Source organism: Lapillicoccus jejuensis (assembly GCF_006715055.1).
Classification (GTDB): Bacteria; Actinomycetota; Actinomycetes; order Actinomycetales; family Dermatophilaceae; genus Lapillicoccus; species Lapillicoccus jejuensis.
On the sequence record NZ_VFMN01000001.1, the window covers coordinates 1,528,603 to 1,752,444 of the forward strand.

A 223,842-nucleotide genomic window follows, 5' to 3' on the forward strand; every position below is an offset into this window, starting at 1 on the left:
TCGTCCTCGGTCTCGTCGGCGGCGCCCTCGCCTACGGGCCCGCCGCGCGGTGGCGGCTGCCCGCCGCCGCCGTGCCGGTCCCGCTCGCGCTGCTGACCGTCAGCCTGCTCCTCGGCACCCCGGAGCCCGCCGGGGTCCTCGTCATGGGCCTCGGCTCCGGCCTCCTGCTCGTCGGCTGGGTCGCGCTGCGCGGCCGGTTCGCCCGGCCCTCGGTCGACCACGGCACGGTCGGCACCGACCGCACCGCGGCCACCTGGCGGGTGGCGACCACCGGCGTCCTGCTCCTGCTCGCCGGCACGGGGGGCTGGCTGCTCGGGCCGGGCCTGCCCGGCGACGACGGCAGCCGCACCATCTGGCGGACGGCCCTCGTGCCGCCGTACGACGTCAGCCAGCTCCCCAGCCCGCTCGCCGGCTTCCGCAAGTACACCCAGCCCAACCCGGCCAAGCTCTACGACCGCACGCTCTTCACCGTCTCGGGGCTGCCGGCCGGCACGCCGGTGCGGCTGGCCACGCTCGACTCGTACGACGGCTCGGTGTGGGGCGCCGGGACCGCCGCGGCCGACGCCGGCGACGGGTCCGGCGAGGGCCCGGGTGCCGCCGGGGGAGCCACCGGGGACGGCGCCACCTTCCAGCGCGTCGGCAGCCACATCGCCGCCTCCGGCGACGGCACCGCGCGCACCGTCACGGTGAGCATCCCCGACCGCGGCTGGTCCGACGTGTGGCTGCCCACGGTCGGCACGGTGACCGGCGTCCGGTTCGCCGGCGACGGCGCCGACGGGCTCGCCGACGACCTGCGCTTCAACGTCGACACCGGCACCGGCATCGTCCCGGCAGGCCTGCAGGGCGGCGACCGCTACACCCTCGAGGCCGACGTCCCGGCGACCCCGACCACCCTCCCGAAGGACCTCGACGTCGCGAGCGGCAGCATCATCGACACCCAGGCGGTCGGGTTCGCCGACGACAAGGTGGCGACCTGGACGGCGAACCTCACCTCGCCGTGGCAGCGGTTCACCGCCGTCGCGCGGGCGATGTCGTCGGACGGCGCGTACACCGACGGCGGCACCCCCGGCAGCTACCAGAACGTCTTCCTCCCGGGCCACAGCCTCAGCCGGATGACCCGGTTCTTCAAGTCCAGTCAGCTCGCCGGCGACGACGAGCAGTACGCCTCGGCCCTCGCCCTCGTCGGCAACCGGATCGGGGTGCCGACCCGCGTCGTGCTCGGGGCGATCCCGACGCGGGCGGCCGCCGACGGCTCGCTGCCCGTGACGGGCAAGGACGTGCACGCCTGGGTCGAGGTGCAGACCGAGGACGGCGGCTGGTTCCCCGTCCTGCCGCAGGACTTCGTCCCGAACCGGAACAAGCAGCCGCAGCAGCAGCAGCAGCGCAGCGAGGAGAAGAAGGTCGGCGCGCAGGTCCCGCCGCCGGTCTCGGCCAACCCGCCGAGCGTCCTGCAGGGACCCGACCAGTCGCAGAACTCGACCCAGGTCAAGAAGCCGACCAAGCCCAACCCGCTCGACCCGTCGCAGTGGCCGTCGTGGATGCGGTGGCTCGTCGTCGGGGTCGGGGGACCCGTCCTCGTGCTCGGGCTGGCCTACCTCGCGCTGCGCCTGGCCAAGCGCCGCCGCGGGAGGCGGCGCCGGACCCGCGGGTCGATGCCGGAGCGGGTCGCCGGCGCCTGGGCCGAGGTCGTCGACACCGCCCAGGACCTCGGCATGCCGCTCGCGCCGCGGCTCACCCGGCTCGAGCAGGCCACCGTCCTCGACGCGCTGCTCGCGACGCCCGGTCGGGGCATCCCGAGGTCGCTGTCCGGCGCGGCCCTCGCCGCGGGCGCGACCTCCACCGAGCAGGGCGCCGTCCTGCGCGAGCAGACCCGCCGCGAGGTGCGGCAGCGGGCGGCCGGCGAGGGCCCCCTGCCCTCGCTGCGGCCGCTGGCCGACACGACGAACGGCCTCGTCTTCGCGGCGGCGGACCCGACACCGGAGCAGGTCGACGCCGTGTGGGTGCAGGTGCGCGACGTGACCCGGCGGCTGCGCCGCCGCGCGTCCCGGCGTCAGCGGCTGCGCAGCGACGTCAGCCTCGGAGGGCTGCGCAAGGACCGCCGGGCCACCCGGGCGCCGTCGGCGGGCACCGCGTCCCGCGGCGCGCTGGGCGGGCTCACCGGTCTGCGCGCCCGGCGCGGCGGCGAGGGCGGGGCGACGGCGTGAAGCTGAAGTTCACCCTCCGCTCCGGCACGGGGGAGACCGACCTCGTCGCGACCGTCGACGCCACCGCGACGGTGGGGGACCTGGCCCAGCACCTGGCCCTCGCCGACCCCGCGCGCGGCGCCGGCGGGTACGCCGTCCTCGCCGGCGAGATGACGCTGTCGCTCGAGGACGGCGACCACCGCTCGCTCGACCCGCGCACGACCATCGGCGACAGCGGCCTGTCCTCCGGCGCCGTCGTCTCGCTCACCCGTGCCGGCGGGACCTACGTCGACGCCGGGCGCACCGCCGCGACGGTCGTCATCGTCGCCGGCCCCGACGAGGGCCGCGAGTTCCCGCTGCCGCGCGGGACGGCGTACATCGGCCGCGGCCGCGGCTGCGAGGTGTCGCTCGCCGACGCCTCGGTCTCGCGCCGGCACGCCCGGCTCGTCCTCACCGACGTCGCCGAGATCGTCGACCTCGGCTCGGCCAACGGCCTCACCGCCGGCGGCCAGCAGGTCACCCGGATGACCCTGCGCGGCGGGGGCGACGTCATCCGGCTCGGTGACACCGCGCTGCAGGTGCGGCTCGCGGGCGGCGGCGGCCCCGGCGCGCAGGGCACCGGCGTGCTCGGCACCGAGGGCGGCACGGTCTCGTTCTCGCGCTCGCCGCGGGTGCTCCCCGTGGTCGAGGGCCGCACCGTCGAGGTGCCCGAGCTGCCCGAGCGGCCGGGCAAGCAGCCGTTCCCGTGGATCCAGCTGCTCGTGCCGGTCTTCATGGCCGTCGTCCTCTACGCGATCACGAAGAGCTTCCTGAGCTTCATCTTCCTGGCGATGATGCCGTTGCTCGTCGTCGGCAACAGCTGGGACCAGCGGCGGCAGGGTCGCAAGCTCTTCGAGCAGGCGATGACCGAGTTCGGCGAGGACCTCGACGTCCTCGTGGCGGGGATCCGCGCCGAGCACGAGCGCGAGCGCGTCGGCCGCCTCGCCGAGCACCCCTCGGGCGCCGAGGTGCTCGCCGCCGCCGACGCCCGCGGCCCGCTGCTGTGGTCGCGCCGGCCCCGCGAGGAGCGTTTCCTCACGCTGCGGCTCGGTCTCGGCTCGCAGCCGTCCCGCAGCACCCTGACGATGCCCAAGGTCGGCCGGTCCAAGGCCGAGGCCTGGCTCATGGTCGCCGAGCGGATGGCCGGCCTGGACCGCGTCGACGGCGTCCCGGTCGTCGCCGACCCGCTCACGCACGGCGCCCTCGGCGTCTGCGGCCCGCGTCCCGCCGCGCTCGGCGCCGCCCGCTCGCTCGTCCTGCAGGCCGCCGGGCTGCACTCGCCCGCCGACCTCGTCGTCGTCGCCTTCGCCTCGGTCGGTGCCGCCCAGGACTGGGACCTGCTCAAGTGGCTCCCGCACACCTCCTCGCCGCACAGCCCGCTCACCGCCCGGCCGCTGGCCAGCTCGGGCCCCGCCTGCTCGGTCCTCGCCGACGAGCTCGAGGACCTCGTCGAGGCGCGGGCCGGGCAGGAGCCCGGGCGGCGCGACGGCCCGGCGGGCGACGGCCCCGCCGTCCTCGTCCTCGTCGAGGGCGACGCCCCCGTCGAGCGCGCCCGGCTCGTCGAGATCGCCGAGCAGGGCGCCGCCGTCGGCGTCGTCGTGCTGTGGGTGGCGCCGCGGCAGGAGCTGCTGCCCGCGGCCTGCGCGACCTTCCTCGTCGCCGGCGAGGACGCCGCCGGCGGGTCGCTCGTCGGCTACGTCCACGCGGGCGAGTCGGTGCAGCCGGTGCAGGTCGACGCGGTGTCGGCGCAGGAGGCGGCGTACGTCGCCCGGCGCCTGGCCCCCGTCGTCGACTCCGGCGTCGCGGTCGAGGACGACTCCGACCTGCCCCGCGCCGTCTCCTTCCTCGCCCTCAGCGGCACCGAGATCGCGAGCAGCCACACCGCGCAGATCGAGCGCTGGGTGGAGAGCCGGTCGGTCCTCACCGGGCCCTTCGCGCCGACGACGCCGTACCGGCGCCCGGGCAACCTGCGCGCGGTGGTCGGGCAGTCCAGCCAGGGCGCGCTGACCGTCGACCTGCGCAGCGACGGGCCGCACGCCCTCGTCGGCGGCACGACGGGCGCCGGCAAGTCCGAGCTGCTCCAGGCGTGGATCCTCGGCATGGCCGCGGCGCACTCGCCGCAGCGGGTGACCTTCCTGCTCGTCGACTACAAGGGTGGGTCGGCGTTCCGCGACTGCGTCAACCTGCCGCACACGGTGGGGCTGGTCACCGACCTCTCGCCCCACCTCGTGCGCCGGGCGCTGGAGTCGCTCTCGGCCGAGCTGCGCTACCGCGAGCACCTGCTGGCCCGGCACAAGGCCAAGGACCTCGTCGAGCTCGAGCGGCGCGGCGAGGTCGAGGCCCCGCCGAGCCTGGTCATCGTCGTCGACGAGTTCGCGGCCCTCGTCCACGAGGTGCCGGAGTTCGTCGACGGCGTCGTCAACGTCGCCCAGCGCGGGCGCTCGCTCGGGCTGCACCTCATCCTCGCCACCCAGCGCCCGGCCGGCGTCATCAAGGACAACCTGCGCGCCAACACCAACCTGCGGATGGCGCTGCGGATGGCCGACGAGGCCGACAGCGACGACGTCCTCGGCTCGACCGCGGCGGCGTTCTTCGCGCCCGACCTGCCCGGCCGCGCGATGGTCAAGTCCGGTCCGGGCCGGCTGACGCCGTTCCAGACCGGCTACGCCGGGGGGTGGACCTCGGACACCCCGCCGCCGGCCGAGCTGACCGTCGTCACCCTCGCCTTCGGCGAGGAGGTCGAGTGGGAGCGGCCCGACACGCCCGACGACCTCGAGGGCCGCGACCCCGGCCCGACCGACATCCAGCGGGTCGTCGCGACGATCCGCGAGGCGGCCGACACGGCGCGGATCCCCTTGCCCCGCAAGCCCTGGCAGCCCGAGCTGCAGACGGTCTACGACCTGGCCCGGGTGCCGACGCAGCGCAGCGACGCCGAGCTCGTCTTCGGGGTCGCCGACCACCCGCAGGACCAGGACCAGCCGCCGATCGCCTTCCACCCCGACACCGAGGGCAACATCGCCGTCTACGGCTCGTCCGGCTCGGGCAAGACCGTGCTGCTGCGCACCCTCGCGGTCGCGGCGGGCTTCAGCCGGACCGGGCCGTGCCAGGTCTACGCGCTGGACTTCGGCAACCGCGGCCTGGCCATGCTCGAGCAGCTGCCCTACGTCGGCAGCGTCGTCCCCGGCGGTGACCACGAGCGGGTCGTCCGGCTGCTGCGGCACCTGCGGGCCGTCATCGACGAGCGCGCCGTGCGCTACAGCCGGGTGTCCGCCTCGACGATCACCGAGTACCGCCGCCTGTCCGGCGACGCCGGCGAGGCGCGCATCCTCGTCCTCGTCGACGGCATGACGGCGTTCCGGCAGGCCTACGAGGTCTCCGGCCGGCTGCCGTACCTCGACCTGCTCAGCGGGCTCGCCGGCGACGGCCGCCCGGTCGGGGTGCACTTCGTCATCGCCGCCGACCAACGCACCGGTATGCCGAGCTCGCTGGCCGCGGCGGTCCAGCGCCGGGTCGTCCTGCGGCTCGCGGCGGTCGACGACTACGCCGTCCTCGGGGTCCCCATGGACGTCCTGACGATGGCCTCGCCGGCCGGGCGCGGCCTCTTCGGCGACGACGAGCTCCAGGTCGCCGTGCTCGGCGACTCGCCCGACGTCTCGGTCCAGGCCGCCGCCGTCGCGCAGTTCGCCGAGCTGTGCCGGCGCAACGGCGTGCCCGCCGCCGCGCCGATCGAGAGCCTCGCGGCGCGGGTCGAGCTGTCGAGCCTGCCGACCCGGTACGACGGCCTGCCCGTCGTCGGTCTCGCGTCGGAGACGTTGGGGCCCAAGACGATCGAGCCGCGCGGCAGCTTCGTCGTCACCGGACCGTCGGGGTCCGGGCGGACGACCGCGCTGGCGACGATCGCCTGCGCGCTGGACCGCTTCGCCGCCGGGGCGGACCTCTTCCTGCTCTCGTCGCGACGGCGCAGCGAGCTGGCGGGCCTGCCCGTGTGGACCGGGGCGGCGTACGGCGCCGACGACGTCGCGGCGCTCGCCCAGCAGCTGCTCGAGCGGGTCACCGGGGGCCGGGAGAGCGCACCGCTGGCCGTCGTCCTCGAGCGCGTCGACGACCTCGGCGAGAGCGCCGCCGCCACGGTGCTCGAGGCGCTGGCCAAGGCGCTGCTCGACACCGACCAGTTCGTCGTCGCCGAGGGCGAGGCGCAGTTCTTCGGGTCGAACTTCGGCCTGTCGGGCGTCCTCAAGACCTCGCGCTCGGGGCTCGCGCTGCACCCCAACGGCGACGAGGGGCACGCCGTCTTCAAGTCCGCCGTGCCCGGCCTCAACCGCGCCGAGCTCCCCGAGGGCCGCGGCTTCCTCGTCGAGCGCGGCCGCTTCGAGCTGGTCCAGATGGCCGTCCGAGGCGAGCGGGAGGGGGGAGCCGATGGGGAGTGCTCCCCATCGACAGGCCCCGTGGACGCCCCTAGCGTCGTCCACGAACAGCAGCACCACACGGTCCGACCGGCGCCAGGCCGGGGGGAATGACGAAGGGAACAGCAGTCATGGCATGGGTTGGCATGAACGACCAGCAGGTCCGGGCCCAGGGCACCAAGCTCCAGGCCGAGGCCGACAAGATCCAGGCGCTCATCAGCAAGGTCGACAGCGAGATCGAGCACATCAGCAGCAGCTGGCACGGCGACGACCAGAAGCAGTTCCAGAGCGACTGGAACAACCACAAGGCCGAGCTGACGCAGGCCAAGCAGCTCCTCGTCCAGATGAAGCAGAAGATCGACCAGGAGGTCGCGCAGCAGGACAAGACCTCGTCGTCGTACTGACGGCCCGAGGCACCGCCGCGCACCACCCACCACACGTCAGCAGCCAGCAGCAGAGCAGGGAGAGATCATCATGGGCGTCTTCGCCAAGGGCATGGACCCGGCCGTCATCGACGCGTCGGGCGACAAGTTCAACCAGTTCAAGACCGAGCTCATCGACATCGCCAACGCGGTGACCTCGACGGTCCAGACCATCCACAGCAACTGGGAGGGGACGGACGCGAGCCAGTTCGTCTCCGACTGGAACGGCAAGAAGGCCCAGGTGACGGCGGCCGCCGACACCCTCGGCCAGCTGGGCCAGAAGCTGAAGTCCAACGCGCAGCAGCAGCAGAGCACGTCGGCGGGCTGAGGCCGGGTCCCGAGGGACCCGCACCGCACGCCACGAGGGGCGGCCACCAGGGGGTGGCCGCCCCTCCTGCGTGCCCGGGACGTATCAGGCCCCGGCGCCGCGGCTCCTCCCCGCATGAGACCGCCCGACCCAGCCTCCCCCGCCCTCTGCCGCGGCGGGGTCCCCGTGCGAGAGGTGCCGCTCATGCCCAGCCCGACCGTCCCGACCCCCGAACCGACAGCGCGCCGTACGCCGCCCCCGCGCACCGGACCGGGCTCCCTCCCCGTCCTCGTCCCCGCCGCCGCGGCGGGGGACAGGGCCGCCTGGGACGCCCTCGTCGAGCGGTTCTCGAGCCTGCTGTGGGGGGTGGCGCGCTCGTTCCGGCTCGCCGAGGACGACGCCGCCGACGTCGTCCAGACGACGTGGCTCAAGCTGCTCGAGCACCTCGACCGGATCGACGAGCCGCTCGCGCTGCCCGGGTGGCTGGCGACGACCGCCCGCCGCGAGGCGCTGCACCTGCTGCAGCGGCGGGGCCGTGACACGACCGGCTGGGACGACGACCTGGGGGAGCGGCTCGTCGACCCGCAGGCCGCCGCGCTCGACGCGGGCCTGCTCGAGGACGAGCGCGACGCGGCGCTGTGGCTGGGCTTCGCCCGGCTGTCGGCCCGCTGCCAGCGACTGCTGCGCGTGCTCATGGCGTGCGACCGGCCGTCGTACAAGGTCGTCGGGCAGGAGCTCGGGCTGCCGGTCGGCTCGATCGGGCCGACGCGGATGCGCTGCCTGGCCTCGCTGGAGGGGATCCTGCGCGGCTGCGACTACGCGTTCGACGGCCCGGCGGGAGGGCAGGCGTGATGCCCCGGCGCGCGGGCGGTCCCGACCTGCACCCGGCCGACGCGGCCCTGCTGGCCCGGCTGGGGGCGGTCGTCGACGTCGTCGACCCGGTGCCGGCCGACGTCGTGGCCGCGGGGCGGGAGCTGTTCGCGCTGCGCGACCCCGGCGCCGCGCTCATGGAGCTCGTGGAGGTCGACGACGCGGCCGCGGCGGTGCGGGGTGCCGCCGTGGCGTCGCCGAGCCGGATCCACTTCTTCGAGCTGGGGACGCCGCCGGACGACCTCGCCCTCGACGTCCAGGTCGAGGTCGACGGCGGGGCGGTCGAGGGGCCGCGGGTGACCGTGCTGGGGGTTCTGCTGCTCGGGTCGGGGGACCCGGTGCCGGCGGGCTGGTCGCTCGCGGTGCAGACCGCGCGCGGGTCGCACCCGGCCGTCGTGGGGAGCGACGGAGGGTTCCGGGTCGGGGGCCTGGCCCCCGGTCTGCTGCGGATGGTCGTCCGGCGGCCCGGGGAGGCGCCGGTGGCCACACCGTGGCTGGAGGCCCGCTGAGCGGGTCGCGGTGAGGGGGGCCACCGCGGGGGTCACGCGCCCCAGGCGGTGAAGGCGGCGGCGGTCGCGGCGTCCAGGGGGTCGTCGCGACACGCGCGCCGTACGTCGCGCAGCGCGGCGGCGGGCCCGGCTCCGGCGGCGACGGCCGCGTGGAGCCGGGCCATCACCGTCACCGTCGCCCCGTCGTTGACCTCGGCCACGCCCGCGACGACGGTGCGGGTGCCGAGCCCGAGCAGCGTCGTGACGAGACCGAGCGCCTCACCGGCACCGACGGCGGTGACGCCCCCGCTCTCGCAGGCGGACAGGACGAGCTCGGTCGGGGCGCGGCGCAGCCTCTGCAGGTCGTGGACGTGCAGCGGCCCGTCGGCGAGGTCGAGCGCGGAGAACAGGGGGGCGTCGCGGCGCAGCCGACCGTGCGCGGCGACGTGGGCCAGCCGGGCGCCGTCGAGCGCGGCGAGCGTCGCCTCGACCGTGGCGCCGGGGCCGGCGAGGGCGGTCGCCCCGGCGTGCACCCGCTCGACGAGGGTGGCCTCGCGCAGCTGGGTGCTCAGCCCGGGTCCGGTGACGAGGACCGTCGGTCCCGGCTCGTCGGGCCGCCGCCGGGCGCGGTCCCACGCGGCCAGCGACGGGCACACCGCGACCTCGCGGTCGCCGAGGGCCGGCAGCAGCGACCACGGCACGCTGAGCAGCCGCGCGGGGGGCACGACCAGCACCCGCTCTCCGCCCGGGTCCACCGCGCCGAGCACGGCGGCCTGCAGCCGGGCACCCACGGCGACGGGGTCGACCCGGCGACCGTGCGCCGCCCGCCGCAGCGCGAACGCGGCGGCCGACGTCGCGGCGAGCGCCTCGTCGAGGGGGCCGACGGTCCGACGCCGCCAGCGACCGCCCTGCCGGGTGACCAGGTGCAGGGTCCCGTCGACCTCGACGAGGTGCAGGAGGGCGACGTCGTGCTCGGCCAGCGCGGCGAGGGCCCGGTCGGTGCCGTCCGCGTCCGGGGTGGCCGCGCCGCGCAGGCGCCGGTGGTGACGCCGTACGGCGCCCTCCAGCCGCGCCTGCTCGCGCCGCAGGACCACCGCCTCCCCCTCGTCGGCGGCGCCCAGCCGCCGGGTGACGTCGCGCAGCGCGGCCGCGTCGGCGGCGAGGGCGGGGTCCGCGGGCGGGGCCGCCGCTCCGGTGAGCGCGGTGGCGCGCCACCGCTCGGCCCAGCGCAGCAGCTCCAGGGGACGACCGTGGGCGAGGGCGTCGGCGGCGCCGAGCCGGGCCAGCTCCTCGCCCCGGCCGGCGGCGAGGGCGCGCAGCTCGAGGTCGCCGAGCGTCGCGCGGTGCTCGTCGACGGCGGCGAGCCCGCGGCGCACCGCGTGCCGCAGCCCCCGCCGGTCCCCCTCCTCGCGGGCCAGCAGCGCGGCGGCCAGCCAGCCGGCCGCGCGGGGCAGCGGTGCTCCGCTGCGACGGGTGAGCGCGGCGGCGAGCAGGGCCGCCCGGGCGTCGGCGGGGCGGGCGGCGCGGGTCGCCGCCCGCGCCTGCAGGAGGCGGGCGTCGGCCTCGCCGGGCAGCCCGGCGGCCCGGAGCCGCACGGCGACGTCACCGGCGTCGGCGGCGACCCGTGCCCACCGGGCCGCGGACGTCCCGGCCCGCAGCAGCGCCTCGTCGGCCTCGAGCCGCAGCAGGTCCGCGCGGGCGACGGCCCCGGTCCGGCCGCGGGCGGTGAGCCGGCGCGCCGCGTCACCCGCCCGCCGTCGGGCGGTCGCCGGGTCGCCGACGGCGAGGGCGGCGCGGGCGGCGAGCAGCAGGGCGTCGGGCCGGACCGGGCTGCTGGCGGGCAGCGCGGCGAGCAGCGCGTCCGCGGCGTCCACCGCCTCCCGGCTCAGCCCGGCGACGAGGAGGACCTCGGCGCGGTCGAGCGCGACCTCGGGCGGGTCCTCGCCGAGCGCGCGGTAGCGGGCCGCGACCTCGTCGAGGAGGGCGAGCGCGCCGGGCAGGTCGCCGGCGACGAGGGCGGCGTACCCGCGGTTGAGCACGGCCGCGGCGGCCTCGAGCTGCTGGCCGAGGTCGTCGAGGAGGGCCTGCGCGGCGCGGGCGTCGCGGCCCGCGCGCTCGTGCTCGCCCAGGGTGAGCCGGACCGCGGCGGCGAGGTTGCGCGCCCGGGCCTCCCACAGCCGGTCGCCGAGGGTGGCGCTCCCCGCGGCGGCGGCGTCGAGGTCGGCCACCGCCTCGCGGGAGCGCCCCGTCTCGTGGCGCACGAAGCCGCGGCGCAGCAGCAGCCGGGGCCGGCCGGCGGGCGGGGTGAGCCGCTCCGCCTCGGCGAGCACCCGCAGGGCGGTTGCCGGGCGCCCGGCCGCGGCGAGGGCGGCGCCGTACGTCGCGAGGACGTCGCCCTCCCGCGCGGACCCCCGGGGGCCGCCGACCCTGCGGGCCGCCCGTCGCGCGGCCCGCAGCTCGGTGAGCGCGGCGGGGTGGTCGCCGCGCTCGCGCAGGACGATCCCGGCGGCCTGGTGGGCGACGGAGGCGTCGTACGGGCTCGGGGTCGCGGCGAGCAGGTCGCGGGCCCTTGTCAGCGCCCGGGCGGGCTGGGACAGTGCGAGCGGCAGCAGCGTCTCGGCGAGGTCGGCGGGCTCGGGCCCGTGCTCGTGGGCCGGTATCAGCGGCGGCGTCGCGGCCTCCGTGTCGATGTCATCACCCCCGGGTGCCGCTGGTGTGAGGAGGTCGGTCGTGTCGCAGGCCCATGGTCGCAGTCCGCAGGGTCCGGCGGGAGGGGACGGTGGCGGTGATGGTGGTGACGGCTGGGACCCCGACTCCCGGGAGGCGCGCCTGACCCGCGCCACCCAGGTGCGCGAGCTGGTCGACGCGTTCGCCGCGGTGGGCGTCGACGTCGGCGTGGGCGGGGAGGACGGCGACGCGGGCGACCGGTTCGACGAGATGGCGTTCCTCTACGCGCGCGGTGCGGTGCTCACCCGGGACGCCGACGTGGCGCGGGTGCGGCGCGCGCTGGGGCTCGACGAGCGGCCGCCGGCCAAGGACGACGGGGACGAGCGGGCGCGCCGGCGACGGCCGGGGCGGGGCCGAGAGCGGGCCGGGTCGAGCGCGGGGCTGACCCGGATCGAGCTGGACGGCCGCGACACGCTCGAGGCGGTGGCCGAGCTGGACCGGGTCCTCGGACCGGGGGTGGCGACGCCGGACCACGTGCTCCACGTGTGCCCCAAGGGGTACGCCTGCCCGGCGACCGAGCCGGTCCCGAGCGACGGCCCGGCCGACCCGGCCCCGCGCGACCCCGCGCTGGGGACGGGGGTGCGGGTCGTCGTCGTCGACACCGGGCTGGTCGGCGAGCTCGCGCAGAAGGTGGACGTGCTCGCCGGGGTGACCGGCGACGAGGAGGACGCGAGCGCCGTCGGGCGCTACCGCGGCCACGGCTCCTTCATCGCCGGGATCGTCAAGGCGATGGCGCCGGCCGCGGAGGTCGACGTCGAGGCGATGCTCTGGGTGGGCGGGGGGATCCTCGAGTCCGACCTCGCGCCGGCCCTCGGGCGGGCCCTGGAGTCGGTGCCCGACGTCATCAGCCTGTCGGCCGGGGCGACGACCCGGCACGGGCACCCGCTGCTCGCGCTCGAGGCGTTCTGGGAGCACGGGCTGCGGCACGTCAAGGGCACGGTGCTCGTCTGCGCGGCGGGCAACAACGGCGACCGCGGGCCGTTCTGGCCGGCGACCTCCCCGTGGTCGGTGGCCGTCGGCGCGCTCGAGCCGGACGGGTCGCGGGCGCCGTACTCGAACCACGGGTCGTGGGTCGACGTGTGGGCCCGCGGCTCGGACCTCGTCGCGCCGTACCCCGTCGGCGCCTACACCTACGCGTGGCCGCCGCACGTCGGCGAGACCGCGTCGTTCGGGTCGGGGTGGGCGAGCTGGTCGGGCACGTCGTTCGCGACCCCGCTCGTCGCCGGCCTCGTCGCGGCCCGCGCCTCGTGGTCCGGGGAGTCCGCGCGCGTCGCCGCCCGGTCCCTCGTGCGCGCCGCCCGCGCCCACGCGACGCCGTACGTCGGCGCCGTGCTCGAGCCCGGCATGGCCGACGCTCCCTGACCCCCGCCGCGGCTGTGTCGCCCGGCTGTCAATGGCCGCCACTCAGGCCCGAATATCTGGTCATACCGGACAGGTCTGGGGTGATTGACAGCCGGCCGGTTCAGGCCGCCCGGACGTCGCGCCGCGGCGGAGCCGCGACCTCGCGCCCGGCCCGGGTCGCCAGCCACCCCTCGACCGCCCACCGAACCCAGTCGGGGTGGTGCATGACGTCCTCCCACGTGAAGCGCAGCACCGACCACCCGTGCAGGGTCAGCTCGGTGTAGCGGTGGCAGTCGCGCACGAGGTCCTTGCGGGTGCGGTGGAAGGCGAACCCCTCCGCCTCGAGGGCCAGCCGGAGTCGCTCGTCCCCCAGGTCGACCCGCGCCCAGAGCCCGGACCCCGTGACCCGCAGCTGCGGTGTCACGTGCAACCCCGGCACGTCGAGGACGATGGCCCGCAGGACAGACTCGAACGGGTTCGCCGCGAGGTGGCTCGCGGCCCACGCCACCCGCCGGACCTGCACCGACCCCGGCCCTCGTTGCCGGTCCGCCGTCGCGCGGAGCTCGGCCGGGGTGACGTCACCCTCGCGCAGCGCGGAGTCGGCCACGGCGAGCGCCTCGTCGAAGGGCAGTCGCCGCGCGCAGTCGAGGACCGTCCGCAGGGGCGTGGTCACCCCGTCGCGGACCTCCCCGCGCGCGAGGTCGGCGTAGACCAGGACCGCGCCCTTGCGCGCCGCGGCGTCGGGGTGGCGGTGCCGGGCGACCGTCACCCACGCCTGCTCGGTCGGGGTCTTCACCGCCCACCCGTGCGCGAGCGCGGCGCTGAGGTGCGAGAGCGTCCCGCCCAGCCGGTGCGCCTCGCGTCGGTGGGCCTCGGTGAGCGGGAGGGCGTACCGGCCACGGGCCACCCGCAGCACGACCCCGTCGCGGACCGCGTTCTCGACGGCCCGAGCCGACACCGCGCGCCTCAGCTGCCGCCGCGTCGCGCACCCGCCGAGCCGGGTCAGCTCGGTGACGACGCGGGCGGGGTCGGCGGGCACGCCACCAGGGTGGCGCGGCGGGGCGCCGTACGGCGTCGGTCGTCCACAGGCCCGGGTCGGCCGGCTGTCAAGCACGCGGAAAGCAGGCCCGGAACCAGGAGGAACCGGACACGGACGGGGCCATTGACAGCCGGCCGGCACGGGCGCGCTCGCCGAGATGCGCGGACGCCGACCCGGGACGAGGATGTGCGCGCCCCGTCCCCTCGCGAGGAGTCGCCGATGCCTCCCACCCGACGCCGTACGGCGCCCGTCCTCGGGCTCCTCGCCCTGCTGGCCGCGCTCGTCACCCCCGTCCTCGCCGCGCCGGCCGCCCGCGCCGACGGCCCCGGCGCCGGCAGCCCGTGGGTGGTCACCCTCGGCGACAGCTTCATCTCTGGCGAGGCGGGACGCTGGGCCGGCAGCTCGAACGCGAGCTCCACCCGCGCCGACGCGCTCGGCCCGACCGCCTACTTCGACAACGCCACTCACACCGCCGAGACCACCCCGCGCTGCCACCGCAGCGCCAGCGCCGAGGCCTACATCGGCGCCGGCGTCCAGGGACTCGACCTCGCCTGCTCGGGCGCGACGACCTCGACGTCCACCGCCAGCGACGGCTCGTTCAAGCCCGGTCTCGACTTCGCCGACGACGGCGCGGGCCACGTCGGCCAGGCCAAGACCCTGCAGACCTTCGCCGCGTCGCACGACGTCAAGCTCGTCGTCGTCTCCATCGGGGGTAACGACTTCGGCTTCGCCTCGATCATCCAGCAGTGCGTCACCGACTTCCTCACCTCGCCGTCGTGGTGGCCCGACTACTGTCGCGACGACGCGTCGGTCACGGCCCACTTCACGGCGGCCAACGTCGCCGCCGTCCGAGCCGCCGTCGCCGGCGCCCTGCGCAACGTCCGGACCGCGATGCGCGGTGCCGGGTACGGCGACGCGCAGTGGCGCCTGCTCGTGCAGACCTACCCGTCCCCGCTGCCGTCCTCGGGCGGCAACCGCTACAGCCAGAGCGGGTACACCCGGCAGTCGACCGGCGGTTGCGGCTTCTGGGACGCCGACCTCACGTGGGCCAACGGCACCGCGCTGACGACGATCGACGCCACCGTCCGCGGCGCCCTCGCCGACTCCGGCGTCACCAACTCGGCTCTGCTGGAGCTCGCGCACACCCTCGACGGACGACGGCTGTGCGAGAGGGGCGTCGGGCTCTACGAGGAGGTCGGCCTCGCGTCGTGGCAGTCTCCCGGCGCGGTCGACCGCACCGAGTGGGTCAACCAGATCCGCACCGTCTCGACCGTCACCGGCCCGTACTACGTGCAGGAGTCGCTGCACCCCAACTACTGGGCCCAGCTCGGCTACCGCTCCTGCCTGCGCCAGGCCTGGAACGGCGGCGCGGTCCGCGGCGGCACCTGCACCCGGACCGGCTCCGGCCTGACGAGTCTCGGCGAGCCGGTGATGACCCTCCAGTAGCGTCCTGGGAAGTGTCTTATCCGGGAGGGGTGGCGAGGTAGGGGACGACGTACGGGCCCCAGGCCCACGCCTGGACGACGGTCAGGGCGAGGAAGACCCCCGCCGGGACCGTGACCCGGACCCACAACGGGGTCCTGCGGGGCGCGACGGAGAGCGCGGCCAGGACGACGCAGGCGACCAGGAGCGGTGCGCCGACCGCCCACTGCTGGGGGGTGCGGGGCCAGCAGTCGGCGTACACGCACCGACGGTCGGGCCCGCTGAACTCGAAGTCGGTCGCCCAGGGTGCCCAGAAGGCCCACCACAGGCAGGTCCACACCGCGACGACGAGCGGCCCGGGGTCGACGCGCAAGGCCCGTCGCGAGGTGGTCAGGACCATCCCCACCGCGACCACCAGGGCCGTGAGGAGCCACGGCCCGCCCGGGCCCGCCCGGACCGGGAGCACGTCGGGCAGCGTGATCGGCAGCGTGGGGAGCCCGGCGCTGCCGGCGCCGACCCAGTAGGCGGCCCCGAGCGTGATGAGGGCCGACGCCACCCACCGCACGCCGGTGACCCCCGTCCGGAGGCGGCCCCTCCATGCGGCCGTGGCAGGGGCGTTCACGCAGGAGACCGTAGGGCACCGCGACGGGCCGGCGTCCGTACGACGCCCCGAGGCCGCGCACCCGGGTGGGTGCGCGGCCCCGTACGGCGTGCTGGGGTCAGCGGGTCAGCGCTGCTCCTCGCCGGCGATGAAGGCCTCGAGCTTGGCGCGGCCGACCTCGTCGGGACGCTGCTCCGGCGGGGACTTCATCAGGTAGGCCGCCGCGGAGAGCAGCGGGCCACCGATGCCGCGGTCCTTGGCGATCTTCGCCGCGCGGATGGCGTCGATGATGATGCCGGCCGAGTTCGGGGAGTCCCAGACCTCGAGCTTGTACTCGAGGTTGAGCGGGACGTCGCCGAACGCACGACCCTCGAGGCGGACGTAGGCCCATTTGCGGTCGTCGAGCCAGGCGACGTAGTCGCTCGGGCCGATGTGGACGTTGCGGTCCTCCTTCTTGCCGGCGAGGGCGCCGGTGAGGTTGGAGGTGACCGCCTGCGTCTTGGAGATCTTCTTGGACTCCAGGCGCTCGCGCTCGAGCATGTTCTTGAAGTCCATGTTGCCGCCGACGTTGAGCTGGTACGTGCGGTCGAGCTGGACGCCGCGGTCCTCGAAGAGCTTGGCCATGACGCGGTGCGTGATCGTCGCGCCGACCTGGCTCTTGATGTCGTCACCGATGATCGGCACGCCGGCGGCCTCGAACTTCGCGGCCCACTCCGGGTCGGAGGCGATGAAGACCGGCAGGGCGTTGACGAAGGCGACGCCCGCGTCGATCGCGCACTGCGCGTAGAACTTGTCGGCCTCCTCGGAGCCCACCGGCAGGTAGGAGACGAGGACGTCGGCCTGGGTGTCCTTGAGCGCCTGGACGACGTCGACCGGCTCGGCGCCGGACTCGTCGATCGTCAGGCGGTAGTACTTGCCGAGGCCGTCGAGGGTGTGGCCGCGCTGGACGGTGACCCCGGTGGTGGGGACGTCGCAGATCTTGATCGTGTTGTTCTCGCTGGCGTTGATCGCCTCCGAGAGGTCCTTGCCGACCTTCTTGTCGTCGACGTCGAACGCGGCGACGAACTCCACGTCGCTGACGTGGTAGTCGCCGAAGCGGACGTGCATGAGGCCGGGGACGGTGCCGGAGGCGTCCGCGTCCCGGTAGTAGTGGACACCCTGCACCAGCGAGCTGGCGCAGTTGCCGACGCCGACGATGGCGACGCGCACGGAACCCATGGGTCTCTCCTTGTGTTGGGGGGCTGTTCGGGGTCTTGCGGTTCAGGTGGTCGGGGGGCCGGCCTCGGCCGGCCGGGCGCGCTCGGCGGAGATGAGCTCCTCGAGCCAGCGCACCTCGCTCGCCGTGCGCTCCTCGCCGTGCTCGGCGAGCGCGGAGGTCCACGCGTCGGCGCGCTCGCGGTTGCGCGCGGACGCGGTCCGGATCAGCTCGAGGCGCTCCTCGAGCCGGGAGCGCCGGCCCTCGAGGATGCGCAGCCGCACCTCGGCGGTGGTCCGCGCGAAGAAGGCGAGGTGGACGTCGAACCCGTCGTCGTCCCAGGTGCTCGGGCCGGCGTCGGCGACGAGGGTCTGGAAGCGCTCCTTGCCCTCGGCGGTCAGCTCGTAGACGACCCGGGCCCGGCGGCTGCCGGCCTCACCGGACTCGCCCGCGACCTCGGCGACGAGACCCTGGGCCAGCAGCCCGCGCAGGCACGGGTAGAGCGAGCCGTAGGACAGCGCCCGGAACGCGCCGAGCGCGCTGCCGAGTCGCTTGCGCAGCTCGTAGCCGTGCATCGGCGCCTCGTGCAGCAGCCCGAGGACGGCGAACTCGAGCAGGTCGGCGCGGCGGGTGGTGCGGGGCACGGCGTCCTCCTCGGGTATCGGCGCGGCGTGGTGGGCGGCCCGGGTTCGATATGACAAACTCGGGCTTTGTCAGGTCACCGTACACGACGATGTATCGCGGCGATACATCGAGACGCCCGTACGCCGCGCCGTACGGGCTCTGCGGGACGACGACGGCCCCGGACGACGAGGTCGTCCGGGGCCGCGCGCTGGAGAGCGGTCGGGGTACGTCAGCCGAAGGTGGCGGTGCCGCCGTACAGGTAGACGACCGCGCCGTTGCCGCCCTTGCAGGTGACGGGCTGGTCGCCCGCGCACGTCATCGGGTAGCTCTTGTTGGTGACCGGGCTGGTCGCCGTCACGGTCCGGCTGTCGCCGGCCTGCGGGTTGCTCGCCACCCAGGCCTGCTGGACCGCGAGCGCGAAGGGGCAGCTCGTCGCCGTCGACCCGGCGGCGGCCTTCGACCACGGCCCGGTGCCCGACCCGCCGCACGCCTTGCCGCTCAGCGACACCGGCGGGTACGGCGACGTCGACGTGGCCGAGGAGGAGGGCGCGCTGGAGGTGCTGCCGCCCGGGCTCGTCGAGGCGCCGCTGCCGGGCGGGGCGGAGGCGCTGGTCGACGGCGCGGTCCCGGCGGACGGCGACCCGCCACCGTTGTTGCGCAGCACCCCGAAGTAGATCGCCGCCAGGCCGACGAGGACGATGACCGCCCCCACGGCGAGGGCGGCGAGGACGCGGCCCGCGCCGGAGCGCCGGGCCCCGCCGTCGAGCTCGAGCCGCTCGTCCTCGCGCAGCGGCGGCGGCAGCCGCGGGTCGTCGTCGTACTGCTGCCAGCCGCTCTCGTCCGGGTCGTACGACGTCCACTCCTGCGTGGGCGCGGCGGCGCGCGCCGGCGGCTGGTCGTCGACGAACCAGCCGGCGTACGGGTCGTCCTCGGCGGGAGCGGTCGTCGACGGGCGGACGTACGGCGACGCGGGCTCGGCGGGCGCGACCGGCTGCGACCGCGAGGTCTGCTGGTCGGCGACCGGCGCGGGCACCTGCTGGGTCGCCCCCGGGTCCACCTCGTCGGGGGCCGCGGTCGGGTCGAGACGCTGCGTCGACCCCTCGGTCGGCCCCTGCTCCCGGCCCGCCGGTGGGGCGGCGGAGACGGGCCAGCCGCAGGTGCGGCAGCGCTGGTCGTCGGCGCCGAGCGGCGCTCCACAGCGGTCGCAGAACGTGGGCATGACCAGCGATCCTCTCACGGGCGGCACCGGGGGTCGGGGTCGTCGCCCGGCGGCACCCGTGGCGAAGTCGCCCCGGGCACGGGACGATTTCGTCGTCCTCAGCCGCGCCACGCATACTCGAAGGTCGAATCGACGCCGGCGCCGGACCGCGCCGGACCGAGTGCGTCACCCGACGAAAGCAGGACCGTGAGCAGCCAGAACCGCCCGCCCGCCCGGCCGTCCGGCCGCCCCGCCGCGGGTCGTCCAGCCGGCCGCCCCGCCGCCGGTCGTCCCGCCGCGGGCCGCCCCACCGGCAAGGGTCGTGGCGGCAAGAAGCCGTCGCGTGGCCGTCGGATCTGGCGCTGGGTGCGCTGGCCGTTCTACGCGCTGCTCACCCTGTTCGCGCTCGGCTGCGTCGGCATCGCCGTCGCCTACGCCCGGATCGACGTGCCCCAGCCGAACCAGCTCGCGCTCGCGCAGGCCTCGATCGTCTACTACGCCGACGGCAGGACCGAGATGGCGCGGATCAGCGACGTCAACGCCAACCGCGAGGACGTCACCCTCAAGGACGTGCCGGTCACCGTGCAGCACGCCGTCATCGCCGCCGAGGACCGCTCGTTCTACTCCAACCCCGGCATCGACGTGAAGGGCATCGCCCGCGCCGTGTACGACGCCGTCCGCGGCAACGACACGCTCTCGGGCGGGTCGACGATCACCCAGCAGTACGTGAAGAACTACTTCCTCACCCAGGACAAGACGCTCACGCGCAAGCTCAACGAGATCGTCATCGCGGTCAAGATCGACAAGACCCACTCCAAGGACGAGATCCTCCAGGACTACCTCAACACCATCTACTTCGGCCGCGGCGCCTACGGGATCAAGACCGCCTCGCGCGCCTACTTCGGCAAGGACCCCAGCCAGCTCACCGTCGCCGAGGGCGCCGTGCTCGCCTCCGTGCTCAACGCGCCCAGCCTCTACGACCCGGCGCTCGGCCAGGAGCAGCAGGTCAACCTCCAGCGCCGCGTCGACTACGTCCTCGACGGGATGGTCACCGAGGGCTGGCTCAGCCAGGCCGACCGCGCCAAGATCACCGGTCTGCCCAAGACCGTCAGCCCGCCCAAGACCAAGGCCCTCTCCGGCACCAACGGCTACATCGTCGCGGCGGTGCGGGACGAGCTGAAGGCCAGGCTCAAGCTCAGCGACGACGAGATCGACCGCGGCGGGCTGCGGGTGACGACGACGATCGACAGGACGGCGCAGGACGCGGCCGTCAAGGCCGTGCAGGACACCGTGCCCTCGGACGCCAAGGACGTCTACGCCGGTCTCGCCGCGGTCCGCCCCGGTGACGGCTCGATCGTCGCGATGTACGGCGGCGCCGACTACCTCACCCGGCCGCTCAGCTCGGCGACCCAGGCCGTCATGCAGGCCGGGTCGACCTTCAAGCCGTTCGCGCTCGCGGCCGCGCTGCAGCAGGGCATCAGCGAGAACACCCGCTTCGACGGCAGCAGCCCGGCGATCTTCGGCACGACCACGGTCGAGAACGAGTTCAACGAGGGCTTCGGGCGGATCACCCTGCGCACGGGTCTGGCCAAGTCGGTCAACACCGTCTACACCCGCCTCAACGAGCAGATCGGCCCGAAGTCGACCCGCGAGATGGCCGTCGCCGCGGGCATCCCGGCCCCGTGCGCGGCCGGGAGGACCAACGGCTGCACCCAGGGCCTCGACGACACCCTGACCAACGTCCTCGGCACCGCCTCGCCGCACGTGCTCGACGTGGCCAACGCCTACGCGACGATCGCGGCGGGCGGCAAGCGCGCCACCCCGCACCTCGTGGCCCGCGCCACCTCCGACGTCCTCGGCATCGACTACTCCGGGCCCAAGGAGACGCAGACCGCCTTCTCGTCCGAGATCGCCGCCGACACCCTCGACGCCATGCAGGCGGTCACGGAGCCGGGCGGCACCGGGGTGCGCGCCTCCGACCTCGGCCGCCCGGTCGCCGGCAAGACCGGGACGAGCGAGTCGCACAAGTCGGTCTGGTTCACCGGCGTCGTCCCGCAGCTGTCGGTCTCGGTCGGCATGTACCGCGACGTCAACGGGACCCCGCAGCCGCTGGAGAACATCGCCGGCATCAACGAGCTGTCCGGCAACAGCCTGCCGCTGTCGATCTGGCTGCAGTTCATGCAGGCGGCGACGCAGAATTTGCCCGTCCAGGGCTTCCCCCAGCGGGCCGGCATCGGCGACGACAAGATCGCCACGCCGACGACGACCGCGCCGCCGGTCACCCAGGCGCCGAGCACGGCGACCACCGCGCCGCCGAGCACGACGACGACGGTCCCGCCGACCACCACCAGCACCACGAGGACGCAGCAGCCCACCCCGACCCCGACCCGGACCCGCACCCGGACCCCGGGCCCGACGCCCACCCCGTCGGCCACGTCGACGACGCCGGCCCCCGCCGGCGGGGTCGCCGGCCCGGCCGCCACGCCGACGACGCCGCCACCGGCGGGGTGAGGCCCAGCGGGGCGCCGTACCCTCGCCCCGTGGCCCGCGACCTGCCGCGCGTCGGCGAGCGCCGGCCGCCGGAGACCCCCGACCTCGTCACCGTCCCCACGCTCGAGGACCCGGTGGTCCGCGAGGCCAGCCACGTCGTCGGCGGGCCGATGGGCCGGTACGCCGTCCCGCTGGCCCACGGGCTGCGGGTCGTCGCCGCGCTGCTCGCCGCGCTCAGCGCGCTGACCATGGGCGCCGCCGTGATCGAGCGGGCGCACTGCGTCGACCAGGGCTGGAGCACCCCGGACCAGTTCTGGCACCTGTGCTTCTCGGACCTGCCGGCCACGTACAAGGACAACGGCCTCAGCGTCGGCGCCGTCCCCTTCCTCACTGGCGCGACCGGGTCGCCGACCCTGGCCCAGCCGCCGCTCACCGCGGTGACGATGACCGTCGTGGCCCAGCTCGTCCCCGACGGCGACGCGCAGCACCGCATGCTCCTGTACTTCGTCCTGTGGGCCGCGCTCGCGGGGATCCTCCTCGCGCTGACGACGTGGTGGACGGCGATGTCGGTGCCCCGGACCCCGTTCCGGGCCGCGCACGTCGCGCTCTCCCCGGTCGTCGTCCTCACCGTCGTCGTCGCGCCCGACGTCCTCGGGGTCGCGCTCGTCGCGGCCGGGCTGTGGGCGTGGCGCCGGGAGCGGACGGTCGCCGCGGGCGCCCTGCTCGGCCTCGCCGTCTCCGCCCGCAGCTACCCGGTGCTCGTCCTCGTCGCCCTGCTGCTCGTCGGGCTGCGGGCCGGGCGGGTGCCTGCCGTCGCCCGCACCCTGGGCGCGGCCGCCGGCACCGTCGCCCTCGTCACCGGTCTGCTCGCCCTGCTCAACCCCGACGCGGCCCTCGCGGCCTACCGCGCCTGGGCCGGGTCGGCGGCCGGCTTCGGGTCGCCGTGGGTGCTGCCGCAGCTGGCCGGCTACCCGCTGCCGGCCGGCGCGGTCACCGTGCTCGCCGTCGTCGGCTGGGTCGCCGCGCTGCTCGCCGGCGCGGTCCTGGCCCTGTCCAGCCCCCGCCGACCGGGGGTCGCCGAGGTCGCCCTCGTCATGGTCGCGATCGTCCTCGTCACCGGGAAGTCGGTGCCGGTGCAGAGCTCGCTGTGGCTCGTCCCGCTCGTCGCCCTCGTCGGCCTGTCCTGGCGCGACCACCTGGTCTGGGCCGGTGTCGAGGCGCTCTACTTCGTCACCGTCTGGCTCTACATCGCCGGGCTGTCGACCCCGGACCGCGGACTGCCGCCGGGCTGGTACTCCTTCTTCCTCGTCCTGCGGCTCGCCGGGATGGCGTGGCTGCTCGTGCGCACCTGGCGGATGGCGCGGTCGCGCTGGCCCGACCTGCGCGAGGAGGCGCAGGAGCGACGCCGTACGGCGGCCGAGGCCGGGCACGCGCTCGACCCGCAGCTGCTCGAGGCCCTCGAGGCCGCTGACGAGGAGGCCGCGGTCGAGGAGGAGACCGACCCGCTGGCCGGCCCCCTGCGCGGGGCCCGCGACGAGCTCATCGTCCGCTTCGGGTGACCGCCCCGCGGTCGAGCAGCCGACGGGTCATCCGGTCGTGCGCGGAGCCGACCGCGCCGAGGGCGCCGACCCCGGCCAGCCCGGCGGGCGCGAGCAGCAGCGGCGACAGCGCGAGGACGAGCGCCACCGCGGCGACGACGAGCACGGTGACGACGCCGAGCACGAGCCCGGCCACCACGTGGGTCGCCACCCGTGCGGGGGAGGACGTCGGCGCGACGTCGCCGCCCACGGGGTACGACGCCCGGTAGCGCCGCACCCCCTCCCCGCGCAGCAGCCGCACCGTCGCCAGCACGCTGCGCGGCAGCAGGTAGGCGCCGTCGACGACCGCGGTCGCCGCTGCCGTGGTGGAGGCGGGCGCCGTGGTCCGGGGCGCGGTGCCGGTCGTCGTCATGGCCCCACCCTCGCGGTGGGGCGGGACGGGCGGCCATGCGTGGGCACCCTCAGCCACCCCCGACCGGCCCCTGAGCGGACCCCGAGCAGACTCGGAGCAGACTCGGAGCACCGTCGGCCCGACGATTTCTGGGGGAGGGTCCGCGCCCGGTAGTCTGAGCCGGTTGTCGTGGCCCGGTCGTCCCCTGTGGACGACGGAGCCGGCCTCCGCGCCGAGCGTGGGAGGCTCGTCACGGCACGACGTACGCACCCTCCTGTCACGGAGAGACCGTGACCGCCAAGACCGAAGGAGGTGGGTCAGCGCATGCGTCAGTACGAACTCATGGTCATCCTCGACCCGGAGCTGGACGAGCGGACGGTCGCCCCGTCGCTCGACAAGTTCCTCACCGTCGTCAGCAAGGAGGGCGGCTCCGTCGACAACGTCGACATCTGGGGTCGCCGTCGCCTCGCCTACGACATCAAGAAGAAGTCCGAGGGCATCTACGCCGTCGTCAACCTGACGGCCACCCCGGCCACGGCCCAGGAGCTGGACCGCCAGCTCGGGCTCAACGAGTCGGTCCTGCGGACCAAGCTCCTGCGCCCCGGCGCCTGAGCCCCACCGCGCACCCGCTCGACCCGTTCCACCCGCTGCACCCCGTCCCGCCCATCCCGGAGGACCCATGGCAGGCGACACCGTCATCACGATCATCGGCAACATCACCGGTGACCCTGAGCTGCGCTTCACCCCGTCCGGGGCCGCGGTCGCGAACTTCACCGTGGCCTCGACCCCCCGCGCGTTCGACCGCCAGTCGAACGAGTGGAAGGACGGCGAGACGCTCTTCATGCGGTGCTCCGTCTGGCGCGACGCGGCGGAGAACGTCGCCGAGTCCATCCAGCGGGGCACCCGCGTCATCGTGCAGGGCCGGCTGAAGTCGCGCTCGTACGAGACCAAGGAGGGCGAGAAGCGCACCGTCGTCGAGATGGAGGTCGACGAGATCGGCCCCTCGCTGCGGTACGCCTCGGCCAAGGTCACCAAGACCCAGCGCTCCGGCGGTGGCGGCGGTGGCGGCGGTTTCGGTGGCGGTGGCGGCGGCCAGCAGGGCGGCGGCTGGGGCGGAGGCTCCGGCGGCGGCCAGCAGGCCGAGGACCCCTGGGCCACCGGTGGTGGCAACGGGGGCTCCGGCGGCAACGGCGGCGGCCAGCAGGGCGGCGGCTGGGGCGGAGGCTCCGGCGGCGGCCAGCAGGGTGGCGGCAACCAGGGCGGCGGGAACCAGGGCGGTTGGGGCGGCGGCGCGCCGTCGTACGACGAGCCCCCGTTCTGAGCCGACCCGCACGGCAAGACAGCAAGACCAGACAGACCCCATCCCGGGGCACAACCCCGGGCTCTCATCCCTAGAAGGAGAGCACCACGATGGCCAAGCCCGTTGTGCGCAAGCCCAAGAAGAAGGCGAACCCGCTCAAGGCCGCCAAGGTCGAGAACATCGACTACAAGGACACCGCGCTGCTGCGCAAGTTCATCTCCGACCGCGGCAAGATCCGCGCGCGTCGCGTGACCGGCGTCTCCGTGCAGGAGCAGCGCCTCATCGCCACCGCCGTGAAGAACGCCCGCGAGATGGCGCTGCTGCCCTACAGCAGCTCCGCCCGCTGAGCCGAGGAGACAGACACATGAAGCTCATCCTCACCCACGAGGTCACGGGTCTCGGTGCCGCCGGCGACGTCATCGACGTCAAGGACGGCTACGCCCGCAACTTCCTCCTCCCGCGCGGCTTCGCGACGCCGTGGACCAAGGGCGGCCAGAAGCAGGTCGAGGCCATCACCGCGGCCCGCGCCTCCCGCGCGATCCACGACCTCGACGACGCCAAGCAGCTCAAGGGCCGCCTCGAGGCGCAGACCGTCACGGTCTCCGCCAAGGCCGGCCGCGGCGGCCGCCTCTTCGGCGCCGTCAGCGCGAGCGACGTCGCCGCGGCCGTCAAGGCCTCCGGTGGCCCGCAGCTCGACAAGCGCAAGATCGAGGTCGGCGGCCACATCAAGTCGACCGGCTCGTTCAACGCGACCGTCCGGCTCCACCCGGAGGTCCAGGCGACCCTCAAGCTCGAGGTCGTCGAGGCCTGACGGCCCACCCCGCCGTACGACGACGCCCCCGCCCGGACCTGGTCCGGGCGGGGGCGTCCCGTTCTTCGTGGGGGCGGGGCGTCAGCCGACCGCGGCGGCGACCGTGCCCGACAGGTCGACGACGACGTCGGCGGCGCCGACCGAGCCGTTCCAGAGCGCGATCCGGCCGTCCGGACCGACGGGCAGCAGCACCGTCGCCGACACCGTCTGCCCGGTCGCCCAGTTGACCAGCGACGCGGTCGGGACCCGGCCGCCGCTGGCGTAGCCGGTGAGGTAGCCGCCGGCCCGGGTGTTGGTGACCGTCACGGTGACGAGCACCGCCGACACCGTGCCCGGGGCGACGGCCAACGGTCCCGCCGCCATCGACACCGGGCGGGAGGTCCGCGGCGCGAGCGCGCCGAAGGTGGCCCCCGGCGCGCGGGTGTCGAGCTGGCGGTAGGGCAGGGCCACGGTCGTCGTGCCCGGGTCGGTGCCGGCCCCCGGGGTGAGGACGCCGACGAGGTCGGCGACGAGGTGCACGGACCCGACCGAGGCGACGTACAGGGTGACCGAACCGTCGGGGGCCAGCGGTGCGACGACGAGCGAGGCGACGGTCTGCCCCGGGCGCCAGGTGAGCACCGACCCACCGGAGGGGGGCACGGGCTTGCCGCCGAGCGCGACGTACCCCGTCTGGGTGCCGGCGGTGGCGGTGAGGTTGAGGACGACCGCGCCCGCCCCGGCGGCCGGTCCGCCGTGGCCACCGAGGGTCAGCCGGGTCGACGAGGTCGGGGGCAGCGGGGTCGTCGTCGCGATCCCCACGGCCTTGCGGGTGTCGAGGACGCGCTGCGGCGACATCGGCGTGTAGGCGCCCGCCGTGGCGGGCTTGCCGGCGGCGACGTACCCCTCGACGTCGACGACGAGGTGCGCGGGCGCGGCCGACCCGCTCTCGAGGAGCAGCCGCCCGTCCTGCCCGACGCGGACGACGGCGGTGTTCGCGACCGTCTGCTGCGGCGCCCAGTTGAGCGAGCTGGTGGCCGGCATGTCCTCGTCGTCGGCCCAGGCGGTGAGGTAGCCGGCGGCCTGCGGCGCGGTGACGGTGAGGGTGACGACGACCGCGCCGACCCCGGTGGCCGGCAGCCCCGCGACCCGGGTCGTGTCGACGGGGACGATGCCGCCCCCGGGGACCGGGGTGCGCGTGGGGATGCCGACGGCGACGCGCGTGTCGAGGGCCCGCACCGGAGTGATCGGCACGTAGGTGCCCGGGGCCGGGGCGGTCACCGCGCCGGTCACAGCGGTGGCGGCGGGGGCCGGACCGGTGCCGGACAGGGCGAGCGCGGCGAGCAGGACGAGCGGCAGGACGAGCGGGCGCGGGCGCCGGGGCACGGGGACACCTCTTCAGCAGGGACCGGGCGGGGGGAGGGGGAGGGCCCGGGGCTTCGGAGTCAACCACGCGCGGCGCCGTCGCGGGATGGTCCGTCCGGACCCGAAACGCGGCGTTCGGACCGCGTGCCGCACCGCCCGCCCGCATGATGGTCCCCGTGTGCGACGACCACGACGACTGCCCCGACCTCGACCTGCACGCCCTCGGGCTGAGCGGCGCCCTGAGCACCGGCCGGGCCGTCGGGCACCCCTTCACCCGCCGCCAGGTGCTGCGCTGGGGGTCGGCCGCCGCCGCCGTCGCCTGGTTCGCCGCCCGCTCCGCCCCGCCGGCGCGGGCGCTGTCGGCGGGCCCCGCGGCGGTCGGTGGCCTGGTCCTGACGGACGGCACCCGTAGCCGGCGGCACGCGATGCACGTGCACTCCTCCGCCTCCGAGGGGCCGGGGTCGTTCGCCAACCAGATCGCCCTCGCCGACGCCAACGGCTGCGACGTCATCTGGCCGACCGAGCACGACTGGCGGATGTTCGCCGTCCCCGGTGACGACCGCATCGCCCGCGGCTACGCCTTCACGTCGCTGAAGTCGGCCGGGTGGACGTGGAAGCCGACCGCGTCGGGGGCGGCGACCGCGAGCCGGGCCCAGGTGACGCCGTACCAGGGCGGCTCGGCGCTCGCGCTCGGGGTGACCGCGGGCGGCAACGCCACGACGGGGCTCAAGGCCACCACCCGCACCCACCTCTTCGAGGGCTCGGTCATCGGGCGCAGCCTGCTCGCGCCCGCGACGGTGACGGCGCTGTCGGGGCAGGCCTGGTTCGAGGTCGTGCTCACCCTGTCCAACCAGGGCTCGCGGGTCCTGCACCTGGTCTACCGGTACGGCACGACCCCCGCCTCGCGGAGGCTGGTCAACGCCACGACCGCGCACGTCTTCGTGCCGGTCCGGGTCGGCGACACCATCGCCGACCCCGTCGACATCGAGGCCGACGTCGCCTCCTTCTTCGGCTCCGTCTGCGACCCGCAGGACAACTCGGTCGTCGGGATCACCGTGCAGGCCAACACCGCCGGCGGCCGCGTCGAGGTGATGCTGCCGCGGCTCGACCTGCCCCGCGACGTCACCGGCCAGGCCGCGTTCGACGCGGTGTGCGCGATGTACGACCGGGTCGCCGCCGGCCGGACCGCCGTGTGGCGCAAGGGGATCGAGGTCTCCGGCACCGACAAGCACCACCTCGGCTGGTACGGCGACGACGCGACGAACCTGCCCTTCTCGGAGACGACGACGAGCCTCGAGGCCGCCGTCGCGCAGATCCGCGCCCGCGGCTCGATCGCCTCCTTCAACCACCCGTACGGCGTCGCGACCTCCACCGGGGTGCGCGACCCCGCCAAGATCCTCAAGGCCTACACGCAGATCCGCCCGAGCGGCGTCTACGGGGCCGACGTCATCGAGCTGGGCTACGACAGCCGCGGCGGGATGACGACCGACGACCACCTCGCCCTCGGCGACCTGCTGTGGTGCGACGGGGTCGTCATCACCGCCAACGGCGTCAGCGACGACCACAACGGCAACACGTGGAAGAACACCTACCTCACCCAGCCGTGGTCGACCGGCACCCCCGCCGCCGACCTGGCGGCGCTGCGGACCGGGCGCGCCACCGTCACCCGCACCGGCTACGCCGGCGACCTCTGGGCCGAGCTCGACGGTCGCCCCATGGGGTCGGTGCCGAGCCGCACCCAGAACGCCCCCGGCACCCTCACCGTCCGCGCGAGCGGCGTGCCCGCCTCGTGGACCCTCGAGGTGGTCCGCGGCGCCGTCGTCCCCCTGGGTCGCCGGCGCACCGCGGCCGACCTCACCGTCACCCGGCTGCCCGGGTCGGCGCTCGCGTCGGGCTCGACCGACGTCGGCGTGGCCGGCGGCAACGGCTACGTGCGCGTCCTGCTGCGCGACGGCGCCGGGGTCGTGCAGCAGTTCGGCAACCCGGTGTGGTCGGGGGTGCCCAGCACCGCCGGGATCGACCCGGGGCGCGTCGTCGCGGTCTAGCGTGAGGTCATGGCCACCGACGTCCAGACCCTCGTGACCGACCTGTCCTTCGCCGAGTGCCCGCGCTGGCACGAGAGGCGGCTGTGGTTCGTCGACTTCTACACGCACGCGGTCTCCTCGTGCGCCGAGGACGGCAGCGACCTGCGCGTCGAGGCGCACGTGCCGCAGCAGCCGTCGGGGCTGGGGTGGCTGCCCGACGGGCGGCTGCTCGTCGTCTCGATGCGCGACCGCCGGCTGCTGCGCCGCGAGGCGGACGGCACGCTCGTCACCCACGCCGACCTCTCGGCGCACGTCACCGGCCACCCCAACGACATGGTCGTCGACGAGCAGGGGCGGGCCTTCGTCGGCAACTTCGGCTTCGACCTCATGGGCGGCGCGGACGTCGCCCCGGCCGTCCTGCTGCGCGTCGACCCGGACGGCACGGTGACCCAGGTCGCCGACGACCTGTGGTTCCCCAACGGCTCGGTCATCACCCCGGAGGGGACGCTCCTCGTCGACGAGACCTTCGGCAACCGGGTCACCGCCTTCGACATCGCCGCCGACGGATCGCTGACCGACCGCCGGGTCTGGGCGCGGTTCGGCGAGCTGCCGACGGGGCGTGCGCTCGCCGACGTCCTGCCGCAGCTCGTCGTCGCGCCGGACGGGTGCGGGCTCGACGCCGAGGGATGCCTGTGGGTCGCGGACGCGACCAACGGGCGGGTCCTGCGGGTCAGGGAGGGCGGCGAGGTCCTCGAGGAGGTGCACCCCGGGACGGGCGTCTTCGCCTGCCAGCTCGTCGGCGACGACGGCCGCACCCTCGTCATGTGCTGCGCGCCGGACTTCGACGAGCACGCCCGCAGCGCCGCCCGCGAGGCGAGCCTGCGGACCGTGCGGGTCGACGTCCCGCACGGGGGCCGCCCCTGAGGGGCCTGCCGCGTTGCACGAGCGACCACCTCGTGCACCGTCCGGGCGACCCGCACCGGCCGGGGCCCGTCGCACCGCACACTCCTCGGATGTGCGACGAGGCCACCCAGGAGTGCCGTGACCTGCTGAGCGACCACCTGGGGGGTCGGACGCTCAAGGCGGCGCTGCGGCTGCAGCGGCTCGGCCGGCCGCGCCGGCGCGACCTGCTGCGGGCGGGGGCCGCCGCCGCGGGGGCCGCCCTGCTCCTGCAGGGCCGCACCCGACCGGTCCGGGCCGCCGTCCCCGCCGCCCGCCGGGGCACCGCCGGGCAGCTCGTCCTGCCCGACGGGACCAGCAGCCGCCGGCACGCGATGCACGTGCACGCCAGCGGGTCGGAGGGGACCGGGTCGGCGACCGCCCAGACGGCGCTGGCCGAGCAGGCCGGGTGCGACGCCCTGTGGCTCACCGACCACGACTGGCGGCTCTTCGCCCTGCCGCCGGACACCCGGCTGCCGCGGGGCTACGACTTCACCGCGCTCTCCGCCGGGGGCTGGACCTGGACGCCGTACGCGAAGGGCCGGGTGACCACGTCGCGCGCCGCCGTCGTCACCGCGGCGAGCGGGCCGGTCCTCGACCTCGCCGTCACGGCGAGGGCCAAGGGGGCGACGTACGGCGTCGTCGTGAGCACCGTGGGCAACCAGCTCGAGGGGAGCATCGTCGGCCGGCAGGTCGAGCTCCCGTTCACCGTCGTCGGGCTGAGCGGCCAGGCCTGGTTCGAGGTGGTGGCGACGCTGAGCACCCGGGCGGGGAGGCAGCAGCAGCTCGTCTACCGGTTCGGGACGACGCCGGACTCGCTGGTCCGCGTCGACGCCTGGACCGCGCACGTGTTCCGGCACGTGCGGGTCGGGATGGCCGCCCCGGTCGTGCTCACGCTGCTCGACGACGCCACGGCGGCCTTCGGCGCGGACTCGCTGCCGGCCGACAACGCCCTCTCCGGTCTGGCGCTGCAGGTGACGGCCCTGTCCGGCTCGGTCGAGGTCACCCTGCCCCGGGTCGGGCTGCCCCGGCTGGTGACCGGGCAGGCCGCGGTCGACGCCGTGTCCGCCGCGTACGACCAGGCCTTCGCCGCGCACCCGACCGTGGCCCGCCGCCCGGGCATCGAGGTCTCGGGCAACGGCGACCACCACGTCGGCTGGTACGGCGCCGGCGCGACCCTCGTGCCCTTCTCCGACCAGGCGGTCGCCGGGGCCGTCGCGACGATCCACTCCGGCGGCGGCGTGGCCAGCTACAACCACCCCTTCGGCACGGCGAGCCCCGCCCGCAACGCCGCCCGGATCGGCAAGGTCTTCGCGGCCGTCGCGCCGTCCCGCGTCTACGGCGCCGACGTCGTCGAGCTCGGCTACGTCCAGCGGGGCGGGATGACCCTGGCCGACCACCTGGCCCTCGGCGACCTGCTGTGGCAGCAGGGCGTCGTCCTCACCGCCAACGGCGTCAGCGACGACCACAACGCGGTGACCTGGCGCGACACCTTCCTCACCCAGCTGTGGACCGACGGCACCCCGGACGACGAGCTCGCCGCGCTGCGCACCGGCCGGGCCACGGTGGCCCGCAACGGCTTCCTCGGCGACCTCGCCGTCACCCTCGACGGGCGCCCGATGGGGTCCGTCCCGTCCTCGGTCGTCACGGCCACCGGCGAGCTCACCGTCCTCGCGACCGGGCTGCCCGCCGGGGCCACCCTCGAGGTCGTGCGCGGTGCGGTGCGGCCCACGACGCCCCGCGCCACCGCGGTGCCGTCGACGACCTCGACGGTGCTGTCGGTGGACACGGCCCTCGTCGGTGGCGCGGTGTCGCTGGGGGTGGCCGGCGGGGCGGCGTACCACCGGGTCGTCGCGCGCGACGCGTCCGGCTCGGTGCTCGCCTTCACCAACCCGGTGTGGTCGGGGGTGCCGGACGTCTCGACGGTGCCGTCAGGGCGGGTGGTCGCCGTCTGAGGGTGCGGCGACGGCGACACTGTGGAAAACCGTTGGGGCACAACGCTCTCCGTCGGTCACACTGGTCCGCATGGAGAAGATCACCCAGCGCCTGGTGAGCTTCGCCTCGATCCTCGAGGCGCAGACCCGGGACCAGGCCGTGCGGACCGCGCAGCTGCCCTTCGTGTTCCCGCACCTCGCCCTCATGCCCGACGCGCACCTCGGCAAGGGCGCCACGGTGGGGTCGGTCATCCCGACCCTGCGCGCGCTGATCCCGGCCGCGGTCGGCGTCGACATCGGCTGCGGCATGATCGCGCTGCGCACGCAGTACGACGCCTCGCAGCTGCCGGTCGACCGGCGCCCGCTGCGGCAGGCGATCGAGGCCGCGGTGCCGCTGTCGGCCGGCGCGTACAACACCGACGTCACCCGTGAGCACACCCGGGCGCGGCTCGACGAGCTCGAGTCGCGCGCGGCGAGCGCGGGTCTCGACCCGGCGTCGTACGCCGGCGGGTGGCGGCTCCAGCTCGGCACGCTCGGCTCGGGCAACCACTTCATCGAGGTGAGCCTCGACGAGGAGGACCGGGTCTGGCTGTTCCTGCACTCGGGGTCCCGGGGCGTCGGCAACAAGATCGCCACCCACCACATCAGGGTCGCGCAACGGCTGTGCGAGCGGTGGTGGATCGACCTGCCCGACCCCGACCTGGCGTACCTCGTCGAGGGGACGGACGAGTTCTGGGCCTACGTGCGCGAGCTGCGGTGGGCGCAGCACTTCGCCCTGCTCAACCGCGAGGAGATGATGGACCGGGTCGTCACCTGCTTCGAGGAGTGGGTCGGCGGCGACGTCGTCGTGGACGAGCTCGTGAACTGCCACCACAACTACACCGAGCAGGAGACGCACTTCGGCCGGCAGGTGTGGGTGTCCCGCAAGGGCGCCATCCACGCGGGCGCGGGCGTGCCCGGCCTCGTCCCCGGGTCGATGGGGACCCGGTCGTACGTCGTCGTCGGCAAGGGTGACCGCATGTCGCTCGAGTCCGCGCCGCACGGGGCGGGCCGCGAGTACGGCCGGCGGGCCGCGCAGCGGCGGTTCTCCTACGACGAGCTCGTCGCGGCGATGGACGGCATCGAGTGGTCCGGGTCGCAGGCCTTCCTCGACGAGATCCCCGCGGCCTACAAGGACGTGGAGGTCGTCATGGCCGACGCGGAGGACCTCGTCGAGGTCCGGCACGTGCTGCGGCAGATCGTCAACGTCAAGGGGGACTGACGACCGGTCCGGTGCTGCCCCCGCGCTCTGGTGGCGCGGGGGTAGCATCGTCGTCGTGACCACCAGCCAGCGACCGCCGCGGTCCGCCGCGCGCCGCTGGTGGCTGCCCTGACGGGCGGCCCACCCACCACAGCACGACCACCAAGCCGCCCCGCGAGGGCGGCTTCTGCGTGTCCGGACCGTCGTCCGGGGCCGCAAGTCCGCTCCGGGGCACCGACCGGAAGGACCACGACCATGACCACCAGCACCCTCGAGACGACCAGGACGACCGTGACCGCCGACGTGCCCACCGACGTGACCAGCGAGACGACCGCCCCGCGCAAGCGGATGCTCACCGGGGACCGGCCGACCGGCCAGCTGCACCTCGGGCACTACGTCGGGAGCATCGAGAACCGGGTGCGCCTGCAGCACGAGTACGAGGCGTTCTTCATCATCGCCGACCTGCACATGCTGACGACGAAGAACACCCGCGCCGACATCGACCAGGTCAGCGCCAACGCCCGGGCCATGGTCCTCGACCAGCTCTCGGCCGGCATCGACCCGGCGAAGGCGACCTTCTACCTGCAGTCGGCCATCCCCGAGGTGACCGAGCTCAACACGCTCTTCCAGAACCTCGTCACCGTCCCGCGCCTCGAGCGCGTGCCGAGCCTCAAGGACATGGCCCGCAGCGCCGGCAAGGACGAGATGCCGTACGGCCTGCTCGGCTACCCGGTCCTCCAGGCCGCCGACATCCTCTGCGTCAAGGGCAACGTCGTCCCCGTCGGCAAGGACAACCACAGCCACGTCGAGGTCACCCGCGAGATCGCGCGCCGTTTCAACAGCCTGTACGGCGACGTCTTCCCCGTCCCCGAGCTCGTCGAGTCCGAGATCACGACCCTCGTCGGCACCGACGGCCAGGCCAAGATGAGCAAGTCCATCGGCAACACGATCCTGCTCGCCGACGACGCCGCGGCGGTCCGCAAGAAGGTCGGCGGGATGTACACCGACCCCAACCGCGTGCGAGCCGACATCCCGGGCACCGTCGAGGGCAACCCGGTCTTCGTCTACCACCACGCCTTCAACGACGACGCCGCCGAGGTCGCCGACCTCGAGGAGCGCTACCGGGCCGGTCGGGTCGGCGACGTCGAGGTCAAGGAGAAGCTGGCCGCCGCGATCAACCGCTTCCTCGAGCCGATGCGCGAGCGCCGGGCCGAGTACGAGTCCCAGCCCGGGCTCGTCGACGAGATCATCGTCGAGGGCACCGAGCGCACGCGCGACGAGGTCCGCGCCGTCACCGCCGAGGTGAAGAAGGCGATGGGGATCACCGGGACCTACAACCAGCTGCGGCGCAAGGCCGAGCAGGCGCGCAAGCGGCGCGGCTGATCGTCGTACGGGCGGGTGGGCGTCAGCCCGGGGGCGGGGAGTCGCCCTCCTCGGGCACCTGCTGGTCGTCCTCGACGAGCTGGTTGGGGGCGTCGTGGTGCAGCTGCTCGGCGGCGTGCTTGGCGTCGTCGATGCTGTGCTGCACCTCCTCGAGGTCGGGGTGCTGCGGCTGGTCGGACATCGGTCCTCCGTCGTCGGCGGGAGCGGGTCGGACGGCCCGCTCATCCCGGTGTACCCCGTCGTGGCGTCCGACACCATGGGTGCGCGGTGACCGCCCGGTGCGGACGCGGCCAGTAGCGTTCAGGGCGATGTGCCCCTGTCCGGGGCCGCCGTCGTCTCCCGGAAGGACCTCCCGGATGCCCACTGTCTCGTTCGTGCTGCTCGTCGTCGTGGTCGTCGTGGCGCTGTACCTGTGGCTGCGGTCGAGGGCCGGCGGCCCGACGGGCGTCGGGGTGGCCCGCGCCCCCCGCAAGGGCGACGAGCGCGTGGCGGTCGGGGCGGCCGTCGGTGGCGCCGCGGGTGCCGCCGCCGTCGGTACGGCGACCCGTGAGGAGTCGGCGGAGCCGCAGCCGCAGCCGCAGGGCGAGCCGGCCGCACAGGCCCCCGAGACCGCGGTCGCGGGATCGGGCGCCGAGCCCGTCGTCGAGCCGGTCTCGGACGCGGGCGTCGCCGGTGACGGAGCCGCCGGTGGCGACGACTGGGACGACGCGGTGGCGGCGAGCTCGGGTGGGGACGACTGGGACGACGCGGTGGCCGCGAGCGAGTCCGGCGAGCCGGAGTCGACGACGGCGGAACCCGTCGACGACTGGGACGAGGCCGTGTCCGCGAGCGGGTCGGGGCCTGCGGCTGCGCCGGCGCCGGTCGCCTCGGGTGGGGACGACTGGGACGACGCGGTGGCGGCGAGCGAGGCCGGCGAGTCGGCACCGGCGTCGGCCCCGCCCGCGGACGACGCTCCCGTCGACGACTGGGACGACGCGGTCGCGGCGAGCGAGTCGGGTGAGCCGGTGGAGGCGACCTCGCAGCCGGCCCCGGCCGCCGACGAGGCCCCGGTGGACGACTGGGACCAGGCGGTGGCGGCGAGCGAGTCGGGTGAGCCGGCCGAGCCCGCGCCGGCACCCGAGCCGGCCCCGGCCACCGACGAAGCCCCCGTTGACGACTGGGACCAGGCGGTCGCGGCGAGCGAGGCGGGCGAGCCGGTCGAGGCGGCCCCGGCGGCCGAGCCCGCGCCGGCACCCGCGCCGGCCCCGGCCACCGACGAGGCCCCGGTCGACGACTGGGACGAGGCCGTCGCGGCGAGCGAGGCCGGCGAGCCCGTCGCGGAGCCGGCGGCGCACGAGACCCCCGAGCCCGAGCCCGAGCCGAAGCCGGAGCCCGAGCCGGAGCACTCGCCGCAGCCCGAGCCCGACGGCGAGGACGGGCACGACGCGGCCGCGGAGGTCGGGGCGGGTGCGACCCTGACGACGGCGTCGTTCGTCGCCTCCGACGACCCGCTGGACCGCGCCGGCCAGGCGCCGACGACCGACGGTGACGAGGGCGCGCCGCCGCGCGAGGACGACGTACCGGAGCCGACGCCGGAGCCCACCGTCGCCCGGGCCGACGCCGAGCCGTCGGCCGCGTGGGGTGAGGGGTCGGCGGCGTCGAGCGCGGACGGCGAGGGCCCCGAGGGCTGGACGATCAAGGGCAACCCCGACTCGATGCTGTTCCACACCCCGGAGTCGCCGAGCTACGACCGGCTGCGTGACGCCGTGTGGTTCCGCGACGCCGAGACCGCGCGGGCGGCCGGCTTCCAGGGCTGGGACGACCACCGCCGCTGATCAGCGCACCCTCGTCACGCCTCGCACACCGGGCACGGTCTGCCGGGCGTGACGAGCGTGTGCGCGACGACGGGCCGGGTGGACTCGACGCAGCGTCATGCCGCTCGACGCCCTGTGCACACCGCGTCAAGCGGCTCGACGCTGCGTCAAGTCCTTCCGGCGACGTGCGTCAGCGGCCGAGTGCGTGCCGCACCAGCGCCCGTACGGCGTCCTGTCGCCCCGACCGCAGCGCCGCCGGCAGCAGCGTCGCCGCGTGCGCCCGTGACGTCAGCCGCCACCTGGCCGCCCGCTCGGCGCGCGGCCACCCCTGCGTCCGGGCCTGCTCGGCGGCGAGCGCGAAATACGCCCGCTCCGCCGCGAAGCGCGACCCGTCGAGCAGCGCCGTCGACGACGCGCTCTCCCGGTGCCGTCGGTAGCGGAAGCAGACGGTCGGCTCGAGGACCATGGTGCCGCCGCGCACCAGCAGGTCGACGACGAGCGCGAGGTCCTGCGTGACCGGGAAACCATCACGGAAGTCGACCTCGCGCAGCGGCGTCGTCCGGAAGGCGAGCGACGGCCAGTACATCCAGTCGCCGTGCAGCAGCGACGTGACGAGCTCCTCGCCGCCGAGCACCCGGGCGCGGTCGGCCCGCGGCCGCACCAGCCGCTGCTTCACCTCGTCGGCGAGCGTCCGCACCCGGTGCCCGTCCTCGTCGACGACCTCGACCCCGGGCTGGATGACGACCGCGTCGGGGAAGCGCCGGTGCGCCGACAGGACGACGTCGACGTAGCCCGGCAGCAGCAGGTCGTCGTAGCCGAGGAAGACCATGACGTCCTGCGTGGCCAGCTCGCGGCAGGTCCGGTAGTTCTGCGTGATGCCGACGTTGTGCTCCTGCCGGACGTAGCGCACCCGCGGGTCGTCGAGCGTCGCCAGCCACCGGGACGCCGTGTCGTCCGGGTAGGCGTCGTCGACGACGGTGAGCAGCCAGTCCGGGTTCCGTTGCGCGAGAACGGACTCCACCGTCGCGCGCAGCAGGGCCGGGTCGCCCCAGTAGGGGACGAGGATGTCGAGCGCCACCCCGCGAGGGTACGGCGCCCCCGCGTCACCCGGCGGAGGGCGCTCAGCGCCGGGCGCCGGTCACCGCCCACCCGTCGCCGCGGAAACGCCACCACAGCCCGACCGCCCGCAGCGCCATGAAGCCGGCGCCGAACCACACCCACAGCCCCGCGAGCTCGTGCCCGAACCCACCCGGCAGCGCCGCCCCCGAGCGCGACAGCAGCAGCACGAGCGGCGCCCACACGACGAGCGCGGCGACCATGGCGACCGCCAGCCACACCGTGTCGCCGGCGCCCATGAGCACCCCGTCGACGACGAACACGTAGCCGCTGAGCCACTGCGAGACGGCGACGGCGACGAAGGCCCCCGCTGCCGCCCCGACGACCTGCGGGTCGCTGCTGAACGCCCGGCCCGCCACCGGCGCCACGGCGAGGACGACGACGCCGGTGACGACCCCGCTGACGACACCCCAGCGCGCGACCGTCGCCGCGACCGACCGCGCCCCGTCGACGTCACCCGCCCCCAGCGAGCGACCGGTCATCGCCTGCGCCGCGATGGCGAGCGCGTCGAGCGCGAAGGCGAGGAAGCTCCACACCGTGAGGACGACCTGGTGCGCGGCGAGCGCGTCGTCGCCGTACCGCGCCGCCACGGCGGTCGTGACGAGCGTCGCCGCCCGCAGCGCGAGGGTCCGCACGAGGAGCGGCACCCCGCCCACCGCCGCCCGCAGGACGCCGTACGGGTGGGGGCGCATCGGCGCGCCCAACCGCCGCGCGGCGCGCAGGACGACCACGACGAGGGCCACCGCCATCCCGGTCTGGGCGAGGACGGTGCCCCACGCGGACCCGGCGATCCCCCAGCCGAGGCCGTAGACGAACAGCACGTTGAGCGCGATGTTTCCCGTGAAACCGGCGACCGACGTGATGAGCGGCGTGCGGGTGTCCTGCAGCCCGCGCAGCACCCCGGTCACCGCGAGGACGACGAGCATCCCCGGCAGACCGAGCGCAGCGACCCGCAGGTACGTCGCCGCCTGCTCCACCGCCGCGTCTCCCGCGCCGAACCGGCCCGCCCACCACGCGGCCGGGACCGCGACGGCGACCGCGGCCGCCGCGCCGAGGACGAGCGAGAGCCACAGCCCGTCGAGCCCGGCGGCGACGGCGTCGCGCGGGCTGCCGGCGCCGAGGTGGCGCGCGACGACGCTCGTCGTGCCGTAGGCGAGGAAGACGAAGACCCCGGCGGCGGTGAGCAGGACGCTCGAGGCGACGCCGAGACCGGCGAGCTGGGCGACGCCGAGGTGGCCGACCACGGCGGAGTCGGCGAGCAGGAAGAGCGGCTCGGCGACGAGGGCGAGGAACGCCGGTACGGCGAGCCGCAGGATCTCGCGGCGCGTCCCCGCCGGATCGGCCGGAACCGGGGTCGCTGGCACCCGCCCGAGCCTAGACTCGCCGCCGACCCGCACCCGGCGGACCCGCCCCGGAGGACCGATGCCCGAGCAGCCGCCGCTCCCGCCGTCGCCGTACGGAGAGTACCCCGGCTGGTCGGCGGAACAGCTCCGGGCCCGGGTACGACGCCGCCGCCTGTTCGGGCTCGCGCTCGTCGTCCTCGGGCTGGGCGCGGCGGTCGCGCTGGGGATGAACCACCACGGGGTCGTCGGTCCGCTCTCCGTCGCCGTGTACGGGTACGTCGTCGTGCGCCGGGCCGACCGGGTCGAGCCCGACTGAGCCGACCGCGCGGCCGGGCCGCTGCGCGGGACGGTGGGCCGGTGGGCGGGCGAGAATCGAGCGGTGCGCGCCGTGCCCCCGACCGGACGCCGTCGGCCGGCCCTGCTCGCCGCGGCGCTGCTCGTCGCGCTCACGGCGGTGGCCGGCTGCTCGAGCGCGACGCCGGGGCCGTCCGTCGTCGTCGGCACGTGCCGCGGCTTCGCGTCCGGCGGGACCGCGATCGGCGACCGCGCCCTGCTCGAGCGGGCGCTGGCGACGTGGCGGAGGATCGGCGGCTCGATGGGTCTGTCGGAGCCGGTCGCCGCGCCGGTCGGACCGGTCTGCGCGGTCGAGGCGCACTGGAGCGACGACGGTCGCGGGATGGTGACCCTCGCGGACGCGACGAGCACGGCGACGTACGCCGACGCTGGGGCGGGCGGCACGCTGACCGCCACCTCGGACCTGCCGGAGCCCCCCGCCGACGAGGTCCTGCCGGTCCTGCCCGTCGGGGACGGGATGTGGCGGCTGGCGGCGGCGGTGACCGAGGCGGAGCTGTGGGTGGGGGCGCCGGGGGTGCCGCCGACCCGGGTCGTCCTGCAGGGGGACCAGGTCGACCTCGACCCGGCGGTGGGGACGTTCGCCGAGCAGCACCCGCAGACGCTGCCGCACGTGCTGGTCCTCCTGCACGCGGGCGGCCGGCTCTACGCGGCGACGGGCGGGCCGCCGTACTCGGCCAACCACGACGAGGCCTTCGCCGTCTCCCTGGGCCGCGACGACCCCACGACGACGACGTCCTGGCAGTCGGTGCTGCGGGACACCGCCGGAGTGCCGCTCGTCGCGCAGGCGGTGGGCTTCGCCCCGCGCGGGCGGCAGGTCCCGGGCGTCGTGGACCGCGAGCTGGCGATCGTCTCGCTCGGCAACGCCCCCGTCTCGGGGACCTTCCTCGTGCTGAGCCAGCGGGTCCGCGACCGGGGGGCGCTGGGCGCCCCCGTCGTCACCCTCGTCCAGCAGAGCCGCACCGGCGCCGACGCGCAGCCGGTCGGGGTGGTCCTCAGCCGCACCGGGGCCTGGGTCGGCTCCGCCTGGCTCGACCCCGTGCAGAACGGCGACCCGGACCCGCGCGAGCTCGTCGTCATGGGCGAGCCGGGCTCGCTGTCCGGGTCGGAGCTCGCCATCACCGTCCGGGCGCAGGACGGGTCGACGGCGATCGTCTACGGGCCGGCGGCGCTGCTGACGATCCGCGACGACGAGGTGCAGCACTCGGTGGCGGACCGCCCGACCATCACGGTGTCGGCGCAGGTGCAGGAGCTGCCGGTGCCGCCGCTCGGGCCGCTGCCCTGAGCCGGCTGGAGGTCAGGCGGGGCGGTTGTAGCGCTCGGCCGAGCGGGCCCGCGCCTTGGCCGCCTCCTCCTCGCGGTTCTTGGCCGGCGCCGACGACGTGAGGTGGTCGAGCAGGTGCTGGGTGGCCTGCGCGATCGTCTCGACGGCCTCGTCGAACGCCTCCTGGTTAGCCCGCGACGGGGTCCGGGCGTGGGTGCCCGAGACCTTGCGGACGTACTGCAGCGCCGCGGCGCGCACCTCGTCGCTGGTCGCCGGGGGCTCGAAGTTGTGCAGGGGGCGGATGTTGCGGCACATGCCGACGACGGTACGGCGCGCCGTACGCCTCCGGGAGGGGGTCGCTCAGACCGGCTCGAGGGGCACGTACGGCGCCGCGGGCGTCTCGACCCGGACGCCGTCGCCCGGGCGGACGACGCCGCCGCGCTCGACGACGGCCATGACGCCCCCGCGGCGCACGACGTGGCCGTCGTCGTCGCGTCCGACGACGAGCCCGAGGAGGCCGGGCGAGAAGGCGTCGATCTGCCGGCAGGGGTTGCGCAGGCCGGTGACCCTCAGCACCGCCCCACCGACGTGCAGCCGGGTGCCGGTGGGCAGGGCGTGCAGGTGGAGGCCGTCGACGAGGAGGTTCTCGCCGAGGTCGCCGGGGCCGACGTCGTGGCCCTCACGGCGCACCCGATCGAGCAGGGCGGTCGGGAGCAGGTGGACCTGGCGCAGGTTGGGGGCGGTGGGGTCGCGTCGGACGCGGGAGCGGTGCTGCACGGTGGTCCCGGCGTGGGCGTCGCCCTCGACGCCGAGGCCCTCGAGGAGGGTGAGGGACGGCTGCGGGGCCTTGCTGAAGCGGTGCCGGTCGTCGCGGCAGACCGCGACCACGATGGGGTGGTCCGGTGGTCCGACGGACGGGGCGTTCACCGAGGCAGCGTAGACCGTGGGGCGGTCGCGCCTGTGGACAAAGTATTTCTGGCACCGACGGTCGTCCACAGCAGGTGGACGACCGTCGGTGCACGTCGCCAGGCTCGAGCCGTGCGGGGACGGTGGTCCGAGCGCACCGGCTGTCCACCGGCTGTCCACAGGGCCGACCGGCGCGTCGAGCGGCATCCACCGTACTTGTGCACACGTTGTCCACAGGCGGCGTTTGCTGCGGGATCGGCCCGGGTCCTAGCGTGGCGCTTCGCACTCCGGCGGCCGGTGGCCGTGGGCAGGGGTGCGCGCGGCGGGCGCGACGGGGCCCCGACCGGGCCCGTGGGGCCTTGTCGGTGCTCGATGCTGTCATGTCCGCACACCAGTTCGACCGGGGTCCTCCGGCCGGCAGGGCGAGGAGAGAGGCAGGGTCGGGGTGACCATCCAGGAGCTGTTCCCGGGCGCGAGCGACCAGGCGCCCGACGACCGGCTCCCACCCCAGGACGTCCACGCCGAGCAGTCCGTGCTCGGCGGCATGCTGCTGAGCAAGGACGCCATCGCCGACTGCGTCGAGGTGCTCAAGGGCACCGACTTCTACCGGCCCGCCCACGAGGTCGTCTACGACGCGATCCTCGACCTCTACGGCCGCGGCGAGCCCGCCGACGCGATCACCGTCGCCGACGAGCTGACCAAGCGCGGCGAGCTCCAGCGGGTCGGCGGCCAGGCCTTCCTGCACGACCTCATCGCCCGCGTCCCGACCGCCGCCAACGCGGGGTACTACGCGCAGATCGTCGTCGAGCGCGCGGTCCTGCGCCGCCTCGTCGAGGCGGGCACGAAGATCGTCCAGCTGGGGTACGCGACGAGCGGCGGCGACGTCGAGGACATCGTCAACGCCGCCCAGGCCGAGGTGTACGCCGTCGCCGACAAGCGCGGCGGCGAGGACTACGTCCGCCTCGGCGACGTCCTCGAGCCGACCGTCGACGAGATCGAGGTCGCCTCCGGAAAGTCCGGCGACATGACCGGGGTGCCGACCGGGTTCACCGACCTCGACGCCCTGACCAACGGCCTGCACCCGGGGCAGATGATCGTCCTGGCGGCCCGGCCGGCGATGGGGAAATCCACGCTGGGACTCGATATCGCCCGGTCCGCGGCGATCAAGAACAACATGGCCACCGTCGTCTTCTCCCTCGAGATGGGGAAGACCGAGATCACCATGCGCCTGCTGTCGGCCGAGGCCGGCATCCAGCTCCAGCACATGCGCAAGGGGACGATGCGCGAAGAGGACTGGGGCCGGCTCGCGCAGACCATGGGGCGCGTGTCCGAGGCCCCGCTCTTCATCGACGACTCACCGAACATGTCGCTCATGGAGATCCGCGCCAAGTGCCGGCGGCTCAAGCAGCGTCACAACCTCAAGCTCATCGTCATCGACTACCTCCAGCTGATGAGCAGCGGCAAGCGCGTCGAGTCCCGCCAGCAGGAGGTCTCGGAGTTCTCCCGTGCCATCAAGCTGCTGGCCAAGGAGCTCGAGGTCCCCGTCATCGCGATCTCGCAGCTCAACCGTGGTGCCGAGCAGCGCACCGACAAGCGGCCCCAGATGTCCGATTTGAGAGAATCGGGCAGTATCGAGCAGGATGCGGACATGGTGATCCTTTTGCACCGTGATGAGGCCTACGAGAAGGAGTCGGAGCGCGCTGGCGAGGCCGACCTCATCGTGGCCAAGCACCGCAACGGCCCCACCGACACAATCGTCGTCGCCTTCCAAGGTCACTACTCGCGGTTCAAGGACATGGCGACCAACTTCTGACGAGCTCCACGTCCGGCGAATGCGCACGTCTTGGTCCACCCAAATTGACTGACGATGGGACTCGAACGGTTGAGCGAAGGGATGCAGGGCAGGAGGCGGGGTGCGCGCCACCCGCGCACAGAACCAGATGAACTCCGTTCGCTTGGCTAGCGTGGCCTCTGTTCGTAGGCCCAGCCGGGTGCACATGTGGACAGCGTCCCCACGTCAGCGACTGAGCCACTTCGGCCGACACACATATCGGGCGACAGGAGCGCACTATCTCGGAGTATGGTTCATGGATCATCGGGATACGGGCGGGCGGGCATGGACTACACCAGCGATCTTGAGATCCGACGACAGCTAGGCATCGACAACTGGCGTGAGTTGTCAAAGGACAAAATGCTTCGTTTCATGGCAATGATGCCGGACATGCAGACTGACGTCGCACTTAAGGTCATTGAGCAGTTTCCAAGTTTCAAAGACTTTGCTGCTGGTGCGATTGACGCTCTCGGGAATGCTCATGATTCCACGATTGAAGCCAATAATGAAAGCAGTCTGCACGTTCATGACGCATACCGAGAGATTCGTTCTATGCTGATGACGGAGCTCGATAGAGACGACATGACGTGGGATCAGCGCAAGTGGATCGTGGAACAGATTCAGGAAACGGGTCGTAGGCAGTTTGAAAAGGACAGCGAAAACAAGCGCTTTCTCGATAGCACCTTGGGAAGAGTCGTTTCAGTTGCAGGCGGAATAGTAGCGATTGGAGCGGCTGCTCTTGGAGGTCGTGCGCTGGGCCAGCGCGGTGGCCAACAGTAGTTCTGCAGCTTATTAGCAAGGCCCACTCCAACTTGCTCGACAATATCGCGCTCGAGCGAACTGGCGTCAGACCCGATTTTTTACCGGACGTCCATCCTCGGCCTAAGATAACGTTCTTCCGTAAAGTTATCCTGAGGGTGGCTCAGGAGTGCACGCTTGTCGAGCTAACCTGCTGAGCGTGCCGGACGACACGACGCCGTACGGCGTCACCACCGACCTGGACCGCATCGACCTCGACGTCGTCCACCGCTGGCTGTCGACCGACGCCTACTGGGCGCTCGGGCGGTCCCGCGAGACGGTGGAGACCGCCGCGCGGAACAGCCTCAACGTCGGCGTCCTCGACCGGGCCGGCGCCCTGTGCGCGTACGCACGCGTCGTCACCGACCGGGCCACGTTCGGCTGGCTCTGCGACGTCTACGTCGACCCGGCCCACCGCGGCCGCGGGGTCGGTGGCCTGCTCGTCCGGTCCGCCCTGGACGCGCTCGAGCCGATGGGACTCGGACGCGTGGTGCTGTCGACGTTCGACGCGCACGGCGTCTACGCCAAGGTCGGCTTCACCCCGTTGCCCGAGCCCGGCCGGTGGATGATCCGCACGCCGCCGGCCGCGGACTGACCGGCTACTCGGCCGTCTCGGCCGCTCGACGGGCGAGCGCTCCCACGCGCGCGTCCGGCCCGTCGTACCCCGCCAGGGCCTCCCGCCCGACCGGGCCCAGCTCGAACAGCGCCGTACCGGCGGCGACCCGGACCTCGTCGTCCTCGTCGGACAGCAGCCCGACGAGCGCCGGAGCCGCGGCGGCGGCCGGTTCACCGAGGTGCCCGAGGACGTCGGCGGCGTGGCGGCGCCGTACAGGAGAGGCGTCGGCCAGCACCCGCACCAGCTCGGGCACCGCCGCCTCGCCGTACGACGCGAGGTCGAGGGTCAGCTGACCCTGCTCGGCGTCCGACCCCTGCGCGAGGTGGCGGGTGAGCAGGCCGACCGACGCGGGGTCGCCGATCCGCGCGAGCGAGGAGCGGGCCTTCGCTGCGACGCGCGGGTCCGGGTCGCCGGTGTGCTCGGCGAGCACCGGCACGCTCGCCGACGAGCCGATCTTGCCCAGGGCGTGGAAGGCGCGCAGTCGCACGACCGGGTCGCCGGAGCGGACGAGGTCCTCGACGAGCGGCCGGGCCGCCTCGGGCATCCGCGTCGTGGCCCAGGTGAGCGACTCGCGGACGAAGTCGTCGGGCTCGTCGCGCAGCCGGGTGACGACACCCGGGGCCGCCGCCGGGTCGCCGAGGGTGCCCGATGCTAGCGCCGCCCGCTGGCGCACGTCCTTGTCCGGGTGGGTCAGACCCCGCAGGCAGGCGTCGACCTCGGGGGAGCCGGTCGGGTCGAGGGCCGGCGTCGACGACGGGAAGGTGCTCATGATCTCGACGGTAAGCCGTCCCGCGACGGGAGGGTCCACCTGGTCCTGCCGACGACGTCGAGTCCGGTTCGTCCCCGCTGCGGCGGCACGAACCGGACTCGGACTGGTGGTCGTCGAGCCGACCACGCCGACCCTCGCCACCGCCACACTGGGCGGATGGCCACGCCCTACACCGTCGAGCGCCGGACGACGACCACCGCGACCCCGGACCGGCTGCACCCCTTCGTCGCGGACTTCCGCCAGTGGCAGCGCTGGTCGCCGTGGGAGGGGCTCGACGACAACCTGCGCCGCACCTACTCCGATCCCTCCTCAGGCGTCGGCGCGCACTACGCCTGGGAGGGCAACCGCAAGGCCGGCGCGGGGACGATGGACATCACCGGTGACACCCCGCACCGGGTCGACGTCGCGCTCGCCTTCACCCGCCCCTTCCCGTCGCGCAGCAGGGTCGAGCTGCACCTCACCCCGCGTGAGGACGGCGGCACCGAGGTCGTCTGGCGGCTGGTCGGCGAGCTCGGCACCATCGCGGGCCTGTTCGCCAAGGTCAAGAGCATGGACTCGCTGCTCGGGCCTGACCTCGAGCGCGGGCTGCGGCAGCTCAAGCAGGTCGCCGAGGGTGCGTGAACGGATCGCGAATGATCGCACCCTCCTCGTCGGACGTGCGGCAGCCACAAGCAAAGCGGCTGATGGTCGTGTGGAAAACCTGCTAAAGGTAGCGTAGATGACCTGTTCAAAGTAGTGTGACACTGTGGAGTACTGGCGTCGCAGCGTCGACCGGGAACTCGACGAACTGTGTCCGCTCGCGCCGGCCATCGCCCTCGACGGTCCCAAAGGCGTGGGGAAGACCGCGACCGCACTGCGGCGGGCTCGGCGCGTGTGGTCGCTGGACGACCCGTCGGAGCGTGGCGTGCTGGAGGCGGACCCCCGACTCATCACTCAGAGTGAGGGCCCGGTCCTCGTCGACGAGTGGCAGCGGCTGCCGCCGGTGTGGGACGTCGTCCGGCGCCACGTCGATGCCGGTGCACCACCCGGCCGCTACCTGCTGACCGGGAGCGCGACCCCGGTTGCCGGGACAGACACCCACAGCGGCGCAGGGCGGGTGCTCTCGTTGCGAATGCGGCCCATGGCCCTGCACGAGCGTCGTCGCGCGACCCCGACGGTGTCCCTGGCCGCGCTGCTCGCCGGATCGGCGCTCGTCGAGGGCACGACCGAGCTCCGTCTGGCGGACTACCTGACAGCGGTCGAGGAGAGCGGCTTCCCTGCCATCCGGAGCGCCCCACCGAGACTGCGGAGGTCGCTGTTGGACTCGTACCTCCAGCGGGTCGTCGACCGTGACCTGCCCGACCACGGCTTCGCAGTCCGTCGACCAGAGACGCTCCGCCGGTGGCTGCAGGCCTACGCGGCCGCGTCATCGACCACCGCGTCGTACTCCCGACTGCTGGACGCCACCACGGCCGGTGACGGTGCGCAGCCGGCCAAGACGACCACCATCGCCTACCGGGACCACCTCACCTCCCTGTGGTTGCTCGACCCCGTCCCCGGATGGAGTCCGCGCCGGGGAGGCCTCGCCCGGCTGCAGCAGGCACCCAAGCACCAGCTCGCCGACCCCGCCCTCGCAGCCCGGCTGCTCGGCCTCTCGGCCGAGTCCCTCACTGCCCCGCGCGGTGCCGCGATGGCCGGGCCGTTGTTCGAGTCCCTCGCCACCTTGTCGGTGCGGGTCGCGGCCCAGTCAGCAGAGAGCCGCGTCGGGCATCTACGGACGGGCAACGGCGATCACGAGATCGACATGGTGGTGGAGGGCCCTGACGGCCAGGTCGTCGCGATCGAGGTCAAGCTCTCAGCGACGGTCGCGGACCACGACGTCCGCCACCTGCGGTGGCTGAGGGACCAGCACCCGGACGTCGTCGACTGCGTCGTGCTCACCACTGGGGCGACGGCCTACCGGCGTCGCGACGGAGTCGCGGTCGTCCCGCTGGCCCTTCTCGGAGATTGACCCCGCCAGGCGCCGTACGGCGGCGTCTCAGCCCGCCTGCTGCCGCAGCCCGGCGAGCAGAAGGTCCAGCCCCGCGACGAACTGCTCCCGGTCGTCGTGCTCGGCGAAGACCGGCAGGATCGAGTGCAGGAACGGGAACTCGCCCGGGTCCAGCGCCTCCCACTCCTCGACCACCCGGTGCATGAACTGGTCCCGGTCCAGCGAGCCGTCGAGCACCTCGGGGGGCGGCTGGGTCGCGAGGTCGGCGCCCGTGCCGATGACGAAGCCGAGGACGGCCGACACCGCGTCGAAGGTCCGCTTCGGGCCGAGTCCGAGCCGCATCACGTGCTGGCCCATCCGCTCGAAGACGCGCAGCGCGTTGGGCTGGGCGGCCGTGTTGCGCATGAAGTACGCCGCCAGCCAGTGCCGCTCGGCGACGACGTCGAACAGGACGATGGCCAGGGCGCGCAGGTCGGCGAGCGGGTCGTCCCCGTCGACGTGGGTGTCCGGTCGCTCGAGCACCCCGGCGAGGACGTGGTCGGAGGCCCGGTCGAGCAGCTCGTCCTTGCTCGAGACGTACCAGTAGATGCTCCCGACGCCGCCGCCCAGCCGTGCCGCCAGCGAGCGGAAGGTCAGGGCCGCCTCCCCCTCCTCGTCGAGGATCGCGACGGTCGCCTCGACGACCGCCTCCAGCGAGTGCGACGCACGACGCCGTACGGCGCCCCGCCCGGCGCCACGACCGGCGCGGGAGGGCGCGGGCTCGGAACGGCGACGGGGGGTGGGCACGACCCCATTCCACCAGACGCTTGCGCGTAGACCGAACGCCGTTCTATATTTCGAACGGCGTTCGATAGTCGAACGACGTTCGATACCCGAAGGAGGTCCCGCCATGACGACCACCGCCACCACCACCGGCGCACCGGCCGCCCCGTCGCCGCCCCGCACCTACTCGTCCCTGCGCGCCGCGTGGGTCCCGCTCGCCGCCCTCTGCCTGGCCTTCTTCGTCGAGATGGTCGACAACACGCTGCTGTCCATCGCGCTGCCGACCATCGGCCGGGACCTCGGCGGCGGCACGACGGCGCTGCAGTGGGTCACCGGCGCCTACTCGCTGACCTTCGGCGGGCTGCTGCTCACCGCCGGCTCCGCCGCCGACCGGCTCGGCCGCCGCCGGGTGCTGCTCGTCGGGCTCGCGGTCTTCGGCACGCTGAGCCTCGCCGTCGTCGCCGTCCGCTCCACCGGCGAGCTCATCGCGCTGCGCGCGGCCCTCGGCGTCGCCGCCGCGATGATGGCGCCGATCACCAACTCGCTCGTCTTCCGGCTCTTCGAGGACCAGGCCCTGCGGATGCGGGCGATGACCGTGATGATCGTCGTCGGCATGAGCGGCTTCGTCCTCGGCCCGCTCCTCGGCGGCACCGCGCTCGCCCACGTCGGCTGGCAGTGGCTGCTGCTCGTCAACGCGCCCATCGCGCTGCTCGCCGTCGTCGGCGTCCGGCTCGGGGTCGCCGCCGACGACCCGGACGGCCTGACGAGCGACCGGCTCGACCTGCCCGGCGCGCTGCTCTCGATCGCCACCATCGGCCTTGCGTGCTGGACCGCGACGAGCGGCGTCGACCACGGCTGGGGCGCGCCTGTCACCTGGCTGTCGGCGCTCGGGGCCGTCCTCGCCGGGCTCGCCTTCGTGCGGCACGAGCGCCGCACCGACCAGCCGATGCTCGACCTCGGCGTGTTCACCTCCGGGACCGTCCGCGGCGCCGTCATCGCCCAGGTCGGCACGTCGATCGCCCTCGCAGCCGTGATGTTCGGCCTGATCCTGCACTTCCAGTACGCCTACGGCTGGAGCCCGGTCCGCGCCGGGCTGGCCAACCTGCCGTTCATCGCCTCGATGCTCGTCTTCACCCCCTTGGCCGAGACGCTCGTCGGCCGGTTCGGCCACCGGGTGGCCTGCCTCGTCGGCGCGGGCCTCCTGGCCGGCGGCCTCGCCGAGCTGGCGTGGGCCGTCGACCACGGGTACGTCGCCATCGCCGTCGGCATGGTCGCGATGACCGCGGGGCTGCGGGTCGTCATGACGACCTGCGCGGTCGCGCTCGTCGACGCGATGCCGGCCAACCGCACCTCCCTCGGCACCGCCCTCAACGACACCGCCCAGGAGGTCGGCACCAGCGTCGGCACCGCCGTCGTCGGCACGCTCCTCGCCGTCCTCGTCACCCAGGTCCTGCCCGTCGGCACCTGGAGCGCCGCGCTCGTCGCGTCGTTCTTCCACGGCGAGCGCGTGACGTACGCCGTCCTGGCCGTCCTCGTCGGCCTCGTCGCCGGGTACGGCGCGCTCACCCTCACCGACTCGCGCTCCACGGACGAGCACTGAGCGCGGACCGCTCGGCGCGGCGCCGTACGGGAGCCACCGCTCCGTACGGCGCCGTGGTGTCGTAGGGGGATGACCGCCATCCGCCGCTTCGACCACGTCGGGATCACCGTCGCGGACCTGCCGCGCGCCGTCGACTTCTTCCTCCGCCTCGGGCTCGAGCACGTCGGTGGCCCGCAGCCGATCGAGGGCGAGTTCATCGACGTCGTCACCGGCATCCCCGGCTCGCGCGCCGAGATCGTCATGCTCCGCGCCCCGGGCGGCGACACCTGCCTCGAGCTGTCGACCTTCCACCACCCCGACCTGCTGCCCGGTCAGCCCGACGCGATGGCCAACCACGTCGGGCTGCGCAACGTCGCCTTCGAGGTCGACGACGTGCCTGCCCTCGTCGAGCAGCTCGCCACCGACGGCTACGGCCTCGTCGGCGGCATCGGCGAGTACGAGGGCACCTGGCGGATGGCCTACGTCCGCGGCCCCGAGGGCGTGGTCGTCTCGCTCGCCCAGCGCCTGGCCTGAGTCCACCCGAATCGGATTCGGTCGACTCGGCTCGGGTCATGACCCGAGCCGAGCAGGCCGAATCCGATTCGCGGTTCTTGCCAGAACCGCAAGACCTGGTGCCCGTACGGCGATCCGCCGTCACCCTGGTGGCATGGCCCACCACGCGCACGAGCACCCCGACCGGCACGACCACCCGGCGCCGCCCGCGGTCGACCCGGACACCGACCCGGCGACCTTCTGGGAGGACCGGTACGCCGGCTCCGAGAAGGTCTGGTCCGGCCGGGTCAACGCGACGACCGCCGACGTCGTCGCGACCCTGCCCCGGCCCGACGGCGGCACTGCGGTCGACCTCGGCTGCGGCGAGGGGGGCGACGCGGTCTGGCTGGCCGAGCAGGGCTGGCGGGTCACGGCCGTCGACCTCTCGCCGACCGCGGTCGCCCGCGGGGCCGCCGGCGCGCAGGACCGCGGCGTCGCCGACCGCACGACCTGGGTGGCCCACGACCTCGCCACCTGGGACGGTCCGGGCGAGGAGGTCGACCTCGTCACCGCGTCATTCCTGCACTCGCCGGTCGCTCTGGAGCGTGGTGCCATCGTGCGTCGGGCCGCCGGCTGGGTCCGCCCGGGCGGGCACCTGCTGCTCGTCACGCACGTCTTCGAGAGCGCGGACGACATGCCGCCGTGGACCGGCGCCGGTGAGGACGGGGAGCGCCTCGAGATCCCGGAGATGCCCCCGCCGTCGGTCGAGCTCCCGCAGCTCGGCCTCGACCTCGACGCGTGGGAGGTCGTGACCGCCGAGGTCCGACGCCGCGAGGCGTCCGACCCGCGCGGCTCGGGAAGCGTCTTCCCGGTCAAGGACGGCGTCCTGCTGCTGCGCCGCCGCTGAGTCAGCGCGGGCCGAGGACCTCCTCGCCCACCTCGGCGAGCGTCGCCCGCAGGTGCCGCAGCAGGGGGTCGCGCTCGCGGGCCGTGCGCCACGCGAGGACCACGGGCCGGCGCGGCACCGGCTCCTCGACCGGGACCGCGACCACCCCGTCCGGCAGCGGCCCCCGCCCGAGCCGGGGGATGAGCGCGACCGCCGACCCAGCGGCGACGTACGCGATCTGCGAGGCGAACTCGCTCGACCAGTAGCGGGCGACCGGTGCCCGGCCGAGCCGGGCGAACATCTGCAGCAGCCACTGGTGGCAGACCGACCCGGTGTGGACCGAGGACCAGATCTCGTCGGCGAGGTCGGCCGGGGTGACCGACGAACGGGCGGCGAGTGGGTGGCCGGCCGGGAGGACGACGTCGGCGACGTCCTCCCCGACGAGCCGGGTCGAGACCTGCGGCGGCAGGTGGGCGGGCAGCCCGACCCACGAGTGGAGCAGCGCGAGGTCGACCTCGCCGCGCTCGAGGGCCTCGGTGGCCTGGGGCGGGTCGCGCTCGATGACGTGCAGCTCGAGGTCCGGCGCGCTCTCCCGCAGCCGCGCCGTCGCCGGCGCGACGATGGCCCGCTCGCCGGTGGAGAACGTCGCCAGCGACACCCGCCCCTGCAGCCGGTGGACCGTGCCGACGTCGGCGCGGAAGGAGTCGAGGTCATCGAGCAGGGCGTGCGCCCGCGCGGCCGCGAGCCGGCCGGCCTCGGTGAGGACGACGCCGCGCCCGACCCGCTCGGTCAGCTCCACCCCGAGCTCGCGCTCGAGCCGGCGCAGCTGCTGCGAGACGGCCGACGGGGTGAAGCCGAGGGAGTCGGCGGTCGCGGCGACGGTGCCGGTGGACTCCAGGGTGACGAGCGAGCGCAGCGCCCCGACATCGACCATGTAGCCACGCTACCGAATCTCACCGAGAAGATGTCGCTGGACTGACGGGCCGCCGTACGGTGTCATCGTCGGGTGGCTCCTCGACACGTCGGTCTCGCGCTCCTGGTCGTCCTCATCTGGGGCGTCAACTTCGTCGTCATCCACGAGGGCCTGCCCGGGATGCCGCCGCTGCTCTTCGCGGCGATCCGCTTCGCCGCCGTCTGCCTCGCGCTGCCCTTCGTCAAGCGCCCGGCCATCCGCTGGCGCGACCTCGCCGCCGTCGGGCTGCTGATGTCGGCCGGGCAGTTCGGGTTCCTCTACTCGGCGCTCGCGGCCGGTCTCGCCTCGGGCCTGGCCTCGCTGGTCCTGCAGGCCCAGGCCCTCTTCACCGTCGTCATCGCCGCGCTCGTGCTGCGCGAGAAGCCGCGCCCGGTCCAGGTCGGCGGTCTCGTCGTCGCGCTCGTCGGCCTCGTCGTCGTCGCCCTCGGCCGCTCGGGCGCCACCCCGCTGACCGGCCTGCTCCTCTGCCTCGGGGCCGCGGCCTGCTGGGGCGCCGGCAACGTCGCCGCCCGCCGCTGCGCCGGCGCCTCCGGCCTCGGGCTCACCGTGTGGGGGAGCGTCTTCGTCCCCGTCCCGCTGCTCGCGCTGTCGCTCCTGCTCGACGGGCCGGCGGCGATCGGCACGGCGCTCACCCACGTCGGTCTCGCCGCCGTCCTCTCGACCGCCTACACCGTCGTGCTCGCCTCGCTCGTCGGCTACACGATCTGGAACGGCCTCCTCGGGCGCTACCCCGCCGCGAGCGTCGCGCCGTTCACGCTGCTCGTCCCCGTCGTCGGGCTCTTCGCCGGCTGGCTCGTCCTCGACGAGCGTCCGGTCGCGGCGTCGTTCGTCGGTGGGGCGCTGCTGCTGGTCGGGGTCGCCGTCGTCGTGGTGGGCCCGCGGGTGCTCGCAGCGCGCACCGCCCGCCGGGAAAAGCGCGAGCGCCCGATCCCGGTCACCGGCACAGTGGGCGGGTGACCAGCACCCACGTCAGCCGCGTCCTGCCCGGCCGCACCGCGGGGGAGGTGTACGGCGTCGCCCGCGACCTCGACCTGCTCCCGCACTGGGCGCACGGGCTCGCCGAGGGCGACCTCACGCGCGACGGCGACCGGCTCGTCCTCGACTCGCCGATGGGCCGGGTGCAGGTGCGCTTCGCGCCGCTCAACGCGTACGGCGTCCTCGACCACGACGTCACCCTCCCCGACGGGACCGTCGTCGCCAACCCGCTGCGGGTGCTGCCGCACCCCGACGGCGCCGAGCTCGTCTTCACCCTCCGCCCGCTCGGGCGGCCCGAGGCGGAGGTCGCCGCCGACGCGGTCCTCGTCGCCGCCGACCTCGAGCGGCTGGAGGCGCTCGTCGCGCGGGTCGCCGCGGGGGAGGGTCCGGTGACCACCCCGCCCGCCCCGAGCAGCGACCTGTGGGACGAGGAGGACGCGCGCACGTACGACGACGCGTGCGCCGACCTCTCGACGCCGCAGGCCCTTGGCCCCACCCTCGACCTGCTCGAGGGGCTGGCCGAGGGCGGGTCGGTCCTCGAGCTCGCGGTGGACACGGGTCGGGTCGCGATCCCGCTCGCCGAGCGCGGTCTCGCCGTCAGCGGCATCGAGCTGTCGGCGCCGATGATCGACCGCCTGCACGAGAAGCGCCCCGACCTGCCCGTCGTCGTCGGCGACATGGCGACCGCGACGGCGCCTGGGTGCGGCACGTTCTCGCTCGTCTACCTCGTCTTCAACACCATCGGGAACCTGCGCACCCAGGCCGAGCAGGTCGCCTGCTTCGCCAACGCCGCCCGCCACCTGCGACCCGGAGGCCGCTTCGTCGTCGAGCTGTGGCTGCCGCCGCTGCGGAAGCTGCCGCCCGGCCAGGAGGCCGTCCCCTTCGACGTCGGCGACGAGCACCTCGGGTTCGACACGTACGACGTCGTCACCCAGCAGGGCACGTCGCACCACTACACCCGCGAGACCGACGGTCGCTTCCGCTACGGCACGAGCAACTTCCGCTACGTCTGGCCCGCCGAGCTCGACCTCATGGCCGCGCTCGCCGGCCTGACGCTGGAGCGGCGGACGGCGGACTTCGCCGGGGCGCCGTACACCGGCGAGAGCACGAGCCACGTCTCGGTGTGGCGCACCGCAGGCTGATCCTCAGGCGTGGCCCTCCCACTGCTGCACGTTGACGACGGCGCCGCCGGGCGCGCGGACGAAGAAGCGGCGCACGCCCCACGGCTCGGTCGTGAGCGGGTGGAGGATCTCCAGCCCGGCGGCGCGGGCGGCGTCGTACGCCTGCTCGACGTCGTCGACCTTGACCGACAGGTCCGGGCGCACCGTGGCGGTGGCGTCGGCGACGACGACCTGCAGGCGTTCGCCGTCCTCGCCGACGAAGCGGGTGACCCAGTCCAGCCCCAGGCTCTCCTCGCGCATGCCGAGGACGCCCTCGAAGAACGCGGCCGAGGACGCGAGGTCGTCGGCGGGCAGGTCGGCCGCCACCCAGTGCACACCCATGCCGACGACCGTAGCCTTCGGAAGGTGCACCCCACCCTCCTGCGGCTCGACCGGCTCGCCGAGCACCTCGCCCACGACGACGGGGTCGTCGCCGTCCTCGGGGTCGGCAGCGCCGGCACCGAGACCGAGCGGTTCGACGACCACTCCGACATCGACTTCTTCGTCGTCACGGCCGACGAGGCAGCACAGGACCGGCTCATCGCCGGCGTCGGCTGGCTGGAGGGGTTCGGCGGCGAGGTCGTGTGGAGCTACGTCAACTCCCGCCACGGTCGCAAGGCCCTCCTCCCCGACGGACTGTTCCTCGAGTACGCCGTCTTCACCGCCGACGAGCTGCCGACGATGTCGTACGCCGGCGCACGGGTCGTCTGGCGCCGGGACGGCTACCCCGCTCCCGAGCAGGCGCGGAACATCCCGACCGCGGCGGACACCGTCGCCTTCCACGTCGACGAGGCCCTGGGAAACCTCATCGTGGGACTGCACCGTGACCTGCGCGGCGAGCGCCTGACGGCGATGCGCTTCGTCCAGGTCTTCGCCGTCGACCACGTCCTCGCCGTGGCCCGCCTTCAGCCCGACCCCGACGAGCCGGGTTGGGTCCTGCCCGACCCGTTCGAGGGAACCCGGAGACTAGAGGAGTCCCGGCCCGCCCTGGCCCGCTCCGTCGCCCGGATGACCCAGGGCTACGGCCGCACCCTCGAGTCGGCGGCCGCGGTCCTCGACTGGCTCGTCGCGCACGGCGACCCGGACCCTGCCGCGGTGAACGCCGTCCGCGGGCTGCTGGCGTGACCGGCCGAGGAGGACGGCCATGACGGTGACCGGCATCGGCGGATTCTTCTTCCGCGCCCAGGACCCCGCAGCCCTCAGCGCCTGGTACGCCCGTCACCTCGGGGTCGGGACTGGCGAGTACGGCACGTGGGAGACGAGTGCCGGCCCCAGCGTCTTCGCCGCCTTCCCCGCGGGCAGCGACCAGCTCCCCGCCGACCGCCCCTGGATGCTCAACCTCCGGGTCGAGGGACTGGACGCCCTCGTCGCCTCCCTGACCGCGGCCGGGGTGGACGTCGTCACCGACCCTGCGTGGGACGGGCCGGAGGTCGGCCGCTTCGCGCGGATCCACGACCCGGAGGGGAATCCCGTCGAGCTGTGGGAGCCCGCCACCACGCCCGAGGGCTGAGCACCGGGCGTCGAGGGGTGAGACGGTGGTGAGAGTCACGTCTCACCCCGAGACGGCGGGCGGTGGACGGCACCCCCTGGCCGGGGCAGGATGCGAGCGTGAGCGACGACGCCGCCGTGACCCCCGTGTTCTTCCTGTCGGACAGCACCGGGATCAGCGCCGAGACGATGGGCAACGCCATGCTCATCCAGTTCCCGGACCTGCGCTTCGAGCGGCAGCTCATCCCGTTCATTACGACGGTCGAGGAGGCCGAGCGCGTCGTCGCGATCCTCGACGAGGCCGCCGACGGCCCGACGACCCCCATCGCCTTCACGACCGCCGCGACCGACGAGATCCGCGAGGTCCTGCACCGCACCCGGTGCCCGATGATCGACTTCTTCGAGCTGCACAGCAGCCGGGTCGAGGCGATCCTCGGCAAGCCGGCGGCACGGATCGCGGCCCGGCTGCACGGCGTCGGTGACGTCCAGCGCTACAACGCGCGGATGGCGGCGGTCGAGTACACGATCGAGCACGACGACGGCCAGAGCGTGCGCAACATCAGCAAGGCCGACATCGTCCTCATCGCCCCGTCGCGGTGCGGGAAGACGCCGACGAGCATGTACCTCGCGCTGCAGCACGGCATGTTCGTCGCCAACTACCCGCTCGTCGAGGAGGACCTCGAGACCACCGACCTGCCGGCGCCGATCCGGCACCTGGGGGACCGGGTCGTCGGCATGCTGTCCACGCCCGCGCGGCTGTCGGAGGTGCGCAACCAGCGCCGCCCCGGCTCGCGCTACGCGTCCCTCGAGCAGGCGCAGTACGAGCTGCGCCGCGCCGAGGCCATGTACCGGGCGCACGGTGTGCCCGTCGTCAACTCCACCACCCGCTCGGTCGAGGAGATGGCCACCACCATCCTCCACACCCTGCGGTCCCGGAGCCGTCAGAGCCACCCCTCGCAAGGCACCTCGAACAGGAGTCCCTCATGAGCGCACCGTCCTCCGGCGACAACGTCCGCTGGTTCTCGTCCCTCGGCATGGCGGACCTCGAGGAGGTGGGCGGCAAGAACTCCTCCCTCGGCGAGATGATCAGCAACCTCGCCGAGGCCGGGGTCCGCGTGCCCGACGGGTTCGCCACCACGGCGTCCGCGTTCCGCGATTTCGTCTCCCAGGAAGGCTTGTCGGGTCGCATCACCGAGCTGATGCGCGGCCTCGACACGGACGACGTCGACGAGTTGGCCCGAGTCGGCAAGGCCGTGCGCGCCGCCATCGTCGAGCAGCCGCTGCAGCCGGCGCTCGAGCAGGAGGTGCGTGAGGCCTACGAGAAGCTCGCCGGCGAGTCCGGGGACGAGGCGTCGTTCGCGGTCCGCTCCAGCGCCACCGCCGAGGACCTGCCCGACGCGTCCTTCGCCGGGCAGCAGGAGACCTTCCTCAACATCCGCGGCATCGACGGGGTGCTCCGCGCGATCCACGAGGTCTTCGCCTCGCTCTACAACGACCGGGCCATCGCCTACCGCGTGCACCACGGCTTCGACCACGACGCCGTCGCCCTCTCGGCCGGCGTGCAGAAGATGGTGCGCTCCGACGTCGGCGCCTCCGGCGTGATGTTCACGATGGACACCGAGTCGGGCTTCCGCGACGCCGTCTTCGTCACGTCGTCGTACGGGCTCGGCGAGGCCGTGGTGCAGGGCGCGGTCAACCCCGACGAGTTCTACGTGTGGAAGCCGGGCCTGAAGAACGGCACGCCCGCCGTCCTCAAGCGCGGCCTCGGCGCGAAGGCGACGAAGATGATCTTCACCGACGACCCGTCGGTCGGGAGGACCACGGAGTTCGTCGACGTCGACGAGGCCGACCGTCGCCTGTTCTCGCTCACCGACGACGAGGTCGAGGCCCTGGCTCGGCTCGCGGTCACCATCGAGGAGCACTACGGCCGCCCGATGGACATCGAGTGGGGCAAGGACGGCGTCGACGGCGAGCTCTACGTCCTCCAGGCCCGCCCGGAGACGGTGCAGTCGCGCAAGGGCACGGCCCAGGAGCGCTACAGCATCGGCGGCAAGCAGGCCGAGCGGAGCATCCTCGTCGAGGGCCGCGCCATCGGGCAGAAGGCCGGGCAGGGCGCCGTACGGGTGCTGCAGTCGTCGGAGCAGATGCGCGACTTCCACGAGGGCGAGGTCCTCGTCGCCGACATGACCGACCCCGACTGGGAGCCGATCATGAAGCGCGCCAGCGCGATCGTCACCAACCGCGGCGGCCGCACCTGCCACGCGGCGATCATCGCGCGCGAGCTCGGCATCCCCGCCGTCGTCGGGACCGGCTCGGCGACCAAGGACCTCGCCGACGGGCACGAGGTCACCGTCTCGTGCACCGAGGGCGACACCGGCTTCGTGTACGACGGCCTGCTCGACGTCCGCGTCGAGACCACCGACCTCGGCACGATGCCGCAGCTCGACGTCGGCATCATGATGAACGTCGGCACCCCCGACCAGGCCTTCTCCTTCGCGATGCTGCCCAACGACGGCGTCGGCCTCGCGCGGCTCGAGTTCGTCATCAACCGTCAGATCGGCATCCACCCCAAGGCGCTGCTCGACCACGCCGCCGGGACGCTCGCCGGCGACGACGCCGACCTCGCCGCGCAGATCGACGAGGCCGTCGCGGCCTACCCCGGGCCGCGCGAGTTCTTCGTCCAGCGCGTCGCGGAGGGCGTCGGGATGATCGCGGCGGCGTTCCACCCCAAGCCGGTCATCGTGCGGATGAGCGACTTCAAATCGAACGAGTACGCCAACCTCGTCGGCGGCCCGCGCTACGAGCCGCACGAGGAGAACCCGATGATCGGCTACCGCGGCGCCTCGCGGTACCTCTCGCCGGACTTCGCCGAGTGCTTCGCCATGGAGGCCGAGGCGCTGCGCCACGTGCGCGACACGATGGGCCTGACCAACGTCAAGGTGATGATCCCCTTCGTCCGCACGCTCGCCGAGGCCGAGGGTGTCATCGCGCTGCTCGCCGAGCACGGGCTTAAGCGGGGCGAGAACGGCCTGCAGGTCGTCATGATGTGCGAGGTCCCGAGCAACGCCGTCATCGCCGAGAAGTTCCTCGAGCACTTCGACGGGTTCTCCATCGGGTCCAACGACATGACCCAGCTGACCCTCGGCCTCGACCGCGACTCCGGCCTCGTCGCCGCCGGCTTCGACGAGCGCGACCCCGCGGTGCAGCACATGCTCGAGCTCGCCATCGCCGCGTGCAAGAAGCAGGGCAAGTACGTCGGCATCTGCGGCCAGGGCCCCAGCGACCACCCCGACCTCGCGGCGTGGCTCATGGAGCGCCACATCGACACGATGTCCCTCAACCCCGACACCGTCGTCGACACCTGGCTCGCCCTCGCCGGCAAGTCCTGACGTCCGCACCGTCGAGGCACCGGTGCCTCGACGATGCGGACGCACCGACATGCAGTAGGTCCTGCCCGTACGACGCCCCGTGCTCAGCGGGGCGTCGTACGGGCGTCACCGCCTGTTGGTCCGTGCCGCCCGGCTGTCAATCGCCCCTCCCGGGAGGCTCCGTGAGCGTGGGGTCGCCCCTCGTGAGCCCCATTTGACAGCCGGCCGACCCGGGCCTGGGTGCGCCGGACGCACCGACAGGCGGTAGGCCCTGCCCGTACGGCGCCGCGTGCTGGGCGGGGCGTCGTGCGGGCGCCACTGCCTGTTCGCCCGGACCGCTCGGCTGTCAATGGTCCCCTCCGGGAGACTTTGTGAGCGTGGGTCTGGCGTTCGCGAGCCCCATTGACAGCCGGTCGACCCGAGTGCAGCGCGCCAGCCAGTGGCCTGCGTTCGCGCACGTCGCGCTGCACGATGTCTGCATGGAGACGATCGGGATCGACATGGCGGCCGACCCCAAGAACACGGCCGCTGCCCAGCTCCTGTGGCTGGACGGAGGTGTGCGGGTCATCGAGGTCTGTTCGCGGACAGGCGACGAGGAACTGGCCGCCTGGTTGGACCGCGACGTCGACAAGATCGGCGTCGACTGTCCGCTGGGCTGGCCTGATGCATTCGTCGACTTCGTGGTCGCGCATCGCGAACAGCAGCTGAGGCGCCCCGAGGTCGAGCCGGAGAAGTGGCGACGCACGCTGACTCTTCGCGAGACCGACATGGAGATCGTGAAGGCTCAGCTGGGGACGCCGCTGAGCGTGTCGGCCGATCGCATCGCCCACCCCACGCTGAGGTTGGCATCAGTGCTCTCCCGGCGCCGCCCTGCCGTCCGTCGTGACGGGTCGGACGTCGTCGTCGAGGTCTACCCCGCCGCCGCCCTGAAGAAGTGGCAGCTCCCCGGGACCGGCTACAAAGGGCCGAAGGCCGTCGACGCCAGGCGTCACATCGTCAATGGGCTGAACGATGCCCTCTCGCTCGACTGGGGCGGCCACGAGGACATTGCTGTCACCTCGGATCACGTCATGGACGCCGTGATCTGCGCTCTCGTGGCTCGCGCGGCCGCGACAGGTCGCACGACACGGCCAGAAAGTCTGCAGAAGGAGCAGGCGCTGCGCGAGGGGTGGATCCACGTGCCCACGTCGGAGGACCTGTCGACCCTCAGCGCGGACGCCTGAGTCCGGACGCTGGGAACGACGACGGCGTCGACCGCGTTGAGCACTGGCCGACCGACCGAAGGAGCGCCCGTGCCCACCGCCCCGTCTGTCACCAGCCCCACCACCACCGTCGTGCCCCCCGTCCTGCCCACCGTCGAGGACCAGGTCGAGCGACTGGTCGCCCTCGATGTCCCCGCGCTCGCCGGCGTTCCCGACGACACCTTCCGGGCGTACGGCGCCCCGCTGGTCACCACCGGGGCGCCGTACATCGACGCGCTCGTCGTCGTCCACCCGGACCTGGTCGGGCCCACCCGCCTGGCCCCGCTGCTGCGCCGCGGCGACCAGGGCGGGTTCGTCGTCGTCGACCTCACCGACCTCGACGACTTCGCGCCGATCGACGGCGTCGCCGTGCCCGACGCCCCCCTCTACCTCGTCCACGGCATCGACCGCGGTGACGACCTGCGCGGCACCACCCCGGACGCCGCCCTGCCGACGGTGCTCGAGCGGGGCCGCACCCCGCTCACCGTGAGCGAGGGGATCTCGTGGCTGCTGCAGGAGCCCGCCCGGCTCGAGCCCAACTACTGCTTCATGACCATCGGGTCTCGCCGTCGTACGGCCAGGGGTCTGGACGCCCGCACCCCTGCCATCTGGATCAGCAACGGCACCGGCCGCGACGGCCGCGAGCGGCGCGGCGCCCCCAAGGTCGGCTGGTGCTGGGCCGGCAACCACCACTCCTGGCTGGGGATGGCGAGCGCGACCGGCCGCCTGTCCTAGCGTCCGCATCCGTGCGGGACCAGTGCCGCACAACCGCGGACGTCCGAGAGGTCGGTGGTCGACGCCGCCGACGTCTCGGACGTACGGGCTTCGGTATCCGCAGTCGGGGTGCCGGGCGGTGCCGGCGGTCCTAGCCTGCCGAAGGTGATGCCTCGCCGCCTCGCCCTCGCCGCCGTCCTCGCCCTCGCGGCGACCGTCCCCGCGGCCGCGTCGGCCGCGCCGCCCACGGCCCCGACCACCGGGCCCCGTACGGCGTCGGTGCTCGCCGACCTGTCGGCCGCGGGCCTCACGACCTGCCACATCGGCGCCGGCGCGCCGACCCGGTGCGGACGGCTCGCCGTCCCGCTCGACCGCACCGACCCCGGGTCGGCCCGCATCACCGTCGGCTACGCGTGGATCCCCGCGACCGGCCGCAGCACCGGCACGGTCCTCGCGATGGAGGGCGGCCCCGGCTACCCCAGCACCGGCACGGCCGCCGACTTCCTCACCATGCTCGGCCCGCTGCACGCCGACCACGACCTGCTCCTCGTCGACGCCCGCGGCACCGGCCGCTCGACGGCGATCGACTGCCGCCCGCTCCAGACCCTCACCCCGCCGGCCCCGCGCCCGGCCCTCCTCGAGGCCGCCGGCGCGTGCGGTGACCAGCTCGACCACACCTGGAAGCGGACCGACGGGACCTGGCAGCACGGCTCGCAGCTCTTCACGACCGCGGCCACCGTCGCCGACGTCGCCGAGGTGGTCGACCACCTGCACCTCACCGGCCTCGACCTGTACGGCGACTCGTACGGCTCGTACTTCGCCCAGGCCTTCCTCGCCCGGCACGGCGACCTGCTGCGCTCGGCGACCCTCGACTCGACGTACGAGACCGTCGGCCTCGACCCCTGGTACCGCACCTCCGCGGTCGTCGCGCACCGCGCGTTCGACGAGACCTGCCGTCGCTCGCCCACCTGCCCACCCGGTTCCTGGGAAAGGATCGGCGAGCTCGCGAGCCGGCTACGCGCGCACCCGGTGAGCGGCCTCGTTCCCGGCACCGACGGCACCCGCCACCCGACCACCGTCGACGTCCAGGCCCTGGTCAACCTCGTCAACGACGCCGGGTACGACGCCGAGGTCTACCGCCAGCTCGACCCCGCCGTCCGCGCCGCCCTCGCCGGCGACCCGCTGCCGGTGCTGCGGCTCTACGCGCAGGACATCGGCTACGACTACAGCGACTACGCCGGCCCGGCCCGGGCCTACTCCGACGGGCTCTACCTCGCCGTCGCGTGCTCGGACTACCCGCAGCTGTTCGACCTGCGCGCCCCGGTCGCCGAGCGCAAGCGACAGCTCGCGACGGCGATCGCCGGCGCCGACCCGTCGTGGTTCGCGCCCTTCACCGCGGCCGAGTGGACCTCGGTCCTCGACTACACCGAGACCTACGCCGGCTGCCTCACCTGGCCGGCCCCCGTCGGGCCCGTCGAGCCGCCGGTGCCCGCCGGCGCGCCCCTCGACCCGGCCGGCGTGCCCGTCCTCGTCCTCACCGGAGAGGTCGACTCGCTCACACCGGACCTCGGTGCGCGGCACGTCGCACGGCAGATCGGCCGGTCCGCGACCGTGCTCGAGGCGGCGAACAACCCCCACCTCGTCGCGCTCGAGGACGCGCAGAGCACGTGCGGCGCCCAGGCCGTACGGCGCTTCGTCCGCACCCTCGTCGCGCCCGGCCCCGCCTGCCTCGCCGGCATCGCGCCGCTCGTGCTCCGGGCACAGTTCCCGACCACGCTCGGCACGAGCACGCCCGCCGGCGTCGTCTCCGGCAGCGCCGACGGCCCGGCCCGGCGCGCCGCCAGCCTCGCCTGGCAGGCCGTGTGGGACGCCGCCGCCCGGTACGACGTCGTCGACGGCCGCACCGACGCCGGCCTGCGCGGAGGCCGGGTCGACTACGCCCGCAACGGCTCCCGGGTCGTCCTCGACCACGACCGGCTCGCCGGTGACGCGAGCGTCACCGGCACCGTCGACACCGCGACCGGCGGGACGGTGACCGTCCGCGCCGACGACGGCCGCACCTGGCGTGTCCGGGTCGACCCGCTGACCGCCGACGGCATCGGGACAGTCCGCGTCGGCGGCGCCGCCCTCCGCGCAGTGGCCTGACGGGCCGCCGTAGTGTCCGCACTGTCGAGGCACCGGTGCCTTGGCGATGCGGACGGACCGCCCGGCTGTCAATGGCCCCGGCGGGAGGAGTCGGTGAGCGTGGGATCACCCCGCGGGAGCCCGATTGACAGCCGAGCGACCCGGGCGCGTGCGTCGGGACTCACCCTCATGGCACCCCTGGTCGAGCGGGCTCGCCGGCGCGCGGCAGGAGCGCGTGGGTGAGGAGTCGGCGGACCAGCAGGGTCGTCCTCGTGGTGGGCATGCGCCCAGGCTCGCCGCCCCCGGTTCAGCCGTCCTTCAGAACCCGCTGCGGCCGACCTCCCGCCGCGCCTATCCTCCCCGCGGGGGACGCTCGACGCCAGACCGGTGCACGTGATCGAGGGGAGGACCCGTGGACATCGAGGTCCGCGTGCTCGGCGCCCTCGAGGTGCTCGTCGACGGGGTCCCGGTGCGGCTCGGTGGTCGTAAGCAGCGATCGGTCCTGGCCGTGCTCGCCCTGTCGCCCGGTCACGCCGTCGCCGTCCCCCGCCTCGTCGACGGGGTGTGGGGGGAGGCGGCCGGCGACCGGGCCGGCGCGACCCTGCAGGTGTACGTCTCCACCCTGCGGCGGCTGCTCGCCGACGCCGGCGCGCCCGGGCTGCTCACGGCGCGGGCCCCTGGCTACGTCCTCGACCTGCCCCCGGGTGCGCGCGACCTCGACCGCCTCGACGCCCACGTCGCCGCCGCGCGGGCCGCGACCGCGGCCGACGACCACGACCGGGCGGCGCGGCACCTGCGCGACGCCCTCGCCCTCTGGCGCGGGCCGACGCTGGGCGACCTCGCCGGCGAACCCTTCGCCGGCCCCGAGGTGGTCCGGTACGACGAGCTGCGGGCCGCCCTGCTCGAGGACCGCGCCGAGGCGGACCTCGCGGCCGGGCGGCACGCCGAGCTCGTCGCCGAGCTCGAGGCCGCCACGCGGGCCGACCCGCTGCGCGAGCGCCTCTGGGGCGCGCTCATGCTCGCGCTCTACCGCTCGGGTCGGCAGGCGGACGCCCTGCGCACCTTCGCCCGGGCCCGGTCGGTGCTCGCCGACGAGGTCGGCCTGGACCCCGGACCCGCGCTGCGCGACCTCGAGCGGCGCATCCTCGGCCAGGACCCCGGGCTGGAGGCGCCGGGCGCGCGCCGTCCCCCGGTGTCGCTGCCGACGCCCGCGACCGAGCTCGTCGGCCGCGAGGAGGAGGCCGGGGAGGTCGGGCGGCTGCTCGAGGACGGCGCCCGCCTCGTCACCCTCACCGGCCCGGGCGGGGTGGGCAAGACCCGGCTCGCGCTCGAGGTGGCGCACCGGCTGGCGGCCGCGACCTCCCACACGACGGCGGGGGACGCCGTACGGCAGGTGCGGTTCGTGGGCCTCGACACCGTCGCCGACGGGGACCAGCTGCTGGCCGCCGTGGCCGCCGACCTCGGTCTCGGACTGTCCGGCGACGACCCCGTCCCGTCCGTCGCCGCGGCGACCGAGGGCCGCCCCACCCTGCTCGTGCTCGACAACTGCGAGCAGGTGACCGGTGCCGGCGCCGCGGTCGGCCGGCTGCTCGCGGCCGCCACCGGGGTCGCCGTCCTCGCCACCAGCCGGGCCCCGCTGCGGGTGCGCGGCGAGCAGGAGCGCCCGGTCGAGCCGCTCGCCCTGCCGCACGCCGGCGCGGGGACGGACGCCGTCGCCGCTGCCCCGGCGGTCGCCCTCTTCGCGGCCCGGGCCCGCACGGCCCGCCCCGACTTCCGGCTGGACGCCTCGACGGCCGGGCCGGTGACGGAAATCTGCACCGCGCTCGACGGGCTCCCCCTGGCCCTCGAGCTCGCCGCCGCGCGGCTGCGGGTGCTCGACCTGACGTCCCTGGCGGCCCGGCTCGACCGGGCGCTGTCGGTGCTCACCGGCGGCGCCGGCGACCTCCCGGCGCGGCACCGCACGCTGCGGGCCACCCTGGACTGGAGCCACGACCTGCTCACCCCGGCGCAGCAGCGGACCCTGGCCCGGCTGGGTGTGTTCCGTGGGACCTTCACCCTCGCCTCGGCCGAGGAGGTCTGCGGTCCGGACGTCGTCGACGACGTCGCCGCCCTCGTCGAGGGGCACCTGGTCCGCTCCCGGCCGAGCGACTCCGGCCTGCGGTTCGTCCTGCCCGGGACCGTGCGCGCCTACGCCGCAGAGCGCCTCGACGCGAGCCCGGACGCCGACCGGGTGCACGCCGCGCAGGCGACCCGGGTCGAGCGGTTGGTGCAGCGGCTCGTCGCCGACGCCGACGGTCCCGAGGCCCACCGCTGCGTCGCCGAGCTCACCGAGGAGCTGCCCGACATCCGTGGCGTCCTCGACCGGGCGAGCGAGCACGACCCCCGCCGAGCGGCGCGCGTCGCCGCGGCGCTGCGGTTCTACTGGCTCGTCTCGGGCCGGCTCACCGAGGCCCGCGAGTGGCTCGACCGGGTCGTCCCCCGCCTGCGGCCCGGCGACCCCGAGCAGGCGTCGACGGCGCTGGCCCGCGGGGCGCTCGCCTACTTCCAGGACGACCGGGACACCGCCGAGCGGGAGCTCGTCCGCGCGGTCGAGGCGGCCCGGGCGGCGTCCGACCCCGGCGTGGAGGGGGCGGCGACGGCGTACCGCGGCGCTCTGCTCGTCGGGCAGGAGCGGCTCGACGAGGCCGACGCGCTCGCCGCCGAGGCCCTCGCCATCGGCGACCGTCACGGGCTCTACGAGCCACGGGTCCTCGCGCTGTCGCTCGCCGCGGTCGTGGCGGCCTCGCGCGGCGACCTCGACGCCGAGCGCTCGCTCTACGAGCGCCGTCTCGAGCTGGTCCGGGCCCGCGGCGACGCGCGCCGCATCGCCGAGACCCTGGGCAACCTCGCCGAGGTGGCCCTGGCGGACGGGGACGTCGAGCGGGCCGGGCTCCTCGCCCGCGAGGCCCTGGACATCGCCCGCCAGGTCGCGCGGCTGGTCACCCGCGACGTCCTGCTGACCCTCGGTCGGGTGGCGCTGCTCACCGGGGACCCGACCACGGCGCGGGAGCGGCTGCGCGAGGCGCTCGACCTGTCGGTCGACCTGGGCCAGGGCTTCGAGACCGCGCAGTGCGTCGTCGCCCTCGCCGGGGTCGCCGCCGCCGAGGGAGACGACGTCCGCGCCGCGCGGCTGTACGGCGCCGCGCGGCGGATGCGCGACGCCGCGGGCGTCTCCGCGGTCGAGCTCGAGCCCGACCTGGAGGCCCACCGCACGCAGGTGCGCGACCGCCTCGGCGGCCCGACGTACGACGCCCTCGCGAGCGCCGGCGCCGCGCTCGACGCGGCCTCGCTCCTCGCGCTGGCGACGGCGGAGGCTCAGCCGATCCGGTAGCGGCTGTTGCCGAGGCTGCGCACGACGAGGACGGCGTCGTCGCCGTCGGCCCCGCTCGCGGCCCGGTCGACGCAGGCGATCGTGGCACCGCCGAGCGGCGACGACGCGCAGGCGGGCAGGGTGGCGTAGGTCCCCCCGTCGGGCTTGCGCTGGACCGGGCGGGTGGCCGCCGCGACGGCGGGATCCTGCCCGCCGAGCAGCGTGCCGTCGACGCGCAGGACGAAGACGAGCGGCTCGGCGGCGGTGGCCACGGCCGCCGGCGTCTCGATCCGCACCGGGACGCCGAGGCCGCCGGGGTTGGCCTCGCCCGTCATCTCCTCGATGGTCACGGACGTGCTCGTCGAGCCGGGGCGGGTGAGCTCGACGTCGGTGGCCTGCGGGTTGTCGGCCGTCGCCACCGGGGTCGTGCACCCGGCGCTGCTCCCTCCCGACACCGACCCCGTGCAGCTGCCCGTCGCGAGACCGGCCCCCTGCTTGACGGTCGCGGTGACCGCTCCGGATCCCGCGGTCGAGCCGACGATGCTGATCGTGCCGGTCCTCACGACGACCGTCCCGGTGAACGCGCTGCCGGGGTCGGTGGCGCGGTAGTCGGCGTCGATGATGCTCGTCCCCGTGCCGCCGGACTTGAGGATCCGCCCGGTGTTGACGACGAGCGCGAGGGGCAGCCCCGGGGTGAGCAGCCCCTGGTAGACGCCGCCGTCGTTCTGGAGAACGAGCTGCCCGGTGCCGCCGGCGTCGCGCAGGTTGAGCAGCGCGGTCCCGCGGTCGGCGGCGACGTACCCGGCGTTGCTGATCGTCACCTTGCCGTGGTTCTCGAGCACCCGGCCGTCGGAGAGGTTGACCCCGCGACCGCTCACGCTGACCGTGGCGCCGGGCGCGACGACGGTCCGGCCGGGCTGGGCGGGCACCGGCGAGCTGCAGTCCACCTCGGGCAGCTCGCAGCGTCGCGTCGTCTGGGTCGCCGCGCCCCTGGCCGTCGAGACCCAGGCCAGCTTGCGGGTGACCGTGAGCACGCCCTCGCCGCCGAGGCCGCCCTGGAGGGTGAGGTCCGCGCTCTGCGAGGTGCCGTGCAGCACCAGCCAGCCGCCCGGCTGGACGACGACCGCGCCGGCGTTGTGCAGGTGGAGCAGGTCGGCGGACCGTCCCGCCCGCAGGCGCACGGTGGCGCCGGCCGGGATGGTGACGTCGTCGTCGTACGGGGTGTCGAACCGTTGCCCAGGAACGCAGTCCGTGTCCCAGTTGAAGGGGTCGTCCCACGAGACGCCGTCGCCGACCTGACCGGCGGGGTCGCCCGCCGCGCCGTCCCAGACGAACACGGAGCCGGGGCAGACGGCCGGTCCCGCCGCCGAGGCAGGGGGGGCCGCGGCGGACAGTGCGGTGGCGAGGACGAGGGCGCCACCGAGGGCGGTGACGACGGAGGCGGCGGTACGACGGGACATTGCGGACCTCTTCTGCGAGGGCGGGATCGGGACACGGTAGGAGGAGGAGAGGGACTGCCGGGGCGGATCCCGGGCGATCCGCCCCGGCAGCATGCGGCCAGCACCCAGCGGCCTCCCAGGGGGAGGCCTGGCCGCGCCGCCGGATCAGCCCACGGCGGAGGTGGAAGGGACGCGGAGCCCCGTGGTCCGGGCGGGCATCAGCCGGCTCGGGAGCGCGGTGGACAGGTCGACGACGGGGCGCCGGTCGGCCCCGGCTGGAGCCTGGGTCGAGACGGGAGCGCCGGTCGAGACACCGACGACGCCGTACGACGTCCGGGTCGTGGCGTCCGCGGCCTTCGCCGTCGCGCTGTAGGCCTGGTTGCAGGCGGCCAGGCTGTACGCCTGGTAGCCGTAGCGGTACCAGTCGGCCCGCATCGCGCCGGTGCCGTGGCTGCCGTCGCCGTAGGGCTGCGAGTAGAGCCAGTTCCACATCTCCGAGTAGTCGGAGCCGACGAGCCGGCCGGTGGCGTAGCCGTAGCGGGCGTACATCCCGGCCAGGCAGTCGGCGTGGTACTCGCTGCTGTAGCCGACGTAGGCGTAGCCGAGCCAGGCGTCGACCGCGTGCCCCCACTCGTGGGCGAGGATCCCGCCGGACCCGAAGTCGCCGTACCGCGTCGTGTTCTGCTGGTTCCACGTGTAGTCGAGGTAGATCGTGTTGTCGGTGCTGCAGTAGAAGGAGTTGTTGGCCAGGGCCGTCCCGCACGGGGTGGAGATGAGGCCGACCGTCGAGGTGCGGTAGTAGACGAGACGGGGCTTGGCGTAGCGGGCGCCCCAGGCGCTCATCGTCGTCGACCAGAAGGTCGCGATCGACCCGCTCTGGTTGAAGCCCAGCAGGTTGACGACGCCGGAGTACTGCGTCTGCGCCGGGTTGAGGGCGTGGGCGGGGGCGCTGGTCGCGACGACGCCGGTGGCGACGGAGGCGAGCGCGGCGACGCCGGCGAGCGCCCGCGCGAGGCGGCGGGGGCGGCGGGTGGAAAGGGGGCGGGTGGCGGTCGACATCGGGGTCTCCTGCGGGGCTCGGTCGGCCCGGCGGGCCGTCTGCGACCAGCCTGCTGAGGAGCCCTTCAGCGATCCTTCAGACGGCCCTGGGGCGGCGACGGCGACGGGGGTGGTCGGGGCGCGTCGCGAGACGAGATATCCTGATCGGGTCGTGTGCGCCGTCGGCGCGCCGACCGGTCGACTGCTTCGCCGCGACATCGACGCGCGGCGCTTCCCCTCCTCGTCCTGACGGACTCGAGCGGTTCCGGCACCTGCGGCCACCCTCGTCCACCAGTGAAGGACTCCTGTGTCCACGACGTTCGCCGACCTCGGCGTGCCCGCCCCCATCGTTCAGGCGCTCGCCGCCGACGGCATCACCGCCCCGTTCCCCATCCAGGCCGCCACGATGGCCGACGCCCTCGCCGGCCGCGACGTGCTCGGCCGCGGCCGCACCGGCAGCGGCAAGACCGTCGCCTTCGCCGTGCCGACGGTCGCCGCCCTGGCGAAGTCGCGCCGGCCGCGCACCCCCGGCCGCCCCCGCGCGCTCCTGCTCGTGCCGACCCGCGAGCTCGCGGTGCAGGTGCAGGCCACCATCACCCCGCTCGCGACGGCCATGGGCCTGCGGACGATGACGATCTTCGGCGGCGTCGGCCAGGGCCCGCAGGTCTCGGCCCTCAAGCGCGGCGTCGACGTCGTCGTCGCGACCCCCGGCCGCCTCGAGGACCTCATCGCCCAGGGCCACTGCCGGCTCGACCAGGTCGAGGTCACCGTCCTTGACGAGGCCGACCACCTGTCCGACCTCGGCTTCCTGCCCGCCGTACGGCGCCTGCTGACCGCCACCCCGGCGGACGGCCAGCGCCTGCTCTTCTCCGCGACCCTCGACCAGGCGGTCGACCAGGTCGTCAAGCGCTTCCTGCACCAGCCGGTCACGCACTCGGTCGACAGCGCCGCGTCGCCCGTCCCGGCGATGACGCACCACCTGCTCCAGGTCACCGCCGACGGCAAGGCCGGCGTCGTCCAGCGCCTCGTCGGCGGCCAGGGCCGCACGGTCGCCTTCACCCGCACCAAGCACCGCGCGAAGAAGCTGGCCAAGGAGCTCACCGCGGCGGGCATCCCCGCGGTCGACCTGCACGGCAACCTGTCGCAGGCCGCCCGCCAGCGCAACCTCGCCGCCTTCGGCTCGGGCGAGACCCGCGTCCTCGTCGCCACCGACATCGCCGCGCGCGGCATCCACGTCGACGACGTCGCGCTCGTCGTCCACGTCGACCCGCCGACCGAGCACAAGGCCTACCTGCACCGCTCCGGCCGTACGGCGCGCGCCGGCAACGAGGGCGTCGTCGTCACCGTCAGCACCCGCGACGAGCACCGCGACGTCACCCAGATGATGCGCAAGGCCGGCATCAAGCCGCGCCTCGCCGACGTCACGGTCGCCCACCCGGTGCTCGAGGAGCTCGCGGGTCCGCAGGCCGCGTTCGTCGAGCCGGCCCCGGTCGTCGCGGCCGCGCCGTCGGGTGGCGGGGGTGGCCGTGGTCGCGGGTCCCGTGGCGGGGTCCGTGGCGGCGCGTCGCCCTCGTCCAACGGTGCTGCCGGCTCCGCCTCGTCGCGTGGTCGCCGTGGTGGCTCCCGTTCCGGCTCCGGGTCGGCGTCCGTCTACTCCACGTCGACCGGTTCGCGCGGCGGGGCTCCCCGCGGCGGCGGCCAGTCGCGTCCGGGTCAGCGCTCCGGCGCCGCGCCGGCCGGGTCCACCGGTGGTGCGGCGGCGTTCTCGTCGTCGCGGAGCCGTCGCTCGCGCTGAGCCTGACGCGCCCTCCGGGGCGTGACACGATCGGTGCCGTGATCGGCGACCGGTGGGGCGTCAGCGACGCGGAGGTGGCGGCGCCGTACCCCTGCGACGACCTCGTGACCCGACCCGCGCTGCAGGCCTGGCGCGGCGTCGACGTCGCGGCCCCACCCGAGCGGGTGTGGCCGTGGGTCGCGCAGCTGCGCGTCGCGCCCTATTCCTACGACTGGGTCGACAACGGCGGCCGCCGCTCCCCGCGGCGGCTGCTCGACCTGCCCGAGCCGAAGGTCGGCGACCCGTTCACGTCGACCCGCGGCCGGCCCATCGGTCGGCTGCTCGCGGTCGAGCCCGGGCGCAGCCTCACCGGCGAGGTGCTCGGCGCGGTGATGACGTACGTCGTCGCGCCCGTCCCGGGCCGGCCCGGCCGCAGCCGGCTGCTGCTCAAGGTCGTCATGGAAACCTCACGCCCGGTCGCCGTGCTCGTCACGCTCGGCGACCTCGTCATGGCCCGCAAGCAGCTGCTCACCTGGCGCGACCTCGCCGAGGGACGCTGACCTCAGCCCGTCAGGCGGCGACCGCGCCCTCGGGCTGGCAGCCGGGGCACCAGAACAGGTTCCGACCGGCGAGCTCGCGGGTGCGGACCGTCGTCCCGCAGAGCCGGCACGCGAGGCCGTCGCGACGGTAGACGTAGTAGCGGCTGTCGCGCCGTCGCTCACCCGGCGCCCGCCGTGCCGCGCCGGCGGGCTTGTCCTCGTCGCGGAGGGTCTCGATCCGCCCGCGCCGGACGCCGATGGCCATGAGCGCGACGAGGTCCGCCCACATCGCGTCCCACGTCTCCTTGTCCAGCGCCTTGCCCGGCAGGGCCGGGTCGACACCGTGCCGGAAGAGGATCTCGGCGCGGTAGACGTTGCCGATGCCGGCGACGATCGACTGGTCCATGAGCAAGGTGGCGACCGCCGAGCGTGAACGGTGGATGCGTTCCCAGGCACGCTCCGGCTCGGCGTCGGCGCGCAGCGGGTCGGGGCCGAGGCGGTCGAGCAGCGCGGCGACCGCCTCCGGCGCGAGCAGCTCGCAGGCGGTCGGCCCGCGCAGGTCGGCGAGACCAGACTCGCTGACCAGCCGCCAGCGCACCTGACCCACCGGCTCCGGCACGGGGTCACCGGCCTCGCGGGTCCGGTAGCCGACCTTGCCGTAGAGCCCGAGGTGCACGTGCACCCGCTCCTCGAGGTCGTCGAAGCGCACGAGCAGGTGCTTGCCCCAGGCCTCCCCACGTCGCAGCACGAGCCCGTCGAGCCGGTCGGCGCCCGCGGTGAACCGGCCCTGCGGGCTGCTCGAGGCGACCTCGTGGCCGCCGAACCAGCGGGTCATCGAGCGCGCGAGCCGGTGGACGGTGTGGCCCTCAGGCACGGCCGGGCGGGGTCGTCGTACGGGCGGCCGAGCAGGTCACCTCACGACGCTAACCGCCGCCGTGGGGGGCTCGCAGTCGTCCCGTCACCCGAGGTAGACCCACCCGGCGCCGGCCGTGCACGGCCGCGTGGTCGCGCAGCTGTAGTCGCCCGACTGGGTCATGCCGACCTCGACGCTGCCCTGGACCCCGCCGATGGCCGAGGTCCACACCATCGACAGCCCGACCGAGTAGTAGCCGGAGCCGGCGTTCGGCAGGTAGCTGAGGTTGGGCAGCTTCGCCGAGACGACGCTCGAGCCGATCGTCGCGGACCCGGAGACGTTGGCGTAGGCGGCCCACGCGCTGCCGTTCCAGCGGTACACGTGGTAGGTCACCTTGACCGTCTGCGTGCCCGACGCGGTGCGCTGGGCGACCGGTCCGCTCTGGAAGAGCCACTGGCGCCACATCGGGCCGGTCACGGCCGAGCCGGTGTCGTAGTGGCTGCCCTGCACGCCGTAGACGGTCGGCATGACGGGGACGTTGGTGCGGCCGCTCCACGTGTAGGCCTGCGACGAGGCGGTGCCGGCGACGCCGAGGCCTGCGGCGGCCAGGACGACGGCGGCGGCGCGGGTCGCCGTACGGACGCGGGGACGGAGGGTGCGGGTGGACTGCGACATCGGGGGCTCCTCGGCTCGGGCGGCCCCGGCGGGGCCGATGGGAGCAGCGTGGTCCCGAGCCCTTCAGAGGTTCTTCAGAGCCGGGGACCCGCCCCCGATGTCGCGCGCTGGGCTCAGCCCAGGACGTCCTCGAGCCCGACGGCCTGGATGCCGACGGCCTCACCGACGGGGCCGTTGGTCAGGTGCCCGCCGTGCGTGTTGAGCCCGTGCGCGAGCGACCGGTCGCGGCGGCAGGCGTCCTGCCAGCCGCGGTCGGCCAGCGCGACGACGTAGGGGAGGGTCGCGTTGGTCAGGGCGTACGTCGACGTGTTGGGCACGGCGCCGGGCATGTTGGCCACGCAGTAGAACGTCGAGCCGTGCACCTGGTAGGTCGGGTCGTCGTGCGTCGTCGCGTGGGTGTCCTCGAAGCAGCCGCCCTGGTCGACGGCGATGTCGACGAGGACCGAGCCCTCCTTCATCTGCGAGACGAGCTCGTTGCTGACGAGCTTCGGGGCGGCCGCGCCGGGGATGAGGACGGCGCCGATGACCATGTCTGCCTCCATGACCTGCTGGCGGATCGCCAAGCTCGACGAGGCAAGGCCGTGGACGCGGTTGTTGTAGCGCCAGAACGACATCCGCAGCTTGTCGAGGTCGGTGTCGAGCAGGGTGACGTCGGCGCCCATGCCGAGCGCGATGTTCGCCGCGTTCTGGCCGGAGACGCCGGCGCCGATGATGACGACCTTGGCGTTGGCGACGCCGCCGACGCCGCCCATGAGGACGCCGCGGCCGCCCTGGGCCTTCATCAGCTGGTAGGCGCCGACCTGCGGCGCGAGGCACCCGGCGACCTCGGACATCGGGTAGAGCAGCGGCAGCCCGCCGGACGGCAGCTGCACCGTCTCGTAGGCGATCCCGGTGACCTTCTTGTCGAGCAGCTCGCGGGTCAGGCGCGGGTCGGCGGCCAGGTGCAGGTAGGTGAAGAGGGTCAGACCCTCGCGCAGCCGGTGATACTCCTCCTCCACCGGCTCCTTGACCTTGAGGACGGTGTCGGCGTCGCCCCACACGTCGTCGGCGGTGTCGACGATGCGCGCGCCGGCGGCGACGTACTCCTCGTCGGTCACCTGGGAGCCGAGACCGGCGCCCTTCTGGACGAGCACCTCGTGGCCGTGCGCGACGAGCTCGTGCGCTCCGATCGGGGTGAGGGCGACGCGGTACTCGCGGTTCTTCACTTCGGTGGGCACGCCGATGCGCACGGTGTCTCCTTCGACGACGGTGTCGGCCCGGGTCGCGGGCTCCGCCTCGAATTTAGACCCGCGCGCGGGTCAGTACATGGGCACCCCGTACGACGTCAGCTGGCTCGCCTCGAGCTCCTCCACCGACCCGGGTCGAGCCGACGTCGGTCGCGGCGAACGGGTCCCAGGTCTGCGGGTGCCACACCTTGCTGCGGGCGAAGCTCTTCGCGCAGTGGTCGTAGACCTCCTCGACGTCGAGGACGAGCACCAGCCATCGACCTAGCACTGGCGACACGCCAGCCGGCCGGGTGGACCATCACAAACACATGGAGCCCTTAAGCCTCGCTACGAGGTGGGCCGTCTGCCTAGACGCGCGGACCCATCGTCCGGCTAATCAATTCTCGCCCAATAACGGCTGGAGCAGGGCGCCTGGGCCGAAGACCCACGTGCCGTCGACGCCATCCATGCGAACCTCGAACCAGTAGATGGGCCTGCCCTTGTCTCGGCCCCAGCTGCGATTGACTACGACGCCGTTCCGCATCTGCCCCGGCGTCTCATAGCGGTTAAATACACGGACGCGCATCCCGGGCTTCCACTCCTCGCCCCACCGTTGTTCCTCGGCCATGCATGGACATTAGCTCAGCGTCCTCGCGCGGCGAGACTCGGTCGTCGGGCGAAACTACAGCAGTCATCGAGCAGCACACTGATCACACTTCCAAACTGCTGCGTAATCACTGACGTCCCTCTAAAATGTCGGACGTGACCGACAGACGAATCGCCCTTGAGTTTGAAGGTTCGCTAGTGGATGCCCGAGCCCTAGCTCGTGCGATCGCTGCGACCTCTGAAGCGAGTCGGGTCAGGCGCGGAACGGTGTTCGTCGAGGGATTCTCAATGAATCCAGCCGACAGATGGCATGCGGGAGAGCCGCACATCACTATCACAGAGAAGTGATGAGTCGAGTTCTCCGTTCAGCCATGCGTAGAGATCGGCATGCACAGGTTATCGTTCTGACCCTGATTTCGGTTATACCCTCTACCTGCCCTGCGGGGCATTTCCACAACGGAGAAACTTCCGCTAGGTAACAAAGTTCTGAGGCAAATTCGGCGTTCGTCGATGTTGGCATGGGTACATGCAAGTATGGCAGAGCACGAGATCGTCAGGGCTTGGCGGATAACCAAACAGAGCCAACAATTCTGACGCATCCTTTTCAATTGCTGAAATCCGAGCCAATGGGTCTCTAGCTCGCTTGACGAGGCTAATCTCGCGAAGTTCAACATCTGTGATCATCACGCTTGCTCTAACATTTAGTACCTGCCCTTGCGTGTGCTGGCACCCTTCGGTCGAGAATCGGCACACGTTACAGACGCCGCGTGCATCCTTGACAACACGGACATCGTAGTTCTGTCCGCTAATGTGACGACAAGTTGAAGCATCCTCCTGACAAATCGAGCAAATATAGCGGCACGTGAACCCCATTGAGTTGGCCAACGGAACATGCGGGAGATGTACCAGACACTCCTGGAACCATCTGCCCTTATCGTACTTAAGTTCGCATCCATATAAGCCCCCGCGAATTTCCCCGCTTCGATGAAGGAGTGTGTGAATCTCGTCAATGAGGTCCAAAAGCAGGGGTTCCTGATGCCCTAGAGAAACCTTTGCCTGCGGGTCCGCGTCAATTGCTGCATCAATCAACCACAAGTACCCTCGGCCGGACGCCGCGAGCACTTCTTGGATTAGCATGCCTGCAGCACAAAAGTCAGCGTACGGTTGTCTATTTAGGCGAAGGTACTCATCCGTGAAGTGGTCAAAGGCGCGCTCGCGTAAAGAGAACCACTGTTCCACGCGCTTTCGTCCGGCATGTCGGACAAATGCGCCCGTGGGGCCGGCGAGAAGGGCCTTGCCGTCTGGGAGTAATCCCGCCACGCCAGGAGCGCTTAGTGCGCGCTTGAGTTTTAGTTCAGCAGTCCACATAGCTGTGCGCGCCTTAACCAGTTCATCTAAACCTTGATGGATGCAATGTTGAATCCGAGCTGGACCCGATGGTGGAGGCAGCACCACGTTGGTTCGCGCAACGAGAGCCTTTATATGCATGTAGGTCCGAACCCCTCATATGTCATCCACTTCGCGAATCAGTTTTCGCGATTTGTCCACGCCGCCTAGAGTCTCAAGCAAAATTTTGGCTATTTCTTCGGCGCGCGCATTGATTTGCACACCCTCGATCCGAGTATCGGTGTCATTTTTCTCAATCTTCGCTATCCGAACTTCCAGAATGGCATCATCCGCCAACGTACCCCCTGCTCTTGCAACACGGATGCGCTCGATTACGTAGTTGGCGAGGCCGAGGAGGCCAGCGCTACTGATATTCGAGGCCACGCCGACGGCGATTGCCAAAGCTACATCCGCCGAGTACTCAGCCAAGAATCTACGATCGTCTGCCCCGTCAAGGAAGTCCACGGTGAAGTCGGGCTTCACGCAGACCTTTAGCGCTCCCAGGTCAGCCTCGGAGTACAGGTCGATGCCGTCGCGCCGTTCTGAAGGCAGCACCACTACCTGCGGCAGGGTGTCCTCCGTCAGGCGTCCAACCAGACGCTCGACTATCCCGTCTGAGGGAAACCACTCGCTCACCGAACTCATATCGAGAGCCTCCCACAGAGTTGCAATGCGTCAGGCGAGGAACTCGAAACATGTGCCCCATGCCCACGCGGTCGTCGAGAGGGGCCTTGTGCTTGGCGGCTTGAGCCCGACCGTGGTGGCCTGAGGCGTCCGACACAGCGTGCTCGGGGCTGCCAAAGTGATCGACCATGGCCATCCGATGACGCGCCAGTAGCCGCGTCGTGAGTGACAGAGCCCCGTGGGTCAGGATTCAAGTTCGCCGATCTCGTGTCGGACCTCCCGCCTCAGCGTCGGGGTCGCGCGAGTCAGTACAAGGGCGCCCCGTACGACGTCAGCTGGCTCGCCTCGAGCTCCTCCACCGACCCGGGTCGAGCCGGCTGCGGCTCACCGGCCGCGCGTCGCGCGCGGGCGGTCGAGCCGACGTCGGTCGCGGCGAACGGGTCCCAGGTCTGCGGGTGCCACACCTTGCCCCGGGCGAAGCTCTTGGCGCAGTGGCCGAAGACCTCCTCGACGTCGAGGACGAGCGCGAGCACCGGCCGGCGCCCGTCGACGGCGAGGTCGTCGAACCACGGCGCGTCGGCCACGAGACGGGCGGCGCCGTTGACGCGCAACGTGTCCGAGCGTCCGGGGACGACGAAGACGATGCCGGCGCGGGGGTGGAGCAGGACGTTGCGGTAGCCGTCGACGCGGCGGTTGCCCGGCCGCTCGGCGAGGGCGATCGTCGTGTCGTCGAGGACGTGGACGAGCGAGCCGGCCGGGTCGCCCTTCGGCGAGACGTCGAGGTGCCCCTCGCCGTCCGAGGTCGCGACGAAGCACAGCCGCGCAGCGGCGAGCCAGCGGCGGTCGTCCTCGTCGAGCCGGTCGCGCACCTTCCCCGCTGCCCGCTCCGTCGGCTCGCCGACGATGTCCACAAGCTGCTCCAGCGTCGTCACCCGCGTCTCGTCGCTCATAGTCACACCCTCTCACCGCGGGCGCGGCTGAGATGGGCCGCGAGATGCATTTCGCGCTGCCCCGCGATGCTCGATTCGGCTCGAGAGGACGAGCGCGGAGACTATTAGCCTTCGGGATGCCGTCCCTTTCGAAGCCCATTGAAGGGTGCGGTGATGCCAACGCTCCCGCGATGTGCGTTGACCACCCACAGGCGGGAAGGGCGCAAACTCGGCGTGCGATCGTCGTGCGTCAGATCGCGGCGTCCTCGAGGGCGAGGGCGTGGCACTCATGCACACGGCAGACGGCTAAGCGCCGAAACGGTCCGCCCCCACACCCCTACGCTGGCGGCCCCGAGTCTGACAATGATTTGCCTCAAGTCCTGATCGGTCCAGGCGCAAAGTCGAGCCGCTCATGTCCAACGGAGCAGTGCGACGAACCACATGGTGGTTCATCTCGGCGCGAGGCTCTACGCTTCGCTCATGACTGACTCAGCGGCGCCCGACGCAATCGTCGAGGAGCAATTTGCAGGCGAGGGTACCGGCGTAGAGCTAGAAACAACTGACGACGACGCCTCACCGGCCCGCGAGATTGAGCCCTGGGATCCCGAAAAAATTCGTGTATCCACGAAGAGCTTTTCGCTGCGTAATGTCCTAGACATGATAGATGCTGACGACTTGGAGCTTGCGCCCGACTTTCAGCGAAATCGCGTATGGAAGGCGCGCCAAAAGTCTCGTCTCATCGAAAGTCTTCTTTTGCAAATCCCACTGCCGGCTTTCTACTTTGCTGAGGATGCTGACGGCCTCTTACGTGTAGTCGACGGGCTCCAGCGGCTATCAACTATACACGGATTTGTCCGCGGGCAAGAGTTTGCCCTCGATGATCTTGAGTACTTGGAAAAGGATGGGAGCAAGTTCTCGGATCTGGAGCCTGCGCTGCAGCGTCGCCTACACAACGCGCAAATAGTTGTGCACGTTATCGATCCTTCGACGCCCGAAGAGGTCAAGTACGACATCTTTAAGCGGATCAACACCGGTGGCGAGCCCCTCAACGCCATGGAAGTCCGACACTGTATGAGCCGCACCCGTAGTCGTGACTTCCTCAAACGCTGCGCGGCCAGCGAGGCATTCCAAACAGCGACCGGTGGAGTGCTCAAGGACCATGTGCGCATGCAAGATCGTGAGGCTGCCTTACGATTCTGCGCGTTTCGCATGCTCGGAGACATTTCCAACTACGACGAATACGGTTCGTTGGAACGATTGCTTGATTGGGCGGTACGCCAGATAGACGACAACGCTGCTTTGTCAGACTCCCAACTGGCTGCTCTTTTCGAAGACTTTGAGCTAGCCATGAACAATGCCACACTAGTCTTTGGCGGCCATGCATTTCGTAAGTGGCCGACTACGTCAGAGCGCTACTCGCCGATCAACCGAGCACTGTTCGAAAGTTGGGCCGTGGTTCTAGCGGATTATGATGAAAGAAGCTTGACTCCGATCGCAAGCGCGATAGTACGCAAGGCGCGCGAAGTGATGACTTCTGATCCAAATTACATCGCAAGCATCAGCAGTTCGACCTCGGACGCTCGCCGAGTTGAGATGCGCTTTATGGTCCCGCGGCGTCTCGTCTCTAGGCTCGCTTCATGATTAAGTCATTGGAGCTCGTGGCTTTCAAGAAGTTTGCACACTTTCAGATGCCGATGCGCTCCCTAACGGTTCTTACTGGGCTTAACGGGAGCGGCAAGAGTACGATAACGCAGTCATTGCTGCTTGCACATCAGGCTTCGCTCTCGAAAGCGCCCACGGTGCCGTTGACCGCTGAGCCGGGGTTGGATCTAGGAGAAGAAGAGGACGTACTGCACGAGGCGGCGACCAGCGACCACGTGGAAATCAATATCAGCGACGGTTTTGACCATCGGTGGACATTCCAGGTTGGCGCAGGTAGGGAGTTGCCCCACCTTTACGTGTTAAACCGACCGGCCGTGCCGCCCGCGCCATTCGGCTCTTCGGCCCTGACGTATTTAAGCGCAGAGCGGCTAGGTCCACGCACGAGTCACCAGACCGTGGCAGTCGAGGACGCCCGGACGGCCGTTGGCGAGGATGGGCGTTTCGTGGCGCATGCATTGGCTGTGAACGCTCAAATGCAGGTGTCGGCCGCTCGGCGTCATGAGTCCGCTGGCAATGTCATTACTCTTCCTGCTCAGACCGAAGCCTGGCTGAGCAGTGTGGTTGGACCCACTCAGATCGAAACCGCACTTGTGCCTCGCACTCGAGTCGTCACCATGCATGTTCGCCCTAGGGGGTCGGGGCGATGGCTGCTCCCGACCAATACTGGCTTCGGAATCAGTTACACACTACCTGTCATAGTTGCTGGCCTTCTTGCGCCAAAGAACGGTCTTCTGATAGTTGATGCCCCTGAAGCGCACTTGCATGCCTCAGCCCAAGCTTCTATCGGCGCTTTTCTGGCCACCATTGCCGGATCGGGGGTGCAGGTTGTTGTAGAGACACATAGCGAGCATGTGCTGAACGGCATTCGGCGAGCCGTCGCCATCAACAAAGTTTTGCCCAGCGCCGAGGTCGGTCTCGTGTTCTTTGGTGCCGAAGGAGCCTCGTTCCCCACGATGGATGACCAGGGACGCCTAGATCACTGGCCGCCGTTGTTTTTTGATCAGTTAGACACTGACCTTGGAGAGTTGACCCGTGCTCGGCGTGGCTAGTTTGGCAGGGACCGATCGCTTCTTTCTCGACGAAGATGGGTTCGCGTTCACCGATGAACACCCTGAGTCCCTGCAGGCAACCTTAGAGATCTTTATCGACCTGCTTGATGAAGTCGAGCGCTCGGGAACGGTACTCGCTTGGGACGGTATCTGGGATATCCAAGCTAGATCGGGACGTACGCTCGCTACACTACTTTTCGTCCCCTCGGAAATCGACCGTGATATTCGCCGCCTCCTTGGGGCACGCTTCGATAAAATCCAAAAATACGATGAGACCCTGAATCCGTCTTTGACATCAATCTGCAACGGCCAGTCCACTGGCATTTCGCCAGGAATCTCAATTTGTGCGGAGAAGCGGCGGAGTGGCCGAGCGGCTTGTTGCGTCACGACGAATCAAAGCGGCCGCATTGGCGACGTTGAGATCAGTGATGGCGCGGGCGACGCGATCTTGGCGCCATTTCTGGTCCAAGCTGACCAAGTGCCAGACTTTTGGCGGTTCGCACTGGATGTGGAACGGGCTCCAAACATTGAAATTCACGAGGTGGCCTGTTGGGCCTTTCCGCAATTAACATTCGCTCCCGGCGTATGGAGGCAGGTCCGCCGTTTCGTCGGTCCGGCAGAGACTTCTCGCAGACTTCTGCTTCAAAACTTGGCAGGCTTGAACGACCATGCACCTTCAGTTTGGCGCGAAGAGGTTCAGTCGCATGTAATCGCAGCCAGAATGAAGGTACTTGCTGGAGTCGACTGCTCACTTGAGAGCCCCAATACCCATAACAATTCGGCGGCTATGCGCGAGCGGGAAGTTGATTTCGATGGTCGAATCGTAATGTGCGAGTGGCATGCCAAGCTGGAGCCGCACCAGAACCGGGTCCACTTTAAGGTGCAGGACGACCGTGTTTACGTCGGGATATTCACTGACCACCTCTCGACTTAGCGCGGGCATAAGCCGCATCAAGACGGTCACGCACTTGTCGCCGGCCCGGTGTGGGACCACACGTGCTCGTCGACACCGATCACTTGGACGCCGCTAAAGCGGTGTGGGGCGATCAGTGCGCGACGGTCCTCGGCGAGAACCGAGTCTGGCGGTGGGTCACACGATGCCGAGGCCGACCGCGATCAGCGATACCGACAGTGCCCTACGACAAGCCCCTCCAGGGCCCACTGCAACCCACGGCGACAGCTCTTCGCCTGCGCGCCGGCGCGACCCTCGAGCTGCCCCGGAGCCACATGCGCCCGCCCGCCGGCGCACCTATAGCGGCGCACGGTGATATGCAGCGTCATCGAGGGCCACCCCAGGGATCGTGAGCAAGCCGGGCAGCGCACGGGTCGCGGACCGGTTCTTCGCAGCCGCCGCGCGACACCACCGAATCAGCGGGCTCATGCCCGTCGCGGCCGTCCTCGAGGGCGCGGTAGGCCGAGACCTTGCAATCAGGTCGGACTCCTAGAAGTGACGGATATTGTCGCTGGGCGGGCTGATCCATTTGCCCAAGACGCTATCGACGCCTAAGATTCCACTCTCGCCGGGAGCGCCGCCTTCGCCGTGCGTCAGGATCCACCGAAACGGGCGCCTAGCTCAAGCCAGGAAGCGAGTTCGGCGACCTTCATGCGCACCGCTCGCTCGAGGGCAGTCGTCGGCGTTCGGTCCCAGTGCAGGGCGTGCACCCTCAGCACGCCCTGCGCCTGGATGGCCTGGACGTCGGCCTTGCCGACGAAGCCGTCGCTGTGCAGGACGGGCAGGGCGAAGTAGCCCCAGCGCCGCTTGGCCACCGGCTTGTACATCTCCAGCTGGTAGTCCCACCCGAAGAGCTCGAGCAGGCGCTTGCGGTCGAAGACGAGTTGGTCGAGCGGCGAGAGCAGCGCCGTCCGTCCCGGCCAGCGACCGCGGGTGACGCCGTGCTCATCGAGGAGCAACGGGTCCACTCGCCACCGCCCGCGCACGCCCTCGACAACCGCCTCCACCCCGGCGGTCCCCACCTCGTGCAGCGGGTCGGCGGACGGGGTCGTGTTGCCCCGCGCGATGCCGAGGGAGCGGAGCCGCCGCTCCTGCAGCAGCCGGAGCGCGTCGTCGTACGGGGGCACGTCGAGGGACCCGAGCGGGTGCACCCGCTCGGCGAGATCCCACAGCCGCTGGCCGCCCTCTCGGCCGGCGAGGGCGACCTCGCCGCGCGAGGTCATGAGGTCGAGCAGCCGCGCGAGGTTCTTCTCGTGGGTCCACCCGGTGGAGAGCCACGGCACCTCGGTGAGGTCGGGCAGCTCGCTGGTGCGCAGTGGCCCCTCCCGCTCGAGCCGGGCGAGCACCTCGCGCCGCGCGACGTCGTTCGCCGCGACCCAGTCGGCGAGGTCCTCCTGCCACGGACGCAGCGGCGGCACCCCGGGCCACACCGCCATCACCGCACGCAGCAGCGGCAGATCACGCGCCGGCCGCACCTCCCCGCGGTGCTCGACGAGCGAGCCGTCGGCCAGCCGCGCGTCCAGCTCGCGGACGTCGTACGACGCCCCGAGCCGGCTCCAGGGGACGAGGTCGGCGTTGGGGGCGACGTACGCGGTCGGCTCGAGCTTGAGGACGCCGACGCGCTCGACGACCTCGAGCAGGTCGCCCGGCCGGGCTGAGGTGAGACCCTGCGCGGCGAGGGCGACCCGGCGGGCGGTGCGGCGGTCGAGCACGAGCGGCGCCATGGCCACACCCTGCCACCGTCGGCTCGCCTTGGCCTCCGGTCATCAAATGGCCTGAGGTCACACCATTGACAGCGGGAGTCGGCCTCCGACAGGATCCCGCCCACCGGCAGGGTTTCCGCTTCACTCCCCCGAGGAGCGTCGAATGACCAGCACCGACCAGCGCGACCAGGGCCCGCTCGGCCCGCGGGACGACATCGATCCCGACGCCGCCCGGCTCGCCGAGCTCGGCTACAAGCAGGAGCTGCACCGCGGCATGTCGGGGTTCTCGAACTTCGCCGTGTCGTTCTCCATCATCTCGATCCTGTCCGGCTGCATCACGACGTACTACCTCGCGATGGATGCCGGCGGACCGGTCGTCATGACCGTCGGCTGGCTGATCGTCGGCGTGCTCGTCCTCGCCGTGTCGCTCGCGATGGCCGAGATCTGCTCGGCCTACCCGACGGCCGGCGGCCTTTACTACTGGGCCGGCCAGCTCGCGCGCCGCCACAAGCGCGAGTGGGCCTGGGGTGTCGGCTGGTTCAACTTCCTCGGCGAGGTCGCCGTCACCGCGTCGATCGACTACGGCGCCGCGATCACGTGGATGGCGCTGCTCGACCTCGTCTTCGGGCTGACGGTGACGCCGGTGGGGACGTTCATCGCCTTCCTGGTCATCATCGCCCTGCACGGGCTGCTCAACACGCTCAACGTCGACCTCGTCAAGCTCCTGTCGAACATCTCGGCGTGGTGGCACCTGGCCGGCACCGCCCTCATCGTCGGCATCCTGTGGATCGTCCCCGACCGGCACCAGAGCCTGTCGTGGACCTTCACCCACTTCGAGAACCAGACCGGCTTCGCCTCGCCGATCTACGCGTTCCTCATCGGTCTGCTGCTCACGCAGTACACCCTCACCGGGTACGACGCCTCGGCCCACGTCGCGGAGGAGACGAAGAACGCCGCGATCGAGGCGCCCAAGGGCATCATCCGCTCGGTGTGGGTGTCGATCATCGCCGGCTTCCTGCTGCTCGTCACCATCACCGCGGCGATCCAGGACTACGCCGCCGAGCGCAAGACTGACACCGGGTTGCCGCCCGCGCAGATCTTCATCGACGCGGCCGGGCACAACCTCGGCGTCCTCATGCTGCTCATCTGCGGCGTGGCGCAGTTCTTCTGCGGGATGGCCTCGGTGACCGCGAACTCCCGCATGTCCTACGCCTTCTCGCGCGACAACGCCCTGCCCGGCTCGCGGATGTGGGCCCGGGTCAACCCCCGCACCGGGACCCCGACCAACTCGATCTGGTTCTGCGTCGGCTGCTCGATCGTCCTGACCATCCCGGCCCTGTTCAGCACAACGGCCTTCTTCGCCGTCACCTCGATCGCCGTCATCGGTCTCTACATCGCCTACGCCACCCCGGTCCTGCTGCGCCGGCTCAACCCGGAGTTCCGCAACGGCCCGTGGCACCTGGGCCGCTGGAGCGCCGCCGTCGGCTGGGTCGCCGTCGTGTGGGTCGCCATCGTCGTCGTCCTCTTCCTGCTCCCGCAGTACTACCCCGGCACGTTCGGCGACGCGACCTTCAACTACGCCCCGGTCGCCGTCCTCGTCGTCGTGCTCTTCGCCCTCGGCTCGTGGTTCGCCGGCGGACGCACCCACTTCCTGCACGGCAGCAAGGACGAGCACCTCACCCGGGCTCGCGACGACATCCTTGGCGAGGAGGCCGGCCACGAGGAGGCCCGCCGGCAGATCCTGTCCGAGGACGGCTGACCCGCGCCGATGCCGTCCTCCCCACGACGCCGGCCGGAGCCCGAGCCCCATCCCGACCCCCCGAGCGGGCTGGGTGACCTCGTGCTCCGGCCGGTCCCAGCCCACGCCTTCGAGAGCTGCGTCGAGCGGCTGGCCACGGCGATCCGGCTCGGCGTCTACCCGCCGGCGTCGATGCTCCCGCCCGAGCGCGAGCTCGCCGAGCGGCTCGGGGTGTCGCGCTCCACGCTGCGCGAGGCGATCGCCGCCCTGCGCCAGGCCGGTCTCGTGCGCACCCGGCGCGGGCGACAGGGTGGGACGGTCGTCTCCTACCGCCCGCAGGAGCCGGTGGAGGCGTCGTACGACGCCTTGCAGCTGAGCGAACGACGCGCCGAGCTGCTCGACTCGCTGCTCTTCCGCCGCGTCGTCGAGCCGGGCGCCGCCTGGGCCGCCGCCGGACGCTCCCTCACCGCGTCCGAGCGGCTCCTGCTCACCACCTCGCTCACCGAGGTCGAGTCGGCCCCCGACCCCGGGGCGCACCGGCAGGCCGACTCGCGGCTGCACCTGGCCATCGCCGGGGTCACCGGCTCCCCGCGGATCGTCGCCGCCGTCACCGAGGTGCAGGCCCGGCTGCACGAGCTCCTGCTGCGGATCCCCGTGCTGGAGGCCAACATCGCGCACTCCGACCGCCAGCACCGCGCCGTCGTCGGGGCCGTCCTGCGGGGCGACCCCGCCGCCGCCCGCCGCGCCATGGAACGGCACTGCGACGACACCGCCGCGCTGCTGCGCGGGCTGCTCGCCTCATGACCTCCGCCCGTACGACGACCCGCACCCGACCAGCAGGAGGACCCCGGTGACCCGCAACGACCGCCACCTGACGACGCAGCGCCTGCGCGACCTCGTCGACTCCGGCGACATCGACACCGTCGTCGTCGCGCTCACCGACATGCAGGGCCGCCTCCAGGGCAAGCGGCTGCACGGCCGCTACTTCGTCGACGAGGCCCTCGCGCACGGCACCGAGGCCTGCAACTACCTGCTCGGCGTCGACGTCGACATGAACACCGTCCCCGGCTACGCGATCACGTCCTGGGAACGGGGGTACGGCGACATGGCGCTCGTCCCCGACATGCACACCCTGCGCCTGCTGCCGCACCACCCGGCGACGGCGATGGTCCAGTGCGACCTCACGTGGCTCGACGGCACGGCTGTCCCGCAGTCGCCGCGCACGATCCTGCGCCGCCAGCTCGACCGCGTCGCCGAGCACGGGTGGACCGCCCTGGCCGGCACCGAGCTGGAGTTCATCCTCTTCGACGACACCTACGAACGCGCGCACGACCTCGACTACCGCGGCCTCACCCCGTCCAACCAGTACAACGTCGACTACTCGATCCTCGGCACGTCGCGGGTCGAGCCGGTGCTGCGGGCGATCCGCAACACGACGTACGCCGCCGGGATGCAGGTCGAGGGAGCCAAGGGCGAGTGCAACCTCGGCCAGCACGAGATCGGCTTCCTCTACGACGAGGCGATGGTCACCGCCGACAACCACGCCGTCTACAAGACCGTCGCCAAGGAGGTCGCGGCGCAGCACGGCAAGGCGCTGACCTTCATGGCCAAGTACGACGAGCGCGAGGGCAACTCGTGCCACATCCACCTCTCGCTGCGCGGCAAGGACGGATCCCTCGTCTTCTGGGACGAGGAGAAGGGCACCCGCTCGGCCCTCTACGACCACTTCGTCGCCGGGCTGCTCGCGACGATGGCCGACCTCACCCTGCTCTACGCGCCGAACGTCAACTCCTACAAGCGGTTCGCCGACGGCTCGTTCGCCCCGACGACGATCGCCTGGGGCGAGGACAACCGCACCTGCGCCGTCCGCCTCGTCGGCCACGGGCCGTCCGCGCGGCTGGAGAACCGGGTGCCCGGCGGCGACGTCAACCCCTACCTGGCGATCGCCGCGATGCTCGCCGGCGGCCTGCACGGCATCGAGCACGAGCTGCCGCTCGAGCCGGCGCTCGAGGGCAACGCCTACACCTCCGGCCGCGCCCAGGTGCCGCGCACCCTGCGCGACGCCCGCGACGCCTTCGCCGGGTCCGCCGTCGCCCGCGCCGCCCTGGGTGACGACGTCGTCGACCACTACGCGACGATGGCCGACGTCGAGCTGAGCGCCTTCGGGGCGGCGGTCACCGACTGGGAGCGGCGGCGCGGGTTCGAGCGGATGTGAGACCCGCGACGAGCAGGCGCCGTACGCAAGCAGCAGCACGAGAACGAGACCGGAGCACCGAACCATGAGCACGACGTACGCCGTCGTCGACCCGACGACCGCGCAGCCCTTCACCGAGGTGCAGCACGCGAGCCTCGAGGAGACCGACGCCGCCATCGAGGCGGCGCACGCCGCCTTCCCCGCCTGGGGCGCGGTCGCGCCGGCGGAGCGCGGCCGGCTGCTGCGCCGTTTCGCCGCGCTCGTCGACGAGCACCTCGAGGAGCTGGCCCGGCTCGAGGTCCGCAACGCCGGCCACACCCTCGGCAACGCGCGGTGGGAGGCGGGCAACGTCCGCGACGTCCTCACCTACTACTCCGCCGCGCCCGAGCGGCTGCTCGGCCGGCAGATCCCCGTCCCCGGCGGGCTCGACGTCACCTTCCACGAGCCGCTCGGCGTCGTCGGGATCATCGTCCCGTGGAACTTCCCCATGCCGATCGCCGGCTGGGGGATGGCGCCAGCCCTCGCCGCCGGCAACTGCGTCGTCCTCAAGCCCGCCGAGCTGACCCCGCTCACGGCGATTCGGCTCGGCGAGCTCGGCCGCGAGGCGGGCCTGCCCGAGGGCGTCCTCACCGTCGTCCCCGGTGAGGGGCCGGTCGTGGGGGAGCGGTTCGTTACGCACCCGCTCGTGCGCAAGGTCGCCTTCACCGGCTCGACCGCGGTCGGGAAGCGGATCATGCGCGGCTGCGCCGACCAGGTCAAGCGGGTCACCCTCGAGCTCGGCGGCAAGTCGGCCAACATCGTCTTCGCCGACGCCGACCTCGAGAAGGCGGCGGCCAGCGCGCCGTACGCCGTCTTCGACAACGCCGGGCAGGACTGCTGCGCCCGCTCGCGGATCCTCGTCCAGCGCAGCGTGTACGACGAGTTCCTCGGCCGCATGGAGCAGGCCGTCGCCGCGATGCGGGTCACCGACCCGACGAGCGACGAGGCCAGCGAGATGGGCCCGCTCATCTCGGCCCGGCAGAAGGAGCGGGTGACCGGCTACCTCGACGGCGTCGAGGTCGCCTTCGCCGGCACCGCGCCCGACACCGACGGCTTCTGGGTGCCGCCGACCGTCGTCGTGCCGTCGGGCACCGACGCGCCGGTGTGGCGCGAGGAGGTCTTCGGGCCTGTCGTCGCCGTGCTGCCGTTCGACGACGAGGCCGACGCCGTCGCGATGGCCAACGACTCCGACTACGGCCTGTCCGGGTCGGTCTACACGCGCGACCTCGGCCGCGCCCTGCGCGTGGCACGCGGCGTCGACGCGGGCAACCTCAGCGTCAACTCCCACTCCTCGGTGCGCTACTGGACGCCCTTCGGTGGATTCAAGTCCAGCGGTCTCGGGCGCGAGCTGGGCCCCGACGCGCCGAACGCCTTCACCGAGGAGAAGAACGTCTTCTTCGCCGACGCCTGACCGCCAGAGCTTTTCCCAGAATCTTCTTCCTCATCCACTTCCCAGGAGGACACTCATGGCCGGACGCCTGCAGGACCGCGTCGCCGTCATCACCGGAGGCTGCTCCGGCATCGGCCTCGCCACCGTGCGCCGCTTCGTCGAGGAGGGCGCCAAGGTCGTCGTCGGCGACCTCGACGACGCCAAGGGCGAGGCCCTCGCCGCCGAGCTCGGCCTCACCTACGTCCACGTCGACGTCACCTCCAAGGAGGAGGTCGACGCGATGTTCGCGACGGCCAAGTCGACGTACGGCAGCGTCGACATCGCCTTCAACAACGCCGGCATCTCCCCGCCGGAGGACGACTCCATCCTCGACACCGACCTCGAGGCGTGGCGGCGGGTGCAGGAGGTCAACCTCACCAGCGTCTACCTGTGCTGCAAGGCGGCGCTGCCCTACATGCTCGAGCAGAAGCGCGGCTCGATCATCAACACCGCGTCCTTCGTCGCCGTCATGGGCGCCGCGACCTCGCAGATCTCCTACTCCGCCAGCAAGGGCGGCGTGCTGACGATGAGCCGCGAGCTCGGCGTCCAGTTCGCCCGCGAGGGCGTCCGCGTCAACGCCCTGTGCCCCGGCCCGGTCAACACCCCGCTGCTCCAGGAGCTGTTCGCCAAGGACGAGGAGCGCGCCGCGCGCCGGCTCGTGCACATCCCCATGGGCCGCTTCGGCGAGCCCGAGGAGATGGCCAACGCCGTGCTGTTCCTCGCCTCCGACGAGAGCTCGTTCATCACCGCGTCGACCTTCCTCGTCGACGGCGGCATCAGCGGTGCCTACGTCACCCCGCTCTGACGTGGGCTCCGAGGTGGAGGGCACCCGCCCGGTCGTCGGGCTGTCGTCGTACCGCGAGCCCGCGACGTGGGGCCTGTGGTCGGCGAGCGCCGACCTGCTGCCGACCTCCTACGCGCGCGCCGTCGAGGCGGCCGGCGGGGTGCCGCTCCTGCTGCCCCCCACGACGCCGTACGGCGACGCGGCCCGCGCCGTCGTCGCCCGGCTCGACGGGCTCGTCGTCTCCGGCGGGGCGGACGTCGACCCCGAGCAGTACGGCGAGGAGCGGCACCCGACCGTCACCACGACCCGGCCCGACCGCGACGCCTGGGAGCTCGCGCTGCTCGACGCCGCCGAGGAGCGCGGGCTGCCCGTCCTCGGCGTGTGCCGCGGCATGCAGCTCATGGCCGTCCGCGCCGGCGGCCGGCTCGTGCAGCACCTGCCCGACGTCGTCGGCCACGCCGGGCACGACCCGGGCGGCGACGCCTACGGGTCGGTGACCGCGCGGGTCGAGCCGGGCTCGCGCCTCGCGACCCTCGTCGGCGACGGACCCGAGCCGGGGCACTGCCACCACCACCAGGCGGTCGCCGACCACCCCGGCTTCACCCCCGTCGCGTGGGCGCCCGACGGCACCCTCGAGGCGATGGAGCTGCCGGGCGACCGGTTCTGCCTGGCCGTGCAGTGGCACCCGGAGGAGGGGACGGACTCGACGTCGGACGCCGCCCTGCTCGCCGGGCTCGTCGCCGCCGCCCACGCCTTCGCCGCACCGGACACGGGGAACCCCACGTCCTGAGGCCGGCCGGCCACCCAGGACGCAGGGTTGCCTGTGTCCGGTCAGGCGGCGGGAACTGGCCGGGGCACCCCACCGAGGACCGAGTGGCCGAACCACCCCGGCACCTGCTCGGCGACCTCGCGAGGCGCCGTCACCGCGACCGTGCCGTGGCGGACGGCGGCCGCCCACGGCACGTCGGCCCGCCAGATCCGGGTCAGCTCGCGCAGCGTCGTCGTCACCGTCGCGGTGACAGGGTGGCCGGGGTCGGTGTCGCAGACGTCGACCGGCTCCGCCGCCCCCGGGTGCACGACAAACCACCAGTAGCTGCCCCGCCCGCGGCGGTCGGTCAGCACGACCTCGACGACCGTCCGGCCCGCCGGCCACCGGTCGACCGGCACCGTCCGGCGCATGTCCCACATCAGCAGGTGCGGGTCGAGGTCCTCGTCCCGAGGTCCCCGACCCAGCGGATCCCCCACGCCCCCAGGGACATGACGACGTCGTACAGGTCGCGGCCCGCCTCGGTCAGGTCGTACGCCGTCGCCGTCCCCGACCCCTGGCGCACCACGATGCCGTGCCGCTCGAGGGACTGCAGCCGCTTGCTCAGCAGGGCCGGCGACATCCGCGGCACCCCGCGCCGCAGGTCGCCCCAGTGCCGGCTGCCGAGGAGCAGCTCGCGGACGACGAGCAGCGTCCACCGCTCGTCGAGGACCTCCATCGCCTTCGCCACCGGGCAGAACTGGCCGTACCCGCTCATCGCTCCTCCGATCGCCGTACCGCCCCCACCTCGCAGTGTCGTCGCCCCCCGGCCTCCGGGGCCAGAGCCGAGGCGGTTCAGATCGTGAACTAGCCGCAGTCGCCCGCCCGGTCGGATCCTCGACCCGAGGGCCCGACGGGCGGGCCCGGCGAACAGGAGGACGTCATGACCAGCGACACGACCACGATCCCGGCCGAGCAGGTGCGGGCCCGGTTGCGGACCCTGTGGGAGCTGGGCGACTACCCCCGCGTCGCCCGCACCGTCATCCCCGGCCTGGGTGCCGACCTCGTGCGCGCGGCCGGGGTGCACGCCGGTCAGCGCGTCCTCGACGTGGCGGCGGGCGCGGGCAACGCGAGCATCCCGGCCGCGCTGGCCGGGGCTCGGGTCACCGCCGTCGACATCGCCCCGGCCCTGCTCGAGGCCGGTCGGGAGGCGGCCGCCCACGCCGGGCTCGCCGCCGACGCCGTCGACTGGCAGGTCGGGGACGCGGAGGACCTCGACGTCGACGACGCGACGTACGACGTCGTGCTCAGCACCGTGGGGGTGATGTTCGCGCCGCACCACGAGGCCGCGGCCCGCGAGCTGCGGCGGGCCTGCCGCTCCGGCGGCACCATCGCCCTGGCCTCGTGGACGCCGGCCGGTTTCGTCGGTCAGCTCCTCGCGACGCTGCGCCCGTACGCCGCCGCGCCCCTGCCCGGGAGCCAACCCCCGCCGCTGTGGGGGGACGAGGAGCACGTGCGGGCCCTGCTCGGCGACGGGGTCTCGACCCTCTCGGCCCGGACCCGGGTGGTGCACACGGAGCTCGACGGCCCCGAGGCGCTGCGCGACCTGTTCCGGGACTCCTACGGGCCGGTGGTCGCCGTCTACGCGCGGACCGAGGAGCCCGAGCGGCGGGCCGCCCTGGACGCGGACCTCATCGCCGTCGTCGAGCGGTTCGGGCGGTGGGAGGGCTCGCGGTTCGCCATGGACTGGGAGTACCTCGAGGTCGTCGCCACCCGCGCCTGAGGACGCGAGCAGCGGACGTCGACCGTCCGCAACCGGTCCTACGCTGCGCCGATGAGCGACGACGCGACCACCGGACCCGCCGAGCCTCACGTCGACCCGCCGTGGGAGCCGCCGACCCACGGCACCGAGGTCGAGCACCTGCTCGGCGCGCTCGACCGGCTGCGGACGACGTTCCGGTGGAAGGCCGACGGGCTCGACCAGGAGGGCCTGGCCGCCCGGGTCGGGGCCTCGAGCCTCAGCCTCGCCGCGCTGCTCAAGCACCTCGCCGTCGTCGAGGACACGAAGAGCACCCGTGCGCTCGACGGCTCGCCGCTGCCCGACGTCTGGGAGGGGAACGGGTGGGACGACGACCCGGACTGGGAGCTGACCTCCGCCCCGCACGACGAGCCGGCGGACCTCTACGCGCGGTACGACGACGCCGTCGCGCGGTCCCGCGCCCGGTTCGCGGCCGCGCTCGCGGCCGGTGGGCTCGACCAGCGCATTGCCCTCGGGGCCCCCGAGTGGCACGTCAGCCTGCGCCGGCTGCTCTTCGACCTCGTCGAGGAGTACGGCCGGCACACCGGTCACGCCGACCTGCTGCGCGAGGCCGTCGACGGGCGGACGGGGGAGGACCCGGAGCCGGGGTGGCGGCCGGCGTGCGGTCACTACGCGTTCCACTGACCAGCCGCGTGTCGGCATTCCGACACGGGCCCGCGCTCACGACGGGGCCCGTGCGGCCGATGGCGAGAGGACGACGCCAACGCCGCCGCCTGCTGCTCCCGGGCCCGGCCCGACCCCGAGCTGGTGAGCCATGTCCCGATGGATCCGGACCGCCGTGTCCTGCCTGCGCCACCGCGCCGGGCGACACGAGGCGCCGTACGACGTCCGCGTGGCACCCCGGCGAGTAGCGTCGCGTCCCGTGGCCCTGCTGCTCGCGGCGGCCAGCACCACGGCCTCCCTCGTGGTGCTGCCCGCGGCGGCGTCGGTCTCGGCGCCGCTGCCGGCCACGCTGACCGCCACGGTCACGCCGTCCTCGGGCACGGTCGCGGCCGGGCAGCAGCTGACCTGGGTGGTCGCCGTCACCGACGCCGGTCCGGGCGACGCGGCGGGTCCGCTGACCCTGCGCGCCGCCCTGCCCGCCGGGTTGAGCTTCCTGTCCGCCGCCGGGTCGGGCTGGTCCTGCCGGGCCGACAACGGCGGCTTCCTCGCCCCCGGGCAGAACCTCGTCTGCTCGCAGACCGACGGCGTCCCCGCCGGGTCCGCGGCGCCCGCGCTGGAGATCGTCACCCAGGTCGAGCCCGACACCCCGCCCGGGACGTCGACGACGACCGTCACCGTCTCGAGCCTGACGCCGGGCACGCCCGGGTCGGGTGGTGGCTCGGTGACGGTGTCCCGCGCGGCCGCCCTCACCGTCGTCAAGTCGCACCAGGGCACGGCCGAGGTCGGCGGGACGGCCGACTTCACCCTCGCCGTGCACAACGCCGGCCCCTCGACCGCGGACGGGATCCGGGTCACCGACCCGCTGCCGGTGGGGCTGACCTACGTCGGCGCCACGGGGACCGGCTGGACGTGCGCGTCGGCGACCACGGGCGGCGTACAGACCGTCACCTGCGACCTCGCCGGCACGCTCGCCCCGGGCCACGACGCGCCGACGCTGACCCTCGCCACGTCGGTCGGCGCGGCGGCGTACCCCGCCGCGGCCAACACCGCGACGGTCTCCTCGACCGACCCGGGGCTGACCGGCACGAGCAGCAGCACCGACACGCTGCCCGTCGCCCCCCGCACCGGTCTCGTCGTGACCAAGACCCACGTCGGCGACCTCGCCGTCGGGCAGCCCGGGCGGTACGTCGTCTCGGTCACCCCGACCGGCCCGACCGCCACCCCCGGCCCGGTCACCGTCACCGACACGCTGCCCGCCGGGCTGACCTTCGTCCGCGGGACGGGCGCCGGGTGGTCCTGCGCCGCGACCGGCCAGGTCGTCACCTGCAGCCGGGCCGGCGCGCTCGCGGTCGGGGTCGCCGCCCAGGTCGCCCTCGACGTCGAGGTCGGCGCCGCCGCCGCTCCCGGCGTCACCAACTCCGCCGTCGCCTCCGCCCCCGGCGCGACCCCGACGACCGCCGAGGACACCGCCCCGGTGACGCCGCTCAGCCGGCTCACCCTCGCCAAGACCCTCGCCGACCAGCACGGTGACGACGTCACCTACCGGCTCGTCGCCACCTCGACCGGCCCGAACCCGACGACCGAACCGGTCGTCCTCAGCGACCCCGGCGCCACCGGCCTGCGCCTCACCGGTGCCACCGGCCAGGACTGGGACTGCGGCCTCGCCTCCGGCACGGTCACCTGCCGGTACGACGCCCCGCTCACCCCCGGTGCGTCGGCGCCGCCGGTGACCGTGACCGGCGTACTGACCGCCCCTCCCGGCGCGACCGTGCGCAACGTCGCCTCGCTCACCGGCGGTGACCCGCAGGGGGCGACGACGCCGAGCAACCCCGCGTCCGCGGTGGTGCCGACCCCGCCCACTCCGCCGACTCCGCCGACCACGCCGCCGACCACGCCCCCGACCACGCCGCCGTCGGAACCGGCACCGGTGCCGCCGGTCCTCGTGCCGGTGGTCGGCGCCCCGCACGTCCCGGTCGCCCACCCCGTCGCGCGCCCTGCCCCGGTCGCCCGCCCGAGCCTGCCGCACACCGGCGCCGACCTCGGGCCCGAGGCGCTCCTCGGCGCACTGCTGCTGGGCTCCGGCGGCGTCCTCGTCCTCGCCCGCCGCCGCCGCGCCTGACCCCTGCGTCCGCACCGACCGGGCGCCGGTGCCCCACGGATGCGGACGCCAGGACGCTGCCGACGAGCGGGCTAGGCGGCGACGTCCCGTCGACGCCGCAGGGGGGCCTGCGTGACCGACGGGCGGGCGTCGTTGTGGTCGCCCGGGGACAGGTCGACCCCCGGGGCGACGACCTCGTCGACGGCGTCGAGCACGTCGTCGGTGAGGACGACGTCCGCGGCGGCCAGCTGGCTGCGCAGGTGCTCCGGGGTGCGCGGCCCGATGACCGCCGAGGTGACCGCCGGGTGGGCCGTGACGAACCCCAGCGCGAGCTGGATGAGGGTGAGACCGGCCTCGCGGGCGATCCCCTCCAGCTGCTCGACCGCGTCGAGCCGCGCCCGGTTGGCCGGGGTCGACAGGTCGAACCTCGCCGGCATGAAGCCGGCGCGGTTGGTCCCCACCGCCTCGCCGCGCCGTACGGCGCCCGAGAGCCAGCCCGACGACAGGGGGCTCCACACCAGCACCCCCAGGCCGTAGCCGTCGGTGACCGGCAGGACGTCGGCCTCGGCGCCCCGGTTGAGCATCGAGTAGTGCAGCTGCTCGGTGACGAAGGGCCGCAGGTGGTGCGTCCGGGCCGCCCACTGCGCCTCGACGATGCGGTAGGCGGGGTAGCTCGACGAGCCGAACAGGCCGATCTTGCCGGCGCGCTGCAGGTCCGTGAGCGCGGCCAGGGTCTCCTCGTCGCTCGTCGTGGGGTCCCAGCGGTGCACCTGGAAGAGGTCGACGTGGTCCGTGCCGAGCCGTCGCAGGCTCGCGTCGACGGCGTCGGTCAGCCAGCGCCGTGAGGCGCCGCGGTGGCGGCGGTCGTCGTCCACGGGGAGGCCGGCCTTGGTGGCGAGGAGCACCTCGTGGCGCCGCCCGGCCAGGGCCCGCCCGACGATCTCCTCCGACTCGCCGCGGCCGTAGACGTCGGCGGTGTCGACGACCGTGACGCCGGCGTCGAGCGCCGTGCGGACGAGGTCGGTCGCCGCGTCCTGGTCGACGTGGCCGAGGGCGCCGAAGTTCATGGCTCCGAGCGAGAGGGAGCTGGCCTGGACACCGGTGCGGCCGAGAGTGCGGTACTGCATGGGTCACCTCGTGACATCATTGAAGCGGAACGTTGTTCCACCAACGTACGGAACGTTGTTCCGCTTAGTCAATCCCGAGGTGACCTCGATGCCCGGTCCTGCGTCCGCACCCCCGCCCACAGCCCGTCGGGCCGACGCCCGGCGCAACGCCGACGCCCTCGTGCAGGCGGCGGCCAGCGTCTTCGTCGAGCGCGGCGTCGACGCCCCGGTGCGCGAGGTCGCGGCCCGCGCCGGCGTCGGGGTGGGCACGATCTACCGTCACTTCCCCACGCGGGCGGAGCTCGTCGTCGCCGTCTACCGGCACCAGGTCGACGAGCTCGTCGACCGGGCGGCGGCCGCCCCGGACCCCGGCGCGTCGCCCGCCGACACCCTGCGGGCCTGGGTGCACGCCTTCGCCGGGTTCCTCGTCACCAAGCACGGCCTCGCCGGGGCGCTGCACGCGGACGACGAGTCGTCCGCCGCCCTCCACGCGCTCGTCACCGACCGCCTCGTGCCGGCCTTCGCCGCGCTGCTCGACGCCGCCGTCGAGGCAGGCGAGGCCCGGGCCCCCCTCGAGCCCGCCGTTCTGCTGCGGGCCATCGGCAACCTCTGCATCGGTGCCGACCCGCAGGGCCCGGTCGGCGGGTACGACGCGCACGCCGTGGTCGACGTCCTGCTCGACGGCCTGCGCCGCCGCTGACCGGGACGTCCGCAACTGTGGGGCACCGGTGCCCCACGGCTGCGGACGCTAGGAGCCGGCGGCGGCGAGGGCGCGCTCGCCGAGGGCGCGGACCGCGCCCTGCAGCTCGGGCCCGCCGAGGACCTCGTACGACGCCTCGAGGCCGGCGAGCATCTGCGCGTACCAGTGCGGGTTGCTCGTGCTGGCGACGAGCAGGGTGCCGTCGCCGTCCGCGGTGATCCGCCCGAACCCGCGCGGCAGGCAGCTCTCGACCCGGTCGGGGGCGGCAGCGACCCGGACGCGGACGTCGTACTCCCACCCCTGCGCGAGGTGCTCCTCGAGCAGCGCGACCGGGTCGAGGTCGTCGGGGACGAGCACCGGCTGGGGCAGCCGGACGACGTCGCGCATCCGGTCGACGCGGTAGGCGCGGACGGCGGCGTCGCCCTTGCCGCGGTCGCCGCGGTCGGGCCGCGGCAGCGTCCGGCACAGCAGGTACCACCGGGCGTAGCGCACGACGACGGCCCACGGCTCGACCTCGAGGGTCCACTCGCGCCCCGCCTCGCTGCGGTAGGTCAGCCGCAGCCGCCGGTGCTCGGTGCAGGCCCGGACGACGTCCGCGGTCGTCGTGAGGTCGGGCCGGACGGCGTGGTCGCGCGGCGCGGCGGCCGCCGCCTGCCGGACCAGCTCGGCCTGCGCGGCGACCGCCTCGGGCAGCGCCCGGGTGATCTTGGCCAGCGCGCTCCCCACCGGGTCGTCGGCGTCGGCGGCGGCGTGCTGCCCGTCGAGGACGGCCATGACGAGACCGAGGGCCTCCTGCGACGAGAACACCAGCGGCGGGAGCCGGACCCCGCGACCGACGCGGTAGCCGCCGTACGGGCCCCGCTCGGACTCCACCGGGATGCCGGCTTCGCGCAGGATCCCGATGTAGCGGCGGACGGCCCGCTCGGTGACGCCGAGCCGGTCCGCGAGCCGCTGCGCGCTGATCCCCGGCGAGGACTGGAGGAGCTCCAGCGCGAGCAGGGCGCGCGAGGTGGGGCTGGTGTCCAGGGCGGCGCCGACCGACATGCCGACGATGATGCCGCACCTTGTGGAAGCGGACCGTCCGGAACGCCCCCTAGCGTCGCGGCCACCCCGCAGGACCCACACGATCGAAAGGCACCCGATGGACGTCGTCCTCGTCCCCGGCCTCTGGCTCACCGGCGACTGCTGGAGCGAGGTGGTCCCCGTCCTCGAGGCGGCCGGTCACCGCGCGCACCCGGTGACCCTGCCCGGCACCGGCAGCGCGGACCCCGGCTCGGTCACGCTGCAGGACTGCGTCGACACGGTCCTCGGCGCGGCCCCCGGCGACGGGCCCCTCGTCCTCGTCGGCCACTCCGCCGCGGGAGGGGTGGTCTGGGCCGCCGCCGACCAGGCCGTCGACCGGGCCCACGCCGTCGTCCTCGTCGCGGCGTTCCCGGCCCCCGACGGCGAGCCGATCATGGGGATGGCGGTGACCGACGGCGCGCTGCCGCCCCCGGACCTCGCGTCCTCCTTCGACGAGGCCGAGCTGCGCGACACCGACGTGCCCGCCCTGCAGGCCCGGCTCGTCGCGTCCCCCGGCTGCTTCTCCACCGACCCGGTCCACCTCACCGACGACCGGCGCAACGACCTGCCGGTCACGGTGGTCTCGACGGAGTACGACACCGCGCAGCTCCAGGCCTGGGTGGCCGCAGGCGAGCAGCCCGTCGCCGAGTTCCCCCGGCTGCACAACGCGACGTACGTCGACCTGCCGACTGGCCACTGGCCGCAGCTCACCCGACCGGCGGAGCTGGGCGAGCTCCTCGTCGCCGCGGCGGACGGGTCGGCCACGCAATGAGCGAGCCGCGCGAGTTCCATTCCGAGGATCTGACCGGGACGCGCTTCGTCCGCTCGCGGATGCCGGGCGCGTTCTTCCACGAGCTGCGGATGCCGGGGACGACGTTCCACGACGTCGACCTGTCCGGCTCGACCTTCCGCAGCGTCGGCCTCGTCGACGTCCGCGTCGTCGGCTCGCACCTCAAGGGGCTCAGCCTCGACGGCGAGGTCGAGGGACCGTTGCTGGTCAACGGGATCGACGTGACGCCGTACGTCGACGCGCAGCTCGAGGAGCGGCACCCCGAGCGGGCGCTCCTGCGCCCGCAGGACGCCGCCGGCTTCCGCCGGGCCTGGGACGTCATCGAGCAGGACGTGTGGGCACCGACCATCGAGCGAGCGCGGCGGATCGCCGCCACCGACCCGGACCGGCTGCACGCGAGCGTGGGCGGCGAGTGGTCCTTCACCCAGACCCTGCGCCACCTCGACTTCGCGCTCGACTGCTGGGTGTCCCGCGTCCTCATGGGGATCCCCCTTCCGTGGCACGACCTCGACCTGCCCTGGGACGAGGCCGAACCCGTCGAGGGCATGCCGTGGGACAAGGAGGCCCGGCCCGACCTGGAGACCGTGCTGGCCAACCGGGCCGAGCACCACGCGGTTATGCGCGCCGTGCTCGACGACCTCACCGACGAGCAGCTGGCTGGGGAGACGACGCCGGTCGACGGGCCGGGCCACCCGGAGGCCCGTGCCTACCCGGTGCGGATGGTCCTGCAGGTCGTGCTGGACGAGGAGTGGTGGCACCACCGCTTCGCCGTCCGCGACCTCGACGCGCTCGAGCCGTCGCCGGGGCCGTCGGCGTCCTGAGCGACGACGGTCAGCGCAGCATCGTGAAGAAGCGCTCGCCCGGGACGAACGGGTGCGGGTCGGCCCCGAGTCGCACGACGCCGACGGTGGGTCGGTCGCCGTGGTCGAGCCAGCGGTACGACGTCTCGACACCACCGGCCCGCGCCAGCTCGCGGCGGACGACGGCGCTGCGCCCGTCGGGACCCCCGCCGTGCGTCCACACGACGGTGCCGCCCGCCGTGGCGAGCGCGCCGACGGCGTCGGCGATCCGCGTCAGGTCCTCGGCGGCGAGGTTGCCGAGGACGCCGACGAGGAGCAGGAGGTCGGCCGGGACGGCCCCGCTTGCCAGGCGCTCCATGACAAGTTAACTTTGACACGTGTTCGGTGAGCCGATCATTGCGGCGTCGGCGTTCAAGCAAGGGGTCACGGAGGCGGACATGGTGCACGCGTACCGGAACCCGGTACGGATCTGGGACCTGGGTGACGGGTTCACGATGGTGGTCGGCCCGGGCGGGACGGCCACCCTCCTCGAGGTCGGGTACGTCGAGGGCGACCGAGCCCACGTGATCGTGCACGCGATGCGGGCACGGGAGAAGTTCCTGAGGTGATGAAGATGCCACGTACGGTTGACGAGATCCTCCAGCACGCTGAGGAGCTGGCTGCCCGGTTCGAGGACTACGAGCCTCGCGAAGAGGATGAGCTGGACCCCGGCGCGGTCGCGTTGCTGCGCACCGCAGTGGCGGAACGCTCCGAGGCCGAGCGCCACATGATCGAAGCCGTTCGGCGCGCCCGCGCGGCTGGCCTGTCGTGGAAAGCGATCGGCGGTGTCGTGGGTACCTCGGGTGAAGCCGCCCGGCAGCGGTACTCCGCGAAGGTTGCCTGACTCGATCCTCGACTCTCGCTCGACTCTCGCACTCGGACGGCCGCATTCGCGGTGGTGCGGGCAACGGGCCTGGATGGCCTTGGCGACCTGTGCGACGCACGTCGCTCGGAACTACCGTGGGCGTCATGACGAACGGCGAAAATCGCGAGGGTCTGCGCAAGGCGTTCCGTCACTTGACCCGGAACTATCGCCGGATCGACGCGTACAACATGGGCAGGTTGGCGCGTGCAGAAGAACGGAAGAGATCGGCGGGATTGAGTGACAACCCGTTGGGCGAGGTAGAGCACCGTTCCGACAGCGACTGAGCGCGCGTCACGGTGTCGAGTGCAGGTCGTCCTCCCGGTCGTGCCCGGGCACGACGCGGGCGGGGCCCCACGACCGGTCTTCGAGGGAGCCGAGCAGCCGCACGATCTCGGCCGCCACCGTCTCCGGGTCCACGAGGTGGTGCAGGTGCCCGCCGTCGAGTCGCGCGACGGGCCAGCCGTACGACGTCGCCGCCGCCACCTCGTCGGCGTAGGTGTCGCCGTACGCGAGGTAGGCGGACGGCCCGTCCGTCCACTCCGCCGGGGCGGTGACCGAGGAGTCGACGTACGCCAGCGGGACGCGTGGGCAGTCGGCCTCGACGGCGGCGCGGTGCTCCGCCGGGACGACCGCGGCGAGGTCCGCCTCGTCCCACCACCTCGTCCACGGCGGCAGCAGCCCGTCGTCGTCGGCGAGCCCGGCGAGGTGGTCGCGGAAGCCGTCGGGGGCCAGGCGGGTGGTGCCGCGCGCCGGCGGGAGCGCGGCGTCGACCAGCACGAGCGGGTGGCCCGGGTCGACGGCGGCTTGCACGAGGGGCGCGAGGTACCCGGCGTTGCTGTGGGCGACCAGCGCGTCGGCGCGGCACGCGGCGCCCGCCCACCGGGCGACGAGCTCCGTCCCCGACCCCGGGTCGGACGCGTCGGCGAGCACCGCGTCACGGCCGGCCCGGCGCAGCGCCTCGACCAGCGGGCGCGAGGCGCTCGGACCGAGGAACGGGCTCGGCAGCAGCAGCACGGTCACCCGGCCAGCCTGACACCTCGAAGGTCGTCGACGTCGCACAGTGCTCTCCGGGACAACTCCCAGTCTCGGTGCCCAGAATGTCCAGGTGGCCACCCTCACCTCCCTGCGGACGCCCGTCGGCGTGCCCGCCGGGCTGGGGCGGCACCTGCTGGCCGACCTGCGGTGGACCTTCCGGCCGCCGTGGACGTGGCTGAGCGGGGTCGGCGCGAACCTCGTCCTCGCCGCGCTGTGGTGGGTCGTCGTGCCGTTCGTGCACCACCACCACGGCGACTGGGGCGTCATCGTCGGGACCTACCTCGCCGGGTTCGTCCTCGCGGACGTCACCTCGACCAACGTCCTCGGCGCGGACCACGAACGGGTCGCCACAGCGCTCGCCGACGGGGTCAGCCTGCGCCGGCTGCTGCTGGTCAAGAACGTCAGCCTCCTGCTCGTCGTCGCCGTCCCGCTGCTCGTCACGTGCGCCGCGATCTCGTCGGAGCACCGGCACCTGGGCGACCTGGAGGTGGCGCTGCCGCTCGTGCTCTTCCCCGTCCTCACGTGGCTGGGGATCGGCAACCTGCTCTCGGTCGCACTGCCCGAGCCGGCGCTACCGCTGCGCCGCCGGTGGGAGCAGCGCCGCCGGTGGCGCACCACCCTGCGCTGGCTGCTCGTCCTCGGGCTGCCCTACGCGCTCAGCCTCGCCGTCGACCCGCTGCGCGTCGTCCCCGACGAGACGGTGCGCTGGCTGCGCGGGGGCGAGCACGCCGGGGACCTCGCGACCGGGGCGGCGGTGCTCGGGGTCGGGCTGGCTTTCTACCTCGTCGGCACGGCGCTCGCGCTCACGTGGCACCGCGTCCGCGGTGTGCGCCTCAGCCCGCGGTGAGCTCCTTCTTGAACCCGACGTGCGAGGCGACGTACCCGAGCCGCTCGTAGAACCGGTGGGCGTCCGTACGGCGCACGTCGGTCGTCAGCTGCACCAGCGTCGCCCCTCGGGCGAGCGCCCACCGCTCGGCCCAGCCCAGCAGGGCGCCGCCGAGCCCGCCGCCGCGCCGGTCGGGCGCGACCCGGACGGCCTCGACGACCACCCGTGTCGTCCCGCGCCGCGAGAGGCCGGGGACGACGGTGAGCTGCAGCGTGGCGGCCAGGCCGCCGTCGGGGTCGTGGACGACGACGAGCTGGTGGGCGGGGTCCGCGTCGACCCGCTCGAACGCCAGCAGGTACGGCGCGAGGTCGTCCGGGCTCTCCCGGCCGGCCGCGACGGCGTCGTCGTGCAGGAGGGCCACGATCCCCGCGACGTCGTCGCGGCTCGCCCGGTCGACGGTGAAGGTGGTGCCCGCGACCTCGAGGCGGTCAGGGGGTGAGGGGTGCGCCATGGCGCCATCCTCGCGCCCGGGCGGAACGCACGTGACCGGCGGCGTCCGCGTCGCCATACTCGCGTCATGCCGTCGTCGAGCCAGTGGGTCGCCTTCCTCGTCGCCTCCGCCCTCTTCATCCAGGTGCCCGGCCCGAGCCTGCTCTTCACCATCGGCCGCGCGCTCACCGTCGGTCGTCGTGACGCGCTGCTCTCCGTCGTCGGCAACGGGGTGGGCGTCACCGCGCAGGCGGCGGCCGTGGGTGTCGGCCTCGGCGCGGTCGCCGCGCAGAGCGTCGCGGTCTACTCGGCCATCAAGCTCGTCGGCGCCGTCTACGTCGTGTGGCTCGGGGTGCAGGCGATCCGGCACCGCGCCGACGCCCGGCTCGCGCTCGCCGGGGCGCTCACGGCCCGCCCCGGCTCGAGCCGGCGCTCGCTGCGCACGGGACTTGTCGTCGGGCTGACCAACCCCAAGACGATGGTCTTCTTCGCGGCCTTCCTGCCGCAGTTCGTCAACCCGGCGTCGGGCCACTCGGGCGTCTGGATCGTCGTGCTCGGCGCGGTGTTCGGCGCGATGGCGATCTGCTCGGACAGCCTGTGGGCGCTCGGCGCGAGCCGGGCCAGGGACTGGTTCGCCCGACGTCCGCAGCGCCTCGACCGGCTCGGACTGGCCGGTGGCGTGATGATGATCGGGCTCGGCACGACGCTCGCGGTGAGCGAGCGCGCCTGACGCGGAGAGGATCCGCCATGACGATCTCGGTGCCCGTCACCTCGCGCAGCAGGTCATCGACATGACCGACCTGACGACCGATCAGCCCGCGAACCTCTCCGAGGCCTTCGACGCGGCCTCCGTCTACGAGGACCTGCACCGCCACCCCGAGCTGGGCTTCGAGGAGCACCGCACCGCCGCGCTCGCCGCCCGCCACCTCGAGCGGGCCGGGTGCGCGGTCACCACCGGGGTCGGCGGCACCGGCGTGGTCGGCGTGCTCGAGCGCGGCGCCGGGCCGACCGTGCTGCTGCGGGCCGACATGGACGCGCTGCCCGTGCGCGAGGAGACCGGCCTGCCCTACGCCAGCACCGCGACGGTGACCCGACCCGACGGCTCGACCGCGTCGGTCATGCACGCCTGCGGGCACGACGTGCACACGACGTGCCTGCTCGGGGCGGCGTACGAGCTGGGCCGCGACCGGTCGTGGGCGGGCCGTGTCCTGCTCGTCGTGCAGCCGGCCGAGGAGCTGGGTCAGGGCGCGCGGGCGATGGTCGCCGACGGGGTCGTCGAACGCTTCGGCCGGCCCGACGTCGTCCTCGGTCAGCACGTCGCGCCTGTGCCGGCAGGCGTCCTCGGGATCCACCGGGGCCCGGCCTTCGCGGCCTCGGACTCCCTCGACGTGCGGTTCTTCGGCCGGGGCGGCCACGGCTCGCGCCCCGAGGCGACGTGCGACCCGGTGCTCATGGCGTCGTCGTTCGTCGTGCGCGTGCAGTCGGTGGTCTCGCGGATGATCGCCGGGAGAAACATGGCGGTGGTCAGCGTCGGCGCGATCCACGCCGGGGACGCCTACAACGTCATCCCCGACACGGCCGAGCTGAAGCTGAGCATCCGCACCTTCGACCCGCGGGTCCGCGCGACGGTGCTCGAGGCGGTCGAGCGCCTCGCCCGCTCGGAGGCGGCCGGGGCGGGGGCGCCCCGCGACCCCGAGGTCGTCAACGTGCAGTCCCACCCGGCGGTGGTCAACGACGTGGCGGCGTGCGACCGGGTCGAGGCGGCGTTCGGCGCGCTGTCGGGGGTGGCCGTCGTCGACCCGGGGGTCGTCACCGGCAGCGAGGACGTCGGCATCCTCGCCGACGCGGCCGGCGCGCCGTGCGCCTACTGGTTGCTCGGCGGCTCGGACCCGGCCCTCTTCGCCGGCGCCCGGACGGTGCCGGAGATCGCCGCCGTCGTGGGCGGCCTGCCGAGCAACCACTCGCCGCACTTCGCGCCGTCGCCCACGCCCACCCTGGCGATCGGCGTCGCCGCGCTGACGACGGCGGCGTCCGCCTGGCTGCGGACCGGCTGAGCCGTCCCGGGCACCGTCATCACGCCTCGGACACCGTGCTCGGTGCGCGAGGCGTGACGAGCGTGTGCCAGACGGTCAGCGCGGGCACGCGGGGAGGCCCGCGTGCTGCGCCACGAGGTCGGCGACGCGCGGGGCGTCGTACGCCGACGTGTCGAGGACGAGGCACGCGCCGCGCTCGAGCAGCGGACCGACGACCTCGCGCAGCTCCAGCTCCCGCTCGAGCTCACCGGGCGCCTTACCCCAGGTGTTGCTCGTGCGGGTGCGCAGCCGCTCGACGGCGACGTCGTCCGGGACGGTGAGCACGACGACGTGCTCGAGCAGCGGGTAGAGCCGGCCCTGGTGGGTCGAGGTGCCCGAGACGACGAGGACGTCGTCGCCCGACGCGGTCCCGAGCAGCTCCCGGACGGCGTCCTCGCGCCACCGCCAGTCCGTCGGCGCCTCCCCACCCTCGCTCGCCCGCCCGTACGACGTCTCGTCGGCCACGAGGTGCGACCACGCCCGGGAGTCGAGGTCGACCGCCCGAACGCCGCGCTCGACCAGCAGCCGGACGGTCGTCGACTTGCCCGTCGCCGACATCCCGGTGACGAGGGTGCGCGTCACGACCCGCGGCTCAGAGCAGGTCGAGGGCGGCCGCGACCACCGCGTCGGCGTCGATCCCGTGGTGCCGGTAGACCGACGCGAGGTCGCCGGACTGCCCGAACCGCGTGACGCCGAGGTGCGTCGCGCGGGTCCGGTTGATCCCGGCGAGGAAGGCCAGGGTGTGCGGGTGGCCGTCGAGGACGGTGACGAGCGGGGCGGCCCGACGGGCGGGGAACGCGCTCTCGAGGACCCACGGCTCGGCGTAGGGGACGGCCTCGCGGCCGGCGCGCGCCTGGACGGCACCGAAGAGCAGGCCGGGGCTCGTCACGACGACGACGTCGGCGGGGGTGCCGAGCGAGGCGAGCCGCTCGGCCGCGGCGAGGGCCTCCGGCACGACGGCGCCCATCGTCGCGATGGTCACCGCCGGCTCGCCGTCGCAGCGCACGAGCGGGTAGGCGCCGGCGACGACCTGGCGGCGCCGGCGCTCGCGGGCGGCCGCGTCGGCCGGGACCGCGGCGAGCGACTGGTCGACCGGGCGGGTCGAGAGGCGCAGGTACGCCGACGTGCCGTCCTGGCGCCCGAGCCGGGCCAGCGACGCGAGCAGCGTCCACTCGACCTCGACGGCGAAGGCCGGCTCGTAGGTGACGCAGCCCGGCTGCTCGAGCCCGACCGACGGCGTCGAGATCGACTGGTGCGCGCCGCCCTCCGGCGCGAGCGACACCCCGGACGGCGTGCCGACGAGGATCGACTGGCCGCCGGCGTAGATCCCGAACGACCACGGCTCGAGGGCCCGCTCGACGAACGGGTCGTACATGACGCCGATCGGCAGCAGCGGCTGGCCCCAGCGCGACCACGTCGCCCCGAGCTCGCCGAGGGCGCCGACGAGGTTGGTCTCGGCGATGCCGAGCTCGAGGTGCTGGCCGGTCGGGCGCTCGCGCCAGTGCAGGATCGTCTCGGGGTCGTCGTCGAACCAGTCGCGCCGCTGCTCGGGCGACCACACGCCGACCTTGTTGACCCAGCCGCCGAGGTTGGTCGAGCTCGAGACGTCGGGGCTGACGGTGACGACGCGTCGGGCCGCCTCCGGTGCCTCGCGGGTGAGGTCGAGCAGCGTCCGCCCGAGCGCCGCCTGCGTCGTCGCGGTGCCGGTCGGGGTGCGGCCGATGTCGGCCGGCAGGGTCGGGGCGGGCGAGGCGTCGTACGTCGTCCGGCGCAGCCGCTGCGCCGTCTCGCGGCAGAGCGCCCCGGCGGGCGAGTCGGCGTCGAACCGCGCCCACGGCGCGTCGACCGAGACCCCCGATCGGGCGGCGAGGTCGGCCATCTGCGCGGCGGTCAGCAGCGAGGAGTGGTTCTGCGGGTGGCCCTCGCTCGCGAGCCCGAAGCCCTTGACGGTGTAGGCGAAGACGACGGTCGGTCGGGTGTCGTCGATGGCCTCGAAGGCCTCGCCGAGGGCCTGCAGGTCGTGGCCGCCGAGGTTGCGGACGGCGGCGTGCAGGGTGGCGTCGTCCACACCGGCGACGAGGTCGCGCAGCGCGTCGGCGTCGGGCTGCCCCTCGGGCAGGCGCTCGCGCAGCTGCGCGGGGGTGCAGCGCAGCAGCCGCTGGTACTCCGGGTTGGGCATCTCGTCGATGCGCCGGCGCAGCGCCTCGCCGCCGGGGAGGGCGAACAGGCTCTCCAGCAGCGCGCCGTACTTGACGGTGAGGACCTGCCAGCCCGCGGCGGCGAACATGCCCTGCAGCCGGGTGGCGCCGATGTTGGGCACGACGCGGTCGAGGCTCTGCCGGTTGAGGTCGACGACCCAGACGACCTCGCCCAGCTCGGCGACCATCGGGTCGAGGACGGTCTCCCACACCGCGCCCTCGTCCAGCTCGGCGTCGCCGACGAGCGACCACTGCCGGCCGGCGCCGACCTGCTCGCCGAGGGTGGTGAGGTAGCGGCGGGCGAGGGCCCCCCAGATCGGCGCGGTCGCGCCGATGCCGACCGAGCCGGTCGAGTAGTCGACCGGGTCGGGGTCCTTCGAGCGCGAGGGGTAGGACTGCAGCCCGCCGAACTCGCGCAGCGTCGTCAGGTGCCGCTCGTCCAGCTCGCCGAGCAGGTAGTTGACCGCGTGCAGCACCGGCGAGGCGTGCGGCTTGACCGAGACCCGGTCGCCGGGGCGCAGCGCGCCGAACCACAGCGCCGTCATGATGCTCGTCATCGACGCGGACGACGCCTGGTGGCCGCCGACCTTGAGCCCGGTCGGGTTGGGGCGCACCCGGTTCGCGTGGTCGACGATCGCGGTGGCGAGCCAGCGGACCCGCTGCTCGACCTGGCCGAGGACGGCGAGCGGGCTGTCGTCGGGGGCGCTCGGGGCAGCGGGGACGGGCGACGGAACGGCGGTGGTCACGGGTCTAGTGCAGCACGCCGTACGGCGTCCTGTGGACCCCGGTCCCGAGGTGGTCCCGACGCAAACCCGTGGTCACCGGCGGCGGCCCGGGGCTACGGTCCGCGGGTGACCGTCCGCCTGCTCGGCCTCAGCCTCGACGTCGCCGACCCCGCCGCCGCGGCGGCCTTCTGGGGCGGGCTGCTGGCGCGTCCGGTGGAGCGGGACGGGGACGCGCTGCGGCTGCCCGGCGACGAGCGTCAGGTGGGGTTGCGGTTCGTGCCCGCGGAGCGCACCCCGGCGCTGCCGCACCTCGTCCACCTGCACGTGACGAGCGACCACGTGGGTGACCAGGACGCGGTCATCCGGCGTGCGCTGGACCTCGGTGCGCGGCTGCGCGACCCGGCAGCGCGGGTGACGGGCGAGGACCACGTCGTCCTCGTCGACCCGGTCAGCGCGGAGCTGTGCGTCATCGAGCCCACCAACGGCTACCTCGCCGGGTGCGGCCCGCTCGGCGAGCTCGCCGGCGACGGCAGTCGCGCGGTCGGGCTGTTCTGGTCCGCGGTCCTCGGGTGGCCGCTGGTCTGGGACCAGGACGACGAGACGGTCGTCCAGTCGCCGTACGGCGGCACGAAGGTCGCCTGGGGCGGCGGTCCCGAGCTGCCGAGGTCCGGGCGCTCCCCGCAGCGGATGGATCTCGTGGCCGACGACGTCGACGCCGAGGTCGCCCGGCTCGTCGGGCTCGGCGCGGCCGTCGTCGGTCGCGACGGCGACCTGGTCGAGCTCACCGACCCCGACGGCACCACCTTCACCCTCGCGGCGGGGTAGCTGTCAGCCGTCGTCTCGCGACAGGTTCTCGGTCAGCGGGTCGATCGCCTCGTCGGCGTTCACGGCGCGGCGGACCGCCTTCTGCCAGTCCTCCCACCGAGCGGGATCCGACTGCGGGTACTGCCCGAACAGGACGAGACCCTCGCCCGGCTCCCGTTCGAGCGCCACGTACTGCTTGGTCAGGAAGAAGGCCGCCCGGAAGGCTTCATCGAGCGTCAGAGTCGTCGGAAGGGCGTCGTCGCTCACAGGGTCAGCCTCGCACCTGAGCGCCGACGGGCTTCGGGGTTACCCGTAGTGATACCGGCAAGCAGCGATGCGGATCTCATCGCCCACGATCTTGTAGACGAGCCTGTGCTCATCGGTGATGCGACGTGACCAGTACCCCGCGAAGTCGTGCTTGAGGGCCTCCGGCTTGCCGATGCCGCTGTTCCCGTTCCGGGTGATGTCTTCAACGAGGGCGTTGACCCGCTTGAGAACCCTGCGATCCTGGGCCTGCCACCACAGGTAGTCCTCCCAGGCGTTCTCGTCCCAGACGAGGAGCACGTCAGTCGGACTCCATCAGGTCGCGGCGCTCACCGCGTCCGGACTCGAGACGCTCCATCGCGTCGAGCAGACGGCGAGCGTTCGCGGGGGAGCGCATCAGGTAGGCGGTCTCCCTCAGCGACTCGTAGTCCTCGAGGGAGACGATGACGACCGACTCGTGACCGGCTCGGGTGATGACGACTTCCTCACGGTCATTGACCACCCCGTCAAGGACCTCCGCGTACCGGGCGCGGGACTCCGTATAGCTCATGGTCTTCATGGACCACCTCCTGTACGGATAACTGTACAGAACGTGTCAAGGCTGCCGCGGGGTGAGCGTCCTGCGGGCACCGAGGTCGTCGAAGCGCTGCGCCGGCCCGGCGAGGACACCGCCGTCCACGGGCAGGACGATCCCGGTCACCCACGACGCGTCGTCGCTGGCGAGGAACGCGACGGCCGCGGCGATGTCCTCCGGCTCGCCGATCCGTCCCAGCGGGTAGAGCGGGGCCAGCGCGTCGGGCTCGCGGTCGTCCCACACCCGGGTGCGGACGGTGCCGGGCGCGACGACGGTGAAGCGGACCGGCCGCTCGCCCTCGCCGACCTTGGACGCGCCGTACCGGACCGAGAGGTTCTGCACGAGGCTGCCGAGTCCGGCCTTCGCGGCGGAGTAGGCGAGCCCGCCGAAGGCGGCGAGCCCGTTGACCGACCCGGTGAGGACGACCGCGCCGCCGTACGGCGACCGCAGCAGCGGGTGGATCGCGGCCTGGACCGTGATGAGCGCGCCGTGCAGCGTCGGCTCGAGCTGCCTGGCCCAGGCGGCGTCGTCGAGGTCGTCGAGGTCCTCGCCGCTCGCGACGCCGACGTTGCCGGCGACGACGTCGAGCCCGCCGAACCGGCTCTGCGCGAGCGCGACCGCCGCGTCGACCGTGGCCCGGTCGGTGACGTCGCACGCGACGCCGACCGTCCGCTCACCCAGGGCCGCCGCTACCTCGGACGCCGCGTCGCCGTCGAGGTCCGCGAGGACGACGGACGCGCCCTCGGAGTGCAGCCGGTGGGCGATGGCCCGGCCGATGCCGTGCGCGGCGCCGGTGACGAGGGCGGTGCGGCCGGTGAACCGGGCCAGGGGGGTGGGGGTCGCGGGCATGCGGGGAGTCTTCCCGACCGGACATAGGAAACCCCACGTCCGGCCCGGGCGCGGCGCGTCAGGACGTGGGGTTCCCTGTGTCCGGTCGGCGGCGGGGACGGGCCTCGGCGACGATCGCGACGGTGTGGACCCGCCCGGTGTGCAGCCAGCGGCTCCACCGGCGGTGCGTCGTCACGAGGTGCCGGGCCACGAGGACGCCCGGCGCCGCGGCGGGTCGGGCGGCCAGCTCCTCGTAGGCGCGCAGCAGCGCCTCGACGACCTCGGCGTGCCGGGCCGTCGTCTCCTGGACCGAGACCGGGACCAGCCCCGCCCGCTCGAGGTCGGTCAGCAGCGTCGCGAGCGGCGTGACCCAGACGGCCTCACCCGGCGGCAGCCGGCGCCGCTCGTCCCCCGTGAGGGGTCGACCCACCTCGGCCGTCACGACGAAGCGACCACCGGGGGCCAGCGCCCCGGCGACCGACCGCAGCAGCGTGGCCCGGTCGCGGAAGGCGAGCAGCGTCTCGAGCAGGAGCACGACGTCGTACGGACCCGGGGGCAGCGGCGGCACCGTGCCGACGACGAAACGCGCTGTGCCGCAGCCTCGCTCGACCGTCGCCACCCTCGCTCGGGCCACCGACACGGGGGACGCGTCCACCCCGAGGTAGTCGCCGCCGAGCTCGGTGACCAGGACGAGACCCGGGCCGCCGGTGCCGCAGCAGACGTCGAGGACGCGGGTGCCGGGCCCGACGCCGGCGCGGCGGGCGAGGCCGAGCAGCTCGGTGCGCGGCAGGAAGCTCTCCTGGCCGACGAACTCGTCGGCGAGGGCCGCCGCCCGGGCCCGCCACAGGGCGTCGTACGCCGCCGCGGGGTCGGCGACCACGGTCTCCCGCTCGCGGGCGCTCACCGCGGCCCCGCGGCCGGGCTGCTGAAGGTCGTGAGGACGCGGTCGCGCAGCGCGTCCATCCGCCACACCGGGGCCCCCGCACCCGGTCGCAGACCCGGCGTCCACCCCCAGCCCTCGACCGCGCGCAGCACGGCCGGGTCGTGCGCGACGACGGTGACCGGGACGTCGTGCCCGGCCCCGGGACCCGTGACGACGGTCGACGGCTGGTGGTCGCCGACGACGAGGACGACCAGGTCGTCGTCGTGCGCGGCGGCGACGAGGTCGACGACGCTGCGCAGCGAGTAGGCGACCGACGTCCGGTAGGCCGCCGGCACCTGCGACGGGTCCTGCCACAGCTGCGCCGCCGACCGGGCCCGCGCCGCGACCGGGCCGAAGACGCGGCCGTCGCCGAGCGTCTCCGCGGGCACGGTGGTCGGCAGCGGGGCCCACGGCGCGTGGCTCGAGGTCAGCTCGACCTGGGCCATGACGGGTGGGCCGCCTCGGCGTTCGCGCGGCGCGAGCTCGAGCCGCTGGAGGGCGGCGAGCGCGTACTGGTCGGGCATCGTCGAGAAGCCGAACGTCGGGCCGGCGTACCCGAGGTCGTCGCGGCCGTAGACCCGGTCGAACCGGTAGAACGCCCGACCCTGCGGCCAGCTGCCGACCGTCGACGGGACGACGGCGACCGTGCGCCAGCCGTCGCGGGCGAAGACCGACGAGAGGGTCGGGCGGGAGGAGGCCAGCAGGGCGTCGTACCGGCTCTGGCGGTCGACCCACAGTCCGGACTGGAGCGTGGAGTGCGCGAACCAGCTGCCGGCGCCGAAGGTGCTCGAGGTGAGCCAGCCGCTGCGCGCGCCGAAGCCGGCGGCGGCCAGCGTGCCCGTCGCCGCGTCGAGCTGGTCGCGCAGCGGCGCGCTCGCGTCGCCCTCGAGGGCGACCCGGCCGTAGCTCTCGACGACGACGAGCAGGACGTCCTTGCCGCGCAGCCCGGCGAGGTCGGTCGACGCGGCCGACCCCAGCGGGTCGTCGGCCAGCTCGCGCCGGAAGGTCGCCGCGTCGGCGAGGGCGGCGCGCGCGGAGGTCACCTCCGAGACGACGTACGGCGCCCCGTCGGCCGCGGCGAGCGACGTGCCCGCCGGCCCGCGGACCCCCGTCGCCGCGAGCAGCGCCCAGCCGGCTGCGGCCGCCGCGACGACGACCGCGGACCGGCGTCGCCGACGACCGGCGGCGCGGGCCGTCCGGGCGAGCGCCCACGGCGTGCCGAGGACGACGAGCGCGAGCAGCCCGACGACCGCGACCACCGCGCCGGCGGCCACGACCGGACCCTGCGAGTCGCGCAGGAAGGACAGGCCCGGTCCGAGCGACGACAGGTCGGTGACGACGTCGAACGGCCGGTCGAGCACCGCCGCGCTGCCGAGGTCGAGGAGCCGGGCGAGGACGACCAGGCCGAGCCCGAGGCCGAGCACCGTGGCGACGGCGCGGCGCCACCGGTCGGGGGTGACGACGAGCGCCGCCGCGACCGCGACGGCCTCGACCGGGAGCCGCAATGTTCCGGCGAGGGACAGCCGGTCGGGTCGTCCCGGCAGGAGCAGGGCGCACCACGCCAGGACGAGGAGCGCGGCGGCCAGGACGTGGGCGAGATTGCGGCGCAACGGGATGCGGCGGCGAGGCTCCGGTGCGGACGCATCGGGGGTCGGCGCGGCGGGGGCGCGCCGCCGCCACAGCCACAGCACGTCCCGGCCGAACGACTCGGCGAGCAACCCGAGGACGACGAGCCCGACGACCAGGGCCGCGGCCGACGGCAGCAGACCGGTGGCGAGGACGGTCAGCCCCACCCCGGCGGCGGCGGCGACGACTTTGCGCCAGTAGCGGAACGGCAGCGCCGCCCCCAGCCACGGCCGCGCCAGACCGGCGGCGCCGAAGGCGTAGCGCACCACCCCCGCGGCCACCAGCCACCACCCGGCGACCGACCCGGCGGCGACGCCGAGCACGAGGATGAGCGCCGCGTCGGTCTCCCCGTCGAAGCGTGCGCCGAACCGGCTGACCGTGCCCGTCCGGCGCGCGACCGGCCCGTCCACCGCGTCGAGGGCGAGCGCCATCGCGGCGGTCGTCACGAGCGGCGCGGTGACCGCGCGCCCGGTGAGCGACTCGGCGGTGAGCGCGGCGACCAGGCAGCCGAGCCCGGCGCGGGTGAGGGTGACGAGGTCGGCCGCGGACAGGCGGGTCCGTCCCGTGTGCTCGGCGCCGACGTCGACGAGGTGGAGCAGCACCGCGGCGGCCGTGAGCCCCACGACCCACCCGACCGGGCCGACCTGGCCCTCCCCGGCGAGCCCGACCTGCCCGAGGACGAGCAGGACGAGGGCGCTCACCCGGGCGGTGGTGACCGGGAGCCCGGCGGCGAGGCGTCCGACGGCCGCGGAGGCGGTCACGCCGGCCACCGCTCGTCGTCGTCGCGCTCGTCGACCGCCCCGTGGTCCAGCGCTGCGGGCGCCTCGCCGAGCACCCCCAGGGTGTGGCCGCCGCGGGCCTTGGTCGCGAGGTACCGGGCGTTGTCGGGGGACCAGTGCACACCGGTCGCGACGCTCGCGCGGACCCGGATCCCGAGGGCGCGCAGCTGGGCGGTCTTGTCGGGGTTGTTGGTCAGCAGGTCGACCTCGGGCGCGCCCAGGGCGAGCAGCATCTGCGCGGCGACGGTGTAGTCGCGCGAGTCGGCGGGGTGGCCCAGGGCGAGGTTCGCCTCGTAGGTGTCGAGGCCCTCGTCCTGCAGCGCGTACGCGTCGAGCTTGGCGTAGAGCCCGATCCCGCGACCCTCCTGCCGCAGGTACAGCACGTGCCCGCCGGCGTCGGCGACCCGCTCGACGGCCTCGCGCAGCTGCGGGCCGCAGTCGCACCGCCGGCTGCCGAGCACGTCGCCGGTGAGGCACTCGCTGTGCAGTCGCACGACGGGGGTACGGCGCCGCGTCGGCCCGCCGAGGGTGAGGGCCAGGTGCTCACGCCCGTCGACGAGCCCGGTGAAGCTGCTGACGCGGGCCGTGGTGCGGTACCCGTCGGGGAAGCGCAGCGGCACCTCGACCGTGGTCCGCACGGCGGCGGGCGGGGGGACGTCGGGACGGGTGCTCATCGGTCGGCACCTCCGGGGCCGTCGAGGTCGAAGCGGTCGGACAGCGCGTAGCGCAGCAGGACGACGTCGCCCAGCCGACGCACCTCGCGCAGGTCGGCGCGGCGGTCGCGGTGCCACGGCAGCCGACCGTCGGCGACCACGCGGTGGGCGCCCGGCTCGGCGACGAAGAACGGGGCGACGACGACGTGCAGCTCGTCGGCGAGCGACCCGGCCAGCAGCTGGGTGTGCACCTGCTGGCCGCCCTCGACGAGCAGCCGGCGCACTCCCTGCTCGGCGAGGTCGGCGAGCACCCAGTCCATCGACGGGTGCCGGCCGGCGGCGACGACCCGGGCCCGACCCGCGAGCCGGGTCCGCGTCTCGCGGGCGACCGCGAGCGGGCAGTAGACCGATGCGCCGCCCTCGCCCGGCGCGAACAGCGCCGCGGTGGGGGACAGGTCGGCGTGCCGGGTGACGGTGACCCGGTGCGGGGTCGCGGGGCGGCCACTGGCGGTGCGGGCGGCGCGCCGTCGCGGCTCGCGCACCTGCAGGCGCGGGTCGTCGGCGCGGACGGTCCCGGCGCCGACGAGGACGGCGTCGCAGGCGGCGCGGACGGCGTCGACGCGGTCGAGGTCCTCGGGGCTGGAGAGCACGAGCCGGCGGCCGGAGGTGTCGTCGAGGCACCCGTCGAGCGACGCGGCCCAGCTGAGGACGGTGTACGGGCGGTCAGGCACGGGCGGTCTCCTCCTCGACGGGGGCCGCAACGGGCCGTACGGCGCCCCGTCGGCCCCGTCGGCCCCGTCGGCCCCGTCGGCCCCGGGTCGCGACGACGAGCAGGCCCGGAAGCGTCGCCGCGAGCCCGAGGGCGCCGTACGCCACGGCGACGGCGAGCCCGGTCGCCGGGGACAGCCCGACGGTGGTGAAGGCCCACGCGGCGGCGCCCTCGCGCGGCCCCCAGCCGGCGACGTTGATCGGCAGCCCGCCGGCGAGCAGGACGAGCAGCACGGGGCCGAGGAGCCGCGGCGACGGCGCCACCCCGACCGCCCGCGCGGCGAGCAGGAGCGTCGCGACGTGCGTCGCGAGGACGGCGAGCGAGAGACCCGTGAGCGCGGCGACCGTCCGCGGCGCGGCGAGGGCCCGCAGGTCGGTGCGCACCACCGCGACCGCCGGACGCCCCCGCCGCCGTACGGCGCCCCGGACCCACCAGGCACCCGCCGCGACCAGCGCCGCGGCGCCGACGACCTCGAGGACGGTGCCCGACCCCCGCCGGACCGCCACCGCGGTCAGCGCCGGCAGCGCGCACAGCGCGAGGACCACCTGCCCGGCGCTGCGTTCCCAGACGACGGCCCGCAGCCCGCGGGCCACGTCGTCGGCGGCCCGGCCCTGCCGGACGGCGCGGCCGACGTCGCCGACCACCCCGCCGGGCAGCACGGAGTTGAGCAGCTGCGCGCGGTAGCACTCGGCCACCGCGCCGCGCCACGCCAACGGCAGGCCCAGGCGGTCGGACACGACCCGCCACCGCAGGGCGGCCAGCGCCGTCCCGACCGCGCCGACGGCGACGGCCGCGGCGACGGTGGCCGGGTCGACCGACCTCAGCCCCCGCCCGGCGGCCGACGGCCCGACCGCGACGACGACGGCCACGAGGACGACGACCCCGCCGATCACGGACCACCCGGGTCGGTCGGGTCGGTCGGGTCGGCGCCGCCCGGTCACCGCTCCTCCCGCGGCCCGGCCAGCAGGTCGGCGTGCCCGACGCTCGCGCGCAGCCGGCCCTGGGCGGTCTCGGTGCGGCGGCGGGTGAGGTAGGCGGCGGCCTGCCGGGCCAGTCCGGGCTCGTGCTCGACGGCCGCCCCGACCCAGCCCTCGAGCCAGGCGAGCAGCAGCGCGGACCCGCCCGGCTCGTCCGGCCCGAGCCGCCAGGGGGACGGGGTGACGTGGACCTCGCGCCCGGCCGCCTCGAGGAGCGCGGTCGCCCGGGTCGGCGCGTCGGGTCCGAGCAGCGGTCCCCGGGGCGAGACCCGGCGCTGGTGGTCGTCGAAGGCGACGGCGAGGACGGCGTCGAGCGGGTCGTCGGGCGCGAGCCGGACCCTGCCGGTCACCGACAGCGCGAGCAGCAGCGGGCACCCGGGGGCGAGGGCCGCCCCCAGCAGACCCTCGAGCTCGTCGGCGGTGAGCAGGTCGAGCAGCGCCGACGTCGCGACGAGGTCCGCGCCGGCCAGCGCGCCCGCGTCGAGCGCGGCGACGTCGTCCACCCGCGTCGACACCTCGACCGGCCCGTCGGCGATGGGCGGTCGCTCCTCGGCGAGCGTCAGCAGGTCGGCGTCGATGTCGTGCAGGACCCACCGTTGGCGCCCGCCCAGCAGCGGGGCCAGCCACCGCCCGAGCGACCCGTCGCCGCTGCCGAGGTCGTGCACGACCGCCACGGCGTCGGACGGCAGCCACCCGCGCAGCCGCTCGACGAGCTCGACCGACCGGGCCGCCGCGTCGGCGGGCTCGCGCAGCCGCAGCCACGACGGGGCGACCCGGGTGCGCAGCGCGGTCACGCCGCCACCCCCGCGGCGACGTCGGCGAGGACGGCGTCGACGGCGTGCGCCGTCGTGTCCCAGCCGGCGAGGTGGTCGCGGCGACGCCGCGCGCGGTCGCGCCAGCGGGTGCGCCGTCCGGCGTCGGTGAGCCAGCCGAGCAGCGCCGTGGCGAGCGCGTCGGGGCCGGCGGGGACGAGGGTGCCGGGCCGGCCGTCGGGGGTCGTGCCGAGCGCCTCGGGCAGCCCGCCGACGGCGCTGCCGAGCACCGGCACCCCGTGCCCGAGCGCCTCGGTGACGACCAGCCCGTAGGTCTCGACCCGCGACGGCACGACGAGCAGGTCGGCGCCCGCCCACGCCGCGTCGAGGTCGGCGCCGGCGAGCGGTCCGGTGAGGGTGACGCGGCCGGCGAAGGCGGCGGCGCGGCGCCGTACGTCCTCGGCGAAGGCGGGGTCGACGTCGGTGGAGCCGACGATCCGCGCGCTCCAGTCGCGCCGGCCGCGGTCGTCGAGCCGGGCGAGCGCGTCGAGCAGGACGTCCTGGCCCTTGACCGCCGTCACCGCACCGACGCACAGCAGCCGGCCGCCGGGCCCGTACGGCGCGACCGGCGCGCGGTCCGCGCCCGGCAGCGCCACCCGCACCCGGTGCGGTTCGAGCCCGTACGACGTCTCCAGCCACCTCGCCGTCCACCGGCTCGTCGTGACGACCGCGTCGACGGCGGCGAGGACGGCCGACTCGACCCGGACGACCGGTGACCGCGGGTCGGCGCCGACCCCGAGCGGGAGGTGGACGATCACGACGAGGCGCAGCCGCCCCCGGTGCTCGAGCACCGCGAAGGGCGCTCCGCCGGCGAGCAGGCCGTCGACGACGGCGACCGCCCCGTCTGGCAGCCGGCCGAGTGCCACCTCGAGCGCGACGTCCGCGCCCGGCCAGGGCCCGGGCACCGGGTCGACGACGACGGTGCGGCCGAGCGCGGTGAGGCTGGCCGCGAGCCGGCGGTCGTAGGTGTTGCCGCCGCTCGGCCGGCGCGGGTCGTCGACGCCCTGGGGGACGACGAGGTGGACGGTGCTCACAGCGGTCGCTCGTAGGAGGCCGACGCGACGTGCGACTCGTGCAGGACGACCCGCACGCCCGCGAGCCGCGCCGGGTCGGTGCCGAGGTCGCCGCCGTGGGCGCGCTCGACGAGCCGGTCGGCGACGACCTGCGCGAGCCGCTCGGTCGTCGTCAGCACGCCCGCGAGCGACGGCTCGTCGTCGAGGTTGCGCATCGTCAGTCCGGCGAGCACGTCGTGCAGGACGTCGGCCGCGCGGGCGATGTCGACGACGACGCCGAGGTCGTCGAGCTCGGCCGCGCTGATCGTCGCGTCGACGACGTACGTCGCGCCGTGCAGCCGCTGCGCCGGACCGAAGGCCTCCCCGGGCAGGCTGTGGGCGATCATCATGTGGTCGCGCAGGGTCACGCCGAACACGGGTCCTCCTCGTCGTAGCGGATGGTGTGGCACAGCGCCGGCAGCCGGCCGTCGGTGAGCCGGGGCAGGACGTCGGGCAGGTCGGCGAAGGGCGACTCGCCGGTGAGCAGCCCGTCGAAGGCCGGGTCGTCGAGCAGCCGCAGCGCCAGCTCGAGCCGGTCGCGGGTCGTGCGTCGCGTGCGGCGGACGGGCGAGACGGCGCCGACCTGGCTGGCGCGGACCGCGAGCCGACCGCTGTGGAACCGGCCGCCCAGCCGGAGGGTGACGGGCGCGTCGCCGTACCAGCTGAGGTCGAGCACCTCCCCCTCGTCGCCGAGCAGGTCGAGCGCCAGCTGGAGCCCGGCCGAGGTGGCGCTCGCGTGGACGACGAGGTCCTGCCCGCCGTCCGCGTCCTCCGGGACCGCGAACCGCGCGCCGAGCCGGGCGGCGACGTCGGCCCGCTCGGGCCGGACGTCGACCACGGTGACCTCCACCCCCGGCAGCCGCGCGAGCAGCCGCGCCGTCGCGAGCCCGACCATCCCGCCCCCGACGACGGTGACCCGGTCGCCGACGAGCGGGGCGGCGTCCCACAGCGCGTTGACCGCCGTCTCGACCGTGCCGGCGAGGACGGCCCGCCGGGCCGGGACGCCGTCGGGGAGGGGGACGACGGCGGCGGCGGGCACGACGTACGCGCTCTGGTGCGGGAACAGGCAGAAGACGTCGCGGCCGAGCAGGGTCCGCGGGCCGCGCTCGACGCGGCCGACGCTGAGGTAGCCGTACTTCACCGGGCCCGGGAAGTGCCCGTCCTGGAACGGTGCTCGCATCCGCTCGGCCTCGCCGGGGGGCACCCGTCCGGCGAAGACGAGCGTCTCCGTGCCGCGGCTGACCCCGGTGTGGGTCGTGCGGACGAGGACGTCGTCGGGTCCGGGCTCCGGGAGGGGCACCGTGCGCAGCTCGCCGACGCCGGGCTCGCGCAGCCAGAACGCCCTGGCCACCAGGTGGGTCACCGCACCTCCTCGTCCGCACCTCCCCCGACCCTGAGGACGACGGCGGTGGCGAAACGGTTCACGCAACGAGCGACCTGGGATCCTGCGCGTCGGGGCGCGATCCCTAGGGTGGGTCGATGGAGAGCGGCGACCTCACCCTGGCCGACGGACGCACCCTGCACTGGTACGACGCCGGCGGCGACGGCGCGCCCGTGGTCTGGCACCACGGCACCGGCAACACCGGCGAGCCGCCGCAGCCGCTGCTCGCCGGGGCGGCGCGCCGCGGGCTGCGGTTCCTGGGCCTCGACCGGCCGGGGTACGGCGGCTCGACCCCGCTCACCGGGCGCGACGTCGCCGAGGCGGCCCGGCTGACCCAGGCGCTCGCCGACCACCGCGGGCTGGGGCGGTTTGCCGTCCTCGGGCACAGCGGCGGCGGGCCGCACGCGCTCGCCTGCGGCGCGCTGCTCGGCGACCGGGTGACCGCGGCGGTGTCGGTCGCCGGGCCGGCGCCGCTGGGGCCGGTCGCCGCCGAGGGCCGCGACTGGTACGCCGGTTTCGCGCCGTACGGCGCCGCGTCGCTGCGAGCGGCGGAGCAGGGTCGCGCCGCGCGGATGGCCTACGAGGAGTCGGGCGCCGACGACGACTTCGGCTTCCTGCCCTCGGACGAGGAGGCGCTGCGCGGCGAGTGGTCGTGGTTCCTCACCGTCGTGCGCAGCGGCAACGCCAACGGTCCCGGCCCATCGGTCGACGACGACCTCGCGACGGTCACCGCCTGGGGGTACGACGTCGAGGACGTCGCCTGCCCGACGCTGCTCGTCCACGGCGCCGAGGACCGGGTCGTCCCCGCCGCGCACTCGCGGTGGCTGGCCCGGCACGTGCCCGGTGCGCAGCTGTGGGAGGAGCCGGAGGTCGGCCACCTCGGCGTCCTCGTCCGGCGGGGGGACGACGTCCTGGGATGGGTGCAAGCCCAGGCGCCGGATTCTGAGTAAGAACGGTACGATTCTTACCGTGATGGTGACGGACAAGGGGCAGGTGACGATCCCCAAGCACCTGCGGGACGAGCTGGGCATCGGGCCAGGCACCTCGGTCGAGTTCGAGCTCGAGGGGGATCGCCTGGTCGTGCGCAAGGCCGTGGACCGTCCCAGCCGAGGACAGCGCCTCGTCGAGCGGATGCGGGGACGGGGCGATGTGTCCCTGACGACCGACGAGATCATGGCGCTCACCCGGGCCGACTGACGTGGAGACGCTCGTCGACAGCAACGTCATCCTCGACGTGTTCACCGACGACCGAGTGTGGGGTGACTGGTCGGCGACGGCCTTGGCCCAGGCCGCGGACCGAGGCCCGTTGATCATCAACCCCATCATCTACGGCGAAGTGTCCACGCGATTCGTCCGCGTCGAGGACCTCGACGACGCGCTGCCGGCTGAGGGTTTCCGACGCGACGCGCTGCCCTGGGACGCAGCGTTCCTGGCCGCCAAAGCCTTCGCCGACGACCGACGGCGCGGAGGCATCCGCACCTCCACGCTCCCTGATTTCCTCATCGGTGCCCACGCAGCGGTGCGAGGGTTCACCCTGCTGACGCGGGACGTCGCCCGGTATCGGACGTCCTACCCCACGGTGGCGCTGATAGCGCCGCGCGCGGAAGGTCGATCCTCGTCCTGACTGCGTGACAGAGTGACGCCATGGTGACCTTCGCGCTCGACGACGAGCAGCGGGCCTGGCAGCAGACGGCGCGCGACTTCCTCGAGAAGGAGGTCGTGCCGTTCCGCGCCGAGTGGGACCGGCGTGAGTCGGTCGACACCGCCGTCATCCCGAAGATGGGGGAGGTCGGCTTCTTCGGCCTCACCGTCCCCGAGGAGTACGGCGGTCTCGGCGGCGACTACGTGTCCTACGTCCTGGGGATGGAGGAGCTCGGCCGCGCCGACTCCGCCGTCCGCGGCATCGTGTCGGTGTCGATGGGCCTGGTCGGCAAGATCGTCCTCGAGCACGGCAGCGAGGAGCAGAAACAGCGCTGGCTGCCCGGCATCGCCGCCGGCACGACGCTCGGGTGCTTCGGCCTCACCGAGCCCGACCACGGCTCGGACGCCGGCCACCTGCGCACCCGCGCCCGCCGCGACGGCTCGGACTGGGTCATCGACGGGACGAAGATCTTCATCACCAACGGCACCTGGGCCGACGTCGCCCTCGTCTTCGCCCGCACCGGCGAGGACGGCCCCCGCGGCATCTCGGCCTTCCTCGTCCCGACCGACAGCCCCGGCTTCGAGCGGCGCGAGATCACCGGCAAGCTCGGGCTGCGCGGCCAGGCGACGGCCGAGCTGACCTTCACCGGCTGCCGCGTCCCCGCCGACGCGCTGGTCGGCGAGGAGGGCAAGGGCTTCCGCTACGCGATGGCCTCGCTCGACAAGGGGCGCGTCTCCATCGCCGCCAGCTGCGTCGGCCTGGTGCAGGCGGCGCTCGAGGAGTCGGTGCGCTACGCAGGGGAGCGGCGCCAGTTCGGCAAGCCGATCGCGTCGTACCAGCTCGTGCAGGAGCTCATCGCCGACATGTCCGTCGACGCCGACGCGGCGCGGATGCTCGTCTGGCGGGCGGCCGACCTCATCGAGCGCGGCCAGCCGTTCACCGTCGCGGCGAGCAAGGCGAAGTACTTCGCCTCCGAGGCCGCGGTCCGCGCCGCCAACAACGCGATCCAGGTCTTCGGCGGCTACGGCTACGTCGACGACTACCCGGTGCAGAAGCTCATGCGTGACGCCCGGGTGATGACGCTGTACGAAGGCACCTCGCAGATCCAGAAGCTCATCATCGGTCGCGCGGAGACGGGGATCAGCGCGTTCTGACCGTCACGACCGGACGAGGTCGGCGTAGTCCGGGTGCCGCTCGATCCACGCCCTGATGAACGGGCAGAGCGGCACGACGGCGAGCCCGCGGGCCCGGACGTCGTCGAGCGCGCCACGCGCCAGCGCCCCGCCGATCCCCTGGCCCTCGAAGGCGGGATCGACCTCGGTGTGGGTGAAGACGACGGCGTCCGGCTGCAGCCGGTAGGCGGCGAAGCCGGCGAGCCCGCCGCCGAGCAGGGCGTCGTACCGGCTCTGCGCGGGGTCGTCCTGGACGGTGACGTCGGCCATGGGCCGATGCTGCCAGAGGCGGCGTGCGAGGTGTCGCCCGGAGGTCGACAAGAATTTGCCGTCCTCCCGGCGCGGATGGGGCGTTCTCCCAGCGTCCTCGCAGCAGGCCGCGACAGGTTCGACCCGGCCCCGACGGACGGTCGGGCCCCGCCTGCCCGGAGGAGAACCATGTCCCGTCGGTCGTCCTTGTCCGCCCCACGCCGCCTGGCCGCGGCGTCCGCCGCCGTCGCGCTCGGCGTCGGCGCCCTGCTCGCCGGGGGAGGCGCGGTCGCCTCGGCCTCCGCCCCCGCCCGGGCCACCACGGCCACGCCGCCACTGCCGAAGATCGGCCACGTCTGGACGATCATCTTCGAGAACAAGTCGTTCGAGTCGACCTTCACCGGCCTCAACCAGAACGACTACCTGTGGAAGACCCTGCCGTCGTACGGCGAGCTGCTGCGCCAGTACTACGGCACCGGCCACTACTCGCTCGACAACTACATCAGCCTCGTCTCCGGTCAGGCGCCCGCGCCGGCCAACCAGGCCGACTGCCCGCAGTACGTGAACGTCGCGCCCGGCTTCCCCGCGCCCGACGGCCAGACCTACGCCTCCACCGGCTGCGTCTACCCGAAGCAGGTCAAGACGCTCTTCAACCAGCTCGACCAGGTCGGCAAGACCTGGAAGGTCTACGCGCAGGACATGGGCAACGACCCGACCCGCGAGAACCCGTACCAGTGCGGCATCCCCGGCATCCCCGACGGCGCCGGCGTCCCGGACCCGGGCGGCGCGACCCCGACCGACCAGTACGTGCCGAAGCACAACCCGGCCGCGTGGTTCCACTCGATGATCGACTCGCCGCGCGACTGCAAGCGGGTCGTGCCGCTCGACGGCTACGCCGCGACGACCGGGCACGCCGCCATCCCGAGCATCGCCGACGACCTCAAGAGCGTCGACACGACCCCGGCGATGTCGTGGATCACGCCGAACAACTGCTCGGACGCGCACGACGCGACCTGCAAGGGCGACAACCTCTCCGGTGACCCGAACAACCACCAGGGCGGGCTCTACGCGGCCGATCGTTTCCTGGAGAAGTACATCCCGATGATCATGCAGTCCCCGGCCTTCCAGAAGGACGGCATGATCCAGGTCCTCTTCGACGAGGCCTTCCCGCCCTACAAGATGTACGGCAACTCGATCGCCGACGCGGCCTACGCCGGCGACGCGGGGCTCGGCACCGACTCGGCCACCGGCAACCCGGTCCAGGCCGAGGCGAACACCGCCCAGTCCGTCATCGCCTGCTGCAACGAGCTGCCCGGCCCGAACACCACGCAGCCCGGCTTCCAGGCCTTCAACCAGGACACCACCCCCGGCGGCGGCATCACGGGCGCGGTCTTCATCAGCCGCTTCATCACGCCGGGCTCGGTGAGCGACCAGCCCTACAACCACTACAGCTGGCTGCGCAGCATGGAGGACCTCTTCGGGGTCACCTCCGGCGGGGCGGACGGCGCCGGGCACCTCGGGTACGCCGGCCAGGACGGCCTGCGCACCTTCGGCGCCGACGTCTACACCAACCGCTCCGGCCGGGCCCTGCAGCCCGCCCCCATGGGCAGCTCGGTCTACCCGGCGACCGCGACGGCGGCCGAGGCCCCGTCGCCCAAGGTCGTGCACGCCGCCGTCCCCGTGGGGTCGCACTGAACGCCGTACGGCGTCTCGCCGTCGCCGGTCTGCTCGTGGCCGGCGCCGGCTGGATCGCCGGGTGCACCACGTCGTCCCCGCCGGCCGCCACCGCCACCACGTCGGTGAGCGCCCAGCAGGTCGTCGCCTCGCTCGGTGCGGTGCCCATCCCGACGCCCGGCACGGAGCAGGCGCCGGCCACCGCCCGGCCCGGCCACCCGGCCGTGCTGGCGATGGGCGACCGGGTCGTCGTCGTGCAGAAGTCGGGGGCGACCGTCCTCGCCGAGGCCCTCGGGCCCCAGCAGGACACGATGAACCCGATCATCCCGACGCCGGGCAAGCCGCCGCCGTCGACGCCGGCGACGATCCAGCTGCAGGTGAAGGACACCGGTCGCACGCCGGTGACCCTGCACACGGCCGACCTCGTCTCGCGCGACGACACCGGCGCGACCATCCGGCTCACGCCGGTCGGGGCCTCGTCGGTGACCGTCGCGCCGGGCCGCCAGGCGACGGTCACGGTGCGCGGGACCTTCCAGAGCAGCTCGGCCCAGGTGACGTGGAGCCCCGACGGGGTCCCGCTCGCCGTGTGGGACTTCACCATCGAGCTCGACTGATCACCTCCGTCACGCGCGGGGCCCGGCATAGTGCCGGGCCCTGCGTCGTTGAGCGGACGTGCCCCAGCAGACCTCCGCGCAGACCGTCGTCACCGCGATCCACGTGGCGCCTGGCACCCGGCTACCGACGAAGAGCGTCACGTCCGTCGAGGCCGAGGAGGGGCGTGGCCTGGTCGGCGACCGTTACCACGGCAGCCGGCACCGGCACGTGACCGTGCAGCGCCAGCAGGACCTCGACGCCGCCGCGGCCGACCTCGGTCGGCCCGTCGACCCCGGGCTGACCCGTCGCAACGTCACCGTCTCGGGCCCGGACCGGCTGCCCACCCGTCCGGGCGAGCGGCTGCGGGTCGGCGACGTCGAGCTCGAGGTCGTCCGCAAGGCGGCGCCGTGCCGGCTGCTCGACGACGGGCTCGGTCCGGGGGCCGCGCGCGCGATGCACGAGCGAGGCGGGACGGTCTTCCGGCTGCTGTCGTCGGGGACGATCAGCGTCGGCGACCTCGTCGAGCAGCCCGCCACCGAGCGGACGGACGAGACCGCCTGACGGGACGCCGTACGGGGTGCACGAGGACGGCCCGCGGGGTACGTGGCCGGTCATGGACCGCACGCAGCTCGAGCGCATCAGGACCGGCCACGGCTTCTTCGCCGCGTTGGACCAGAGCGGGGGCAGCACCCCGAAGGCGCTCGCGGAGTACGGCGTGGACGAGGACCGGTGGTCCAGTGACGCCGAGATGTTCGACCTCGTCCACGCCATGCGGACCCGGGTCGTCACCGACCCCGCCTTCGACGGCCGGCGCGTCCTCGCCGCGATCCTCTTCGAGCAGACGATGGACCGCGAGGTCGAGGGGCTGCCGACCGGTCGCTACCTGTGGGAGCGGCGGCAGGTCGTGCCGTTCCTCAAGGTCGACAAGGGTCTGGCCGACGAGGCGCAGGGCGTGCAGCTGATGAAGCCGATCGACACCCTCGACGACCTGCTCGAGCGGGCCGTCGCGCACGGCATGCTCGGCACGAAGATGCGTTCGGTCGTCCACGACGCCGACGAGGCCGGCATCCGCGCGATCGTCCAGCAGCAGCTGGAAGTCGGCGGGCGGATCGCCGCCGCCGGCCTCGCGCCGATCCTCGAGCCCGAGGTGAGCATCGACAGCCCGCACAAGGAGGAGGCCGAGCAGCTGCTGCACGACGCCCTCCTGGAGGGCGTGCAGGCGCTGCCCGACGACGCGACGTACCTGCTCAAGCTGACCATCCCGACGCAGCCCGGCCTGTACGCCGACCTGGCCGCCGACCCGCGGGTCGTGCGGGTGCTGGCGCTGTCGGGCGGCTACGACCGCGACGAGGCGTGCGAGCGGCTGCGTCACGAGCCGGCGATGATCGCCAGCTTCTCGCGAGCCCTGCTGGAAGGGCTGCGCGACGACCAGTCCGACGAGGAGTTCTCGGCGACGCTCGAGCGCTCGGTCGAGGAGATCCACCGGGCGTCGGTCGACAAGACCTGACCGCGCCCGGCGGCCCGTTCTCGGCCGACCCTCGCCGGTCAGACCTGGCCGAAGCCGATGATCGCGGCGACGAGCGACAGCACGCCGAGGACCGCGGGCGCGGCCGGCGACTCCTTGCGGCGCACGTGGACGACGACCGCGCCGACCATGACGGCCGCGAGGCCGAGGGCGGCGAGCGGGCTGAGGACGGGGGCGATACCGAGCAGCTTGGGCAGCACCAGGCCGAGGGCGCCGACGACCTCGAGGGCGCCGATGCCCTTGACGGCGCCGTCGCTGAAGTCGGCCGCCCAGCCCATGCCCTTCTCGGCGAGCGCGGCGCGCGGCTGGGCCAGCTTCATCACGCCGGCGGCGAGGAACGCGAGGGCGAGGACCGCGTCGAGGACCCAGGAGACGACGTTCATGTGGAGCTCCGATGAGTGAACTGGTTCGAGCAAGTGGACGATAGCCAGGAACTACTTCAACGCTCAAGTTCTTCCCGGCTCGACGACCGGCACACTGTCGACGTGCCCCGACCCCGATGGCTGACCCCGCAGGAGCGCGAGCTCTGGCTCGTCCTCAACCTGCTGACCGAGGGGCTGCAGGCCGGCGTCGACGCCCAGCTGCGCCGCGACCACGGGCTGACCCAGTTCGAGTACTACGCGCTCGTCCGGCTCAGCGGGTCACCGGACCGGACGGCGTCGATGAGCGACCTGGCCGGGATGGTCAACGGGTCGCTCTCCCGGCTCTCGCACGCCGTGGGTCGGCTCGAGACCCGGGGGTGGGTGCTGCGCCGGCCGTCCGAGCAGGACCGGCGCACCTCGCTGCTCACCCTCACCGACACCGGGTACGACGCACTGGCCGCCGCGGCCCCCTCCCACGTCGAGCAGGTGCGGCGGCTCGTCTTCGACCGGCTGGATCCCGGCTCCGTCCCCCGCCTGGTCGAGCTGCTCCGGCAGATGCTCGACCCGGAGCGGAGGGCCCTCGTCGACGACGTCAAGCACCGACCGTGACGTTGCACTGATCGTCGCATCGTGCAAAAATACACGATGTGACGATCAGTGCAACGAGTGCGGGACCCGCTCCCGGTCTCCGGGAGCAGAAGCGGACGGCCACCCGAGCCGCCCTCGCGCGGGCGACCCTGCGTCTGGCCGCCGAGCACGGGTGGTCCACCGTCACGATCGAGCAGATCTGCGACGAGGTCGGCGTCTCCCGCCGGACGTTCTTCAACTACTTCCCCTCCAGGGAGGACGCGCTCCTCGACCGGGACGGCCGCGGCCTGCCCGAGGCGCTCGCCGAGCCCTTCGTGACCGCCGGCGCCGACGCCCCGCGCGGACCGAGCGGGCTGAGCGCCGGGCTCGTCGACGACCTCGTCGACGTCATGGGGGCGATGGCCGAGCGGCTGCCCGACCGGGACCTCTTCGAGGACCTGCAGCGCGCGATCGACAAGGACCCGCGCGTCCTCGTCGTCCTGCGCGACGTCGGCCAGCGCTCGATGGACGACCTCGCCGCCCTCGTGGCCCGTCGCGAGGGCGTCCCCGCCGACGACCCCCGGGTGCAGGCCGTCAGCGGGCTCGTCGCTGTGCTCGGGCACCGCTCGATCCTCGACCACGTCGAGGGCCGCACCACCCGCAGCTTCCGCGAGGTCCTCCAGGGCCACGTGGACCTCGCCCGCGCGCTGCTCACCGGCTGACCGGTCGGCACCCGCGGTTTCACCGTCCTCGCACCGCACCATCCCCCGCCCGCGCAGCGTCGCGCGGTCACCCCCCTGCGCCCGCCGCGACGCCGTACCCCCGAGGTCACCCATGTCCGCCACCGCCACCGCCGAGGGCAGCGCCCCGCCGCTGCTGCTCACGCCCCGCCGCATCTGGATCATCTTCTCGGCGCTCATCGCCGGGATGCTGCTCTCCAGCCTCGACCAGACCATCGTCTCCACGGCGATGCCGACCATCGTCGGCAAGCTGGGCGGCGTCGAGAACCAGGCCTGGATCACCACCGCCTACCTGCTCGCGACGACCATCGTCATGCCGATCTACGGCAAGTTCGGCGACGTCCTCGGCCGGCGCACCCTCTTCCTCGCCGCCATCGGCATCTTCACGGTCGCGTCGCTGGCCTGCTCGCTCGCGACGAGCTTCTGGCCCTTCGTCGTCTTCCGCGCCATCCAGGGCCTCGGCGGCGGCGGGCTGATGATCCTGTCCCAGGCGATCATCGCCGACATCGTCCCGGCCAACGAGCGCGGCAAGTACATGGGCCCGCTCGGCGGGATCTTCGGGCTGTCGGCCGTCGCCGGGCCGCTGCTCGGCGGGTTCTTCGTCGACCACCTGTCCTGGGAATGGTGCTTCTACATCAACGTGCCGGTCGGCATCGCCGCGTTCGCCATCTCGTACGTCGCCCTCACCCTCCCGGGCCACCGGGCCACGAAGAAGATCGACGTCGCCGGCGTCGTGCTGCTGTCGCTCGCGACGACCTGCATGATCTTCTTCACCGACTTCGGCGGGAAGCCCGACCACGGCTGGACCTCGCCGCTCACCCTGGCCTTCGGTGTCGGGCTCGTCGCGGCCGTCGCCGGGTTCATCGTGGCCGAGAGGCGCGCCGAGGACCCGATCATCCCGCTGTCGCTGTTCAGGAACCGGGTCTTCGTCAGCAACACCGCGATCGGCTTCATGCTCGGTCTGGGGATGTTCTCCGCCATCGCGTTCGTCCCCACCTTCCTGCAGATGTCGAGCGGGACGTCAGCGGCCGTCTCCGGCCTGCTCATGCTGCCGATGATGGCGGGGCTCATGCTCACCGCGATCGGGTCGGGTCTCGCCATCACCCGCACCGGCCGCTACCGGATCTACCCGGCCGTGGGGGCGGCCGTCGTCATCGCGGCCATGCTGTGGATGACGACGCTGGCCGCCAGCACGCCGATCTGGGTCATCTGCACGATGCTCTTCGTCTTCGGCCTGGGGCTCGGCCTCATCATGCAGGTCATCGTCCTCGTCGTGCAGAACTCGGTCGCGCCGGCGATGGTCGGCGTCGCGACCTCGACGAACAACTACTTCCGCGAGGTCGGTGCCTCGCTCGGCGTCGCCGTGTTCGGCACGATCTTCACGACGCGGCTGTCGGACGCGCTGCGCAGCGCGTTCGCCGGCGCCGGGGCCGACCCGAGCACCGCGCAGAGCTCGGCCGCCAGCCTCGACCCGGCCACGCTGAACCAGCTGCCCGATCAGCTGCGGACGCTCATCGTCAGCGCCTACGCCGACTCCCTCGCGCCGGTGTTCTGGTACCTCATCCCCTTCCTCGTCGTCGCCTTCCTCCTCGCGCTGACCGTCAAGGAGATCCCGCTGTCGACGCAGTCCGGGCTCGTCGCGCGCGGCGAGGCCGTCGGCGGCGAGGAGGCCGCCCGCCTCGAGGCCGAGCAGCGTGCCGCCCGCACCGGTGCGCCCGCCGCGTCGGGCCCGAGCGGGACCGATCGCGAGGAGACCCCGCTCCGCTCCTGAGCGCCGCCGTACGGGCGGGGGCTGCGCTGAGATCCATCAATTGGTGGATCTCAGCAGCACTCGTACCGGGCGCTGTGCTGACCGCCAGCAATTGATGGATCTCAGCAGTACCGGCGCGGGGCGCGCTGAGCAGGCTGCCACCACGGGGTGGGCGTCAGCGGGACGGGACGGGGACGACACGGCCCCCGACCACCGTGGTGGTCGGGGGCCGTCGTACGGCGTCGCCTCAGGTCACTCGGCGACGAGCTCGACCGGGATGTTGCCGCGGGTGGCGTTGGAGTACGGGCAGACCTGGTGGGTCGCCTCGAGCAGCTGCTGGCCCTGCTCGGCCGAGATGCTGTCCGGGAACTCGGTGCGCAGCACGACGTCGAGGCCGTAGCCCGGGCCGCCCTCGAGGGGGCTGAGCCCGACCTCGGCGGTGATCGAGACGTCGGAGACGTCGAGCTTCATCCCGCGGGCGACCATCTTCATGGCGCTGGCGAAGCAGGCGGCGTAGCCCGCGGCGAAGAGCTGCTCGGGGTTCGTGCCGGTGCCGTCCTGCCCGGGCGGGGTGAGGGTGACGTCGAGCCGGCCGTCCGAGCTGACGGCACGGCCGTCACGGCCGCTCGCGGTGGCGACGGCGGTGTAGATGCGGGCCATGGTGCTCCTCCTGGGGTAGACAGGTCTGTCTGCTTCGACCTCAGACTAGACAGACCTGTCTGTTACCGTCAACTCATGGCCACCGTCCCCGCCCGCGACCGTCTCGTCGGCACCGCGACGGCGCTCTTCTACGGGCACGGCATCCACGCCGTGGGGATCGACCGGATCATCGCCGAGGCCGGCGTCGCGAAGGCGACCTTCTACCACCACTTCCCGACCAAGGACGCGCTCGTCGCGGCCTACCTCACCGACCAGAGCCGGCTCCAGCGCGAGGCGATGGCCGGGCTCGCCGACCTCGCCCCGCGCGACGCGCTGCTCGCGTTCTTCGACGCGGTCGCCGACTCCACCCGCGACCCCGTCTTCCGCGGGTGCCAGTTCGTCAACGCGGCCGCCGAGTTCCCCGACCCCGGGCACCCCGTACGGCGCGTCGTCGCCGAGCACCGCGCCTGGCTGCGCGGCGTGCTGCGCGACTGGCTCGTCGCCGACGGCTGCGACGACCCGGACGTCGTCGCCGACCTGCTCGTCGTCGTGCGGGACGGCATCGTCGTCGGGGGCGACCTCGACGGCACCGACCGGGTCCGGGCGGTCGTCCGGGCCGCCGTCGAGCGGGTCCTCGGGCCGGACCGCGAGGGCTAGCCCCAGTTCTTCGCGTCGGTGAGGCAGAAGGGGTGCCCGCTGGGGTCGACGAGCACCCGCCACGTCTCCCCGCCCTGCGGGTCCGCGACGGTGGCCCCCAGCTCGACGGCCCGCGCCTCGGTGGCCGCGATGTCCTCGCAGGCCAGGTCGAGGTGGAACTGCTTCGAGCCGTGGGTGTTGGGCCAGGCCGGGGCCTCGTAGTCCTCGAGGGTGCCGAAGCCGACCCGCAGCCCCGAGCCGTCGGCGAGCATCGCGTAGCCGTCACCGCTCATAACGACCTCCCAACCCATGAGGCCGGACCAGAACTCCGCCGCCCGCGCCGCGTCCGCGCAGTCGATGGTCAGCATGCCGAGGGTGGGTCGGGCGCTCATGGGTGCTCCTCCGAGAGTGGTCGGGCGTCGCCGTCGACGCCCGTGCTCGCGCCCACGCTAGGCCCGGCCACCGACACCGTGGGGGTCCGGGTGTGAGCCGGGCCACAGCCTGTCGGGTCGGGGATGACGAGCGGGTACGTGCCGGTTGCCACCACTGGATGATTCGTCAACTACCGGGCCCCGCCCGGACGCAGGAAGGACCTCGATGAGCACCACCCCCGAGCAGCAGTCCCCCGCCCTCCAGCCCGCCACCGTCGGTGCCTGGACGCTGCCGCAGCGCTTCGTCATGGCGCCGCTCACCCGCAACCGCGCCGGTGAGGGCGGGGTCCCGACCGAGCTCAACGTCGAGTACTACCGCCAGCGCGCCACCGCCGGCCTCATCATCACCGAGGGCACCCAGCCGTCCGCGGTCGGCCAGGGCTACCTCGACACCCCCGGCATCCACTCCGACGAGCAGGTCCGGGGCTGGCGCGCCGTCACCGACGCGGTCCACGCCGAGGGCGGGCGGATCGTCGTCCAGCTCATGCATGCCGGTCGCATCGCCCACCCGGACAACAAGAACGGCCTCGAGTCGGTCGCGCCGAGCGCCATCGCCGCGCCGGGCCAGATGGTCACCGCCGACGGGCAGAAGGACCACCCGACCCCGCGGGCCCTCGACACCGACGAGATCCCCGGCATCGTCGAGGACTTCGTGCACGCCTCCCGCCAGGCGATCGCCGCCGGCTTCGACGGCGTCGAGATCCACGCCGCCAACGGCTACCTGCTGCACCAGTTCCTCGCGCCGTCGAGCAACACCCGCACCGACGCGTACGGCGGCTCGCCCCAGAACCGCGCGCGCCTCACCGTCGAGGTCACCCGGGCCGTCGCCGACGCGATCGGCGCCGAGCGCGTCGGGATCCGCATCTCGCCCGCCCACAACATCCAGGGTGTCCTCGAGGAGGACGCGGCCGACGTCGTCGCGACGTACGAGGCCGTCGTCGAGGGCATCGCGCCGCTCGGCCTGGCCTACCTCAGCATCCTCGCCGACCCGCGCTCGGACCTCGTACGCGACCTGCGCAAGCGGTTCGCCGGACCGGTGGTCCTCAACTCCGGCTTCTCGTCGGTCACCCAGCTCTCCGACGTCGAGCAGATCCTCGACGAGGACCTCGGTGACCTCGTCGCCGTCGGCCGCGAGTTCCTCGCCAACCCCGACCTCGCCCGCCGCTGGCGCGAGGGCCTGCCGCTCAACGAGCCGAACGACAAGACGTTCTACGGCGGCGGCGCCGAGGGCTACACCGACTACCCCTTCGCCGCGGCCTGACCGATCCTGGTGCCGTGACCGACGTCGACTCCTGGCAGGGCCCCCTCCTCGCTGCGGAGGGGGCCCCGCTGCGCGGTCCGGCGATCATGAACCAGTGGTGGCACGACCTGTGCTTCCTGCACTGGCGCGTCGACCCGGACCTCGTGCGCCCGCACCTGCCGCGCGGCGTCCGGCCCGACGTCGACGCCGACGGGTCCGCGTGGGTCGGGCTCATCCCGTTCCGGATGGTCGGGGCGGGCGTCGGTCCCCGGTGGCCCGCGCCGTACCTCGGCACCTTCCTCGAGCTCAACGTGCGCACGTACGGCGTCGACGACGCGGGCCGGCACGGCGTCGTCTTCTGCTCGCTCGAGGCCCAGCGCGCCGCGGTGGTGGCGGGCGCGCGGGCCGTGTTCGGGACGGCGTACATGTGGTCGCGGATGCGTCTGGAGCGGCGCCACCCCGGGCCCGACCGCGAGGTGCTCGACTGGCGCAGCCGACGGCTGCCGCCGCACTCCCCGCGGGCGACGAGCCGGATCGTCGTCGAGACCGGCGACCGTCTGGCCGAGCCGACCGCGCTCGACCACTTCCTCACCGCCCGCTTCGGTCTGCACACCACGGTCCTCGGCCGCACGCTGTGGGTGCCCAACACGCACTCCGCGTGGCCGCTGCACGCGGCCCGACTGCTCGACCTCGACGACGGGCTGCTCGCCGCGGCCGGGTTCCCCGGTCTCGCCGACCGCGAGCCCGACGTCGTGCGCTGGTCGCCGGGGGTCCGGACGTGGTTCGGCATGCCGCAGCGCGTCGACGTCCCGTGAGCCACCCGACGCTGGCGGCGCTCGTGCTGGCCGCGACCGCGCTGCACGCCGGGTTCCAGGTCACCGTGACGGCGCTGGTCTACCCGGCGCTGCTCGCCGACGGGCGCGACTGGACCGCCCGGCACGCCCGGCACAGCCGCCGCATCACCCCGCTCGTCGGGGCGACGTACGTCGTCCTGCTCGCCGTCGGGGTCCCCGCCCTGCTCACCTCCCTCGGCTGGGGCGTGGCCGTGGCGGCGGTCGGCGCCGTGGTCAGCCTCGCGACGACGGCCGTCGTCGCGGCCCCGCTGCACGGGCGCCTCGGTCGGGGCTGGGACCCGGCGCTGGCGCACCGGCTGCTGGTCGCCGACCGGGTCCGGGCCGTCGGTGCGGTGGTCGCGCTCGCCGGCGGCGTGCTCGCCGTCGCCACCGGCTGACCTTCCCCGGACGACGGCGGGCGGCCTAGGGTCCGGGGGATGGCGCACCCGCAGATGTTCGACGACGACGACCCGGTGCTGGCCCGTGTCCGGGTCCTCGCGCTCGGGCTGCCGGAGGCCAGGGAGAAGGTGTCGCACGGCCGACCGGCGTTCTACACCGGCAAGGTCTTCGCCTACTACGGCGGCTCGACCCGGGTCGACGGCCGGTGGGTCAGCCACGACCGGTCGCTCATGGTCCTGCCCGACGAGGGCGACCGTCGTGCGCTCCAGGAGGACCCACGCGTCTACGTCCCCGCCTACCTCGGCCCGTCCGGCTGGCTCGGGATCGAGCTGCCGGGCGCCCGTGGGTCGAAGGCCGCCTGGGCCGAGGTCGCCGAGCTGCTCGACGCGTCGTACCGGCGCACCGCCCCGGCCCGGCTGGTCCGCACGCTGGCCTCGCCGGACTAGGTCGGGCTTCGCCGGACAACGGTTCTCCGGCGGAGGCGGACATTATCGGGCGACCCGATAAAGTCCAGGACCTCAGACGAGCTCGGGGGGGACGTACGTCGCGTCGGCGGCCTTCTGCGCGGCCCAGATCCGGGGCGGGACCTGGGGGCTGCCGGCGCTCGTCTGGTCGTACTCCTCGCGGACCTCGTCGAGCCGGGCGCGCAGGTCGGGGTCGGTCAGGCCCAGCGCACCGAGCTCGCCGAGCCGGCGGCGGACCACACCGAAGCGGCGCGACGCGGTCTCGTGCGCGAGGCGCCGGTCGTCGAGGCGCAGGAAGGTCTGCAGCGCGGTGAGCGACGCGGCGAGCAGGCTGACCAGGGCGATGACCCACCGGTGACCCGCGAAGGCGTCGGCGGCGAGCGCGCTGCCGGCGACGAGACCGAGGACCACCGGCGGGATCCCGAGGAGCAGGAACGTCGTCCGGGCCCGCGCCGCCGCCCGCGCGTGCGCCTCCTGCGCGGTGCGCGCGCGGCGGTACCAGGCGAGGACCAGCGCCCGGGCCGCCTCCTCGTCGCCGCTCGCCGGACCCGTCACCCGTGGGGCACCGCGATGTTGGCCATCCACGGGACGCCGAACCGGTCGGTGAGCGTGCCGTACTCGTCGCCCCACGGCATCGGCGTCAGCGGCATCTCGACGGTGCCGCCCTCGCCCAGCGCGGCGAAGAACCCGCGCAGCTTCTCGGTGTCGTCGCCGCTGAGCGAGATGGTCGAGCGGCCCTCGGGCAGCGGCATGTGCTCCGGCACGTCGGAGCCCATGAGGACGTAGCCGTCCGGGGTGGTCAGCTGGGCGTGCATGAGCCAGTCGCCGGGCGCGCCCTCCATCCCGAACTCCTCGAAGCGCGTCGTGGTGAGGTCGCCGCCGAAGACGGACCGGTAGAACTCCATCGCCTCGGCGGCCTGGCCGCGGAACGCGAGGTAGGGGTTGAGCGAGCTGGACATGTCGACTCCCTGGTCTCGGTGCCACCCCCGCCCGAGGTGGTGCGCGGAAGACTAGTGGCGGGCGGGGACATCGGGGCGGGCCCCGACGCCGCCGACCGCACCGCTGACCCGGCGCAGGCTCGCCCGCATCGTCTCGAGGGTGAGCGCGAAGTGCGCCTGCGCGCACCGGCCGGCCGCGTCGGCCTCGCCGCGGACGATGTGACCGACGAGCTCCTCGTGCTGGTGGCGCGCCTCGTCGAGGAAACCCGGCTCGTAGGGCTCGGCCCCGAAGCCCAGGGTCGCCTCGGCGGTGAGGTGCGCGCTGAGCGTCGTCAGGTGCGGGTTGCGCGCGGCCTCGCAGACCAGCCCGTGCAGCCGGCGGTCGATCGCGCGCGCGTCGATCATCGAGCGCGCCGAGCGGAAGTCCTCGAGCGCCTCGCGCAGGCTCGAGCAGTCGTCAGCGGTACGACGCTCCGCCGCCGCGCGGGCGATCATGCCCTCGACGAGGCAGCGGTAGTCGAACAGGTCGCGCAGCCGCGGCAGCTCGACCTCGAGGGTGCGCCGGGCCGTGTCGGGCGCGACGTGCTCCCAGGACGCGGAGGAGACGAAGCTGCCGCCGCCGCGGCCGCGGCGGACCTCGATGAGCCCGAGGTCGGCGACCGCCTGCAGCGCCTGCCGCAGGGTGGCGCGGCTGACGCCGAGCTGCTCGGCGAGCTCGCGCTCGGGCGGCAGCCGCTCGCCGGGGGAGAAGGTGCCGACGGCGATCCCGGTCACCAGCCGGTCGACGAGCGAGGTCGCGACCGGCGCGCGGGTACGACGCCCCGCCACCAGCTCGTGCCCTCCGCCCACGGCCGGAGACTACACAGGACGCGAAAGGTATTGTCTCCAGACCTTTACGGTGCTTGACTGCGCGACGTCCCGACCCGTCCCCGCACCTCAGCGCAGGAGGCCTCGTGCCCATCACCGTCGACAGCCGCTTCCCCGACGCCACCACCACCGGCCGGCTCCGCACCGAGCACGGCGAGACCTGGTACCGCGTGACCGGCGAGCTCACCCCCGGCGAGGGCCCCGCGCCCCTCGTCGTCCTGCACGGCGGCCCCGGCGCCGCGCACAACTACACGCTGATGATGGCCAACCTCTCCGCCGACGGCCGCGCCGTCGTCCACTACGACCAGCTCGGCTGCGGCGAGAGCACCCACCGGCCCGACGCCCCCGCCGACTTCTGGACGGTCGAGCTGTTCGTCGCCGAGCTGCGCGCCCTCGTCGAGCACCTCGGCATCGGCGACCGCTTCCACCTGCTCGGCCAGTCCTGGGGCGGGATGCTCGCGCCCGAGGTCGTCCTCGCCGACGAGCGCGGCGTCCTCAGCCTGACCATCTGCGACTCGCCCGCCTCGATGGCGCTGTGGCTCTCGGCCGCGAACGCCCTGCGCGAGGAGCTGCCGGCCGACGTGCAGCAGACGCTGCTGCGCCACGAGGAGGCCGGCACCACCGACTCGCCGGAGTACCTCGAGGCCATGCAGGTCTTCTACGACCGGCACGTGTGCCGCGTCGTGCCCAACCCGCCCGAGGTCACCGACTCCTTCGCCCAGATCGAGGAGGAGCCGACGGTCTACCACACGATGAACGGGCCCTCCGAGTTCCACGTCGTCGGCACCCTCAAGGAGTGGAGCGTCGCCGAGCGCGTCGGTGGCATCCGCGTCCCGACCCTCGTCGTCGCCGGCGCCCACGACGAGGCGCGACCCGAGGTGTGGGCCCCCTTCGTCGACGGCATCCCCGGCGCGGTCAGCCACGTCTTCCCCGAGTCGAGCCACATGCCCCACGTCGAGGAGCCCGAGGCGTTCCAGCAGGTGGTCGGCGACTTCCTGCGCGCCCACGACGGCGGTGCCCGATGACCGACGCCCCCCGCGCCCGGACCACCGTGGGCGACACGGCCGACCACGGGCTCGAGCAGTTCGGCTACAAGCAGGAGCTGAGCCGCGGCCTGTCCACGACCGACCTCGTCGTCTACGGCCTGGTCTTCATGGTGCCGATCGCCCCCTGGGCGATCTACGGCACCGTCTACAACGAGGCGAACGGCATGGTGCCGCTCGTCTACCTCATCGGCCTCGTCGCCATGGTCTTCACCGCGTCGTCGTACGCGCAGATGTCGCGCGCCTTCCCCATCGCCGGCTCCGTCTACTCGTACGTCGGCCGCGGGATCCACCCGCAGCTCGGCTTCCTCGCGGGCTGGACGATCCTGCTCGACTACCTGCTCGTGCCGACGCTGCTCTACGTCTTCGCCGCCGAGTCGATGGTCGGCATCTTCCCGGGCGTCCCGCGCTGGGTGTGGGTCGTCGTCTTCCTCGCGGCCAACACCGCGGTCAACTACATCGGGATCTCGTTCACGGCGCTGGTCAACCGGCTCTTCCTCGTCGCCGAGGTCCTCTTCATCGTCATCTTCGTCGTCATGGCCGTCGTCGCCGTCGCCAAGGGCACCAGCGGCGCCGAGTTCACGACCAAGCCGCTCTTCGACTCCGCGACCTTCAGCCCCGGCCTCGTCGCGACGGCGCTGTCGATCGCGGTGCTGTCCTTCCTCGGCTTCGACGGGATCGCCACGCTGTCGGAGGAGACCAAGGGCGGTCGCGGGTCGGCCGGGTTCGCGATGATCACCGGTCTGGTCATCGTCGCCTTCTTCTTCGTCACGCAGACCTGGCTCGCCGGGATGCTCGTCCCGACGACGACGCAGTTCGAGGGGGACTCGGCCAACAACGCGTTCTTCGACATCGTGCAGAAGGTCAGCAACCACGGGTGGCAGATCGCCTTCTTCGCCATGAACGCGCTCGCCGTCGGCATCGCCAACGCCGTCGCGGCGCAGTCGGCCACGTCCCGGCTGCTGTTCTCGATGGCCCGCGACGGGCGGCTGCCGCGCTTCCTCGCCCACATCTCGCCGCGCAAGGTGCCCGAGCGGGCGATCCTCCTGGTCGCCGGGCTCACCCTCGTCCTCGGTCTCGTCTTCGTCGGCCAGATCGGCACCATCTCGTCGCTCGTCAACTTCGGCGCCCTGACGAGCTTCCTCCTGCTGCACGTCAGCGTCGTCGTGTACTTCGGCGTGCGCCGCGGCTCGCGCAACGTCCTCCTGCACTACGTCTTCCCGGTCATCGGCTTCCTCATCATCGGTTACGTCCTGTGGAACGCCGAGGCGGCCGCGAAGATCGGCGGGATCATCTGGCTCGTCGTCGGCGTCGTCGTCATGCTCTACTACCGCTGGCGCGGGACGGACATCCTCCCCGAGCACGCGTTCGACGCGGACGCGACGGAGGCGACCCGATGACCGACCACTTCCTGGGCAAGGACCTCGGCTCGGCCGGCTTCGACGCCGCCCGCGAGCCCGTCCTCACCGTCCGCCCCGGCGCGGGCGACCGGATCACCTTCGAGACCGACGACGCCGCCTACGCCGAGATGGAGCGGTACGGGGACCTCGCACAGGTCACCGCCACGATCAACCCGGTGACCGGGCCGGTGCTCGTCGAGGGGGCCGAGCCGGGCGACGCGCTCGCGGTCACCATCCACGACATCGCGCTCGCCGAGCAGGGCTGGAGCGTCTACCTGCCCGGCGCCGGCGCGCTGACCGGGCGGATGGGCGAGGCGATCCGGACGAGGCGGATCCCCGTACGGGACGGGGTCGTGCACCTCACCGACACCCTCACCTGCCCGGTCGCGCCGATGATCGGCTGCCTGGGGGTGGCGTCGGCGAGCGGCACGATGTCGACGGTCATGCCGTCGTACCCGACCGGCGGCAACATGGACCTCACGGACGCCCGACCGGGGGCCACGGTCCTGCTGCCCGTCGAGGTGCCCGGCGCGCTGCTGTCGGTCGGTGACCTGCACGCGGTGATGAGCCGCGGCGAGTCGAGCTTCGTCGCCATCGAGATCGCCGGGCGCGCCACGCTGAGCGTCGACCTCGTCAAGGGAGCCGGGCTGCGGACCCCGCGGATCGACACCGGGGACGAGTGGGTGACCGTCGGCCTCGGCGACCCCGTGCAGGACTCGGTGCAGGTGGCCTACGAGGCGATGTTCGACCTGCTGACGCGGGAGCAGGGTCTGGACGACATGGACGCGTACGTCGTCATGTCCGCCCTGGCCCACACCGAGCTCGGCGGCCCCACGGGCAGCGCCGAGCCGGACCCGCTGCACCCGTTCCGACCGGTCGGTGCGGTGACCCTCGCCCGGCTGGCCAAGGCGGCGATCGCCGCGCGGTGAGCGCGTCGTGATCTGCGTGGCCGGTGGTGGCGCCGAGGCAGCGGCGCCACCACCGGGGGCTCCGAGGCGATGGGGGTCTCCTCGGCTCCCTCCGGGTCCGTCGGCGGGCCGACGACCCCGGTCCTGCGCCGCACGGACCGGGTGGGGGTAGGGGTCCGGCGGACGGCGGACGCTCCCACGTCCAGGTCCGGTGACTCGTCCAACGAGCCACGGACCGGGAGGTCACGGGGTCACGCGGTCAGGGGGTCGACCAGTCGAGCTCGGTGACGTGCCCGTCGCCGACCCGGACCTCCTGGCTGGTGCCCGACTCCGGCTCGGTGAGGCGGTAGCCGCCGACGGGGAGCGAGGGGAACACGGCGCTGTGGACGACGGAGCCGTCGGGGGCGGGCCGGGGCACGACCGCGACGTGCGGCCGGTGGCCGTGCTCGCGGCCGTGCTCGTGGTGGTGCTCGTGGTGGTGCTCGTGGTGGTCGTGCTCGTGCTCGTGCTCGTGCGGGTGGTCGTGGTCGTGCCGCTCGACGGCCGTGTCCCCGCCGTGCCCGTGGGGCACGACCTGGCCGTCGAGCGGCTCGACCTCGATCTCCGCGCCCGCCCAGTCGGGCGGGCACGTGACGACGACGGCGCCGACCCCGTCCCCGATGTCGAGGAGGACCGCACCCTGCCCGGCCCAGGGGTTCTCCGCGAGGTTCGCGGCCCGCTGCGGGGTCAGCGCCATCGTCGTCCCCTCACGCCGCCGGCGTGCCCGGCATGGACTCCGAGCCGCTGGCCGGGTTCCCCAGGTAGGGGAACGAGGACAGCGTGCGCAGGTTCGTGTCGGTCGTGCCGTCGGTGACCTTGGACGCCGCCCCGTCGGGGGTGAAGGTCGGGTCGACGAGCGGGATGGTCAGACCGGCCACCGCGCGCAGCTCGATCGTGACGACGTCGTCCTCGATCCGGCGCCCGTTGGGGAAGCCGGCCGGGTCGCCGCCGATGAGCCCGAGCGGGTTGGGCTTGGCGGTCGGCTTGACCGCGACGTTGAGCCGCAGCATGTCGGCCTGCACGGGCCCGGTGTAGTTCTGGAAGCCGGGGACGACGCCCTCCGGGATGCCGGTGAGCAGGATGGCGGCCAGGTCGGCCCGCGGCTTGGTGTAGGCCGCGAGGTTCGGGAAGACCCCCGGGTACAGCACCGGCAGCAGCCCCGCCAGCTCGGGCTTGGTGACGTACTGCGCGAACTGGCTGTCGTTGTTGGGGCCCTGGTAGTTCCAGCGGTCCTTCTCCGCCATCGGCACGATGACCTCGTTGAACAGCGGGTTGGCCAGGCGCGAGACCTGGATCCACGAGCCGGCGCCCACCCACTGGTTCGTGCCCGCGTCCCAGACCCGCGACTTGCGGCGCAGCGCGGTCGCCCACACGCCGATGGTGGCCTTCGGGTCCATGACGTCGGTCGGCACCGAGCCGTCCGCCGTGAGGTCCGAGATCGGCACCTTGATGGCGATGGTGTGCACGTTGAAGCCCTGCACCCCGTTGACGCCGGCGGCGGCCGCCGACGGGATGAGGTGCGCGGCCTGGAACGGGCGCAGCGTGCCGAGGTCGAAGATCGAGCCCAGGTCGACGTGGAAGGCGTCGGAGCGCTGGCCGGCGAAGACCGTCCGGCCGCCCTTGACGTCGTGGACGCCCTGTCGCCCGAGACGGGGGTAGTTGGGCGTGCTGCGCCGGCCGACGTTGACCGGGGGGACGGTGAGGTTGCGCCCGATCAGCTCGCTGTTGCCGCCGTTGCGCGTGGTGCGCCGGACCGTGTAGGTCTGCGGACGGTTCCAGGTCGTGTCCGTGATGTTGTTGATCGGACCGGTGTTGTAGAGGAAGGTCTTGGGGTTGCGGATCGTCGTCGTGAAGTTGAACTGGTAGGAGACGTCCGGCACCCCGTCCCCGCTGTGGCAGATGTGGATCTTGTAGGTGACGTCGTCACCGAACTCGAAGAAGTTCGGCCCACCCCACGGTGCCTGGAGCGGGATGAAGTTGGCGATGAGCGTCACGGTCGACGGGTCGTCGGGGCTGACGAACGCGTAGGTGTCGGTGTTGTCGGCGACGGGATCCTTGGAGATCTCCGGGGCTTCGCGGTGCGAGCTCATCGGGTGGCCTCCGTCCCGAGGTCGCGGGCGTGCCGGGTGATGGCGCGGACCAGCGCGGGGTCGTGCACGACGACCTCGCGCTCACCGCGCATGACGGTGACTTGGCCCTTGGCCGCGTCGTGGACGAGGACGACGAGCGGCCCCGTCCCGGACGACCGGCCGTCGTCCGTGGTGCTCGTGCTCTCCGACTGACCGCTGCCGGAGGCGAAGGCGATCGGTGCTACCGCGACCGTCGCCACCCCCGCTCCGCTCGCGGCGAGGAATCCTCGCCGGGTGGCGTCCTTCATCGCAACTCCCATGTTCGATGTGGTCTTCCCCCTGTGCAGGGGGCGTTCGGAGCGTAGGTGAGAGCGGATTGGATTATCGGAGAACGAATTTCACGCTACCCTTTGTCCGGCTTTCAGCCCTTCCGAACGGTGCCCGGGAGGACGCCGGCGACGATGACGGCCTTGGAGAAGGGGCGGAAGGCGGCGATGACGTCCTCCGCGTCGTCGACGCCCACCCAGACCGACGCGGACGCGTCGTCGGTGGCGTCCTCGACGGCGTCGCGCAGGACGCGACCCCGCTCGGTGACGGTGGGGGAGCCGCCCGCCTCCACGGCGGGCAGCGAGTCCGGCTCGACGAGGCCGAGGTCGGCGAGCCGGTGCGCCGCGGCGACCCACTCCTCGTCCGACCACTTGCGGGTCGGCTGGAGGAACGCCCGCCCGCGGCCCTGCGCGGCCCGCTCGGCCGGGAGCCAGGCGTCGTACAGGAGCAGGGCGTCGACCGGGGGCAGGCCGTGCGCGACGAGCGCGGCGTTGTGCGCGTCGCCGCGCCACTCGCGCCACAGGGTGGCCGCGTGCCACAGGGCCAGGTGCGGCTCGTCGGGCCACGGCAGGGCGGCGTACGACGCCGCGAGGGCACGGCCGCCGAGGTCGGCGCGCTCGATCACCGCCCGCATCCGCTCGGCCTGCCGCGCGAGCTCCGGCGAGCCGACGAGGTCGCCGAGGTAGGTGCGCAGGCCGGTGTCGACGACCCGGGTGCGCAGGGCGTCGTACGCCGACGGGTCGTGCGCGCCCAGGGCGAGCCGCCAGGCCTTGTCGACGGCGCGCGGGTGGAAGCCGTAGAAGGTGGCCGCGACGACGGCGCCGGGGACCGGCCCGAGGGGTGCCGCCCGCATCCCCGTGTAGGAGCCGAGCCAGCCGATGCCGAGCTCCTCGCGCGCCGCGTCGACCGGCGGGCCGAAGTAGGCGACCAGGTGCAGCGGCTCGAAGGTCTGGTACGCCGCGCGGGCCAGCCCCCGCTCGCGCTCGCCGTGCCGGAAGGACGTGCTGGTGCCGCTGCCGCTCTGCATGCCGCGGACCCTACTGCGGGTCGCCCGGGAGGGGTACGCGCGAGACACCGGCGAGGGATGTCACACCCCCCTCGCTACCGGCCGGTAGGTCCGCGGGCCATGATGGACGGGTACGTGCGCGGCGCCCGTCCCCCGGCGCCGCCCCCCGAGGGAAGGGCGACGACGCTCATGCAGCTGCAGCTGTCCGACGAGGACCGCGAGTTCCGCGCCACCATGCGCGAGTTCTTCACGACGAAGGTGCCCCAGGAGATCCGCGACAAGGTCGCCGAGGGCCGCGAGCTCTCCAAGGAGGACATCGTCGCCTCCCAGAAGGCGCTCAACGACGCCGGGTACGCCGTCCCGCACTGGCCCGTCCAGTACGGCGGCCAGGACTGGACCCAGCTCCAGCGGCACATCTGGAACGAGGAGATGCAGGCCGCGAGCGTCCCGCCCCCGCTGGCCTTCAACACCTCGATGATCGGCCCGGTGCTCGCGCAGTTCGGCAGCGACGAGCTCAAGGAGCGCTTCCTCGCGCCGACCGCGAGCCTCGACATCTGGTGGAGCCAGGGCTTCTCCGAGCCCGACGCCGGCTCCGACCTCGCCTCGCTGCGCACCCGCGCCGTCAAGGACGGCGACGACTGGGTCGTCAACGGCCAGAAGACGTGGACGACCCTGGGCCAGTACGGCGACTGGATCTTCACGCTCGTGCGCACCGACCCGGACGTCAAGAAGCAGGCCGGCATCTCGATGCTCCTCATCGACATGACCCTGCCCGGCGTCGAGGTCCGCCCCATCGAGCTCATCGACGGCGGCCACGAGGTCAACGAGGTGTGGTTCACCGACGTCCGCGTCCCGGGTGACATGCTCGTCGGCGAGGTCAACCAGGGCTGGACCATCGCGAAGTTCCTCCTCGGCAACGAGCGGGTCGGCGTCGCACCGGTCGGCTCGACCAAGCGCAACCTCGCGCGGGCCAAGCGCCTCGCGCAGGAGTCCGGGCTGCTGTCCGACCCGCTCTACGCGGCGCGCGTCGCGGAGCTGGAGAACGAGCTGCTCGCGCTCGAGCTGACCGCGCTGCGCGTCGTCGCCAACTCCGCCGAGGGCGCCCCGCACCCGGCCTCCTCGGTGCTCAAGCTCAAGGGCACCGTGCTCCAGCAGGCCGTCTCCGAGCTGCTCGTCGACGTCGCCGGCCCGCAGTCGGTCGGGGGGGACGGCTGGGGGGCGCGCTCGACGCCGACGTACCTCAACCTGCGCAAGGCCTCGATCTACGGCGGGTCCAACGAGGTGCAGCGCCAGATCATCGCCAAGACCATCCTCGGGCTGTAGGAGAGACACGTGGACTTCGAGTACACCGACGACCAGGACTCGCTGCGCGAGGCCGCGCGGGCGCTGCTGACCAAGGCCTACGGCGACTACGGCAAGCGCCGGGCCGTCACGCAGGCCGACCCGGGCTACTCGACCGAGACCTGGTCCCGGCTCGCCGAGCTCGGCGGGCTGGGGCTGCCGTTCTCCGAGGAGGACGGCGGCGCCGGAGCCGGGTGGATCGAGGCGGCCGTCGTCGCGCAGGAGCTGGGGCGCGTCGTCGCCCCCGAGCCGTACGTCGTCTCGGTCGGTCTGGCCGGGCGGCTCGTCGCCGACGCCGGGACCGCCGAGCAACGCGCCGAGGTCCTCGGGGCGATCGCCTCGGGCGAGCGCCTCGTCGCCGTCGCGCACGACGAGCCGGGCCGGCGCTGGTCGCCGACCGCGGGCGACACCAAGGCCACGCAGGACGGCGAGGGCTGGACCATCGAGGGCGTCAAGGAGCCCGTCGTCCAGGGCGGTGTGGCCGACCTGTTCGTCGTCTCGGCCGTGCTGCCCGAGGGGGGCACCGGCCTGTTCCTCGTCGAGGGGGACGCGTCCGGTGTGGAGCGCGAGTCGTTCCCGGCGGCCGACGGCGGCCGGGTGGCCCGGGTCACTTTCACCGCCGCGACGGCCGTGCCGCTCGGCTCGGCCGGGGAGAACCGCACCGCGACGATCGCGACCGCGCTCGACACCGCGCGGATCCTCGCCGCCAACGAGGCGGTCGGGATCATGGAGGTCGCCCTGCGGATGACGACCGAGTACCTCAAGAGCCGCAAGCAGTTCGGCGTCACGCTCAACACGTTCCAGGCGCTCACCTTCCGCGCGGCCGACATGTACGTCTCGCTCGAGCTCGCGACGAGCATCACCCAGTGGGCGACGATGGTCCTCGAGGACGGTGACGCCGCGGCGATCTCGGCGGCCGCCCGCCGGGTGGCGCTGCAGGTCAGCCGCGCCGGCCGGCACATCGGGCAGGAGGCCATCCAGCTGCACGGCGGCATCGGCATGACGGCGGAGTACGCCGTCGGCGCCTACACGACGCGCCTGACGACGCTGGACCACCTCTTCGGTGACGGCACCTACGCCCTCGGCGCCCTCGCCGACGGCGTCGGCGGCTACGACGCGGTCGACCCCCTGTCATAGGTCGCGAGGGGGGACACCCCACATGTTGCTGACTCTGGACGTGTCCGGACCCAGCAACATGTGGGGTGTTCTGCTGTGACCGGGCGCGCCTCAGCCCTCGAGGGAGGTGCCGGTCGTGGCGTCGGTGCGGGCGGAGGCCAGCTGCGGGGCGGTGAGGAAGAGCGCGCCGCGCAGGTCCGCGCCGCGCAGGTCCGCGTCGCGAAGGTCCGCCCCGAGCAGGTCGGCCCGCCCCAGCCGGGCCCCGCGCAGGTCGGCGGCGACGAGCAGGGCCCCGCGCAGGTCGGCGCCGCGGGCGTCGACGCCGCGCAGGTCGACCCCGACGAGGTCGGCCCGGGCGCGCAGCCGCCGGTCGCCGCGGGACGACGCCCCGCGCACGTGCGCGCTGGCCGCGGCGAACAGGTCGCCGGCGCGGCGTCGTACGTCGGGCAGGTCGGTCGCCAGCAGCAGGTCCGGGCCGAGCCCGACCCGGTCGGCGACCTCGTCGGCCAGCGCGGCGAGCGGCCGCGCGAGGTCGGTGGGTAGGTCCCACCCCAGCGCCTCGGTCGCGTGCCGCAGCACCTCGTGCAGCGCCCGCGCGACGGGGAAGACGGCGAACATCGACGCCGCCGTCGACGGCTCGTCGCGCCACGACCGCCCGCGGAAGATGACCTGCGAGACCTGCTGGCCGGCGCCGAAGCACTCGTAGGCGACGCACCCGCGGTAGCCGCGGTCGAGGAGCGAGTCGTGCACCCGGCAGGCGTGGTCGACGGCGAGGAACCGGCACGGCAGGCCGGCCGGCTTGTCGTCCGGGAACCCGCCCGCCCGCTCGAAGGGCAGGGCGACGCAGCACAGCCCGAAGCACCGCGCGCAGTCCGCGCGGGTCGCCGGCGTGCTCACCGGGCGCTCACCGGGCGCGGCCGGGGGCGTACGGCGTCGTCGTGCCGAGCTCGACGAACCCGAGCCGCGCCAGGATGGGCCGGCTCGGCGGGAGCGCGTCGACCTGGAGCCAGCGGAACCCGGCGTCGGCGGCGACCCGGGACCGGTGCGCGACGAGGGCCCGGAAGACGCCCCGGCCGCGCCACTCGGGCAGCGTCCCCCCGCCCCAGATGCTCGCGAACGGCGTCCCGTGGTGCAGCTCCAGCCGCCCCGACGACACGGGGAGGTCGCCGGCCGAGGCGACGACCGCGGCGGTCGTCGGCGGGTCGGCGGCGAGCCCCTCGAGCACCCGGCGGCCGACCGACGCGTGGTCGCCGCCGAAGACGGCGTCGTGGACGGCGACGAGCCGTGCCGCCCCCTCCGGTCCGGTGACCGGCTCGAGCCGGACCCCGTCGGGCGGCCGCACGTCGAGGTCGAGGTCGGAGATCTCGGCGACCATGAGGGCCTCCTCCTGCTCCGGGGCGAGTCCGGCGGCGACCAGCCGCCGAGGCAGGTCGGTGGGGGCGTCGTACGAGTGCAGCTTCCACTCCCAGTCGGTGCCGGCGAAGCGCTCGACCTGCGCGGCGACGACGGCGTCGACCCGGGCCGGCGCGAGGCCGTCGAGGTCGGACCACAGGACCGCCTGCCACGCCTCGGTGTCGCCCGGGTCCGCCGCGACGACCCGCACCACCGGGCCGTCGACCTCGAGCCGCCCGCGGGGGCCGGGGTCGGCGCGGCGGCGCAGATGCTCGTCGTACGCCGCGCGCACCTCGACCGGGTCCATACGCCCACCCGACCAGAGCCGCGCCCCCCGCACAAGCACGGTCGCGCCACGACCCCGCGGTCCGGCCCGGGGAGGCGGGCTTACGGTGGGGGCATGGCCGCCTCGACCCTCACCGCCGGGCCCGGTCTGGTGTCCGTCCCCGGCGGCGACCTCGCCTTCGAGGTGCACGCCGGGGAGACCGCGCCGGTCCTCGCCGTCCACGGCGTCAGCAGCACCCGCCGGCTCTGGTCGTGGGTGCACGCCGCCGCCCCCGAGCTGACCCTCGTCGCCCCCGACCTGCGCGGCCGCGGCGACAGCGTCGACGTGGCCGGACCCTTCGGCCTGCGGCGGCACGCCGACGACCTCGTCCGGCTGCTCGACCACCTCGGCCTCGCGCAGGTCGTCGTCGCGGGGATGTCGATGGGCGCGTTCGTCGCCGTCCACCTCGCCGACCGGCACCCCGACCGGGTCTCGAGCCTCGTCCTCGTCGACGGCGGGTTCCCGATGCCGGTGCCGCCGGGCCTGACCCGGGAGAACGTCGCCACCGCCTTCGCCGACCGCACGAGCCGGCTCGAGCACCCGTGGCCGTCGGTGTCGTCGTACGTCGAGCACGTCGTCGCGACGACGACCCCGCTGCTCGACCCGGCCGACCCGGTCCTGCAGCACTGCCTCGCCCACGACCTCGACGCCGACGGGCGGGTCCGGCTCAGCGCCGAGGCGCTCGTCGAGGACGCGCGCTCGGTCTTCTTCGGCGACACCCCGTGGGACGCGCTGGTCCACCCGGTCCGCTTCCTGCACGCGCAGTGGAGCGTCGGGCGCGACACCCCGCCCGCGTACGACGCCGCCGCCGTGCGCCGCTACTCGGCCGTCTGCACCCGCGTCGTCCCGCTGCCCGGCGCCGACCACGCCGCCACCGTCATGTCCGCCCGCGGCGGTCTGGAGACCGCCGACCTCATCCGCGAGGCCCTCGAGGAGACCGCATGAGCGAGCAGCTGCTGGAGGCCCTGGGCCGCGAGATCCCGACCGACCGGCTCGTCACCGACGTCGACGTCGTCGCCAGCCTGTCGGCCGACGACGCCGAGTGGGCGCCGGTCGGCAAGGCCGCCGTCGCCCTGCGCGCCCGCACCGAGCAGGAGGTGGCCGACGCCGTCCGGATCTGCGCTGACCTGCGGGTGCCGGTCGTGCCGCGCGGCGCCGGGACGGGCCTGTCCGGCGGGGCGAACGCGGTCGACGGCTGCCTCGTCCTCGACCTGTCGCGGATGACCGCGGTCAAGGAGGTCGACGCCGACAACCTCGTCGCCGTCGTCGAGCCGGGGATCGTCAACGACGACCTCAAGGCGATCCTGCGCGAGCAGGGGCTGTGGTACCCGCCGGACCCGGCCAGCGCGCCGTGGTCGACGATCGGCGGCAACGTCGCCACCAACGCCGGCGGCCTGTGCTGCGTGAAGTACGGCGTCACCCGCGACTACGTCCTCGGGATGCGCGCCGTGATGGGTGGCCCGGCGGGCTACGGCAACGTCGTCCGGCTGGGGCGTCGTACGGCCAAGGGGGTCGCGGGCTACGACCTCACCGCGCTCATGGTCGGCTCCGAGGGCACCCTCGGGGTCGTCACCGAGGTGACGCTGCGGCTGCGACCGGCCCCGCGCGGGGTCCCGCGCACGATCGTCGGGGCGTTCACCTCGCTCGTCGACGCCGGACGCGCGGTGGCCGAGGTGACCCGCCGCGGCCTGACGCCGTCGGCGCTGGAGCTGCTCGACCACGACACCCTGGTCGCGGTCGAGGACTGGAAGCACCTCGGGCTCGAGGCCGACGCCGAGGCGCTGCTCCTGGCCCGGGTCGACACCCCGGGGGTCGCCGGGGACGACGAGGCCCAGGGCGTCGTCGACGCGTTCGAGACCGCCGACCCGGTCTTCGCGGTCGTCTCGACCGACGACCAGGAGGCCGAGACGCTGTTCGCCGCGCGCCGCCTGGCCTACCCGGCGCTCGAGCGGCTCGGCCCGGTCCTCACCGAGGACGTGTGCGTCCCGCGCTCGTCGCTGCCGACCATGCTCGCCACCCTCGGCGAGATCGGCGACCGGCACGGGGTGAAGATCGGGACCATCGCGCACGCCGGCGACGGCAACCTGCACCCGCTGCTCATCACGCCCGTCGGGGACGACGCCGCCCGGGCGGCGGCGCAGGAGGCGTTCGAGGAGATCATCGACGCCGCGCTGCGGCTGGGCGGCACCGTCACCGGCGAGCACGGCGTCGGCCTGTTGAAGATGGACGGGCTGCGTCGCGAGCTCGACCCGCTCTCGCTGGCCGTGCAGCATGGCATCAAGTCGGCCCTCGACCCGCTGAACATCTTCAACCCCGGCAAGGTCCTCACCGCCTGAGCCCCCGCAGCGTCCGCACCGACGGGGCACCGGTGCCGCCGCCGTGCGGACGTGCCGTACGGCGCCCCGGGTCCGGGTTCCGGGGCCTCAGGAGCCCTGGTGCTCCTCGATCCACTCCTCGGGGTCCTTGTCCACCGGCTCGATCCCGCGCGCGGCGGTCATCGCCTCGAAGCGCAGGAACTTCACGGCCAGGTCGTGGCGCAGCGCGAGGTCCGCGTGCAGCCGGAAGTCGGTGAGGTCCTGGCGCTCCTCCTCGGCCATGTGGTCGGAGTTCTCGACGTTGGCGTCGGTCACCGCCTCCCACCACCCGTCGCTGCCGACCTGCGCGTCGCCGACCCGGCGGACCGCGTCGCGGATCTTGTTGTGGTCCTTGACGGCGTCCTCGGTCTCCTCCTCGACGTCGTCCGCGTCACCGCCGCCCTCGCCGCGGTGCAGCAGCTCGGGGTAGAAGTAGCGCTCCTCGCCCTCGGCGTGCGTCTCGAGGAGGATCGCCAGCCGGGTCCACAGCGCCGACAGACCCTCGGTGTCGTCGCGCGGCCACTCCTCGAGCATCGCGAACATGCGCCGCTGCTCCATGTGCTGGTGGAGGATGACCTCGGTGATGTCCATGGCGCCGACGTACCCCGGCGACGCGGCGACGAACCGGTCCCGGCGGACCGCCTGCGGCGCCTCCGGGGACGCGCCCTCGCTCGCGAGACGAGTAATGCGTGCCGGGTTACAGTGTCCCCCGATGACGGCCCGCAGGGGGTGGTCGCCGGGTGAGGACACGATGAGCAGCACGCACCAGCACGAGAACCCGACCCGCACGGCCGCCGTCCCGGGGGGCACCGACCTCAGCGAGGACCCGGACCTGGCCGACGCCGTCCGCAGCCTGCGCTCGGTCATCCTCGCCGGGGAGCACTACCGCCTCGCGGTGGCCACGCACCTCGGGGTCTCCGTCAACGAGAGCCAGGCCATCAGCTACCTCTTCACCGAGGGCTCGCTCGGTCAGACGGAGCTCGCCCAGCGGATGAACCTCACGACGAGCACGGTCACCGGGCTGCTCGACCGGCTGGAGCGTCGCGGGCTGACCCAGCGGGTGGCCGACCCCTACGACCGCCGGCGCAGCACGGTGCAGCTCTCGGAGCGGGGGAGCGCCGAGCTGGCCGACATCCGCAGCTGGATGGCGCACGGCTTCGACTCCTTCGACCCGGAGCGGCTGCCCGAGCTCGCCGACGCCCTGCGCGCGATCGCCGAGAGCCTGCGCGGGTTCACCGAGGTCGTGGCGAGCGCCGACTCGCCGTACGAGCCCCCGCGCCGGCGCCTCTGACCCGCTCCCGTACGACGCCCGGCTCAGCCCAGGGGCCCCTGCCGTCGGGCCAGCCACAGCCCGAGGACGAGCAACGCCGCCCCCGCGGCGGCCACCCCGGCGCTGAGGTCCACCTCCCGCGTCTGCACCTGGACGTGCCGGGGCAGGTCGGTGAGGACCCGCGTCAGCTCCTCCGCGTCCGCGGCGGCGAAGTACTCGCCGCCGGTGGTCCGCGCGACGTCCTGCAGCGTCGGCTCGTCGACGACGAGGAACGAGCGACCCGCCGGCCCGACGTCCCGGCCCCCGCGGCCACCGAGCTGCCCCCCGGCCCCGCCGCCCGGGTAGCCGCCGAAGGCCCCGCCGACCCCTGCCTGCCGGGCCGTGCACACGAGCGAGGTCGGGTGGGTGGTGCCGAAGCCGATCGGGTAGACGCGCACGCCGCGGGCCGCCGCCTGCGCGGCGGCGTCCGCCGGGGTGACCCCGCGGGTGTTGGCCCCGTCGGTGAGCAGGACGACGATCTCCGGCGCGGTGGCCGCGCGGCCGCCCGAGGGCGCGCCCGGGGCCGACCCCGGGCCGCGCGACGGCGGGTCGGTCGGGGCGAGGGACGAGCCGTCCGGCGCCGGAGCGGCCTCCCGGTCGCTGGGGGCCACCGCCGCGTCGAGCTCGCTGATCGCGTCGACCGACGTGAGGATGGCGGCGCCGATGGTCGTCCCCCGGCCCGTGCTCGCGCCGTCCACCGCCGCGAGCAGGCTGTCCCGGTCGGTCGTCGGCGGCACGACGAGCGAGGCGAAGCCCGAGAAGAGGACGAGCCCGATCTTGGTCCGGTCGTCCTGGCGGCCGACGAAGGTGCGCACCGCCGCCTGCGCCGCGGCCAGCCGGTTCGGGCTCACGTCGGTCGCGCACATCGACCCCGAGACGTCGAGGGCGAGGATGACCGCCGAGCTCGAGACGGGGACCTGCGCCTGCACCTGCGGCCGGGCGGCGCCGACGCCGAGCAGGGCGAGCGCGGCGAGCACGGCGGCGACCGGCAGGTGCCGGCGCCAGCGCCGCGACGGGCCCCCGACCGCCGTCCGCACGAGCGCGACGTCCGACCAGCGCACCGTCCGGCGCCGCCGTCGGCGCAGCTGCCACACGTAGGCCGCCAGCAGCAGCGGCACCGCCAGCAGGGTGACCAGCATCCACGGCAGCGCGGGCATCACAGCACCCGCCCCGTGCGCAGCACCGACGTCGTCACGCCCGCCAGCAGGAGCAGCAGCGCGGCCGCGACGACCCACGACGTCACCTCGTGGGGGGTGCTGCGCGTGGTCCACCGCAGCTCCAGGCCGTCGAACACCGCGTCGAGCGCGCCGGCGTCGGGGGCGTTGGCGTAGGTCCCGCCGGTGCGCTCGGCGATCCGGCGCAGCTCGTCCTCGTCGAGACGGGTCGCGACCGTGAAGCCGTCTACCTGCACGGTCGTGCCCCGGGCCGACCCCAGCCCGACGGTGTCGACCTTGACCCCGGCGGTCGAGGCGAGGTCGGCGGCGTCGAGCGGATCGGCGCCACCGGTGTTCTCGCCGTCGGTGAGCAGCACGACGGCCGTCCCGCCGTAGTAGCCGATGTCGACGCCGTCGAGCGACTCGGCCTGCCGGCCCGCGGCCGCGCCCGTGCCGCCGGTGCCGCTGGGCGCCCGCGAGGACGGACCGCCGGTGAGCGACCGGCCGGCGATCGCGCCGAGCGCCGCGACGAGCCCGCGCCCGATGGCGGTGTCCCCCTGGGCGGTCAGGCGCTCGACGGCGGCCCGGACCGCCGCCCGGTCGGTGGTCGGCTGCTGCGTGACGACGGCGCTCCCGCCGAACGCGACGACCCCCACCCGGACGTCGGCCGGCTGGCGGTCGACGAGGGACAGGGCCGCCTTCTTGGCCGCGTCGAGTCGGGTGGGGGCCCCGTCGGCCGCCGCCATCGAGGTCGAGACGTCGAGGGCGAGGACGAGGGTGCCCTCGCGGTGCGGCTCGGCCACGGCCGCCACGGGGCGGCTGAGCGCGAGCAGCAGCAGCGTGAGGGCCGCGAGGACGAGCAGCGGTGCGACCCGGGCCCGGCGCTCGCGGTCCGGGCGCAGCGGGACCAGACCCTGCTCGGCCAGCGCGGCCAGCTGCGCGCGGCGTCGGGCGCGGGCCCGGCCCTCGGCGACGAGCAGCCCGGGCAGCAGCAGGACGGCGAGCAGCGCCCAGGGCCAGGTGAGGGTCACGGCCCGCCCCCGGCCGGGGTCCGGGTGCGGGCGCGCAGCCCGGCGACCCGGACCAGTGCGCCGACGAGGTCCTCGTCGGTGTCGACCGTGTGCAGCAGCACGCCGGCCGACCGGGCGGTCTCCTCGAGGGTCGCCTGCTCCGCCTCCGCCAGCTCCAGCAGCCGCGCCCGCAGCACCGGGTCGGCGGTGTCGACGACCACCTGCTCGCCGGTCTCGGCGTCCTCGAGGTGCAGCACGCCGGCGAGCGGCAGCTCGCGCTCACGCGGGTCGCGCACCCGCAGGGCCACGACGTCGTGCCGCCGGGCCAGTCGGGCGAGCGGTCGCTGCCACCCGTCCCGGGAGGAGAAGTCGCTCACCACGACGACGAGGGCCCGGCGGCGCACGACCGCCGCGGCGGTGCGCAGCAGGGCGCCCAGGTCGGTGCGCCCCACCGACGCGCCGACGGGGCGCCGTACGGCGTCCTGCCGGCGGTGGGACCCCCGCAGCGCGAGCGCCAGGCGCAGGACCTGCCGCCGTCCCGCCGCGGGTGGGACGACCTCCTCGACGACGCCCGGCTCGTCGCCGAGCACCATGAGCCCGATCGGGTTGCCGCCGCGCGAGAGCACCTGCGCGAGCACGAGGGCGAGCTCGGCCGCGACGACGTCCTTGGTGCGGCCGGGCCGCCCGAAGGCCATCGAGGACGAGTGGTCGACGAGCAGCCACGCGGTGACCTCGCGGTCCTCGAGGTAGCGGCGCACGTACGGCGTGTCGAGCCGCGCCGTGACGTTCCAGTCCAGGTGGCGCAGGTCGTCGCCGGCGACGTACTCGCGCAGGTCGGCGACGTCGACGCCCCCGCCGCGGAAGAGGGTGCGGTGGTCGCCCTGGAGGAGCCCGTCGAGCCGCCGGACGACCTGCCAGTCCAGGCGACGCAGCAGCCGTTCGGGGGTCTCGAGCGGTGGCGGCCCCTCCCGGGACGGGTCGGGGCTCACGGCTCGGGACGGCGCCACGGCGAGCCCTCGTCGGCGCCGGCGGGTCCGTGACCGAGGGATCCGTGAGCGAGGGTTCCCGGGACCTCGCGGCGGCGCAGCACCTCGGCGGGCGGCTCGACGGCGGCGAGGATCGGGTCGAGCAGGTCGTCGGGCGTCAGCTCCTCGGCGAGGGCCTCGTAGCCGAGGACGAGCCGGTGGCGCAGCACGTCCTTGGCCAGCTCGCGCACGTCGTCGGTGACGGCGTGGTCGCGTCCGCGCAGGTAGGCCAGGGCGCGGGCGGCGAGGACGAGGTTGACCGACGCGCGGGGGCTGGCGCCGTACTGCAGGTAGCGGGCGAGGTCGGGCCGGCCGACCGCGGCCGGGTCGCGGGTGGCGCCGGCCAGGGCGACGGCGTACTCGATGACCGAGGGGTCGACGTAGACCTCGTCGGCGGCGCGCTGGAAGCCGAGCAGCTGCTCGGTGGTGAGCACCCGCGCGGTGGGGGTCGGCCGCGCGATCTGCCGCTCGACGACGACGTACTCCTCGGCCGCGGTCGGGTAGCCGACGAGGACCTTGAGCATGAAGCGGTCGACCTGCGCCTCGGGCAACGGGTAGGTCCCCTCGGACTCGATGGGGTTCTGCGTGGCCATGACGAGGAACGGGTCGGGCGCGGGGAAGGTCTGCCGGCCGATCGTCACCTGGCGCTCCTGCATGACCTCGAGCAGCGCCGACTGGACCTTGGCCGGGGCGCGGTTGACCTCGTCGGCGAGGACGAGGTTGGCCAGCACCGGGCCGAGCGAGACCTGGAACTCACCCTCGCGCTGGTTCCAGATCCGGGTGCCGACGAGGTCGGCCGGGACGAGGTCCGGCGTGAACTGGATCCGCTGGAACTGCCCGCCGAGGGCGTCCGCGAGCGTCTTGACCGCCATCGTCTTGGCCAGGCCGGGGACCCCCTCGACGAGCAGGTGGCCGCGCGCGAGGAGGGCGACCATCATCCGCTCGAGCAGGTGGTCCTGGCCGACGATGGTCTTCTTCACCTGGTAGAGCGCCTGCTCCAGCGGGTGGGCGCCCGCGGCGGGCGCGGGGACGTCGTACGGCGGCGTCGGGGGCGTCATACGGGCTCCTGGGTCGGGCGGGTCGTGCAGGTCGAGTGGGTCGGGCTACTGGGGTGGGCTGCCGGCGGTGCCGCCGGCGGTGGCGATGGGGACGGCGAAGCCGATTCCCGAGAAGGCACCTTCGCCGGAGGGGTTGGCCAGGCCGGTGACGATGCCGACGACGTGACCGGCCCTGTCCAGCAACGGTCCTCCGCTGTTGCCGGGGTTGACCGCCGCGTCGGTCTGGATGAGGTGGGCGAGGGTGCGGTCGCCCTCGACGCGCACGCTACGGTCCAGCGCCGACACGACCCCCGCGGAGAGCGAGTCGGCCAGGCCGAGGGGGTGGCCGACCGCGAAGACGGGGTCGCCGACGCGGACCCCGCCGCCGAGGGTGGCCGGGACGAGCGGCTGCGGCAGGGTCGCGGGGAGCAGCGTGGCGGTGTCGGTGGCGGTGTCGGCCTTGGTCACGCGGGCCGCGGAGGTCGTCCCGTCGACCCAGGCCACCCGGACGGAGGTCGCCCCCTCGACGACGTGGGCGGCGGTGAGGATGGTGCCGTCCGCGTTGACGACGACCCCCGCGCCGGTGCCCCGCCCCTCGGGGCGGGTGGCGGTGATGAGGACGAGCGACGGCTGGATGGTGCTCCACGCGACGCCGGCGTCGGGCGGGGCGGCCGCCTCGGCGGAGGCCTGCGCCTGCTGCGCGGCCGTGATCGCGGCGCTGACGTCGGCCGCGGTGACGGGGGCCGGGGCCGGCGGCCTCGTGGCGAGCCAGGCACCGCCGGCGACGAGCAGGACGAGCGCGACGACCGCCGCGACGAGCGCGCGGCGGGACAGGCCGCGGACCACCCCAGCGCTCCGGGTCGCCGTACGGCGCGCGGTGGAGACGGCGCGGGCGGGTGCCCGGCGGGCGGCGGCGCGGGCGGAGGCGGCCCGGGAGCGCAGGCGCTCGGGGCGCGAGGGCGGGGGGGCCGCCTGCGGCGGTGGCGTCATGAGCCGACCCGGCGTCCCGGGAGGCGGCAGCGCCGGGCGGGTCCCGCTCGGGCGCGCGGTGGCCGGGCCGTCGTGACCGGGGGCGCGCGGCTCTCCCGGGGGCGGTGGTGGGGCGATGAGCCGGGCCACCACCTGAGGCTACGTGCCGTCCCCCGAGGACGGGAGCCTCGTGCCGTGATCCACAGGTTCGGGCGGGGGCGGGGGTCACGGACCGTGCTGGGGACGACGCGGCGGGGGACCGCGCCGGGTCCGTCAGGGTGGGCGGACCACCCCTCGTCGGCCGACCACTCCAGGAGGACCCATGGCCCGTGTCACCCACGTCGTGCTCGTCGACGGGCTGCCCGTCCGCAGCTGGGTCGAGGACGACGACCGGGACCGGTGGGACGACCGGTGGGGCGACCGGTGGGGCGACCGGTGGGGCGACCGCTGGGACGACGACCGGTGGGACGACAGGTACGACGACCCGCGGCCGGTTGCGCCCCCTCGGCCCGCGGACGAGGAGATCGCGTGGGACCTGCTGTGCGTGGAGGTCGGCGGGGAGGAGGCGCTGCTCGGGCTCACCGACGAGCCGTTGCCCGACGAGGAGGTCGACTGGGACCGGGTGCCGGAGGTCGCCCGGTGGGCGGTGCACCAGGTGCTTGACCACGTCGAGCGGGCCCTCGCCAGGTGGCCGGACGCCGAGCTGCGCACCGCCTGCCGCCGCTTCGTCGTCGACGCGGCCGAGCGGCACGACCTCGCGTTCGGGGCGTACGACGTCGTGCGGACCGCGGCGGCCGCCTTCTGGGCGGTGGGGCGAGCCGGCTACGTCATCGGCCCCGAGCTGCGGATGACGAACGCCGACGTGCTCGCGCTCTTCGGGCTGCGCAGCTCGCCGGAGCCGCACGCCAGCCGGTTGCTCGGTCCGGTCCAGACGGTCGGACCGCACGGCTACGGTCGGTACACGCTTCCGTACGGCGGCTCGCGGCCCCGGAACGGTCAGGGCTTCGACATCGGTGACCCGCGGCTGCTCGTCTCCGCCCGACGTGCCGTGCTGGTCGCCGAGCGCGACCGGCTGAGTCCGCGCGTCACGGAGTTGCGCGATGCGCGGGCCGCCGCAACAACAGCGACGGAGGGAGGTGAGCCGGAGTGGGAACGCGCCCTGCGCATGCTCACGGACGGGCCCGAGCCCGAGGTCGAGGACGGGTGGCGGGGGCGATGAATGGTGGCCGGGCCACGTCATCCCGTTCTGGGATGCAGGTGGGTATCCTCGGGAGGATGAGTACGCAGATCGCGGTGCGCCTCCCCGACGACCTGGTGGCGTTCCTCGACGACGCCGTCGGCCGGGGCGAAGCGTCGAGCCGGGCCGCCCTCGTGGCCCGGGCCCTGGAGCGAGAGCGCCGACGCGTGTCGGCCGAGCACGACGCCGTTCGGCTCAGCCAGCTCGGCACGGAGGACGACCTCGACGACCTGGTGGCGTGGACCGCCGAGCGACTCCCCCCGCCGTCGTGAGCCGGCGCGAGGTCCGGCTGGCCCACCTCGACAGGACTCGGCCGGTGGTCGTGCTCACGCGCGACCTCGCCAGGGCGGCCATGAGCAAGGTCACGGTGGCGCCGATGACCTCGACCGTCAAGGGGCTGTCGAGCGAGGTCCCGGTCGGTCCCGAGAACGGGTTGGAGAGCGCGAGTGCCGTCTCCCTCGACAACGTCCTGACGATCCCGGTCGACCGGTTGGGGCGGACGGTGGGCTACCTCACGCCGGAGCAGGAGCGGGCGCTGGCGTGCGCCGTGGTCCTCGCCTACGACCTGGACGTGCCGCTGCCCGGCTGAACGGAGAGCCAGGCCTGGAAGCCGCCCTCGAGGTCGGTCGCGTTCCGCAGCCCGAGCCGGCGCAGGGACTCGGCGGCCAGGCTCGAGCTGTAGCCCTCGTTGCACACCACCACGACGACCCGGTCGGGGTCGTCGGCCACGTCGAGACGGTTCGGGCTCGTCGGGTCCAGCCGCCACTCGAGGACGTTTCGATCCACGACGAGCGCCCCCGGCAGCTCACCGTCCCGTTCCCTCTGCTCGACCGGTCGGGTGTCGACGACGAGGGCGCCGGCGTCGACGAGCGCGAGCAGCTCGCCGACCTGGGTGCGACGCATGCCCTCCCGGCTCTCGTCGAGCACGCGGTCGATGGCGGGGCGCGAGTCCATAGCGCGACGTTACGCACCGGGGTGCGGGACGGGTGTCCCCGGCCCGGGGGAGGCCGGACCGGGGACGACGGGCTCAGCGCAGCGGGTCGAACGGCGCGAGCTCGGCGACCGGCGCCCCGGTGACGATCTGCTGCGCCAGCAGGCGACCGGTGACCGGCCCGAGGGTGATGCCCCACATGCCGTGCCCGCCGGCGACGTGGACCCGCGGGCTGCGGGTCGCGCCGATCAGCGGCAGGCCGTCCGCGGTGCAGGGGCGCGAGCCGACCCACTCGTCCTCGCGGGCGTCGAGGTCGGCGCCGCGCAGCAGCGGGCGGGCGGCCTCGGCGATGGCGCGGATGCGGCGCGGGTCGAGCGCGGCCTCGGGGGAGCGGAACTCCATCATCCCCGCGACCCGCAGCCGGTCGCCGATCGGCGTGCAGGCGACGCGCTGGGCCGGGAAGTAGACCGGGCCGGTCGGCACGTGGTCGATGGCGACGGAGAACGAGTAGCCGCGGCCGGCCTGGACGACCCGGCGGACCCCGTGCTCGCGGGCGATCCGGTTCAGCCAGGCGCCGGTGGCGACGACGACGGCGTCGTACTGCTCGGCGCCGGCCTCGGCGGTCGTCACGGTGACGGACGTGCCGCCGTCGACGACATCGGTGACGGTCGCGTGGGTGAGCAGCTTGCCGCCGCGGGCGACGACGGAGTCGGCGAGGGAGTGGACGAAGGAGCCCGGGTCGATGAAGCGCTGGTCCTTGAGCAGCACCGCCGCGCCGACCTCGTCCGACAGCGACGGCTCGAGCGCGCGCGCCTCGTCACCCGTGAGCAGCTGGTAGTCGATGCCCTGCCCGGCGTGGTGGATGTGCTCGATCTCCTCGACCAGCGTGCGCCGCTCGGTCTCGGTGCGGTAGGCCGCGACGAACGTCTCGGCGTCGCGGGTCTGCGCGGCGACGCCGCCGTCGGTGAGCAGGTCGAACGAGTCGAGCGCGATGCGGTTGACCGGGACGAGCTTGTCCATCGAGCGCTTCCAGTGCGCCATCGTGCTGTGCCGGGTGAAGCCCGAGACGAACTTGAGGAACGACGGGTCGGCGCTCGGCGGCACGTAGACCGGCGAGCTCGGCGACAGCACCGCGCGGACGCCGTACTTGAGCACCGCCGGCTCCGGCAGCGGCGTGCAGATGCCCGGCGTCAGCCAGCCGGCGTTGCCCCACGACGAGCCCGCCGCGACGCCCTCGCGGTCGAGGACGGTGACCTCGACGCCGTGCTCCTGGAGGAACCACGCGGTCGCGAGACCGACCATGCCGGCGCCGACGACGGCGACGCGCTGGGGGGCGGCGGGGGTGGTGGTCACGGGAGCTCCTGTCGGCGGACGCGGCGGCGCGTCGGGGTGGGTCGCTCCACTGTCCCGTCCGTCCGCCGACAGGCCGTAGGCTCCTGGGCACAGTCCTGCACCCCGCCGTTGTGCTCCCAGCACAACGCTCGTACGACGCCCTGGAGGAGACCCGTGCGCCTCGAGGCCCTGGCCGCCGCCCTCGGGCCCGGGCTGGTCCGCGTCGTCGTCCCGCAGCCCGACGGTCCGGAGGTCGGTGACGTCACCGTCGTCGAGCCGGGGGAGGGCTGGTTCGGCAAGCCGGGCGACCTCGTCCTCGGCGTCGGCCTGCCCGACGACGCGGCGGCGGTCGACCTGCTCGCCGGGCTCGCGGCGGCCGGCCCCGCCGGCGTCGTCCTGCGCCGCTCGCTCGCCCGGTCGCGCACGGTCCGGGCGGCCGCCCGCCGGCACCGGCTCGCGCTGGCCGAGATCGCGCCGACCGCGTCGCTGGCCCACGTCCTCGGGCTGGTCCGCGGCCTGCTCGACCGGGCCACCGTCGCGGGGGAGCCCGGCGGGGTCGAGGACACGTCGTTCCAGGACCTCTTCACCCTCGCCGACGCGGTCGCCGCCGTCGTCGAGGCGCCGGTGACGATCGAGGACGCCGCCTCCCGGGTGCTCGCCTACTCCTCGCGCCAGGACGTCACCGACCCGGCCCGGATCGACACGATCGTCGGCCGCCGGGTGCCGCCCGCCCTCGTGGCGCACTTCCGCTCGCAGGGTCTGTTCCGTCGGCTGGCCCGCTCCGACGAGCCGTTCCTCGTCCCGCCCGGCCCGTCGCAGGAGCTGCCCCGCCTCGTCGTCCCCGTCCGCGCCGGTGGGGAGTGGCTCGGCTCGATCTGGGTCGTCACCTCGCGGATGCCGACGGCGCGGGTCCAGCGCGAGCTGCGCCAGGTCGCCGCCGTCCTCGCGATCCGCCTGCTGCGGCTGCGGGCCGAGACCGACCTGACCCGGCGGGTGACGGCCGACCGGCTGCGCGAGGTGCTCCAGGGCGACGACCCGCGCGCCGAGTGGCTGCCGCCCGGCCCGTGGCGGGTCGTCGCGCTGTCCCGCCCGGCCGACTCGCACGACGTCGCGTCGGACCTCGACGTCTGGGAGACCGTCTTCCGGCGCCAGCGCTGGCAGCGGCCGCTGCTCACCGACGACGGCGGGACGGCCTGGGCCGTCGTCACCGACGAGGACGGGGCGCCCGGCTCGTGGGGCTGGCTGCGCGAGGTGGTCGCGACCGAGACCGCCGCCGACCCCACCCTGCGGGTGCGCGCCTCCGAGCCCGTACGACGCCCCGCCGACCTGCCGCGCGCCCGCGCCGAGGCCGCCGAGCTCGCCGCCCTCGACCTGCCCGCCGCCGTCGCGGCGGTCGAGGGCTCCTGGGTCGACCTCGTCCTCGCCCGGGCGTCGGCCGCGGTGGGGGAACGCCGGCCGGCCGCCCTGGAGACGTTGACCGCGCACGACGAGCGCGAGGGGACGGCCTACCTGGCGACGCTGGCCGCCCACCTCGACCACCCCGCCGAGGCCGCCCGGGCGGCGGCCGCCCTGCACGTGCACCCCAACACGCTGCGCTACCGGCTGGCCCGGATCACCGAACTGGTCGGCGACCTGGGCACCGACGACCCGCGCACCCGCCTGGCGCTGCGGCTGCTGCTCGAGGCGGCGACGTCATCCTGAGGGCGGGTCGGTGAGGGCCTGCGCCAGCCGTCGCAGGTGGCGCTGCTCGGGAGTGCTCGTGGCCAGGTCGGCGGCGCGGACGAAGGCCTCGCGCGCCTCCTCCCGTCGCCCGGCCCGCTCGAGCAGGTGCGCGCGGACGGCGTGGACCCGGTGGCCGCGGCGCAGCGCCGGGTGCTCCACCAGCGGCTCGACCATGGCCAGCCCCGCCGTCGGGCCGTCGACCTCGGCGACCGCCACGGCGCGGTTGAGGGTGACGACGGGGCTCGGGGCCACGTCCGCCAGCATCGCGTAGAGCGCGGCGACCTGCGCCCAGTCGGTGTCCTGGGAAGAAGGTGCCTCCGCATGCACCGCCGCGATGGCCGCCTGCAGCTGGTACGCCCCCACCCGGCCCCGGGGCAGCACCTCCTCGACGAGAGCGAGGCCCTCGGCGACGAGCCCGGCGTCCCAGAGGCGGCGGTCCTGCTCGGCGAGCGGCACGAGGTCGCCGTACGGCGTCGTGCGGGCGCGGCGCCGCGCGTGGCTGAGGAGCATGAGCGCGAGCAGGCCCGTCACCTCGTCGTCCTCGGGCAGCCAGCGGTGCAGGTCGCGGGTCAGCCGGATCGCCTCCTGTGCCAGCGAGACGTCGGTCACCCGGTCGCCCGTCGTCGCCGCGTGACCCTCGGTGAAGACGAGGTAGAGGACCTGGGTGACGGCGGCCACCCGGTCGGGCAGCTCCGCGGCGGCGGGGGGCGCGAACGGCGCGTCGAGCTCCCGCAGCGTGGCCTTGGCCCGCGAGATCCGTTGCGCCATCGTCGTCTCCGGGACGAGCAGGGCCCGGGCGACCTGGGCGGTCGACAGCCCGGCGAGGACCCGCAGCGTGAGGGCGACCTGCGACGGTCGGGTGAGGGCGGGGTGGCAGCAGAGCAGGAGCAGCACGAGGCTGTCGTCGTGCGCAGAGCGGTCCGGGTGGTCCGCCGGCGGCGCGACGAGGTCCCCGCCGCGCGGGACGAGCCGGTCCTCGCGGGCGGCCCGGGCGGTGTCCGAGCGCCAGGCGTCGACGAGGCGCCGGGAGGCGACGCGGACCAGCCACGCCTTCGGGTCGTCGGGCAGGCCCTCCAGCGGCCACTGGCGGTCGGCGGCGAGCAGCGCCTCCTGCACGGCGTCCTCGGCGCGGTCGACGTCGCCGTACCGGCGCACGAGCGCGGCGGTGACCTGCGGCGCCACCCGGCGCCACAGGTCCTCCGGCGAGGCGGTGGGGCTCAGTCCTCCCCACCGCCCCACATCGCCGGGCGCAGCTCGATCGTGTCGCCGGCGCCGGCGAAGCGGCGCGCGACCTCCTCGGCGCGGGCCCGGTCGGCGACGTCGATGAGGAAGAACCCGGCCAGGTGCTCGGTGGTCTCGGCGTAGGGGCCCTCGCTGGCGACCGGCCCGTCGGCCCACCGGTAGACGGTGGACGCGGCCGGGGCCGCGAGCGCCTCGGCGGTGACCAGCTCGCCCGCCGCGTGCAGCTCCTCGAGGAAGGCGTCGAACTCGCGACCGCTGCGCTCCTTCTCCTCGCGCGGGATGGCCCGGCCCTGCTCGGTGAACTCGTGGGTGGGGTGGCCCCACGGGTCAGGGTTGGAGTGGATGAGGACGACGAACTTCACGGGGTGCTCCTGGGTCGGTGCGTCCGGCGGGGCCGGGCAGGGCCTGCGGTGATCCTGCACCGGGGACGTCGGAGCCGCCCGTCGCTCCTCGACACGTCCCTCACTCCACGCACCACCACGAGTCGAGCCGGGCGACGGCGGGCGCCTCGCGGCCGTCGCGCCGCACCCGGGCCACCCGCAGCAGCAGGGCCGCGATCCCGGCCGCCCCCTGCATCCACCCGACCCCGGGCGGCAGCAGCGGCGGCTCGGCCCGGTGCTCGACGAAGCGCCAGTAGGCGTCGTCGCCGTCGCGGACGGCGTGCTCGACGAGCGCGTCGGCGAGGACGACGACGAAGTCCAGCCACTCCTGCCGGCCCGTACGGCGCCACGCGTCGAGGAGGATGTCGGCCGTCCCCGCCGTGCCGCAGCAACGTCCGTCGTTGTCCCAGAATCCGGGGTGCAGCCGCTGCGGGATCCCCGAGGCGAGCGTCGAGCGCAGGGCCCGGTCGTGCCACTCGAGCGTCGGGCACCCGGCGACCTCCTCCACCCCCGCCCGGGCCAGCGCGACGAAGGCCCGCGACGTCCCCGGGGCGCCGTGGCACCAGTTCCACGTCACCGGGTCGCCGTGCCGCGGCGCCCACGGGACGACGCGGGGGACGACGAAGCCGTCGTCGGAGGTGTCGGCGAGCGCGACGAGCCGCTCGGCGCCGCGCCCCGCCAGGTCGAGCACGTCGTCGCGACCGAGGGCCTGCCCGGCGAGGGCGAGCACGCCCACGACCCCGGCCTGTCCGTGCGACCAGTTGGGCATGGCGAACGGCGTCGGGTCGACGCGGAACGCGTCGGGCACGAACGGCCACTCGACCCCACCCGGCGGCTCGTCGGTGCCGGTCGTGAAGCGCAGGACCGACGCCTGCCCGCGCTCGACGACCTCCCGGCCCTCCGGCACGCCGTGCCGCACCGCCCACAGCCCGGCGAGCACCCCGCACGCGGAGCCGAGGCTGGCGTCGACGACCACCGCGCCCGGCCGGAACCGCTCGGGGTCCGAGGCCCACGGCGCCGGCCAGCCGTCCTCGGTCCAGGTGGCGAGCAGCCGGTCGACGGCGGCCCGGGCCGCGTCCCGGTCGCCGGGGTCGAGGGCGAGGAGGACGTCGAGGTCGCTGGCCGTGCCGCCGAAGACGCTGACGTCGCGCGCGGCCGGCAGGTGCGCCCGTACGGCGTCGCCCACCTCGGCCGCCAGCACGGCCTCCTCGTCGCTCCACCCGCGACCGAGCCGCAGCTCGGCCAGCACGTGGGCGAGACCGCCGAGGCCGTCGTACGCGCCGACGCGCTCGTCGTCGTCCGCCTGGACCACCGGCTGGGCGCCCGTGTCCACGTCGACGTGCGGGGGCAGCCACGGGCCGCGGTCGTCGCGGAGGACCTGGAGCCGCACCCAGCGCCAGGCGGCCTCGGCGAGGTCGTCGTACACCTGCGGGTCGTGGGCCATGACGCATCGTGGCACCGCGGGTGGCGCCCGTGGCCGCTCCCGAGGACGGCATCCGGGCCGCGAGGTGAGAGGCTGGGGGCATGTCGCTCGAGGAGCAGCTGGGGATGCTGCGGCCGGCCTACGAGGTCGAGTCGCTCGTCCGTGCGGTGGTTGGGGCCCGGTCCGTCGAGACGGCGCGGCGGGGGGACTGCCTCAGCGTGAGCCGCCCGGGCGCCTCCGCCCCGGCGCTGCAGTGCTACCCCGCGGTGGTCTGCGTCTCGCTCGACCCCGCCCGCGCCCGGGAGGTCGCGAGCGCGTCGTACGTCGAGCGGGTCGAGAGCAAGGGCGTCGGCACCAGCTACGTGTGGGTGCCCGCCGCGCGGCTGCAGGCCGGCTTCGACGAGGCGCTCGGGCTCGCGCTCGAGGCGGTCGACCGCAAGGCCCGCGCCACCACGACGTCGACCCCGCGCCAGCGCACCGCCCGGGTCGCCGCCCCGGTCGTCCCCGAGAAGGTCCCGGAGGTCTGCCCGCGCTGCGGCGTCCAGATCTCCGCCGCGGGCACCTGCTTCTGCGACTGAACCCCGCGCGGAGGCTCACTCCTCCCAGAGGTTGTCGTGCTCGACCATGAACGCGTCCACCTCGTCGCGGGTCAGCCCGTCGAGCCCGCGCGCCAGGCCCTCGAAGTAGGCCTCGCGCGGAGCGCCGGGGGCGAAGTGCAGCAGCATCGACGCCGGGCCCGACTCGTTGCGGAACCCGTGCCGTCCACCCGGCGGCACGTGCGCCCAGTCACCCGGGCGGCACACGCGCCAGCCCCCGCCGTCGTAGATCGTCACCTCGCCCTCGAGGACGTAGAACGACTCCGCCAGGGTGCGGTGGAAGTGCGGTCCCGGTCCGCTCGGCGGCCCCGCGAACTCCCACCGGTAGAGCCCGAACAGCCCGCCCGTCCCGGCCCCGGTGGCCAGGTAGTGCACCCGGTTGCCGTTGGGGTGGACGAGGTCGGGCTCCGTGCCTCCCGAGCGCACGGTCGCGGACACGACGCCGTGGTCGCCGTGGAAGAGCGGGGGTGGGTACGACGTACCGTCCATGCCCCCAGCGCAGCACGCCCGGGCGCGCCGCGCGAGCCGGTTCCTCACCGCGGTCGAGGCGCACCGGCGAGGATGGGGCCGTGGTCGACTACCTCCAGGAGCTGCGGTTCGGGCTCTTCCCGTCCCCGGACGCGGCCGCCGCCGCGCGCACCCTCGAGCTGGCGCAGGTCGCCGAGGTCAGCGGGCTCGACCTGCTCACGGTGCAGGACCACCCGTACCAGAGCCGTCACCTCGACGCGCTGACCCTGCTGTCCGTCGTCGCCGCGCGGACGACGACCCTGCGGGTCGCGCTCAACGTCGCGAACCTGCCGCTGCGGCCGCCCGTCGTCCTCGCCCGCAGCACCGCCTCGCTCGACCTGCTCACCGGCGGCCGGGTCGAGCTCGGGCTCGGCGCGGGCGCCTTCTGGGACGGCGTCGTCGCGGCCGGGGGCGAACGGCGCACCCCGGGCGAGGCGGTGGACGCCCTCGAGGAGGGCATCGAGGTCGTCCGGGCGGTCTGGCAGGAGGGCGGCCCGGCCGTCCGGGTCGAGGGCCGCTTCCACCGCGTCGTCGGGCTGCACCCCGGACCGGCCCCGGCGCACCCCGTCGAGGTGTGGCTCGGCGCCTACGGCCCGCGGATGCTGCGCCTCACCGGACGGGTCGCCGACGGCTGGCTGCCGAGCATGGGGTACGCCGACCCCGACCGGCTCGGCGCGCTCACGGCCACCCTCGACGACGCGGCCAGGGCGGCAGGACGCGACCCCGCGTCGGTACGACGCCTCTACAACGTCATGGGGCGGCTCGGGGGCCGCGGTACGGGGCCGCGACTGCACGGGACCGCGGCCGACTGGGCCGAGCAGCTGGCCGCCCTCACCGAGGAGCACGGGATCAGCACGTTCGTCCTCGCGAGCGACGACGAGCGGACCGTGCGCGTCTTCGGCGAGGAGGTCGCCCCCGACGTGCGCGAGCGCGTGACCGCGCGCCGGGCGGGGGACGCGGGTGCGGCGACCCGGGGACGACCCGTCGTCGAGCTCGGCCCCGGGGCTCCTCCCCAGCCCCTCGCGGAGGGCGAGGGCGCCTGGGACGAGTCGACGCGGCCGCGCTTCCCGGCGCCCGAGGGGGCGTCGTACACCGCGGTGCAGCAGGCCCAGCCGGCCCACCTCGTCGAGGTGCACGACCACCTGCGCAGCGAGCTCGAGCAGCTGCGCGGGGTCATCGAGCAGGTCGAGGCGGGGCGGACCTCGGTCGGGCAGGCGCGCTCCGAGATCAGCCGGATGACGCTGCGGCAGAACGCGTGGACCCTCGGCGCCTACTGCGAGCAGTACTGCCGCGTGCTGACGACGCACCACACCATCGAGGACGTGAGCATGTTCCCGCGGCTGCGGCAGGTGCCCGGCGCCGCGCCCGTCCTCGACCGGCTCACCGCCGAGCACCACGTCATCCACGACCTGCTCGAGCGCGTCGACCGCGCCCTCGTCGGGCTCGTCACCGGCGGCGACGACGGGCTGCCGGGTGACACCGCGCCGCTGCGCGCGGTCGTCGACCTGCTCTCCGACGCCCTGCTCAGCCACCTGTCGTACGAGGAGCGCGAGCTCTACCACCCGCTCGCCCAGGTCGGCTTCCAGTAAGGACGACTTCTTGCTCCGGATGTGCCCGTCCCGGCCGGTCCGACACGGATTCCGGGCACATCCGGAGCAAGAAGTCGTCCCCTGGGGTGTCAGGGGTTGGCGGCGAGGAAGACGAAGGCCGCGAGCAGGGTGAGGTGCACGACCCCCTGCAGCCGGGTCGCGCGGCCGGGGACGACGGTGAGCGTCCCGACGACGACGGTCAGGCCGAGCAGCACGACCTGGGTCGGACCGAGCCCCAGCTGGAGCGGGACGTCGATGAACGGCGTCAGCAGCGCCAGCGTCGGGATGGTCAGGCCGATGCTGGCCATCGCCGACCCGAGTGCCAGGTTGAGGCTGATCTGGGTGCGGCGGCGGCGCGCCGCGTTGACGGCGGCCAGCGTCTCCGGGGCGAGGACGAGCAGCGCGATGACGACGCCGACGAAGGACTGCGGCAGGCCGGCCGAGCGGACCGCCGACTCGATGGCCGGCGACTCGACCTTGGCCAGCCCGACGACGGCGACGAGCGCGACGAGGAGCAGGACCAGGCTGCGCCGTACGGAGTCCCCGGGCGGGGCGTGGTGGTCGCCCTCCGCCCCGTCGTCGGAGCCACCCGCCCCCGAGCCCTCGAGGATGTTGCCGTGGCTGTCGACCGGCAGGAAGAAGTCACGGTGCCGGCGCGTCTGGGTGAGGACGAAGGCGACGTACAGCGTCAGGGAGGCGACGGCGGCGAAGGCGAGCTGCCCGGGGGTGAACTCCGGTCCCGCCGCGCCGGTGGTGAAGGTCGGCAGGACCAGGCACAGCGTCGCGACGGCGGTCACGGTCGCGAGGGCGCTGCCGGTCCCCTCCTTGTTGAAGACGACGAGCCCGTGGCGCAGGGAGCCGACGAGGATCGAGATGCCGACGATCCCGTTGACGGTGATCATCGTCGCCGCGAACACCGTGTCGCGGGCCAGCGTCGCAGCCCCCTCCTTGCCCGACACCATGAGCGTGACGATGAGCCCGACCTCGATGACGGTCACGGCCACCGCGAGGACGAGCGATCCGTAGGGCTCGCCGACCGCGTGCGCCACGACCTCCGCGTGGTGGACGGCCGCGAGGACGGCGGCCGCGAGCAGCGCCGCGACGACGACGACCGGCACCGGCCCGAGGTCGCGACCCCAGGTCAGCACGAGCGCGAGGAGGGCCAGCACCGGCCCCAGGGTGGTCCAGCGCAGGAGCGCGGAGCGGGTCACGGCGGCACCTTCTCTCGTCCGTCGGGCGGTGTCCCCACCCTTTCACGCCGGGCCGGCTCGGGCCGCTGTCGTCCGTCCCACGGAACAATCCGGGCCGGCCGTCGTGACGAACACCGGTCATGCTCGATCGACCCGAGAACCCCCTGCGCCCGGCCACCCGCCGCGGCTCCGCCGTGCCGTACGCCGTCGCCGGGGTCCTCGCCGCGGCCGCGGGCACCGCCGCCGGCCACCTCGTCGCCGGCCTCGTCGACCCCGCCACCTCCCCGGTGCTGGCCGTCGGCTCCACGCTCATCGACCTCACCCCCACCCCGGTCAAGGACTGGGCCATCGCCCACTTCGGGACGAACGACAAGCTCGTGCTGCTGACGTCGGTCGGCGTCGTCACCCTCGTCCTCGCCGCCGTCGCCGGGATCCTGTCGCGGCGCCGTCGAGCGGTGGGCGTCGGTCTCATCGTCCTGCTCGTCGTGCTCGCCGGCGCCGCGGCGCTCACCCGCCCCACCGCGGGCCCGCTCGATGCGCTGCCCGCGCTGGCGACCCTCGTCGTCGGGATCGCCGCGCTGCTCCTGCTGCTCCGCGAGGCCGACCGGGCCACGGCCCCGGCGTCCACGAGCGGGACCAGCCGCCGTGGCTTCCTCCTCGGCGCGGGCGGCGTCACCCTCGGCGCCCTGGTCCTCGGCGGCGTCGGGCAGCGGCTCGGCTCTCGGACCGTCGACCCCTCCAAGGTCGCCCTGCCGACGCCGCAGAGCGCGGCGACCCCGCTGCCGACCGGTCTGGAGAAGACGGTTCCCGGGATCTCATCGTTCCGGACCCCGACCGCGTCGTTCTACCGCGTCGACACCAACCTCACCGTCCCGCAGGTCTCGACCGCGGGCTGGTCGCTCGCGGTCGACGGCGACGTCGGCAACCCGTTCACGCTCTCCTTCGACGAGCTGCTCGCGATGCCGATGATCGAGCGCGACATCACGATGACCTGCGTGTCCAACGAGGTCGGGGGCGGCTACATCGGCGCCGCCACCTGGCAGGGCGTGCGCCTGACCGACCTGCTCGACCGCGCGAAGGTCGGGAGCACAGCCGACCAGATCCTGTCGACCGCTGTCGACGGGTTCACCATCAGCACCCCGCTCGACGTCGCCCGCGACGGGCGCGACGCGATGGTCGCCGTCGCGATGAACGGTGCTCCGCTCACCGACGTCCACGGCTTCCCCGCCCGGCTCATCACCCCCGGCCTCTACGGGTTCGTCGGCGCGACGAAGTGGTTGACCAGGCTGACGCTGACGACGTACGCCGCGCAGCAGGCCTACTGGACCAAGCGGCAGTGGGCGACCGACGCCCCCATCAAGATCTCCAGCCGCATCGACACCCCGCGCGGGCTGCAGTCCATCCCCGCCGGGCGCACCGTCATCGGGGGCGTCGCCTGGGCGCAGCACCGTGGCGTCAAGGGCGTCGAGGTGCAGGTCGACGGGGGTGACTGGCAGCCGGCGAAGCTCGGGCCGGACGCCGGCGTGGACTACTGGCGGCAGTGGTACCTGCCGTGGGACGCGACGTCAGGGCAGCACACCCTCGCCGTGCGCGCCACCGACCTGCAGGGCCAGGTGCAGACCGCCGACCGCGCCACGCCGTTCCCCTCGGGGTCCAGCGGCATCCAGTCGATCGTGGTCCTCGTCTCCTGACGCTCCTCGGCGAGGCCCGTCCGCCCCGGTGACCCGATGGTCACCGGGGCGGATCGCGTTCGCAGCCCTCACGATCCGTGATCCGCGTCTCCCAGGAGTCTCGGCGCTGTTACCGAACGGTGATGCGCCGCAACAGGATCCGTCCCATCCGCCGGCCCGCCGGCGCCGAAGACCTCATGACCGTCGACCGAGACAGGTCGACGCACGACCCCCCATGAAGCACCATCACAAGGAGTTCCCGATCATGCAGATCCGTCGCAAGACCGCCGCCCTGGCCCTCGTCGCCGCTCTCCCGCTGGGCCTCGCCGCCTGCGGGTCGAACAGCTCGAGCGACACCTCCGCCGGGTCGCAGCCGTCGTCGAGCATGAGCAGCTCGGCCCCGATGACCACCCCGTCCGACTCGATGACCTCCTCGGGCTCCGGCATGGACATGGCCTCGCAGCCCTTCGGCTCCGCCTGCAGCGCCGTCCCGGCCTCCGGCTCGGGCTCGTTCAGCGGCATGGCCGCCGACCCGGTCGCCACCGCCGCGAGCAACAACCCGGTCCTGTCGACCCTCGTCACCGCCGTCAAGACCGCCGGCCTCGTCGACACCCTCAACTCGCAGCAGGCCATCACCGTCTTCGCCCCGGCCAACGACGCCTTCGCGAAGATCCCGGCCGCGACCCTCAAGTCGGTCCTCGCCGACAAGGCCACGCTGACCAAGATCCTCACCTACCACGTCGTGGCCGGGAAGATCAGCCCCGACCAGCTCGCCGGCACCCACAAGACGCTCGAGGGCCAGGACCTGACCGTCAAGGGCTCGGGCGAGGCCTTCACCGTCGGCTCCAGCAACGCCAACGTCATCTGCGGCAACGTCCAGACCGCCAACGCCACCGTCTACATCATCGACGGTGTCCTCATGCCGCCGGCCGCCTGACCGATCCAGACCGGTGAGCGCAGCGGTGGCCACCGGGCCATCGCGCCGGACAGATCAGCAAGGGATCACGACAATGGACTCCATGGCTGAGCTGCACGCGGTCCCCTCCGACCCGTCGGAGGGGACCGCCCCCGGTCCGGACACCCAGGCGGACGACTTCGCCGCCTGGCTGGACCGGTCCGGCCTGGGCGACGAGGGCGCCTTCGCGGAGCTGTACGACGCGCTGTCCCGCCGCCTCTACGGACTCGTTCTGCGAGTCGTCCGCGACCCTGCGCAGTCGGAGGAGGTGACCCAGGAGGCGTTTCTCGAGATCTGGCGGACCGCGTCGCGGTTCGACAGGACCCGAGGGAGCGCGCTGGGGTGGATGATGACGATCGCGCACCGCAAGGCGGTGGACCGGGTACGGTCCGCCGAGGCGGCCAGCCGCCGCGACACGCAGTACCACGAGTCCAGCCAGGACGTCGACTTCGACAGCACCGCCGAGGCCGCCCACACCTCGCTGGACGTCGAGCGGGTGCGCAAGGCGCTCGCGAGCCTCACCGATGCGCAGCGCAGTGCCCTGGAGCTGGCGTACTTCGGGGGGTACACCCATTCCGAGGTGGCCACCATGCTGGGGCTGCCGCTCGGCACCGCCAAGACCCGCATCCGTGATGGACTCATCCGGTTGCGAGACACTCTGGGGATCACCTCATGACCACCTCACAGATGGACACCATCGTGGACGACTCCGTGCACGCCCTCACCGGGGCCTACGCCGTCGACGCCGTGGACGACGTCGAGCGCGCGCGGTTCGAGCGGCACCTCGAGCAGTGCGCCGACTGCCGCGCCGAGGTCGCCAGCCTCAAGGCGGCGGCCGCCGAGCTGGGCCTGCTCGCCGAGGTCACGCCGCCCGAGCGGCTGCGCGACCAGGTGCTGGCCGACATCCGCACCGTCCGCCCGCTACCCCCCGAGGTGGAGAAGGAGGCCGCGCGACGCGTCGTCGGGATCTCCGGCGCCTCCCGGGAGAGCCGCCGTCGTCCCGCACGGCCCACCCGGTGGCTCATCGGGGCCGCGGCCGCCGCCGTCCTGGCGGTCGGGGCCGGCACGCTGGTCACGCAGCTGCGCGGCTCGGACGTCACCGGGGACCAGACCGTCGCCAGCAGGGTCCTCGCCGACCCGCAGGCGGTGCGTCGCACCCAGGACTTCCCCGGCGGCGCGTCGGCCGAGGTCGTCTCCTCGGCCGCGACGGGTCGAGCGGTCGTCGTCCTGCACGACATGCCCGACGCCCCGGCCGGCAAGGTCTACCAGACGTGGTTCCAGGACGGCGACGGGTTCCGCAGCGCTGGCGTGGTGCCAGGCGCCGGCAGCCAGACCGTCGTGCTCGACGGGGACGCCCGACAGGCCCAGGCCGTCGGGATCACCGTGGAGCCCACGGGAGGATCGGCCCAGCCGACGTCCAAGCCCATCGCCCTGATGTCGCTCACCTGATCGGTGCGCTCCCGGGTCGGTCCGCCTCCGGCGCCCGTCACCGCTAGCCTCCGACGCAACCATCCCCCGCCCGGCGGGCCCCCGTGGCCGCGCCGTCCCCCGGCCGCCCGGCCACGTCCCCCGAGGATCCTCGATGTCGTCGTCCCTGCTCCCGCGCCCTGCGCGCCGTGTCGCCGTCGTCGGCAGCGGTGTCGCCGGCCTGGTGGCGGCCCACGTCCTGGCCCGCGAGTCCCACGTGCTGCTGCTCGAGGCGGACACCCGGCTCGGCGGTCACGCCGACACGCACGAGGTCGACCTGGGCGACCGGACGGTGCGCGTCGACACCGGGTTCATCGTCCACAACGACCGGACCTACCCGACCCTCCTGCGGCTCTTCGCGGAGCTGGGCGTCGCGACGCAGGACTCCGACATGAGCATGTCCGTCCGCGACGACGCCGCCGGGCTGGAGTACGCCGGCGCGCGCCGGGCCCGAGGGCTGTTCCCCACCTGGCGCAACGCCACCAATGCGTCGTACCTGCGCATGCTCGTCGAGGTCAAGCGGTTCCACCGCGCGGCCTCCGCGCTGCTGGCGCAGCCGGAGACCTCCGACGCGGGCCTGGAGACCCTCGGCGACTTCGCCGACCGCGTGGGGTTCTCGGCCTACTTCCGCACCCACTTCCTCGAGCCCGTCGTCGCCGCGGTCTGGTCGTGCGACCCGGCGGTCGCGCTGCGCTACCCGGCGCGCTACCTCTTCGCCTTCCTCGACCACCACGGGATGCTCACCGTCTTCGGGTCGCCAACCTGGCGCACCGTCGTCGGCGGCTCGGCCCGCTACGTCGAGAAGGTCGCGGCCGGGATCCAGGAGGTGCGCACCGCCTCGCCCGTCTCGTCGGTCCACGAGGGCCCGGACGGCGTCGTCGTGACGAGCGCCACCGGCACCGACACCGTCGACGCCGTCGTCCTCGCCACCCACCCGTCCGCGGCGCTGGCCATGCTCGCCGACCCGACCGCCCTCCAGCGACAGGTCCTCGGCGCGCTCCCCTACAGCCGCAACACCGCGCTGCTGCACACGGACGAGTCCGTCCTGCCGCGGCACGCCGGCGCGCGCGCCTCGTGGAACTACTGGCAGCGCCCGGCCGGGGCCGAGACCGGTCGTGTCCTGGTCACCTACGACCTCACCCGCCTCATGCGTCTGGACACCACCGGTCCGCGCGTCACGGACCGTCGCTTCCTCGTCACGCTCGGTGGAGAGGACCTCGTCGATAGGTCGCTCGTCATCGACGAGATGGACTACGAGCACCCTCTGTACACGCCCGAGTCGGTCGCGGCCCAGCGCCGGCTGCCCGAGATCGCGTCCGACCGCATCGCCTTCGCCGGCGCCTACCACGGCTGGGGCTTCCACGAGGACGGCGCCCTGTCCGGCCTGCGCGCCGCGGAGCACCTCGGAGCGTCGTGGGACCGGCCGCGCGTCGCCGCGCCCCTGACGGCGGCGACCACGTGACGGCGATCTACGCGACGACGATCCGGCACGTGCGCCGCGAGCCGGTACGGCACGACTTCACGACCCGCAGCTACACCTGGCTGGTCGACGTCGACGACCTGCCGGGGCGGCGCACCCTCGGCCGCCTCGCGCCGCTGGCGGCCTTCGAGGCCCGCGACCACTTCACCGCCGGGACCGGCGACAGCCTGCGGGCCAAGGTCGACGCGTTCCTCGCCACCGAGGGCGTGGACCTGCGCGGCGGCCGGGTGCTCATGCTCGCCCAGGCCCGTGTCCTCGGCTACGTCTTCAACCCCATCTCGGTCTTCTGGTGCCACCGCCACGACGGCGGGCTCGAGTGCGTCGTCGTCGAGGTGCACAACACGTACGGCGACCGCCACGCCTACCTCGTGCGCACCGACGAGCGCGGCCGCGCCCAGGCCGGCAAGGAGCTGTACGTCAGCCCCTTCAACGACGTGGACGGGCACTACGACCTCGTCCTGCCCGAGCCGGACCCCGCGCCCGGCGGGCGGCTGCGGATGAGCGTCGTCCTGCAGCGCGAGGGGCGCCCGCCCTTCGTCGCGACGATGTCCGGCCGCGCCCTGACCCCCACCCGCGCCCGCGTCCTGCGGACCGCGCTGACCCGTCCCCTGGAGCCGCTCGCCGTCATGGCGAGGATCAAGGCCCAGGGCATCCACCTCTGGCTGCGCCGGCTCCCGGTGCGACCGCGACCCGTCCACCGACAGGAGGCCGTCCAGTGACCGCCCTCGCCCCGCTGCCCACCGCCCCGGTCATCGACCGCAGCCGCTGGCCCGACCTCGTCACCGCCCCCGGCCGGCTCAAGCGCGCCGTGCACGCGAGGGTGGCTGCCCAGCTCTTCGACCGGGTGGCCGCCCGGTTCCCGGTCCGGGTCGAGTGGCCCGACGGGCGCGTGACCGGCGGCGGCGCCGCCGACCCCGCCGCGCCCACGATGTGGCTGCGCGCCCCGGAGCGCTTCTTCGCCCGGGTGGGCGACGCCGCCCTCGTCGGCTTCGGCGAGTCCTACATGGCCGGCGAGTGGGACTCGCCCGACCTCGGCGCCTTCCTCGCGGTCCTCGCCGCCGAGATGGGGACCCTCGTCCCGGAGCCCCTGCAGCGGCTGCGCGCGTTCTACGTCGCCCACCAGCCGCACCGCGAGAAGAACAGCGTGGCCAACACCCGCTCGAACATCTCGCGGCACTACGACCTCAGCAACGAGCTCTTCGAGGCCTTCCTCGACGAGACGATGACCTACTCCTCGGCGCTGTTCGACGCGCCGGAGCGCGGGATCGCCGCCGAGGGGGGCGAGCGCGCCCAGGCCGTCGGGGCGCCGTACGGCGTCGCGTGGGACGACCTCGCCGAGGGTCAGCGTCGCAAGGTCGACCGGCTCCTCGACCTCGCCGGGGTCGGCGAGGGCAGCCGGGTGCTGGAGATCGGCACCGGGTGGGGCGAGCTCGGAATCCGCGCCGCGGCGCGCGGCGCGACCGTCCGCAGCATCACCCTCTCGAGCGAGCAGCAGGCGCTGGCCCGCGAGCGCATCGCCGCCGCCGGCCACGCCGACCGCGTCCAGGTGGACCTGCTCGACTACCGGCTCGTCGACGGCGAGTACGACGCCGTCGTCTCCGTCGAGATGATCGAGGCCGTGGGCCACCAGTACTGGGGCACCTACTTCGAGACGATCGACCGCGTCCTCGCCCCCGGCGGCAAGGTCGCCCTCCAGGCGATCACGATGCCGCACGACCGGATGCTCGCCACCCGCGACACCTACACGTGGGTGCACAAGTACATCTTCCCGGGAGGCTTCCTGCCCTCGACCCGGGCGATCGACGACATCACCCGCGGGCGCACGTCGCTGCGGATGACCGACCGCCTGTCGATGGGGCAGCACTACGCGCAGACGCTGCGGCTGTGGGACGAGCGCTTCGTCGCGCGCGCCGCGCAGGTCGACGGGCTCGGCTTCGACGCCGTCTTCCGGCGGATGTGGCACTTCTACCTCGAGTACTCCCGCGCCGGCTTCGCCAGCGGGTACCTCGACGTCCAGCAGATCCAGCTCCAGCGAGAGGCGCGCGCATGACCGCCGTCGACGACCGACCGACCACGACCGCCGCCGGTACGGCGCCGCGACCCGGCGTCGCTCAGGCCCTCGCCCGTGCGCTCGAGCCGCTGGCCGGGGGCGAGCTGCCCGTGCACCTCACCGCCTGGGACGGCTCGAGCGCCGGCCCCGTCGACGCGCCGCACGTCGTCCTGCGCAGCCCCGACGCGCTGCGCCGGATCCTCTGGCACCCGGGCGAGCTCGGCGCCGCCCAGGCCTACGTCACCGGCGAGCTCGACGTCGAGGGCGACCTCGGCGAGGCCCTCACCCACGTGTGGCAGGTCGCGGCGCAGCGGGGGCTGTCCGGCATCCGCCCGACCCCGTCGCTCCTGGCGTCGGTGGTCCGCACGGCCAAGGAGGTCGGCGCCCTGGGGACGCCGCCGCCCGCCCCCGCCAGCCAGGCCAAGCTCTCGGGCCGGCTGCACTCGGCGCTGCGCGACCGGCAGGCCATCCACCACCACTACGACCTCAGCAACGACTTCTACGCGCTCATCCTCGACCCGCAGATGGCCTACTCCTGCGGCTACTGGACCAGCGACGACCCGTCGTACGGCGTCGTCGACGCGCAGCGCGACAAGCTCGACCTGGTCTGCCGCAAGATCGGCCTCGAGCCGGGCATGCGCTTCCTCGACGTCGGCTGCGGCTGGGGCTCGCTGAGCCTGCACGCGGCCGAGCACTTCGGCGCGCAGGTCACCGGCGTGACCATCGCCAAGGAGCAGAAGGCGTTCATCGACGCCCGGATCCGCGAGCGCGGGCTCGAGGACAAGGTCGAGATCCGGCTGCAGGACTACCGCGACGTGCGCGACGGCGACTTCGGCGCCGTCGCCTCGCTCGAGATGGGCGAGCACGTCGGCGAGAAGAACTACCGCACGTACGTCGAGGTGCTGCGGCGCAACGTCGTCCCCGGCGGGCGCGTCCTCGTCCAGCAGATGTCACGGCGCGGTCGTCACCCGGGCGGTGGCCCCTTCATCGAGTCGTTCATCGCGCCCGACATGACGATGCGCCCGGTGGGGGAGACGGTCGAGCTCATCGAGTCCGGCGGGCTCGAGGTCCGCGACGTCCACGCGATGCGCGAGCACTACGTCCGGACGGTCGACGCCTGGCACGACACCTTCGAGGCCAACTGGGACACCGTGGTCGGGATGGTCGGCGATGAGGTCGCGCGGGTCTGGCGGCTCTACCTCGTCGGCGGCTCGATGGCCTTCCGCGACGGGCGGATGGGCGTCGACCAGATCCTCGCCGTCCGCAACGACGGGGCGGGCCGCAACGCCCTCCCGTGGGTGCGACCGGCGTCCTGGTCCTAGAGACTTCAGGGGTGTTCTCCTTCGGCAACCTCGTCCTCGTCAGCGCGGTCTCGCTGGTCGGCATCGCGCTGGCCATGGTCGTCACCGCGCTGGTCGGCCAGCGTCTGGGCAAGGTCAGCGTGGTCGACACGACGTGGGGCCTCGCCTTCGTCGTCGTCGCCCTCGTCGCGGCGCTGCTCGGGCAGGGGCCGGGCTGGCGCCGGCTGCTGCTGCTCGTCCTCGTCGCGGCGTGGGGCGGGCGGCTGGCCTGGCACATCACCGGCAAGAACCGCGGCAAGCCCGAGGACCCGCGCTACGAGAAGATGAAGCAGGGCAAGAGCCAGCTGCGGGTGATGGCGATGGTCTACGGCCTGCAGGGCGCGCTCGTCTGGTTCATCTCGCTGCCGCTGCAGGTGTCGGCGGCGGCCGGCGACGGGATTCCTGTCGTGGCCGTCCTCGGCGTCCTGGTCTGGCTCGTCGGGGTCGTCTTCGAGGCGACCGGCGACGCCCAGCTCAAGGCGTTCAAGGCCGACTCGTCCAACAAGGGCAAGATCATGGACCGCGGCCTGTGGGCCTGGACGCGGCACCCGAACTACTTCGGCGACTTCTGCGTGTGGGTCGGGCTGTGGCTCGTCGCCGCGTCCGCGTGGCCGGGGGTCCTGACGGTGCTCTCGCCCGTCGTCATGGGCTACTTCCTCGCCATCGGCTCCGGCGGCCGGCTGCTCGAGAAGGAGATGAGCAAGCGCCCCGGTTACCGCGAGTACATGGACAGGACGAGCTTCTTCTTCCCCACCCCGCCCAAGCGCGCCTGACCCCCACCCCGTCGCGTTCCGAACTCACGTTGTGCCGCATCCGCACCGCATGGAAGCGTTGTTCTGCGGCACAACCTGAGTCCGGAACGCACCCGACGGTGCGGTGATCAGGTGGTCAGGGGTGCAGGCGGGCGAGGAGCGCGCGGGCGTAGGCGCGCTCGGCGTCGGTGTCGACGTGCCGGGCCTCCACCCCACCGGCGCCGGTCGCCGTCACGGCGAAGCCGCCGGGCAGCTGCTCGAGGCTGACGAACGCGGCGCCGAGCAGGTCGCGCAGCTGGTCCTCACGCGGGAACCACACGACCTTGTCCTGCTCGATGCTGTCGAGGGCCCACTCGGTCGTGCCGTTGAAGCCGATGAGGTCGCCGCTGTCGAACCGGTGCACGTCGGCGGTGACGTCGCTGAGGACGAACACCCGCTCGGTGAGGTCGTCGACGGGGATGACGAAGCGGTCCCCGGACGCGGGGGTCCAGGCGAGGCCGGCCGACTTGAGGGCCTGGGCGAGGTCGATCGACAGCACCTCTCCATGGGACCACGGGAAAACCGGGTGCGTCCTGCCCGGTGGGCGGGGCAGACTGGTCACATCATGTGGAGCTGAGCGACGTCCCGACCCGCGCCCGAGGCCGACGGCCCGGCGGGTCACCCGACCGACGTCGAAGGGTGCCGCCCATGACCGCGCACACGACCTCACGCCCCACCGCTCTCGTCGCGCGCGACCTCGTCCGCTCGTACGGCGACCGCCTCGTCCTCGACGGCGTCGACCTCGTCGCCAACCCCGGCGAGCCCGTCGGCGTCGTCGGCGAGAACGGCGTCGGCAAGTCGACGCTGCTGCGGCTGCTCGCCGGGGTCGACACCCCCGACTCGGGCACGGTCTCGCGGCCGGCCGACACGGCCTACCTCGGCCAGGAGGTCGACCTGCCTCCGACGGCGACCGTCGACGACGTCCTCGGGCGCGTGCTCGCGCCGCTGCACGACGCCGTACGGCGCCTCGAACGGCTCGGTGAGGCGCTCGCAGCCGCGCCGGAGGACGAGGCGCTCGCCGCCGAGTTCGCGTCCGTGCTGGCCTGGGCCGAGCACCACGACGCCTGGGACGCCGAGCGTCGCGCCGAGGTGACCGCCGAGCGCCTCGGCGTCGGTCGCCTCCCACGGCACCGCCCGGTCTCCCGTCTCTCCGGCGGGGAGCGGACCCGGCTGGCGCTGGCCGCCGTCATCGTCCGTCGCCCGGACTGCGTCGTCCTCGACGAGCCGACGAACCACCTCGACGACACGGCGATGGCCTACGTCGAGGAGTTCCTCGCCACGACCCCGGGCGTGGTCGTCGTCGCCTCGCACGACCGGGTCCTGCTCGACGAGGTGGCGCGGGTGGTCGTCGACCTCGACCCGAGCCACTTCGGCGTCGACGGCCGCGGCGGCACCCGCTACACCGGCGGGTTCTCCGACTACCTCGCCGAGCGGCGCGCCGCGCGGCGCCGCTGGGAGGAGGCCTTCCTCTCCCAGCGCGAGGAGCTGGCCGGGCTGAGGCTCGCCGAGCGGACGACCGCCCGCACCGTCGCCCACGACCGCGGGCCCCGGGACAACGACAAGTTCATCCACGCGTTCAAGGGGGCGAACGTCGCCCGCACGATCGCCCGCCGCGTGCACGACGTCGAGCGTCGGATCGAGGTCATCGAGCGCGACCCGGTGCCGAAGCCGCCGCGTCCGCTGCGACTCGGAACCGCGCTGACCGACGTCGGACGCGGCGACGGCGGCTCGGTCGGGGTGCGCGACCTCGTGGTGGCCGGGCGGGTCGCCGTACCCCGGCTGGACGTCGGTCCAGGGGACCGGGTGCTCGTCACCGGGCCCAACGGCAGCGGCAAGTCCACGCTGCTGGCCGTCCTCGCCGGCCAGGTCGTGCCCACCCGCGGGGAGGTCGCGGTCGCCGCCCGCCGGCTCGGGCTGCTGCCGCAGGACGTCGTCGTCCTCGACCCGGAGCAGAGCGCCGTCGACGCCTACCGGGCCGCGGCGGGGCCGGACGCGCCCCCGCTCGGCGAGCTGGGGCTGCTCCACCCGCGCGAGCAGGGCACCGCCGTCGGGGCGCTGTCGGTGGGGCAGCGGCGCCGGCTCGCCCTGGCGGCGATCGTCGCTACGGGCCCGGATCTGCTCCTGCTCGACGAGCCGACGAACCACATCTCCCTCGCGCTCGCGTCCGAGCTCGAGGAGGCGCTGGGCACGTCGGTCGGCACGGTCGTCGTCACGAGCCACGACCGGTGGTTGCGCGAGCGGTGGGACGGGCCGGTGCTCAGGCTCTGACCGTCCGGCTCGGGCCGGCGTGTCTCAGCCCACGAGACGCAGGACGAGGTCGAGGCCGTGCTCGGGGCCGTCGGTGCGGGGCAGGACGAGGGTGCGCACCCCGATCCCGGCGGCGCCGGCGTCGTCCTGCCACGAGTCGCCGACCATGAGGGTCTCCTGCGGCGTGCTGCCCAGCGCGGCGAGCGCGTGCCGGAAGATCGCCGGGTCGGGCTTGGCCACCCCCGCCTCGTAGGACAGGACGAGCGCGTCGAGCCGCTCGGTCAGCCCGATGCGCTCGAAGAGCGGGCGCAGGTCGAACCCGATGTTCGACAGCGCGCCGACGCGCACGCCCCGGGCGCGCAGGGCGTCGAGGACGGGCAGCGTGTCGTCGTACGGAGTCCAGTGGTCGGTCATCACGTCGTACAGGGCGTCGGCGAGCGGGGGGTCCAGACCGGGCCCGTCCGCGGTCGTCTCGTCCCAGACGCGACGGTGCTCGGCCGGTGACAGGTCGCGACGGGCCTCGGGGTCGAGCACCCGGGCGTGCTCCCAGACCCGGTCGAGCCACGTCGCGGTGGCGTCCGCGTCCTCGAGACCGGCGAGGCCGTCGGACCGCCCGGCCCGGGCGAGGCCGGCGGCCAGCCAGGCGTGCGGGTCGCCGCCGTGGAGCAGGGTCGAGTGGACGTCGAAGAGCACGGCGGTCACCGGGGTCACGGGCATGACGCCCACGCTAGGCGAGGGGGGCCGACCGGGCGTCCGTCCGTATACTGGAAGGGCCACCGCGGGTCGTTCCCCCTTGTGCTCGCGGCGTGCTGGTGCCGCCCCTTCCCCCTCTGCGGGCGGCGACCGACGAGTGCGGTGATGCATCCCCCCGGCATCACCGCACTCCCGTCGGAGGATGGCGGCGAGGTCAGCGGGGCGCGACCGGTTCGCCCCGGCGCAGGGCGGCGAAGGCCTCGGGGTCGCTGCTGCGCAGGTGGCGGCGGGTCCGGCGCCGGTGCCGCCAGACCTGGAGGCCGCCGCCGGCCCAGAACAGGTACTGCACGGCGAAGGCCCACCGGAAGTCGCCGAGGTCGTAGTACGCGGGTCCGCGCGGCTCGAGGTGGTCCAGGACGAGCCCGACGAGCGCCATCACCGCGAGGGAGGCGACGAAGCCGCCGATGTTGGCGATGCCGAGGGCGGACCCGAGCCGCCGCTGCGGGTTGAACGAGCGGGCCAGGTCGAGGCCGACCATCGAGCCCGGTCCGCCCACCGCGCTGACGACGACGAGCAGGACGAGCAGCGGCAGCGGCGCGCGTCCGGGCCAGGTGAGGACGGCCGTCCACACGGCGGCGATGGCGCCGACGATGACGAGGACGAACTGCGAGCGGTGGTAGGGGTGCCGGGCGACGAGCTGGCCGAGGAGCGGCCCGGTGACCATCGCGCTGAGGGTGATGACGACGAGCAGGGCGCTCGCGGTCCCCGCGTCGAGACCCTCCCCGCGCACGAGGAACGGGTAGCCCCAGAGCAGCGTGAAGACGGTCGGCGAGAACTGCGCGGTGAAGTGCGACCAGAGGCCGAGGCGCGTGCCGGGGGTGCCCCACGCGTCGCGCAGGGTCGCGGCGACCGCCCGCAGCCGGATGGGTTCCTGGGGGGTGCCCTCGTACGGCGAGTCCTTGACCACGAGCAGGAGGGCGGCGCCCGCCACCACACCCAGCCCGGCGGCGATCGTGAAGCTGCGGGTCCAGCCGAGGTGGGTCAGCGCCGCGGCGAGCGGGAACGACGCGGCGATCGCGCCGACCTGCCCCAGCTGACCGGTCAGCTGGGTGAGCAGCGGCGCCTGCCGCACCCGGAACCACAGCGCGACGATCCGCATGACCGAGACGAAGACCATCGCGTCACCGGCGCCGAGCAGGACGCGGGCGGCCAGGCCCACCTCGAAGCTGCCGGCCACGGCGAACCACAGCTGCCCGAGCGACATGAGGGTGACGCCGGCGAGCAGCAGCCGCTTCGAGCCGAAGCGGTCGAGCAGCACCCCGACCGGGACCTGGAGGGCGGCGTAGACGAGCAGCTGGACGACGGTGAAGGTCGCCAGCTGCGCGGCGGAGATGTGGAACCGGTCGGCCGCGACGAGGCCGGCGACGCCGAGCGAGGTGCGGTGGAAGATGCCGAGGACGTAGACGCCGAGGGCGGTGCCCCAGACGGCGAAGGCGCGGCGACCGCCGATGCCGTGGCGCTGGACCGGGGCCGCCGGGGACGACGACGTCGCGGTCGCCGGGGTCATCGGGCGCCCCGCAGCCGCTCGATCGCGCCCTCGACGTGGTGGCGCACCGCGCGGACGAACTCGCTCTTCGTGCCGGTGCGCATCAGGGCGAGGAGCTCGCGGTGTCCCCGCAGCGCCTCGTCGAGCCGGGCTCCCGACATCCGCATCTGGGCCGCGACGATGGTCAGCTGCCGGTCGCGCAGCGACTGGTAGGTGTGCAGCAGGACGCTGTTGCCGGCCGCCGCGACGACGACCTCGTGGAAGCGACGGTCGTGCCGCACGAAGGCGGCGACGTCGTCGGCGCGCCGCGCTGCGGTCATCTCCGCGAGGACGCCCACGAGGTCGTCGACGACCTCGAGACGACGGGACCACATCGCGCCGGCGGCCCACTCCTCGATGACGAGCCGGGCCTCGAGGACCTCGCGCGCGGCGTCGGCGGTGACCGGGACGACGAGCGCACCCTTCTTGGGGTAGAGCCGCACGAGACCCTCGGCCTCGAGCCGCAGCAGCGCCTCCCGGACGGGGGTGCGCGAGACGCCGGTCGCCTCGGCCAGCTCACCCTCGGTGACGAAGCTGCCGCCGGCGCGGGTGCCGTCGAGGATGTCCTGCTTGACGACGTCGTACACGCGCAGGGAGGCGGGAGGAGCGGTGGCCGTCATGCATCCATCATAGATGCAACAGGGTGGCCCCATGCCGGGCGGCGGCACAGCGGCACCACAGGTTCGGCCTAACCGTCTTGCAGACCTCGTTCCTAGCGTCAGCCGTTGCCGAGGACAACCTTGTCGCCGGCGCCCGTCCCACCGAAGGGGTGCCATGCCCACGCCGCGTGCCCGCCGCCGACCGCTCCTGGTCGGCTTCGTCGTCGCCGTCATCGTCCTCGCCGGAGGCGGGGTCGCCTGGGCGGTGACCCGCGACCGGTCGAGCACCCCGGCGGCCCCGACGACGACCACCGTCGCCGCCTCCGTGCAGACCCTCAAGCAGACCGTCGGCGCGCAGGGGACCATCGAGCCCGCGACCCAGTCGAACCTCTCCTTCACCTCCGGCGGCACCGTCACCGGGGTCGACGTCGCGGTGGGCGACGAGGTCACCGCCGGCCGGACGCTGGCGACGATCGACCCGACGACGCTGCAGGACGCCCTCGGCTCGGCGCAGGCGACGCTGACCGCGGCCCAGGCCGCACTGACGACGGCCCAGAGCTCCGGCACGACCGCGCAGGTCGCCTCCGCCGAGGCCACCGTCAACGCGGACCAGGCCAAGGTCACCGCCGCGCAGACCGCCCTGACGGGCGCGACCATGACGTCCCCCATCAGCGGCACCGTCGCGTCCGTCAACCTCACCGTCGGCTCGACCGTGTCCGGGAGCTCGTCCTCCGCGACCTCCGGGTCCGCGGGCGCAGGAGGCTCGTCCGGTGGGGGCTCGGGGTCCGGCGGGGGCGCGGCGTCCGGCGGGAGCGCCGCCTCGGGCTCGTCGGGCTCCTCCGCGTCGGGGCAGGTGGTCGTCATCTCGACCGGGTCCTGGGTGGTCGACGCGTCGGTCTCCGCGGCTGATCTCCCCTCCCTCAAGAAGGGTCTGCAGGCGACGATCACCCCGACCGGGGCCACGGATCCCGTGTTCGGCACGGTCAGCACCATCGGCGTCGTGGCCACCTCGAGCTCCGGCAGCACCGCGACGTTCCCGGTCACCGTCGCCGTGACTGGGACGCCCACCGGGCTCTACGCGGGGGGCTCCGCGACGGTCGCCATCACGACGAAGCAGATCGCCGACGCCCTCACCGTCCCGACCGCCGCGATCAGCAGCTCCGGCGGGCAGCCGACGGTGACCCTCGTCAAGGGCGGCGGCACGTCGAGCGTGCCGGTGACGATCGGGCTGGTCAGCGGGCAGCTGACCCAGATCACGGCCGGGCTCTCCGAGGGCGACCAGGTGCAGGTCACCGCGCGCACCTTCGGTGGGCGCACCGGGACCGGTTCCGGGACCGGCCGCACCGGGGGGCGCACCGGCACGGGCGGCGAGGGCGGCGGATTCAACGGCGGATTCGGCGGCTTCGGCGGTGGCTTCGGCGGTGGCACCGGCGGTGGCGCCGGTGGTGGCACCGGCGGCACGGGACGGGGCCAGTGAGATGACCGACAGCTGGTTCACCGAGCAGGGTGCGGCCACGCCGCCGTCGTCGACCGCGACGCTGCCGCCGTCGATCCTGCACCTGCGCGACGTCGTCAAGACGTACCACGCCGGGGACCTGTCGGTGACGGCCGTGGCCGGCGTCGACCTCGTCGTCGAGGAGGGCGACTACGTCGCGGTCATGGGCCCGTCGGGTTCCGGCAAGTCCACCCTCATGCACATCATCGGCTGCCTCGACGTGCCGACGTCCGGCACCTACGAGCTCGCCGGGGACGACGTCTCCGACATGGACGAGGCGCGCCTGGCCGACGTGCGCAACCGCCGGATCGGCTTCGTCTTCCAGCAGTTCAACCTGCTGCCGTCGCTGTCGGCGTGGCGCAACGTCGAGCTCCCCCTGGTGTACGCCGGCGTCCCCCGCCCCGAGCGTCGACGGCGCGCCATCGACGCGCTCGGCCGGGTCGGTCTCGCCGACCGGGTCGACCACCGGCCCGGTGAGCTGAGCGGCGGCCAGCAGCAACGCGTCTCCGTCGCCCGGGCGCTCGTCACGGATCCGGACCTCGTCCTCGCGGACGAGCCGACCGGTGCCCTGGACTCGGTGTCCACCGCAGACCTCCTCGCCCTCTTCGACGAGCTGCACGCCGCCGGGCGCACCATCGTCCTCATCACCCACGAGCAGGAGGTCGCCGACCGGGCCGCGCGGGTCGTGCACATCCGCGACGGCCGGCTCGCCGAGGGCCAGGACGCCCGGCTCGCCGCGGCCACGCGGGGGCTGCGATGAGCTGGGCCGAGACCTTCAGGACGGCGTACGACGCCATCCGCACCCGCCGGCTGCGGTCGGCCCTGACGATGCTCGGCATCCTCATCGGCATCGCCGCGGTCATGCTCACCGTCGGCCTCGGCCAGGGCGCGACGCAGAAGGTCACCGCGCAGATCGACCAGCTCGGCTCCAACCTGCTCATCGTCTCGCCCGGCAGCACGACCTCGTCCACCGGCGTGCGCGGCGGCCGCGGGAGTGCGACGACCCTGACGACCACCGATGCCGCCCTGCTCGGCGACTCCGCGGTGGTCCCCGACGTCGCCGCCGTCGCACCGACCTCGACCTCGTCCCAGGAACTGGACTACGGGGATACGAACTGGACGACGAGTGTCGTCGGGACGACGCCGTCGTGGCTCTCGGTCCGCGCCCGCTCGGTGCAGTCGGGTCGCTTCATCACCCGGCAGGACGTCGACCAGGGCTCACTCGTCGCCGTCATCGGCTCGACGACGGCGAGCCAGCTGTTCGGCCTGCGCGACCCCGTGGGGCAGCAGGTGACCCTCGACGGCCAGGACTTCACGGTCGTCGGCGTCCTCGACACCCAGGGGGCCAGCTCGACCACCGACCAGGACGACCAGGCGATCGTGCCGATCACGACGTTCGCCAGCCGGATCTCCACGTCGACCAACGCCCTCAGCGTCTCCTCGATCTACCTGGAGGCCCGGAGCACCGACGACCTGTCGGCGGCCTACCAGGAGGCGCAGTCGGCGCTGCTCACCCAGCACGGGGTGACGGCGGCGACCGCGGACTTCACCCTCAGCAGCCAGCAGTCGCTCGTCCAGACGGCGACGAACACGGCGCACATCCTCACCGTGCTGCTCGGTGGCATCGCCGGGATCTCGCTGCTCGTCGGCGGCATCGGCGTCATGAACATCATGCTCGTCTCGGTCACCGAGCGGGTCCGCGAGATCGGCCTGCGCAAGGCCCTCGGCGCGACGCCGAGGGTGATCCTGCGCCAGTTCCTCGTCGAGGCCAGCGTCCTCGGCCTCGCCGGCGGGGTCCTCGGGCTGCTGCTCGGTCTGCTCGGCGCGTGGCTGCTGCCGGGCGCGCTCGGGCAGCCGGTGGCCATCTCGGCCACCGCCGCCCTCGGTGCGCTCGCCGTGTCCCTGCTCATCGGCATCGGCGCGGGGGTCTACCCCGCCAACCGCGCCGCCCGCCTCGCCCCCATCGACGCCCTACGGAACGAGTGACCACCATGACCCGCACCCCGCTGCTCCCGACCCCCGGTACGACGCCCCGCCACGCAGCCGGCCGGACCCGCGCCGTGGGCGCCGGCGTCCTCGCCGCCGCGGCCGCCCTGTCGCTGGCCGCCTGCGGTCCGTCCTCGACGTCGAGCGCGTCCACGCCGTCCGCGGGCGCGACGACCGGCTCCGGCAGCCAGGGCCGCGCTGCCCGCAACCCCGGCACGACCGGCCTCATCGCGCAGGTCTCCGGCGACACGATGCAGGTGCAGACCCGCACCGCCCAGACGGCCGTCACCTACACCTCGTCCACGAAGGTCACGAAGACCGTCGCCGGGTCGGCGACCAGCGTCACCGTCGGGTCCTGCGTCCTCGTGCGCGACGCCTCGGCCTCCCCGGACACCTCGGGTTCGGTGACCGCCGCCTCGGTCACCGTCGCACCCGCGACGAAGGGCACCTGCCGCGCCAACGCCTTCGGCGGCGGCCTGGGCGGGTTCGGCGGCGGACGGGGTGGCGGCGGCAACGGCGGGGGTGGCACCGGCGGCGGGTCGCCGACCGGGTCCCCGACGGGCGGACGCGGCGGTGTCGGCGGCGTGACCTTCGGGTCGGTCACCGCGGTCACCGGTTCCGGCTTCACCCTCACCCCGGTCGCCCGCGGCGGAGCGGGGTCGACGGCCTCCTCCGGCATCGCCGCCCCGGTCACCGTGGCGACCTCCTCGTCCACGACGTACGACGTCGTCGAGGCCGGCACCTCGTCGGACGTCAAGGTCGGGGAGTGCGTCACCGCCCAGGGCAAGGCCGACGACACCGGGACCGTCTCGGCGACCGCTCTCAGCCTGCGCCCGGCGGTGAACGGCTCCTGCACCATGGCCGGCCGCCGTGGCGGTGCCGGTGGGGGCGCGGGTGGGTCCAGCGGAACCGGCTCGTCGGCGACCACCGGGGCCAGCAATGCCTGAGGCGGTCGCCCGGCCGAGGCTGGGACGCACCGCGGCACGCCGTACGGCGGCGGGACTGGCGCTCGCGCTCGTCGCGGCGGGGGCATACGCCGTCCACGTCGCCGGCTCGGCCCGCGGGCAGGGCGACCGGTACCGGACCGCGGCCGTGACCACGGGGTCGGTCCAGCAGTCGCTGCCGTTCACGGGGGCGGTGACCCGGCCGACGCAGGTGACCGCGCGGTTCCCCGTGGCGGGCACCGTGGCGGCTGTGTCGGTCTCGCCGGGCGACACCGTCAGCCAGGGGCAGACCCTCGCGACCATGCAGACGGCACCGCGGCAGCAGGCGGTGCTCGACGCCGAGGCCCAGCTCGCGCAGGACCAGGAGCGGCTGGCCAGCGACTCGACGACCTCGACCACCACGCCGACCGCGGCCCCGGTGTCGTCGGCGTCGGCGAGCCGCTCGTCCACCGGCGGCACGGGGTCGACGGGCTCGGCCTCTCGCTCGGACACCGGCTCCGGGACGTCCGGGGCGTCCGGGACCTCGGGCGCGGCGCTGACCGCGCTGGTAACGGCGCAGGCCGCCGCGCAGCGCGCCGAGGTTGCCCAGCAGCAGGCCTGCCTGCCGCTGCTCACCGGCCTCGCCGGCTCGGGGACGTCGACGTCCACGTCGACCACCCCGTCCCCGACGTCGACCACCCCGGTGCCGACCGACACGACGACGCCGGACCCGACGTCCACGACCTCGCCGAGCCCCACCAGCACGAGCACGCCGAGCACCCCCAGCACCTCGAGCACCTCGACGCAGGACAGCGCGTACGACGCCCTTCCCGCCCCCTTGTCGACCGCCGGTCTGGTGGCCGAGCGGGCCGCGTACCTCACGTCGACCCATGGCCGGCCCACCGGGTCGCCGACCGGCGCCCCCACCGGAGACCCGCAGCAGCTGGCGGCCACGTGCCTGTCCGCCATGCAGTCGGCGTCGGTCGCACAGGCGTCGCTGGCCAAGGCCGTCGGGTCGCAGTCGCACGGCGGCAGAGGGTCGTCCTCCCACGGCCCCAGCGGCTCGAGCGGCGTGGTGAGCAGCGGTTCCGCCGGGTCGGGCTCGGCGGCGTCGCACGCATCCGGCGGCTCCAGCTCCGGCGGTGGCGCGACCGGAGGCGGCGCCTCGGGTGGTGGCGGCACTCCGGGTGGTGGCGGCGCCAGCACCGTCGCCGAGGACCAGGCGGCCATCACCACCGACCAGCACGCCCTGGACGAGGCGAACGCCGACCTCACGGGCGCGACGCTCAAGGCCCCGGTGTCCGGGGTCGTCGGTCAGATCGCGCTGAGCGCCGGTGCGACGGCATCGACGTCCTCCGGGATCGTCATCCTGCCGCCGGGCGCCGCCGACGTCACGGTCGACGTGCCGCTGACGAACCTGCCGCAGCTGCGCACCGGTCAACAGGCCGCGGTGACGCCGGCCGGGGCGACGACCCCCGTCACCGGCACGGTGACGACGATCGGGCTGCTGCCGGCGAGCACGACGACGACCGTCCCGACGTACCCGGTCACCGTCGTCGTCGACGACGCCGGCCAGTCGCTCAGCCCCGGCTCGCGGGCGCAGGTCGCCATCGACGTGGCGTCGGTGAAGGACGCGCTCGTCGTGCCCGTCTCCGCGGTGACCCCGCTGAGCGAGGCCGCGGGCTCCGGCACCGCGACGGTGACGGTGCTGTCCGGCACGACGGCCACGCAGGCCCGCGTCACCACCGGCGCCGTCGGCAACGGGATGGTGCAGGTGACCGCCGGGCTGAAGCGGGGGCAGGTCGTCGTCCTCGCCGACACGACCGCCGCCCTGCCGTCCAGCTCGACGGCGAGCCTGCGCGGTCTCGGGGGCGCCGGCCGCACCGGCGGCGCTGGCGCCGGAGGACTCGGCGGGGGAGCCGGCGGCTTCGGCGGCGGTGCCGGCTTCGGCGGCGGCCGCACCGGCTGACGCGCACACGACGAAGGGACGTCTCCTTGCTTCGGATGTGCCCGTCCGGCCCCGGTCGGGGCCTGAGAAGGTCACTCCAGAAGCAAGGAGACGTCCCTCGGGTGGGGAGACGCCGCCTGCGGTCAGACGGGGACGCGGTCCTCGGCGGGGCGTCGTACGGGCTCGTCCTCGACGGCCTGGTCCGTCATCGACGGGTCGAACGGTGCGCCGCCGGAGAGCACGAGGTGAACGCGGTCCATGTCGATCGTCCGCGTCCAGGTGCCGACGAGGACGCAGGCGACGGCGTTGCCGGCGAAGTTGGTCAGGGCGCGGGCCTCGGACATGAACCGGTCGATGCCGACGATGAAGCCGACGCCGTCGACGAGGTCGGGGCGGTGGCTCGACAGGCCGCCGGCCAGCGTGGCCAGGCCAGCGCCGGAGACCCCGGCGGCGCCCTTGCTCGCGATGATCATGAAGACCAGCAGGGCGATCTGCTCGCCGATGGAGAACGGCTTCCTCAGTGCCTCGGCGATGAACAGCGAGGCCATCGTCAGGTAGATCGCGGTGCCGTCGAGGTTGAACGAGTAGCCGGTCGGGATGCTGATGCCGACGGTGCTGCGCTGGACGCCGAGATGCTCCATCTTCGCGATGGCCCGCGGCAGGGCCGACTCCGAGGACGACGTCGAGAGGATGAGGAGGAACTCGGCGCCGAGGTAGCGCAGCAGCGGGAAGATGTTCAGCCCCGAGACCACCCGCAGGATCGCGCCGAGGACGACGAAGACGAACAGCGCGCAGGTGACGTAGAAGGCGACCATCAGCAGCGCCAGGCTCTTCAGCGCGCCCAGCCCGGTCGAGCCGATGATCGCGGCGATGGCGCCGAAGGCACCGATCGGGGCGACCCACATGACCATCGACATGACCTTGAAGACGAGGCCCTCGAGGTGCTTGATGCCGGCGAGGATCGGCTCGCCGGCGTTGCCCATCATCTGCAGGGCGAAGCCGACGAGCAGCGCGACGAGCAGCGTCTGCAGCACCGACCCGGCGGTCAGCGCGGAGACGAGCGTCGTCGGGATGACCCCGAGGACGAAGTCGGTGGTCGACTCCGCCGCACCACCGACCTGCTTCTGCCCGGACGAGGCGATGGCGTCGGTCAGCTGGAGCGAGTCACCGGGGTGGACGATGTTGCCCACGACGAGACCGATGGCCAGGGCCACCGTCGACATGACGAGGAAGTAGCCGATGGCCAGCCCGCCGACCTTGCCGACGCTGGTGGCCTTCCGGACCGAGCCGACGCCCAGCACGATCGTGCAGAAGATGATCGGCGAGATCATCATCTTGATGAGGTTGACGAAGAGCGTCCCCAGCCACTTCAGCTCCTTGGCGAAGTCGGGGAAGAGGGCGCCGACGAGGATGCCGAGGACCACCGCGGCGATGACCGCCGGGTAGAGCCAGTGGGTGCGGTCCCGCTTAGCGCGCGGTGGGGTCGGTGCGGTCGGGTCGGGCTGGGGGTGGGCCACGGTGCTCACGGGTGCTCCTTCGGGCGGGGGCGGCTCTGCCGTCCCCAGGGTGGGGCCGCGGCGTCGTACATTCACGCTTGTGGTCATAGTGTTCGCGCCCCGGCGGTGGTCGCTGGCGACGCAGGTCCTGGTGCTCCAGGTCCTCGTCGCCGCCGTCGTCGTGGCCGGCGGGCTGGGGGCGGCGTACCTCCAGGCGCGCAGCGCCAGCCAGGAGCAGGCCGGCCAGCGCGTCCTCGCCGTCGCGCGGACCATCGCCGCGGACCCGTACGTCGTCGCGGCCGCCACCTCCAGCGCCCCGACCCCGACGCTGCAGCCCTACGCCGAGAAGGTCCGCGCCGCGACCGGCACCGACTTCATCACGATCATGGCCCCCGACGGCACCCGCTGGACCCACCCCGACCCGTCGCGGATCGGGCAGAAGTTCGTCGGGCACACCGAGCAGGCGCTGGCCGGCGGCGTCGTCCTCGAGGACTACACCGGCACCCTCGGCCCGTCGACGCGCGCCGTCGTCCCGGTCTGGCGAGGCGGCGCGGTCGGCACGTCCGTCGTCGGCCTCGTCGCGGTCGGGATCCGGCTCGACGCCGTGCAGTCCAAGGTCGCCGCGCAGGTGCCGGGGCTGCTGCTCGCCGCCCTGCTCGCCGCGCTGCTGGCCGGCGCCGGCACGTGGTTGGTCGCCCGGCACACCCGCCGGCAGACCGCCGGCCTCAGCTCGGCCGAGCTGCGCCGGATGGTCGAGTACTACGACGCCGTGCTGCACGCCGTCCGCGAGGGGCTGCTCCTGGTCGACCGCGACGGCACCGTCCTGCTCGCCAACGACGAGAGCCGGCGGCTGCTCGGCCTCGCCAGCGACCCGGTCGGGCGTCGCGTCACCCAGCTCGGTCTGCAGGAGGGGGTGACCGCCGCGCTCGCCGACGGGGGCGAGCGCACCGACGAGCTGCACGTCACCGACGCGCGCGTCCTCGTCCTCGACCAGGCCCGCGCCCGCTGGCAGGGCCGCGACCTCGGCACCGTCGCGACCCTGCGCGACCGCACCGACCTCGAGGCCCTGACCGGTGAGCTCGACACCGCGCGCGGCCTCGCCGACGCCCTGCACGCGCAGGCCCACGAGTCCGCCAACCGGCTGCACACCGTCGTCTCGCTCATCGAGCTCGGCCGCGCCGACGAGGCGGTCCGCTTCGCCACCGAGGAGCTGATGGCGTCGCAACAGCTGACCGACGACGTCGTCGGCGCCGTCGCCGAGCCGGCGCTCACCGCGCTCCTGCTGGGCAAGGCGGCGCAGGCGAGCGAGCGCGGGGTCGACTTCGTCGTCGAGCCGGGGACGGTCGTGCCCGAGGGCGTCGCGCCGCCCCGCGACCTCGTCACCATCGTCGGCAACCTCGTCGACAACGCCCTCGACGCCGTCGCGGGCGCAGCCGCCCCGCAGGTCCGGGTCGGGGCGCGGCTCGCGGACGGCCGGTGCACGATCACGGTGTCCGACAACGGTCCCGGGCTGCCGGCCGACCAGGTCGAGCAGGCCTTCACCCGCGGCTGGTCGTCCAAGCCGGTCGAGGCGACCGGGGGTCGCGGTCTCGGGCTCGCCCTCGTCCAGCAGTCGGTGGCGCGGCTCGGCGGCACGGTCGAGGTGTCCGCCCCGCCGGGGGCGACGTGGACGGTCCGGCTGCCCGTCGCCGCCGAGCTCGCGGCCGGCCGCGCGTGAGCGACCTGCGGGTGCTCGTCGTCGAGGACGAGCCCGTCGCCGCCGACGCGCACACGATGTACGTCGGCCGCGTCCCCGGCTTCACCGTCGTCGGCACCGTGCACACCGCCCGCGACGCGCTGCGGGCGCTCACCGCCGACGAGCCGATCGACCTCGTCCTTCTCGACATGAACCTGCCCGACGGGCACGGCCTCGACGTCGTGCGCCGGATGCGCGCCCAGGGGGTGCTCGCCGACGTCGTCGCCGTCACGTCCGCCCGCGAGCTCGACACCGTCCGGGCGGCGGTCTCGCTGGGGGTGGTGCAGTACCTGCTCAAGCCGTTCGTCTTCGCCAGCCTGCGCGAACGGCTCGAGGCCTACGCCGACTACCACCGCGCCACGCACGCCGCCGACCCGGTCGCGAGCCAGGGCGACGTCGACCGGGTCCTCGCCGGGGTGCACCGCGGCGGTCCGGCGGCGCTGCCCAAGGGCCTGGCCGAGGACGTGTGGGGCAAGGTGCTGACCGCCGTACGGCGTTCCGGGGCGGCCTCGTCGGGCGAGGTGGCCGAGGCGGTGGGAGTATCGCGCGTGACCGCACGGCGCTACCTCGAGCACCTGGCCGACAGCGGCCTCGCGACCCGCCACTCGCGTCACGCGGGGACCGGGCGGCCCGAGGTCGAGTACCGCTGGGTCGGCCGGTGACGGACGACCGGGGTCCGGACAGCGGGTCGGCGACGCGCAACCGGGTCGGCCCGGCGGGGTTCGTGATCGGGATGGGCCTGGTCTCCGCCCTCACCGACGTCGTCTATGAGGGGACCCGGGCCGTCATCGGCCCCTACCTCGTGCTGCTCGGCGCCTCGGCCGGGACGGTCGGTCTCGTCACCGGCGGCGGCGAGGCGCTCGCGCTCGTCCTGCGGCTGGTCACCGGTCCGGTCGCCGACCGGACCCGCCGTCCATGGCCGCAGGTCGCGCTCGGCTACGGGCTCACCGCCGTGTGCGTCCCGCTGCTCGCGCTGACCGGCGCCGTCTGGCCGGCGGCGGCGCTCTACCTCGGCGAGCGGCTCGGCAAGGCGGTGCGCACGCCGGCACGCGACGTCATGCTCGCGCACGCGGCGGCCTCGCTCGGTCGCGGCCGCGCCTTCGGGCTCCACAAGCTGCTCGACCAAACCGGCGCCGTCGTCGGGCCGCTCCTCGTCGCGGCCGCCCTGCTCGCGCACCCGGACGGCTACCGCACCGGCTTCCTCCTGCTGGGCGGTGGCGGGCTGCTCGCCCTCGTCGCGCTGTCGCGGCTGCGCCGGCTCGCGCCCGTCCCTGCCGACTGGGAGCCGGGTGCCGACGTCGCCGAGTCCAAGCGACTGCGCTTCGGTACTGGCCTGGGAACCGGCTTCCTGCGCTACCAGTGCTTCTCGGGCCTGACGATGCTCGGCTTCGCGACGTGGGCGGTGCTCGTCGTCCAGGCGACCGCGCACGTGGGCCTCGCGCCGGCCGCCGTCCCCCTGCTGTACGCCGTCGCGATGGGCGCCGGCGGCGTCTCGGCCCTGCTCACCGGGCGGGTCTACGACAGACGGGGGCTGCGCACGCTGGCCGTCGTCCCGGTCCTCGCCGCGGCGGTCGTCGCCCTCATGCTCGCGCCGTCGCTGCCGCTGGTCGTCGTCGGCTCCGTGCTGTGGGGCGCGGTCGTCGGCGTGCAGGACTCGACCCTGCGCGCGGCGGTCGCCGACCTCGTACCCGCCGGCCGCCGCGGGGCGGCGTACGGCGCGTTCGCGACGGTGCAGGGGCTCGCCTGGTGGGTCGGGTCCGTGGTCGTCGGCTGGCTGGGGGAGCGGTCGACCGGCCTGACGATGACGTACGTCGTCGTCGTGCAGCTGCTCGCCCTGGTCGTCCTCCTGCTCCCCGCGCGGACGGCCGCGACATCAGACCGAGCCGTCCCCGAGGGGCATTGAGGCGACGACCTCGTGCCGGGGACGACGTTTCGGACCTTCGTGCAGGTGCGAGGCGACGAGCTCGACCTGCGTGACCTCCCACGACGGGCCGTCGTACGTGTCGAGGATCCGCAGCCACCGCGTGGCCTCGACCGGCCGCTTGAGCCGGGCGAGGCTGAGGTGGGGGCGGAAGTCCTTCCCGTCGACCGGGGCACCCGCGGCCGAGGCGGCGGCGCGCGCGTTGGCCGCGAGCAGACCGAGCTCGGCGAGGTCGTCCCCGCCGGCGGGACTGCGCAGGCCGAGGTGGACGACCTTGGCGCGCGCCGGGTCGGGGAAGGCGCCGGCGCCGCCGAGCTGGAGCGTCATGGGGCGCCGCCGCGCGGCGGCCTCACCGAGCCGCCCGACGAGGTCGTCGAGGGAGCGGTCCTTGACCGACTCCATGAACGCGAGGGTCACGTGCCACTGCGCCGGGTCGATCCACGGCATCCCCTGGTCGCGTCGCGGCTCGAGGAAGGTCGAGAGGTCCTCGACCACGGGGTCGGGTGGGACGACGGCGACGAACATCCGCTGGCCCATGCCGCCAGTCTGCCCGGTCGGTCCCGTACCGCTCGACGGGGCCCACCCCCGCGGCGGGCCGGCGGCGGGCATGATGGCGCGATGATCGTCGTCGAGTGCGCCTTCACCGACCACCCGTCGCGGCTCGAGCTGCGGCCGCGGCACCGCGAGCTGCTCGCCGAGCTCAAGGAGGAAGGGGTCCTCGTGGACGCCGGCCCGTTCCCCGACGGCACCGGCTCGATCTGCGTCTTCAGCGCCGATCAGGAGCGGGTCGACGAGGCGCTCGCCGCCGACCCGTACTTCTCCTGTGAGGGTGTGCGCGTCGTCGCCGTACGGCAGGTGGACGCGCTCTTCGGGACGTGACCCGCACCCCCGGCGGAATTCAGTCCTCGGACTCGAGACCGTCGGGGTAGGGCTGCACCATGAGGTAGGCGCTGTAGGTCTGCCGGTGCGCGTCACGCCCGCGGGTGCGCGCCGCCCACCGGTCGACGACCTCGTTGAGCTCGGTGGTGAGCTGGCGGGCCTCCTCGCGGTCGAGCCGCAGCGCCACCTGGCTGATCGAGCGGTGGATCCCCGGGGTGCGGTCCCCGCCGTGGGCGGCGTCGACGAGCGCGTGCGCGCGGGCCGCCGTGTGGCTGCGGTAGACCCGCGAGGCCGCGCGACCACCCGGCGCGGACTCGAGGTCCTGCATGTCGACGTCGTACCCCTCGGGGGAGGTGGCCCTCCAGACCCGGTCGCGCCGGTCCCGGGCCGCGCCCGCGTCCTCCTCGACGAGCCCGTACTTGGCCAGCTGGCGCAGGTGGAAGCTCGCCTGGTTGGCGGGGATGTCGAGCTCGGCGGCGACGTCGGCCGCCCGCAGCGACCCCTGAGCGGTCAGCTCGTCGAGGATCCGGGCGCGGACCGGGTGGGCGAGGGCCCGCAGCATCCGCGGGTCGTCGAGGCGGGTCACGGCGTCAGTCTGCACCATCTATTGCGCACGTTCTATTGCGCAAGAGATGGTGCGCACCTAACGTTGCGGATATGGGACCGCACCGCGAGCTGCACCGCCACCACGACGTCACCGTCCTCATGGCCGCCCAGACGGTCAGCGAGCTGGGCACGCAGGCCGGGCTCTTCGTCCTGCCGCTCATCACCTACGCCCTCACCGGGTCGACGGTGCTCGCCGGCCTGGCGGGGGCGGCCAACCTGCTCGGGACGGCGCTCGCCGCCCTCCCCGGAGGCGTCCTCGCCGACCGGGTCGACCGGCGCCGCCTCATGCGCACCTCCTCGGCGCTCGGCGCGCTCTCGTCGACCTCGGTCGTCGTCGCCGCCCTGCTCGGCGCGCTCACCGTCCCGCACCTGCTCGCCGCGGCCTTCGTCACGGGCGGCTGCGCCGGGCTCTTCGCACCAGCGGAGATCTCCGCCCTGCGCGCCGTGGTCCCGCCCCACCTGCTCCCCACCGCCATCGGCCAGCAGGTCGGCCGGCAGCGCGTCGCCGACCTCGTCGGCGCCCCCCTCGGCGGGCTGCTCCTGGGACTGGCCCGCTGGGCGCCGTACGTGCTCGACGCGGTGGCGTACGCCGTCGCGTGGGTGACCCTCGGTCGACTGCAGACCGACCTGTCGCCGAGCGCGACCCGTCGACGGGGCACCGCCCGCGCCGACATCGCGGAGGGTCTGCGCTTCGTCTGGAGCCGACCGCTCTTCCGCACCCTCATGGTGTGGTCGATGGGGTCGAACCTCGTCGTCAACGCCCTCTTCACCGCCGCGAACCTGCGCCTCGTCCGCGACGGCTACCCGGCCTGGCAGATCGGGCTGGTCGACGCGAGTGCCGGGGTGTGCGGCGTGCTCGGGGCGCTGGCGGCGCCGTACGTCGTCGAGCGGTTCCCCACGGGGCGGCTCACCGTGCTCGTGGCGTGGAGCTTCGTCCCCCTGACGCTGCCGCTCGTCGTCCTCGACGACCCGGTCGCGGTGGCCGTCGCGCTGTCGCTCGGCGTCTTCCTCAACCCCGCGGGCAACGGGGGGATGGGCGCCTACAAGGTCGCGGTCACCCCCGCGGAGCTCGTCGGCCGCGTCCAGTCGGTGGGCCAGCTCATGGCGTGGTCGACGATCCCGCTCGCGCCGGTGGTCGCCGGAGTCCTGCTCAGCACGGTCGGCGGGGCGTGGGCGGTCGGGGTCCTCGTCGGGCTCGGCGCGCTCGTCGCGCTGCTGCCGACGCTCGTCCGCTCGGTCCGGTTGGTGCCGCGGCCGAGCGAGTGGCGCGAGCAGTGTCGGACCTCGGAGGCAGACTGGCCGGGTGCCGGAGGGGGACAGCGTGTGGCTCCTCGCCCGCAGGCTCGACCGAGCCCTGTTGGGCCAGACCGTCGTGCGCTCGAGCCTGCGGGTGCCGCGGCTCGCCACCCGTGACCTGACCGGCCGCACCTTGCTCGAGCACGCCACGCACGGCAAGCACCTGCTGAGCCGGTTCTCGGGGGTGGGCACGTCGCCGCCGGTGACCTTGCACAGCCACCTGCTCATGGACGGCGAGTGGACGGTCACCTCGCCGGGCAAGCGGCTGCCGGCGCGGCTCCAGCACGAGGTCCGCGTCGTCCTTAAGACGGCGTCCGGGCGCACGGCCTGGGGGCAGCGGCTGCACCAGCTCGAGCTCGTCGCCACGCGCGACGAGCACACCCTCGTCGGGCACCTCGGGCCCGACCCGCTCCGCGCGGACTGGGACGCGGAGGACGCCGTACGGCGCCTGCTCACCCGCCCCGAGCGGCCGCTCGTCTCCGCGCTGCTCGACCAGACACTCGTGGCCGGGCTCGGCAACCTGTGGGCCAACGAGCTCGCCTTCCTCGTCGGGCGCAGCCCGTGGACGCCGGTCGGCGACCTCGGCGAGGCGGGCGTACGGCGCCTCGTCGACCGCGCCGCCGTCGCCCTCCACCATTCCGCGACCGCGCCCGGCGCCTACCAGGTGACGACCGGCCGCGCCGTCCGCGGCGAGAGCCACTGGGTCGCCGGCCGGCAGCGGCGGCCGTGCCTGCGGTGCGGCACGACGGTGCTCGTGGTGGGCGAGGTCCAGAACGACCCGGCCAACCGGCGCACCTGGTGGTGTCCGCGGTGCCAGCCGGGTCCGGGACCGGAGGCGCGGGAGGGCCTGAGGGACGGTGGAACGATCCGCGCCGCGGGCGTGTCCAGGTAGGCATGGCGATCCTCGTCGCAGCGCCGCGTGCGCTTGCTCGCCGACGACGTCGAGTGCGGTCACGACTGTCGGTCGTCGCCCGGGTCGCCACGGTCGCCGCGCTCGTGCCGCTGCTGCTGAGCGGGTGTGCCGACGGTGGGACCAACGCGGCTCCGCCGCTCGTCGTCTGCGGGACGACCCTGTCGGCCGCTGCCGCAGGCGCGGTGCTCACGGACGCGACTACCGACGTGACCGTGGCGGCTGTGACGGTCGGCGGCACCGTGGACCTCCTCCTGGCCCAGGGGTGCGACACGGGTGCCTCCTACACGGTGGAGCACGGGACGGCGCACGAGGTGGTCCGAGCTCGGACGGCGGACGGAGGCCTGGCAGCCGTCACCCTCGAGCCCACGTCGTCGTCCTTCGACGTCCTGGTCCGCCACGCGGACGGCACTTCGTCGACCGCACGGGTGCGGCTCGCCGGTTGACCCCGCGACCGTCAGCGGTCGGCGAGGGGACCCATGGCATACGCGACGACAGCGCCAGGGGATGTGAGCGCAGGGGACGGGCAGCGCCCTCACTCCTTGGTCCGCCTGTACTTGTTCTTCAGGTACTCGTCGACCCAGTTCCGGGAACTCAGCCAGGTGCCGTTCGGTGCCTTCTGCGCCCTCAGCCGCCCGCGCTCTGCTGCTGCGCGGAGCGCCCTGAGCCTCGGTCCGGCCTTCTCGTCGGCAAGGCTGGCGAGGGGTACGAGCCGCGCTGGGCCCGCGACGGCGGGAACGACGAACTTGTAGAGGTTGTTCGTGACGGCGCGAGCGATGAGCTCGCCAAGCGGTCCGTAGTCGCCTCCGTCGGCCTTCCGCATCGCCTTCAGATACCTAGCGCGCTCGTTCTTGAACACGATGGCCGGCGGGTAGCCCAGCCGCACGAGCAGCAGGTTGAGCAGCAGCCGGCCCGAGCGGCCGTTCCCGTCGAGGAAAGGGTGGATCTTCTCGAAGTTGTTGTGCACCTGGGCGAGCCGCTCGGCAAAGGGCTCCTCGGCCTCTTGGCGCAGGCCGTTGACCGCGGCCACCCAGTCGGTCATCCGGTGGTGGACCTCGGGAAAGGGCGGTGGCGTCATGCCTTCGGGGAATGGTGCGATGTCGTGCTGCCGCCATCTCCCCGGAGTCTCCGCACGAGTGGCGTGCGGGTGTGGGGCGACACGCCAGACGGGATCCATGGTCTCGTGGTGGACGGTGCGGACCTCCTGGATGCTCAGCAGGTCGCCGTTGGTCCAGTCGCCGGGCTCCAGCGCTTGACCGTAGACCCACTTGGCCGCGTTGCCGTAGCCGACTACCTCCATGTACTCCTTGAGGTCCTTCGAGCCGACCGCTCTTCCTTCGTCGAGAAGCTTCCGAACCTCGTTGAGCACCAAGGTGTTGCCTTCGAGAGCGGTGGAGTGGTGCGCCTCCTGATGCCAGAGCTCGGCCCAGATCGCCTCCGCCTCGTCCGGGCTGGGCAGTCCGCCCATCCGGGTGCGCAGGTCGGTGATCGCCTCCTCCAGGCGGTCGTAGACGGTCTGACGCGACGGACGTCCACGTGCCATCTCCACTCCTCCGGGTCACCGCGAATTTGTCGTGTCCGATAAGAAGGAACTGGAACACCACAAACTAACCCCAGGCTACTCGACCTCTCGAAGGGTGGGCCAAGCATCGACGACACCACGACCCGGGGTGACGGTCAGGGCGTCGTGCGGCCGCACGGAGCCGTCATTGCACGGCTGCGAGCAACCGGGCGGATACTCAAGGACGAGCCTGTCCATCGACCTTCCCGCCGAGGTGCTCGCCCGCGTCCGCGCGGAGGCGGAGCGCCGGGGGTCGACCGCGGACGCCGTCATCGCTGATCTGATCGCACAGTTGACGGCGAGACCGAGCTCGGCGGACCGACGTCGTCAGCTGGCCCTCATCGCCGCAGGAGCCTCGGCTCCACGAGGAACGATCCGCGAGGTCGGTTGACCGACGCGGCGGTCCCGAGTGAGATCGGTGAGGGCAAGGTCAGGACATCTACTGGCTACTCAGGCCGGTGGTAGAAGACCGTCATCGAGAAGTCGTCCTGCCCTGTCGTTGTCACCTCGTGGTGGAACGTGAGGTCCTGCACCTGGACGCCGCCGAGAGCCTCGATCGAGTCGGCGACCCTGCGCAGAAGGGCAGGAACGGTGAACCCTTCGGGGCCCATGGGGTTGGACTGCGAGAAGTGACAGATCGACCGCTCGTCCTCGGCCATGACGGCACGCTCTCACGCCCCTGGGACGTCGTACGGACGCACGGGGCCATCACCTGCAGGCCTGATGCAACGGGCCACTCAGTTCCCCGTCGTCGACCCGTCGCTCGGGGTGTCGGCCTTGACGAGCGGGACGACGAGCCGGTCGGTCGGGTCGCTCGCCGAGCAGGTGCGCGCCTTGCCGGTGGCGGGGTCGAGCCCGGGGGAGGCGGTCTCGATCGTCGAGCCGTTGACGACGGTGACGCTGTCGTAGACCGGGTTGCCCTCGACGAGGTCGCGGTACTCGTAGCGGGTCAGCGAGCTGAGCTTGCACGAGGTGTCGAAGGCGGCGATGTCGAACGCGTAGGGCTGCCCGCGCAGCTCGCCGTCCGGCTCCTCGACGTAGTGCGAGACGACCCCGCCGCCGGTGAACGTGCCGACGGTGATCCGGTCGCCGTCGAGGCCGGCCTGGTGCAGGTGCCCGTTGATGCGGACGTCGGCCTTGTCGACCCCTGCGGCCGCGCCGGGCTCGTGCGCGACGAGGACGTCAGGGGTCGGCTGGTCGGCCATCGACCGGTTGAAGTCGTCGACCGCGGGCTTCTGCTTGGCGTCGGTGTTGCGCGCGTCGTCGCCGAAGTAGCGCGGGTCGTCGAACCCGGCGATCCGCAGCCCGTGGAAGAGCAGCGTGCGGTACTCGTCGTCGGACGGCTGGAGGGTGACGACGTTGGGCAGGTCGTCGAGCCGGTCGCGCAGCGCCCGGTCGGTCGGCGAGGACTGGTCGTGGTTGCCCGTGGTGAAGACGTAGGGCACGCCGAGGTCGCGGATGCCGGCGAAGATGCCCGCCGCGTCGGCCTCCGTGACCGTGCCGAAGTTGACCAGGTCCCCGGTGTCGATGACCGCGTCGATGTGCTGCGACTGCACGATCGAGCGCATGAGCCCGTAGGAGTTCTGCCCGTGGACGTCCGACACGAGCAGGAACCGCGCCGCCACCTCCTGGTCGAGGTCGGACGGGACGAGGTTCTCCTGCAACGACTTCGACAGCGCCAGCAGGTTGAGCACGTACGGCGTCACCTGGCTCGAGCGGGTGGACAGGTCGGACAGGATCCCGCGGTTGCGCTCGACCTCGAGCAGCAGCCCCGACGTGCGGTAGCTGGTGAACGACGTCGGCCGGTACGTCGCCACGACCCCCACCGCCGTCGCCAGGCACCCCACGAGCGCCGCCGACGTGACCACGACGACGTGCCGCCGGTCCGAGCGGTGCCGGTCGCGCGAGTAGTGCAGCGCGAGCAGGATCGCCAGCCCGACGACCCCCGCCCCCGTGACGAACCGCAGCCCCACCCCGCTCGCCGCCTCGAGGACGGCGGCCCGCAGCTCCTCCTGGCTCGGTTGCAGCTCGGCGATGGCCAGCTCGCGGCTGCTGAAGACCTGGGTGATCGACTGCTTCACCGCGACATCGACCTCGAGGCCGGGGGCCAGGGCCGGCGAGGCGAACTGCAGGTCGACGTCACCGACGATGGTCGGGCTGTGCAGCACCCCCACCCGCGACGGCAGCGCGTTGAGCCGCAGCGTCGCCGAGTAGTTGCGGGTCTCCACGGTCGTCGGCGACAGGTTGGTCGCAGCGACGCCGCCGAGGTAGCAGGCGGCGAGGACGGTGAGCCAGCGCACGACCTTCGCGCCGAGGAGGACCCCCCGGACGGCGTGCGCTCGCGACGGGGTCCTCACCCACTACACCTAACACACGCACATGTCGGGCGGGTCACGCCGATCACGCGTGGCCGACCGCCCGGTCGGCGAGGGCGACGAGGTCGTCGGCCCGCAGCCCCGGGTAGCCGTGCAGCACCCCCAGCCACTCCGCGGGGACGGCGGACAGCCCCCAGCGGGCTCCGAGCAGCGCGCCGGCGATCGCCGCGACCGTGTCGGTGTCGTCGCCGATCCGGATCGCGGTCTCCAGCGCGTCGGCCAGGTGCCGCGGCGGGTCGTCCGGCGAAACCGGGGTGTGCGCGATCGCCGACCACGCCGCCTGCAGCGCCGTGACGACGAAACCGTTGGGGGAGAACGACCCTGGCTCGCGCTGCTCGGCCTCGTCGAGCCACGACGCCCACCGCGCGGCAGCGTCCGCGCCGAGCGACCCGAGCCCGACCCTCACGTCGAGCTCTCCGTGCACGACGGCGTGCCGGACCGCGAGCGTGCAGAGCGCGCACGCCTCGAGCGCCCGGTCGTCGTGGTGCGTGAGGTCGCCGACCGCCCGCGCGGCGTCCGCCGCCGCGGCCGCGTCGCCGAGGTGCGCGAGCGCCACCGGACCGGTCCGCATGAGCGACCCGTTGCCGGCCGTGTGCCCGGTCCGCTCGTGCAGCGCGTGGGACGTCGCGGTCAGCGCGGCGCCGGTCGGCGACGGCCCGACCAGCCCGAGCACGGAGCGCGTCTGGTTGCCGATGTCGGCCGGGCCGGACTCCCACCACTCACGGAAACGGCTCGCCACCGCGTCGAGCGCGGGGGCGCCGCGCAGGTCGCCGTACGTCGCCGCGGCGTCGAGCACCGCCCAGGCCATCGTCGTGTCGTCGGTCCACTCCCCGGGCGCGAAGTTCCCGAGGCCGCCGCCGAGCATGCGCGGCGGCCCGTCGCCGAGGGCCCGCGTCCCGAACTCGTACGCCGCCCCGAGCGCGTCCCCCGCCGCGGACCCCAGCACCGCACCCCGCGCCCGGTCGCGCTGCCCCTCGTCCAGCTCCATGCCGCCCCCCTCGTCGCCGGTCCCTGGTCACATCCTCCCAAGCCGCACGGCGCGGCGCCGTACGCTCGCGGCATGGACGCCGACGTCATCGTCGTGGGAGCCGGCCTCGCCGGTCTGGTCGCCGCCACCGAGGCCGCCGAGCGCGGCGCGTCGGTGCTCGTCGTCGAGCAGGAGTCGCGCTCGAACCTCGGCGGGCAGGCCTTCTGGTCGTTCGGTGGCCTGTTCCTGATCGACTCGCCCGAGCAGCGCCGCCTCGGGATCCGGGACTCGGTCGAGCTCGCCTGGCAGGACTGGCAGGGCACGGCCGGCTTCGACCGGCTCGAGGACCACTGGCCGCGCGCCTGGGCGAGGGCCTACGTCGACTTCGCCGCCGGCGAGAAGCGCTCGTGGCTGCACGGGTTGGGGATGCGCTGGTTCCCCATGGTCGGGTGGGCCGAGCGCGGCGACGGCCGCGCCGGCGGGCACGGCAACTCCGTGCCGCGCTTCCACGTCACCTGGGGCACCGGGCCCGGCGTCGTCGAGCCGTTCGTGCGCCGCGCCGTCGAGCTCGAGCAGGAGGGCCGGATCCGCTTCGCCTTCCGGCGCCGGGTCGACGAGCTCGTCGTCGACGGCGGCGCGGTCGCCGGCGTCCGGGTCGCGGTCCTCGCGCCGGCCACCGAGCCGCGCGGTGTCACCACGAACCGCGACGTCGTCGGCGAGGAGGAGCTGACCGCGCGCGCCGTCGTCGTCACCTCCGGCGGGATCGGCGGCAACCACGACCTCGTCCGCGCGGCCTGGCCGGAGCGGCTCGGCCCGCCGCCGGAGCGGATGATCACCGGCGTCCCCGCGCACGTCGACGGCCGGATGATCGGCATCACCCAGAAGGCCGGCGGCCGCGTCATCAACCCCGACCGGATGTGGCACTACGTCGAGGGCCTGCACAACTGGGACCCGATCTGGCCGCAGCACGCGATCCGCATCCTGCCCGGCCCGAGCTCGCTGTGGCTCGACGGCAACGGCGACCGGCTCCCGCCGCCGCTCTTCCCCGGCTTCGACACCCTCGGCACGCTCGCGCACCTGCGCACCACCGGGCACGACCACTCGTGGTTCGTCCTCACCCGGTCGGTCGTCGAGAAGGAGTTCACCCTGTCGGGGTCGGAGCAGAACCCCGACCTCACCAACCGCTCGGTGCGGCAGGTCCTGGGTCGGGTCAGGCCCGGCGCGCCCGGCCCGGTGCAGGCCTTCCTCGACCACGGCGTCGACTTCGTCCAGGCCGACACCGTGCACGAGCTCGTCGCGAGGATGAACGCGCTCGAGCCGGACGCCCCGCTCGACCCCGACCACGTCGAGCGGCAGGTGCTCGAGCGCGACCGGCAGCTGGACAACGCGTTCGCCAAGGACGCGCAGGTCACGGCGATCCACGGGGCGCGGGCCTACCGCGGCGACAAGCTCACCCGGGTGGCGACGCCGCACCGGTTCCTCGACCCGTCCCACGGCCCGCTCATCGCGGTCCGGCTGTCGATCCTCACCCGCAAGACCCTCGGCGGGCTCGAGACCGACCTGTCCGCGAGGGTGCTCACCGAGGCGGGCGAGCCGGTGCCGGGGCTCTGGGCGGCGGGTGAGGTCGCCGGCTTCGGCGGTGGCGGGATGCACGGCTACCGGTCGCTCGAGGGCACCTTCCTCGGTGGGTGCCTGTTCTCGGGCCGTACGGCGGGCCGTGCCGTCGCCGACGCCGTCCGCGGCTGAGCTCGGCGGACGGGGTGACGGTCGAGGACCGCCCGCAGCGCATCGTCCTGCTGCGGCACGGCGAGTCGCAGGGCAACGTCGACGACACGGTCTACGAGCGGGTGCCGGACCACGCGCTCGAGCTGACCGAGCGCGGCGTCGGGCAGGCCCGCGAGACCGGACGGGCGCTCGCGGCGCTCGGGGTGGGGGCGGGCTCGCGGGTGTGGGCGTCGCCGTACCGGCGGGTGCGCCAGACCCTCGCCGCGCTCGAGGTGGGGATCGACCTGGAGCACGTGCGCTGGGAGCCGCGGCTGCGCGAGCAGGACTGGGCCAACTTCCAGGACCCGGCCGACATCGCGCGTCAGCGCGAGGTGCGCGACCGCTACGGGCACTTCCACTACCGCTTCACGCACGGGGAGTCGGGCGCGGACGTCTACGACCGGGTCAGCGACTTCCTCGAGTCGCTCTTCCGCGACCTCGAGGCCCCCGGCTGCCCCGACACCGTCCTGCTGGCCAGCCACGGCCTGACGATGCGGCTGTTCTGCATGCGGTGGTTCCACTGGAGCGTCGAGCTGTTCGAGTCGCTGGAGAACCCGCGCAACGCCGGGTACGTCGCCCTCGAGCGGCAGCCCGACTACCGGTACCGGATGGCCGCGCCGTTCGAGCGGTGGGACACGTCGTACGAGCCGACCGCGCGGGAGCGGGCCAGCTGGGTCTGAGCGATCAGAGGTACTGGCCCGTGGGGCCGGCCGGGTGCCCCTCGGGGCCGCCCGGCTGCGGCTGACCGGGCTGACCGGCCCCCGGCGGCAGCGCGCGGCGCATCCCCTGCAGCTGCTGCTGGGCGGCCATCTGCTGCGCGAAGAGCGCCGTCTGGATGCCGTGGAAGAGGCCCTCGAGCCAGCCGACGAGCTGGGCCTGCGCGATCCGCAGCTCGGCGTCCGACGGCGTCTCCTCCTTGAACGGCAGCGCCAGCCGGTCGAGCTCCTCGACGAGCTCGGGCGCCAGGCCGGACTTCAGCTCCTGGATCGAGCGGCCGTGGATGTCGGCGAGGCGCGCGCGACCGGCGTCGTCGAGCGGGGCGCCCTTGACCTCGTCGAGGAGGTTCTTGATCATCGAGCCGATCCGCATGACCTTGGCCGGCTGCTCGACGAGGTCGGCCGGGTTGGTGCCGCCGCCGTTGTCGTCGCCGGCCGTCGCGACGCCCATCCCGTCCTGGGTGACGACAACGACGCGGTCGTCGCGCTCGCCGTCGTCGCTGCGGGGTCCCGGCTGCGGGGGCTGCTGGCTCATGCCCCCATCCTCGCCGACCGGCTCGGGGCTCGCGCCCCTGGGTCACCCGGGTCGCGGGCGGCCGGCCGGGGCGCCGTACGGCGGCGTGGCACCCGAACGGGGGACGGGTCTCCCCGCCCCCCGCCCGCGGCCACCACAGGGGCAGGGTGACCCCGACGGTGCCGGGACCACACGGGCGGCCGCAGGCACATCATGCCGACTGGGGCGCGGAGCGGGAGGTGTTCCGGCGGAGTTCGACGCAGGTCGGGGCCCCCTCGTCCCGGTATGCCGGATACGCCGCCCGACGACTGAGACGTGTCGTCCTACGACACACCCCTTCGTCCGCACTGACGGGGCACCGGTGCCTCGTCGGTGCGGACGCAAGGTCAGGCGACGCGGGGCGCGGCGCCGACGTCGCGTCGGACCGTCGCCAGGGCGACGAGCGCCGCCAGGGTCGGGACGAGGACGAGGACGAGCGACAGGGTCGGCCACGGGACCACCACCACGGACGGCACGGGCAGGGTGTCCCCCTCGCGCGGGGTCGTGGCCGACAGGGCCATCACGACCCCGGGCGCGAGGCCGAGCGCCACCCCGAACAGCATCCCGACCAGGCTCAGGGTGGCGGCCTGGGCGGCGGCGAGCCGGCGACGCGTGCCGCGGGTGGCGCCGACGGCGCTCATCGTCAGCCCGAGCGGTTCGGCCTCCGCCTGCGACAGCCCGGTGGCGACCAAGGTGGCGACGAGGACGAGGAACCCCGCGACGAGCAGGACGATGGACGTGGCGAGGCCGTTCGACGAGGCGTCGTACCCGCGCTCGACGTCGATCCGAGCGCCCGGCGAGGCGCGGTCCAGCGCGGCGCCCAGCGCGGCCTCGGTCGCCGCGTCCATCGGGCCGCGGTCGTCGACGACGAGGGACGCACCGGCCGGGTGCGACCACCCGAAACGCGCGGCGGTCTCGGGGGTGACCACGGCCCCGGACCCCGCGAGGGCGGCGAAGCGCGCCCGCGGCGCGGAGGCCGCCGCGAGCCGCACGAGCCGCGGGGTGCCGGCGAACACGGTCGGAAGCGGCTCACCCGTGGCCGAGGCGGGCGCCGTCCGGAGCGGGCCGTCGGCCACCAGGACGCCTCCGTCGACGACGGGGAGGGCGGCGTCGCCCGACCCGATCATCGCCGGCTCGCCGGGCCCGGTCGCGATCGGACCCGCCGGTCTGCCGTCGCCGTCCGCGGCGACGAGCCCGCCCTGCGCGAGCAGCCGAGCGCTGGCCTCGTCGAGCCCCAGCACACGGGCGGCGTACGTCGCGTCGACGACGGCGATCCCGCCGTGCTCCGCGCCGGGGAGGCTGGCCGGGGCGAGGCAGCCCGGGACGGGAGCGGAGGACATCGGGTCGAGGGCCGCCGCGGCCTGCGCCGCCGAGCACCCGGGCCGCAGGCCGACGACGAGACGGGTGGGGGTCCCGGGTCGGCCCTGCGTGACCCCGGGGTCGGTGGACACGGTGCCGAGGTCGAGCAGACGCAGGTGCGGGTCGACCTCGCGCACGAGCGCGGCGAGGTCCGCCCGACCGGCGGCGGTGTCCCAGGTCGTGTCGTCGGGACCGGCGAGGACCTGACCCGCGCCGTCGGCGAACCGCGGGACGTAGCTGCGGCGGTCGTGCTCGGTGCTGCTGGCGGCGAGCACCGCCACGGCGCAGAGCGCGGCGCTGACCACGCAGACGGCGAGCACGGTCGGGGTGGCGCGGCCCCGCTGCCTTGCGGCGTCGCGCACCGCCATGCGGACGGCCACCGGCGCGCCGCGCAGGAGGCGGCCGGTGAGGACGAGCAGACCGGGGATGACGCCGAGCGCACCGAGGAGCAGCAGCACCGTCCCTCCGACGACGAGCAGGGTGATCGTCGTGCTGTCGGTCCCGCCGGTCTCGGAGCGGGCGGCGGCCAGGCAGAGCCCCACCGTGCCGGGCACGAGCAGGACCAGACCCACCACCGGCAGGCCGCGGTGCAGCCGGGGGCTGACGAGCTGCCCGCGCAGCACCCGGACGACGTCGAGCCGCCCGAGGCCCCGGGCCGGCAGGAGCGCCGAGACGACCGAGCCGGCCACGGCGAGGGTGAGTGCGACGAGGATCGCCGGCCACGGGACGTCGTACGGCTGCCACCACGCGCGCGGGTCCCGCGCCCGGAGCGTCGCGACCAGCGCCGCGGAGACCCCGAGGCCGAGGGCGCCGCCGGTGCCCGCCCCCAGGACACCGAGGACGAGGGCCTGCCCGAGCACCGTCCGGCGCAGCTGCCGCGTCGTCGCCCCGGTCACCGCGAGCAGGGCCAGGGCGTGCCGCTGACGGATCGCGCCGATGGCGAAGGCCGGACCGGCGAGCAGGCCCGTGAGCAGCAGCAGGATCGTCGAGCCGACGCCCGTCCACAGGGCGAGGGTCGACGGGTCGGACGCGTCCCCGGAGGTGCGGGGCGGCGCCGACCCGTCCTGCCGGTCGAGGACCCGCAGGCCGGCGGCGTCCAGCCGGGTCCGTTCGGCGACGGTGACGGCGTGGTCCCGGGTGAGCAGGAGCTCCGGGGCCGCGGAGCCCGACTGGGGGGCGAGGGCGCCGGGTCCGACGGACGGGAGGGCGACCAGCCCGGCGGGACCCAGGTTGACGCTGCCGAAGACGACCAGCCCGGTCCCCGTCCCGACGACCGTCAGCGTCCGGGTCGCGTCGGCGCCGGTCCGCACGGTGAGGCTCCCGGACTCCGGCAGGCCCGCCTGACGGCCGACCGGGGTGACGAGGACCTCGTCGGCCGTGCGGGGCCAGCGCCCGGAGGTGAGGGCGGCCCGACCGTGCGCGTCGACGGCGCCGTCGACCCCGAGCACGTCGACGGGGACGTCGCGGCGGCCCTGGCGGGCCGTCACCTGGCCCGAGCTGACGACTGTGACCCGGCCGCCCAGCAGCCGTCGCACCGCCTGGGCCTCGTGGCCGGTCGACCACCCGGGCAGCGGCTCGGTCGCGTCGTGGTCGAGCACGAGGGCGGCGCCGGCCGAGCCGGTGTCGAGCGCGAGGCGCTCGTCGGCGGACAGCGAGCTGGTGGCCGCCAGGGTGGACACGACGACGAGCGCGGCGACGGGGAGCAGGACGAGGACGCCGATGAGCAGGCTGCGTCCGCGGTGGCGACGGACGTCGCGCCGACCCATCCGCAGGGCCAGCCGCCAGGACGCGCGCCAGTCGGCTCCGGCCGGGCGGGCGCCGCGTCGCGAGGTCACGCCGCCCTCACCCGCGGCCGGGGACGGTCGCGAGCAGCGACTCCGGGCCGGTGCTCGCGCCGGTCGAGTCGACGACGCGGCCGTCGCGCAGGAACACGACCCGGTCGGCCCAGGCCGCGTGCCGCGCCTCGTGGGTGACGAGCAGCCCCGCGGCTCCCTCGTCGCACCGTCGGCGCAGCACGGCCAGGACCTCGTCGCCCGTCTCCGTGTCGAGCGCCCCGGTGGGCTCGTCGGCGAGGACGATCCGGCGGCGCCCGACGAGGGCCCGGCAGATCGCGACCCGCTGCTGCTGCCCGCCGGACAGCTGGTCGGGGAACCGGTCGGCCAGCGCTCGCAGGCCCAGCTGGTCGAGGGCGTCGAGGGCCTGGCGGCGCGCGTGGCGGGCGCGGTCCCCGTCGAGCTCGAGCGGGAGCGCGACGTTCTCGGCGGCGGTGAGGCTGGGCACGAGGTTGAGGTCCTGGAAGACGACGCCGATCCGGCGCCGGCGCAGCCGGGCGAGGTCGCGTGCCGACAGCGACCCGGTGTCGGTCCCGTGGACGAGGACGCTGCCCGCCGTCGGCCGGTCGAGGGCGCCGGCCACCGTCAGGAGGGTCGACTTGCCGGAGCCGCTCGGGCCCATGACGGCGACGAGCTCGCCGAGGTGCAGGTCGAGGCTGACGCCGTCGAGGGCGCGGACGGCGGTGTCGCCGCTGCCGTGGACCCGCGAGACGCCGACGAGGGAGAGGGCGACCTCGCTCATCGCCCGCCCCCTCGGACCGGCTCGGCCGGCTCCGGCGCGGGCACGGCCGCCGGCGCCGGGCCCTGGGCCGCCCGGCGGGCGAGCCGCGACTCGACGTGGTCGAGCCACCGCGCCTCGGCCTCCGCGGTGAACAGGTGGTGCTCGAGGACGAGCGACCAGGCCAGGTCGGCCGCCTCGGGGTCGCCGGGCACCCGGGCTTTGAGCCGGGTGAGGTCGCGCAGGTGGGTCAGGGTCGCCGTGCGCTGGGTCTGGACGACCTGCGCGACGTCGACGCCCGGCGCGGTCACCGCGAGGGCGAGCTTGATGACGAGCTCGTCGCGCGGCGCCCCCTCGCGGCTGACGGGAGTCGCCCACCAGCCCCGCGCCTCGCGCCGGCCCGCCTCGGTGAGCCCGTACGTCGTCCCGCCCGGTCCGGCGGGCTCGTCCCCCGCCGGGACCGGTCCGGTCGAGCCCCCGAGCGGCTCGACCAGCCCGTCCCGCTCGAGCCGGGCGAGGGTCGTGTAGACCTGTCCCACGTTGAGCGGCCAGGTGCCGCCGGTGCGCGCCTCGAACTCGGCGCGCAGCCGGGCGCCGTACATCGGTTCCTCGTCGAGCAGCGCGAGGATGCCGTTGCGGACGGACATGCCGAACCCCCTATACCCGGTATACCGACTGGCGTGAGCGAGAGGGTATACCCGGTATAGGGGGCCGTCAAGACGTCCGCACCGACGAGGCACCGGTGCCTCGTCGGTGCGGACGCAGGGGTCAGGTGGTGAGCAGCAGCTTGCCGACGTGCGACGAGTCCTCCATGACCTGCTGGGCGCGGCCGGCCTCGGCGAGCGGGAACGTCCCGTGGACGATCGGCTTCACCGCGCCGCTCATGACCATCGGCCACACGTGCTCGCGCACCTGCGCGACGATCCCCGCCTTGGCCTCGAGCGAACGGCTGCGCAGCGCCGTCGCGTGCAGGGTGGCGCGCTTGGCGAGCATCGCGCCGAGGTCGACCTCGGCCTTGGTGCCGCCCTGCAGACCGATGACGACGAGTCGGCCGTCGCGCGCGAGGACCTCGATGTTGCGGGCCAGGTACTTCGCGCCGATGACGTCGAGCACGACGTCGGCGCCGCGACCGTCCGTCTCCTCGCGCACCCGCGCGACGAAGTCGTCGTCGCGGTAGTTGACGAGGACGTCGGCGCCGAGCGCGCGGCACGCCTCGAGCTTCTCGGCCGACCCCGCGGTGACCGCGACCCGGGCGCCGAGCTGCCTCGCGACCTGGATGGCCATCGTCCCGATGCCGGAGGACCCGCCGTGGACCAGGAGGGTCTCGCCCTCGCGGAGGCGCGCGGTCATGACGAGGTTCGACCAGACCGTCGAGGCGACCTCCGGCAGCGCCGCCGCCTCGACGAGCCCGACCCCGTCGGGCACCGGCAGCAGCTGCCCGGCCGGGACGGCGACCCTCTCGGCGTACCCGCCGCCGCTCAGCAGCGCGCAGACCTCGTCGCCGACCCGCCAGCCGCCGGTGTCGCCCGCGCCGAGCGCGACGACGCGGCCGCTCACCTCCAGGCCGGGGTACGGCGACGCGCCGGGCGGCGGGTCGTAGAACCCCTGCCGCTGCATGACGTCAGCCCGGTTGACGCCGGCGGCGACGACCTCGACGAGGACCTCGCCGGCGTCGGGCTCGGGGTCGGGGACGTCGGCGAGAACGAGCGCGTCGGGGCCGCCGGGTTGCGGGACGGTGATGGCCTTCATGCGTCCAACCTACGGCGGACGAGGTCGAGCGCGGCGGGGGTGTCGACGTCGAGGACGGGGTCCGCCCCGACGTCGAGCAGGCGGTACGGGACGGCGTCGAGCACGGCGCGCACCCGGCCGTCGCGGGGGTCGGCCGGCAGGGCCGCGCGCAGCGCCGCCGTCCGCCATGCGACGAGCAGCGGGTGCGCCCGGGCGTGCTCGAGCGCGGCAGCCACCGCCGCGACGTCGTACGGCGCCCCGTCGAGGGCCTGCGCGAGGGCGACCGCCCCGGGGGCGGCGAGCGGCATGTCGCCGCCGACGACGACGAGCGCCTCCGTGGTCACGGCCCCCGAGCCGGCCGCGATGCCGGCCAGCGGGCCGCCGCCCGGCGGCTCGTCGCGGACCCACGTGACGTCGCGCGGGAGCGGGCGACGCTCGCCGACCACGACGACCGCCCAGTCCGGCGGCAGGGTGTTGACGAGGTGCCCGAGCACCGTCGTCGCGCCGAGCGGCTCGGCGAGCTTGTCGGCGCCGTACCGGGTGGACGCGCCACCCGCGACGACGAGCGCCGTCACCGCACCACCGGTCATCGGTCCTCCTGAGCGTGGTCGGCGATAGCGTGCGGCGCATGACCACGCCGCAGGACTCCCGTCCCGGGGAGCCGCTGCCGTCCTACCACCGCGACCCGGCGTCCGTCACGAACGCGCGCACCGGTCCGGCCGTGGCGGCGTTCGTCGTCGGTGTCTTCTCGGTCGTCGCGGTGTGGCCGCTCGGGCCTCTCGCCATCGTCCTGGCCAACCGCGCCCTGCGCGCGGTCGACGCCGGTGAGGTGCCGGCGGACCAGCGCACCCTCGCCGTCGTGGGCCGGGTCCTCGGGATCGTCGGCACGGTCCTGCTCGGGCTCGCCGTCGTCGCGCTCGTCGTCGCGCTCGTGTTCTTCCTCGCCGTGGCCTCGCGCTCGCAGGCCGGGACCTGATGCTCAGCGCTCGACGGCCTCCGGCAGCGCCGGCTGCACCTCGTAGACCGCGTCGATGAGCCCGACGACCGCGTCGGCGACGACCCGTCCCTGCTCGGTCAGGGCGTAGTCGACCCGCGGCGGGACGCTGCCGTGGTCGGTGCGGGCGACGAGGCCGTCGGCCTCGAGCGCCTTGAGGGTCTGGCTGAGCATCTTCTCGCTCACGCCGTCGACCCGGCGGCGCAGCTCGCCGAAGCGGTGCGACCCGTCGCGCAGGGCGGCGAGGGTGAGCGTGCCCCAACGACCGGTGACGACCTCGAGGGTCCGCCGGGACGGGCACCGGGTGCTGAAGACGTCGTACGCCGGCTGGTCCATGGGTCCTCCTCACCGCAGAGGCTATCAGCGAGTTAGCACTAACCAAAAGTTGGTACTAACTCAGAGTGAGTGTACGGTCGGGCCCATGACCACGATCGCCATCACCGCCGCCACCGGCCAGCTCGGCCGCCTCGTCCTCGACGCGCTGCTCACCCGCGTCCCCGCCTCCGACGTCGTCGCCGTCGTCCGCGACGGCGCCAAGGCCGCTGATCTCGCCGAGCGCGGGGTCGACGTCCGCGTCGCGTCGTACGACGACCCGGCGGCCCTCACCGCCGCCTTCGCCGGCGTCGACCGCCTGCTCTTCGTCTCGGGCAACGAGTTCGGCAGCCGCGAGCAGCAGCACCGCAACGTCGTCGCCGCCGCGAAGGAGGCCGGCGTCGGGCACGTGGCCTACACGAGCGTCCTCGCCGCCCCCACCTCGACGCTGCCCGTCGCGCCCGACCACGTCGTCACCGAGCAGGTCCTCGCCGAGAGCGGCCTGCCGCACACCTTCCTGCGCAACGGCTGGTACCACGAGAACTACCTCGGCGCGCCCGAGCAGGCCAAGGCCACCGGCACCGTGCTGACGAGCGCCGGCGACGGCCGGGTCGCGAGCGCCGCCCGCGCCGACTACGCCGAGGCCGCCGCCGTCGTCCTCACCACGCCGGTCGCCGACCTGCCGGAGGTCTACGAGCTCTCCGGTGACGAGGCCTGGACGCAGGACGACCTCGCCGCCGTCCTCTCGCGCGTGACCGGCACGCCGGTGACCGTCACCCGCGTCGACGCCGACGGCCAGCGCGAGGCGCTGACCGCGGCCGGCGTCCCCGAGGGCGGCGTCTTCTTCGCCGTCGCGACCGACGCGGGCACCGCCCGCGGCGACCTGGCCCTGCAGACCGGCGACCTGTCGCGCCTCATCGGCCGCCCGACCGCGACCCTCGAGCAGACCCTCCGTACGGCGTCCTGACCCCGACCCCTGCGAATCGGATTCGCCGGGGTCGGCGCGGGTCACGACCCGAGCCGAGCGGACCGAATCCGATTCGCAGGGGTCAGTCGTCCTGGGAGTAGGTCTCGAGGAACTCGCCGATCCGCCCGATCGCCTCGGTGAGGACGTCCTCGTCCGGGAGGCAGACGAGCCGGAAGTGGTCCGGCGCGAACCAGTTGAACCCGGTGCCGTGGGTGACGAGCAGCTTCTTGGCCCGCAGCAGGTCGATGACGAAGCGCTGGTCGTCGTGGATCCGGTGCACCGCCGGGTCCAGTCGCGGGAAGCAGTACAGGGCGCCCCTCGGCGTGACGCACGAGACCCCGTCGATCTTGTTGAGCAGGTCGGCGGCGAGCTGGGTCTGCTCGTAGAACCGGCCACCGGGGACGACGAGCTCGTGGATCGACTGGTAGCCGCCGAGCGCCGTCTGGATGGCGTGCTGGCCGGGGACGTTGGCGCACATCCGCATGTTGGCCAGCAGGGTCAGGCCCTCGAGGAAGTCGGCCGCCATGTGCTTGGGACCGGACACCATGACCCAGCCGGCGCGGTAGCCGCACGCGCGATAGGCCTTGGACAGCCCCGAGAAGGTCAGGCACAGGACGTCGTCGCCGGCGAACGTCGCGACGTGGTGGTGGACCGCGTCGTCGAAGATGATCTTCTCGTAGATCTCGTCGGCCATGAGGACGAGCTGGTGCCGCCGGGCGATGTCCACGAGCCCGCGCACCGTCGCCTCGCTGTAGACGGCACCGGTCGGGTTGTTGGGGTTGATGACGACGAGCGCGTGGGTGTTCGGGGTGATCTTGGCCTCGACGTCGGCGAGGTCGGGGTCCCACCCGTTCTCCTCGTCGCACCGGTAGTGCACCGGCGTCCCGCCGGCGAGGGTCACCGCGCCGGTCCACAGCGGATAGTCCGGCGCCGGCACGAGCACCTCGTTGCCGTCGTCGACGAAGGCGGTGAGCACCATCGAGATGAGCTCGCTGACCCCGTTGCCGATGAAGACGTCGTCGACGACGACGTCGGTCAGCCCGCGCGACTGGTAGTACTGCGCGACCGCCGTGCGCGCCGAGTAGATCCCGCGGCTGTCGCTGTAGCCCTGCGCCTCGGGCAGGTGGCGGACCATGTCGGCGACGATGGCCTCGGGCGCCTCGAACCCGAACGGCGCCGTGTTGCCGATGTTGAGCTTGAGGATCTTGTGCCCCTCGGCCTCGAGCCGCTGGGCCTCCACGAGGATCGGTCCGCGCACGTCGTAGCGCACGCCCTGCAGCTTCCGGCTCTGGACGATCTCCCGCATGGCGACCACTGTCCCACCGAGCGACCGGTCAGCGGACGCGAGATCTCACGTGTCGGGCAGCGGTCCGCGCCACGAGCGCGAGCAGGACGAGGCTGAGCAGCACCATGAGCGGCGCCCCGACCGACGTGGTCGAGTACGCGAGCGAGTAGCCGCCGGGCAGCACGGCGACGGAGAGCGCGGCCGCGAGCAGCGCCAGCCCCGTGCCCGTACGACGCCCCGCCGCCTCCCGTCCGGTGTCGCGTCGGGTGTCGCGCCCGGGGTCGCCCGGCGCGAGCGCCGCGGCCAGCAGGGGCAGCGCCCACAGCAGGTACCACGGGTAGAACGACCCGGACAGCAGCGCGACGGCGAGCACCGCCCAGCCGGCCCGCCGCAGGACCGCGGCCCGGTCGTCGCGGTGGTGCAGCGCCTGGACGAAGAGCACGACGAGCAGGACGGCGAGGACGCCGTACGCGATGAGCCGCAGAAGGGCGGTGGCGCGGTCGGCGACCGCCGCCCCGTCGCCGCCGGCGGCGCTCGCGACCCACCCGGCGACGGTCCCCCAGGCGGTCGGCACCGACAGCCACGTGCTCGCCAGACCCGGCGTCGACAGCGCCCGCACCCAGCCGAAGCCGAGCCCGCTCGCCAGGCTGACCAGCGCGAACACCGCTGCGGCGGCGAGGGATCCGGCCACCGTCCGCCCCACGACCGCGGCCGTGGACCGCCCCGGGGCGGCCGCCCACAGCAGCGCGAGGAACGGGACGGCCACCGCGGCCGGGGCCTTGACCGCGGCGGCGAGCGCGACGACGACGAGGGCGCCGAGCCACCGCCGGTCGGCGGCGAGCAGCGCGGCGAGGACGAGCCCGGCCGCCATGAGCGCGTCGTTGTGGGCGCCGGAGACCAGGTGGGTCAGGCCCAGTGGGGCGAGGGCGCCGAGCCACCCGGCGCGGGCGGCGGCGGCCGGTCCCGCCCCGAGCCGGGCGGCCAGGGCGGGTACGGCGAGGACGAGCACGGCGACGGCGGCGACGGCGAGCAGCCGCAGCAGGAGCAGTGCGAGCAGCAGGTGGCCGCCGGAGAGCGCGGCGACGGCGCGGGCGAGGTCGAGGAAGACCGGCCCGTACGGCGCCGGGGTGTCCAGCCAGGTCCGCGCGACGCTCTCCACCCAGGGGGAGGGCAGACCCCGGACGCCCTGGGTGTAGGGGTCGCCGCCGGTGTGCAGCAGCAGGCCCTGGGCGGCGTACGACCACACGTCCCGGCTGAAGAGCGGCGCGCTGAGCACGAGCGGGGCGCCCCACCAGGCCGTCGTGACGCGCACCGCGCGGGCGGTGTCGAGCCGGTCGCGCAGCGCCCACCACGCGTAGAGCAGGACGGCGGTGGCGAGGACGACGAGCAGGGCGGCGAGGTTCGACCCGCCCTCGGCGCGCCACGGGACCAGGCCCGGCCAGACGACGGGGGAGTACTCGTGCGGCACCGCCGCGCACCCCCACGAGGCGGCGGCGAGGACGAGCGAGGCGGCCGTGCCGGTCGCGCGCCAGGTGCGGGTGGACCCGCCGACCTGCGACGGGCGCAGCTGCGGGAGGGCCACACGGTCAGCATAGGTGGGTGCTACCTTCCGACGCGTGATGGTGCTCCCCCGCCTCGGGCTCGTCTTCCTCGCCTACAACAAGGCCGGGTCGAGCTCGATCGAGGCGGCCCTGCACGGCGAGCGGTCGGCGCTGTGGGAGGCGTACGCGCGGGTCGGGCACCAGGCGCTGCGCCGCCGGGGGCCGTGGAAGCACATGGACGCCCGCGAGTTCGAGTCGCTCTTCCGCTGGCGGCCGGCGGTGACGTCGCTGCACCGGGTCGCGGTCGTGCGCAACCCGTGGGACCGGATGGTCTCGGTCTACCACTACCAGCGCCAGAGCGTGCCGCAGAAGCACGGCCGCGCGACCGGGCTCGACTTCCGCGACTACGTCCTCGCCGGCGGGTCCGGCTCGGCGTTCACGACGTTCACCGACTTCGCCGGCGACGGGCACGGCCGGCTCAAGGTCGGCACGGTGCTGCGGGTCGAGTCGCTCGACGAGGACTTCACCGCGCTCTGCGCCGAGCGCGGGCTGAGCGGGGTGTCGTTGCCGCGCAAGAACACCAGCGCCCGGGGCGACTACCGCGAGCTGTACGACGACGAGACCCGCGAGGCCGTCGCCCGCGCCTTCGCCCCCGACATCGAGCGGTTCGGCTACACCTTCTGACCGCACGCGACAAGGACGTCTTCTTGCTTCCGATGTGACCGTCCTGAGCCGGGATCGGGCTCGGACGGGCACATCCGGAGCAAGAAGACGTCCCCTGGTGGTGGGTCGGGTCAGGCCTCGCTGACGCTGACGGCGAGCGCCTCGTCCTCGAGCTCCTCGACCTTCGTCTCCTCCTCGGCGTCGATGCCGCGCAGGTAGGGGCGGGTGACGGTGAGGGCGAGGACGGCGAGCAGGACGCCGCCGGCGCCGACCCAGAACGGCACGTGCACGTTGACCTCCTCGCCGAGCTTGCCCGCGAGCCACGGGGCGAGCGCCCCACCGAGGAAGCGCACGAAGCTGTACGCCGCCGACGCGGTGCCGCGCTCGACCGGGGCGGCCTTCATCACGGTCTCGGTGACGAGCGTGTTGTTGATGCCCAGGAAGAGACCGGCGACGATGACGCAGACGACGAGGACGGCCTTGGTGTCGGTGCCGATCGCCATGACCGCGAGCGTCGCGGCGAGCAGCGTGAGGTTGACCAGCAGGGTCGGCACGGTGCCGAACCGGTGCTGCAGCCGCGGGGCGACGACGACCGAGGTGAAGGCGAGGCAGACGCCCCAGCCGAAGAAGATCAGGCCGATCCGGTGCGCGTCCATGTCGAGCGGGAACGGCGTGTAGGCCAGCAGCGTGAAGAAGCCGAAGTTGTAGAGCAGCGCGGTGATCGCGACGCCGAGCAGGCCGCGGTGGCGCAGCGCCCGGAACGGGTCGGCGAGGCTGGTCGGCTTGGCGGCCGGCGGGGTTGCGGGCAGCGCGAAGGCGGTGACGACGACGGCGATGGCCATGAGGACGGAGACGCCGAAGAACGGCCCGCGCCAGGAGATCCCGCCGAGCAGGCCGCCGACGAGGGGGCCGACGGCGATGCCGAGGCCGAGCGCGGCCTCGTACAGGATGATCGCCTGGGCGACCGAGCCGCGGGCCGAGCTGACGATCGTCGCGAGGGCGGTGGCGACGAACAGCGCGTTGCCGAGACCCCACAGCGCGCGCCAGCCGACGATGGCCATGACGGTCTGCGACGACCCGGCGAGACCCGCGCCGATGATGATGATGACGAGGCCGGCGAGCAGCGTCTTCTTCGCGCCGATGCGGCTGGAGACGACGCCGGTGACGAGCATCGCGACGCCCATGACGGCCATGTAGCTGGTGAAGAGGAGCGAGACCTGCGACGCGCTGGCGTGCAGCTGGTCGGCGATCGGCTTGAGGATGGGGTCGACGAGCCCGATGCCCATGAAGGCGATGACGGACGCGAAGGCGACGGCCCAGACGGCCTTGGGTTGGCGCCACATGGGCGATCAGCTCTCCTTGCGATGGGGGGTGGTGGACGAGGGGGTGCCGGTGGCGTCGCGCTGCGCGGCGGCGACGAGCCGCTGCAGGACGGGGACCGCGCGCTCGAGGGCGGCGAGGTCGTCGCCGTCGAGCTGGGTCACGTACGGCGCGAGCACCGCACCGCGGGCCTCACGGGCCCGGTCGAGCAGCCGGCGGCCGGCGGCGGTCACCGACACGAGGACCGCCCGGGCGTCGCTGGGGTCGTCGACCCGGTCGACGAGGCCCTGCGCCTCGAGGCGGCGGACCTGGGCCGTCATCGTCGGCTGCGAGCAGCTGTCGAGGGCGGCGAGGTCACCGATCCGGGCCGGGCCGCGCTCGTCGACGAGCGCGAGCAGCCGGACCTGCGCGAACGGCAGGTCCAGGCCCGCCTGCTGCGTGGCGAACCGGTTGAGCCGGGCGACGGCCGAGAGCAGGTCCGACCCGAGGGCGTCCGCGGAGGCGGTACGACGATCGGCCAGGTTGCTCATAGAAACCAGTTTTGCATAGGCAACCTATGTAATGCAACGCAGCGAAGGCCTCGTCCTCCGACGACCGAACCGTTACGGTGCGAGGGCCGGGGGGCAGGGGGACCGCAGGGGGGCGGAACCGGAGGGCCGACGCGATGCGGGACGAGCACGAGGGACGCGGGCAGGGCAGGACGCCGACCGATGGGGGACGTCGTCGTCGCCGCAGGTGGCTGGCCGCGGTGGCGGGGCTCGTCCTCGGCGCCGGTGCGGGGCTGGTGACGGCCGGGGCGGCGTACGGCGCCCCGCAGGAGGCGTCGACCTGCCTGGGGCTGCCGGTCACCGTCTCGGGGACGGCCGGGGACGACGTCATCTACGCGACGACGGGCCCCGACGTCATCGCCGGCGGCGCGGGGGACGACCGGATCTACGGCTACGCCGGGGACGACGTCATCTGCGGTGGCCCGGGCGACGACGTCGTGAGCGGCGGTCCCGGCGACGACCGGATCGACACGGGTCTCGGCCGGGACTTCGTCCAGGGCGAGGACGGGGACGACATCGTGACGACGGGCGACTCCGGGGAGGGCTCCGTCACGGCGCTCACCGGGAACGGGGACGACAGCGTGCAGCTCGGCAAGGGGTCCTCCCGCGTCCGCACCGGTCCGGGTGACGACCACGTGACGATGTCGTCGCACGCGGGGCAGGCCTTCATCGACACCAAGGAGGGCGACGACGTCGTCGACGGCATCGCCACCCCGGGCGCCGCCGCGAGCCGGGTGCGGCTGGGTGACGGGAACGACCTCTCGACGCTGCGGGCCGGGCTGGTGCTCGGCAACGCCGGTGACGACCGGATCTTCTTCGCGCTCACGGCGCAGGGCGACGACGGGGACGACACGATCGGCTCGATCCGCCGGCAGACCGGGGTCCGCTACGACGGCGGGGACGGTGACGACACCCTCTACGGCGCGCAGACCCTGGACGGCGGGCCGGGTGACGACCTCGTCCACCCCGGTCTCGTCGCCGTCGCCGGCGTCGCGGTCGAGGGCGGCCCGGGGGACGACGTCCTCTACGGCACCCGGGGACCCGACGTGCTGCACGGCGGGCCCGGTGACGACACCCTCTACGGCAACGGCGGGACCGACCGGCTGTACGGCGACGCCGGCTCGGACCGGCTCAACCCCAAGGGCGGTGACCCCACGACCCTCGACGGCGGCCCCGGCCGGGACCTGTGCCACGACGTCGGCGGGCCGACCTTCGTCTCGTGCGAGGTGGTCTACCCGAGGGCCTGAGCCCGCGCCGCCGTCGAGGTCCCGGACGCTGCGGTCACATCCCGCCGACGGCGGTGTCGTCCCAGGTGACGACCTGCCAACCGGTCTGCGGCGACCCCTCGAGGGCGACGACCGCGGTGTTGCCGAGGCGGGTCCGCGAGACGAAGTCGCGGTCGACGTTGCCCGCGCGCAGGCCGCACCAGGCGCGGATCGCCGCGCCGTGGCTGACGACCATCGCGCAGGCGTGGTCGGCGGCCTCGGCGACGACGGCGTCGTACCGCTGCAGCACCTCGGCGCCGGTCTCCCCGCCGGGGACCCGCGCGTCGAGCTCGCCGGAGAACCAGCGGCCGATGACCTCGAGGTAGGCCTTCCACTCCTCGGGGTCGCCGGTCATCTCCCAGTCCCCGGCCTGGATCTCGCGCAGGCCGCCGCGCACCTGCGGGGTGAGGCCGCGCGCGGCGGCGTACGGCGCCGCGGTCTGGTGGGTGCGCACGAGGTCGGAGACGAACAGCGCGTCGACCGGCTCGTCGGCGAGCCGCGCGACGAGGCCCCGCGCCTGATCGCGGCCCGTGTCGGTGAGGTCCGCGCCGGGGACCGCGGTGTCGAGGAGCATGCCGACGTTGTTCGGGGTCTCACCGTGTCGGACGAGCAGCAGGCGCACGCCGCGACCCTAGCCGGGCAGGAGGAGACGCCCGGCGACGGCCACCAGCAGCGGCACGAGCCCGAGGAGCACGACGACCGTGTCGCGACGGTGCCACGGGGCCCCGCCCGCCCAGGTCCGCTCGTGGGCCGCGCCGAAGCCGCGGGCGTCCATGGCCACCGCGAGCACGGCGGCGTCGTCGAGGGCGCCGACGAGCAGGCCGAACGTCGTCGCGAGGACGTCGCGCCCGCGCGCCAGCGGTGACCGGCCGCCGCCGACCCCGCGTACCCGCCGGGCCGTACGGAGCTCCGCCCACAGGTCGCCGAGCGCCTGGAACCGCTGCAGGGCGACGGAGATCGCGACGACCGGCCGGGCCGGCAGCCGCAGGCGCTGGGCGAGGTGGTCGCCGAGCGCGTCCGGGTCGACGTACGCGAGCAGGACCACCGACGGGACGACCATCGTCAGGACCCGCAGCCCGGCACCGGCCGCGACGGCGACGTCGTGACCGCCGAGCAGCCACGTCGACCAGACCACACCGGCCACACCGACGACCGGCCCGACGAGCCGGGTCGCGAGGCGCCGCAGGCGTCCTCCCGGCCTCGCGCCCTCGCCGGGGGCCGCGAGGGCGACGCCGGCGAGCAGCAGCTCGGCGACCAGGACGAGCAGACCCTGGGTCCACGACGTGAGGACCGCGGGCAGCGGCAGGACGAGAGCCGAGGCGAGCAGGAGGGCGAGGGGCCCGCACCGCGCGGCGAGGGGACTCCGTACGGCGGCCTCCGCCGCGGGAGGAGCGACGGGCCGCTCGACCCGGTGCACCGTGTCGGCGCGCGCGACGAGGCCGGCGTCGTGCGTGGTGACGAGGACCCCGGAGCCGGCGGCGCGCAGCGAGGCGAGGACGCCCGTGACCGCGGCCCAGGTGTGCCGGTCCTGCCCGACCGTCGGTTCGTCGGCCAGCAGCAACGCGGGCTGGTGGACGGCGGCCGCGGCGAGCGCGAGCCGACGCTGCTCGCCGCCGGAGAGCCGGCGCGGGTCGAGGCCGGCGCGGTGCGCGAGCCCGAGCCCCTCGAGCAGCGCGTCGGCACGCGCCCTGGTCTCGGCGTCGTCGCGGCCGAGCGCGCGCGGGGTGGCGAGCACCTCGTCGCGCACGGTCCGGGCGACGACGGTGCTGGCCGCGCGCTGCGGCACCCACGCGACGCGGGCGGCGAGGTCGCGGGCCGGCAGGCGGTGCGGTGGGCGGGCGGCCTCCGTCGCCCAGGACACGGACCCGGTGTCGGGGGCGACGAGCCCGCCGACGGTCGCCATGAGGGTCGACTTCCCCGCCCCGCTCGGGCCGACGAGGGCACTGACGCGACCGGCGGGCACGTCGAGGTCGGCTCGGTCGACCGCGAGGGTCTCGCGGGCCGGGCCGGACAGGGTCCGTGAAGTCCGGCGCACGGTGACCCGGTGGGCGCTCGCGACGGGCTCGCCCGGCGCCACCTCGGGCGGTCCCCACCGCAGGTCGAGCGCTGTGGGCGCCGGGTCGGGGCGCCCGGGCAGCCACACCCCGGCGGCGAGGAGGGCGTCGGCCTGCTGCGACATCACCTGCTCCGGCTCGCCGTCGGCGAGCGGGACCCCGCCCGGGCCGAGGACGACGAGCCGGTCGACGTGGTCGAGCCACGGCCCGAGGCGGTGCTCGACGACGACGAGGGTGAGCCCGCGCCGGGCCGCGACGTCGACGACGACGTCGCGCACCGTCGTCGCGGTCGCCTCGTCGAGCATCGCGAGGGGTTCGTCGAGCAGCAGCAGCCGCGGGGCCAGCGCGAGGGCGCCGGCCAGGGCGAGCCGTTGTTGCTCCCCACCCGACAGCGTCGAGGGCGGCGTCGACAGCGGCAGGTCGAGCCGCACGTCGCGCAGCGCCTCGGCGACGGGTGCAGCCATCGCGGCCGGCGGCAGGCCCAGGTTCTCCAGCCCGAAGGCGACGTCGCGCCCCACCGTCGAGGCGACGACGCCCGAGCCCGGGTCCTGCAGGACGAGGCCGACGGTGCCGGGCCGCGCCTGCGGGTCGGCACCGTCGAGGAGCACCTCGCCGTCGAGGTCGCCGGCGTCGGCGGTGAGCAGCAGCCCACCGAGCGCGCGCAGCAGGCTGGACTTCCCGGACCCGCTCGGCCCGGCGAGCAGCACGCGCTCGCCGGGCTCGAGGTCGAGGGTGACGTCGCGCAGGACGGGCTCGGGGGCGCCGTACGGACGCCAGGTGAGCCTGCGGACCTGCACGGCCGCGCCGCCACGGGTGCGGGACGCGGGCTCGAGCCGGGCGGTCAGCTCAGACCGCCCGGGCCTCGCGCTCCTCCTGGCCCGGCGGGAACGGGGTCAGCGCCCCGGCCCGGGCCAGGCCGCGGGTGAGCAGCCACCCGAGGCCGCCGGCGATGACGGCGCCGGACGCGGTGAGGATGAACAGGTAGGCGATCTTGTAGGCCCAGTCCCAGTCGGTCCAGTACGCGAACCACTCGTAGACGACCTCGAGCGGGGCCGACAGGGCGCCGGCGAGGACGGCGGCCCCGAGCCCGAAGGCGGCGTACCCGAGGATCGCGAAGGCGATCTCGGCGCCGATCCCCTGGAGGCTGCCGGACAGCAGGGTGGCCGCACCGCCCCACTGGTTGCCGACGAGCGCCTCGACGACGGCGGCGACGAGCTCGACGAAGAACGCCGCCCCGGGGCGCCGGATGACCAGGCCGCCGACGACGCCGGCCATCAGCCAGGGCGCGCCGGTGATGCCCTGCAGGGGCGGGAAGACGGCGGCGAGGCCGTTGGCGGGGGCCTGGTAGGCGAGCGCCCAGCCCCAGTAGGCGACCCCGAACGCGACGCCGAGGACGGCGGCGGTGATGAGGTCGATGGTGCGCCAGCGCGTCAGCGGACGCGTGGCGAGGATGGTCCGACCGCGGCGGGCCGCCTCGGAGGACAGACGGGTAGAGCTCATCGGTGATCGACTCCCTTCGCCGGTGCTAACCGGAGCAGGTTCGAGGGTCTGCGGTCGGACCGCACTCTCAGCGCTCGGAGGCGCTCCCCTGTCGTGGGTGGTGGTGAGCCGACTGTAACCCGCCAGGTGTGAAAGGGTCGAGCCAGCGGGTACGACGACCCGCGAGCGCGCCTCCCGTGAGCCGCGCGACACGTCCCGAACCAGGAGGCAGTCATGGGTCCCACCGCGTGGAAGCTGCTCGGCACCGCCGCGGCCGTCGCCGCGGGCTCGGTCGCCAACAAGGTCGTCAGCGGCGTCTGGGAGAAGGCCGCCGGCAAGCCGGCGCCGAACGACCCGCTCAACACCGACGACGTGTCGTGGAAGGAGGCGCTGCTCTTCGCCGCGCTCTCCGGGCTCGTCATCCAGCTGACCCGGGTCGCCGCCCAGCGCAAGGCCGCGCAGATGTACCAGAAGCGCGCCGGTCACCTGCCGAAGGCCATCGCCGACCGGATCTGAGGTCGCGAGCCGGCGTCGGTGTCGACGTTCCTCGAAGATCGTCGAGGAACGGGGGCGGGCAGCCCGGATCCGGCGTCGTTGCTCGAAGCTCTTCGAGCCGGAACGCGCCGCTACTCCCGCACGCGGCCCACAGCGAGGACGTGCGGCGACAGGTCGCGCACCCGCGGTAGGTGCCCGAACCGACGAGCCAGCAGCGACGCCGCCTGGTGGGCCTCCTCGTCGACCTCGGCCAGCTGCTCGAAGGCGAACCCGTCCGGTCCCTCGACGGCGAACACCTCGACGTCGTCGAGCCCCGCGTCGGTCAGCTCGTCGGCCAGTTCCTGTGCGGTGTGGAAGTGTCCTCCCGGGAAGCGACCGAAAGCCGTCGGGTCGCCGCGCTCGAGCAGCGCGGTCCACTCGTGCGTCGACAC

Annotated in this window: 224 protein-coding genes and 1 riboswitch (2 of these 225 cut by a window edge); of the genes, 123 read left to right on the plus strand and 101 right to left on the minus strand. The window is 74.2% G+C overall.

Going from position 1 to position 223,842, the window contains the following annotated elements; genetic code table 11:
• The 6 genes from FB458_RS07260 to FB458_RS07285 form a co-directional block, all read left to right on the plus strand.
• Positions 1–2,204: the 3' portion of a transglutaminase-like domain-containing protein gene (locus tag FB458_RS07260; RefSeq protein ID WP_141847899.1), read on the plus strand. 463 nt of this gene lie to the left of the window's left edge; the window shows 2,204 of its 2,667 coding nt (coding positions 464–2,667); the start codon falls outside the window, past its left edge; the stop codon is at positions 2,202–2,204.
• On the plus strand, positions 2,201–6,739 hold the full coding sequence (locus FB458_RS07265) for a type VII secretion EssC family protein (protein ID WP_141847900.1): 4,539 nt from the start codon (positions 2,201–2,203) through the stop codon (positions 6,737–6,739). The genes FB458_RS07260 and FB458_RS07265 overlap by 4 nt, the downstream gene beginning before the upstream one ends.
• Positions 6,740–6,771: 32 nt before the next feature.
• Positions 6,772–7,029, plus strand: coding sequence for a WXG100 family type VII secretion target (locus FB458_RS07270; RefSeq protein WP_170185591.1), 258 nt, complete (start codon positions 6,772–6,774; stop codon positions 7,027–7,029).
• A 70-nt stretch (positions 7,030–7,099) separates the two neighbouring features.
• Complete coding sequence (locus FB458_RS07275; RefSeq protein ID WP_141847902.1) at positions 7,100–7,375, plus strand: WXG100 family type VII secretion target; 276 nt, start codon at positions 7,100–7,102, stop codon at positions 7,373–7,375.
• Positions 7,376–7,558: 183 nt separating this feature from the next.
• On the plus strand, positions 7,559–8,206 hold the full coding sequence (locus tag FB458_RS07280; RefSeq protein WP_141847903.1) for an RNA polymerase sigma factor: 648 nt from the start codon (positions 7,559–7,561) through the stop codon (positions 8,204–8,206).
• Entirely contained in the window at positions 8,206–8,733 is a 528-nt protein-coding gene (locus tag FB458_RS07285) for a peptidase associated/transthyretin-like domain-containing protein (protein WP_141847904.1), read from the plus strand. Before FB458_RS07280 ends, FB458_RS07285 begins: the two co-directional genes overlap by 1 nt.
• A 32-nt stretch (positions 8,734–8,765) precedes the next feature.
• Here the strand turns inward: FB458_RS07285 and FB458_RS07290 are convergent, their stop codons facing one another.
• Complete coding sequence (locus FB458_RS07290) at positions 8,766–11,555, minus strand: CHAT domain-containing protein (RefSeq protein ID WP_141847905.1); 2,790 nt, start codon at positions 11,553–11,555, stop codon at positions 8,766–8,768.
• Positions 11,556–11,559: 4 nt separating this feature from the next.
• Between FB458_RS07290 and FB458_RS07295 the strand changes: the two genes are divergently transcribed.
• The gene (locus FB458_RS07295) at positions 11,560–12,801 is read left to right on the plus strand and encodes a S8 family peptidase (protein WP_141847906.1); all 1,242 of its coding nucleotides are present in this window, start codon (positions 11,560–11,562) and stop codon (positions 12,799–12,801) included.
• A gap of 100 nt (positions 12,802–12,901) precedes the next feature.
• Here FB458_RS07295 and FB458_RS07300 read toward each other — a convergent pair whose 3' ends face one another.
• Positions 12,902–13,819 carry a DUF559 domain-containing protein gene (locus FB458_RS07300; RefSeq protein WP_141847907.1) on the minus strand — a complete coding sequence of 306 codons (918 nt, stop codon included), beginning with the start codon at positions 13,817–13,819 and terminating at the stop codon, positions 12,902–12,904.
• A gap of 219 nt (positions 13,820–14,038) precedes the next feature.
• On the opposite strand from FB458_RS07300, the gene FB458_RS07305 reads away from it, so the two are divergent.
• The gene (locus FB458_RS07305) at positions 14,039–15,265 is read left to right on the plus strand and encodes an SGNH/GDSL hydrolase family protein (RefSeq protein ID WP_211355958.1); all 1,227 of its coding nucleotides are present in this window, start codon (positions 14,039–14,041) and stop codon (positions 15,263–15,265) included.
• 16 nt (positions 15,266–15,281) lie between these two features.
• On the opposite strand, the gene FB458_RS07310 is transcribed toward FB458_RS07305, so the two are convergent.
• The 4 genes from FB458_RS07310 to FB458_RS07325 all read right to left on the minus strand — a co-directional run bounded on the left by FB458_RS07310 (position 15,282) and on the right by FB458_RS07325 (position 18,880).
• On the minus strand, positions 15,282–15,806 hold the full coding sequence (locus tag FB458_RS07310) for a hypothetical protein (RefSeq protein WP_141847908.1): 525 nt from the start codon (positions 15,804–15,806) through the stop codon (positions 15,282–15,284).
• Positions 15,807–15,968: 162 nt separating this feature from the next.
• Positions 15,969–17,060, minus strand: coding sequence for an inositol-3-phosphate synthase (locus tag FB458_RS07315; RefSeq protein ID WP_141847909.1), 1,092 nt, complete (start codon positions 17,058–17,060; stop codon positions 15,969–15,971).
• 42 nt (positions 17,061–17,102) lie between these two features.
• A complete protein-coding gene (locus FB458_RS07320; protein WP_141847910.1) occupies positions 17,103–17,681 on the minus strand; it encodes a PadR family transcriptional regulator in 579 nt (192 codons plus the stop codon).
• Between the two features lie 209 nt (positions 17,682–17,890).
• Positions 17,891–18,880: a hypothetical protein gene (locus FB458_RS07325; protein WP_141847911.1), complete on the minus strand. Its 990-nt coding sequence runs from the start codon at positions 18,878–18,880 to the stop codon at positions 17,891–17,893.
• Between the two features lie 186 nt (positions 18,881–19,066).
• Between FB458_RS07325 and FB458_RS07335 the strand changes: the two genes are divergently transcribed.
• Entirely contained in the window at positions 19,067–21,370 is a 2,304-nt protein-coding gene (locus FB458_RS07335; protein ID WP_170185592.1) for a transglycosylase domain-containing protein, read from the plus strand.
• 29 nt (positions 21,371–21,399) lie between these two features.
• Positions 21,400–22,908 (plus strand): glycosyltransferase 87 family protein, encoded by a 1,509-nt coding sequence (locus FB458_RS07340; RefSeq protein ID WP_141847914.1) that lies wholly within the window; start codon positions 21,400–21,402, stop codon positions 22,906–22,908.
• Here FB458_RS07340 and FB458_RS07345 read toward each other — a convergent pair.
• The gene (locus FB458_RS07345; RefSeq protein WP_141847915.1) at positions 22,889–23,299 is read right to left on the minus strand and encodes a hypothetical protein; all 411 of its coding nucleotides are present in this window, start codon (positions 23,297–23,299) and stop codon (positions 22,889–22,891) included. The two genes, FB458_RS07340 and FB458_RS07345, sit on opposite strands and share 20 nt — an antisense overlap.
• Before the next feature lie 303 nt (positions 23,300–23,602).
• On the opposite strand from FB458_RS07345, the gene rpsF reads away from it, so the two are divergent.
• The 4 genes from rpsF to rplI all read left to right on the plus strand — a co-directional run bounded on the left by rpsF (position 23,603) and on the right by rplI (position 25,389).
• Positions 23,603–23,890 carry a 30S ribosomal protein S6 gene (gene rpsF / locus FB458_RS07350; protein ID WP_141847916.1) on the plus strand — a complete coding sequence of 96 codons (288 nt, stop codon included), beginning with the start codon at positions 23,603–23,605 and terminating at the stop codon, positions 23,888–23,890.
• A 67-nt stretch (positions 23,891–23,957) separates the two neighbouring features.
• Positions 23,958–24,599, plus strand: a complete 642-nt coding sequence (locus FB458_RS07355; RefSeq protein ID WP_141847917.1) for a single-stranded DNA-binding protein — start codon at positions 23,958–23,960, stop codon at positions 24,597–24,599.
• 89 nt (positions 24,600–24,688) lie between these two features.
• Complete coding sequence (rpsR, locus tag FB458_RS07360; protein ID WP_013494395.1) at positions 24,689–24,925, plus strand: 30S ribosomal protein S18; 237 nt, start codon at positions 24,689–24,691, stop codon at positions 24,923–24,925.
• A 17-nt stretch (positions 24,926–24,942) separates the two neighbouring features.
• Positions 24,943–25,389 carry a 50S ribosomal protein L9 gene (gene rplI, locus FB458_RS07365; RefSeq protein ID WP_141847918.1) on the plus strand — a complete coding sequence of 149 codons (447 nt, stop codon included), beginning with the start codon at positions 24,943–24,945 and terminating at the stop codon, positions 25,387–25,389.
• Between the two features lie 81 nt (positions 25,390–25,470).
• Here the strand turns inward: rplI and FB458_RS07370 are convergent, their stop codons facing one another.
• Positions 25,471–26,751 (minus strand): hypothetical protein, encoded by a 1,281-nt coding sequence (locus FB458_RS07370; RefSeq protein WP_141847919.1) that lies wholly within the window; start codon positions 26,749–26,751, stop codon positions 25,471–25,473.
• Between the two features lie 155 nt (positions 26,752–26,906).
• On the opposite strand from FB458_RS07370, the gene FB458_RS07375 reads away from it, so the two are divergent.
• From FB458_RS07375 to trpS, 5 genes are all read left to right on the plus strand, one after another.
• The gene (locus FB458_RS07375; protein ID WP_141847920.1) at positions 26,907–28,775 is read left to right on the plus strand and encodes a CehA/McbA family metallohydrolase domain-containing protein; all 1,869 of its coding nucleotides are present in this window, start codon (positions 26,907–26,909) and stop codon (positions 28,773–28,775) included.
• A gap of 9 nt (positions 28,776–28,784) precedes the next feature.
• Positions 28,785–29,678, plus strand: a complete 894-nt coding sequence (locus FB458_RS07380) for an SMP-30/gluconolactonase/LRE family protein (RefSeq protein ID WP_141847921.1) — start codon at positions 28,785–28,787, stop codon at positions 29,676–29,678.
• An 89-nt stretch (positions 29,679–29,767) separates the two neighbouring features.
• Entirely contained in the window at positions 29,768–31,648 is a 1,881-nt protein-coding gene (locus FB458_RS07385) for a CehA/McbA family metallohydrolase domain-containing protein (protein ID WP_141847922.1), read from the plus strand.
• Between the two features lie 70 nt (positions 31,649–31,718).
• Positions 31,719–32,888, plus strand: a complete 1,170-nt coding sequence (locus tag FB458_RS07390; RefSeq protein WP_141847923.1) for an RtcB family protein — start codon at positions 31,719–31,721, stop codon at positions 32,886–32,888.
• Between the two features lie 234 nt (positions 32,889–33,122).
• Positions 33,123–34,250 (plus strand): tryptophan--tRNA ligase, encoded by a 1,128-nt coding sequence (gene trpS / locus FB458_RS07395; RefSeq protein ID WP_211355959.1) that lies wholly within the window; start codon positions 33,123–33,125, stop codon positions 34,248–34,250.
• A 22-nt stretch (positions 34,251–34,272) separates the two neighbouring features.
• Here the strand turns inward: trpS and FB458_RS21265 are convergent, their stop codons facing one another.
• Positions 34,273–34,431, minus strand: a complete 159-nt coding sequence (locus tag FB458_RS21265) for a hypothetical protein (RefSeq protein WP_170185593.1) — start codon at positions 34,429–34,431, stop codon at positions 34,273–34,275.
• Positions 34,432–34,606: 175 nt separating this feature from the next.
• On the opposite strand from FB458_RS21265, the gene FB458_RS07400 reads away from it, so the two are divergent.
• Positions 34,607–36,064, plus strand: a complete 1,458-nt coding sequence (locus FB458_RS07400; RefSeq protein WP_141847924.1) for a sunset domain-containing protein — start codon at positions 34,607–34,609, stop codon at positions 36,062–36,064.
• A gap of 169 nt (positions 36,065–36,233) precedes the next feature.
• Here the strand turns inward: FB458_RS07400 and FB458_RS07405 are convergent, their stop codons facing one another.
• A complete protein-coding gene (locus tag FB458_RS07405; RefSeq protein ID WP_141847925.1) occupies positions 36,234–37,121 on the minus strand; it encodes a glycosyltransferase family 2 protein in 888 nt (295 codons plus the stop codon).
• 43 nt (positions 37,122–37,164) lie between these two features.
• Positions 37,165–38,523 (minus strand): MATE family efflux transporter, encoded by a 1,359-nt coding sequence (locus FB458_RS07410; protein ID WP_246061108.1) that lies wholly within the window; start codon positions 38,521–38,523, stop codon positions 37,165–37,167.
• A 58-nt stretch (positions 38,524–38,581) separates the two neighbouring features.
• Here FB458_RS07410 and FB458_RS07415 point away from each other — a divergent pair, with 58 nt between their 5' ends.
• Positions 38,582–38,818: a hypothetical protein gene (locus FB458_RS07415; protein ID WP_141847926.1), complete on the plus strand. Its 237-nt coding sequence runs from the start codon at positions 38,582–38,584 to the stop codon at positions 38,816–38,818.
• A gap of 63 nt (positions 38,819–38,881) precedes the next feature.
• On the plus strand, positions 38,882–40,138 hold the full coding sequence (locus FB458_RS07420) for a hypothetical protein (protein ID WP_141847927.1): 1,257 nt from the start codon (positions 38,882–38,884) through the stop codon (positions 40,136–40,138).
• A gap of 12 nt (positions 40,139–40,150) precedes the next feature.
• Here the strand turns inward: FB458_RS07420 and FB458_RS07425 are convergent, their stop codons facing one another.
• Together FB458_RS07425 and FB458_RS07430 are read right to left on the minus strand one after the other, a co-directional pair.
• Positions 40,151–40,432, minus strand: a complete 282-nt coding sequence (locus FB458_RS07425; RefSeq protein WP_141847928.1) for a DUF2277 domain-containing protein — start codon at positions 40,430–40,432, stop codon at positions 40,151–40,153.
• A gap of 45 nt (positions 40,433–40,477) precedes the next feature.
• Positions 40,478–41,044, minus strand: a complete 567-nt coding sequence (locus FB458_RS07430; RefSeq protein ID WP_246061109.1) for an MOSC domain-containing protein — start codon at positions 41,042–41,044, stop codon at positions 40,478–40,480.
• 424 nt (positions 41,045–41,468) lie between these two features.
• Between FB458_RS07430 and dnaB the strand changes: the two genes are divergently transcribed.
• The 3 genes from dnaB to FB458_RS07445 all read left to right on the plus strand — a co-directional run bounded on the left by dnaB (position 41,469) and on the right by FB458_RS07445 (position 44,247).
• Positions 41,469–42,836, plus strand: coding sequence for a replicative DNA helicase (gene dnaB, locus FB458_RS07435; protein WP_141847930.1), 1,368 nt, complete (start codon positions 41,469–41,471; stop codon positions 42,834–42,836).
• Positions 42,837–43,139: 303 nt separating this feature from the next.
• Positions 43,140–43,634 (plus strand): hypothetical protein, encoded by a 495-nt coding sequence (locus FB458_RS07440; RefSeq protein ID WP_141847931.1) that lies wholly within the window; start codon positions 43,140–43,142, stop codon positions 43,632–43,634.
• 178 nt (positions 43,635–43,812) lie between these two features.
• Positions 43,813–44,247 (plus strand): GNAT family N-acetyltransferase, encoded by a 435-nt coding sequence (locus FB458_RS07445; RefSeq protein ID WP_211355960.1) that lies wholly within the window; start codon positions 43,813–43,815, stop codon positions 44,245–44,247.
• A 4-nt stretch (positions 44,248–44,251) separates the two neighbouring features.
• On the opposite strand, the gene FB458_RS07450 is transcribed toward FB458_RS07445, so the two are convergent.
• A complete protein-coding gene (locus FB458_RS07450) occupies positions 44,252–45,037 on the minus strand; it encodes a HEAT repeat domain-containing protein (RefSeq protein ID WP_141847932.1) in 786 nt (261 codons plus the stop codon).
• Between the two features lie 156 nt (positions 45,038–45,193).
• Between FB458_RS07450 and FB458_RS07455 the strand changes: the two genes are divergently transcribed.
• Positions 45,194–45,658 (plus strand): SRPBCC family protein, encoded by a 465-nt coding sequence (locus tag FB458_RS07455; RefSeq protein WP_141847933.1) that lies wholly within the window; start codon positions 45,194–45,196, stop codon positions 45,656–45,658.
• Between the two features lie 124 nt (positions 45,659–45,782).
• Positions 45,783–47,027, plus strand: coding sequence for an ATP-binding protein (locus tag FB458_RS07460; protein ID WP_141847934.1), 1,245 nt, complete (start codon positions 45,783–45,785; stop codon positions 47,025–47,027).
• Positions 47,028–47,054: 27 nt separating this feature from the next.
• On the opposite strand, the gene FB458_RS07465 is transcribed toward FB458_RS07460, so the two are convergent.
• Positions 47,055–47,792, minus strand: a complete 738-nt coding sequence (locus tag FB458_RS07465; protein ID WP_246061110.1) for a TetR/AcrR family transcriptional regulator — start codon at positions 47,790–47,792, stop codon at positions 47,055–47,057.
• A 103-nt stretch (positions 47,793–47,895) separates the two neighbouring features.
• Here FB458_RS07465 and FB458_RS07470 point away from each other — a divergent pair, with 103 nt between their 5' ends.
• The 3 genes from FB458_RS07470 (at position 47,896) to FB458_RS07480 (ending at position 50,746) form a co-directional block, all read left to right on the plus strand.
• Positions 47,896–49,368: an MFS transporter gene (locus tag FB458_RS07470; RefSeq protein ID WP_141847936.1), complete on the plus strand. Its 1,473-nt coding sequence runs from the start codon at positions 47,896–47,898 to the stop codon at positions 49,366–49,368.
• Between the two features lie 69 nt (positions 49,369–49,437).
• Entirely contained in the window at positions 49,438–49,881 is a 444-nt protein-coding gene (locus tag FB458_RS07475; protein ID WP_141847937.1) for a VOC family protein, read from the plus strand.
• A 133-nt stretch (positions 49,882–50,014) separates the two neighbouring features.
• Complete coding sequence (locus FB458_RS07480) at positions 50,015–50,746, plus strand: class I SAM-dependent methyltransferase (RefSeq protein ID WP_141847938.1); 732 nt, start codon at positions 50,015–50,017, stop codon at positions 50,744–50,746.
• A gap of 1 nt (position 50,747) precedes the next feature.
• Here the strand turns inward: FB458_RS07480 and FB458_RS07485 are convergent, their stop codons facing one another.
• Positions 50,748–51,659 (minus strand): LysR family transcriptional regulator, encoded by a 912-nt coding sequence (locus FB458_RS07485; protein WP_141847939.1) that lies wholly within the window; start codon positions 51,657–51,659, stop codon positions 50,748–50,750.
• Positions 51,660–51,731: 72 nt separating this feature from the next.
• Here FB458_RS07485 and FB458_RS07490 point away from each other — a divergent pair, with 72 nt between their 5' ends.
• A complete protein-coding gene (locus FB458_RS07490) occupies positions 51,732–52,655 on the plus strand; it encodes an EamA family transporter (protein ID WP_141847940.1) in 924 nt (307 codons plus the stop codon).
• Entirely contained in the window at positions 52,652–53,815 is a 1,164-nt protein-coding gene (locus FB458_RS22125) for a class I SAM-dependent DNA methyltransferase (protein ID WP_342778033.1), read from the plus strand. Before FB458_RS07490 ends, FB458_RS22125 begins: the two co-directional genes overlap by 4 nt.
• A 3-nt stretch (positions 53,816–53,818) precedes the next feature.
• On the opposite strand, the gene FB458_RS07500 is transcribed toward FB458_RS22125, so the two are convergent.
• Positions 53,819–54,175, minus strand: a complete 357-nt coding sequence (locus tag FB458_RS07500; protein ID WP_141847941.1) for a VOC family protein — start codon at positions 54,173–54,175, stop codon at positions 53,819–53,821.
• A gap of 24 nt (positions 54,176–54,199) precedes the next feature.
• Here FB458_RS07500 and FB458_RS07505 point away from each other — a divergent pair, with 24 nt between their 5' ends.
• From FB458_RS07505 to FB458_RS07540, 8 genes are all read left to right on the plus strand, one after another.
• A complete protein-coding gene (locus FB458_RS07505) occupies positions 54,200–54,958 on the plus strand; it encodes a hypothetical protein (RefSeq protein ID WP_141847942.1) in 759 nt (252 codons plus the stop codon).
• Positions 54,959–54,977: 19 nt separating this feature from the next.
• Entirely contained in the window at positions 54,978–55,343 is a 366-nt protein-coding gene (locus FB458_RS07510) for a VOC family protein (RefSeq protein ID WP_141847943.1), read from the plus strand.
• 98 nt (positions 55,344–55,441) lie between these two features.
• Complete coding sequence (locus FB458_RS07515; RefSeq protein ID WP_141847944.1) at positions 55,442–56,308, plus strand: pyruvate, water dikinase regulatory protein; 867 nt, start codon at positions 55,442–55,444, stop codon at positions 56,306–56,308.
• A complete protein-coding gene (ppsA, locus tag FB458_RS07520) occupies positions 56,305–58,710 on the plus strand; it encodes a phosphoenolpyruvate synthase (protein ID WP_141847945.1) in 2,406 nt (801 codons plus the stop codon). The genes FB458_RS07515 and ppsA overlap by 4 nt, the downstream gene beginning before the upstream one ends.
• A gap of 356 nt (positions 58,711–59,066) precedes the next feature.
• Positions 59,067–59,912: a DUF429 domain-containing protein gene (locus FB458_RS07525; RefSeq protein WP_141847946.1), complete on the plus strand. Its 846-nt coding sequence runs from the start codon at positions 59,067–59,069 to the stop codon at positions 59,910–59,912.
• 69 nt (positions 59,913–59,981) lie between these two features.
• Positions 59,982–60,665 carry a DUF5701 family protein gene (locus tag FB458_RS07530; protein ID WP_141847947.1) on the plus strand — a complete coding sequence of 228 codons (684 nt, stop codon included), beginning with the start codon at positions 59,982–59,984 and terminating at the stop codon, positions 60,663–60,665.
• A 147-nt stretch (positions 60,666–60,812) separates the two neighbouring features.
• Positions 60,813–62,789: an alpha/beta hydrolase gene (locus FB458_RS07535; protein ID WP_246061511.1), complete on the plus strand. Its 1,977-nt coding sequence runs from the start codon at positions 60,813–60,815 to the stop codon at positions 62,787–62,789.
• Positions 62,790–63,180: 391 nt separating this feature from the next.
• On the plus strand, positions 63,181–66,138 hold the full coding sequence (locus tag FB458_RS07540; protein ID WP_141847949.1) for an AfsR/SARP family transcriptional regulator: 2,958 nt from the start codon (positions 63,181–63,183) through the stop codon (positions 66,136–66,138).
• Here FB458_RS07540 and FB458_RS07545 read toward each other — a convergent pair.
• Both FB458_RS07545 and FB458_RS07550 read right to left on the minus strand, forming a co-directional pair.
• Positions 66,123–67,577 (minus strand): hypothetical protein, encoded by a 1,455-nt coding sequence (locus tag FB458_RS07545; protein ID WP_141847950.1) that lies wholly within the window; start codon positions 67,575–67,577, stop codon positions 66,123–66,125. The two genes, FB458_RS07540 and FB458_RS07545, sit on opposite strands and share 16 nt — an antisense overlap.
• Before the next feature lie 144 nt (positions 67,578–67,721).
• Positions 67,722–68,615: a neutral zinc metallopeptidase gene (locus FB458_RS07550; RefSeq protein WP_170185594.1), complete on the minus strand. Its 894-nt coding sequence runs from the start codon at positions 68,613–68,615 to the stop codon at positions 67,722–67,724.
• A 286-nt stretch (positions 68,616–68,901) separates the two neighbouring features.
• Here FB458_RS07550 and FB458_RS07555 point away from each other — a divergent pair, with 286 nt between their 5' ends.
• Both FB458_RS07555 and FB458_RS07560 read left to right on the plus strand, forming a co-directional pair.
• Complete coding sequence (locus tag FB458_RS07555; RefSeq protein ID WP_141847952.1) at positions 68,902–70,389, plus strand: DEAD/DEAH box helicase; 1,488 nt, start codon at positions 68,902–68,904, stop codon at positions 70,387–70,389.
• A 38-nt stretch (positions 70,390–70,427) separates the two neighbouring features.
• Positions 70,428–70,928, plus strand: coding sequence for a polyketide cyclase (locus FB458_RS07560; RefSeq protein ID WP_141847953.1), 501 nt, complete (start codon positions 70,428–70,430; stop codon positions 70,926–70,928).
• Between the two features lie 10 nt (positions 70,929–70,938).
• On the opposite strand, the gene FB458_RS07565 is transcribed toward FB458_RS07560, so the two are convergent.
• The 7 genes from FB458_RS07565 to FB458_RS07595 form a co-directional block, all read right to left on the minus strand.
• The gene (locus tag FB458_RS07565) at positions 70,939–71,781 is read right to left on the minus strand and encodes an Fpg/Nei family DNA glycosylase (protein WP_141847954.1); all 843 of its coding nucleotides are present in this window, start codon (positions 71,779–71,781) and stop codon (positions 70,939–70,941) included.
• An 84-nt stretch (positions 71,782–71,865) separates the two neighbouring features.
• Positions 71,866–72,435 carry a hypothetical protein gene (locus FB458_RS07570; RefSeq protein WP_141847955.1) on the minus strand — a complete coding sequence of 190 codons (570 nt, stop codon included), beginning with the start codon at positions 72,433–72,435 and terminating at the stop codon, positions 71,866–71,868.
• Positions 72,436–72,548: 113 nt separating this feature from the next.
• Complete coding sequence (gene ald / locus FB458_RS07575) at positions 72,549–73,664, minus strand: alanine dehydrogenase (RefSeq protein WP_141847956.1); 1,116 nt, start codon at positions 73,662–73,664, stop codon at positions 72,549–72,551.
• A gap of 52 nt (positions 73,665–73,716) precedes the next feature.
• Positions 73,717–73,911, minus strand: coding sequence for a hypothetical protein (locus FB458_RS07580; RefSeq protein WP_141847957.1), 195 nt, complete (start codon positions 73,909–73,911; stop codon positions 73,717–73,719).
• 126 nt (positions 73,912–74,037) lie between these two features.
• Positions 74,038–74,268 carry a hypothetical protein gene (locus tag FB458_RS07585; protein WP_141847958.1) on the minus strand — a complete coding sequence of 77 codons (231 nt, stop codon included), beginning with the start codon at positions 74,266–74,268 and terminating at the stop codon, positions 74,038–74,040.
• Between the two features lie 1,481 nt (positions 74,269–75,749).
• On the minus strand, positions 75,750–76,277 hold the full coding sequence (locus tag FB458_RS07590) for a hypothetical protein (protein ID WP_141847959.1): 528 nt from the start codon (positions 76,275–76,277) through the stop codon (positions 75,750–75,752).
• A 284-nt stretch (positions 76,278–76,561) separates the two neighbouring features.
• Positions 76,562–77,206 (minus strand): MSMEG_1061 family FMN-dependent PPOX-type flavoprotein, encoded by a 645-nt coding sequence (locus tag FB458_RS07595; protein ID WP_141847960.1) that lies wholly within the window; start codon positions 77,204–77,206, stop codon positions 76,562–76,564.
• Between the two features lie 459 nt (positions 77,207–77,665).
• Here FB458_RS07595 and FB458_RS07600 point away from each other — a divergent pair, with 459 nt between their 5' ends.
• The 3 genes from FB458_RS07600 to FB458_RS07610 are packed head-to-tail and all read left to right on the plus strand — an operon-like array spanning position 77,666 to position 80,830.
• Positions 77,666–78,826 carry a DUF262 domain-containing protein gene (locus tag FB458_RS07600; protein ID WP_141847961.1) on the plus strand — a complete coding sequence of 387 codons (1,161 nt, stop codon included), beginning with the start codon at positions 77,666–77,668 and terminating at the stop codon, positions 78,824–78,826.
• A complete protein-coding gene (locus tag FB458_RS07605) occupies positions 78,823–79,896 on the plus strand; it encodes a DUF3696 domain-containing protein (protein WP_141847962.1) in 1,074 nt (357 codons plus the stop codon). The genes FB458_RS07600 and FB458_RS07605 overlap by 4 nt, the downstream gene beginning before the upstream one ends.
• Complete coding sequence (locus tag FB458_RS07610) at positions 79,880–80,830, plus strand: hypothetical protein (protein ID WP_141847963.1); 951 nt, start codon at positions 79,880–79,882, stop codon at positions 80,828–80,830. The genes FB458_RS07605 and FB458_RS07610 overlap by 17 nt, the downstream gene beginning before the upstream one ends.
• Positions 80,831–81,441: 611 nt before the next feature.
• On the opposite strand, the gene FB458_RS07615 is transcribed toward FB458_RS07610, so the two are convergent.
• Entirely contained in the window at positions 81,442–82,572 is a 1,131-nt protein-coding gene (locus tag FB458_RS07615; protein WP_141847964.1) for a DNA glycosylase AlkZ-like family protein, read from the minus strand.
• Between the two features lie 142 nt (positions 82,573–82,714).
• Between FB458_RS07615 and FB458_RS07620 the strand changes: the two genes are divergently transcribed.
• The 6 genes from FB458_RS07620 (at position 82,715) to FB458_RS07645 (ending at position 89,525) form a co-directional block, all read left to right on the plus strand.
• Entirely contained in the window at positions 82,715–84,310 is a 1,596-nt protein-coding gene (locus tag FB458_RS07620; protein WP_141847965.1) for an amino acid permease, read from the plus strand.
• A gap of 81 nt (positions 84,311–84,391) precedes the next feature.
• On the plus strand, positions 84,392–85,093 hold the full coding sequence (locus tag FB458_RS07625) for a FadR/GntR family transcriptional regulator (RefSeq protein ID WP_246061111.1): 702 nt from the start codon (positions 84,392–84,394) through the stop codon (positions 85,091–85,093).
• 46 nt (positions 85,094–85,139) lie between these two features.
• The gene (locus tag FB458_RS07630; RefSeq protein ID WP_246061112.1) at positions 85,140–86,504 is read left to right on the plus strand and encodes a glutamine synthetase family protein; all 1,365 of its coding nucleotides are present in this window, start codon (positions 85,140–85,142) and stop codon (positions 86,502–86,504) included.
• Between the two features lie 64 nt (positions 86,505–86,568).
• Positions 86,569–87,933 (plus strand): aldehyde dehydrogenase family protein, encoded by a 1,365-nt coding sequence (locus tag FB458_RS07635; protein WP_141847967.1) that lies wholly within the window; start codon positions 86,569–86,571, stop codon positions 87,931–87,933.
• 55 nt (positions 87,934–87,988) lie between these two features.
• Complete coding sequence (locus tag FB458_RS07640; protein WP_141847968.1) at positions 87,989–88,756, plus strand: 3-oxoacyl-ACP reductase; 768 nt, start codon at positions 87,989–87,991, stop codon at positions 88,754–88,756.
• A gap of 13 nt (positions 88,757–88,769) precedes the next feature.
• Positions 88,770–89,525, plus strand: a complete 756-nt coding sequence (locus FB458_RS07645) for a gamma-glutamyl-gamma-aminobutyrate hydrolase family protein (RefSeq protein ID WP_141847969.1) — start codon at positions 88,770–88,772, stop codon at positions 89,523–89,525.
• A 41-nt stretch (positions 89,526–89,566) separates the two neighbouring features.
• Here the strand turns inward: FB458_RS07645 and FB458_RS21585 are convergent, their stop codons facing one another.
• Complete coding sequence (locus FB458_RS21585; RefSeq protein WP_211355961.1) at positions 89,567–89,980, minus strand: hypothetical protein; 414 nt, start codon at positions 89,978–89,980, stop codon at positions 89,567–89,569.
• Complete coding sequence (locus FB458_RS21590; protein ID WP_211355962.1) at positions 89,923–90,258, minus strand: winged helix-turn-helix transcriptional regulator; 336 nt, start codon at positions 90,256–90,258, stop codon at positions 89,923–89,925. The genes FB458_RS21585 and FB458_RS21590 overlap by 58 nt, the downstream gene beginning before the upstream one ends.
• Before the next feature lie 165 nt (positions 90,259–90,423).
• Between FB458_RS21590 and FB458_RS07655 the strand changes: the two genes are divergently transcribed.
• The 3 genes from FB458_RS07655 to FB458_RS07665 all read left to right on the plus strand — a co-directional run bounded on the left by FB458_RS07655 (position 90,424) and on the right by FB458_RS07665 (position 94,021).
• Positions 90,424–91,263 carry a class I SAM-dependent methyltransferase gene (locus FB458_RS07655; protein WP_141847970.1) on the plus strand — a complete coding sequence of 280 codons (840 nt, stop codon included), beginning with the start codon at positions 90,424–90,426 and terminating at the stop codon, positions 91,261–91,263.
• A gap of 51 nt (positions 91,264–91,314) precedes the next feature.
• The gene (locus FB458_RS07660; protein ID WP_141847971.1) at positions 91,315–91,923 is read left to right on the plus strand and encodes a mycothiol transferase; all 609 of its coding nucleotides are present in this window, start codon (positions 91,315–91,317) and stop codon (positions 91,921–91,923) included.
• Between the two features lie 238 nt (positions 91,924–92,161).
• Entirely contained in the window at positions 92,162–94,021 is a 1,860-nt protein-coding gene (locus tag FB458_RS07665; protein ID WP_141847972.1) for an LPXTG cell wall anchor domain-containing protein, read from the plus strand.
• Between the two features lie 71 nt (positions 94,022–94,092).
• On the opposite strand, the gene FB458_RS07670 is transcribed toward FB458_RS07665, so the two are convergent.
• Positions 94,093–95,127, minus strand: coding sequence for an aldo/keto reductase (locus tag FB458_RS07670; RefSeq protein WP_141847973.1), 1,035 nt, complete (start codon positions 95,125–95,127; stop codon positions 94,093–94,095).
• An 88-nt stretch (positions 95,128–95,215) separates the two neighbouring features.
• Between FB458_RS07670 and FB458_RS07675 the strand changes: the two genes are divergently transcribed.
• Positions 95,216–95,806 carry a TetR/AcrR family transcriptional regulator gene (locus FB458_RS07675; RefSeq protein ID WP_141847974.1) on the plus strand — a complete coding sequence of 197 codons (591 nt, stop codon included), beginning with the start codon at positions 95,216–95,218 and terminating at the stop codon, positions 95,804–95,806.
• A 48-nt stretch (positions 95,807–95,854) separates the two neighbouring features.
• On the opposite strand, the gene FB458_RS07680 is transcribed toward FB458_RS07675, so the two are convergent.
• Positions 95,855–96,850 (minus strand): helix-turn-helix transcriptional regulator, encoded by a 996-nt coding sequence (locus tag FB458_RS07680; RefSeq protein WP_141847975.1) that lies wholly within the window; start codon positions 96,848–96,850, stop codon positions 95,855–95,857.
• A 97-nt stretch (positions 96,851–96,947) separates the two neighbouring features.
• Here FB458_RS07680 and FB458_RS07685 point away from each other — a divergent pair, with 97 nt between their 5' ends.
• Together FB458_RS07685 and FB458_RS07690 are read left to right on the plus strand one after the other, a co-directional pair.
• A complete protein-coding gene (locus FB458_RS07685) occupies positions 96,948–97,640 on the plus strand; it encodes an alpha/beta fold hydrolase (protein WP_170185595.1) in 693 nt (230 codons plus the stop codon).
• Positions 97,637–98,479, plus strand: coding sequence for a DinB family protein (locus FB458_RS07690; protein WP_141847977.1), 843 nt, complete (start codon positions 97,637–97,639; stop codon positions 98,477–98,479). The genes FB458_RS07685 and FB458_RS07690 overlap by 4 nt, the downstream gene beginning before the upstream one ends.
• A 10-nt stretch (positions 98,480–98,489) precedes the next feature.
• Here FB458_RS07690 and FB458_RS07695 read toward each other — a convergent pair whose 3' ends face one another.
• Positions 98,490–98,816, minus strand: coding sequence for a hypothetical protein (locus tag FB458_RS07695; RefSeq protein WP_141847978.1), 327 nt, complete (start codon positions 98,814–98,816; stop codon positions 98,490–98,492).
• A gap of 19 nt (positions 98,817–98,835) precedes the next feature.
• On the opposite strand from FB458_RS07695, the gene FB458_RS07700 reads away from it, so the two are divergent.
• The 3 genes from FB458_RS07700 to FB458_RS07710 all read left to right on the plus strand — a co-directional run bounded on the left by FB458_RS07700 (position 98,836) and on the right by FB458_RS07710 (position 99,646).
• Positions 98,836–99,066, plus strand: a complete 231-nt coding sequence (locus FB458_RS07700) for a hypothetical protein (RefSeq protein ID WP_141847979.1) — start codon at positions 98,836–98,838, stop codon at positions 99,064–99,066.
• Positions 99,066–99,341: a hypothetical protein gene (locus FB458_RS07705; RefSeq protein ID WP_211356167.1), complete on the plus strand. Its 276-nt coding sequence runs from the start codon at positions 99,066–99,068 to the stop codon at positions 99,339–99,341. The genes FB458_RS07700 and FB458_RS07705 overlap by 1 nt, the downstream gene beginning before the upstream one ends.
• A gap of 125 nt (positions 99,342–99,466) precedes the next feature.
• Positions 99,467–99,646 (plus strand): hypothetical protein, encoded by a 180-nt coding sequence (locus tag FB458_RS07710; RefSeq protein ID WP_141847981.1) that lies wholly within the window; start codon positions 99,467–99,469, stop codon positions 99,644–99,646.
• Between the two features lie 7 nt (positions 99,647–99,653).
• Here the strand turns inward: FB458_RS07710 and FB458_RS07715 are convergent, their stop codons facing one another.
• On the minus strand, positions 99,654–100,382 hold the full coding sequence (locus tag FB458_RS07715) for a hypothetical protein (RefSeq protein ID WP_141847982.1): 729 nt from the start codon (positions 100,380–100,382) through the stop codon (positions 99,654–99,656).
• 85 nt (positions 100,383–100,467) lie between these two features.
• On the opposite strand from FB458_RS07715, the gene FB458_RS07720 reads away from it, so the two are divergent.
• Positions 100,468–101,244 carry a hypothetical protein gene (locus FB458_RS07720; protein WP_141847983.1) on the plus strand — a complete coding sequence of 259 codons (777 nt, stop codon included), beginning with the start codon at positions 100,468–100,470 and terminating at the stop codon, positions 101,242–101,244.
• On the opposite strand, the gene FB458_RS07725 is transcribed toward FB458_RS07720, so the two are convergent.
• On the minus strand, positions 101,231–101,734 hold the full coding sequence (locus tag FB458_RS07725) for a GNAT family N-acetyltransferase (RefSeq protein ID WP_141847984.1): 504 nt from the start codon (positions 101,732–101,734) through the stop codon (positions 101,231–101,233). The two genes, FB458_RS07720 and FB458_RS07725, sit on opposite strands and share 14 nt — an antisense overlap.
• Positions 101,735–101,800: 66 nt before the next feature.
• Between FB458_RS07725 and FB458_RS07730 the strand changes: the two genes are divergently transcribed.
• Together FB458_RS07730 and FB458_RS07735 are read left to right on the plus strand one after the other, a co-directional pair.
• The gene (locus FB458_RS07730) at positions 101,801–102,442 is read left to right on the plus strand and encodes a LysE family translocator (RefSeq protein ID WP_141847985.1); all 642 of its coding nucleotides are present in this window, start codon (positions 101,801–101,803) and stop codon (positions 102,440–102,442) included.
• 61 nt (positions 102,443–102,503) lie between these two features.
• Positions 102,504–103,766, plus strand: coding sequence for an amidohydrolase (locus tag FB458_RS07735; protein WP_141847986.1), 1,263 nt, complete (start codon positions 102,504–102,506; stop codon positions 103,764–103,766).
• A 75-nt stretch (positions 103,767–103,841) separates the two neighbouring features.
• Here the strand turns inward: FB458_RS07735 and FB458_RS07740 are convergent, their stop codons facing one another.
• Both FB458_RS07740 and FB458_RS07745 read right to left on the minus strand, forming a co-directional pair.
• Positions 103,842–104,366: an AAA family ATPase gene (locus tag FB458_RS07740; protein WP_141847987.1), complete on the minus strand. Its 525-nt coding sequence runs from the start codon at positions 104,364–104,366 to the stop codon at positions 103,842–103,844.
• A gap of 10 nt (positions 104,367–104,376) precedes the next feature.
• Positions 104,377–106,728, minus strand: coding sequence for a transketolase-like TK C-terminal-containing protein (locus FB458_RS07745; RefSeq protein ID WP_141847988.1), 2,352 nt, complete (start codon positions 106,726–106,728; stop codon positions 104,377–104,379).
• 105 nt (positions 106,729–106,833) lie between these two features.
• On the opposite strand from FB458_RS07745, the gene FB458_RS07750 reads away from it, so the two are divergent.
• Positions 106,834–107,532: a VOC family protein gene (locus FB458_RS07750; RefSeq protein WP_141847989.1), complete on the plus strand. Its 699-nt coding sequence runs from the start codon at positions 106,834–106,836 to the stop codon at positions 107,530–107,532.
• 3 nt (positions 107,533–107,535) lie between these two features.
• On the opposite strand, the gene FB458_RS07755 is transcribed toward FB458_RS07750, so the two are convergent.
• From FB458_RS07755 to FB458_RS07815, 13 genes are read right to left on the minus strand one after another with little or no spacing between them, the layout of a single operon-like run.
• The gene (locus tag FB458_RS07755) at positions 107,536–107,778 is read right to left on the minus strand and encodes a hypothetical protein (RefSeq protein ID WP_141847990.1); all 243 of its coding nucleotides are present in this window, start codon (positions 107,776–107,778) and stop codon (positions 107,536–107,538) included.
• A 39-nt stretch (positions 107,779–107,817) separates the two neighbouring features.
• Complete coding sequence (locus tag FB458_RS07760; RefSeq protein WP_141847991.1) at positions 107,818–108,075, minus strand: Txe/YoeB family addiction module toxin; 258 nt, start codon at positions 108,073–108,075, stop codon at positions 107,818–107,820.
• A 1-nt stretch (position 108,076) separates the two neighbouring features.
• A complete protein-coding gene (locus tag FB458_RS07765; protein WP_141847992.1) occupies positions 108,077–108,334 on the minus strand; it encodes a type II toxin-antitoxin system Phd/YefM family antitoxin in 258 nt (85 codons plus the stop codon).
• Positions 108,335–108,370: 36 nt separating this feature from the next.
• Positions 108,371–109,198, minus strand: a complete 828-nt coding sequence (locus FB458_RS07770; RefSeq protein ID WP_211355963.1) for an SDR family NAD(P)-dependent oxidoreductase — start codon at positions 109,196–109,198, stop codon at positions 108,371–108,373.
• A 58-nt stretch (positions 109,199–109,256) separates the two neighbouring features.
• Positions 109,257–110,081 (minus strand): class I SAM-dependent methyltransferase, encoded by an 825-nt coding sequence (locus FB458_RS07775; protein WP_170185596.1) that lies wholly within the window; start codon positions 110,079–110,081, stop codon positions 109,257–109,259.
• Positions 110,078–112,486, minus strand: a complete 2,409-nt coding sequence (locus FB458_RS07780) for a CDP-alcohol phosphatidyltransferase family protein (protein ID WP_170185597.1) — start codon at positions 112,484–112,486, stop codon at positions 110,078–110,080. The genes FB458_RS07775 and FB458_RS07780 overlap by 4 nt, the downstream gene beginning before the upstream one ends.
• A complete protein-coding gene (locus FB458_RS07785) occupies positions 112,483–113,178 on the minus strand; it encodes a GTP cyclohydrolase II (protein ID WP_141847995.1) in 696 nt (231 codons plus the stop codon). The genes FB458_RS07780 and FB458_RS07785 overlap by 4 nt, the downstream gene beginning before the upstream one ends.
• Positions 113,175–113,888, minus strand: a complete 714-nt coding sequence (locus FB458_RS07790) for a RibD family protein (protein ID WP_141847996.1) — start codon at positions 113,886–113,888, stop codon at positions 113,175–113,177. The genes FB458_RS07785 and FB458_RS07790 overlap by 4 nt, the downstream gene beginning before the upstream one ends.
• Positions 113,881–114,819 carry a lysylphosphatidylglycerol synthase transmembrane domain-containing protein gene (locus FB458_RS07795; RefSeq protein WP_141847997.1) on the minus strand — a complete coding sequence of 313 codons (939 nt, stop codon included), beginning with the start codon at positions 114,817–114,819 and terminating at the stop codon, positions 113,881–113,883. The genes FB458_RS07790 and FB458_RS07795 overlap by 8 nt, the downstream gene beginning before the upstream one ends.
• Positions 114,820–114,863: 44 nt before the next feature.
• The gene (locus tag FB458_RS07800) at positions 114,864–115,697 is read right to left on the minus strand and encodes an SAM-dependent methyltransferase (protein WP_141847998.1); all 834 of its coding nucleotides are present in this window, start codon (positions 115,695–115,697) and stop codon (positions 114,864–114,866) included.
• Complete coding sequence (locus tag FB458_RS07805) at positions 115,694–116,749, minus strand: glycosyltransferase family 4 protein (protein ID WP_141847999.1); 1,056 nt, start codon at positions 116,747–116,749, stop codon at positions 115,694–115,696. The genes FB458_RS07800 and FB458_RS07805 overlap by 4 nt, the downstream gene beginning before the upstream one ends.
• Positions 116,746–117,144, minus strand: a complete 399-nt coding sequence (locus FB458_RS07810; RefSeq protein ID WP_141848000.1) for a 6-pyruvoyl trahydropterin synthase family protein — start codon at positions 117,142–117,144, stop codon at positions 116,746–116,748. Before FB458_RS07810 ends, FB458_RS07805 begins: the two co-directional genes overlap by 4 nt.
• Positions 117,132–118,130 (minus strand): zinc-dependent alcohol dehydrogenase, encoded by a 999-nt coding sequence (locus FB458_RS07815; RefSeq protein ID WP_342778036.1) that lies wholly within the window; start codon positions 118,128–118,130, stop codon positions 117,132–117,134. The genes FB458_RS07810 and FB458_RS07815 overlap by 13 nt, the downstream gene beginning before the upstream one ends.
• A 116-nt stretch (positions 118,131–118,246) precedes the next feature.
• Here FB458_RS07815 and FB458_RS07820 point away from each other — a divergent pair, with 116 nt between their 5' ends.
• Genes FB458_RS07820 through FB458_RS07835 form a run of 4 tightly spaced genes read left to right on the plus strand, consistent with a single transcriptional unit; the run spans position 118,247 to position 120,944 of the window.
• Entirely contained in the window at positions 118,247–119,098 is an 852-nt protein-coding gene (locus FB458_RS07820; RefSeq protein WP_141848001.1) for an alpha/beta fold hydrolase, read from the plus strand.
• Between the two features lie 22 nt (positions 119,099–119,120).
• The gene (locus FB458_RS07825; RefSeq protein WP_246061515.1) at positions 119,121–119,345 is read left to right on the plus strand and encodes an AbrB/MazE/SpoVT family DNA-binding domain-containing protein; all 225 of its coding nucleotides are present in this window, start codon (positions 119,121–119,123) and stop codon (positions 119,343–119,345) included.
• Between the two features lies 1 nt (position 119,346).
• Positions 119,347–119,772, plus strand: a complete 426-nt coding sequence (locus FB458_RS07830; protein ID WP_141848003.1) for a type II toxin-antitoxin system VapC family toxin — start codon at positions 119,347–119,349, stop codon at positions 119,770–119,772.
• Between the two features lie 20 nt (positions 119,773–119,792).
• The gene (locus FB458_RS07835; RefSeq protein ID WP_141848004.1) at positions 119,793–120,944 is read left to right on the plus strand and encodes an acyl-CoA dehydrogenase family protein; all 1,152 of its coding nucleotides are present in this window, start codon (positions 119,793–119,795) and stop codon (positions 120,942–120,944) included.
• Between the two features lie 3 nt (positions 120,945–120,947).
• Here FB458_RS07835 and FB458_RS07840 read toward each other — a convergent pair whose 3' ends face one another.
• Positions 120,948–121,283, minus strand: a complete 336-nt coding sequence (locus FB458_RS07840) for a GNAT family N-acetyltransferase (RefSeq protein ID WP_342778037.1) — start codon at positions 121,281–121,283, stop codon at positions 120,948–120,950.
• 117 nt (positions 121,284–121,400) lie between these two features.
• Here FB458_RS07840 and FB458_RS07845 point away from each other — a divergent pair, with 117 nt between their 5' ends.
• The 4 genes from FB458_RS07845 to FB458_RS07860 are packed head-to-tail and all read left to right on the plus strand — an operon-like array spanning position 121,401 to position 124,986.
• Positions 121,401–122,906 carry an alkaline phosphatase family protein gene (locus FB458_RS07845; RefSeq protein WP_211355964.1) on the plus strand — a complete coding sequence of 502 codons (1,506 nt, stop codon included), beginning with the start codon at positions 121,401–121,403 and terminating at the stop codon, positions 122,904–122,906.
• 35 nt (positions 122,907–122,941) lie between these two features.
• Positions 122,942–123,499 (plus strand): hypothetical protein, encoded by a 558-nt coding sequence (locus FB458_RS07850; protein WP_141848006.1) that lies wholly within the window; start codon positions 122,942–122,944, stop codon positions 123,497–123,499.
• Between the two features lie 58 nt (positions 123,500–123,557).
• Positions 123,558–124,040, plus strand: coding sequence for an MOSC domain-containing protein (locus tag FB458_RS07855; RefSeq protein WP_141848007.1), 483 nt, complete (start codon positions 123,558–123,560; stop codon positions 124,038–124,040).
• A gap of 52 nt (positions 124,041–124,092) precedes the next feature.
• Positions 124,093–124,986 carry a fructose bisphosphate aldolase gene (locus FB458_RS07860; RefSeq protein WP_141848008.1) on the plus strand — a complete coding sequence of 298 codons (894 nt, stop codon included), beginning with the start codon at positions 124,093–124,095 and terminating at the stop codon, positions 124,984–124,986.
• Positions 124,987–125,024: 38 nt separating this feature from the next.
• On the opposite strand, the gene FB458_RS07865 is transcribed toward FB458_RS07860, so the two are convergent.
• Complete coding sequence (locus FB458_RS07865; RefSeq protein ID WP_141848009.1) at positions 125,025–125,387, minus strand: DoxX family protein; 363 nt, start codon at positions 125,385–125,387, stop codon at positions 125,025–125,027.
• A 102-nt stretch (positions 125,388–125,489) separates the two neighbouring features.
• On the opposite strand from FB458_RS07865, the gene FB458_RS07870 reads away from it, so the two are divergent.
• The 3 genes from FB458_RS07870 (at position 125,490) to FB458_RS07880 (ending at position 128,444) form a co-directional block, all read left to right on the plus strand.
• Positions 125,490–125,975 (plus strand): MarR family winged helix-turn-helix transcriptional regulator, encoded by a 486-nt coding sequence (locus tag FB458_RS07870; protein WP_141848010.1) that lies wholly within the window; start codon positions 125,490–125,492, stop codon positions 125,973–125,975.
• Positions 125,976–126,013: 38 nt separating this feature from the next.
• Positions 126,014–126,655, plus strand: a complete 642-nt coding sequence (locus tag FB458_RS07875; RefSeq protein ID WP_141848011.1) for a TetR/AcrR family transcriptional regulator — start codon at positions 126,014–126,016, stop codon at positions 126,653–126,655.
• A 112-nt stretch (positions 126,656–126,767) separates the two neighbouring features.
• Positions 126,768–128,444 (plus strand): MDR family MFS transporter, encoded by a 1,677-nt coding sequence (locus FB458_RS07880; protein WP_141848012.1) that lies wholly within the window; start codon positions 126,768–126,770, stop codon positions 128,442–128,444.
• A 231-nt stretch (positions 128,445–128,675) separates the two neighbouring features.
• Here the strand turns inward: FB458_RS07880 and FB458_RS07885 are convergent, their stop codons facing one another.
• A complete protein-coding gene (locus FB458_RS07885) occupies positions 128,676–129,083 on the minus strand; it encodes an organic hydroperoxide resistance protein (protein WP_141848013.1) in 408 nt (135 codons plus the stop codon).
• A 75-nt stretch (positions 129,084–129,158) separates the two neighbouring features.
• Here FB458_RS07885 and FB458_RS07890 point away from each other — a divergent pair, with 75 nt between their 5' ends.
• A complete protein-coding gene (locus FB458_RS07890) occupies positions 129,159–129,719 on the plus strand; it encodes a TetR/AcrR family transcriptional regulator (protein ID WP_141848014.1) in 561 nt (186 codons plus the stop codon).
• Here the strand turns inward: FB458_RS07890 and FB458_RS07895 are convergent.
• Positions 129,716–130,090 carry a VOC family protein gene (locus FB458_RS07895; RefSeq protein WP_141848015.1) on the minus strand — a complete coding sequence of 125 codons (375 nt, stop codon included), beginning with the start codon at positions 130,088–130,090 and terminating at the stop codon, positions 129,716–129,718. The two genes, FB458_RS07890 and FB458_RS07895, sit on opposite strands and share 4 nt — an antisense overlap.
• A gap of 205 nt (positions 130,091–130,295) precedes the next feature.
• Between FB458_RS07895 and FB458_RS07900 the strand changes: the two genes are divergently transcribed.
• From FB458_RS07900 to FB458_RS07915, 4 genes are read left to right on the plus strand one after another with little or no spacing between them, the layout of a single operon-like run.
• Entirely contained in the window at positions 130,296–131,390 is a 1,095-nt protein-coding gene (locus FB458_RS07900) for an alkene reductase (RefSeq protein ID WP_141848016.1), read from the plus strand.
• Between the two features lie 14 nt (positions 131,391–131,404).
• Positions 131,405–132,184, plus strand: coding sequence for a YqjF family protein (locus FB458_RS07905; RefSeq protein ID WP_246061113.1), 780 nt, complete (start codon positions 131,405–131,407; stop codon positions 132,182–132,184).
• Positions 132,181–132,600 carry a hypothetical protein gene (locus FB458_RS07910; RefSeq protein ID WP_211355965.1) on the plus strand — a complete coding sequence of 140 codons (420 nt, stop codon included), beginning with the start codon at positions 132,181–132,183 and terminating at the stop codon, positions 132,598–132,600. The genes FB458_RS07905 and FB458_RS07910 overlap by 4 nt, the downstream gene beginning before the upstream one ends.
• Positions 132,601–132,639: 39 nt before the next feature.
• On the plus strand, positions 132,640–133,047 hold the full coding sequence (locus FB458_RS07915; RefSeq protein WP_141848017.1) for an MmcQ/YjbR family DNA-binding protein: 408 nt from the start codon (positions 132,640–132,642) through the stop codon (positions 133,045–133,047).
• Between the two features lie 72 nt (positions 133,048–133,119).
• Here the strand turns inward: FB458_RS07915 and FB458_RS07920 are convergent, their stop codons facing one another.
• From FB458_RS07920 to FB458_RS07930, 3 genes are read right to left on the minus strand one after another with little or no spacing between them, the layout of a single operon-like run.
• Positions 133,120–133,620, minus strand: a complete 501-nt coding sequence (locus FB458_RS07920; RefSeq protein WP_170185598.1) for an SLATT domain-containing protein — start codon at positions 133,618–133,620, stop codon at positions 133,120–133,122.
• Positions 133,617–134,024, minus strand: a complete 408-nt coding sequence (locus FB458_RS07925) for a VOC family protein (RefSeq protein ID WP_141848019.1) — start codon at positions 134,022–134,024, stop codon at positions 133,617–133,619. Before FB458_RS07925 ends, FB458_RS07920 begins: the two co-directional genes overlap by 4 nt.
• Before the next feature lie 51 nt (positions 134,025–134,075).
• Positions 134,076–134,852: a FadR/GntR family transcriptional regulator gene (locus tag FB458_RS07930; RefSeq protein ID WP_141848020.1), complete on the minus strand. Its 777-nt coding sequence runs from the start codon at positions 134,850–134,852 to the stop codon at positions 134,076–134,078.
• A 104-nt stretch (positions 134,853–134,956) separates the two neighbouring features.
• On the opposite strand from FB458_RS07930, the gene FB458_RS07935 reads away from it, so the two are divergent.
• The 3 genes from FB458_RS07935 to FB458_RS07945 are packed head-to-tail and all read left to right on the plus strand — an operon-like array spanning position 134,957 to position 138,242.
• A complete protein-coding gene (locus FB458_RS07935; RefSeq protein ID WP_246061114.1) occupies positions 134,957–135,895 on the plus strand; it encodes a proline iminopeptidase-family hydrolase in 939 nt (312 codons plus the stop codon).
• On the plus strand, positions 135,892–137,313 hold the full coding sequence (locus FB458_RS07940; RefSeq protein WP_141848021.1) for an APC family permease: 1,422 nt from the start codon (positions 135,892–135,894) through the stop codon (positions 137,311–137,313). Before FB458_RS07935 ends, FB458_RS07940 begins: the two co-directional genes overlap by 4 nt.
• On the plus strand, positions 137,310–138,242 hold the full coding sequence (locus FB458_RS07945) for an acetamidase/formamidase family protein (RefSeq protein WP_141848022.1): 933 nt from the start codon (positions 137,310–137,312) through the stop codon (positions 138,240–138,242). The genes FB458_RS07940 and FB458_RS07945 overlap by 4 nt, the downstream gene beginning before the upstream one ends.
• A gap of 238 nt (positions 138,243–138,480) precedes the next feature.
• Here the strand turns inward: FB458_RS07945 and FB458_RS21595 are convergent, their stop codons facing one another.
• The 4 genes from FB458_RS21595 to FB458_RS07965 all read right to left on the minus strand — a co-directional run bounded on the left by FB458_RS21595 (position 138,481) and on the right by FB458_RS07965 (position 141,683).
• On the minus strand, positions 138,481–138,957 hold the full coding sequence (locus tag FB458_RS21595; protein ID WP_211355966.1) for a hypothetical protein: 477 nt from the start codon (positions 138,955–138,957) through the stop codon (positions 138,481–138,483).
• A gap of 10 nt (positions 138,958–138,967) precedes the next feature.
• Positions 138,968–140,350: a DUF4331 domain-containing protein gene (locus tag FB458_RS07955; RefSeq protein ID WP_141848023.1), complete on the minus strand. Its 1,383-nt coding sequence runs from the start codon at positions 140,348–140,350 to the stop codon at positions 138,968–138,970.
• Positions 140,347–140,637, minus strand: coding sequence for a twin-arginine translocation signal domain-containing protein (locus FB458_RS07960; protein ID WP_170185599.1), 291 nt, complete (start codon positions 140,635–140,637; stop codon positions 140,347–140,349). Before FB458_RS07960 ends, FB458_RS07955 begins: the two co-directional genes overlap by 4 nt.
• Positions 140,638–140,750: 113 nt before the next feature.
• Complete coding sequence (locus FB458_RS07965) at positions 140,751–141,683, minus strand: SCO6745 family protein (protein ID WP_141848025.1); 933 nt, start codon at positions 141,681–141,683, stop codon at positions 140,751–140,753.
• A 168-nt stretch (positions 141,684–141,851) separates the two neighbouring features.
• Between FB458_RS07965 and FB458_RS07970 the strand changes: the two genes are divergently transcribed.
• On the plus strand, positions 141,852–142,985 hold the full coding sequence (locus tag FB458_RS07970; RefSeq protein ID WP_141850400.1) for an acyl-CoA dehydrogenase family protein: 1,134 nt from the start codon (positions 141,852–141,854) through the stop codon (positions 142,983–142,985).
• A 9-nt stretch (positions 142,986–142,994) separates the two neighbouring features.
• Entirely contained in the window at positions 142,995–144,140 is a 1,146-nt protein-coding gene (locus FB458_RS07975; RefSeq protein ID WP_141848026.1) for an acyl-CoA dehydrogenase family protein, read from the plus strand.
• Positions 144,141–144,230: 90 nt separating this feature from the next.
• Here FB458_RS07975 and FB458_RS07980 read toward each other — a convergent pair whose 3' ends face one another.
• Together FB458_RS07980 and FB458_RS07985 are read right to left on the minus strand one after the other, a co-directional pair.
• Entirely contained in the window at positions 144,231–145,016 is a 786-nt protein-coding gene (locus FB458_RS07980; protein WP_141848027.1) for a pentapeptide repeat-containing protein, read from the minus strand.
• Between the two features lie 7 nt (positions 145,017–145,023).
• Complete coding sequence (locus FB458_RS07985) at positions 145,024–145,818, minus strand: GNAT family N-acetyltransferase (protein ID WP_141848028.1); 795 nt, start codon at positions 145,816–145,818, stop codon at positions 145,024–145,026.
• A 93-nt stretch (positions 145,819–145,911) separates the two neighbouring features.
• On the opposite strand from FB458_RS07985, the gene FB458_RS07990 reads away from it, so the two are divergent.
• On the plus strand, positions 145,912–146,781 hold the full coding sequence (locus FB458_RS07990) for an alpha/beta fold hydrolase (protein ID WP_141848029.1): 870 nt from the start codon (positions 145,912–145,914) through the stop codon (positions 146,779–146,781).
• Complete coding sequence (locus tag FB458_RS07995) at positions 146,778–148,172, plus strand: FAD-binding oxidoreductase (RefSeq protein WP_141848030.1); 1,395 nt, start codon at positions 146,778–146,780, stop codon at positions 148,170–148,172. Before FB458_RS07990 ends, FB458_RS07995 begins: the two co-directional genes overlap by 4 nt.
• Before the next feature lie 87 nt (positions 148,173–148,259).
• Here the strand turns inward: FB458_RS07995 and FB458_RS08000 are convergent, their stop codons facing one another.
• Positions 148,260–148,952 carry a hemerythrin domain-containing protein gene (locus FB458_RS08000; protein ID WP_246061115.1) on the minus strand — a complete coding sequence of 231 codons (693 nt, stop codon included), beginning with the start codon at positions 148,950–148,952 and terminating at the stop codon, positions 148,260–148,262.
• On the opposite strand from FB458_RS08000, the gene FB458_RS08005 reads away from it, so the two are divergent.
• Positions 148,942–149,481 carry a MarR family winged helix-turn-helix transcriptional regulator gene (locus tag FB458_RS08005; protein WP_170185600.1) on the plus strand — a complete coding sequence of 180 codons (540 nt, stop codon included), beginning with the start codon at positions 148,942–148,944 and terminating at the stop codon, positions 149,479–149,481. The two genes, FB458_RS08000 and FB458_RS08005, sit on opposite strands and share 11 nt — an antisense overlap.
• Positions 149,482–149,504: 23 nt before the next feature.
• Here FB458_RS08005 and FB458_RS08010 read toward each other — a convergent pair whose 3' ends face one another.
• From FB458_RS08010 to FB458_RS08030, 5 genes are read right to left on the minus strand one after another with little or no spacing between them, the layout of a single operon-like run.
• Positions 149,505–150,656 carry a VWA domain-containing protein gene (locus tag FB458_RS08010; protein ID WP_141848033.1) on the minus strand — a complete coding sequence of 384 codons (1,152 nt, stop codon included), beginning with the start codon at positions 150,654–150,656 and terminating at the stop codon, positions 149,505–149,507.
• Entirely contained in the window at positions 150,656–151,684 is a 1,029-nt protein-coding gene (locus FB458_RS08015; RefSeq protein ID WP_141848034.1) for a vWA domain-containing protein, read from the minus strand. Before FB458_RS08015 ends, FB458_RS08010 begins: the two co-directional genes overlap by 1 nt.
• A complete protein-coding gene (locus FB458_RS08020) occupies positions 151,681–152,652 on the minus strand; it encodes a DUF58 domain-containing protein (RefSeq protein ID WP_141848035.1) in 972 nt (323 codons plus the stop codon). The genes FB458_RS08015 and FB458_RS08020 overlap by 4 nt, the downstream gene beginning before the upstream one ends.
• Complete coding sequence (locus FB458_RS08025) at positions 152,649–153,746, minus strand: AAA family ATPase (protein ID WP_141848036.1); 1,098 nt, start codon at positions 153,744–153,746, stop codon at positions 152,649–152,651. Before FB458_RS08025 ends, FB458_RS08020 begins: the two co-directional genes overlap by 4 nt.
• Before the next feature lie 45 nt (positions 153,747–153,791).
• Positions 153,792–154,844 (minus strand): S1C family serine protease, encoded by a 1,053-nt coding sequence (locus tag FB458_RS08030; RefSeq protein ID WP_246061116.1) that lies wholly within the window; start codon positions 154,842–154,844, stop codon positions 153,792–153,794.
• A 172-nt stretch (positions 154,845–155,016) separates the two neighbouring features.
• Between FB458_RS08030 and FB458_RS08035 the strand changes: the two genes are divergently transcribed.
• From FB458_RS08035 to FB458_RS21835, 3 genes are read left to right on the plus strand one after another with little or no spacing between them, the layout of a single operon-like run.
• The gene (locus FB458_RS08035) at positions 155,017–155,913 is read left to right on the plus strand and encodes a hypothetical protein (RefSeq protein ID WP_141848038.1); all 897 of its coding nucleotides are present in this window, start codon (positions 155,017–155,019) and stop codon (positions 155,911–155,913) included.
• A 56-nt stretch (positions 155,914–155,969) separates the two neighbouring features.
• On the plus strand, positions 155,970–156,203 hold the full coding sequence (locus FB458_RS22045) for a YlcI/YnfO family protein (RefSeq protein ID WP_141848039.1): 234 nt from the start codon (positions 155,970–155,972) through the stop codon (positions 156,201–156,203).
• Positions 156,200–156,520 (plus strand): type II toxin-antitoxin system PemK/MazF family toxin, encoded by a 321-nt coding sequence (locus FB458_RS21835; RefSeq protein WP_141848040.1) that lies wholly within the window; start codon positions 156,200–156,202, stop codon positions 156,518–156,520. Before FB458_RS22045 ends, FB458_RS21835 begins: the two co-directional genes overlap by 4 nt.
• Here the strand turns inward: FB458_RS21835 and FB458_RS08050 are convergent.
• Both FB458_RS08050 and FB458_RS08055 read right to left on the minus strand, forming a co-directional pair.
• Positions 156,490–156,885, minus strand: a complete 396-nt coding sequence (locus FB458_RS08050; RefSeq protein ID WP_141848041.1) for a rhodanese-like domain-containing protein — start codon at positions 156,883–156,885, stop codon at positions 156,490–156,492. The two genes, FB458_RS21835 and FB458_RS08050, sit on opposite strands and share 31 nt — an antisense overlap.
• A gap of 73 nt (positions 156,886–156,958) precedes the next feature.
• Positions 156,959–158,215, minus strand: coding sequence for an NAD(P)/FAD-dependent oxidoreductase (locus FB458_RS08055; RefSeq protein ID WP_281286086.1), 1,257 nt, complete (start codon positions 158,213–158,215; stop codon positions 156,959–156,961).
• A gap of 153 nt (positions 158,216–158,368) precedes the next feature.
• On the opposite strand from FB458_RS08055, the gene FB458_RS08060 reads away from it, so the two are divergent.
• A complete protein-coding gene (locus tag FB458_RS08060) occupies positions 158,369–159,895 on the plus strand; it encodes a helix-turn-helix domain-containing protein (protein ID WP_141848042.1) in 1,527 nt (508 codons plus the stop codon).
• Here the strand turns inward: FB458_RS08060 and FB458_RS08065 are convergent.
• The 3 genes from FB458_RS08065 to FB458_RS08075 all read right to left on the minus strand — a co-directional run bounded on the left by FB458_RS08065 (position 159,887) and on the right by FB458_RS08075 (position 162,982).
• Positions 159,887–161,098 carry an RNA polymerase sigma factor gene (locus tag FB458_RS08065; RefSeq protein ID WP_246061117.1) on the minus strand — a complete coding sequence of 404 codons (1,212 nt, stop codon included), beginning with the start codon at positions 161,096–161,098 and terminating at the stop codon, positions 159,887–159,889. The two genes, FB458_RS08060 and FB458_RS08065, sit on opposite strands and share 9 nt — an antisense overlap.
• 35 nt (positions 161,099–161,133) lie before the next feature.
• On the minus strand, positions 161,134–161,520 hold the full coding sequence (locus tag FB458_RS08070; protein ID WP_141848043.1) for a YciI family protein: 387 nt from the start codon (positions 161,518–161,520) through the stop codon (positions 161,134–161,136).
• Between the two features lie 100 nt (positions 161,521–161,620).
• Complete coding sequence (locus FB458_RS08075; RefSeq protein ID WP_141848044.1) at positions 161,621–162,982, minus strand: lanthionine synthetase LanC family protein; 1,362 nt, start codon at positions 162,980–162,982, stop codon at positions 161,621–161,623.
• 80 nt (positions 162,983–163,062) lie between these two features.
• On the opposite strand from FB458_RS08075, the gene FB458_RS08080 reads away from it, so the two are divergent.
• On the plus strand, positions 163,063–163,539 hold the full coding sequence (locus tag FB458_RS08080; protein ID WP_141848045.1) for a hypothetical protein: 477 nt from the start codon (positions 163,063–163,065) through the stop codon (positions 163,537–163,539).
• A 15-nt stretch (positions 163,540–163,554) separates the two neighbouring features.
• On the opposite strand, the gene FB458_RS08085 is transcribed toward FB458_RS08080, so the two are convergent.
• A complete protein-coding gene (locus FB458_RS08085) occupies positions 163,555–164,046 on the minus strand; it encodes a cupin domain-containing protein (RefSeq protein WP_141848046.1) in 492 nt (163 codons plus the stop codon).
• An 80-nt stretch (positions 164,047–164,126) separates the two neighbouring features.
• Between FB458_RS08085 and FB458_RS08090 the strand changes: the two genes are divergently transcribed.
• The gene (locus FB458_RS08090; protein WP_141848047.1) at positions 164,127–165,653 is read left to right on the plus strand and encodes an LLM class flavin-dependent oxidoreductase; all 1,527 of its coding nucleotides are present in this window, start codon (positions 164,127–164,129) and stop codon (positions 165,651–165,653) included.
• Between the two features lie 89 nt (positions 165,654–165,742).
• On the opposite strand, the gene FB458_RS08095 is transcribed toward FB458_RS08090, so the two are convergent.
• The gene (locus FB458_RS08095; RefSeq protein ID WP_141848048.1) at positions 165,743–166,864 is read right to left on the minus strand and encodes a calcium:cation antiporter; all 1,122 of its coding nucleotides are present in this window, start codon (positions 166,862–166,864) and stop codon (positions 165,743–165,745) included.
• 119 nt (positions 166,865–166,983) lie between these two features.
• On the opposite strand from FB458_RS08095, the gene FB458_RS08100 reads away from it, so the two are divergent.
• From FB458_RS08100 to FB458_RS08140, 9 genes are all read left to right on the plus strand, one after another.
• Positions 166,984–168,534, plus strand: coding sequence for a molybdopterin-dependent oxidoreductase (locus FB458_RS08100; protein WP_141848049.1), 1,551 nt, complete (start codon positions 166,984–166,986; stop codon positions 168,532–168,534).
• 214 nt (positions 168,535–168,748) lie between these two features.
• A complete protein-coding gene (locus tag FB458_RS08105) occupies positions 168,749–169,450 on the plus strand; it encodes a fasciclin domain-containing protein (RefSeq protein ID WP_246061118.1) in 702 nt (233 codons plus the stop codon).
• Positions 169,451–169,523: 73 nt separating this feature from the next.
• Complete coding sequence (sigK, locus tag FB458_RS08110; protein ID WP_425460874.1) at positions 169,524–170,144, plus strand: ECF RNA polymerase sigma factor SigK; 621 nt, start codon at positions 169,524–169,526, stop codon at positions 170,142–170,144.
• Positions 170,141–170,917 carry an anti-sigma factor gene (locus FB458_RS08115; protein WP_246061119.1) on the plus strand — a complete coding sequence of 259 codons (777 nt, stop codon included), beginning with the start codon at positions 170,141–170,143 and terminating at the stop codon, positions 170,915–170,917. Before sigK ends, FB458_RS08115 begins: the two co-directional genes overlap by 4 nt.
• A gap of 133 nt (positions 170,918–171,050) precedes the next feature.
• Entirely contained in the window at positions 171,051–172,397 is a 1,347-nt protein-coding gene (locus tag FB458_RS08120) for an NAD(P)/FAD-dependent oxidoreductase (RefSeq protein WP_141848051.1), read from the plus strand.
• A complete protein-coding gene (locus tag FB458_RS08125; RefSeq protein ID WP_141848052.1) occupies positions 172,394–173,134 on the plus strand; it encodes a DUF1365 domain-containing protein in 741 nt (246 codons plus the stop codon). Before FB458_RS08120 ends, FB458_RS08125 begins: the two co-directional genes overlap by 4 nt.
• The gene (locus tag FB458_RS08130; RefSeq protein WP_246061120.1) at positions 173,131–174,465 is read left to right on the plus strand and encodes an SAM-dependent methyltransferase; all 1,335 of its coding nucleotides are present in this window, start codon (positions 173,131–173,133) and stop codon (positions 174,463–174,465) included. The genes FB458_RS08125 and FB458_RS08130 overlap by 4 nt, the downstream gene beginning before the upstream one ends.
• Positions 174,462–175,787 (plus strand): class I SAM-dependent methyltransferase, encoded by a 1,326-nt coding sequence (locus tag FB458_RS08135; protein ID WP_141848053.1) that lies wholly within the window; start codon positions 174,462–174,464, stop codon positions 175,785–175,787. Before FB458_RS08130 ends, FB458_RS08135 begins: the two co-directional genes overlap by 4 nt.
• 11 nt (positions 175,788–175,798) lie before the next feature.
• Positions 175,799–176,578 (plus strand): DUF1295 domain-containing protein, encoded by a 780-nt coding sequence (locus FB458_RS08140; protein ID WP_246061121.1) that lies wholly within the window; start codon positions 175,799–175,801, stop codon positions 176,576–176,578.
• 115 nt (positions 176,579–176,693) lie between these two features.
• Here the strand turns inward: FB458_RS08140 and FB458_RS08145 are convergent, their stop codons facing one another.
• Positions 176,694–177,095, minus strand: coding sequence for a pilus assembly protein CpaE (locus FB458_RS08145; RefSeq protein WP_141848054.1), 402 nt, complete (start codon positions 177,093–177,095; stop codon positions 176,694–176,696).
• Positions 177,096–177,244: 149 nt separating this feature from the next.
• Between FB458_RS08145 and FB458_RS08150 the strand changes: the two genes are divergently transcribed.
• The gene (locus tag FB458_RS08150; RefSeq protein ID WP_141848055.1) at positions 177,245–178,864 is read left to right on the plus strand and encodes an ABC-F family ATP-binding cassette domain-containing protein; all 1,620 of its coding nucleotides are present in this window, start codon (positions 177,245–177,247) and stop codon (positions 178,862–178,864) included.
• Between the two features lie 24 nt (positions 178,865–178,888).
• On the opposite strand, the gene FB458_RS08155 is transcribed toward FB458_RS08150, so the two are convergent.
• From FB458_RS08155 to FB458_RS08165, 3 genes are all read right to left on the minus strand, one after another.
• Complete coding sequence (locus tag FB458_RS08155; RefSeq protein WP_170185601.1) at positions 178,889–179,560, minus strand: HAD family hydrolase; 672 nt, start codon at positions 179,558–179,560, stop codon at positions 178,889–178,891.
• A 190-nt stretch (positions 179,561–179,750) separates the two neighbouring features.
• On the minus strand, positions 179,751–181,103 hold the full coding sequence (locus FB458_RS08160) for an MFS transporter (RefSeq protein WP_141848057.1): 1,353 nt from the start codon (positions 181,101–181,103) through the stop codon (positions 179,751–179,753).
• Positions 181,100–181,741, minus strand: a complete 642-nt coding sequence (locus FB458_RS08165; RefSeq protein ID WP_170185602.1) for a GntR family transcriptional regulator — start codon at positions 181,739–181,741, stop codon at positions 181,100–181,102. The genes FB458_RS08160 and FB458_RS08165 overlap by 4 nt, the downstream gene beginning before the upstream one ends.
• A 154-nt stretch (positions 181,742–181,895) precedes the next feature.
• On the opposite strand from FB458_RS08165, the gene FB458_RS08170 reads away from it, so the two are divergent.
• Genes FB458_RS08170 through FB458_RS08190 form a run of 5 tightly spaced genes read left to right on the plus strand, consistent with a single transcriptional unit; the run spans position 181,896 to position 188,093 of the window.
• Positions 181,896–183,197 carry an efflux RND transporter periplasmic adaptor subunit gene (locus FB458_RS08170; protein WP_141848059.1) on the plus strand — a complete coding sequence of 434 codons (1,302 nt, stop codon included), beginning with the start codon at positions 181,896–181,898 and terminating at the stop codon, positions 183,195–183,197.
• A gap of 1 nt (position 183,198) precedes the next feature.
• A complete protein-coding gene (locus FB458_RS08175) occupies positions 183,199–183,975 on the plus strand; it encodes an ABC transporter ATP-binding protein (protein WP_141848060.1) in 777 nt (258 codons plus the stop codon).
• Positions 183,972–185,201: an ABC transporter permease gene (locus FB458_RS08180; RefSeq protein WP_141848061.1), complete on the plus strand. Its 1,230-nt coding sequence runs from the start codon at positions 183,972–183,974 to the stop codon at positions 185,199–185,201. Before FB458_RS08175 ends, FB458_RS08180 begins: the two co-directional genes overlap by 4 nt.
• A 5-nt stretch (positions 185,202–185,206) precedes the next feature.
• Complete coding sequence (locus FB458_RS08185; RefSeq protein WP_141848062.1) at positions 185,207–186,148, plus strand: hypothetical protein; 942 nt, start codon at positions 185,207–185,209, stop codon at positions 186,146–186,148.
• The gene (locus FB458_RS08190) at positions 186,141–188,093 is read left to right on the plus strand and encodes an efflux RND transporter periplasmic adaptor subunit (RefSeq protein ID WP_141848063.1); all 1,953 of its coding nucleotides are present in this window, start codon (positions 186,141–186,143) and stop codon (positions 188,091–188,093) included. The genes FB458_RS08185 and FB458_RS08190 overlap by 8 nt, the downstream gene beginning before the upstream one ends.
• Before the next feature lie 122 nt (positions 188,094–188,215).
• Here the strand turns inward: FB458_RS08190 and FB458_RS08195 are convergent, their stop codons facing one another.
• On the minus strand, positions 188,216–189,589 hold the full coding sequence (locus FB458_RS08195) for a cation:dicarboxylate symporter family transporter (protein ID WP_425460875.1): 1,374 nt from the start codon (positions 189,587–189,589) through the stop codon (positions 188,216–188,218).
• An 88-nt stretch (positions 189,590–189,677) separates the two neighbouring features.
• Between FB458_RS08195 and FB458_RS08200 the strand changes: the two genes are divergently transcribed.
• Genes FB458_RS08200 through FB458_RS08210 form a run of 3 tightly spaced genes read left to right on the plus strand, consistent with a single transcriptional unit; the run spans position 189,678 to position 193,206 of the window.
• Entirely contained in the window at positions 189,678–191,285 is a 1,608-nt protein-coding gene (locus FB458_RS08200; RefSeq protein WP_246061123.1) for a sensor histidine kinase, read from the plus strand.
• Complete coding sequence (locus FB458_RS08205; RefSeq protein WP_211355969.1) at positions 191,282–191,965, plus strand: response regulator; 684 nt, start codon at positions 191,282–191,284, stop codon at positions 191,963–191,965. The genes FB458_RS08200 and FB458_RS08205 overlap by 4 nt, the downstream gene beginning before the upstream one ends.
• Entirely contained in the window at positions 191,962–193,206 is a 1,245-nt protein-coding gene (locus FB458_RS08210) for an MFS transporter (RefSeq protein WP_211355970.1), read from the plus strand. Before FB458_RS08205 ends, FB458_RS08210 begins: the two co-directional genes overlap by 4 nt.
• On the opposite strand, the gene thpR is transcribed toward FB458_RS08210, so the two are convergent.
• Positions 193,177–193,761, minus strand: a complete 585-nt coding sequence (thpR, locus tag FB458_RS08215) for an RNA 2',3'-cyclic phosphodiesterase (protein WP_141848065.1) — start codon at positions 193,759–193,761, stop codon at positions 193,177–193,179. The genes FB458_RS08210 and thpR overlap by 30 nt on opposite strands.
• An 81-nt stretch (positions 193,762–193,842) precedes the next feature.
• On the opposite strand from thpR, the gene FB458_RS08220 reads away from it, so the two are divergent.
• Entirely contained in the window at positions 193,843–194,103 is a 261-nt protein-coding gene (locus FB458_RS08220; RefSeq protein WP_141848066.1) for a YciI family protein, read from the plus strand.
• Between the two features lie 19 nt (positions 194,104–194,122).
• Here the strand turns inward: FB458_RS08220 and FB458_RS08225 are convergent, their stop codons facing one another.
• Positions 194,123–194,689: a winged helix-turn-helix domain-containing protein gene (locus FB458_RS08225; protein WP_141848067.1), complete on the minus strand. Its 567-nt coding sequence runs from the start codon at positions 194,687–194,689 to the stop codon at positions 194,123–194,125.
• Between the two features lie 71 nt (positions 194,690–194,760).
• On the opposite strand from FB458_RS08225, the gene FB458_RS08230 reads away from it, so the two are divergent.
• From FB458_RS08230 to FB458_RS08240, 3 genes are read left to right on the plus strand one after another with little or no spacing between them, the layout of a single operon-like run.
• On the plus strand, positions 194,761–196,122 hold the full coding sequence (locus FB458_RS08230; protein WP_141848068.1) for an MFS transporter: 1,362 nt from the start codon (positions 194,761–194,763) through the stop codon (positions 196,120–196,122).
• The gene (locus FB458_RS08235; protein WP_246061124.1) at positions 196,067–196,897 is read left to right on the plus strand and encodes a DNA-formamidopyrimidine glycosylase family protein; all 831 of its coding nucleotides are present in this window, start codon (positions 196,067–196,069) and stop codon (positions 196,895–196,897) included. Before FB458_RS08230 ends, FB458_RS08235 begins: the two co-directional genes overlap by 56 nt.
• Positions 196,898–196,950: 53 nt before the next feature.
• Positions 196,951–197,361: a hypothetical protein gene (locus FB458_RS08240; protein ID WP_141848070.1), complete on the plus strand. Its 411-nt coding sequence runs from the start codon at positions 196,951–196,953 to the stop codon at positions 197,359–197,361.
• Positions 197,362–197,450: 89 nt separating this feature from the next.
• Here the strand turns inward: FB458_RS08240 and FB458_RS08245 are convergent, their stop codons facing one another.
• From FB458_RS08245 to FB458_RS08260, 4 genes are all read right to left on the minus strand, one after another.
• Entirely contained in the window at positions 197,451–198,458 is a 1,008-nt protein-coding gene (locus FB458_RS08245; protein ID WP_141848071.1) for a Fic family protein, read from the minus strand.
• A 464-nt stretch (positions 198,459–198,922) separates the two neighbouring features.
• Positions 198,923–199,135, minus strand: coding sequence for a hypothetical protein (locus FB458_RS08250; protein ID WP_141848072.1), 213 nt, complete (start codon positions 199,133–199,135; stop codon positions 198,923–198,925).
• Between the two features lie 78 nt (positions 199,136–199,213).
• Positions 199,214–200,833 (minus strand): metallophosphoesterase family protein, encoded by a 1,620-nt coding sequence (locus FB458_RS08255; protein WP_141848073.1) that lies wholly within the window; start codon positions 200,831–200,833, stop codon positions 199,214–199,216.
• 43 nt (positions 200,834–200,876) lie between these two features.
• The gene (locus FB458_RS08260; RefSeq protein WP_141848074.1) at positions 200,877–201,839 is read right to left on the minus strand and encodes an ADP-ribosylglycohydrolase family protein; all 963 of its coding nucleotides are present in this window, start codon (positions 201,837–201,839) and stop codon (positions 200,877–200,879) included.
• A 72-nt stretch (positions 201,840–201,911) separates the two neighbouring features.
• Between FB458_RS08260 and FB458_RS08265 the strand changes: the two genes are divergently transcribed.
• On the plus strand, positions 201,912–203,564 hold the full coding sequence (locus FB458_RS08265) for an FAD-binding dehydrogenase (protein WP_141848075.1): 1,653 nt from the start codon (positions 201,912–201,914) through the stop codon (positions 203,562–203,564).
• A 14-nt stretch (positions 203,565–203,578) separates the two neighbouring features.
• Positions 203,579–204,262: a histidine phosphatase family protein gene (locus FB458_RS08270; RefSeq protein WP_141848076.1), complete on the plus strand. Its 684-nt coding sequence runs from the start codon at positions 203,579–203,581 to the stop codon at positions 204,260–204,262.
• Positions 204,263–204,266: 4 nt separating this feature from the next.
• On the opposite strand, the gene FB458_RS08275 is transcribed toward FB458_RS08270, so the two are convergent.
• From FB458_RS08275 to mobA, 6 genes are all read right to left on the minus strand, one after another.
• Positions 204,267–204,833 carry a bacterial proteasome activator family protein gene (locus FB458_RS08275; protein ID WP_141848077.1) on the minus strand — a complete coding sequence of 189 codons (567 nt, stop codon included), beginning with the start codon at positions 204,831–204,833 and terminating at the stop codon, positions 204,267–204,269.
• A 365-nt stretch (positions 204,834–205,198) separates the two neighbouring features.
• A complete protein-coding gene (locus FB458_RS08280) occupies positions 205,199–208,045 on the minus strand; it encodes an ABC transporter permease (RefSeq protein WP_141848078.1) in 2,847 nt (948 codons plus the stop codon).
• Positions 208,046–208,052: 7 nt separating this feature from the next.
• A complete protein-coding gene (locus tag FB458_RS08285) occupies positions 208,053–208,784 on the minus strand; it encodes an ABC transporter ATP-binding protein (protein WP_141848079.1) in 732 nt (243 codons plus the stop codon).
• Positions 208,781–209,407, minus strand: coding sequence for a PadR family transcriptional regulator (locus FB458_RS08290; RefSeq protein ID WP_141848080.1), 627 nt, complete (start codon positions 209,405–209,407; stop codon positions 208,781–208,783). Before FB458_RS08290 ends, FB458_RS08285 begins: the two co-directional genes overlap by 4 nt.
• 121 nt (positions 209,408–209,528) lie before the next feature.
• Positions 209,529–210,509, minus strand: a complete 981-nt coding sequence (locus FB458_RS08295; RefSeq protein ID WP_141848081.1) for an NAD(P)H-quinone oxidoreductase — start codon at positions 210,507–210,509, stop codon at positions 209,529–209,531.
• The gene (gene mobA / locus FB458_RS08300) at positions 210,506–211,078 is read right to left on the minus strand and encodes a molybdenum cofactor guanylyltransferase (RefSeq protein ID WP_141848082.1); all 573 of its coding nucleotides are present in this window, start codon (positions 211,076–211,078) and stop codon (positions 210,506–210,508) included. The genes FB458_RS08295 and mobA overlap by 4 nt, the downstream gene beginning before the upstream one ends.
• A gap of 38 nt (positions 211,079–211,116) precedes the next feature.
• Between mobA and FB458_RS08305 the strand changes: the two genes are divergently transcribed.
• Positions 211,117–211,464 (plus strand): DUF4190 domain-containing protein, encoded by a 348-nt coding sequence (locus tag FB458_RS08305; protein ID WP_141848083.1) that lies wholly within the window; start codon positions 211,117–211,119, stop codon positions 211,462–211,464.
• A gap of 3 nt (positions 211,465–211,467) precedes the next feature.
• Here the strand turns inward: FB458_RS08305 and FB458_RS08310 are convergent, their stop codons facing one another.
• Positions 211,468–211,818 carry a winged helix-turn-helix transcriptional regulator gene (locus FB458_RS08310; RefSeq protein WP_141848084.1) on the minus strand — a complete coding sequence of 117 codons (351 nt, stop codon included), beginning with the start codon at positions 211,816–211,818 and terminating at the stop codon, positions 211,468–211,470.
• An 85-nt stretch (positions 211,819–211,903) separates the two neighbouring features.
• On the opposite strand from FB458_RS08310, the gene FB458_RS08315 reads away from it, so the two are divergent.
• Positions 211,904–212,761 carry an SDR family oxidoreductase gene (locus FB458_RS08315; protein ID WP_141848085.1) on the plus strand — a complete coding sequence of 286 codons (858 nt, stop codon included), beginning with the start codon at positions 211,904–211,906 and terminating at the stop codon, positions 212,759–212,761.
• 82 nt (positions 212,762–212,843) lie between these two features.
• Here FB458_RS08315 and FB458_RS08320 read toward each other — a convergent pair whose 3' ends face one another.
• A complete protein-coding gene (locus tag FB458_RS08320; protein WP_141848086.1) occupies positions 212,844–214,067 on the minus strand; it encodes a pyridoxal phosphate-dependent aminotransferase in 1,224 nt (407 codons plus the stop codon).
• A gap of 28 nt (positions 214,068–214,095) precedes the next feature.
• Positions 214,096–215,628 (minus strand): polyprenol phosphomannose-dependent alpha 1,6 mannosyltransferase MptB, encoded by a 1,533-nt coding sequence (gene mptB / locus FB458_RS08325; RefSeq protein WP_141848087.1) that lies wholly within the window; start codon positions 215,626–215,628, stop codon positions 214,096–214,098.
• 37 nt (positions 215,629–215,665) lie between these two features.
• Between mptB and FB458_RS08330 the strand changes: the two genes are divergently transcribed.
• Complete coding sequence (locus FB458_RS08330; RefSeq protein WP_246061517.1) at positions 215,666–216,271, plus strand: sulfotransferase family 2 domain-containing protein; 606 nt, start codon at positions 215,666–215,668, stop codon at positions 216,269–216,271.
• A 110-nt stretch (positions 216,272–216,381) separates the two neighbouring features.
• Here the strand turns inward: FB458_RS08330 and FB458_RS08335 are convergent, their stop codons facing one another.
• Positions 216,382–217,593 (minus strand): MFS transporter, encoded by a 1,212-nt coding sequence (locus FB458_RS08335; protein ID WP_141848089.1) that lies wholly within the window; start codon positions 217,591–217,593, stop codon positions 216,382–216,384.
• 6 nt (positions 217,594–217,599) lie between these two features.
• Complete coding sequence (locus tag FB458_RS08340) at positions 217,600–218,100, minus strand: MarR family winged helix-turn-helix transcriptional regulator (RefSeq protein WP_141848090.1); 501 nt, start codon at positions 218,098–218,100, stop codon at positions 217,600–217,602.
• A 134-nt stretch (positions 218,101–218,234) separates the two neighbouring features.
• Here FB458_RS08340 and FB458_RS08345 point away from each other — a divergent pair, with 134 nt between their 5' ends.
• Positions 218,235–219,365, plus strand: a complete 1,131-nt coding sequence (locus FB458_RS08345) for a calcium-binding protein (protein WP_141848091.1) — start codon at positions 218,235–218,237, stop codon at positions 219,363–219,365.
• 34 nt (positions 219,366–219,399) lie between these two features.
• Here the strand turns inward: FB458_RS08345 and FB458_RS08350 are convergent, their stop codons facing one another.
• From FB458_RS08350 to FB458_RS08360, 3 genes are all read right to left on the minus strand, one after another.
• The gene (locus tag FB458_RS08350; protein ID WP_141848092.1) at positions 219,400–220,005 is read right to left on the minus strand and encodes a histidine phosphatase family protein; all 606 of its coding nucleotides are present in this window, start codon (positions 220,003–220,005) and stop codon (positions 219,400–219,402) included.
• 9 nt (positions 220,006–220,014) lie between these two features.
• Positions 220,015–222,234, minus strand: a complete 2,220-nt coding sequence (locus tag FB458_RS08355) for an ATP-binding cassette domain-containing protein (protein WP_211355971.1) — start codon at positions 222,232–222,234, stop codon at positions 220,015–220,017.
• Positions 222,235–222,283: 49 nt separating this feature from the next.
• On the minus strand, positions 222,284–222,937 hold the full coding sequence (locus tag FB458_RS08360) for an ECF transporter S component (RefSeq protein WP_141848094.1): 654 nt from the start codon (positions 222,935–222,937) through the stop codon (positions 222,284–222,286).
• Positions 222,932–223,037: riboswitch (TPP riboswitch) on the minus strand. It overlaps the preceding gene by 6 nt.
• Before the next feature lie 113 nt (positions 223,038–223,150).
• On the opposite strand from FB458_RS08360, the gene FB458_RS08365 reads away from it, so the two are divergent.
• Positions 223,151–223,432: a DUF4235 domain-containing protein gene (locus FB458_RS08365; protein ID WP_141848095.1), complete on the plus strand. Its 282-nt coding sequence runs from the start codon at positions 223,151–223,153 to the stop codon at positions 223,430–223,432.
• Between the two features lie 110 nt (positions 223,433–223,542).
• Here FB458_RS08365 and FB458_RS08370 read toward each other — a convergent pair whose 3' ends face one another.
• Positions 223,543–223,842, minus strand: the 3' end of a protein-coding gene (locus FB458_RS08370) for a class I SAM-dependent methyltransferase (protein ID WP_141848096.1). It continues 498 nt past the right edge of the window; only the last 300 of its 798 coding nucleotides appear in the window; its start codon lies off the right edge, out of view — the gene reads right to left on this strand; its stop codon occupies positions 223,543–223,545.

Coding starts and splice junctions, on each gene's coding strand:
- FB458_RS08150 (WP_141848055.1), top strand. CDS start 177,245: ATGACCGCGCACACGACCTCACGCCCCACCGCTCTCGTCGCGCGCGAC.
- FB458_RS07675 (WP_141847974.1), top strand. CDS start 95,216: ATGCCCGGTCCTGCGTCCGCACCCCCGCCCACAGCCCGTCGGGCCGAC.
- FB458_RS08340 (WP_141848090.1), bottom strand. CDS start 218,100: ATGAGCAACCTGGCCGATCGTCGTACCGCCTCCGCGGACGCCCTCGGG.
- FB458_RS08050 (WP_141848041.1), bottom strand. CDS start 156,885: ATGGACTCGCGCCCCGCCATCGACCGCGTGCTCGACGAGAGCCGGGAG.
- FB458_RS08010 (WP_141848033.1), bottom strand. CDS start 150,656: ATGCCCGCGCTGCCGTGGATGCTGGTCACCCTGCTGGCGGTGCCGCTG.
- FB458_RS07990 (WP_141848029.1), top strand. CDS start 145,912: ATGGCCGCCTCGACCCTCACCGCCGGGCCCGGTCTGGTGTCCGTCCCC.
- FB458_RS08115 (WP_246061119.1), top strand. CDS start 170,141: ATGACCACCTCACAGATGGACACCATCGTGGACGACTCCGTGCACGCC.
- FB458_RS08170 (WP_141848059.1), top strand. CDS start 181,896: ATGCCCACGCCGCGTGCCCGCCGCCGACCGCTCCTGGTCGGCTTCGTC.
- FB458_RS07725 (WP_141847984.1), bottom strand. CDS start 101,734: ATGGCGCACCCCTCACCCCCTGACCGCCTCGAGGTCGCGGGCACCACC.
- FB458_RS07400 (WP_141847924.1), top strand. CDS start 34,607: ATGCCCACTGTCTCGTTCGTGCTGCTCGTCGTCGTGGTCGTCGTGGCG.
- ppsA (WP_141847945.1), top strand. CDS start 56,305: ATGAGCGCACCGTCCTCCGGCGACAACGTCCGCTGGTTCTCGTCCCTC.
- FB458_RS07835 (WP_141848004.1), top strand. CDS start 119,793: ATGGTGACCTTCGCGCTCGACGACGAGCAGCGGGCCTGGCAGCAGACG.
- FB458_RS07510 (WP_141847943.1), top strand. CDS start 54,978: ATGACGGTGACCGGCATCGGCGGATTCTTCTTCCGCGCCCAGGACCCC.
- FB458_RS22045 (WP_141848039.1), top strand. CDS start 155,970: ATGAGTACGCAGATCGCGGTGCGCCTCCCCGACGACCTGGTGGCGTTC.
- FB458_RS07825 (WP_246061515.1), top strand. CDS start 119,121: ATGGTGACGGACAAGGGGCAGGTGACGATCCCCAAGCACCTGCGGGAC.
- FB458_RS08155 (WP_170185601.1), bottom strand. CDS start 179,560: ATGCCCGTGACCCCGGTGACCGCCGTGCTCTTCGACGTCCACTCGACC.
- FB458_RS21265 (WP_170185593.1), bottom strand. CDS start 34,431: ATGTCCGACCAGCCGCAGCACCCCGACCTCGAGGAGGTGCAGCACAGC.
- FB458_RS07470 (WP_141847936.1), top strand. CDS start 47,896: ATGACGACCACCGCCACCACCACCGGCGCACCGGCCGCCCCGTCGCCG.
- FB458_RS08185 (WP_141848062.1), top strand. CDS start 185,207: ATGACCCGCACCCCGCTGCTCCCGACCCCCGGTACGACGCCCCGCCAC.
- thpR (WP_141848065.1), bottom strand. CDS start 193,761: ATGGGCCAGCGGATGTTCGTCGCCGTCGTCCCACCCGACCCCGTGGTC.
- FB458_RS07635 (WP_141847967.1), top strand. CDS start 86,569: ATGAGCACGACGTACGCCGTCGTCGACCCGACGACCGCGCAGCCCTTC.
- FB458_RS07440 (WP_141847931.1), top strand. CDS start 43,140: ATGGACTACACCAGCGATCTTGAGATCCGACGACAGCTAGGCATCGAC.
- FB458_RS08310 (WP_141848084.1), bottom strand. CDS start 211,818: ATGGACCAGCCGGCGTACGACGTCTTCAGCACCCGGTGCCCGTCCCGG.
- FB458_RS07450 (WP_141847932.1), bottom strand. CDS start 45,037: ATGAGCACCTTCCCGTCGTCGACGCCGGCCCTCGACCCGACCGGCTCC.
- trpS (WP_211355959.1), top strand. CDS start 33,123: ATGACCACCAGCACCCTCGAGACGACCAGGACGACCGTGACCGCCGAC.
- FB458_RS07480 (WP_141847938.1), top strand. CDS start 50,015: ATGGCCCACCACGCGCACGAGCACCCCGACCGGCACGACCACCCGGCG.
- FB458_RS07390 (WP_141847923.1), top strand. CDS start 31,719: ATGGAGAAGATCACCCAGCGCCTGGTGAGCTTCGCCTCGATCCTCGAG.
- FB458_RS07925 (WP_141848019.1), bottom strand. CDS start 134,024: ATGTCCAGCTCGCTCAACCCCTACCTCGCGTTCCGCGGCCAGGCCGCC.
- FB458_RS07890 (WP_141848014.1), top strand. CDS start 129,159: ATGGCCACCGTCCCCGCCCGCGACCGTCTCGTCGGCACCGCGACGGCG.
- FB458_RS08190 (WP_141848063.1), top strand. CDS start 186,141: ATGCCTGAGGCGGTCGCCCGGCCGAGGCTGGGACGCACCGCGGCACGC.
- FB458_RS07705 (WP_211356167.1), top strand. CDS start 99,066: ATGAAGATGCCACGTACGGTTGACGAGATCCTCCAGCACGCTGAGGAG.
- mobA (WP_141848082.1), bottom strand. CDS start 211,078: ATGACCGGTGGTGCGGTGACGGCGCTCGTCGTCGCGGGTGGCGCGTCC.
- FB458_RS08245 (WP_141848071.1), bottom strand. CDS start 198,458: ATGGCACGTGGACGTCCGTCGCGTCAGACCGTCTACGACCGCCTGGAG.
- FB458_RS07785 (WP_141847995.1), bottom strand. CDS start 113,178: ATGAGCACCCGTCCCGACGTCCCCCCGCCCGCCGCCGTGCGGACCACG.
- FB458_RS07600 (WP_141847961.1), top strand. CDS start 77,666: ATGACTGACTCAGCGGCGCCCGACGCAATCGTCGAGGAGCAATTTGCA.
- FB458_RS07315 (WP_141847909.1), bottom strand. CDS start 17,060: ATGGGTTCCGTGCGCGTCGCCATCGTCGGCGTCGGCAACTGCGCCAGC.
- rpsR (WP_013494395.1), top strand. CDS start 24,689: ATGGCCAAGCCCGTTGTGCGCAAGCCCAAGAAGAAGGCGAACCCGCTC.
- FB458_RS07485 (WP_141847939.1), bottom strand. CDS start 51,659: ATGGTCGATGTCGGGGCGCTGCGCTCGCTCGTCACCCTGGAGTCCACC.
- FB458_RS07500 (WP_141847941.1), bottom strand. CDS start 54,175: ATGGGTGTGCACTGGGTGGCGGCCGACCTGCCCGCCGACGACCTCGCG.
- FB458_RS07895 (WP_141848015.1), bottom strand. CDS start 130,090: ATGAGCGCCCGACCCACCCTCGGCATGCTGACCATCGACTGCGCGGAC.
- FB458_RS07425 (WP_141847928.1), bottom strand. CDS start 40,432: ATGTGCCGCAACATCCGCCCCCTGCACAACTTCGAGCCCCCGGCGACC.
- rplI (WP_141847918.1), top strand. CDS start 24,943: ATGAAGCTCATCCTCACCCACGAGGTCACGGGTCTCGGTGCCGCCGGC.
- FB458_RS07945 (WP_141848022.1), top strand. CDS start 137,310: ATGACCGACCACTTCCTGGGCAAGGACCTCGGCTCGGCCGGCTTCGAC.
- FB458_RS07325 (WP_141847911.1), bottom strand. CDS start 18,880: ATGCCCACGTTCTGCGACCGCTGTGGAGCGCCGCTCGGCGCCGACGAC.
- FB458_RS07960 (WP_170185599.1), bottom strand. CDS start 140,637: ATGAAGGACGCCACCCGGCGAGGATTCCTCGCCGCGAGCGGAGCGGGG.
- FB458_RS07590 (WP_141847959.1), bottom strand. CDS start 76,277: ATGAGTTCGGTGAGCGAGTGGTTTCCCTCAGACGGGATAGTCGAGCGT.
- FB458_RS07710 (WP_141847981.1), top strand. CDS start 99,467: ATGACGAACGGCGAAAATCGCGAGGGTCTGCGCAAGGCGTTCCGTCAC.
- FB458_RS07570 (WP_141847955.1), bottom strand. CDS start 72,435: ATGTCGCAGTCCACCCGCACCCTCCGTCCCCGCGTCCGTACGGCGACC.
- FB458_RS08290 (WP_141848080.1), bottom strand. CDS start 209,407: ATGTCCGTCCGCAACGGCATCCTCGCGCTGCTCGACGAGGAACCGATG.
- FB458_RS08135 (WP_141848053.1), top strand. CDS start 174,462: ATGACCGCCGTCGACGACCGACCGACCACGACCGCCGCCGGTACGGCG.
- FB458_RS08220 (WP_141848066.1), top strand. CDS start 193,843: ATGATCGTCGTCGAGTGCGCCTTCACCGACCACCCGTCGCGGCTCGAG.
- FB458_RS08320 (WP_141848086.1), bottom strand. CDS start 214,067: ATGCGGGAGATCGTCCAGAGCCGGAAGCTGCAGGGCGTGCGCTACGAC.
- FB458_RS07595 (WP_141847960.1), bottom strand. CDS start 77,206: ATGAGCGACGAGACGCGGGTGACGACGCTGGAGCAGCTTGTGGACATC.
- FB458_RS07885 (WP_141848013.1), bottom strand. CDS start 129,083: ATGGCCCGCATCTACACCGCCGTCGCCACCGCGAGCGGCCGTGACGGC.
- FB458_RS08180 (WP_141848061.1), top strand. CDS start 183,972: ATGAGCTGGGCCGAGACCTTCAGGACGGCGTACGACGCCATCCGCACC.
- FB458_RS08165 (WP_170185602.1), bottom strand. CDS start 181,741: ATGACGGCCACCGCTCCTCCCGCCTCCCTGCGCGTGTACGACGTCGTC.
- FB458_RS07900 (WP_141848016.1), top strand. CDS start 130,296: ATGAGCACCACCCCCGAGCAGCAGTCCCCCGCCCTCCAGCCCGCCACC.
- FB458_RS08345 (WP_141848091.1), top strand. CDS start 218,235: ATGCGGGACGAGCACGAGGGACGCGGGCAGGGCAGGACGCCGACCGAT.
- FB458_RS07535 (WP_246061511.1), top strand. CDS start 60,813: ATGCCTCGCCGCCTCGCCCTCGCCGCCGTCCTCGCCCTCGCGGCGACC.
- FB458_RS08075 (WP_141848044.1), bottom strand. CDS start 162,982: ATGGCCCACGACCCGCAGGTGTACGACGACCTCGCCGAGGCCGCCTGG.
- FB458_RS08360 (WP_141848094.1), bottom strand. CDS start 222,937: ATGAGCTCTACCCGTCTGTCCTCCGAGGCGGCCCGCCGCGGTCGGACC.
- FB458_RS08080 (WP_141848045.1), top strand. CDS start 163,063: ATGTCGCTCGAGGAGCAGCTGGGGATGCTGCGGCCGGCCTACGAGGTC.
- FB458_RS07970 (WP_141850400.1), top strand. CDS start 141,852: ATGCAGCTGCAGCTGTCCGACGAGGACCGCGAGTTCCGCGCCACCATG.
- FB458_RS08105 (WP_246061118.1), top strand. CDS start 168,749: ATGAAGCACCATCACAAGGAGTTCCCGATCATGCAGATCCGTCGCAAG.
- FB458_RS07860 (WP_141848008.1), top strand. CDS start 124,093: ATGGACCGCACGCAGCTCGAGCGCATCAGGACCGGCCACGGCTTCTTC.
- FB458_RS08100 (WP_141848049.1), top strand. CDS start 166,984: ATGCTCGATCGACCCGAGAACCCCCTGCGCCCGGCCACCCGCCGCGGC.
- FB458_RS07355 (WP_141847917.1), top strand. CDS start 23,958: ATGGCAGGCGACACCGTCATCACGATCATCGGCAACATCACCGGTGAC.
- FB458_RS08285 (WP_141848079.1), bottom strand. CDS start 208,784: ATGAGCGAGGTCGCCCTCTCCCTCGTCGGCGTCTCGCGGGTCCACGGC.
- FB458_RS07735 (WP_141847986.1), top strand. CDS start 102,504: ATGACCGACCTGACGACCGATCAGCCCGCGAACCTCTCCGAGGCCTTC.
- FB458_RS07415 (WP_141847926.1), top strand. CDS start 38,582: ATGCCCGAGCAGCCGCCGCTCCCGCCGTCGCCGTACGGAGAGTACCCC.
- FB458_RS07280 (WP_141847903.1), top strand. CDS start 7,559: ATGCCCAGCCCGACCGTCCCGACCCCCGAACCGACAGCGCGCCGTACG.
- FB458_RS08005 (WP_170185600.1), top strand. CDS start 148,942: ATGAGCAGCACGCACCAGCACGAGAACCCGACCCGCACGGCCGCCGTC.
- FB458_RS07985 (WP_141848028.1), bottom strand. CDS start 145,818: ATGGACCCGGTCGAGGTGCGCGCGGCGTACGACGAGCATCTGCGCCGC.
- FB458_RS07585 (WP_141847958.1), bottom strand. CDS start 74,268: ATGGCCGAGGAACAACGGTGGGGCGAGGAGTGGAAGCCCGGGATGCGC.
- FB458_RS07640 (WP_141847968.1), top strand. CDS start 87,989: ATGGCCGGACGCCTGCAGGACCGCGTCGCCGTCATCACCGGAGGCTGC.
- FB458_RS08250 (WP_141848072.1), bottom strand. CDS start 199,135: ATGGCCGAGGACGAGCGGTCGATCTGTCACTTCTCGCAGTCCAACCCC.
- FB458_RS08260 (WP_141848074.1), bottom strand. CDS start 201,839: ATGGAGCTGGACGAGGGGCAGCGCGACCGGGCGCGGGGTGCGGTGCTG.
- FB458_RS07545 (WP_141847950.1), bottom strand. CDS start 67,577: ATGTCCCGTCGTACCGCCGCCTCCGTCGTCACCGCCCTCGGTGGCGCC.
- FB458_RS07880 (WP_141848012.1), top strand. CDS start 126,768: ATGTCCGCCACCGCCACCGCCGAGGGCAGCGCCCCGCCGCTGCTGCTC.
- sigK (WP_425460874.1), top strand. CDS start 169,524: ATGGACTCCATGGCTGAGCTGCACGCGGTCCCCTCCGACCCGTCGGAG.
- FB458_RS07670 (WP_141847973.1), bottom strand. CDS start 95,127: ATGCAGTACCGCACTCTCGGCCGCACCGGTGTCCAGGCCAGCTCCCTC.
- FB458_RS07620 (WP_141847965.1), top strand. CDS start 82,715: ATGACCAGCACCGACCAGCGCGACCAGGGCCCGCTCGGCCCGCGGGAC.
- FB458_RS08230 (WP_141848068.1), top strand. CDS start 194,761: ATGGGACCGCACCGCGAGCTGCACCGCCACCACGACGTCACCGTCCTC.
- FB458_RS07820 (WP_141848001.1), top strand. CDS start 118,247: ATGGAGAGCGGCGACCTCACCCTGGCCGACGGACGCACCCTGCACTGG.
- FB458_RS07695 (WP_141847978.1), bottom strand. CDS start 98,816: ATGGAGCGCCTGGCAAGCGGGGCCGTCCCGGCCGACCTCCTGCTCCTC.
- FB458_RS21590 (WP_211355962.1), bottom strand. CDS start 90,258: ATGAGCGGGTACGGCCAGTTCTGCCCGGTGGCGAAGGCGATGGAGGTC.
- FB458_RS07660 (WP_141847971.1), top strand. CDS start 91,315: ATGAGCGACGACGCGACCACCGGACCCGCCGAGCCTCACGTCGACCCG.
- FB458_RS08025 (WP_141848036.1), bottom strand. CDS start 153,746: ATGACGCCCCCGACGCCGCCGTACGACGTCCCCGCGCCCGCCGCGGGC.
- FB458_RS07550 (WP_170185594.1), bottom strand. CDS start 68,615: ATGTCGACCGCCACCCGCCCCCTTTCCACCCGCCGCCCCCGCCGCCTC.
- FB458_RS07685 (WP_170185595.1), top strand. CDS start 96,948: ATGGACGTCGTCCTCGTCCCCGGCCTCTGGCTCACCGGCGACTGCTGG.
- FB458_RS07995 (WP_141848030.1), top strand. CDS start 146,778: ATGAGCGAGCAGCTGCTGGAGGCCCTGGGCCGCGAGATCCCGACCGAC.
- FB458_RS07845 (WP_211355964.1), top strand. CDS start 121,401: ATGTCCCGTCGGTCGTCCTTGTCCGCCCCACGCCGCCTGGCCGCGGCG.
- FB458_RS07385 (WP_141847922.1), top strand. CDS start 29,768: ATGTGCGACGAGGCCACCCAGGAGTGCCGTGACCTGCTGAGCGACCAC.
- FB458_RS08120 (WP_141848051.1), top strand. CDS start 171,051: ATGTCGTCGTCCCTGCTCCCGCGCCCTGCGCGCCGTGTCGCCGTCGTC.
- FB458_RS08335 (WP_141848089.1), bottom strand. CDS start 217,593: ATGTGGCGCCAACCCAAGGCCGTCTGGGCCGTCGCCTTCGCGTCCGTC.
- FB458_RS07915 (WP_141848017.1), top strand. CDS start 132,640: ATGGCGCACCCGCAGATGTTCGACGACGACGACCCGGTGCTGGCCCGT.
- FB458_RS07730 (WP_141847985.1), top strand. CDS start 101,801: ATGCCGTCGTCGAGCCAGTGGGTCGCCTTCCTCGTCGCCTCCGCCCTC.
- FB458_RS07270 (WP_170185591.1), top strand. CDS start 6,772: ATGAACGACCAGCAGGTCCGGGCCCAGGGCACCAAGCTCCAGGCCGAG.
- FB458_RS08160 (WP_141848057.1), bottom strand. CDS start 181,103: ATGACCCCGGCGACCGCGACGTCGTCGTCCCCGGCGGCCCCGGTCCAG.
- rpsF (WP_141847916.1), top strand. CDS start 23,603: ATGCGTCAGTACGAACTCATGGTCATCCTCGACCCGGAGCTGGACGAG.
- FB458_RS07345 (WP_141847915.1), bottom strand. CDS start 23,299: ATGACGACGACCGGCACCGCGCCCCGGACCACGGCGCCCGCCTCCACC.
- FB458_RS07955 (WP_141848023.1), bottom strand. CDS start 140,350: ATGAGCTCGCACCGCGAAGCCCCGGAGATCTCCAAGGATCCCGTCGCC.
- FB458_RS21595 (WP_211355966.1), bottom strand. CDS start 138,957: ATGGCGCTGACCCCGCAGCGGGCCGCGAACCTCGCGGAGAACCCCTGG.
- FB458_RS07690 (WP_141847977.1), top strand. CDS start 97,637: ATGAGCGAGCCGCGCGAGTTCCATTCCGAGGATCTGACCGGGACGCGC.
- FB458_RS07615 (WP_141847964.1), bottom strand. CDS start 82,572: ATGGCGCCGCTCGTGCTCGACCGCCGCACCGCCCGCCGGGTCGCCCTC.
- FB458_RS07770 (WP_211355963.1), bottom strand. CDS start 109,198: ATGCCCGCGACCCCCACCCCCCTGGCCCGGTTCACCGGCCGCACCGCC.
- FB458_RS08175 (WP_141848060.1), top strand. CDS start 183,199: ATGACCGACAGCTGGTTCACCGAGCAGGGTGCGGCCACGCCGCCGTCG.
- FB458_RS08275 (WP_141848077.1), bottom strand. CDS start 204,833: ATGAGCCAGCAGCCCCCGCAGCCGGGACCCCGCAGCGACGACGGCGAG.
- FB458_RS08305 (WP_141848083.1), top strand. CDS start 211,117: ATGACCACGCCGCAGGACTCCCGTCCCGGGGAGCCGCTGCCGTCCTAC.
- FB458_RS07285 (WP_141847904.1), top strand. CDS start 8,206: ATGCCCCGGCGCGCGGGCGGTCCCGACCTGCACCCGGCCGACGCGGCC.
- FB458_RS08315 (WP_141848085.1), top strand. CDS start 211,904: ATGACCACGATCGCCATCACCGCCGCCACCGGCCAGCTCGGCCGCCTC.
- FB458_RS07275 (WP_141847902.1), top strand. CDS start 7,100: ATGGGCGTCTTCGCCAAGGGCATGGACCCGGCCGTCATCGACGCGTCG.
- FB458_RS07605 (WP_141847962.1), top strand. CDS start 78,823: ATGATTAAGTCATTGGAGCTCGTGGCTTTCAAGAAGTTTGCACACTTT.
- FB458_RS08365 (WP_141848095.1), top strand. CDS start 223,151: ATGGGTCCCACCGCGTGGAAGCTGCTCGGCACCGCCGCGGCCGTCGCC.
- FB458_RS07455 (WP_141847933.1), top strand. CDS start 45,194: ATGGCCACGCCCTACACCGTCGAGCGCCGGACGACGACCACCGCGACC.
- FB458_RS07865 (WP_141848009.1), bottom strand. CDS start 125,387: ATGAACGTCGTCTCCTGGGTCCTCGACGCGGTCCTCGCCCTCGCGTTC.
- FB458_RS07475 (WP_141847937.1), top strand. CDS start 49,438: ATGACCGCCATCCGCCGCTTCGACCACGTCGGGATCACCGTCGCGGAC.
- FB458_RS07655 (WP_141847970.1), top strand. CDS start 90,424: ATGACCAGCGACACGACCACGATCCCGGCCGAGCAGGTGCGGGCCCGG.
- FB458_RS08330 (WP_246061517.1), top strand. CDS start 215,666: ATGGTGCTCCCCCGCCTCGGGCTCGTCTTCCTCGCCTACAACAAGGCC.
- FB458_RS07380 (WP_141847921.1), top strand. CDS start 28,785: ATGGCCACCGACGTCCAGACCCTCGTGACCGACCTGTCCTTCGCCGAG.
- FB458_RS08295 (WP_141848081.1), bottom strand. CDS start 210,509: ATGAAGGCCATCACCGTCCCGCAACCCGGCGGCCCCGACGCGCTCGTT.
- FB458_RS07680 (WP_141847975.1), bottom strand. CDS start 96,850: ATGTCGGTCGGCGCCGCCCTGGACACCAGCCCCACCTCGCGCGCCCTG.
- FB458_RS07305 (WP_211355958.1), top strand. CDS start 14,039: ATGCCTCCCACCCGACGCCGTACGGCGCCCGTCCTCGGGCTCCTCGCC.
- FB458_RS08035 (WP_141848038.1), top strand. CDS start 155,017: ATGGCCCGTGTCACCCACGTCGTGCTCGTCGACGGGCTGCCCGTCCGC.
- FB458_RS07965 (WP_141848025.1), bottom strand. CDS start 141,683: ATGCAGAGCGGCAGCGGCACCAGCACGTCCTTCCGGCACGGCGAGCGC.
- FB458_RS08085 (WP_141848046.1), bottom strand. CDS start 164,046: ATGGACGGTACGTCGTACCCACCCCCGCTCTTCCACGGCGACCACGGC.
- FB458_RS07940 (WP_141848021.1), top strand. CDS start 135,892: ATGACCGACGCCCCCCGCGCCCGGACCACCGTGGGCGACACGGCCGAC.
- FB458_RS07765 (WP_141847992.1), bottom strand. CDS start 108,334: ATGAAGACCATGAGCTATACGGAGTCCCGCGCCCGGTACGCGGAGGTC.
- FB458_RS08265 (WP_141848075.1), top strand. CDS start 201,912: ATGGACGCCGACGTCATCGTCGTGGGAGCCGGCCTCGCCGGTCTGGTC.